177 protein-coding genes, 2 tRNA genes, 1 other RNA gene and 5 pseudogenes (1 of these 185 running past the window's edge) are annotated in these 181,237 nt (G+C 51.3%); 101 read left to right on the top strand and 84 right to left on the bottom strand.

Annotated elements, in window-relative coordinates; translation table 11 throughout:
* The first annotated feature begins 286 nt into the window (after positions 1-286).
* Positions 287-340 (top strand): hypothetical protein, encoded by a 54-nt coding sequence (locus HEN21_RS23280; RefSeq protein ID WP_105285681.1) that lies wholly within the window; start codon positions 287-289, stop codon positions 338-340.
* Here HEN21_RS23280 and queG read toward each other — a convergent pair.
* A complete protein-coding gene (gene queG, locus HEN21_RS05005) occupies positions 323-1,462 on the bottom strand; it encodes a tRNA epoxyqueuosine(34) reductase QueG (RefSeq protein ID WP_176252607.1) in 1,140 nt (379 codons plus the stop codon). The genes HEN21_RS23280 and queG overlap by 18 nt on opposite strands.
* Here queG and nnr point away from each other — a divergent pair.
* The 21 genes from nnr (at position 1,461) to HEN21_RS04900 (ending at position 23,411) form a co-directional block, all read left to right on the top strand.
* Positions 1,461-3,008, top strand: coding sequence for a bifunctional ADP-dependent NAD(P)H-hydrate dehydratase/NAD(P)H-hydrate epimerase (gene nnr, locus HEN21_RS05000; protein WP_176252606.1), 1,548 nt, complete (start codon positions 1,461-1,463; stop codon positions 3,006-3,008). The genes queG and nnr overlap by 2 nt on opposite strands.
* Positions 2,980-3,441, top strand: a complete 462-nt coding sequence (gene tsaE, locus HEN21_RS04995; protein WP_000981977.1) for a tRNA (adenosine(37)-N6)-threonylcarbamoyltransferase complex ATPase subunit type 1 TsaE — start codon at positions 2,980-2,982, stop codon at positions 3,439-3,441. Before nnr ends, tsaE begins: the two co-directional genes overlap by 29 nt.
* A gap of 17 nt (positions 3,442-3,458) precedes the next feature.
* Positions 3,459-4,796: an N-acetylmuramoyl-L-alanine amidase AmiB gene (gene amiB / locus HEN21_RS04990; protein WP_016159970.1), complete on the top strand. Its 1,338-nt coding sequence runs from the start codon at positions 3,459-3,461 to the stop codon at positions 4,794-4,796.
* A gap of 9 nt (positions 4,797-4,805) precedes the next feature.
* On the top strand, positions 4,806-6,653 hold the full coding sequence (gene mutL, locus HEN21_RS04985; protein ID WP_105286339.1) for a DNA mismatch repair endonuclease MutL: 1,848 nt from the start codon (positions 4,806-4,808) through the stop codon (positions 6,651-6,653).
* The gene (gene miaA / locus HEN21_RS04980) at positions 6,646-7,596 is read left to right on the top strand and encodes a tRNA (adenosine(37)-N6)-dimethylallyltransferase MiaA (protein ID WP_001280353.1); all 951 of its coding nucleotides are present in this window, start codon (positions 6,646-6,648) and stop codon (positions 7,594-7,596) included. The genes mutL and miaA overlap by 8 nt, the downstream gene beginning before the upstream one ends.
* Before the next feature lie 85 nt (positions 7,597-7,681).
* A complete protein-coding gene (gene hfq / locus HEN21_RS04975; protein WP_001051883.1) occupies positions 7,682-7,990 on the top strand; it encodes an RNA chaperone Hfq in 309 nt (102 codons plus the stop codon).
* A 75-nt stretch (positions 7,991-8,065) separates the two neighbouring features.
* Positions 8,066-9,346: a ribosome rescue GTPase HflX gene (gene hflX / locus HEN21_RS04970; RefSeq protein WP_176252605.1), complete on the top strand. Its 1,281-nt coding sequence runs from the start codon at positions 8,066-8,068 to the stop codon at positions 9,344-9,346.
* An 86-nt stretch (positions 9,347-9,432) separates the two neighbouring features.
* The gene (gene hflK / locus HEN21_RS04965; RefSeq protein ID WP_105285676.1) at positions 9,433-10,692 is read left to right on the top strand and encodes an FtsH protease activity modulator HflK; all 1,260 of its coding nucleotides are present in this window, start codon (positions 9,433-9,435) and stop codon (positions 10,690-10,692) included.
* 2 nt (positions 10,693-10,694) lie between these two features.
* Positions 10,695-11,699: a protease modulator HflC gene (hflC, locus tag HEN21_RS04960; RefSeq protein ID WP_001232411.1), complete on the top strand. Its 1,005-nt coding sequence runs from the start codon at positions 10,695-10,697 to the stop codon at positions 11,697-11,699.
* 81 nt (positions 11,700-11,780) lie between these two features.
* Positions 11,781-11,978 carry a DUF2065 domain-containing protein gene (locus HEN21_RS04955; protein WP_001089300.1) on the top strand — a complete coding sequence of 66 codons (198 nt, stop codon included), beginning with the start codon at positions 11,781-11,783 and terminating at the stop codon, positions 11,976-11,978.
* A 103-nt stretch (positions 11,979-12,081) separates the two neighbouring features.
* On the top strand, positions 12,082-13,380 hold the full coding sequence (purA, locus tag HEN21_RS04950; RefSeq protein WP_000527955.1) for an adenylosuccinate synthase: 1,299 nt from the start codon (positions 12,082-12,084) through the stop codon (positions 13,378-13,380).
* 204 nt (positions 13,381-13,584) lie between these two features.
* On the top strand, positions 13,585-14,010 hold the full coding sequence (nsrR, locus tag HEN21_RS04945) for a nitric oxide-sensing transcriptional repressor NsrR (protein ID WP_001177639.1): 426 nt from the start codon (positions 13,585-13,587) through the stop codon (positions 14,008-14,010).
* A 38-nt stretch (positions 14,011-14,048) separates the two neighbouring features.
* Entirely contained in the window at positions 14,049-16,490 is a 2,442-nt protein-coding gene (rnr, locus tag HEN21_RS04940; RefSeq protein ID WP_000076290.1) for a ribonuclease R, read from the top strand.
* 295 nt (positions 16,491-16,785) lie between these two features.
* Positions 16,786-17,517 (top strand): 23S rRNA (guanosine(2251)-2'-O)-methyltransferase RlmB, encoded by a 732-nt coding sequence (gene rlmB, locus HEN21_RS04935; RefSeq protein ID WP_001293282.1) that lies wholly within the window; start codon positions 16,786-16,788, stop codon positions 17,515-17,517.
* Between the two features lie 126 nt (positions 17,518-17,643).
* Positions 17,644-18,045 carry a YjfI family protein gene (locus HEN21_RS04930; protein ID WP_000220110.1) on the top strand — a complete coding sequence of 134 codons (402 nt, stop codon included), beginning with the start codon at positions 17,644-17,646 and terminating at the stop codon, positions 18,043-18,045.
* A gap of 18 nt (positions 18,046-18,063) precedes the next feature.
* The gene (locus HEN21_RS04925) at positions 18,064-18,762 is read left to right on the top strand and encodes a PspA/IM30 family protein (RefSeq protein WP_000511940.1); all 699 of its coding nucleotides are present in this window, start codon (positions 18,064-18,066) and stop codon (positions 18,760-18,762) included.
* A gap of 50 nt (positions 18,763-18,812) precedes the next feature.
* A complete protein-coding gene (locus HEN21_RS04920; RefSeq protein ID WP_000012523.1) occupies positions 18,813-19,472 on the top strand; it encodes a YjfK family protein in 660 nt (219 codons plus the stop codon).
* A gap of 17 nt (positions 19,473-19,489) precedes the next feature.
* Entirely contained in the window at positions 19,490-19,888 is a 399-nt protein-coding gene (locus HEN21_RS04915; RefSeq protein ID WP_000547757.1) for a DUF350 domain-containing protein, read from the top strand.
* A gap of 9 nt (positions 19,889-19,897) precedes the next feature.
* Complete coding sequence (locus tag HEN21_RS04910; protein ID WP_000101663.1) at positions 19,898-20,536, top strand: DUF1190 domain-containing protein; 639 nt, start codon at positions 19,898-19,900, stop codon at positions 20,534-20,536.
* A gap of 2 nt (positions 20,537-20,538) precedes the next feature.
* Complete coding sequence (locus HEN21_RS04905) at positions 20,539-21,702, top strand: glutathionylspermidine synthase family protein (protein WP_000943937.1); 1,164 nt, start codon at positions 20,539-20,541, stop codon at positions 21,700-21,702.
* A gap of 83 nt (positions 21,703-21,785) precedes the next feature.
* Positions 21,786-23,411 (top strand): isovaleryl-CoA dehydrogenase, encoded by a 1,626-nt coding sequence (locus tag HEN21_RS04900; RefSeq protein WP_010351289.1) that lies wholly within the window; start codon positions 21,786-21,788, stop codon positions 23,409-23,411.
* Positions 23,412-23,527: 116 nt separating this feature from the next.
* Here HEN21_RS04900 and yjfN read toward each other — a convergent pair whose 3' ends face one another.
* Together yjfN and bsmA are read right to left on the bottom strand one after the other, a co-directional pair.
* Entirely contained in the window at positions 23,528-23,803 is a 276-nt protein-coding gene (gene yjfN / locus HEN21_RS04895; RefSeq protein WP_000811566.1) for a DUF1471 family protease activator YjfN, read from the bottom strand.
* Positions 23,804-23,951: 148 nt separating this feature from the next.
* A complete protein-coding gene (bsmA, locus tag HEN21_RS04890) occupies positions 23,952-24,281 on the bottom strand; it encodes a biofilm peroxide resistance protein BsmA (protein WP_000254624.1) in 330 nt (109 codons plus the stop codon).
* Positions 24,282-24,462: 181 nt separating this feature from the next.
* Here bsmA and yjfP point away from each other — a divergent pair, with 181 nt between their 5' ends.
* The gene (gene yjfP, locus HEN21_RS04885; RefSeq protein WP_176252770.1) at positions 24,463-25,212 is read left to right on the top strand and encodes an esterase; all 750 of its coding nucleotides are present in this window, start codon (positions 24,463-24,465) and stop codon (positions 25,210-25,212) included.
* On the opposite strand, the gene ulaR is transcribed toward yjfP, so the two are convergent.
* Positions 25,209-25,964, bottom strand: coding sequence for an HTH-type transcriptional regulator UlaR (gene ulaR, locus HEN21_RS04880; protein WP_000133631.1), 756 nt, complete (start codon positions 25,962-25,964; stop codon positions 25,209-25,211). The two genes, yjfP and ulaR, sit on opposite strands and share 4 nt — an antisense overlap.
* Positions 25,965-26,072: 108 nt before the next feature.
* Complete coding sequence (gene ulaG / locus HEN21_RS04875; RefSeq protein ID WP_010351293.1) at positions 26,073-27,137, bottom strand: L-ascorbate 6-phosphate lactonase; 1,065 nt, start codon at positions 27,135-27,137, stop codon at positions 26,073-26,075.
* Between the two features lie 354 nt (positions 27,138-27,491).
* Here ulaG and ulaA point away from each other — a divergent pair, with 354 nt between their 5' ends.
* The 6 genes from ulaA to ulaF are packed head-to-tail and all read left to right on the top strand — an operon-like array spanning position 27,492 to position 31,898.
* Complete coding sequence (gene ulaA / locus HEN21_RS04870) at positions 27,492-28,889, top strand: PTS ascorbate transporter subunit IIC (RefSeq protein WP_001355100.1); 1,398 nt, start codon at positions 27,492-27,494, stop codon at positions 28,887-28,889.
* Positions 28,890-28,904: 15 nt separating this feature from the next.
* Positions 28,905-29,210, top strand: coding sequence for a PTS ascorbate transporter subunit IIB (gene ulaB, locus HEN21_RS04865; protein WP_000218350.1), 306 nt, complete (start codon positions 28,905-28,907; stop codon positions 29,208-29,210).
* A 9-nt stretch (positions 29,211-29,219) separates the two neighbouring features.
* Positions 29,220-29,684: a PTS ascorbate transporter subunit IIA gene (gene ulaC / locus HEN21_RS04860; protein ID WP_000776505.1), complete on the top strand. Its 465-nt coding sequence runs from the start codon at positions 29,220-29,222 to the stop codon at positions 29,682-29,684.
* A 13-nt stretch (positions 29,685-29,697) separates the two neighbouring features.
* Complete coding sequence (ulaD, locus tag HEN21_RS04855) at positions 29,698-30,348, top strand: 3-keto-L-gulonate-6-phosphate decarboxylase UlaD (RefSeq protein ID WP_000056749.1); 651 nt, start codon at positions 29,698-29,700, stop codon at positions 30,346-30,348.
* A gap of 9 nt (positions 30,349-30,357) precedes the next feature.
* A complete protein-coding gene (gene ulaE / locus HEN21_RS04850; RefSeq protein WP_000949498.1) occupies positions 30,358-31,212 on the top strand; it encodes an L-ribulose-5-phosphate 3-epimerase UlaE in 855 nt (284 codons plus the stop codon).
* Complete coding sequence (ulaF, locus tag HEN21_RS04845) at positions 31,212-31,898, top strand: L-ribulose-5-phosphate 4-epimerase UlaF (RefSeq protein ID WP_001170783.1); 687 nt, start codon at positions 31,212-31,214, stop codon at positions 31,896-31,898. The genes ulaE and ulaF overlap by 1 nt, the downstream gene beginning before the upstream one ends.
* Positions 31,899-32,025: 127 nt before the next feature.
* Here ulaF and yjfY read toward each other — a convergent pair whose 3' ends face one another.
* Complete coding sequence (gene yjfY / locus HEN21_RS04840; RefSeq protein WP_000492914.1) at positions 32,026-32,301, bottom strand: DUF1471 family protein YjfY; 276 nt, start codon at positions 32,299-32,301, stop codon at positions 32,026-32,028.
* 326 nt (positions 32,302-32,627) lie between these two features.
* Here yjfY and rpsF point away from each other — a divergent pair, with 326 nt between their 5' ends.
* From rpsF to rplI, 4 genes are read left to right on the top strand one after another with little or no spacing between them, the layout of a single operon-like run.
* On the top strand, positions 32,628-33,023 hold the full coding sequence (gene rpsF / locus HEN21_RS04835; RefSeq protein WP_001216676.1) for a 30S ribosomal protein S6: 396 nt from the start codon (positions 32,628-32,630) through the stop codon (positions 33,021-33,023).
* 6 nt (positions 33,024-33,029) lie between these two features.
* Positions 33,030-33,344: a primosomal replication protein N gene (priB, locus tag HEN21_RS04830; protein WP_016159978.1), complete on the top strand. Its 315-nt coding sequence runs from the start codon at positions 33,030-33,032 to the stop codon at positions 33,342-33,344.
* A 4-nt stretch (positions 33,345-33,348) separates the two neighbouring features.
* Positions 33,349-33,576: a 30S ribosomal protein S18 gene (gene rpsR / locus HEN21_RS04825; protein ID WP_000135199.1), complete on the top strand. Its 228-nt coding sequence runs from the start codon at positions 33,349-33,351 to the stop codon at positions 33,574-33,576.
* A gap of 41 nt (positions 33,577-33,617) precedes the next feature.
* A complete protein-coding gene (gene rplI, locus HEN21_RS04820; RefSeq protein ID WP_001196062.1) occupies positions 33,618-34,067 on the top strand; it encodes a 50S ribosomal protein L9 in 450 nt (149 codons plus the stop codon).
* Positions 34,068-34,167: 100 nt separating this feature from the next.
* Here rplI and HEN21_RS04815 read toward each other — a convergent pair whose 3' ends face one another.
* The 6 genes from HEN21_RS04815 to HEN21_RS04790 form a co-directional block, all read right to left on the bottom strand.
* On the bottom strand, positions 34,168-35,445 hold the full coding sequence (locus HEN21_RS04815; RefSeq protein WP_001033619.1) for an MFS transporter: 1,278 nt from the start codon (positions 35,443-35,445) through the stop codon (positions 34,168-34,170).
* A 92-nt stretch (positions 35,446-35,537) separates the two neighbouring features.
* The gene (locus HEN21_RS04810) at positions 35,538-37,610 is read right to left on the bottom strand and encodes an FAD-dependent oxidoreductase (protein ID WP_000081830.1); all 2,073 of its coding nucleotides are present in this window, start codon (positions 37,608-37,610) and stop codon (positions 35,538-35,540) included.
* A complete protein-coding gene (locus tag HEN21_RS04805; RefSeq protein WP_176252769.1) occupies positions 37,607-39,148 on the bottom strand; it encodes an acyl CoA:acetate/3-ketoacid CoA transferase in 1,542 nt (513 codons plus the stop codon). The genes HEN21_RS04810 and HEN21_RS04805 overlap by 4 nt, the downstream gene beginning before the upstream one ends.
* Positions 39,149-39,157: 9 nt before the next feature.
* A complete protein-coding gene (locus HEN21_RS04800) occupies positions 39,158-39,934 on the bottom strand; it encodes an enoyl-CoA hydratase/isomerase family protein (RefSeq protein WP_000999666.1) in 777 nt (258 codons plus the stop codon).
* Positions 39,935-39,943: 9 nt separating this feature from the next.
* Positions 39,944-40,786: a sugar phosphate isomerase/epimerase family protein gene (locus HEN21_RS04795; protein ID WP_107164320.1), complete on the bottom strand. Its 843-nt coding sequence runs from the start codon at positions 40,784-40,786 to the stop codon at positions 39,944-39,946.
* 9 nt (positions 40,787-40,795) lie between these two features.
* Positions 40,796-41,587, bottom strand: a complete 792-nt coding sequence (locus HEN21_RS04790) for a 3-ketoacyl-ACP reductase (RefSeq protein ID WP_000843403.1) — start codon at positions 41,585-41,587, stop codon at positions 40,796-40,798.
* 211 nt (positions 41,588-41,798) lie between these two features.
* Here HEN21_RS04790 and HEN21_RS04785 point away from each other — a divergent pair, with 211 nt between their 5' ends.
* Complete coding sequence (locus HEN21_RS04785) at positions 41,799-42,446, top strand: TetR/AcrR family transcriptional regulator (protein ID WP_176252768.1); 648 nt, start codon at positions 41,799-41,801, stop codon at positions 42,444-42,446.
* On the opposite strand, the gene ytfB is transcribed toward HEN21_RS04785, so the two are convergent.
* A complete protein-coding gene (ytfB, locus tag HEN21_RS04780; RefSeq protein ID WP_001119467.1) occupies positions 42,430-43,068 on the bottom strand; it encodes a cell division protein YtfB in 639 nt (212 codons plus the stop codon). The genes HEN21_RS04785 and ytfB overlap by 17 nt on opposite strands.
* A gap of 216 nt (positions 43,069-43,284) precedes the next feature.
* On the opposite strand from ytfB, the gene fklB reads away from it, so the two are divergent.
* Positions 43,285-43,905 (top strand): FKBP-type peptidyl-prolyl cis-trans isomerase, encoded by a 621-nt coding sequence (gene fklB, locus HEN21_RS04775; protein ID WP_000211237.1) that lies wholly within the window; start codon positions 43,285-43,287, stop codon positions 43,903-43,905.
* A gap of 308 nt (positions 43,906-44,213) precedes the next feature.
* Positions 44,214-45,626: a D-serine/D-alanine/glycine transporter gene (gene cycA, locus HEN21_RS04770; RefSeq protein WP_105285663.1), complete on the top strand. Its 1,413-nt coding sequence runs from the start codon at positions 44,214-44,216 to the stop codon at positions 45,624-45,626.
* A 44-nt stretch (positions 45,627-45,670) separates the two neighbouring features.
* Here cycA and ytfE read toward each other — a convergent pair whose 3' ends face one another.
* From ytfE to qorB, 3 genes are all read right to left on the bottom strand, one after another.
* Positions 45,671-46,333 (bottom strand): iron-sulfur cluster repair protein YtfE, encoded by a 663-nt coding sequence (gene ytfE, locus HEN21_RS04765; RefSeq protein ID WP_016159984.1) that lies wholly within the window; start codon positions 46,331-46,333, stop codon positions 45,671-45,673.
* A 107-nt stretch (positions 46,334-46,440) separates the two neighbouring features.
* Positions 46,441-47,406 carry a DMT family transporter gene (locus tag HEN21_RS04760; protein WP_176252772.1) on the bottom strand — a complete coding sequence of 322 codons (966 nt, stop codon included), beginning with the start codon at positions 47,404-47,406 and terminating at the stop codon, positions 46,441-46,443.
* A 108-nt stretch (positions 47,407-47,514) separates the two neighbouring features.
* Complete coding sequence (qorB, locus tag HEN21_RS04755; protein WP_000560594.1) at positions 47,515-48,375, bottom strand: NAD(P)H:quinone oxidoreductase; 861 nt, start codon at positions 48,373-48,375, stop codon at positions 47,515-47,517.
* Positions 48,376-48,463: 88 nt separating this feature from the next.
* Between qorB and HEN21_RS04750 the strand changes: the two genes are divergently transcribed.
* The gene (locus tag HEN21_RS04750) at positions 48,464-48,844 is read left to right on the top strand and encodes a winged helix-turn-helix transcriptional regulator (protein ID WP_010355951.1); all 381 of its coding nucleotides are present in this window, start codon (positions 48,464-48,466) and stop codon (positions 48,842-48,844) included.
* Positions 48,845-48,965: 121 nt separating this feature from the next.
* Here the strand turns inward: HEN21_RS04750 and cpdB are convergent, their stop codons facing one another.
* Positions 48,966-50,909, bottom strand: coding sequence for a 2',3'-cyclic-nucleotide 2'-phosphodiesterase (gene cpdB, locus HEN21_RS04745; RefSeq protein ID WP_176252767.1), 1,944 nt, complete (start codon positions 50,907-50,909; stop codon positions 48,966-48,968).
* Between the two features lie 170 nt (positions 50,910-51,079).
* Between cpdB and cysQ the strand changes: the two genes are divergently transcribed.
* On the top strand, positions 51,080-51,820 hold the full coding sequence (gene cysQ, locus HEN21_RS04740; RefSeq protein ID WP_000893402.1) for a 3'(2'),5'-bisphosphate nucleotidase CysQ: 741 nt from the start codon (positions 51,080-51,082) through the stop codon (positions 51,818-51,820).
* Here the strand turns inward: cysQ and HEN21_RS04735 are convergent.
* Positions 51,810-52,367, bottom strand: a complete 558-nt coding sequence (locus HEN21_RS04735) for a YtfJ family protein (protein WP_000175264.1) — start codon at positions 52,365-52,367, stop codon at positions 51,810-51,812. The two genes, cysQ and HEN21_RS04735, sit on opposite strands and share 11 nt — an antisense overlap.
* A 324-nt stretch (positions 52,368-52,691) precedes the next feature.
* Here HEN21_RS04735 and HEN21_RS04730 point away from each other — a divergent pair, with 324 nt between their 5' ends.
* A complete protein-coding gene (locus HEN21_RS04730) occupies positions 52,692-52,898 on the top strand; it encodes a DUF1107 domain-containing protein (protein ID WP_000689228.1) in 207 nt (68 codons plus the stop codon).
* A gap of 59 nt (positions 52,899-52,957) precedes the next feature.
* Here HEN21_RS04730 and HEN21_RS04725 read toward each other — a convergent pair whose 3' ends face one another.
* Positions 52,958-54,301, bottom strand: coding sequence for a hemolysin family protein (locus HEN21_RS04725; RefSeq protein WP_000935031.1), 1,344 nt, complete (start codon positions 54,299-54,301; stop codon positions 52,958-52,960).
* A gap of 187 nt (positions 54,302-54,488) precedes the next feature.
* Complete coding sequence (msrA, locus tag HEN21_RS04720) at positions 54,489-55,127, bottom strand: peptide-methionine (S)-S-oxide reductase MsrA (RefSeq protein WP_016159990.1); 639 nt, start codon at positions 55,125-55,127, stop codon at positions 54,489-54,491.
* 205 nt (positions 55,128-55,332) lie between these two features.
* On the opposite strand from msrA, the gene tamA reads away from it, so the two are divergent.
* From tamA to HEN21_RS04705, 3 genes are read left to right on the top strand one after another with little or no spacing between them, the layout of a single operon-like run.
* Positions 55,333-57,066, top strand: a complete 1,734-nt coding sequence (gene tamA, locus HEN21_RS04715) for an autotransporter assembly complex protein TamA (protein WP_001269289.1) — start codon at positions 55,333-55,335, stop codon at positions 57,064-57,066.
* The gene (gene tamB, locus HEN21_RS04710) at positions 57,063-60,842 is read left to right on the top strand and encodes an autotransporter assembly complex protein TamB (protein ID WP_176252766.1); all 3,780 of its coding nucleotides are present in this window, start codon (positions 57,063-57,065) and stop codon (positions 60,840-60,842) included. Before tamA ends, tamB begins: the two co-directional genes overlap by 4 nt.
* Positions 60,843-60,844: 2 nt before the next feature.
* Positions 60,845-61,189, top strand: coding sequence for a gamma-glutamylcyclotransferase family protein (locus tag HEN21_RS04705; protein WP_021551488.1), 345 nt, complete (start codon positions 60,845-60,847; stop codon positions 61,187-61,189).
* A 375-nt stretch (positions 61,190-61,564) separates the two neighbouring features.
* Here HEN21_RS04705 and ppa read toward each other — a convergent pair whose 3' ends face one another.
* Positions 61,565-62,095 carry an inorganic diphosphatase gene (gene ppa / locus HEN21_RS04700; protein WP_000055074.1) on the bottom strand — a complete coding sequence of 177 codons (531 nt, stop codon included), beginning with the start codon at positions 62,093-62,095 and terminating at the stop codon, positions 61,565-61,567.
* Positions 62,096-62,403: 308 nt separating this feature from the next.
* Between ppa and ytfQ the strand changes: the two genes are divergently transcribed.
* The 5 genes from ytfQ to HEN21_RS04675 all read left to right on the top strand — a co-directional run bounded on the left by ytfQ (position 62,404) and on the right by HEN21_RS04675 (position 67,644).
* Positions 62,404-63,360 carry a galactofuranose ABC transporter substrate-binding protein YtfQ gene (ytfQ, locus tag HEN21_RS04695; RefSeq protein WP_000265933.1) on the top strand — a complete coding sequence of 319 codons (957 nt, stop codon included), beginning with the start codon at positions 62,404-62,406 and terminating at the stop codon, positions 63,358-63,360.
* Between the two features lie 212 nt (positions 63,361-63,572).
* The gene (ytfR, locus tag HEN21_RS04690; protein WP_176252765.1) at positions 63,573-65,075 is read left to right on the top strand and encodes a galactofuranose ABC transporter, ATP-binding protein YtfR; all 1,503 of its coding nucleotides are present in this window, start codon (positions 63,573-63,575) and stop codon (positions 65,073-65,075) included.
* A 13-nt stretch (positions 65,076-65,088) separates the two neighbouring features.
* Entirely contained in the window at positions 65,089-66,111 is a 1,023-nt protein-coding gene (ytfT, locus tag HEN21_RS04685) for a galactofuranose ABC transporter, ATP-binding protein YtfT (RefSeq protein WP_123058472.1), read from the top strand.
* On the top strand, positions 66,098-67,102 hold the full coding sequence (gene yjfF, locus HEN21_RS04680) for a galactofuranose ABC transporter, permease protein YjfF (protein ID WP_105285653.1): 1,005 nt from the start codon (positions 66,098-66,100) through the stop codon (positions 67,100-67,102). Before ytfT ends, yjfF begins: the two co-directional genes overlap by 14 nt.
* Positions 67,103-67,128: 26 nt before the next feature.
* Complete coding sequence (locus HEN21_RS04675; protein ID WP_176252764.1) at positions 67,129-67,644, top strand: DUF2569 domain-containing protein; 516 nt, start codon at positions 67,129-67,131, stop codon at positions 67,642-67,644.
* Between the two features lie 39 nt (positions 67,645-67,683).
* Here the strand turns inward: HEN21_RS04675 and fbp are convergent, their stop codons facing one another.
* Positions 67,684-68,682, bottom strand: coding sequence for a class 1 fructose-bisphosphatase (fbp, locus tag HEN21_RS04670; protein WP_000853756.1), 999 nt, complete (start codon positions 68,680-68,682; stop codon positions 67,684-67,686).
* Between the two features lie 175 nt (positions 68,683-68,857).
* On the opposite strand from fbp, the gene mpl reads away from it, so the two are divergent.
* A complete protein-coding gene (mpl, locus tag HEN21_RS04665; RefSeq protein ID WP_001219776.1) occupies positions 68,858-70,231 on the top strand; it encodes a UDP-N-acetylmuramate:L-alanyl-gamma-D-glutamyl-meso-diaminopimelate ligase in 1,374 nt (457 codons plus the stop codon).
* An 85-nt stretch (positions 70,232-70,316) separates the two neighbouring features.
* Here mpl and yjgA read toward each other — a convergent pair whose 3' ends face one another.
* Positions 70,317-70,868: a ribosome biogenesis factor YjgA gene (gene yjgA, locus HEN21_RS04660; RefSeq protein WP_000166265.1), complete on the bottom strand. Its 552-nt coding sequence runs from the start codon at positions 70,866-70,868 to the stop codon at positions 70,317-70,319.
* Positions 70,869-70,961: 93 nt separating this feature from the next.
* On the opposite strand from yjgA, the gene pmbA reads away from it, so the two are divergent.
* From pmbA to HEN21_RS04640, 4 genes are all read left to right on the top strand, one after another.
* Positions 70,962-72,314 (top strand): metalloprotease PmbA, encoded by a 1,353-nt coding sequence (gene pmbA / locus HEN21_RS04655; RefSeq protein WP_001162191.1) that lies wholly within the window; start codon positions 70,962-70,964, stop codon positions 72,312-72,314.
* Between the two features lie 55 nt (positions 72,315-72,369).
* The gene (gene cybC, locus HEN21_RS04650) at positions 72,370-72,756 is read left to right on the top strand and encodes a cytochrome b562 (RefSeq protein ID WP_021551485.1); all 387 of its coding nucleotides are present in this window, start codon (positions 72,370-72,372) and stop codon (positions 72,754-72,756) included.
* Positions 72,757-72,947: 191 nt separating this feature from the next.
* Complete coding sequence (locus tag HEN21_RS04645) at positions 72,948-73,190, top strand: type II toxin-antitoxin system RelB/DinJ family antitoxin (RefSeq protein WP_000212715.1); 243 nt, start codon at positions 72,948-72,950, stop codon at positions 73,188-73,190.
* Positions 73,180-73,470 carry a type II toxin-antitoxin system RelE family toxin gene (locus HEN21_RS04640; protein ID WP_001105430.1) on the top strand — a complete coding sequence of 97 codons (291 nt, stop codon included), beginning with the start codon at positions 73,180-73,182 and terminating at the stop codon, positions 73,468-73,470. Before HEN21_RS04645 ends, HEN21_RS04640 begins: the two co-directional genes overlap by 11 nt.
* Here HEN21_RS04640 and nrdG read toward each other — a convergent pair whose 3' ends face one another.
* The 5 genes and pseudogenes from nrdG to treR form a co-directional block, all read right to left on the bottom strand.
* The gene (nrdG, locus tag HEN21_RS04635; RefSeq protein WP_105286357.1) at positions 73,471-73,935 is read right to left on the bottom strand and encodes an anaerobic ribonucleoside-triphosphate reductase-activating protein; all 465 of its coding nucleotides are present in this window, start codon (positions 73,933-73,935) and stop codon (positions 73,471-73,473) included.
* Between the two features lie 187 nt (positions 73,936-74,122).
* Entirely contained in the window at positions 74,123-76,261 is a 2,139-nt protein-coding gene (nrdD, locus tag HEN21_RS04630) for an anaerobic ribonucleoside-triphosphate reductase (protein WP_000187803.1), read from the bottom strand.
* A 393-nt stretch (positions 76,262-76,654) separates the two neighbouring features.
* On the bottom strand, positions 76,655-78,310 hold the full coding sequence (treC, locus tag HEN21_RS04625) for an alpha,alpha-phosphotrehalase (RefSeq protein WP_176252763.1): 1,656 nt from the start codon (positions 78,308-78,310) through the stop codon (positions 76,655-76,657).
* A gap of 49 nt (positions 78,311-78,359) precedes the next feature.
* Entirely contained in the window at positions 78,360-79,781 is a 1,422-nt protein-coding gene (treB, locus tag HEN21_RS04620) for a PTS trehalose transporter subunit IIBC (RefSeq protein ID WP_176252762.1), read from the bottom strand.
* Positions 79,782-79,899: 118 nt separating this feature from the next.
* Positions 79,900-80,850, bottom strand: a pseudogene (gene treR, locus HEN21_RS04615) (trehalose operon repressor TreR); the annotation flags it as partial.
* Between the two features lie 171 nt (positions 80,851-81,021).
* Here treR and mgtL point away from each other — a divergent pair.
* Positions 81,022-81,075 (top strand): mgtA regulatory leader peptide MgtL, encoded by a 54-nt coding sequence (gene mgtL / locus HEN21_RS04610; protein ID WP_001387276.1) that lies wholly within the window; start codon positions 81,022-81,024, stop codon positions 81,073-81,075.
* Positions 81,076-81,215: 140 nt separating this feature from the next.
* Entirely contained in the window at positions 81,216-83,912 is a 2,697-nt protein-coding gene (gene mgtA / locus HEN21_RS04605; RefSeq protein WP_176252761.1) for a magnesium-translocating P-type ATPase, read from the top strand.
* A 45-nt stretch (positions 83,913-83,957) separates the two neighbouring features.
* On the opposite strand, the gene HEN21_RS04600 is transcribed toward mgtA, so the two are convergent.
* The 5 genes from HEN21_RS04600 to pyrL all read right to left on the bottom strand — a co-directional run bounded on the left by HEN21_RS04600 (position 83,958) and on the right by pyrL (position 86,485).
* On the bottom strand, positions 83,958-84,413 hold the full coding sequence (locus tag HEN21_RS04600) for a transposase (protein WP_001130090.1): 456 nt from the start codon (positions 84,411-84,413) through the stop codon (positions 83,958-83,960).
* A gap of 66 nt (positions 84,414-84,479) precedes the next feature.
* Positions 84,480-84,866: an enamine/imine deaminase gene (locus tag HEN21_RS04595; protein ID WP_000047542.1), complete on the bottom strand. Its 387-nt coding sequence runs from the start codon at positions 84,864-84,866 to the stop codon at positions 84,480-84,482.
* 72 nt (positions 84,867-84,938) lie between these two features.
* Positions 84,939-85,400, bottom strand: coding sequence for an aspartate carbamoyltransferase regulatory subunit (gene pyrI, locus HEN21_RS04590; protein ID WP_000148581.1), 462 nt, complete (start codon positions 85,398-85,400; stop codon positions 84,939-84,941).
* Between the two features lie 12 nt (positions 85,401-85,412).
* Complete coding sequence (pyrB, locus tag HEN21_RS04585; RefSeq protein ID WP_000013052.1) at positions 85,413-86,348, bottom strand: aspartate carbamoyltransferase; 936 nt, start codon at positions 86,346-86,348, stop codon at positions 85,413-85,415.
* Positions 86,349-86,350: 2 nt separating this feature from the next.
* Positions 86,351-86,485, bottom strand: a complete 135-nt coding sequence (gene pyrL, locus HEN21_RS04580; protein WP_001296693.1) for a pyr operon leader peptide — start codon at positions 86,483-86,485, stop codon at positions 86,351-86,353.
* A 262-nt stretch (positions 86,486-86,747) separates the two neighbouring features.
* Here pyrL and tabA point away from each other — a divergent pair, with 262 nt between their 5' ends.
* Positions 86,748-87,200, top strand: coding sequence for a toxin-antitoxin biofilm protein TabA (gene tabA / locus HEN21_RS04575; RefSeq protein ID WP_000583474.1), 453 nt, complete (start codon positions 86,748-86,750; stop codon positions 87,198-87,200).
* Between the two features lie 45 nt (positions 87,201-87,245).
* On the opposite strand, the gene argF is transcribed toward tabA, so the two are convergent.
* Positions 87,246-88,250, bottom strand: a complete 1,005-nt coding sequence (gene argF / locus HEN21_RS04570) for an ornithine carbamoyltransferase (RefSeq protein WP_000012938.1) — start codon at positions 88,248-88,250, stop codon at positions 87,246-87,248.
* 161 nt (positions 88,251-88,411) lie between these two features.
* On the opposite strand from argF, the gene rraB reads away from it, so the two are divergent.
* Positions 88,412-88,828, top strand: a complete 417-nt coding sequence (rraB, locus tag HEN21_RS04565) for a ribonuclease E inhibitor RraB (RefSeq protein ID WP_000002947.1) — start codon at positions 88,412-88,414, stop codon at positions 88,826-88,828.
* Positions 88,829-88,873: 45 nt separating this feature from the next.
* Here the strand turns inward: rraB and HEN21_RS04560 are convergent, their stop codons facing one another.
* Positions 88,874-89,377: a GNAT family N-acetyltransferase gene (locus tag HEN21_RS04560; RefSeq protein ID WP_010353854.1), complete on the bottom strand. Its 504-nt coding sequence runs from the start codon at positions 89,375-89,377 to the stop codon at positions 88,874-88,876.
* Positions 89,378-89,569: 192 nt separating this feature from the next.
* Here HEN21_RS04560 and HEN21_RS04555 point away from each other — a divergent pair, with 192 nt between their 5' ends.
* On the top strand, positions 89,570-90,757 hold the full coding sequence (locus tag HEN21_RS04555) for a YjgN family protein (RefSeq protein ID WP_176252760.1): 1,188 nt from the start codon (positions 89,570-89,572) through the stop codon (positions 90,755-90,757).
* Between the two features lie 49 nt (positions 90,758-90,806).
* Here HEN21_RS04555 and valS read toward each other — a convergent pair whose 3' ends face one another.
* From valS to pepA, 3 genes are all read right to left on the bottom strand, one after another.
* Complete coding sequence (valS, locus tag HEN21_RS04550) at positions 90,807-93,662, bottom strand: valine--tRNA ligase (protein WP_176252759.1); 2,856 nt, start codon at positions 93,660-93,662, stop codon at positions 90,807-90,809.
* Positions 93,662-94,105 (bottom strand): DNA polymerase III subunit chi, encoded by a 444-nt coding sequence (gene holC, locus HEN21_RS04545; protein ID WP_000786399.1) that lies wholly within the window; start codon positions 94,103-94,105, stop codon positions 93,662-93,664. The genes valS and holC overlap by 1 nt, the downstream gene beginning before the upstream one ends.
* Positions 94,106-94,238: 133 nt before the next feature.
* Positions 94,239-95,750 carry a leucyl aminopeptidase gene (pepA, locus tag HEN21_RS04540; RefSeq protein WP_000397162.1) on the bottom strand — a complete coding sequence of 504 codons (1,512 nt, stop codon included), beginning with the start codon at positions 95,748-95,750 and terminating at the stop codon, positions 94,239-94,241.
* A gap of 153 nt (positions 95,751-95,903) precedes the next feature.
* On the opposite strand from pepA, the gene ytgA reads away from it, so the two are divergent.
* The 3 genes from ytgA (at position 95,904) to lptG (ending at position 98,199) form a co-directional block, all read left to right on the top strand.
* Positions 95,904-95,954, top strand: coding sequence for a protein YtgA (gene ytgA, locus HEN21_RS22960; protein WP_211180521.1), 51 nt, complete (start codon positions 95,904-95,906; stop codon positions 95,952-95,954).
* Positions 95,955-96,016: 62 nt separating this feature from the next.
* Positions 96,017-97,117: an LPS export ABC transporter permease LptF gene (lptF, locus tag HEN21_RS04535; protein WP_000584137.1), complete on the top strand. Its 1,101-nt coding sequence runs from the start codon at positions 96,017-96,019 to the stop codon at positions 97,115-97,117.
* A complete protein-coding gene (gene lptG / locus HEN21_RS04530) occupies positions 97,117-98,199 on the top strand; it encodes an LPS export ABC transporter permease LptG (protein ID WP_010346283.1) in 1,083 nt (360 codons plus the stop codon). The genes lptF and lptG overlap by 1 nt, the downstream gene beginning before the upstream one ends.
* A 127-nt stretch (positions 98,200-98,326) precedes the next feature.
* Here the strand turns inward: lptG and HEN21_RS04525 are convergent, their stop codons facing one another.
* The gene (locus tag HEN21_RS04525) at positions 98,327-99,829 is read right to left on the bottom strand and encodes a helicase HerA-like C-terminal domain-containing protein (protein WP_016160006.1); all 1,503 of its coding nucleotides are present in this window, start codon (positions 99,827-99,829) and stop codon (positions 98,327-98,329) included.
* A 116-nt stretch (positions 99,830-99,945) separates the two neighbouring features.
* Positions 99,946-100,125, bottom strand: a pseudogene (locus HEN21_RS04520) (alcohol dehydrogenase); the annotation flags it as partial.
* A gap of 278 nt (positions 100,126-100,403) precedes the next feature.
* Here HEN21_RS04520 and HEN21_RS04515 point away from each other — a divergent pair.
* A tRNA-Leu gene (locus HEN21_RS04515) sits at positions 100,404-100,488 on the top strand.
* 393 nt (positions 100,489-100,881) lie between these two features.
* Here HEN21_RS04515 and HEN21_RS04510 read toward each other — a convergent pair.
* Positions 100,882-101,058, bottom strand: a pseudogene (locus HEN21_RS04510) (transposase); the annotation flags it as partial.
* Between the two features lie 163 nt (positions 101,059-101,221).
* Between HEN21_RS04510 and HEN21_RS04505 the strand changes: the two are divergent.
* Both HEN21_RS04505 and HEN21_RS04500 read left to right on the top strand, forming a co-directional pair.
* Complete coding sequence (locus HEN21_RS04505) at positions 101,222-101,914, top strand: SinI family restriction endonuclease (RefSeq protein WP_000032527.1); 693 nt, start codon at positions 101,222-101,224, stop codon at positions 101,912-101,914.
* A gap of 177 nt (positions 101,915-102,091) precedes the next feature.
* Positions 102,092-103,299 (top strand): annotated as a pseudogene (locus HEN21_RS04500) (IS256 family transposase).
* Positions 103,300-103,333: 34 nt separating this feature from the next.
* Here the strand turns inward: HEN21_RS04500 and dcm are convergent.
* Positions 103,334-104,566: a DNA (cytosine-5-)-methyltransferase gene (gene dcm / locus HEN21_RS04495; RefSeq protein WP_000910483.1), complete on the bottom strand. Its 1,233-nt coding sequence runs from the start codon at positions 104,564-104,566 to the stop codon at positions 103,334-103,336.
* A gap of 80 nt (positions 104,567-104,646) precedes the next feature.
* Positions 104,647-105,366, bottom strand: a complete 720-nt coding sequence (locus HEN21_RS04490; RefSeq protein ID WP_000054478.1) for an Eco47II family restriction endonuclease — start codon at positions 105,364-105,366, stop codon at positions 104,647-104,649.
* 393 nt (positions 105,367-105,759) lie between these two features.
* On the opposite strand from HEN21_RS04490, the pseudogene HEN21_RS04485 reads away from it, so the two are divergent.
* Positions 105,760-106,064, top strand: a pseudogene (locus HEN21_RS04485) (integrase core domain-containing protein); the annotation flags it as partial.
* Positions 106,065-106,340: 276 nt separating this feature from the next.
* On the top strand, positions 106,341-106,952 hold the full coding sequence (locus HEN21_RS04480) for a phospholipase D-like domain-containing protein (protein ID WP_404864659.1): 612 nt from the start codon (positions 106,341-106,343) through the stop codon (positions 106,950-106,952).
* Between the two features lie 239 nt (positions 106,953-107,191).
* On the opposite strand, the gene argG is transcribed toward HEN21_RS04480, so the two are convergent.
* Positions 107,192-108,535, bottom strand: a complete 1,344-nt coding sequence (gene argG / locus HEN21_RS04475; protein ID WP_000207676.1) for an argininosuccinate synthase — start codon at positions 108,533-108,535, stop codon at positions 107,192-107,194.
* 347 nt (positions 108,536-108,882) lie between these two features.
* Between argG and HEN21_RS04470 the strand changes: the two genes are divergently transcribed.
* From HEN21_RS04470 to mtr, 12 genes are all read left to right on the top strand, one after another.
* Positions 108,883-108,959 (top strand) — tRNA-Met (locus tag HEN21_RS04470).
* Between the two features lie 206 nt (positions 108,960-109,165).
* Entirely contained in the window at positions 109,166-109,618 is a 453-nt protein-coding gene (gene rimP / locus HEN21_RS04465) for a ribosome maturation factor RimP (RefSeq protein WP_001300397.1), read from the top strand.
* A 27-nt stretch (positions 109,619-109,645) separates the two neighbouring features.
* Positions 109,646-111,133, top strand: a complete 1,488-nt coding sequence (nusA, locus tag HEN21_RS04460; protein ID WP_001031044.1) for a transcription termination factor NusA — start codon at positions 109,646-109,648, stop codon at positions 111,131-111,133.
* A 24-nt stretch (positions 111,134-111,157) separates the two neighbouring features.
* On the top strand, positions 111,158-113,830 hold the full coding sequence (infB, locus tag HEN21_RS04455; RefSeq protein ID WP_000133059.1) for a translation initiation factor IF-2: 2,673 nt from the start codon (positions 111,158-111,160) through the stop codon (positions 113,828-113,830).
* A 162-nt stretch (positions 113,831-113,992) separates the two neighbouring features.
* A complete protein-coding gene (gene rbfA, locus HEN21_RS04450) occupies positions 113,993-114,394 on the top strand; it encodes a 30S ribosome-binding factor RbfA (protein ID WP_001040205.1) in 402 nt (133 codons plus the stop codon).
* Positions 114,394-115,338, top strand: a complete 945-nt coding sequence (gene truB, locus HEN21_RS04445; protein WP_016159710.1) for a tRNA pseudouridine(55) synthase TruB — start codon at positions 114,394-114,396, stop codon at positions 115,336-115,338. Before rbfA ends, truB begins: the two co-directional genes overlap by 1 nt.
* Before the next feature lie 148 nt (positions 115,339-115,486).
* Positions 115,487-115,756 (top strand): 30S ribosomal protein S15, encoded by a 270-nt coding sequence (rpsO, locus tag HEN21_RS04440; RefSeq protein WP_000059470.1) that lies wholly within the window; start codon positions 115,487-115,489, stop codon positions 115,754-115,756.
* 246 nt (positions 115,757-116,002) lie between these two features.
* Positions 116,003-118,138 (top strand): polyribonucleotide nucleotidyltransferase, encoded by a 2,136-nt coding sequence (pnp, locus tag HEN21_RS04435; RefSeq protein WP_000933927.1) that lies wholly within the window; start codon positions 116,003-116,005, stop codon positions 118,136-118,138.
* A gap of 108 nt (positions 118,139-118,246) precedes the next feature.
* On the top strand, positions 118,247-119,131 hold the full coding sequence (gene nlpI, locus HEN21_RS04430; RefSeq protein ID WP_000802080.1) for a lipoprotein NlpI: 885 nt from the start codon (positions 118,247-118,249) through the stop codon (positions 119,129-119,131).
* A 106-nt stretch (positions 119,132-119,237) separates the two neighbouring features.
* On the top strand, positions 119,238-119,318 hold the full coding sequence (gene yrbN / locus HEN21_RS04425) for a protein YrbN (RefSeq protein ID WP_010723222.1): 81 nt from the start codon (positions 119,238-119,240) through the stop codon (positions 119,316-119,318).
* Positions 119,311-121,200 (top strand): ATP-dependent RNA helicase DeaD, encoded by a 1,890-nt coding sequence (gene deaD, locus HEN21_RS04420; protein WP_010350076.1) that lies wholly within the window; start codon positions 119,311-119,313, stop codon positions 121,198-121,200. Before yrbN ends, deaD begins: the two co-directional genes overlap by 8 nt.
* 153 nt (positions 121,201-121,353) lie before the next feature.
* Positions 121,354-122,598: a tryptophan permease gene (gene mtr, locus HEN21_RS04415; protein WP_000224360.1), complete on the top strand. Its 1,245-nt coding sequence runs from the start codon at positions 121,354-121,356 to the stop codon at positions 122,596-122,598.
* A 72-nt stretch (positions 122,599-122,670) separates the two neighbouring features.
* Here mtr and HEN21_RS04410 read toward each other — a convergent pair whose 3' ends face one another.
* The 3 genes from HEN21_RS04410 to ubiU all read right to left on the bottom strand — a co-directional run bounded on the left by HEN21_RS04410 (position 122,671) and on the right by ubiU (position 125,641).
* A complete protein-coding gene (locus tag HEN21_RS04410) occupies positions 122,671-123,678 on the bottom strand; it encodes a luciferase-like monooxygenase (RefSeq protein WP_105285373.1) in 1,008 nt (335 codons plus the stop codon).
* A gap of 80 nt (positions 123,679-123,758) precedes the next feature.
* On the bottom strand, positions 123,759-124,637 hold the full coding sequence (locus HEN21_RS04405) for a U32 family peptidase (protein WP_001298329.1): 879 nt from the start codon (positions 124,635-124,637) through the stop codon (positions 123,759-123,761).
* Between the two features lie 8 nt (positions 124,638-124,645).
* Positions 124,646-125,641: a ubiquinone anaerobic biosynthesis protein UbiU gene (ubiU, locus tag HEN21_RS04400; RefSeq protein WP_000421305.1), complete on the bottom strand. Its 996-nt coding sequence runs from the start codon at positions 125,639-125,641 to the stop codon at positions 124,646-124,648.
* 208 nt (positions 125,642-125,849) lie between these two features.
* Between ubiU and ubiT the strand changes: the two genes are divergently transcribed.
* Both ubiT and HEN21_RS04390 read left to right on the top strand, forming a co-directional pair.
* A complete protein-coding gene (gene ubiT / locus HEN21_RS04395) occupies positions 125,850-126,374 on the top strand; it encodes a ubiquinone anaerobic biosynthesis accessory factor UbiT (protein ID WP_001295552.1) in 525 nt (174 codons plus the stop codon).
* The gene (locus HEN21_RS04390; RefSeq protein ID WP_097329555.1) at positions 126,368-126,871 is read left to right on the top strand and encodes a GNAT family N-acetyltransferase; all 504 of its coding nucleotides are present in this window, start codon (positions 126,368-126,370) and stop codon (positions 126,869-126,871) included. The genes ubiT and HEN21_RS04390 overlap by 7 nt, the downstream gene beginning before the upstream one ends.
* On the opposite strand, the gene yhbQ is transcribed toward HEN21_RS04390, so the two are convergent.
* Entirely contained in the window at positions 126,858-127,160 is a 303-nt protein-coding gene (yhbQ, locus tag HEN21_RS04385) for a DNA damage response exodeoxyribonuclease YhbQ (RefSeq protein ID WP_010350072.1), read from the bottom strand. The genes HEN21_RS04390 and yhbQ overlap by 14 nt on opposite strands.
* Before the next feature lie 50 nt (positions 127,161-127,210).
* Here yhbQ and HEN21_RS04380 point away from each other — a divergent pair, with 50 nt between their 5' ends.
* Complete coding sequence (locus HEN21_RS04380) at positions 127,211-127,654, top strand: YhbP family protein (RefSeq protein ID WP_105285375.1); 444 nt, start codon at positions 127,211-127,213, stop codon at positions 127,652-127,654.
* Here the strand turns inward: HEN21_RS04380 and yhbO are convergent.
* On the bottom strand, positions 127,634-128,152 hold the full coding sequence (gene yhbO, locus HEN21_RS04375; protein WP_000037602.1) for a protein/nucleic acid deglycase: 519 nt from the start codon (positions 128,150-128,152) through the stop codon (positions 127,634-127,636). The two genes, HEN21_RS04380 and yhbO, sit on opposite strands and share 21 nt — an antisense overlap.
* Before the next feature lie 127 nt (positions 128,153-128,279).
* On the opposite strand from yhbO, the gene HEN21_RS04370 reads away from it, so the two are divergent.
* Together HEN21_RS04370 and HEN21_RS04365 are read left to right on the top strand one after the other, a co-directional pair.
* On the top strand, positions 128,280-128,915 hold the full coding sequence (locus tag HEN21_RS04370; protein WP_001385509.1) for an NAD(P)H-binding protein: 636 nt from the start codon (positions 128,280-128,282) through the stop codon (positions 128,913-128,915).
* A 72-nt stretch (positions 128,916-128,987) separates the two neighbouring features.
* Complete coding sequence (locus tag HEN21_RS04365) at positions 128,988-130,028, top strand: permease (protein WP_176252758.1); 1,041 nt, start codon at positions 128,988-128,990, stop codon at positions 130,026-130,028.
* Positions 130,029-130,131: 103 nt separating this feature from the next.
* Here HEN21_RS04365 and dolP read toward each other — a convergent pair whose 3' ends face one another.
* Genes dolP through lpoA form a run of 4 tightly spaced genes read right to left on the bottom strand, consistent with a single transcriptional unit; the run spans position 130,132 to position 133,716 of the window.
* Positions 130,132-130,707: a division/outer membrane stress-associated lipid-binding lipoprotein gene (gene dolP, locus HEN21_RS04360; RefSeq protein ID WP_000646033.1), complete on the bottom strand. Its 576-nt coding sequence runs from the start codon at positions 130,705-130,707 to the stop codon at positions 130,132-130,134.
* A 9-nt stretch (positions 130,708-130,716) separates the two neighbouring features.
* Complete coding sequence (gene diaA / locus HEN21_RS04355; protein ID WP_001158034.1) at positions 130,717-131,307, bottom strand: DnaA initiator-associating protein DiaA; 591 nt, start codon at positions 131,305-131,307, stop codon at positions 130,717-130,719.
* A 19-nt stretch (positions 131,308-131,326) separates the two neighbouring features.
* Positions 131,327-131,722, bottom strand: a complete 396-nt coding sequence (locus HEN21_RS04350; RefSeq protein WP_000246838.1) for a YraN family protein — start codon at positions 131,720-131,722, stop codon at positions 131,327-131,329.
* Positions 131,680-133,716, bottom strand: a complete 2,037-nt coding sequence (gene lpoA / locus HEN21_RS04345; RefSeq protein ID WP_000249112.1) for a penicillin-binding protein activator LpoA — start codon at positions 133,714-133,716, stop codon at positions 131,680-131,682. Before lpoA ends, HEN21_RS04350 begins: the two co-directional genes overlap by 43 nt.
* A 64-nt stretch (positions 133,717-133,780) precedes the next feature.
* Here lpoA and rsmI point away from each other — a divergent pair, with 64 nt between their 5' ends.
* Positions 133,781-134,644: a 16S rRNA (cytidine(1402)-2'-O)-methyltransferase gene (gene rsmI / locus HEN21_RS04340; RefSeq protein ID WP_176252757.1), complete on the top strand. Its 864-nt coding sequence runs from the start codon at positions 133,781-133,783 to the stop codon at positions 134,642-134,644.
* 50 nt (positions 134,645-134,694) lie between these two features.
* Here rsmI and HEN21_RS04335 read toward each other — a convergent pair whose 3' ends face one another.
* The 11 genes from HEN21_RS04335 to kbaZ form a co-directional block, all read right to left on the bottom strand.
* Positions 134,695-135,462, bottom strand: a complete 768-nt coding sequence (locus tag HEN21_RS04335; RefSeq protein WP_176252756.1) for a galactosamine-6-phosphate isomerase — start codon at positions 135,460-135,462, stop codon at positions 134,695-134,697.
* On the bottom strand, positions 135,463-136,254 hold the full coding sequence (gene agaD, locus HEN21_RS04330) for a PTS galactosamine transporter subunit IID (RefSeq protein WP_176252755.1): 792 nt from the start codon (positions 136,252-136,254) through the stop codon (positions 135,463-135,465).
* On the bottom strand, positions 136,244-137,047 hold the full coding sequence (gene agaC / locus HEN21_RS04325) for a PTS galactosamine transporter subunit IIC (RefSeq protein ID WP_176252754.1): 804 nt from the start codon (positions 137,045-137,047) through the stop codon (positions 136,244-136,246). Before agaC ends, agaD begins: the two co-directional genes overlap by 11 nt.
* A gap of 38 nt (positions 137,048-137,085) precedes the next feature.
* Complete coding sequence (gene agaB / locus HEN21_RS04320; RefSeq protein ID WP_000098036.1) at positions 137,086-137,562, bottom strand: PTS galactosamine transporter subunit IIB; 477 nt, start codon at positions 137,560-137,562, stop codon at positions 137,086-137,088.
* Positions 137,563-137,727: 165 nt separating this feature from the next.
* Positions 137,728-138,588: a tagatose-bisphosphate aldolase subunit KbaY gene (kbaY, locus tag HEN21_RS04315; protein ID WP_016159722.1), complete on the bottom strand. Its 861-nt coding sequence runs from the start codon at positions 138,586-138,588 to the stop codon at positions 137,728-137,730.
* Positions 138,589-138,600: 12 nt separating this feature from the next.
* The gene (locus tag HEN21_RS04310; RefSeq protein ID WP_176252753.1) at positions 138,601-139,755 is read right to left on the bottom strand and encodes an AgaS family sugar isomerase; all 1,155 of its coding nucleotides are present in this window, start codon (positions 139,753-139,755) and stop codon (positions 138,601-138,603) included.
* A 427-nt stretch (positions 139,756-140,182) separates the two neighbouring features.
* Positions 140,183-140,617 carry a PTS galactosamine/N-acetylgalactosamine transporter subunit IIA gene (gene agaF, locus HEN21_RS04305; protein WP_000948830.1) on the bottom strand — a complete coding sequence of 145 codons (435 nt, stop codon included), beginning with the start codon at positions 140,615-140,617 and terminating at the stop codon, positions 140,183-140,185.
* Positions 140,618-140,634: 17 nt separating this feature from the next.
* On the bottom strand, positions 140,635-141,513 hold the full coding sequence (agaE, locus tag HEN21_RS04300; RefSeq protein ID WP_016231475.1) for a PTS N-acetylgalactosamine transporter subunit IID: 879 nt from the start codon (positions 141,511-141,513) through the stop codon (positions 140,635-140,637).
* Complete coding sequence (agaW, locus tag HEN21_RS04295; protein WP_000406230.1) at positions 141,503-142,282, bottom strand: PTS N-acetylgalactosamine transporter subunit IIC; 780 nt, start codon at positions 142,280-142,282, stop codon at positions 141,503-141,505. The genes agaE and agaW overlap by 11 nt, the downstream gene beginning before the upstream one ends.
* Before the next feature lie 10 nt (positions 142,283-142,292).
* Entirely contained in the window at positions 142,293-142,766 is a 474-nt protein-coding gene (gene agaV, locus HEN21_RS04290; protein ID WP_016159723.1) for a PTS N-acetylgalactosamine transporter subunit IIB, read from the bottom strand.
* A gap of 22 nt (positions 142,767-142,788) precedes the next feature.
* On the bottom strand, positions 142,789-144,069 hold the full coding sequence (gene kbaZ, locus HEN21_RS04285) for a tagatose-bisphosphate aldolase subunit KbaZ (protein ID WP_105286372.1): 1,281 nt from the start codon (positions 144,067-144,069) through the stop codon (positions 142,789-142,791).
* A gap of 249 nt (positions 144,070-144,318) precedes the next feature.
* Here kbaZ and agaR point away from each other — a divergent pair, with 249 nt between their 5' ends.
* Entirely contained in the window at positions 144,319-145,143 is an 825-nt protein-coding gene (gene agaR / locus HEN21_RS04280; RefSeq protein WP_105286374.1) for an aga operon transcriptional regulator AgaR, read from the top strand.
* Between the two features lie 51 nt (positions 145,144-145,194).
* Here the strand turns inward: agaR and garD are convergent, their stop codons facing one another.
* Positions 145,195-146,766 carry a galactarate dehydratase gene (gene garD, locus HEN21_RS04275; protein WP_001273784.1) on the bottom strand — a complete coding sequence of 524 codons (1,572 nt, stop codon included), beginning with the start codon at positions 146,764-146,766 and terminating at the stop codon, positions 145,195-145,197.
* A 543-nt stretch (positions 146,767-147,309) separates the two neighbouring features.
* Here garD and garL point away from each other — a divergent pair.
* The 4 genes from garL (at position 147,310) to rnpB (ending at position 150,651) form a co-directional block, all read left to right on the top strand.
* Positions 147,310-148,080 (top strand): 2-dehydro-3-deoxyglucarate aldolase, encoded by a 771-nt coding sequence (gene garL, locus HEN21_RS04270; protein ID WP_001058059.1) that lies wholly within the window; start codon positions 147,310-147,312, stop codon positions 148,078-148,080.
* 29 nt (positions 148,081-148,109) lie between these two features.
* The gene (garR, locus tag HEN21_RS04265; protein WP_176252752.1) at positions 148,110-149,000 is read left to right on the top strand and encodes a 2-hydroxy-3-oxopropionate reductase; all 891 of its coding nucleotides are present in this window, start codon (positions 148,110-148,112) and stop codon (positions 148,998-149,000) included.
* A gap of 96 nt (positions 149,001-149,096) precedes the next feature.
* The gene (gene garK, locus HEN21_RS04260; protein ID WP_176252751.1) at positions 149,097-150,242 is read left to right on the top strand and encodes a glycerate 2-kinase; all 1,146 of its coding nucleotides are present in this window, start codon (positions 149,097-149,099) and stop codon (positions 150,240-150,242) included.
* Between the two features lie 32 nt (positions 150,243-150,274).
* An RNA gene (gene rnpB / locus HEN21_RS04255) (RNase P RNA component class A) lies at positions 150,275-150,651 on the top strand.
* 234 nt (positions 150,652-150,885) lie between these two features.
* Here the strand turns inward: rnpB and tdcR are convergent.
* Complete coding sequence (gene tdcR / locus HEN21_RS04250) at positions 150,886-151,104, bottom strand: transcriptional activator TdcR (RefSeq protein ID WP_105286377.1); 219 nt, start codon at positions 151,102-151,104, stop codon at positions 150,886-150,888.
* A 313-nt stretch (positions 151,105-151,417) separates the two neighbouring features.
* Here tdcR and tdcA point away from each other — a divergent pair, with 313 nt between their 5' ends.
* From tdcA to cyuA, 9 genes are all read left to right on the top strand, one after another.
* On the top strand, positions 151,418-152,356 hold the full coding sequence (gene tdcA, locus HEN21_RS04245; protein ID WP_000104198.1) for a transcriptional regulator TdcA: 939 nt from the start codon (positions 151,418-151,420) through the stop codon (positions 152,354-152,356).
* 98 nt (positions 152,357-152,454) lie between these two features.
* Positions 152,455-153,444, top strand: a complete 990-nt coding sequence (gene tdcB, locus HEN21_RS04240; protein ID WP_000548355.1) for a bifunctional threonine ammonia-lyase/L-serine ammonia-lyase TdcB — start codon at positions 152,455-152,457, stop codon at positions 153,442-153,444.
* Between the two features lie 21 nt (positions 153,445-153,465).
* Positions 153,466-154,797 (top strand): threonine/serine transporter TdcC, encoded by a 1,332-nt coding sequence (gene tdcC / locus HEN21_RS04235; RefSeq protein WP_176251836.1) that lies wholly within the window; start codon positions 153,466-153,468, stop codon positions 154,795-154,797.
* 25 nt (positions 154,798-154,822) lie between these two features.
* On the top strand, positions 154,823-156,031 hold the full coding sequence (gene tdcD, locus HEN21_RS04230) for a propionate kinase (protein ID WP_176241890.1): 1,209 nt from the start codon (positions 154,823-154,825) through the stop codon (positions 156,029-156,031).
* A 33-nt stretch (positions 156,032-156,064) separates the two neighbouring features.
* The gene (tdcE, locus tag HEN21_RS04225; RefSeq protein ID WP_176251837.1) at positions 156,065-158,359 is read left to right on the top strand and encodes a 2-ketobutyrate formate-lyase/pyruvate formate-lyase; all 2,295 of its coding nucleotides are present in this window, start codon (positions 156,065-156,067) and stop codon (positions 158,357-158,359) included.
* Positions 158,360-158,372: 13 nt separating this feature from the next.
* A complete protein-coding gene (locus HEN21_RS04220; RefSeq protein WP_176251838.1) occupies positions 158,373-158,762 on the top strand; it encodes an enamine/imine deaminase in 390 nt (129 codons plus the stop codon).
* A gap of 69 nt (positions 158,763-158,831) precedes the next feature.
* On the top strand, positions 158,832-160,196 hold the full coding sequence (gene tdcG / locus HEN21_RS04215; protein ID WP_000622148.1) for an L-serine ammonia-lyase: 1,365 nt from the start codon (positions 158,832-158,834) through the stop codon (positions 160,194-160,196).
* Between the two features lie 276 nt (positions 160,197-160,472).
* On the top strand, positions 160,473-161,804 hold the full coding sequence (locus tag HEN21_RS04210; protein WP_000401617.1) for an amino acid permease: 1,332 nt from the start codon (positions 160,473-160,475) through the stop codon (positions 161,802-161,804).
* A gap of 27 nt (positions 161,805-161,831) precedes the next feature.
* Positions 161,832-163,142 carry a cysteine desulfidase gene (gene cyuA, locus HEN21_RS04205; protein WP_000460497.1) on the top strand — a complete coding sequence of 437 codons (1,311 nt, stop codon included), beginning with the start codon at positions 161,832-161,834 and terminating at the stop codon, positions 163,140-163,142.
* 147 nt (positions 163,143-163,289) lie between these two features.
* Here the strand turns inward: cyuA and yhaL are convergent, their stop codons facing one another.
* Both yhaL and HEN21_RS04195 read right to left on the bottom strand, forming a co-directional pair.
* Positions 163,290-163,454, bottom strand: coding sequence for a protein YhaL (gene yhaL / locus HEN21_RS04200; protein WP_176251858.1), 165 nt, complete (start codon positions 163,452-163,454; stop codon positions 163,290-163,292).
* Between the two features lie 22 nt (positions 163,455-163,476).
* Positions 163,477-164,178 carry a pirin family protein gene (locus HEN21_RS04195; protein ID WP_000633570.1) on the bottom strand — a complete coding sequence of 234 codons (702 nt, stop codon included), beginning with the start codon at positions 164,176-164,178 and terminating at the stop codon, positions 163,477-163,479.
* 104 nt (positions 164,179-164,282) lie between these two features.
* Here HEN21_RS04195 and yhaJ point away from each other — a divergent pair, with 104 nt between their 5' ends.
* Positions 164,283-165,179 carry a DNA-binding transcriptional regulator YhaJ gene (gene yhaJ / locus HEN21_RS04190; protein WP_176251839.1) on the top strand — a complete coding sequence of 299 codons (897 nt, stop codon included), beginning with the start codon at positions 164,283-164,285 and terminating at the stop codon, positions 165,177-165,179.
* Positions 165,180-165,212: 33 nt separating this feature from the next.
* Here yhaJ and HEN21_RS04185 read toward each other — a convergent pair whose 3' ends face one another.
* From HEN21_RS04185 to exuT, 12 genes are all read right to left on the bottom strand, one after another.
* Complete coding sequence (locus HEN21_RS04185; protein WP_000384146.1) at positions 165,213-165,581, bottom strand: DUF805 domain-containing protein; 369 nt, start codon at positions 165,579-165,581, stop codon at positions 165,213-165,215.
* Between the two features lie 292 nt (positions 165,582-165,873).
* Complete coding sequence (gene yqjG, locus HEN21_RS04180) at positions 165,874-166,860, bottom strand: glutathionyl-hydroquinone reductase YqjG (RefSeq protein WP_000531183.1); 987 nt, start codon at positions 166,858-166,860, stop codon at positions 165,874-165,876.
* Positions 166,861-166,931: 71 nt separating this feature from the next.
* Complete coding sequence (locus tag HEN21_RS04175) at positions 166,932-167,324, bottom strand: DoxX family protein (protein WP_000732237.1); 393 nt, start codon at positions 167,322-167,324, stop codon at positions 166,932-166,934.
* 185 nt (positions 167,325-167,509) lie between these two features.
* Complete coding sequence (locus HEN21_RS04170; RefSeq protein WP_176251840.1) at positions 167,510-167,809, bottom strand: YqjK-like family protein; 300 nt, start codon at positions 167,807-167,809, stop codon at positions 167,510-167,512.
* Complete coding sequence (locus HEN21_RS04165; RefSeq protein ID WP_000785727.1) at positions 167,799-168,203, bottom strand: phage holin family protein; 405 nt, start codon at positions 168,201-168,203, stop codon at positions 167,799-167,801. The genes HEN21_RS04170 and HEN21_RS04165 overlap by 11 nt, the downstream gene beginning before the upstream one ends.
* Positions 168,204-168,205: 2 nt before the next feature.
* The gene (locus tag HEN21_RS04160) at positions 168,206-168,511 is read right to left on the bottom strand and encodes a DUF883 family protein (RefSeq protein ID WP_000031409.1); all 306 of its coding nucleotides are present in this window, start codon (positions 168,509-168,511) and stop codon (positions 168,206-168,208) included.
* 37 nt (positions 168,512-168,548) lie between these two features.
* The gene (gene yqjC / locus HEN21_RS04155) at positions 168,549-168,917 is read right to left on the bottom strand and encodes a DUF1090 family protein YqjC (RefSeq protein ID WP_010346332.1); all 369 of its coding nucleotides are present in this window, start codon (positions 168,915-168,917) and stop codon (positions 168,549-168,551) included.
* 146 nt (positions 168,918-169,063) lie between these two features.
* Complete coding sequence (gene mzrA, locus HEN21_RS04150; protein WP_001166775.1) at positions 169,064-169,447, bottom strand: EnvZ/OmpR regulon moderator MzrA; 384 nt, start codon at positions 169,445-169,447, stop codon at positions 169,064-169,066.
* A 3-nt stretch (positions 169,448-169,450) separates the two neighbouring features.
* Positions 169,451-170,113: a DedA family general envelope maintenance protein YqjA gene (yqjA, locus tag HEN21_RS04145; RefSeq protein ID WP_000422149.1), complete on the bottom strand. Its 663-nt coding sequence runs from the start codon at positions 170,111-170,113 to the stop codon at positions 169,451-169,453.
* A 21-nt stretch (positions 170,114-170,134) separates the two neighbouring features.
* Positions 170,135-170,269, bottom strand: a complete 135-nt coding sequence (locus tag HEN21_RS23575) for a hypothetical protein (RefSeq protein WP_423779528.1) — start codon at positions 170,267-170,269, stop codon at positions 170,135-170,137.
* A 187-nt stretch (positions 170,270-170,456) separates the two neighbouring features.
* A complete protein-coding gene (gene exuR, locus HEN21_RS04140) occupies positions 170,457-171,233 on the bottom strand; it encodes a transcriptional regulator ExuR (RefSeq protein ID WP_000406484.1) in 777 nt (258 codons plus the stop codon).
* Positions 171,234-171,362: 129 nt separating this feature from the next.
* The gene (gene exuT / locus HEN21_RS04135) at positions 171,363-172,661 is read right to left on the bottom strand and encodes a hexuronate transporter ExuT (protein ID WP_016159739.1); all 1,299 of its coding nucleotides are present in this window, start codon (positions 172,659-172,661) and stop codon (positions 171,363-171,365) included.
* A gap of 478 nt (positions 172,662-173,139) precedes the next feature.
* Between exuT and uxaC the strand changes: the two genes are divergently transcribed.
* The 3 genes from uxaC (at position 173,140) to HEN21_RS04120 (ending at position 176,688) form a co-directional block, all read left to right on the top strand.
* Positions 173,140-174,552, top strand: a complete 1,413-nt coding sequence (gene uxaC / locus HEN21_RS04130; protein ID WP_000187442.1) for a glucuronate isomerase — start codon at positions 173,140-173,142, stop codon at positions 174,550-174,552.
* 14 nt (positions 174,553-174,566) lie between these two features.
* The gene (gene uxaA / locus HEN21_RS04125) at positions 174,567-176,054 is read left to right on the top strand and encodes an altronate dehydratase (protein ID WP_001199401.1); all 1,488 of its coding nucleotides are present in this window, start codon (positions 174,567-174,569) and stop codon (positions 176,052-176,054) included.
* Positions 176,055-176,136: 82 nt separating this feature from the next.
* Positions 176,137-176,688: a YgjV family protein gene (locus tag HEN21_RS04120; protein WP_000128138.1), complete on the top strand. Its 552-nt coding sequence runs from the start codon at positions 176,137-176,139 to the stop codon at positions 176,686-176,688.
* A 3-nt stretch (positions 176,689-176,691) separates the two neighbouring features.
* Here HEN21_RS04120 and sstT read toward each other — a convergent pair whose 3' ends face one another.
* From sstT to HEN21_RS04100, 4 genes are all read right to left on the bottom strand, one after another.
* Positions 176,692-177,936 (bottom strand): serine/threonine transporter SstT, encoded by a 1,245-nt coding sequence (gene sstT / locus HEN21_RS04115; RefSeq protein WP_000211637.1) that lies wholly within the window; start codon positions 177,934-177,936, stop codon positions 176,692-176,694.
* A 387-nt stretch (positions 177,937-178,323) separates the two neighbouring features.
* Entirely contained in the window at positions 178,324-179,289 is a 966-nt protein-coding gene (gene alx / locus HEN21_RS04110) for a TerC family membrane protein Alx (RefSeq protein ID WP_001098791.1), read from the bottom strand.
* 282 nt (positions 179,290-179,571) lie between these two features.
* On the bottom strand, positions 179,572-180,558 hold the full coding sequence (locus tag HEN21_RS04105) for a Gfo/Idh/MocA family protein (RefSeq protein ID WP_176251841.1): 987 nt from the start codon (positions 180,556-180,558) through the stop codon (positions 179,572-179,574).
* Between the two features lie 78 nt (positions 180,559-180,636).
* Positions 180,637-181,237 carry the 3' portion of a SanA/YdcF family protein gene (locus HEN21_RS04100; RefSeq protein WP_016231472.1) on the bottom strand. The gene runs 92 nt beyond the window's last position, so the window shows 601 of its 693 coding nt (coding positions 93-693); the start codon falls outside the window, past its right edge — the gene reads right to left on this strand; it ends in the stop codon at positions 180,637-180,639.

Below are 181,237 nucleotides of genomic sequence, written 5' to 3'. Positions count from 1 at the left end.
GCACGACCTTGCCAAGGTCGGGGTCGCGAGTTCGAGTCTCGTTTCCCGCTCCAAATTCTCCTCTCAATAAACTATCCACAGCGACGCGATGCGTTATTGCTGGTTTTTGTTGTCTCTGACAAACTCTTGTAAACAGAGTTATCCACAGGTTCAGGCTGTAATCTTAATTTCAGAAAAACTTCGCACGGTGAATAGTAAATTCTTAACGTGTTGATATTTAAATTGAAAATTAAGGTTTCGATTTGTCGTATTGATCGCTTGACGATTTTTTCCGGCTTGAATTGCAATACGTTTTTATTTTTATTCACAAGCTGTGGATGAATCAGGCGTCGCGTGGTAAGCCCTTTTCAATCACCCGAACAAGACGCTGTTTTTTCGGTAGTTGAACCTCAACCACGCATGCATTTCGTCGCTCGATTTGCTGCGCAATCGCCCACGCTATGTGCTCATCAAGAAGTGGGTGCTCACCTTTGCGACTCTCCAGCGCCGCCAGAATCGTTTCATCCCAGGGCGCATTGCCTAATGCCACGGCGATATTACGCAGCCAGCGCAGGTGACCTATACGGCGAATCGCCGAACCTTCCGTGACTTTTAAAAACTTCTCTTCGCTCCAGGCGAATAACTCAATGAGTTCCGGTGCGTGTAGCGGCTTACGCGGGCTGAAATCGTCTTCTGTAGTGAGTTGCGAATAGCGATTCCACGGGCAGATAAGCTGGCAGTCATCGCAACCGTAAATACGGTTTCCCATTAACGGTCGCAACTCTTCCGGGATCGCCCCTTCCAGTTCGATGGTGAGATAAGAGATACAGCGGCGAGCATCGACGGTATATGGCTCGACGATGGCACCGGTCGGGCAAATCGTCATACAGGCCACGCATTTACCGCATCCTTCCTCGACTGGTTGATCCACAGGTAACGGAATATCAACCAGCAGCTCGCCTAAAAAGAAGAACGAACCGGCTTCGCGATTGAGGATAAGTGAGTGCTTACCTGTCCAGCCAAGTCCCGCTTTTTCAGCCAACGGGCGCTCAAGAACAGGCGCAGAATCGACAAACGGTCTAAAATTCAGCGAAACACAATGTTGCTGAATCATCTCGCCCAGCTTTTTGAGTCGGTTGCGCAGAAGTTTGTGATAGTCACGACCCAGCGCATAACGGCTAACATAGCCGAGTTTGGGATTTTTCAGCGTGCTGGCAAATGCGGCGTTGGCAGGCAGGTAATTCATCCGCACGCTGATCACACGCAGCGTACCGGGCAATAACTCGTGGGGGCGGGCGCGCAGCATACCGTGACGTGCCATCCAGTCCATTTCGCCATGGTATTGTTTGTCCAGCCATGCTTGCAGTTTTGGCTCGGACTCGCTGAGATCGGTGTCGGTAATACCCACCTGCTGAAAGCCCAGTTCCAGCCCCCACTGTTTAATTTTTTGCGCTAACTGATTGAGATCGAGGGGCTCTGACATGACGGACCATACAATGAAGAAAAACCCCGTAAGTATACCACACACCGTCTGGCACGCCGACGATATCCGACGTGGTGAACGCGAAGCGGCAGACGCGCTGGGGCTAACGCTCTATGAGCTGATGCTTCGCGCGGGTGAAGCCGCGTTTCAGGTGTGTCGTTCGGCTTATCCTGACGCCCGCCACTGGCTGGTGCTGTGCGGTCATGGCAATAACGGCGGCGATGGCTACGTGGTCGCGCGGCTGGCAAAAGCGGTCGGTATTGAGGTTACGTTGCTGGCTCTGGAGAGCGACAAACCGTTACCGGAAGAGGCTGCGCTGGCATGCGAAGCATGGTTAAACGCGGGAGGCGAGATCCATGCCTCGAATATTGTCTGGCCCGAGTCGGTGGAGTTGATTGTTGATGCGCTGCTCGGCACAGGCTTGCAGCAAGCGCCCCGCGAATCTATTAGCCAATTAATCGACCATGCTAATTCCTGTCCTGCGCCGATTGTGGCGATTGATATCCCTTCCGGCCTGCTGGCACAAACCGGAGCCGCGCCAGGCGCGGTGATCAACGCCGATCAAACCATCACTTTTATTGCGCTGAAACCAGGTTTGTTAACCGGCAAAGCGCGGGATGTTACCGGGCAACTGCATTTTGACTCGCTGGGACTGGACTGTTGGCTGGCAAGTCAGGAGACGAAAATTCAGCGGTTTTCTGCAGAACAACTTTCTCACTGGCTGAAACCGCGTCGCCCGTCTTCGCATAAAGGCGATCATGGGCGGCTGGTGATTATCGGTGGCGATCACGGCACGGCAGGGGCTATTCGTATGGCGGGAGAAGCGGCGCTGCGTGCTGGAGCCGGTTTAGTCAGAGTGCTGACCCGCAGCGAAAACATTGCGCCGCTGCTGACCGCACGTCCGGAATTGATGGTGTTCGAGTTGACGGATAAATCTTTAACTGAAAGCCTGGAATGGGCCGATGTGGTGGTGATTGGTCCCGGTCTGGGCCAGCAAGAGTGGGGGAAAAAAGCCCTGCAAAAAGTGGAGAATTTTCGCAAACCGATGTTGTGGGATGCCGATGCATTGAACCTGCTGGCAATCAATCCCGATAAGCGTCACAATCGCGTGATCACGCCGCATCCTGGCGAGGCCGCACGGTTGTTGGGCTGTTCCGTAGCAGAAATTGAAAGTGACCGCTTACATTGCGCCCAACGTCTGGTACAACGTTATGGCGGCGTAGCGGTGCTGAAAGGTGCCGGAACCGTGGTCGCAGCAAACCCTGATGACTTAGGCATTATTGATGCCGGGAATGCAGGCATGGCCACTGGCGGCATGGGCGATGTGCTCTCTGGTATTATTGGCGCATTGCTTGGGCAAAAACTGTCGCCATATGATGCCGCCTGTGCTGGATGTATCGCACACGGCGCGGCGGCTGACGTGCTGGCGGCGCGTTTTGGTACGCGCGGGATGCTGGCAACCGATCTCTTTTCCACGCTACAGCGTATTGTTAACCCGGAAGTGACTGATAAAAACCATGATGAATCGAGTAATTCCGCTCCCTGATGAGCAGGCAACATTAGACCTGGGCGAGCGGGTAGCCAAAGCCTGCGATGGCGCAACCGTAATCTATCTGTATGGCGATTTAGGCGCAGGTAAAACCACCTTTAGCCGGGGCTTTTTACAGGCTCTGGGTCATCAGGGTAATGTCAAAAGCCCCACTTATACGCTGGTCGAACCCTATACGCTCGACAACTTAATGGTTTATCACTTTGATTTGTACCGCCTTGCCGATCCCGAGGAGCTGGAGTTTATGGGGATCCGCGATTATTTTGCCAACGATGCCATCTGCCTGGTGGAGTGGCCACAACAAGGTACAGGTGTTCTTCCTGACCCGGATGTCGAAATACACATTGATTATCAGGCACAAGGCCGTGAGGCGCGCGTGAGTGCGGTCTCCTCTGCGGGTGAATTGTTGCTGGCGCGTTTAGCCGGTTAACCTTTGAAGGTGGCGGGATGATGTATCGCATCAGAAATTGGTTGGTAGCGACGTTGGTGCTGCTGTGCGCGCAGGCTGGCGCCGCTACGCTCTCTGATATTCAGGTTTCTAATGGCAATCAACAGGCGCGGATAACGTTAAGTTTTATTGGCGATCCTGACTATGCATTTAGCCATCAAAGCAAACGCACCGTGGCGCTCGATATCAAACAAACGGGTGTGATTCAGGGGCTGCCGTTGTTGTTCAGTGGTAATAATCTGGTGAAGGCGATTCGCTCTGGAACGCCAAAAGATGCGCAAACGCTGCGTTTGGTGGTGGATCTCACCGAAAACGGTAAAACCGAAGCAGTGAAGCGGCAGAATGGTAGCAATTACACCGTTGTCTTTACGATTAACGCCGATGCGCCGCCACCGCCTCCTCCGCCGCCAGTGGTTGCTAAACGTGTTGAAACGCCAGCCGTTGTTGCACCGCGCGTCAGCGAACCGGCGCGCAATCCGTTTAAAACCGAGAGCAACCGGGCTACGGGTGTCATCAGTAGCAATACGGTGACGCGTCCGGCAGCGCGCGCGACGGCTAACACTGGCGATAAAATTGTCATCGCTATTGATGCCGGACACGGCGGCCAGGATCCTGGCGCTATCGGCCCTGGCGGTACGCGGGAGAAAAACGTCACCATCGCCATCGCACGTAAATTGCGTACTTTGCTCAATGATGATCCGATGTTTAAGGGCGTTCTAACCCGTGACGGAGATTACTTTATCTCGGTGATGGGGCGCAGCGATGTGGCACGTAAGCAAAACGCCAATTTCCTTGTGTCGATTCACGCTGATGCCGCTCCGAATCGCAGTGCTACCGGCGCTTCCGTATGGGTGCTCTCTAACCGTCGTGCAAACAGTGAAATGGCAAGCTGGCTGGAACAGCACGAGAAACAGTCGGAGCTGCTGGGCGGGGCAGGCGATGTGCTGGCGAACAGTCAGTCTGACCCGTATTTAAGCCAGGCGGTGCTGGATTTACAGTTCGGTCATTCCCAGCGGGTAGGGTATGATGTGGCGACCAGTATGATCAGCCAGTTGCAACGCATTGGCGAAATTCATAAACGTCGACCAGAACACGCCAGCCTTGGCGTTCTGCGTTCGCCGGATATCCCGTCAGTACTGGTAGAAACCGGTTTTATCAGCAACAACAGCGAAGAACGTTTGCTGGCGAGCGACGATTACCAACAACAGCTGGCAGAAGCCATTTACAAAGGCCTGCGCAATTACTTCCTTGCGCATCCGATGCAGTCTGCGCCGCAGGGTGCAACGGCACAAACGGCCAGCACGGTGACGACGCCAGATCGCACGCTGCCAAACTAAGGATTATTGATGCCAATTCAGGTCTTACCGCCACAACTGGCGAATCAGATTGCCGCAGGTGAGGTGGTCGAGCGACCTGCGTCGGTAGTCAAAGAACTGGTGGAAAACAGCCTCGATGCGGGTGCGACGCGTATCGATATTGATATCGAACGCGGTGGGGCGAAACTTATCCGCATTCGTGATAACGGCTGCGGTATCAAAAAAGATGAGCTGGCGCTGGCGCTGGCTCGTCATGCCACCAGTAAAATCGCCTCTCTGGACGATCTCGAAGCCATTATCAGCCTGGGCTTTCGCGGTGAGGCGCTGGCGAGTATCAGTTCGGTTTCCCGTCTGACGCTCACTTCGCGCACTGCGGAACAGCAGGAAGCCTGGCAGGCTTATGCCGAAGGGCGCGATATGGACGTGACGGTTAAACCGGCGGCGCACCCGGTGGGAACGACGCTGGAGGTGCTGGATCTGTTCTACAACACTCCGGCGCGGCGCAAATTCCTGCGCACCGAGAAAACCGAATTTAACCATATCGATGAAATCATCCGCCGCATCGCGCTGGCACGTTTTGACGTCACTATCAACTTATCGCATAACGGCAAAATCGTACGCCAGTACCGCGCAGTGCCGGAAGGCGGACAAAAAGAACGCCGTTTAGGGGCGATTTGTGGCACCGCTTTTCTCGAACATGCGCTGGCGATTGAATGGCAGCACGGCGATCTCACGCTGCGCGGCTGGGTGGCAGATCCGAATCACACCACGCCCGCACTGGCGGAAATTCAGTATTGCTACGTGAATGGGCGCATGATGCGCGATCGCCTGATCAATCATGCGATCCGCCAGGCCTGCGAAGATAAACTGGGCGCCGATCAGCAACCGGCGTTTGTGCTGTATCTGGAGATCGACCCGCATCAGGTGGATGTCAACGTGCACCCCGCCAAACACGAAGTGCGTTTCCATCAGTCGCGTCTGGTGCATGACTTTATCTATCAGGGCGTGCTGAGCGTGCTACAACAGCAACTGGAAACGCCGCTGCCGCTGGATGATGAACCACAACCTGCACCGCGCGCCATCCCGGAAAACCGCGTAGCCGCAGGGCGTAATCATTTTGCAGAACCGGCAGTTCGTGAGCCGGTAGCTCCACGCTACACTCCTGCGCCAGCATCAGGCAGTCGCCAGTCTGCTCCCTGGCCGAACGCGCAACCGGGCTACCAGAAACAGCAAGGTGAAGTGTATCGCCAGCTTTTGCAAACGCCTGCGCCGACGCTCAAACCAAAAGCGCCAGAACCTCAGGAACTTACGCTGGCCTCGAATGGTCAAAGCTTTGGTCGGGTGCTGACTATCGTCCATTCCGACTGTGCGCTGCTGGAGCGCGACGGCAACATTTCACTTTTAGCCCTGGCGGTAGCGGAACGCTGGCTGCGTCAGGTGCAACTGACGCCGGGGGAATCGCCAGTTTGCGCTCAGCCGTTGCTTATTCCGTTGCGGTTAAAAGTCTCTGGTGAAGAAAAATCGGCATTAGAAAAAGCGCAGTCTGCTCTGGCGGAGTTAGGCATTGAATTTCAGTCTGATGCGCAGCATGTGACCATCAGAGCCGTGCCTTTACCCTTACGCCAACAAAATTTACAAATCTTGATTCCTGAACTGATAGGCTACCTGGCGAAGCAGTCCGTATTCGAACCTGGCAATATTGCGCAGTGGATTGCACGAAATCTGATGAGCGAACACACGCAGTGGTCAATGGCTCAGGCTATTACCCTGCTGGCGGATGTAGAACGGTTATGTCCGCAGCTTGTGAAAACGCCGCCGGGTGGTCTGTTACAATCTGTTGATTTACATCCGGCGATAAAAGCCCTGAAAGATGAGTGATATCAGTAAGGCGAGCCTGCCTAAGGCAATTTTTTTGATGGGGCCGACGGCCTCCGGTAAAACTGCGCTGGCTATTGAGCTGCGTAAAATTTTACCAGTAGAGTTGATAAGCGTTGATTCTGCCCTTATTTACAAAGGGATGGATATCGGGACGGCGAAGCCGAACGCTGAAGAGTTACTCGCCGCGCCGCACCGATTGCTGGATATTCGCGATCCGTCGCAGGCTTATTCGGCTGCTGATTTTCGTCGCGATGCGTTGGCGGAAATGGCCGATATCACGACGGCGGGGCGGATCCCGCTGTTAGTGGGCGGTACTATGTTGTATTTCAAGGCGTTACTGGAGGGGTTGTCGCCGCTACCGTCGGCGGACCCGGAAGTACGAGCCAGAATTGAGCAACAAGCGGCAGAGCAAGGTTGGGAGTCATTGCATCGTCAACTGCAGGAGATCGATCCTGTTGCGGCAGCAAGGATTCATCCAAATGATCCACAAAGGCTTTCCCGGGCACTGGAAGTTTTTTTCATTTCGGGTAAAACTTTAACGGAACTGACGCAAACGTCAGGAGACGCTCTACCGTATCAGGTGCATCAGTTCGCCATCGCCCCGGCGAGCCGTGAACTGCTCCATCAACGAATTGAGCAGCGTTTTCATCAGATGTTGGCTTCAGGTTTTGAAGCAGAAGTCCGGGCGCTTTTTGCCCGAGGAGATTTGCATACGGATTTGCCTTCCATTCGTTGCGTGGGTTATCGCCAGATGTGGTCTTACCTTGAAGGCGAAATCTCATACGATGAAATGGTTTATCGAGGTGTTTGCGCCACGAGACAGTTGGCGAAGCGGCAGATAACCTGGCTGCGTGGTTGGGAAGGGGTTCACTGGCTTGACAGTGAAAAACCAGAACAGGCGCGTGACGAAGTATTACAGGTTGTTGGTGCTATCGCAGGCTGAATGTGTACAATTGAGACGTATCGTGCGCAATTTTTTCAGAATCGAAAGGTTCAAAGTACAAATAAGCATATAAGGAAAAGAGAGAATGGCTAAGGGGCAATCTTTACAAGATCCGTTCCTGAACGCACTGCGTCGGGAACGTGTTCCAGTTTCTATTTATTTGGTGAATGGTATTAAGCTGCAAGGACAAATCGAGTCTTTTGATCAGTTCGTGATCCTGTTGAAAAACACGGTCAGCCAGATGGTTTATAAGCACGCGATTTCTACTGTTGTCCCGTCTCGTCCGGTTTCTCATCACAGTAACAACGCCGGTGGCGGTACGAGCAGTAACTACCATCATGGTAGTAGCGCGCAGAATACTTCCGCGCAACAGGACAGCGAAGAAACCGAATAAGGTTTCGGGCTGTTTTTTTACACGGGGAGCCAGCGATCCTGCGTTCCCCGCTGATCTATTTAGAGGGTTTTACGCTTGTTTGACCGTTATGATGCTGGTGAGCAGGCGGTGCTGGTACACATCTATTTTACGCAAGACAAAGATATGGAAGACCTCCAGGAGTTTGAATCTCTGGTTTCTTCCGCCGGTGTCGAAGCATTGCAGGTGATTACCAGTAGCCGTAAAGCGCCACACCCAAAGTATTTTGTAGGTGAAGGTAAAGCAGTTGAAATTGCGGAAGCTGTCAAAGCGACGGGTGCTTCGGTCGTTCTTTTTGACCATGCCCTGAGCCCAGCGCAAGAGCGTAACCTGGAGCGTTTGTGCGAGTGTCGTGTCATCGACCGCACCGGCCTTATTTTAGATATTTTCGCCCAACGTGCGCGTACCCATGAGGGTAAGTTGCAGGTTGAGCTGGCGCAGCTGCGCCATCTGGCTACGCGCCTGGTGCGTGGCTGGACCCACCTTGAAAGACAGAAAGGCGGGATCGGTTTGCGTGGTCCGGGTGAAACCCAGCTCGAAACCGACCGTCGTTTGTTGCGTAATCGCATCGTGCAGATACAGTCGCGCCTGGAAAGAGTTGAAAAGCAGCGTGAGCAGGGGCGGCAATCGCGTATCAAAGCCGACGTTCCTACTGTTTCGCTGGTGGGATATACCAACGCCGGTAAATCTACCCTTTTCAATCGCATTACCGAAGCACGGGTCTATGCGGCAGACCAGTTGTTTGCCACCCTCGATCCGACGTTGCGGCGTATTGACGTCGCGGATGTCGGTGAAACCGTGCTGGCAGATACCGTAGGGTTTATTCGCCACTTGCCGCACGATCTGGTGGCGGCGTTTAAAGCCACGTTACAAGAGACGCGGCAAGCCACATTGCTGCTGCACGTCATTGATGCGGCAGATGTGCGTGTACAAGAAAACATCGAAGCGGTGAATACGGTTCTTGAAGAGATCGATGCTCACGAGATCCCAACCCTGCTGGTGATGAATAAGATCGATATGCTGGAAGATTTCGAACCGCGTATTGATCGGGACGAAGAGAACAAACCGATCCGTGTCTGGCTTTCTGCGCAGACCGGAGCGGGGATACCACAGCTTTTTCAGGCTTTGACGGAGCGGCTTTCCGGTGAGGTGGCGCAGCATACATTGCGTCTGCCGCCGCAGGAAGGGCGTCTGAGAAGTCGTTTTTATCAGCTTCAGGCAATAGAAAAAGAGTGGATGGAGGAGGACGGCAGTGTAAGTCTGCAAGTTCGTATGCCGATTGTTGACTGGCGTCGCCTCTGTAAACAAGAACCGGCGTTGATCGATTACCTGATCTAACCGGCAAAGCGTCTGAAGCGTGGAGTCATATCCTCTGGCGTCGAAAGACAACAGGGATCACCGCATAACAAATATGGAGCACAAACATGGCGTGGAATCAGCCCGGTAATAACGGACAAGACCGCGACCCGTGGGGAAGCAGCAAACCTGGCGGCAACTCTGAGGGAAATGGAAACAAAGGCGGTCGCGATCAAGGGCCACCTGATTTAGATGATATCTTCCGCAAACTGAGCAAAAAGCTCGGTGGTCTGGGCGGCGGTAAAGGCACCGGATCTGGCGGTGGCAGTTCATCGCAAGGCCCGCGCCCGCAGCTTGGCGGTCGTGTCGTTACCATCGCAGCGGCAGCGATTGTCATTATCTGGGCGGCCAGTGGTTTCTACACCATTAAAGAAGCCGAACGCGGCGTGGTAACACGCTTTGGTAAATTCAGCCATCTGGTTGAGCCTGGTCTGAACTGGAAACCGACATTTATCGACGAAGTTAAACCGGTGAACGTGGAAGCCGTGCGTGAACTGGCAGCTTCTGGTGTGATGCTGACGTCGGACGAGAACGTAGTGCGCGTTGAGATGAACGTGCAGTACCGCGTCACCAATCCGGAAAAATATCTGTATAGCGTGACCAGCCCGGATGACAGCCTGCGTCAGGCTACCGACAGCGCCCTGCGTGGAGTTATCGGTAAATACACCATGGACCGCATTCTGACGGAAGGTCGTACCGTGATTCGTAGCGATACTCAGCGCGAACTGGAAGAGACTATCCGCCCGTATGACATGGGTATCACGCTGCTGGACGTCAACTTCCAGGCTGCTCGTCCGCCGGAAGAAGTAAAAGCGGCGTTTGACGATGCGATTGCCGCGCGTGAAAACGAACAGCAATACATTCGTGAAGCAGAAGCGTATACCAACGAAGTTCAGCCGCGTGCGAACGGTCAGGCGCAACGTATCCTCGAAGAGGCGCGTGCGTACAAGGCTCAGACTATCTTGGAAGCTCAGGGTGAAGTGGCGCGCTTTGCTAAACTTCTGCCGGAATATAAAGCCGCGCCGGAAATTACTCGCGAGCGTCTGTATATCGAGACGATGGAAAAAGTGTTGGGCAACACCCGCAAAGTGCTGGTTAACGACAAAGGTGGCAACCTGATGGTTCTGCCGTTAGACCAGATGCTGAAAGGGGGTAACGCGCCTGCGGCGAAGAGCGACAACGGTGCCAGCAATCTGCTGCGTCTGCCGCCAGCCTCTTCCTCCACGACCAGTGGGGCAAGCAACACGTCGTCCACCAATCAGGGCGATATTATGGACCAACGCCGCGCCAACGCGCAGCGTAACGACTACCAGCGTCAGGGGGAATAACGATGCGTAAGTCAGTTATCGCGATTATCATCATCGTGCTGGTAGTGCTTTACATGTCTGTCTTTGTCGTCAAAGAAGGTGAGCGCGGTATTACGCTGCGTTTTGGTAAGGTACTGCGTGACGATGACAACAAACCTCTGGTTTATGAGCCGGGTCTGCATTTCAAGATACCGTTCATTGAAACGGTGAAAATGCTCGACGCGCGTATTCAGACCATGGACAACCAGGCCGACCGCTTTGTGACCAAAGAGAAGAAAGACCTGATCGTCGATTCTTACATCAAATGGCGCATCAGCGATTTCAGCCGTTACTACCTGGCAACGGGTGGTGGCGACATTTCGCAAGCGGAAGTGCTGTTGAAACGTAAGTTCTCTGACCGTCTGCGTTCTGAAATTGGTCGCCTGGATGTGAAAGACATCGTCACCGATTCCCGTGGTCGTCTGACTCTGGAAGTGCGTGACGCGCTGAACTCTGGTTCTGCGGGTACTGAAGATGAAGTCACTACCCCAGCAGCAGATAACGCTATTGCCGAAGCGGCAGAGCGCGTAACGGCTGAAACGAAGGGTAAAGTTCCGGTCATCAACCCGAACAGTATGGCGGCGCTGGGTATTGAAGTTGTCGATGTGCGTATTAAGCAGATCAACCTGCCGACCGAAGTGTCTGAAGCGATTTACAACCGTATGCGCGCTGAGCGTGAAGCGGTAGCGCGTCGCCATCGTTCACAAGGTCAGGAAGAAGCAGAAAAATTGCGCGCGACTGCCGACTATGAAGTGACCAGAACGCTGGCAGAAGCAGAGCGTCAGGGTCGTATCATGCGCGGTGAAGGCGACGCTGAAGCTGCCAAACTGTTTGCTGATGCATTCAGCAAAGATCCGGACTTCTACGCATTCATCCGTAGCCTGCGTGCCTACGAGAATAGCTTCTCCGGTAATCAGGACGTGATGGTCATGAGCCCGGACAGCGATTTCTTCCGCTACATGAAGACGCCGAGCTCCGCGACGCGTTAAGATAACGACTGCGGTACAGGTCAATAAAGCCACCGCATCCTCAGGGATGTCGGTGGTTTTCTTTTTCTATAAGGATAATGAATGAATTCGACAATCTGGCTGGCGCTTGCCCTGGTTTTGGTGCTGGAAGGTTTAGGGCCGATGCTTTACCCGCAGGCATGGAAGAAGATGATCTCTGCGATGACCAATTTGCCCGATAATATTTTACGTCGTTTTGGTGGGGGACTTGTGGTTGCGGGCGTTGTGGTCTACTACATGTTGAGGAAAACGATTGGCTGAACAAAAAATAGACTGATTAAGGTCATTTTTGGATGCAAAAAGTGCTGTAACTCTGAAAAAGCGATGGTAGAATCCATTTTTAAGCAAACGGTGATTTTGAAAAATGGGTAACAACGTCGTCGTACTGGGCACCCAATGGGGTGACGAAGGTAAAGGTAAGATCGTCGATCTTCTGACTGAACGGGCTAAATATGTTGTACGCTACCAGGGCGGTCACAACGCAGGCCATACTCTCGTAATCAACGGTGAAAAAACCGTTCTCCATCTTATTCCATCAGGTATTCTCCGCGAGAATGTAACCAGCATCATCGGTAACGGTGTTGTGCTGTCTCCGGCCGCGCTGATGAAAGAGATGAAAGAACTGGAAGACCGTGGCATCCCCGTTCGTGAGCGTCTGCTGCTGTCTGAAGCATGTCCGCTGATCCTTGATTATCACGTTGCGCTGGATAACGCACGTGAGAAAGCGCGTGGCGCGAAAGCGATCGGCACCACGGGTCGTGGTATCGGGCCTGCTTATGAAGATAAAGTTGCACGTCGCGGTCTGCGTGTTGGCGACCTTTTCGACAAAGAAACCTTCGCTGAAAAACTGAAAGAAGTGATGGAATATCACAACTTCCAGTTGGTTAACTACTACAAAGCTGAAGCGGTTGATTACCAGAAAGTTCTCGATGATACGATGGCTGTTGCCGACATCCTGACTTCTATGGTTGTTGACGTTTCTGACCTGCTCGACCAGGCGCGTCAGCGTGGCGATTTCGTCATGTTCGAAGGTGCGCAGGGTACGCTGCTGGATATCGACCACGGTACTTATCCGTACGTAACTTCTTCCAACACCACTGCGGGTGGCGTGGCGACCGGTTCTGGCCTGGGCCCGCGTTATGTTGATTACGTTCTGGGTATCCTCAAAGCTTACTCCACTCGTGTAGGTGCAGGTCCGTTCCCGACTGAACTGTTTGATGAAACTGGCGAGTTCCTCTGCAAGCAGGGTAACGAATTCGGCGCAACTACGGGTCGTCGTCGTCGTACCGGCTGGCTGGACACCGTTGCCGTTCGTCGTGCGGTACAGCTGAACTCCCTGTCTGGCTTCTGCCTGACCAAACTGGACGTACTGGATGGTCTGAAAGAGGTGAAACTCTGCGTGGCTTACCGTATGCCGGATGGTCGCGAAGTGACCACCACTCCGCTGGCAGCTGACGACTGGAAAGGTGTAGAGCCGATTTACGAAACCATGCCGGGCTGGTCTGAATCCACCTTCGGCGTGAAAGATCGTAGCGGCCTGCCGCAGGCGGCGCTGAACTACATCAAGCGTATCGAAGAGCTGACTGGTGTGCCGATCGATATCATCTCTACCGGTCCGGATCGTACTGAAACCATGATTCTGCGCGACCCGTTCGACGCGTAATTCTGGTGTGCCCGGCAGATATTTTGCCTGCTGGGCTAGCAGTGTGATACATTACTGCGTCGAGTAAGCCATTACGCTTTCCGACGCAGTGTTAAATCCTCGCTTTTTTCCTTCCCCAAACTGAAATAAATTAGCGACACAGCTTGTGGCTGGTTTATCATCAATGTAAATGTATTTTTTCCCGATTTCCCTTTTGAGGTTGATGTGCAGTTAACGAGTTTCACTGATTACGGATTACGTGCGCTGATCTACATGGCGTCATTGCCAGAAGGGCGGATGACCAGTATTTCTGAAGTGACTGACGTCTACGGCGTCTCCCGTAATCATATGGTCAAAATAATCAATCAACTTAGTCGTGCCGGCTACGTGACTGCTGTTCGTGGAAAAAATGGCGGCATTCGCCTGGGTAAACCAGCGAGTGCGATACGTATTGGTGATGTGGTGCGCGAGCTGGAACCCTTATCGCTGGTGAATTGCAGTAGCGAGTTTTGCCACATTACACCTGCCTGTCGGTTGAAACAGGCACTTTCTAAGGCCGTGCAAAGTTTTCTTACGGAACTGGATAACTACACGCTTGCCGATTTGGTTGAAGAGAATCAACCGCTTTATAAATTATTGCTGGTGGAGTGACGAAAATCTTCATCAGAGATGACAACGGAGGAACCGAGATGTCACAAGATCCTTTCCAGGAACGCGAAGCTGAAAAATACGCGAATCCCATCCCTAGTCGGGAATTTATCCTCGAACATTTAACCAAACGTGAAAAACCGGCCAGCCGTGATGAGCTGGCGGTTGAACTGCACATTGAAGGCGAAGAGCAGCTTGAAGGCCTGCGCCGCCGCCTACGCGCGATGGAGCGCGACGGTCAACTGGTCTTCACTCGCCGTCAGTGCTATGCGCTGCCGGAACGCCTCGACCTGGTGAAAGGTACCGTTATTGGCCACCGTGATGGCTACGGCTTTCTGCGGGTTGAAGGACGTAAAGATGATTTGTATCTCTCTAGCGAGCAGATGAAAACCTGCATTCATGGCGATCAGGTGCTGGCGCAGCCGCTGGGCGCTGACCGTAAAGGTCGCCGTGAAGCGCGTATTGTCCGCGTACTGGTGCCAAAAACCAGCCAGATTGTTGGTCGCTACTTTACCGAAGCGGGCGTCGGCTTTGTGGTTCCTGACGACAGCCGTCTGAGCTTCGATATCTTAATCCCGCCAGATCAGATCATGGGCGCGCGGATGGGCTTTGTGGTGGTGGTCGAACTGACCCAACGCCCGACTCGCCGTACCAAAGCGGTGGGTAAAATCGTCGAAGTGCTTGGCGATAATATGGGCACCGGCATGGCGGTTGATATCGCTCTGCGTACCCATGAAATTCCGTATATCTGGCCACAGGCCGTTGAGCAACAGGTTGCCGGACTGAAAGAAGAAGTGCCGGAAGAAGCAAAAGCGGGTCGTGTCGATCTGCGCGATTTACCGCTGGTCACCATTGATGGCGAAGACGCCCGTGACTTTGACGATGCGGTTTACTGCGAGAAAAAACGCGGCGGCGGCTGGCGTTTATGGGTCGCAATTGCCGACGTCAGTTACTATGTGCGTCCGCCAACGCCGCTGGACAGAGAAGCGCGTAACCGTGGTACGTCGGTCTACTTTCCGTCGCAGGTTATCCCGATGCTGCCGGAAGTGCTCTCTAACGGCCTGTGTTCGCTCAACCCACAAGTAGACCGCCTGTGTATGGTGTGCGAGATGACCATTTCGTCGAAAGGTCGCCTGACTGGCTACAAATTCTACGAAGCGGTGATGAGCTCTCACGCGCGTCTGACCTACACCAAAGTCTGGCATATTCTGCAGGGCGATCAGGATCTGCGCGAGCAGTACGCCCCGCTGGTTAAGCATCTCGAAGAGTTGCATAACCTCTATAAAGTGCTGGATAAAGCCCGTGAAGAACGCGGCGGGATCTCATTTGAGAGCGAAGAAGCGAAGTTCATTTTCAACGCCGAACGTCGTATTGAACGTATCGAACAGACTCAGCGTAACGACGCGCACAAATTAATTGAAGAGTGTATGATTCTGGCGAATATCTCAGCGGCACGTTTCGTTGAGAAAGCCAAAGAACCGGCACTGTTCCGTATTCACGACAAGCCGAGCACCGAAGCGATTACCTCTTTCCGTTCAGTGCTGGCGGAGCTGGGGCTGGAATTGCCGGGTGGTAACAAGCCGGAACCACGTGACTACGCGGAGCTGCTGGAGTCGGTTGCCGATCGTCCTGATGCAGAAATGCTGCAAACCATGCTGCTGCGTTCAATGAAACAGGCGATTTATGACCCGGAAAACCGTGGTCACTTCGGTCTGGCATTGCAGTCCTATGCGCACTTTACTTCGCCGATTCGTCGTTATCCTGACCTGACGCTGCACCGCGCCATTAAATATCTGCTGGCGAAAGAGCAGGGGCATCAGGGCAACACCACTGAAACCGGCGGCTACCATTATTCGATGGAAGAGATGCTGCAACTGGGTCAGCACTGTTCGATGGCGGAACGCCGTGCCGACGAAGCAACGCGCGATGTGGCTGACTGGCTGAAGTGTGACTTCATGCTCGACCAGGTAGGTAACGTCTTTAAAGGCGTGATTTCCAGCGTCACTGGCTTTGGCTTCTTCGTCCGTCTGGACGACTTGTTCATCGATGGTCTGGTTCACGTCTCTTCGCTGGACAACGACTACTATCGCTTTGATCAAGTCGGACAACGCCTGATGGGGGAATCCAGCGGTCAGACTTATCGTCTGGGCGATCGCGTGGAAGTTCGCGTCGAAGCGGTTAATATGGACGAGCGCAAAATCGACTTTAGCCTGATCTCCAGCGAACGAGCACCGCGCAACGTCGGTAAAACGGCGCGCGAGAAAGCGAAAAAAGGCGATGCAGGCAAAAAAGGCGGCAAGCGTCGTCAGGTCGGTAAAAAGGTAAACTTTGAGCCAGACAGCGCCTTCCGTGGTGAGAAAAAAACGAAGCCGAAAGCGGCAAAGAAAGACGCGAAAAAAGCGAAAAAGCCATCGGCGAAAACGCAGAAAATAGCCGCTGCAACCAAAGCGAAGCGTGCGGCGAAGAAAAAAGTGGCAGAGTGATCATTACCCTCTTCAAACAGAAGAGGGTTAGTATTATGACCAACGCAAAAATTCACTCGGACAGTCCCCTCGCCCCTTTGGGGAGAGGGTTAGGGTGAGGGGAACAGGCCAGCACTGGCGCGTATAATTGCCCTCACCCGGGCTCACTCGCCTTCCAGGGGGAGAAAACCGTGCCCACGTTAACGAGTGAACTTGTTTGTCAGCAATCTCGCTCTCTTAAAAAAGAAGAGGGTGAATTATCCGTAGGCCAGATAAGCGTAGCGCATCAGGCAAAACGTAAACAACGAGTACATTAATGAGCGAAATGATTTACGGCATCCACGCAGTGCAGGCCCTGCTGGAGCGCGCCCCTGAACGTTTTCAGGAAGTCTTTATTTTAAAAGGCCGTGAAGATAAACGTCTGTTGCCGCTGATTCACGCCCTTGAGTCCCAGGGCGTGGTTATCCAGCTGGCAAACCGCCAATATCTCGACGAGAAAAGCGACGGTGCCGTGCATCAGGGCATTATCGCTCGCGTGAAGCCTGGACGTCAGTATCAGGAAAACGATCTGCCGGATCTGATCGCTTCGCTCGATCAACCGTTCTTGCTGATCCTCGACGGCGTAACCGATCCGCATAACCTTGGTGCGTGCCTGCGTAGCGCGGACGCCGCTGGCGTTCATGCAGTGATTGTGCCGAAAGATCGCTCCGCCCAGCTCAACGCCACGGCGAAAAAAGTGGCCTGTGGTGCGGCAGAAAGCGTTCCGCTGATTCGGGTGACTAACCTGGCGCGCACCATGCGTATGTTGCAGGAAGAGAACATCTGGATCGTCGGTACGGCAGGTGAAGCGGATCATACGCTTTATCAGAGCAAAATGACCGGTCGTCTGGCGCTGGTGATGGGCGCGGAAGGTGAAGGTATGCGTCGCCTGACCCGTGAACATTGCGATGAACTGATTAGTATTCCGATGGCAGGTAGCGTTTCTTCCCTGAACGTTTCGGTTGCGACCGGAATTTGCTTATTTGAAGCAGTTCGCCAGCGTAGCTAATTCCTCTGAATTATGAAAAACCATCCATATTTGGATGGTTTTTTTTTATCTATAGCTGGTAAGATAATTACGCTCTATAAATATTCATTTTATTAATAATTAAATTTAATCTATATGGAATAATATATGACATGGAATCCGTTGGCGCTGGCGGCGGCGCTGCAAGCTGTACCTGAACAAAATATTGATATAACAAATAGCGAAAACGCATTAATTATTAAAATGAATGATTATGGCGATTTGCAGATCAATATTCTTTTTACTTCTCGCCAGATGATTATCGAAACCTTCATTTGTCCGGTTTGTTATATCAGCAATCCAGATGAATTTAATACCTTTTTATTAAGAAATCAGAAGATTATGCCGCTGTCATCGGTAGGGATCTCCAGTGTGCAACAGGAAGAGTATTACATCGTTTTCGGGGCGTTATCGCTTAAATCTTCCCTTGACGACATTCTGCTGGAGATAACCACACTGGTGGATAACGCCTTGGATCTGGCTGAAATTACTGAAGAATATTCACACTAATTACAAGGATTCGTATTTATGGGGATTTTAAAAAGTTTATTTACGCTGGGTAAATCATTTATCGCACAGGCGGAAGAGTCCATTGAAGAAACCCAGGGTGTGCGGATGCTGGAACAACATATTCGCGACGCTAAAGCTGAACTGGATAAAGCCGGAAAATCTCGCGTCGATCTGCTGGCGCGAGTGAAATTAAGCAACGACAAACTGAAAGATTTACGCGAACGTAAAGCGGGTCTGGAAGCCCGTGCGCTGGAAGCGTTGAGTAAGAACGTTAATCCGTCGTTGATTAACGAAGTTGCTGAAGAAATCGCGCGTCTTGAGAATCTCATTACCGCTGAAGAACAAGTATTGTCGAATCTGGAAGTCTCCCGCGATGGCGTAGAAAAAGCGGTTGCGGCGACGGCACAGCGTATTGCCCAATTTGAACAACAAATGGAAGTCGTTAAGGCCACTGAAGCTATGCAACGTGCGCAGCAGGCTGTGACGACATCTACAGTCGGCGCGTCTTCCAGCGTTTCGACAGCGGCAGAGTCATTAAAACGCCTGCAAACGCGTCAGGCTGAACGTCAGGCTCGACTGGATGCCGCCGCACAGCTGGAGAAAGTCGCAGACGGTCGCGATCTTGACGAAAAGCTGGCGGAGGCCGGAATTGGCGGCACCAATAAAAGCAGTGCCCAGGATGTGCTGGCGAGACTGCAACGCCAACAGGGTGAGTAATTTTTTTGCCAGCCTCACTGCAAGGCTGGCAACTATTTTAAGGATAAAATATGTCTGGTTTTTTCCAGCGCCTGTTTGGCAAGGATGATAAGCCTGCTATTAATCGTGGTCCGCTGGGACTCCATCTCAATAGTGGTTTCACGCTCGATACGTTAGCGTTTCGTTTGCTGGAAGAGGCATTGCTGATCGAGTTACCGGGTGAAGAATATACCGTGGCCGCCGTCAGCTGCATCGATCTGGGCGGCGGTAGCCAGATTTTCCGCTATTACACTTCTGGCGATGAATTTTTGCAAATTAACACCACCGGCGGCGAAGATATTGATGACATTGATGATATCAAGCTATTTGTCTATGAAGAGAGCTACGGTATCAGCAAAGAAAGCCACTGGCGCGAGGCGATCAACGCCAAAGCGATGGGGGCGATAACCTTAAACTGGCAGGAAAAACGCTGGCAGCGATTTTTTAACAGTGAAGAACCGGGAAATATTGAACCCGTTTACATGCTGGAAAAAGTAGAAAATCAAAAACATGCCAAATGGGAAGTGCATAATTTTACCATGGGCTACCAACGGCAGGTGACCGAAGATACTTACGAATATTTGCTGTTAAATGGTGAGGAATCATTTAACGACCTCGGCGAGCCGGAGTGGCTATTTTCTCGCGCGCTGGGTGTCGATATCCCACTGACATCACTTCATATTATTGGTTAATTACAAGGACGTTTACAATGCATATACTGGATTCACTCCTTGCTTTTAGCGCCTATTTTTTTATCGGCGTAGCTATGGTGATTATCTTTCTTTTTATCTATTCCAAAATTACTCCGCATAATGAATGGCAGTTGATCAAGAATAATAACACTGCGGCGTCGCTGGCGTTCAGTGGCACGTTGTTGGGTTACGTTATTCCATTATCCAGTGCGGCAATCAATGCGGTGAGTATTCCAGATTATTTTGCCTGGGGCGGAATCGCACTGGTGATTCAGTTACTCGTTTTTGCTGGCGTTAGACTTTATATGCCGGCATTAAGCGATAAAATTATTAATCACAACACTGCGGCAGGAATGTTTATGGGAACCGCCGCGCTGGCTGGCGGTATTTTTAACGCAGCTTGTATGACATGGTAATGGACGATCATGGCCAGAAAACGCAAATCAAGAAATAACAGTAAAATTGGTCACGGAGCGATCAGTCGCATTGGTAGACCGAATAATCCTTTTGAACCGCGTCGCAATCGTTACGCACAAAAATACTTAACGTTGGCGCTAATGGGCGGTGCCGCTTTTTTCGTATTGAAAGGATGTGCCGATAGTAGCGACGTCGATAACGACGGCGACGGAACGTTTTATTCGACAGTGCAGGATTGTATTGATGATGGTAATAATTCAGACATCTGTGCGCGTGGCTGGAACAATGCCAAAGCGGCATTTTATGCCGATGTTCCGAAGAATATGACTCAGCAGAATTGTCAGTCTAAGTACGAAAATTGCTACTACGACAATGTTGAACAGAGCTGGATTCCAGTCATTTCAGGATTTTTGTTAAGCCGGGTTATTCGTAAAGATCGCGATGAGCCGTTCGTCTATAACAGCGGAGGATCCTCATTTGCTTCGCGCCCCGTCTGGCGCAGCACTTCCGGTGATTACTCCTGGCGGTCCGGTTCTGGCAAAAAAGAGTCTTACTCCTCGGGCGGCTTTACCACCAGAAAAGCCTCAACGGTTTCTCGCGGCGGCTATGGTCGTTCTTCCAGCGCCCGTGGGCATTGGGGAGGGTAATTATGCTGAGACATAACGTCCCTGTACGGCAGGATCTTGACCAGATCGCCGCCGACAACGGTTTCGACTTTCATATCATTGATAATGAGATCTATTGGGATGAGAGTCGGGCCTATCGCTTTACTCTGCGCCAGATAGAAGAGCAGATCGAAAAACCAACCGCAGAGTTACATCAGATGTGTCTTGAGGTGGTGGATCGTGCCGTTAAAGATGAACAGATCCTGACGCAACTGGCGATCCCGCCGTTGTACTGGGATGTGATCGCTGAAAGCTGGCGTGCGCGCGATCCTTCGCTGTATGGCCGTATGGATTTTGCTTGGTGTGGTAATGCGCCGGTGAAGCTGCTGGAGTACAACGCCGATACGCCGACTTCGTTGTATGAGTCGGCATATTTCCAGTGGCTATGGCTGGAGGATGCGCGGCGCAGCGGCGTTATTCCACGTGACGCCGATCAGTACAATGCCATTCAGGAACGCCTGATCTCGCGCTTTAGCGAGCTTTATAGCCGGGAGCCGTTTTATTTTTGCTGCTGTCAGGATACCGACGAAGACCGGACTACCGTGCTCTACTTGCAGGACTGTGCTCAGCAGGCAGGGCAGGAGTCACGGTTTATCTACATTGAAGATCTCGGTCTGGGCGTCGGCGGCGTGTTGACCGATCTTGATGATAACGTCATCCAGCGTGCATTTAAGCTGTATCCGCTGGAGTGGATGATGCGTGACGATAACGGTCCTTTGCTGCGCAAGCGCCGTGAGCAATGGGTGGAGCCGCTATGGAAAAGCATATTGAGCAATAAAGGGTTAATGCCGCTGCTGTGGCGTTTCTTCCCTGGGCATCCTAACCTTCTGGCATCCTGGTTTGAGGGCGAAAAACCGCAGATTGCCGCTGGCGAAAGCTACGTACGTAAACCGATCTACTCGCGCGAAGGTGGTAACGTCACCATTTTCAACGGTCAGAATAATGTCGTTGACCATGCTGATGGTGATTACGCCGATGAACCGATGATCTACCAGGCGTTTCAACCGCTGCCGCGATTTGGCGATAGCTACACACTGATTGGTAGCTGGGTTGTCGATGATGAAGCGTGCGGAATGGGGATCCGTGAAGATAACACGCTGATCACTAAAGACACCTCGCGTTTTGTTCCGCATTACATTGCTGGTTAAGAATGTTTTAGCAATCTCTTTCTGTCAGGAATCCGTGGCAGTGACCATACTAATGGTGACTGCCATTGATGGAGGGAGACACAGTGCACTGGCAAACTCACACCGTTTTCAATCAACCGATACCATTAAATAACAGCAACTTATACCTGTCTGATGGCGCGCTCTGCGAAGCGGTAACGCGTGAAGGTGCTGGCTGGGATAGCGATTTTCTTGCCAGTATTGGTCAGCAACTAGGAACGGCTGAATCCCTTGAACTGGGGCGGCTGGCAAATGTGAATCCGCCTGAATTGTTGCGCTACGATGCGCAGGGACGCCGTCTGGACGATGTGCGTTTTCACCCTGCCTGGCACCTGCTGATGCAGGCGTTATGTACCAATCGGGTGCACAATCTGGCCTGGGAAGAAGACGCTCGCTCTGGCGCATTTGTGGCGCGGGCAGCGCGTTTTATGTTACACGCGCAGGTTGAGGCCGGATCGTTATGCCCGATAACCATGACCTTTGCCGCCATGCCATTGTTGTTACAGATGCTACCTGCGCCGTTTAAGGACTGGAGCACGCCGTTGTTGAGCGATCGCTACGATTCCCACCTATTACCCGGCGGGCAAAAACGCGGCCTGTTGATTGGCATGGGAATGACGGAAAAGCAGGGCGGCTCTGATGTTATGAGCAATACCACTCGGGCAGAACGTCTGGAAGATGGTTCTTATCGGCTGGTGGGGCATAAATGGTTTTTCTCGGTGCCGCAAAGCGATGCGCATCTGGTGCTGGCGCAGACCACGGGGGGGTTGTCCTGCTTTTTTGTGCCGCGCTTTCTGCCTGATGGGCAACGGAATGCGATTCGCCTGGAGCGGCTGAAAGACAAGCTGGGTAATCGCTCCAACGCCAGTTGCGAAGTGGAGTTTCAGGATGCCATCGGTTGGTTATTGGGTCAGGAAGGAGAAGGTATTCGCCTGATCCTGAAAATGGGCGGGATGACGCGTTTTGATTGCGCCCTGGGTAGCCATGCCATGATGCGCCGTGCATTCTCGCTGGCGATTTATCATGCACATCAACGTCATGTTTTTGGTAATCCATTGATCCAACAGCCCCTTATGCGTCATGTCTTAAGTCGTATGGCACTTCTGCTTGAAGGGCAAACGGCGTTGCTGTTTCGTCTTGCGCGAGCGTGGGATCGGCGTGCCGATGCTAAAGAAGCCCTGTGGGCGCGCCTATTCACTCCAACGGCGAAGTTTGTGATTTGCAAAAGTGGTATGCCGTTTGTGGCCGAAGCGATGGAGGTGCTGGGCGGCATTGGTTATTGCGAGGAGAGCGAGCTGCCGCGTCTTTACCGGGAGATGCCGGTAAATAGCATCTGGGAAGGCTCTGGCAACATCATGTGTCTGGATGTTCTGCGTGTGCTCAATAAGCAGGCTGGTGTATACGATTTACTGGCGGAAGCGTTTATGGAAGTGAAAGGGCAGGATCGCTATTTTGATCGCGCGGTTCGTCGATTACAGCAGCAACTGCGCAAACCGACTGAAGAGCTTGGGCGAGAGATCACTCATCAGCTATTCCTGCTGGGTTGCGGCGCACAAATGTTGAAATATGCTTCACCGCCAATGGCGCAGGCGTGGTGTCAGGTGATGTTAGATACGCGCGGCAGCGTACGGTTGTCAGAGCAGATCCAGAATGATTTATTACTGCGGGCGACGGGAGGTGTGTGTTTGTAAGCGTTCATGCGTGATGCGATGCTGTTTTCGCTTCACTAAATGAAGTGTATGAGATTTGTAGGCCGGGTGAGGCGCAGGCGCCGCATCCGGCATTGTTCATTCGATGTTGATGACATTCATGCATACAGTATCGCCTGTACACGCCAGTTATCGGGCTGCTGGTCTTCGTACATGGTAATAATGCGATACCATGACGCCCCCTGTTCATCGGCCTTTAACGCCACGATACGTTCCACGTCCTGCGGATCCCCTGAAATATTGCTAACCGAGATCTGACCTATTTCATTCAGGCCCGTCACGCAGTCAGCACTGGCGAATTCTGCAGACTGTGCCGTGGCGCTCGCAGGATAAGTCACTAATTGTAGCGAGGGTGAGGCAAGTAATTGTTTCATCGTCAGCTCCATTTTTCGTTTCCCCACATGTTGCAGGGCATTCCATCGCGGTAATAAACGCCCGAGCTTCCAGTCGGTAATTTATTGTGCACAGGTAAACGCATAGGGACGCAAAGCAATGTAAAGCTTACTATGTAAGTTGTCTGATTTATTTACGGTATAAAATGGCTTGTGAATACCACTGTCCTGTCACGATGGTTTCATCCACCATGACGACAACGTAATAATCAGCTTTTGCAGCGACAGCTTTCGCCCTGATTTCTGCTAATGCGTCATCCGGAGAACCCCGAACCATCGTGCTTACGCTACCTATTCGCTGCAACCCCTGGGTTTGGTCGCGGCGAATTTCTTGCGGATGGTCTGTTACTGGTGGTGCTGGCTGTGGCGTACCTTGCAGTGCGCTACAGGCGCTTAACATCAACATCAATAATAAACTGGCAAACCGGGAAATAACGCTATTATGTTTCCTGCTAACCATAGTGTAGTGCCTTATTAATTTAACTTTGGGGGAATGTTCCCGAATTGTTACCTGGTACGCGATTTTCGAATGAAAACGTGGCGAAAGCGTAATCCACATCTCAACATTATGAACTAATACTGCCAGCAGAAACTTGTGCTAAGGGTTTGTTCATGTCATACCAGACCCAAAGGAGAAACAGATGATTGAATTAGAATCGCGCGTGCTGGCAGATATTCCCGTTCTTCACGCTTATCCCGCAGGGCAAAAAGAAACCCCGTTACCATGCGTGATTTTTTATCACGGCTTTACTTCATCCAGCCTGGTATATAGCTATTTTGCCGTCGCGCTGGCGCAGACTGGTTTGCGGGTGATTATGCCGGATGCGCCCGATCACGGTAGCCGTTTTAGTGGCGACGCACCGCGACGGTTAAATCAATTCTGGCAAATCTTGCTACAAAGTATGCAGGAGTTCACTACCTTACGTGCGGCAATAGCCGAAGAAAAATGGCTGCTTGATGAACGTCTGGCGGTTGGTGGCGCATCGATGGGCGCGATGACGGCGCTGGGGATTACCGCTCGCCACCCAACGGTGAAATGTACTGCCAGCATGATGGGCTCGGGCTATTTCACATCGCTTGCCCGTTCACTGTTTCCACCGCTAATACCTGAAACGGCAGCACAACAGAATGAATTTAATAATGTTATTGCGCCACTGGTGGAGTGGGAAGCGACAAACCACCTGGAACAACTCGGGGACAGGCCGCTCCTGCTGTGGCATGGCCTTGACGATGATGTAGTGCCTGCCGACGAATCACTACGTTTGCAGCAGGCATTAAGAGAAACGGGACGGGATAAACAGTTAACCTGTTCATGGCAGCCAGGCGTGCGCCACCGTATTACACCCGAGGCGTTAGATGCCGCTGTGACATTTTTCCGCCAACATCTTTAAACACGCAGAATGCTGACCCCTTGCGCTTCCAGTTGTTGCAGGATTTCTGGGTTAGCATTTTTGCCGGTGATCAGCATATCGATTTGATCGGCACGGCTAAAGAGCATCCCCGCGCGTTCGCCAATCTTGCTGCTATCAACCAGTACCACCAGTTTCCCTACTACACTCAGCATTTTCTGTTCTGCCATCGCCGTCAGCATATCAGTTTTATACAACCCTTCCGCTGTTAGTCCTTTGCCACTGGTAAACATCCAGTGCCCGGCATAGAGACTGTTTTCGCTGCCCTGTGGGCTTAAGGTGATGGACTGACTTTTGTTGTATTGCCCGCCCATGATTATCACGCTGTCATGTTCCTGATCGATCAGGTAATTCGCCAGCGGCAGATAATTAGTGATAATTTGCACTGGCTTGCCACACATTTCCCGCCCAAGCAGGAATGCGGTGGAACCGCAGTTGATGACCACGCTTTCGCCCGGATTGACCAGCTGCGAGGCCGCTTTAGCGATACGTACTTTTTCATCGTGATTTTGCGCCTGATGCAGATTCATCGGCGTCCAGCGCGGGCGCTGCTGGGTAATGGCTTCTGCGCCATTGCGCACTTTTTTCAGTTTGCCGCTTTCGTCGAGTTTATTGATATCACGCCGCGCGGTAGCAGGCGAAATTCCCAGACGCTCAACGACTTTCTCAACAGTCACAAAGCCCAGTTGTGCGAGCATTTCCAGGAGAATTTGATGTCTTTGTGCTTCAGTCATGAGCTATTCCGATAAAATTTGATTTTTTTAGATGATATTTGAAATAGCCAGGAAATACTACGCCGGATAGCGCGAACATCTCTACGCTATCCGGTATAAACGACACGATTACAGGAACGATTTGAACGGCAGATCCGGTTCAATAGTGAAGCAATCGTCAAAACCACGCGGATAGTGGTACTCGAAGTTGTCTTTATCCAGCGGCCAGGTGAACTTGCCACCAACCTGCCAGATAAACGGCTTGAAGCCATACTTCAGGCGGTCTTTTTTCATTTCCCACAGCACGCGGATCTCTTGCGGATCGGCCTGGAAGTTTGACCAGATATCGTGGTGGAACGGGATAACCACTTTCGCATTCAGGGCTTCACCCATACGCAGCATATCGGCGCTGGTCATTTTGTCGGTAATACCGCGCGGGTTCTCACCGTACGATCCTAACGCCACGTCGATCTGATGCTCGTTACCGTGCTTCGCATAGTAGTTAGAGTAGTGGGAGTCGCCGCTGTGATAAAGGGAACCGCCAGGCGTTTTGAACAGGTAGTTCACCGCGCGATCGTCCATGCCATCTGGCAGTACGCCCGCCGCTTTTTGATCCGCAGGCAGGGTAATCAGTGCAGTACGATCAAACGCGTCAAGCGCATGAATTTCAATGTCTTTCACTTTTACTACATCGCCTGGTTTGACCACGATGCAACGTTCTTTCGGCACGCCCCAGCCAATCCATAAATCCACGCAGGTTTTCGGCCCGATAAACGGTACGTCATCAGCGCAGTTTTGTATCACGGCGGCTGCCACGTTCACGTCGATATGATCGTTGTGATCGTGCGTCGCCAGCACGGCGTCGATTTGGCGAATAGCAAACGGATCTAGAACAAACGGCGTGGTACGCAGGTTTGGTTGCAGTTTTTTCACGCCCGCCATGCGCTGCATCTGGTGACCCTGTTTCATCAGCGGGTTGCCGTGGCTTTGTTTGCCAGTACCGCACCAGAAATCGACGCAAACGTTGGTGCCACCTTCTGATTTCAACCAGATCCCGGTACAGCCGAGCCACCACATCGCGAATGTGCCTGGTGCGACCTGCTCCTGTTCAATTTCTTCATTCAGCCAGCTACCCCACTCCGGGAAAGTACTCAGGATCCAGGATTCACGGGTGATACTTTTCACTTTACTCATCGCCATTTACCTTCATGATGGTTCAATTCGAATCAATAATTGATTGGTTTTGATTAATCCTGACACTATTTTTTCAGGAAGGCAATGACCATTTTTTGACTTTTGGCCTGGGAAGTTGTTGTGAATTTTGGCTGTGGAAAGATTTAATGGAATGTGTAATAAAGTTAACTTAATGAATTTAAATGATTAATTGTTTCTTTATGTGAATCGCATACTTTCGTTGTGGAATTATTTGCGTGTCGCGTCACATTTAATCATAAATAATCTTGTTGTGATTACTTTTGAAAATTAGAGTGAGTACACAACATTCCGGGTGTGTGGAATACCCGGTTACCTCTTCTTCAGGAGATCGTTATGGAGATCCTCTACAACATCTTTACCGTGTTTTTTAACCAGGTCATGACCAATGCCCCATTGTTGCTGGGTATTGTGACTTGTCTGGGCTACATCCTGCTGCGCAAAAGTGTCAGCGTGATTATCAAAGGTACGATTAAAACCATTATTGGTTTCATGTTGTTGCAGGCAGGATCCGGCATCCTTACCAGCACCTTCAAACCGGTAGTGGCGAAAATGTCGGAAGTTTATGGCATTAACGGTGCGATTTCAGATACCTATGCCTCAATGATGGCGACCATCGAACGTATGGGTGATGCCTATAGCTGGGTGGGTTATGCGGTGCTGTTGGCTCTGGCGTTGAACATCTGTTACGTGCTGCTGCGTCGAATTACTGGCATTCGTACCATCATGCTGACTGGTCACATTATGTTCCAGCAGGCAGGGCTGATTGCGGTAACGCTGTTTATCTTCGGCTACTCCATGTGGACGACCATTATCTGCACTGCGATTCTGGTTTCGCTCTATTGGGGCATCACCTCCAACATGATGTACAAGCCAACTCAGGAAGTGACAGACGGCTGCGGTTTCTCCATCGGTCACCAGCAGCAGTTTGCATCATGGATTGCCTACAAAGTCGCGCCGTTCCTGGGCAAGAAAGAGGAGAGTGTTGAAGACCTCAAACTGCCAGGTTGGCTGAATATTTTCCACGACAACATCGTCTCCACGGCGATTGTGATGACCATCTTCTTTGGCGCCATTCTGCTTTCCTTCGGTATCGACACCGTACAGGCGATGGCAGGCAAAGTGCACTGGACGGTCTATATCCTGCAAACCGGTTTCTCCTTTGCGGTAGCGATTTTCATCATCACTCAGGGCGTGCGCATGTTTGTGGCGGAACTCTCTGAAGCGTTTAACGGTATCTCCCAGCGCCTGATCCCGGGTGCGGTTCTGGCGATTGACTGTGCGGCTATCTATAGCTTCGCGCCGAACGCCGTGGTCTGGGGCTTTATGTGGGGCACCATCGGTCAGCTGATTGCGGTTGGCATCCTGGTTGCCTGCGGCTCTTCGATTCTGATTATTCCTGGCTTTATCCCAATGTTCTTCTCCAACGCCACCATCGGCGTGTTCGCTAACCACTTTGGCGGCTGGCGCGCGGCGCTGAAGATTTGTCTGGTGATGGGGATGATCGAAATCTTTGGCTGTGTCTGGGCGGTGAAACTCACCGGTATGAGCGCCTGGATGGGCATGGCGGACTGGTCGATTCTGGCACCACCGATGATGCAGGGCTTCTTCTCCATCGGTATCGCCTTTATGGCCGTCATTATCGTCATTGCACTGGCTTATATGTTCTTCGCTGGCCGCGCACTGCGCGCAGAAGAAGATGCAGAAAAACAACTGGCAGAACAGTCTGCTTAATAAGGAGTTTTGATTATGACCGTACGTATTCTGGCTGTGTGTGGCAACGGACAAGGTAGTTCCATGATCATGAAGATGAAAGTGGATCAGTTTTTAACCCAGTCGAACATCGACCACTCGGTAAATAGCTGCGCGGTTGGCGAATACAAAAGCGAGTTGAGCGGCGCGGATATCATCATCGCTTCTACGCATATTGCGGGCGAAATCACCGTTACCGGCAACAAATATGTCGTTGGTGTGCGCAACATGCTCTCTCCTGCCGACTTTGGCCCGAAACTGCTGGAAGTGATCAAAGAACATTTCCCGCAGGACGTGAAGTAAGGACGCGCCATGAAATTACGTGATTCGCTGGCGGAAAATAAATCTATCCGTCTACAGGCTGAAGCTGAAACCTGGCAGGACGCGGTAAAAATTGGCGTCGACCTGCTGGTGGCGGCAGACGTTGTCGAGCCGCGTTACTACCAGGCGATTCTGGATGCGGTTGAACAGCACGGCCCGTACTTCGTGCTCGCACCAGGCCTGGCAATGCCGCACGGACGCCCGGAAGAGGGCGTTAAGAAAACCGGTTTTGCGCTAGTGACGCTGAAAAAGCCGCTGGAGTTCAACCACGAAGATAACGATCCGGTGGATATCCTCATCACCATGGCGGCGGTCGATGCCAACACTCACCAGGAAGTGGGCATCATGCAGATCGTCAACCTGTTTGAAGATGAAGAGAATTTCGACCGTTTACGCGCCTGCCGTACCGAGCAGGAAGTACTGGATCTCATTGACCGCACCAACGCGGCAGCTTAAGAAGGAATTAAAGATGTCATTACCGATGTTGCAAGTCGCGCTGGACAACCAGACTATGGATAGCGCCTACGAAACCACTCGCCTGATTGCCGAAGAAGTCGACATTATCGAAGTGGGCACCATTCTGTGCGTGGGCGAAGGCGTGCGTGCGGTTCGCGATCTTAAAGCACTCTACCCGCATAAAATTGTGCTGGCAGACGCCAAAATTGCCGATGCGGGCAAAATCCTTTCGCGTATGTGCTTCGAAGCCAACGCTGACTGGGTGACCGTGATTTGCTGCGCGGATATCAACACCGCCAAAGGCGCGCTGGACGTGGCGAAAGAGTTTAACGGTGATGTGCAGATTGAACTGACCGGTTACTGGACCTGGGAACAGGCGCAGCAGTGGCGTGACGCAGGCATTGGGCAGGTGGTTTATCATCGCAGCCGTGACGCGCAGGCCGCCGGCGTGGCCTGGGGCGAAGCGGACATTACCGCGATCAAACGCCTTTCCGATATGGGCTTCAAAGTGACCGTCACCGGTGGCCTGGCGCTGGAAGATCTGCCGCTGTTCAAAGGCATTCCGATTCATGTGTTTATCGCAGGTCGCAGCATCCGTGATGCCGCTTCTCCGGTTGAAGCCGCACGTCAGTTCAAACGTTCCATCGCCGAACTGTGGGGCTAAGGAGCGGATATGTTGTCTAAACAAATCCCGCTTGGCATCTATGAAAAAGCACTCCCCGCCGGGGAGTGCTGGCTGGAACGGCTGCAACTGGCAAAAACGTTAGGCTTCGATTTTGTCGAGATGTCGGTGGATGAAACTGACGATCGCCTGTCGCGCCTCGACTGGAGCCGCGAGCAGCGTCTGGCGCTGGTGAATGCAATTGTGGAAACCGGCGTGCGCGTGCCGTCTATGTGCCTTTCTGCTCATCGTCGTTTTCCGCTGGGCAGTGAAGATGACGCAGTGCGGGCGCAGGGGCTGGAGATTATGCGTAAGGCCATCCAGTTCGCGCAGGACGTCGGCATTCGCGTGATCCAACTGGCGGGCTATGACGTTTACTACCAGGAAGCCAATAATGAAACGCGTCGTCGTTTCCGTGACGGCCTGAAAGAGAGCGTCGAGATGGCGAGCCGCGCGCAGGTGACGCTGGCGATGGAGATTATGGATTACCCCCTGATGAACTCCATCAGCAAGGCTTTGGGCTACGCGCACTATCTCAACAATCCGTGGTTCCAGCTCTACCCGGATATCGGCAACCTGTCGGCGTGGGACAACGATGTGCAGATGGAGTTGCAGGCCGGAATCGGGCATATCGTCGCAGTGCATGTGAAAGACACCAAACCGGGCGTCTTCAAAAACGTGCCGTTTGGCGAAGGCGTGGTGGATTTCGAACGTTGCTTTGAAACGCTCAAACAGAGTGGTTATTGCGGGCCTTACCTGATTGAGATGTGGAGTGAAACGGCGGAAGACCCGGCGGCGGAAGTGGCGAAAGCGCGTGATTGGGTGAAAGCGCGCATGGCCAAAGCAGGTATGGTGGAGGCGGCATAATGCAAAAGCTGAAACAGCAGGTGTTTGAAGCCAATATGGATCTGCCGCGTTACGGGCTGGTGACCTTTACCTGGGGCAACGTTAGCGCCATTGATCGCGAGCACGGGCTGGTGGTGATCAAGCCCAGCGGTATCGCCTACGAAACCATGAAAGCGGACGATATGGTGGTGGTCGATATGAGTGGCAAGGTGGTGGACGGTCAGTATCGCCCCTCATCAGACACCGCGACGCATCTCGAACTCTACCGCCGTTACCCGTCGCTTGGCGGCATTGTCCATACCCACTCCACTCATGCCACCGCATGGGCGCAGGCGGGGCTGGCAATTCCGGCGTTAGGCACCACGCACGCTGACTACTTCTTTGGCGACATCCCGTGTACGCGTGGATTAAGCGAAGAAGAGGTGCAGGGCGAGTATGAACTGAACACCGGCAAAGTGATTATCGAAACGCTGGGCGATGCCGAGCCGCTGCATACACCGGGAATTGTGGTGTATCAGCACGGACCATTTGCCTGGGGGAAAGATGCTCACGATGCGGTGCATAACGCGGTCGTGATGGAAGAAGTGGCGAAGATGGCGTGGATTGCGCGCGGCATTAACCCTCAGCTTAATCCCATCGACAGCTACCTGATGAATAAACACTTCATGCGTAAGCATGGTCCCAATGCCTATTACGGGCAGAAGTAAAACACGTGCTGCGGAAATTTCCTTCTTCGGGAGATAACTGGTCTGATTCCGCAGCCGTTTTCAAAAAAAGCCCCCTGAGAAGGGGGCAAAGCAAACTATGGCAATGTTTCGTTGGTTATACCTGGTGCTAGCGATAAATATCCGCGCTGGCGTGCATGTTGCCGTTACTCCCCGGTTCCCGCATCAGAATCACGTGGTAGTACGTTGCGCCTTGCGCATCTGTCTCTTCATTCAGTGCCTGGCGAGCTTCACTTTCAGTGGCGAAGTTATGGTTGATATAAATCACGCCTAAGCTCTGTACGTCGTCCATATTTCTGGCCTGGTGGTTATTAATTTCAATGGCTGCCCATGTATTTGCACTTAGCAAAAGCACAGCCAGAAGGGCTAAAACACGGCTGAACATAGATACCTCCTCGACGGCTGTCTTTGTGTGCTCTCCTCTGTGATGATCTTCTGATTTAATTTTAATCAATGATAAAGAAGTTGATGGTGACCATTTCTGATGCTGTTGTTCAAAAAAGCACCGTAATGGAATGTGATGAACTTCAAATCAGCGGGTTAGTACGATTTGGCGAAAGGTGAGATTTATTTGTCGGCTGGCCTTGAGTTTAGCGGGGTATACCAGTACTATAACGCGTCATTTTTCAGCCGCCCTTTAACACGTTCCTTGCCTCCATGGGCTGCGGCTGACCCAGACAGGAGGCTGAATAATCCGTAAGGAGCAATTCGATGCGTCATTACGAAATCGTTTTTATGGTCCATCCTGACCAGAGCGAACAGGTTCCGGGCATGATCGAGCGCTACACTGCTGCCATCACTGGTGCAGAAGGCAAGATCCACCGTCTGGAAGACTGGGGCCGCCGTCAGCTGGCTTACCCGATCAACAAACTGCACAAAGCTCACTACGTTCTGATGAACGTTGAAGCGCCGCAGGAAGTGATCGATGAGCTGGAAACTACCTTCCGCTTCAACGACGCCGTTATCCGTAGCATGGTAATGCGTACTAAGCACGCCGTTACCGAAGCATCTCCGATGGTTAAAGCGAAAGACGAGCGCCGTGAGCGTCGCGATGATTTCGCAAACGAAACCGCTGATGATGCTGAAGCTGGGGATTCTGAAGAGTAATTTCTGATGACCAACCGTCTGGTGTTGTCCGGCACCGTGTGCAGGACTCCCCTTCGAAAGGTCAGTCCATCAGGAATTCCTCACTGCCAGTTCGTGCTTGAGCATCGTTCTGTGCAGGAGGAAGCCGGTTTTCACCGGCAGGCGTGGTGTCAAATGCCCGTTATTATTAGCGGACACGAAAACCAGGCCATTACTCACAGTATAACGGTCGGCAGTCGCATAACCGTTCAGGGGTTCATTTCATGCCACAAGGCGAAGAACGGACTGAGCAAAATGGTTTTGCATGCCGAGCAGATTGAATTGATAGATTCTGGAGACTAGCCATATGGCACGTTATTTCCGTCGTCGCAAGTTCTGCCGTTTCACCGCGGAAGGCGTTCAAGAGATCGACTATAAAGATATCGCTACGCTGAAAAACTACATCACCGAAAGCGGTAAGATTGTCCCAAGCCGTATCACCGGTACCCGTGCAAAATACCAGCGTCAGCTGGCTCGCGCTATCAAACGCGCTCGCTACCTGTCCCTGCTGCCGTACACTGATCGCCATCAGTAATCGGTCACGGTCCATTAATACGACTTTGAGAGGATAAGGTAATGCAAGTTATTCTGCTTGATAAAGTAGCAAACCTGGGTAGCCTGGGTGATCAGGTAAACGTTAAAGCGGGCTACGCTCGTAACTTCCTGGTACCGCAGGGTAAAGCTGTTCCAGCTACCAAGAAAAACATTGAATTCTTCGAAGCACGTCGCGCTGAACTGGAAGCTAAACTGGCTGAAGTTCTGGCAGCAGCTAACGCTCGCGCTGAGAAAATCAATGCACTGGAAACTGTTACCATCGCGTCTAAAGCTGGCGACGAAGGTAAACTGTTCGGTTCCATCGGTACTCGCGACATCGCTGACGCTGTAACTGCAGCTGGCGTTGAAGTGGCTAAGAGCGAAGTTCGTCTGCCGAACGGCGTTCTGCGTACCACTGGCGAACACGAAGTGAGCTTCCAGGTTCACAGCGAAGTATTCGCGAAAGTGATCGTAAACGTAGTAGCTGAATAATTCGTTATTCAACGAGACGTAAAAACGCCGACCATTGGTCGGCGTTTTGCTTTATAGCGAAAGCGTTACAACTGGAGTATAACGCTCTGATATCTATTAATTAGCTTGTCGCTAGCTGTACTTGCGGTTCTTCATCTTTAACTTTGATAAGCGTCCACAATGCAATAGCGCCAATAATGTCAAAGAAAGCCAGAGCAATAAAGAACGGTGCGAAGCCGATAATGTGAACGAATGCCCCGATGAACAGGTTGAAAATCAACTGACCGCTCCACGCACAGGCTCCTGCCATACCCACTGCGGTAGCCACTTCGTCTTTTTTGAACAGATCGCCGCCCAGAGTTGCTGCCACAGTAGAAAGGCATTGATGCGAGAACGCGCCAATACTAATCAGTAACACGGCAATGTAGGGATTTTCGACAATACTCACCAGACCAATCGTCATCATAATGACGGCTGCAATAGTGAAGGTAATTCTTCGTGAGTTAATTAAACTCACGCCGCGATCGTGGAAGAACTTCGCTACAAAACCACTGGCTAAACAGCCAAGGTCGCCCAACAGGAAAGGTAGCCAGACGAACATGGCAATTTCTTTCAGGCTAAAATGCAGTGTTTCAACAAAGAAAATCGGCACCCAGAAGTTAATGGTTCCCCATGCCGGGTCAGCGAGAAAACGCGCGATGCCAATCCCCCAGAAATTACGTTGGCTGAGGATATGCTTGATTGATGTTTTTTCTTTCTTATCTGTTTTAAGATGCTGTTCTTGCCCTGATTCAATATAGTGGCGCTCTTCATCAGAAAGGCGTTTGGCATCTTTTGGATCTTTATAACAAAAGAACCAAAATAAAGCCGCGAGCAAAGCAAGGCTACCTGAGACAATAAACGCAAATTGCCAGCTATGAAACATAATGCACCAGGCAATTAGCGGTGGTGCAAGCATCGCGCCGAGTGAGGTGCCCATATTGAAAACACCTGTTGCCACGCCACGCTCTTTTGCCGGGAACCATGTTGATGCGGTTTTTACACCGGCCGGAATTGCCGACGCTTCGCTGAAACCCATCAGGGCGCGCATAAATGCCAGACCTGACCATGTTCCGGTCAGCGCATGACCCATTGTTGCCAGCCCCCATACTGCGGCACAAATTGCAAAACTCAATTTCAGACCAACAGTGTCAATAAAGAATCCCATTACCGGTTGACCCAATGTATAGGCCAACTGGAATGCACTGACAATCCATGAATATTGCTCTTTGGTTATTCCAGTTGTCTCCATAATAGTTGGAGCTGCAATACCTAACGCCGTTCTGTCCAGATAATTGATTACAGTGATAAAGCATACGAGGGCAATCATATGCCACCGGTAATTTTTTATTTTATTCATGTTTAAACCTTTTAATTATATTAATAAACCCTGGTTGTTGGTAATTCCGTATAATAGTTAATAAAAATCAGGTACAGAGAACATATTAAAAATTATTGTGTGTAAATCTCTCCCTTTAGAAAATCTGGCCAGTTTTTTTCAAAGTAAATACCATTAATACGCGGTAGCACACGTAACGACTTCACTTCAGTAATAAAAGAGTCTTGTGAATAATGAATAGTTAATTTGTGATTTTTATCATCATCTTGTTCAGAGCGAAAACGCCATTCTTCTTTTGCCCCCTGACGAGTTTGCGGTAGATATTCACCCTGGGGATCAATAATCATCCGCGCCCCACGACTGCCGCCGCCTGCGTCAATAAAATGCGTTAATTGTGTTAAAACGGCGGCAGACGTCAGCGCCATATGCCGCCACATAAACAATTCGGCAACTTCGCCCACGTGTTTGATAGCCAAACCATGCCGTTGTACAAATTCATTCAATAGCAGGGCATCGCGAGTGGCGCGCCGGACTTTATCGCCATGGCAAATAAACCCAGCGTAGTCAGACATTCGTGCCTGGATTTTTTCCCTCACCGTTACCAGCGCCATTCCATTTTCGTTTGCCAGCGCCTGAGTGATGATCTCTCTGATTGAATTTAGTGCCGGAGATGCCAGTTGTGCGACATCATCTTCAACAGATCGCTTTTGTGTGCAGCCAATAAAACGCGCCAGACGCACGGCAAAAACCTGTCCGGCATTCAGCGCCGCGCCGCCAGGTCGGGTAACACCGTGAGTTCCGGCGACTTCTCCCACCGCAAAACAACCGGGCAGAGAAGTTTGCCCCCAGATATCAACCTCAATGCCGCCATTCATATGCTGATTATTCATGGCAAACTGCAATGGCTGCGTGGTGAGATCGTAACCGTGCATCTTATACAGCGAGATAGACAGCGGATTCATTCGTTGCAGTCGTTCGATGGGCGATGGTGCCAGAGCATCGTTATTTTCCAGATACGTGCGAACGTCGTCGTCCAGTCGATCTAATGAGAATGGCAAATCACCAGGCACCGCTTCAGGATTTCGCTTGAAATCCATAAAAACCTGGCGGCCTGATTGCTGCTCTTGCGCTACCGCCATGTCCAACAGGCTTGAGCCAAAACCCATCACCCGCGTGGCGTGGAACGGCCACTGATAGCCTTTACGGAAGATGTTTGAAGCCAGTTCCTGGGTGGTGCGATAGTAATCCGCGAGGAAGTTATACTCGTTGCCCTCGGCATCCACGGAATAGATATACGGGATCACCTGCACATAGGTGCCGGACAAATTCCACGGAAACGTGCTGCGCGGCGTGCCTATACCAAACTGGCTTTCGGTCAGATTGGTTAGCGTCAGACCTTCTTCCAGCGCCAGCCCCAGCGAGCCAAAGCATTTATGCGGATAAACACTGTCGCGATAAAGCTCGCCCGGCCCGCCTGTTGCCAGTACCACATTGGGCGCAGTAACAATTGCCAGTCCCCACGGGTTATGGGCGCGGGAACCGGTTGCGAGGATAGCTCCTGCCACGCGATCTTCGCCATTCTCACCGCGTTGATGCAGCAGTTTGATAACTGTCGCGCTGGTTAACAATGGGATGGAAAGACGCTGCACTTCTTCGAGCAATACTTTCACCATCAGACGAGAAGTGCGCGGCCCACAGGAGGTTGCGCGTCCGGCTTCGTCATGGTCGGTCTGATAACGGAGAATTGCACCATAGCGATCTTCCGGTAATTCCAGACCGAGATATTGCAGCCCGCCAAGGGTATGCAGGGAACCGACTGCTTCAACATACGCCGTGTCGTGATCCATCGCACCGCCGCTCGCCAGTGCTTCGGCAAGTTTGGTGAAGTTGTCGCCGTTGCCCGCCGTAGCGGCGGTAAACAGCGTCTGTTTATCGGAACCGGAGCAGGCCGATGTTCCCATGTATAACCCGGCGGTGGCGATCAGCACATTTTGCTGGCGACGTTTCAGTTCAACCGCCGCACGTAATCCTGCCGCGCCGCTACCAACGACCAGAGCATCTGTTTGCCAGAGTGGGTAGTCAACACCGTCCACCGTGACAATTGACGTTGGCTCTGTTGACACAAAACCCTTCGGGAAGGTGACGTGGGTCAGCGCATCGAGGATGGCGTCATCAGGCTGGCTCATGCGTCCTCCATCGGCGTAAAAAGGCTACTTTCCATCAGGCGCGGTTGGTTGATAATTGGACGGAAGGCCATATACGGCAGAATGTCGCGGTCAATCTCTACGCCCGGCGCGATTTCAATTAATTCAACGCCTTCTGCCGTTAACTGGAATACCGCACGTTCAGTGATATACAGTACTTCCTGACCGCTTTGCTGTGCGTAGGCGGCGCTAAAGGTGATTTTTTCCACCTGAGTAACCAGTTTGGGGATTTGACCTGGCTGGGCGATATGCAAGCCATCTGGTGTTACGTCAATTTTGCTGCCTTTGGCGTCGAACGTACCGCAGAACACCACCTTACGGGCGTTTTGCGCAATTTCGAGAAATCCGCCAGGGCCAATCAGATTGCCATTGAGATGTGAGACGTTGACGTTACCATGTTGATCCATCTCGCCCATGCCGAGGAACGTAATGTCGATGCCGCCGCCGCTGTAGAACTCGAATTGATCCAGCGAAGGGATAATGGCGTCGGCGTTACGGGCGCAGCCGAAAAACGCGTCGTCCAGCATCATACCGTTATGCACGCCTTGCTCGACGCTTAGCCATAAACTTTGGTAAGGAACGCCTTCACGCAGCGCAACCCCAGGAATACCGCCGGGGATACCAAAGCCAAAGTTGGTTGAAGCGCCTGCCACCAGCTCGCGCGCTGCCCGACGGGCAATTAAGCGACGTACCGGATGACTAACCAGTTCAATAGCGCCGTTAGAACTCAGACGGCGATGTTGACCTCTGATCGTCAGGTCGTAACCGCCAAGATAGGTTTGCGGTTGTTCGCGGTATTCAACGATGCTATCAACCAGAATCCCCGGTAATTTGACCCGACGTGGTTCAATAGCGCCAGCTTCCAGTACATCGCGCACCTGTACGAACACTTTGCCACCGCTGTTGTGTGCTGCCAGCGCCATCGAATAGCTATCCATATCAATCGCTTCTTCTTCGAGGCTGACGTTGCCACGCGGATCGGCATAGGTGCCCCGCAAAATGGCATAGTCCACTTTGAAAGGGCGATAGCGGAGTTTGGTTTCGCCATCAATTTCAATCAGTTCTACCAGATCCTCGGTGGTGCAAGCGTTCGACTTTCCGCCGCCATTGCGTGGATCAACAAATGATCCCAGGCCAACGTGGGTAAAAAGCCCCGGACGTCCGGCACCAATTTCCCGCAGCAATGCCTGAATCACACCGCCTGGGAAGCAGTAGGCTTCAATGGTATTGTTCTTCACCAGTTCCTGCATTTTGGGCGACCAGGTAAAGTGCCCGGCAATAATGCGTTTGAGCATTTCAGCATGAGCGAAGCGGTTCGTGCCTTTGCAGTCGCGATCGCCAATGCCCAGCGAGTGGATTAGCGTCAGGTCGCGTGGATGTCCGGTTTGCAGGAAACGCGCTTCAATAGCTGCCAAAATATGGTCGGCTTCCACCATACCGCCGCCGTTACCGCTAATGGCAATGGTTGCGCCATCCTGAATTTGCGCCGCCAGTGCCTCGGCGGTTGATATCTTACGCATACAATTTCCTTAGTGATTATGGAAGCTCACGCTACTTTTTTCGGCAAATGCCTGCGTCGCCTGCTGGCAATCCTGAGTGGCGGACATTAATCCAGCCAGTAACTGGTGTGGGTATTCAGCGTGTTTATTTTCCAGTGCCAGAATCAGCTGCTTAATATGCGCCAGTGCCACCGGACCACATTTTTCCAGCTGCGCTAACTGGTTCGCCATCCAGCTTTCCACCTGTTCTTTTTCTACTACTTCATCAATTAAATTCGCCGCCTGGGCTTCATGCGCCGTCAGGCGTTTACCCAGCATCAGCATCTGGCGACCGACCACCGGACCAACCTGATTAAGCACGCGTTCAATGCCCATCCAGCCAGGCACCATGCCGAGCATGACTTCCGGGTTAGAAAATTTCGCGCTGGGGCGAGCGATTCGAATATCGCAGCACAAGGCGAGTTCAATACCGCCGCCGATGGTATGACCGTTGAGATTCGCAACCGTTAATTGCGGTAAATTGCGCAGACGATTAAAAACGTCATTACCGCGTTTAATCCATTTTCTGCCCATATCTAATGGCGAATAGGCCGACCACGATTTAATATCACCGCCCGCACAAAAGAATTTATCGCCGGTTGCCGTTAATTCGACTAATCGTAATGTGGTGTCGTTTTCAATTTCATTTAAATAATGGTCGAGAGATTCAATCATCTCTTCGTTAATAGCATGACATTTATCTTCACGGTTCAACGTCAGACGGCAGGAAGCCGCCGCTCTGCTGAACAGAACGGGTTGGTCATTCATGATTATTCCTTAGCAATAATGCGCGATGCGATCGACGCTAATATCCAGCGTGCTGTTAATATCTTTCTGCCACCAGTAAGGCGAGAATATTTCCAGTTCAATAGCACCATTAAATCCGGCGTTTTCAACCAGCCGACGAATTGACGGAATATTGATGACGCCATCTCCCGGCATTCCACGGTCATTGACCAGATCGGTGGTCGGCACTAACCAGTCGGAAACATGAAACGCGAGGATGCGTTTTCCGGCACGCAGGATCTGACTGGCGAGATCCGGATCCCACCAGACGTGATAAACATCCACCGCCACGCCGAGGCCAAACTCCCCATCGGGATCGAGTTCATCACACCAGTCCAGCGCCTGGCGTAACGTGCACAAACAAGAGCGATCGGCGGCGGTCATTGGGTGCAGTGGCTCCAGCGCAATTGGCACGCCGACATCTTTCGAATGTGGCAGTAACTGGCGTATCCCTTGTTTCACCTGTTCCCGTGCTTCATACAGATCTTTTGTGCCCTGTGGTAAGCCGCCAACCACCTGCATATAACAGGCGGCGTTCAGCACCGCTGCGTCGTCCAGCGCCCGGCGGTTATCATCAATCGCCAGTTTGCGTTCCGCCAGTGTCGGCGCGGTGTAGTAAGTGCTACGGCACAAACCGGAAACGCTCATGTTACTAGCGGCAAGCTGGTGGGCGATCTGCTGAAGATCTTCGCCCTGCAACTCTCTGCGCCAGGGGGCGATCGCACCAATACCGCGTGCGGCGCAGGCATCAATAATGGCGGGTAGCGGGGTTTTATAGCCCAGCGTCGCGGTATTGATGCTGAATAAATCCGGGCGTTGTAACAGATCTCTCATGGTTCAGCCTCAGAAACGCGGCATACTTAAGCCACCGTCGATGGCGACGGCCTGACCACAGGTGTAAATCAGTTTGCCTTCCGCCATCGCGCGGACAGTGGAGGCGATATCAGCCGGATAACCCCAACGTCCCCACGGCACCAGTCCCTTAGCGATCAGTTCGTCGTAATAAGCCGTTGCCGGAATAGTCATATCGGTTTTGATTAGACCAGGGCGCACTTCATAGACGCCAATTTGTTCGTTGCAAAGGCGAGCGGCAAACAGACGAGCAGCGGCAGAAACGGCGGTTTTAGCGATGGTATATTCGCCGCGATTCATCGCCAGCATGATGGCGTTGATTGAGCTGACAAAAATAATCGAGCGGTGCGGGAATTCTGTTTCTGGTTTTGGCTGTGCGAGCAGACGTTTACTGAATGCCTGTGCGAGGAAGAACGGCGCGCGGGTGTTAATAGCAATGTTTTGGTCGAAACTGTCTGGTTCGAGGTCGAGGAGATCACCGCGTTTTTTCACAGAAATGCCCGCGTTATTGAGCAGGCAGTCCAGACGCCCCCACTGATTTTGCGCCGCGTCGAGCATCTCTTCATGCAGGGAGAGATCGCCAACATCGGCAGGGAAGCAAATCACTTCCACGCCTTCTGCCATACATTCCTGTTGCGTGGCATATAATTTTTCTACGCTGTCGGCATCGGGGCGATCGTTAATCAACAGATTAAATCCGCCACGGGCAAGCTCCAGCGCACACCCCTTACCAATGCCACGTGCGGCTCCAGTGATGACGGCAACAGGACGAGTGGATTTCATACAATAGCTCTCTTTTTGAATATTGTTTCCCTAAGTGACGATTAGCTTGCGACGTGCGGCAAGAAAGATCAACCATCTGGTTGGTTGATATGCGATAGTGATCACAGGACATTTGATAACCCGATGAAAGTACAAGTTTTTAGCCTTTTTACTGGAGCTTCTAATTAATCGGGTTAAGATAGTCATCTTGAAGAGGTCGTGGGGAAGCGTTATGTATCTTGATACCAGCAACGTACAGAGCCTGAAGGAAAAGCTGCTGTTATGTGCGGTTAATGAATTTGCCGAATATGGTTACGAAGGAGCCAGAGTCGATAATATTGTTAAGGCCGCAGGGTGCAGTAAACAGACGGTTTATCACCACTTTGGTAATAAAGAAAATTTATTTATCGAAGTGCTGGAATATACCTGGAACGATATTCGACAAAAAGAAAAATCCCTGGATGTTTCAGGTTTTCCTCCACAAAAAGCAATTGAAAAAATCATCGATTTTACCTGGGATTATTACATTGCTAACCCCTGGTTTTTAAAAATTGTGCATAGTGAAAACCAGAGTAAAGGTGTGCATTATGCAAAATCACAGCGTCTTTTAGAAATTAACCATGCGCACTTGCAGTTAATGGAATCTTTGTTGGCTGAAGGGAAGAGGCTCAATATTTTTAAGCCAGATATCGACCCGTTGCAGGTGAATATTAATATTGCCGCGCTCGGGGGATATTATTTGATCAACCAGCATACGCTTGGCCTGGTTTATCACATCAGTATGGTTTCACCGCAGGCGCTGGAAGCCAGACGTAAGGTCATCAAAGAGACGATCCTTAGCTGGCTTCTCGTTGACCCTTCATCTACCGCGCACGAATAAAACTGCCATTCGGCTGGCGGGTAAACAGAACCTGTTGATTATTCCCCGTATCAATGGTTAAGCCCGTCACTACGCCGCTGGCGTTCTGGCGGATTTGTACCAATTGCCCATTTTGCAAATTACTTAGCGGCTTGCCCGCGCCTTCTACCTGCGCCATCGCATAGACATCGGTAGCGGGTAGTCCGTGGTCGCGGAACAATTGCGCCATCGTTTTACCCGGTTCGACACGATAAGAGCGCCACTGATTATCAATTCCACCATCTGGCTGGAAAGGTTGCGTTTGCGAAGTTTGTGGCTGATCTTCCGGCTGGCCTTCCTGTATCGGTTCAGGGGCGACCGGAGCCACCTGATCAGGATCATTTTGTGGGGTAACTAATTGCGCCCGCAGTTGTTCTTCCGTTGGCGGTTGTGATTGCGACTGAATATCCAGCTGCGCTTCACGCGTCACCACCGGCGCGTTGGGCGTATCATCAGACGGAAGCAGAAAACCGACCACCAATACAATGGCGGCAATAATAATCCCCCGACGATGCATCGGCGGCAGCGGGTCCATGAAGCGAAAATTGTCCGGCGCGTGCCAGACTTTCTCCAGGGTTGGTTTTAGTTCAAAGCGCCCGGGCATGGTTTCCTCCTGCTCCGCGTCTTGTTCCTCAATCATAGCCTATGAATAAGCTAACGCTATGATGTCCGTGGTAAACCCGCCTTTATTATATTCATACGGGATATTGCTATTGTTTCTTTTTCCCCGTGATTTGTCATCATTCCCGCGACAAAGTTTTACCCAAGGAAGTGTGGCTGATATGCTGCCGCTACTTTATACCCGAAGAAAGGAAATACGATGACCACTCCAACTTTTGATACCATCGAAGCGCAAGCAAGCTACGGTATTGGTTTGCAGGTAGGGCAACAACTGAGTGAATCTGGTCTGCAAGGGCTGCTGCCAGAAGCACTGGTTGCGGGCATTGCCGATGCGCTGGAAGGTAAACATCCGGCTGTTCCGGTTGATGTGGTGCACCGCGCGCTGCGTGAAATTCACGAACGTGCTGATGCCGTTCGTCGTCAGCGTTTCCAGGCGATGGCTGCCGAAGGTGTGAAATACCTCGAAGAAAACGCCAAAAAAGAGGGCGTGAACAGCACCGAATCTGGCCTGCAATTCCGCGTGATCAATCAGGGCGAAGGCGCAATTCCTGCGCGTACCGACCGCGTTCGCGTTCATTACACCGGTAAACTGATCGACGGTACTGTATTTGACAGCTCCGTTGCCCGTGGTGAACCGGCTGAATTCCCGGTTAACGGCGTGATCCCTGGCTGGATTGAAGCACTGACTCTGATGCCGGTAGGTTCTAAATGGGAACTGACCATTCCGCAGGAACTGGCTTATGGCGAGCGTGGCGCAGGCGCGTCCATCCCTCCGTTCAGCACCCTGGTGTTTGAAGTCGAACTGCTGGAAATCCTCTAAGCAGCGCATTCTGTTCCCCTCGAGCCAGAGGGGAGCAGGCATTCAGCAATAAAACCTTCAGTTTGCCAAACGACGCTATTTTGTGTTGCAAAGACCACGTAAGCGTGTATTTTTGTGAGCTGTTTCGCGTTATCACCGTGATATGACACTCACTTTAAACATTAAATTAACATTAAATCTAAATCTTAGTATTCATCCCGCGTATTGTTACCTAATATCGATGAGTCCCGATACAGATTCGTCGTATCATAGACTGACTAAAGGCCGCAGAGCCTGAACAACACAGACAGGTACAGGAAGAAAAAAACATGGTAGATCAGGTAAAAGTCGTTGCCGATGATCAGGCTCCGGCTGAACAGTCGCTACGGCGCAATCTCACAAACCGACATATTCAGCTTATTGCCATTGGCGGTGCCATAGGTACAGGGTTGTTTATGGGTTCCGGTAAAACAATTAGTCTTGCCGGGCCGTCGATCATTTTCGTTTATATGATCATCGGTTTTATGCTCTTTTTCGTGATGCGGGCAATGGGGGAATTGCTGCTTTCGAATCTGGAATATAAATCTTTTAGTGACTTCGCTTCCGATTTATTGGGACCGTGGGCAGGATATTTCACCGGCTGGACTTATTGGTTCTGTTGGGTAGTTACTGGTATGGCGGATGTTGTCGCTATTACCGCTTATGCGCAGTTCTGGTTCCCGGGGCTTTCTGACTGGGTTGCTTCGTTATCCGTGATCATTCTGTTACTGGTTCTAAACCTCGCCACGGTAAAAATGTTCGGTGAGATGGAGTTCTGGTTTGCGATGATCAAAATCGTCGCCATCGTGTCGCTGATTGTCGTTGGTCTGATCATGGTGATGATGCACTTCCAGTCTCCGACCGGTGTGGAAGCGTCGTTCGCGCATTTGTGGAATGACGGCGGCTGGTTCCCGAAAGGTTTAAGTGGCTTCTTTGCCGGATTCCAGATAGCGGTTTTCGCTTTCGTGGGGATTGAGCTGGTAGGTACAACAGCTGCGGAAACCAAAGATCCGGAGAAATCACTGCCACGCGCAATTAACTCTATTCCGATCCGCATCATTATGTTCTACGTCTTCGCGCTGATTGTAATTATGTCCGTGACGCCGTGGAGTTCTGTGGTCGCGGAGAAAAGCCCATTTGTTGAACTGTTTGTGCTGGTGGGGCTGCCTGCGGCGGCAAGCGTGATTAACTTTGTGGTGCTGACCTCTGCGGCTTCTTCTGCTAACAGTGGCGTATTTTCTACCAGCCGTATGTTGTTTGGTCTGGCACAGGAAGGCGTCGCGCCGAAAGCGTTCGCTAAACTCTCTAAACGCGCAGTACCAGCGAAAGGGCTGACCTTCTCCTGCATCTGTCTGCTCGGCGGCGTGGTGATGTTGTATGTGAATCCAAGCGTGATTGGCGCGTTCACGATGATCACTACAGTTTCCGCGATTCTGTTTATGTTCGTCTGGACGATTATCCTTTGTTCGTACCTGGTGTACCGCAAACAACGTCCGCACCTGCATGAGAAGTCGATCTACAAGATGCCGCTCGGCAAACTGATGTGCTGGGTATGTATGGCATTCTTTGTATTCGTCATCGTGCTGCTGACGCTGGAAGATGACACCCGCCAGGCGCTGCTGGTTACCCCGTTGTGGTTTATTGTACTGGGGCTGGGCTGGCTGTTTATTGGTAAGAAGCGGGCTGCTGAACTGCGGAAATAGCCGCACTATCATGCTGGATGGCGCAATGCCATCCAGCTTTTAGATCACTCACCCGCCAGTGCGCGTGGGAACAGCACATTGTTTTCCAGACTGATGTGCTCCATCAGGTCATCAATCAGTTCATTAATGCCGTTATACATCGCTTTCCAGGTGGTGCAGGCTTCTGGCGGCGGTGTGACGTTATTGGTAGTGTGTTTGATCACTTCCAGCAGTTCGCCCGCTTCATCGTGCTCGCTTTCCATTACGCTGATTGGCCCCATTGCCTGGCTGCCCATGCCTTGTTTGATCATCGGGAAGAGGATCTGCTCTTCTTTCATCATGTGGCTGGAAAGCTCTTCATGCAGCATGGTCAGGTATTTTGTCAGCCCTTTTGGCACGCTCGGTTTGTCGGCGTGAACGCGCTCGACTTTAGTCGCTTGCAGAATCAGCTCCGGCAGTTGCTCGCGGTGACGATCGTGGTAGCGCACGATGATATGGTCGATGATTTCCGCCAGCGGCGCGCTACGCCAGTCTTTCTCAATCGGTTGTTCAGCAAGCTTTGCCAGTTCGGCTTCAATGGCGTCAACATCCAGCTCCTTACGTGCCGCCGCGCGCGCCAGCGTCTGCTTACCGCCGCAGCAGTAATCCATATCATATTTACGAAACAGAGCCGAAGCGCGAGGAATAGAGAGCGCCAGTTCACCTAAAGGTTGGTCGCGATAAGCCATAGCTGATACCTCATTCTTAATAAGATAAGATGTATTTTAAATGCATCTTTAAGGCAAAAGCTATAACCCTTACGTAGCAGAGGCTTATTTAACTCACAGCCAGCATGTCAACTTTCTGAGACAGATTCAGTTAAAGGTTTTTCTGGTTTTGCTCTGACCGCAATGACCACGCCAATTACTAACAGCGCGATACCGCTCAGCGTCATTAGCGGCGGCATTTGCTGGCGGAGTAAAAAGGTGTACAGCAAACCTGCCAGCGTTTCGAAAACAATCAGCGGCCCGAGAATCACTGTCGGTAATCGCTGGCTGGCGACGTTCCAGCAGAGTGCGCCAACCCATGAGCAAAGCACGGCTATCGCAACCATCAGACTAATAAACACCAGCGGACGGGGGCCAAAAGGTAAGGAGAAGTCCGGCGTTTGTATATTCAGCCAGTAACAGGCGACGAGATAGCCGATGAGAGAAACCGGCAGCGTGACCAGCGCCTGCGCCGTCGCCCACATCATTGGATGTTTGTCTGGGTTTTCCCGCAGCCAGCGGGCGTTGCGTAGGGCATACCACGCCCAGCAGACCACGGAAACTAACGCCAGCACGATACCCGAGGTATAACGTGCCCAGTCAAAATTGGGGAGCCCGTGGTTTAACTCAGCAATATTCACACACGCCAGGCCGATGCCAATACAAACCAGCGCCGGAGCGAGTTTTCCCCATGCGAGTTTGCCGTCGCGCTGGCTATAAAGCAGATTGGCGAAGACAGGAATAACCACCGGCAGGGTGCCGATAATCATCGTGGAAACAGGCGCGCCGGTACGTTGAATGGCACTGGCAAGGCAAAAATAATAAATCAGGTTGCCCATCATGGTGAGCATCAAGGCGGTAAACCAATCGCGACGCGCCAACTGACGCAGACGCACGCGCCCCAGCCAGGCAATGGGTAGCGCAATTAACCCTAACGCCAGATAACGCCCCATCGACTGCAACATCGCCGGGTATTCCGGCACGATCAACGGCCCGACAAAAATAAGCCCCCACATCAACCCTGCTAGCAGGGCGTACAGCACGCCGCTAATCATCACTGGCATCCACTGGTCTGTCAGAAGAAATGTTCAGGAAGCAGACATGGTTGCTCCCGGCATCCCGTCATTATCAGAGAGGATGCGGGAGGATGCCACTTTAATTAACTAGTTATTAACATTAAAAAGATTGCTTACGCTTTCGGCTAACGTTGTCGTTGGGCGACCAATCAATTTGCTCAGCGTTTTGCTGTCATCAAACAGACCACCTTTCGATGCGCCAACGTCAGAATCAGCCAGCATGTCCGCCAGTCCGACAGGAAGACCAACGCCTTTCAGCGCAGTGGCGAAATCGGCTTCGCTCAGGTTCTGGTAGGTAACCGGCTTGCCGCTCTGTTTGGTCAGCTCTGCCGCTAACTGTGTCAACGTCCAGGCACTATCGCCCGCCAGTTCGTAAACCTTGCCTTCGTGACCGGCTTCGCTAATCACGCGCGCGGCAGCGGCTGCATAATCTACCCGCGTTGCTGAGGCAATTTTGCCATCGCCCGCCGCACCGATGAATACGCCGTGCTCCAGTGCTGCCGGGGCGCTGGCGAGGTAGTTCTCGGTATACCAGCCGTTGCGCAGCAGGGTATAAGCGATGCCAGAATTAGCCAGCATTTTCTCCGTCTCGATATGCTCAGCAGCCAGGCCGAGCGGAGATTTATCTGCGTGCAGCAGACTGGTGTACGCAATAAATTTCACGCCAGCCGCCTTTGCGGCATTAATAACATTACGATGCTGCGGGGCACGTTGACCCACTTCGCTGGAAGAGATCAGCAGCAGTTTTTCCACGCCCTGTAGCGCAGATGTCAGTGCGGCTTCATCGCCGTAGTCAGCCTGACGCACGGTAATGCCTTGCGCGCTCAATGCCTGAGCTTTTGCCGGATTACGTGCGATAGCCACTATTTGGCTGGCAGGGACGGTTTTCACCAGGGACTCAATAACATAGTGACCAAGTTGGCCGGTTGCGCCGGTAATAGCGATCATGGGAAGTCTCCATCGTTTTGTCTTGTGTTTAAATACGCTACCACCTAAACTTACTTTTAGTAAGTACGTACAAAAAGGTAAGTGTGAAATGAGTCAGGTTAGTCTGTCGCAACAACTGAAAGAGGGAAATCTCTTCGCTGAACAGTGCCCGTCGCGCGAGGTGCTGAAACACGTCACCAGCCGTTGGGGAGTATTGATTCTGGTGGCGCTACGCGAAGGCACTCATCGTTTTAGCGACCTGCGCCGTAAAATGGGCGGGGTGAGTGAAAAGATGCTTGCGCAGTCGTTACAGGCGCTGGAACAGGATGGGTTTCTTAACCGTATCTCGTATCCGGTGGTGCCGCCACATGTGGAATATAGCCTCACGCCGCTGGGCGAGCAGGTGAGTGAAAAGGTTGCTGCGCTGGCGGACTGGATTGAGATTCATCTGCCAGAGGTGCTGGCGGTGCGGGATGAACGTGCGGCATAACTGCCGGATGCGCTGCGCTTATCCACCCTGCGCTTCATGACTTGTAGGGCGGATAAGATACGTCAGCATCGCATCCGCCAATAAGTGCCGGATGCGATTTGTAGGCCGAAAAAGATGTCTATTACTGACTCAAATCCACCTGATAAATCGCAAATCCGATATCATCGGTCGCGACTTTTTTCATCGGATATTGCCCTTTCTCTTTAATAAACGCAGTGGCTTTATCTGTCGGAGAAGTTTCGAAACGGATATCCAGTTTCTTATCGCCGGGGATCGGTGCCAAACGCCAGTTGTTATCTGCCGCCGGGTGAATTTCCCCCGCACGCTTCGACTCTTCTGCGATCCACGCTGCCAGCACCGAGCGGTTTTCATCCGGTGAAGCAAAAGCAATATGGCTGTCACCCGTACCGGCAAATTTGCCGCCGTAAGCGCGATAGTTATTGGTGGCAACGAGGAACATGGCATTCGGATCAATCGGTTTGCCATTAAAGGTCAGGTTCTTAATCCTTTCCGCATTAGCATTAACCACCTGACATTCGCCGTCATAGCGGGCGGGCTGGGTGACGTCAATCTGGTAATTCACGCCATCAATAACATCAAAGTTATAGGTGCGGAAACCATCCCAGTTGATGAGTGACTGTGGTTTCGTGCTGTTGGGGTCAATCTGATTAAACTGTCCGGCAGAGCACTCCAGCCACTCTTTCACCTCTTTACCGCTGGCTTTCACCACGATCAGCGTATTGGGGTAGAGATAGAGATCGGCGGCGTTGCGGAAGGTAAGCTGGCCTTTTTCCACTTCAACATAGCTGGCTGGGTCGTTTTTGCGACCGCCAACTTTAAACGGCGCAGCAGCAGAGAGCACCGGCAGTTTTGCCAGATCGGGATCGCCCTGGATGTAATGTTCGACATACGCTTTTTGTGCGTTGTTCACCACCTGCACGGTCGGATCGTCCTGCACCAGCGCCAGATAGCTATACATATTGTCGGCAGATTTTCCAATCGGCTTGCTGACAAACTGGCGTGTGGCGTTGTGATCGGCTTTAAGCGTATCGACCAGTTTGCTATCTTCCGCCGCAAGGGATTTTTTATTGGCGATGTCGTAAATCGGGCGTGCTTCCGCTTTCGCCTGCGTCACCTGCCATTTTCCGCTGTCATTATCGAGTTGCAGATCAACCACGCCGAGATGATCGCCCCACATGCCAGGCATCACTGCTGGAACACCGTTAATCGTGCCTTTGGCGATATCTACGCCTTTGATATCAGCAAAATCTTTACTCGGGAAAACGGCGTGAGCATGACCAAACATAATGGCGTCAACGCCCGGAATTTCACTGAGATAATAAACTGAGTTTTCCGCCATCACTTTATACGGATCAGCAGACAAGCCAGAGTGCGCCAGAACGACAACAACATCGGCACCTTTCTCGCGCATTTCCGGCACGTACTTGCGCACAGTTTCCGTTATATCGTTAACGGTGACTTTGCCGGATAAATTGGCTTTATCCCATCCCATGATCTGTGGTGGTACAACACCGATGTAGCCAATCTTAAGCGTCTGTTTATTGCCGTCTTTATCGACCACTTCGGTGTCTTTAATTAAATACGGTGTAAACATCGGCTGTTTGGTTTTAGCGTCGATGACGTTGGCATTCACATAGGGGAATTTTGCTCCAGCCAGCGCATTTTTCAGATAATCCAGACCGTAGTTAAATTCATGATTGCCGAGTGTGCCAACGGTATAATCCAGCGTATTCAGCGCCTTATAGACCGGATGAACATCACCTGCTTTTAATCCTTTCGCCGACATGTAATCTGCCAGCGGGCTACCCTGGAGCAGGTCACCGTTATCGACCAGTACGCTATTTTTCACTTCGTTGCGCGCGTCATTAATCAGGCTCGCGGTACGTACCAGTCCAAATTTTTCTGTGGATGTATCTTTGTAATAATCGAAATCCATCATGTTGCTATGCAAATCAGAGGTTTCCATTATGCGGAGATCGACTGTTGCCGCATTCACACTGGCGGCAATCAGCGTAGCAAGAAGCGTTGCACTAAACTTAACCATCTGGGCATCCTTTTATGAACAAGAAGATGAGACGTCTTTCATACGGAGCGTGAAGGATGCCATAAATAATAAATCAGGAAACGATGACGCCATCACAGTTGGCGGATTCTGTAACGATAGGGTATAAGTAAAACAACAAGTTAACACCACTGAAACAAAAGAGGTGGAGAATGTTAGAACAAGTATGTCAACTCGCACGGAATGCGGGCGATGCCATTATGCAGGTCTACGACGGGACGAAACCGATGGACGTCGTCAGCAAAGCGGATAACTCTCCGGTGACGGCGGCGGACATTGCCGCGCACACCGTAATCATGGACGGTTTACGTACCCTGACGCCGGATATTCCGGTTCTTTCCGAAGAAGATCCTCCCGGTTGGGAAGTCCGCCAGCACTGGCAACGTTATTGGCTGGTAGATCCGCTGGACGGCACCAAAGAGTTTATTAAACGAAATGGTGAATTTACCGTTAACATTGCGCTGATCGACAAAGGCAAACCGGTATTAGGTGTGGTGTATGCGCCGGTAATGAACGTAATGTACAGCGCGGCGGAAGGCAAAGCCTGGAAAGAAGAGTGCGGCGTGCGCAAGCAGATTCAGGTACGCGACGCCCGTCCGCCGCTGGTGGTCATCAGCCGTTCCCATGCGGATGCTGAGCTGAAAGAGTATCTGCAACAGCTTGGTGAACACCAGACGACATCCATCGGCTCTTCATTGAAATTCTGCCTGGTGGCGGAAGGTCAGGCGCAGCTCTACCCGCGTTTCGGGCCGACGAATATTTGGGATACCGCTGCCGGCCATGCCGTGGCTGCAGCTGCCGGAGCACACGTTCACGACTGGCAGGGCAAGCCGCTGGATTATACTCCGCGCGAATCGTTCCTGAATCCTGGATTCCGGGTTTCTATTTATTAAGCAATTTATGCAGCAAGTCCATGACTTGCTGCACTTCTTGCTGGGTTAACGCCCCGTCCTTCGCCCATTGCACGCGACCGTCTTTATCCAGCACTGCAATGGCGGAACTCTCTTCATCCAGTTGCCAGGCTCCGCGCGCGACGCCATTGCTGTCGACAATAAACTGCGACCACGGATAGAGCTTTTTATTGCTCTCCAGACTGCTGCGCACAAACATACCGGAACCGGGGATGGCGTCGTCGGTGTTGACTATGGTGGTCGTCTGGTAGCGATCGTGCGGCAATTTCGCCGATTTAATTGCTTCAATCAGCGTCGCATTTTTCTCTTTTGCGGAGGTGCGACCGGCAATATGTTGCAGTACTCGCACTTTTCCCGCTAACTGCGCACTGTTCCAGGTTTTGTAGCTAAACTGATCTTTATCAAACACCAACTCGCCACGATCGGTAATACCAATCGGCGGTACGCGCTGACCAGTTTCGAATTTATGCGCGGAGGCCATCATCGGCAGTAGCAAGCAAGTCAGCGCGAGGATCTTGCGTAGGGTCATAGTGTTTCCTTCTTATCGTATGCAAGTGATCCGACCACTTGGGTCTGGCTTTTAATCATATGTGCTATTTATCGAATTTCCCGCAAGTGCGGTGCCAGTTTGCGGACAAGCGCACAAATCATATGAAAAATGAATGTTTATACTGAAGATTGTGGTTAGGCGAAAAGATAATTCTGAATAATTGTAACAGTAGGGTAAAAAAATTTATACACGCTGGAAACATTACCCCGATAGTCTATAGTCATTAGGCATTAAAATTTGCGCCTCATAATAGTTGGGCCGATTGTGGCACCGCAAAGGCGTAATACTCAGCAGGAGACAACAATGAAAATTTTCCAACGGTACAACCCACTTCAGGTGGCGAAGTACGTGAAGATCCTGTTCCGTGGACGGTTATACATCAAGGACGTTGGCGCTTTTGAATTTGATAAGGGTAAGATTCTTATCCCAAAAGTGAAGGATAAACTGCATTTGTCAGTGATGTCCGAAGTTAACCGTCAGGTTATGCGTCTGCAAACAGAGATGGCTTAACCAAGTGCTATGCAGTAATAAGACGGCTCCTGATTCAGGAGCCGTTGATGTTTCTGGGGTTATGCGACGCTTTCTTCTTTATCTTTGGCGTCAGGCAGTTTTGGCGAAAGGGCGGTGGCTTTACTGTCGATTCGCGTAACCAGTAGCTGGTCGATGCGGTAGTTATCAATGTCCACCACTTCAAATTTGTAACCGGAGAACTTCACCGAATCAGTGCGTTTCGGGATCTTACGCAACATAAACATCATAAAGCCGCCGATGGTTTCGTAGTTGCCCGACTGCGGGAACTCGTCGATATCCAGCACGCGCATCACGTCGTCAATCGGCGTACCGCCATCGATTAGCCATGAGTTCTCATCACGCGCTACAATCTGTTCTTCCAGTCCCTGACCAACCAGATCGCCCATCAACGTGGTCATCACGTCGTTGAGGGTGATGATTCCCACCACCAGTGCGTACTCGTTCATGATTACCGCAAAGTCTTCACCCGCAGCCTTAAAACTTTCCAGCGCCTCAGAGAGGGTCAGCGTATCAGGCACGATCAGCGTATTGCGAATTTGCACGCCGCTGTTCAGTGCCAGGCTTTGATTGGCCAGCACGCGGTTCAGCAGATCTTTTGAATCGACATAACCGATAATGTGATCGATATCTTCATTACAGACGAGGAATTTCGAGTGCGGATGCTCCGCCACTTTATTCTTCAGGCTTTGCTCATCTTCATGGAGATCGAACCAAATCACGTTTTCACGCGGCGTCATGGAAGACGGCACGGTACGGGATTCCAGTTCAAACACGTTTTCGATCAGTTCGTGTTCCTGTTTACGCAATACACCAGCCAGTGCACCGGCCTCCACTACTGCGTAGATGTCATCAGATGTGATGTCATCTTTACGTACCATTGGCAATTTAAAGATACGGAAGATCATGTTCGCCAGGCCGTTGAAAAACCACACCAGAGGGGTGCAGACGAACAGGCAGAAGCGCATCGGGTTGATGATACGCAAAGCCACAGCTTCTGGCGCAATCATACCGATGCGTTTCGGGGTTAAATCCGCAAACAGAATAAACATGCCAGTCACTAACGAGAAAGAGAGAATAAAGCTCAGTTGCTCAGAGAGTTCCGCCGATATATAGCGGGAGAACAGGCTATTAAAAGCCGGAGAGAACGCCGCATCACCGACGATACCGCCGAGTATTGCCACCGCGTTCAGACCAATTTGCACCACGGTAAAGAACATGCCGGGATTTTCCTGCATATCCAGAACGCGCTGGGCGTTTATATTGCCTTCATCAGCCAGCAGTTTAAGTTTGATTTTGCGTGAGGCGGCAAGCGAGATCTCGGATATCGAGAAGAACGCACTCACAGCGATCAAGCAGAGTATGACTAAAATACTGTTTAACATATCTTATCCGACCGTTCAGGTCAGATCCTCGGAAGGGGAAGTTGATTAATTTGTGCGAAATACACATTGAAAGCCGGCTCGAAGAGAGTGAACCGACATTTTCAGTGGCTAGTATAGCGTAAGGTACTGTAAAGTCGCCAGAGGGTTAAATTTTTGCTTCATTTCGCTTTAGTTCTGCCTTTTATTGCTACGCTTCAGGCGGCAGGCAAACGCCGATCCCACCAATTCCGCAATAACCATACGGGTTTTTATGCAGATATTGCTGGTGGTCATCTTCGGCATAATAAAACGGTGTCGCGTTGGCGATCTCGGTGGTTATTTGACGATCGTCATCGGCGGCAAGCATCGCGGCCTGAAAACGTTCCAGACTGGCGCGGGCGGCAGCATCCTGTTCTGGTGTTAGCGGATAAATCGCGGAACGATACTGCGTGCCATGGTCATTGCCCTGACGCATCCCTTGTGCGGGATCGTGATTCTCCCAAAATACTTGTAACAGTTGTTCGTAGCTGATCACTGACGGATCGTAAACCACGCGTACCGCTTCGGCGTGGCCGGTATCACCAGAACACACTTCCCGATAAGTCGGGTTTGGCGTGTAACCGCCGGTATAACCTGCGGCGGTGCTGTAAACGCCGGGAAGTTGCCAGAAAAGGCGTTCCACGCCCCAGAAACAGCCCATAGCAAAAATGGCGATTTCCATTCCGTCAGGCACATTTGTCATTGAGTGACCATTGACTGCATTCAACGTGGCTACGGGCATCGGGGTATTACGTCCAGGAAGGGCATCGGCGGGGGAAACCAGATGCTTTTTATCAAATAAACTCATGGTATCGCTCTCCCGAAAATCGGTCTTTGGGGTTTAGGTTGTAACAAGAGACGTATTTGCACACAATAACTCTCGTGAATGTGTATAAAGTAAAACATAAGAAATATTTTGGATTTAGTCTGCTTTTAAATCCATATTGCTGGTTTTTTGTTAAGCCGTTTAACGGGGTTCCAGGGGCAGGAACAAAGGATATTCAGGAGAAAATGTGCGCTATATCCGACAGTTATGTTGTGTAAGCTTACTCTGTTTTGGTGGTTCTGCTATCGCCGCGAACGTCCGTCTACAGGTCGAAGGGTTATCAGGGCAGCTGGAAAAAAATGTTCGTGCACAGCTTTCTACGATTGAAAGTGATGAAGTGACGCCAGACCGGCGATTTCGCGCGCGTGTCGATGATGCCATCCGCGAAGGCCTGAAGGCGCTGGGCTATTACCAGCCGACCATTGAATTTGATCTTCGCCCACCGCCAAAGAAAGGGCGACAGGTTTTGATCGCCAAAGTCACGCCCGGCGTGCCCGTTTTGATTGGCGGCACCGATGTTGTGCTGCGCGGTGGAGCACGGACCGATAAAGACTATTTGAAGTTGCTCGATACTCGCCCGGCTATAGGCACGGTGCTGAATCAGGGCGACTACGAAAATTTCAAAAAGTCCTTAACCAGCATCGCGTTGCGCAAAGGCTATTTCGATAGTGAATTTACCAAAGCCCAGTTGGGTATTGCACTTGGCTTGCATAAAGCCTACTGGGATATTGACTACAACAGTGGCGAACGCTACCGCTTTGGGCATGTGACCTTCGAAGGCTCACAGATCCGCGATGAGTATCTGCAAAACCTTGTTCCGTTTAAAGAAGGTGATGAATACGAGTCAAAAGACCTGGCAGAGCTGAACCGCCGTCTCTCCGCCACTGGTTGGTTTAACTCGGTGGTGGTTGCACCGCAGTTTGATAAAGCGCGAGAAACAAAAGTATTGCCGCTTACCGGCGTCGTTTCGCCGCGCACGGAAAACACGATTGAAACCGGTGTCGGGTACTCAACGGACGTTGGTCCACGTGTCAAAGCCACGTGGAAAAAGCCGTGGATGAACTCTTACGGTCACAGCCTGACCACCAGCACAAGTATTTCTGCACCGGAACAGACCCTCGATTTTAGCTATAAAATGCCGCTGCTTAAGAACCCGCTGGAACAATATTATCTGGTACAGGGCGGTTTTAAGCGCACCGATCTAAACGATACTGAATCCGATTCTACAACTCTGGTGGCCTCCCGTTATTGGGATCTCTCCAGCGGCTGGCAGCGCGCCATTAACTTACGCTGGAGTCTTGACCACTTTACCCAGGGTGAAATTACCAACACCACGATGCTGTTTTATCCAGGTGTGATGATTAGCCGCACGCGTTCACGTGGTGGCCTGATGCCGACCTGGGGCGACTCGCAACGCTACTCAATCGACTACTCAAATACGGCCTGGGGCTCGGACGTCGATTTCTCTGTGTTTCAGGCGCAGAACGTCTGGATACGCACACTCTACGATCGCCATCGTTTTGTCACGCGCGGCACGTTGGGCTGGATTGAAACGGGTGACTTCGACAAAGTGCCGCCTGATCTACGTTTCTTTGCCGGAGGCGACCGTAGCATTCGTGGCTATAAATACAAATCTATCGCCCCGAAATACGCCAATGGTGACCTGAAAGGGGCATCAAAACTGATAACCGGATCGCTGGAGTACCAGTACAACGTGACCGGAAAATGGTGGGGGGCGGTGTTTGTTGATAGCGGCGAAGCGGTAAGCGATATTCGCCGCAGTGACTTTAAAACCGGCACCGGGGTTGGTGTGCGCTGGGAATCACCAGTCGGGCCGATCAAGCTCGATTTCGCCGTTCCGGTCGCTGACAAAGACGAGCATGGTTTACAGTTTTACATCGGTCTGGGGCCAGAATTATGAGTTTATGGAAAAAAATCAGCCTCGGCGTGGTTGTCGTCCTCTTATTATTGCTGGGGTCGGTGGCATTTCTGGTGGGCACTACCAGTGGTTTGCATCTGGTATTTAAAGCGGCAGATCGCTGGGTGCCAGGGCTGGACATCGGTAAGGTGACTGGCGGCTGGCGCGACCTTACTCTGTCTGACGTTCGTTATGAGCAGCCAGGTGTGGCGGTTAAAGCGGGTAATCTGCATCTGGCAGTCGGGCTGGAGTGCCTGTGGGACAGCAGTATTTGCATTAACGATTTGGCACTGAAGGATATTCAGGTCAACATCGACAGCAAAAAAATGCCCCCTTCAGAGCAGGTTGAAGAAGAGGAAGACAGCGGCCCGCTGGATCTCTCTACGCCGTATCCCATTACCCTGACGCGGGTGGCGCTGGATAACGTCAATATCAAAATTGATGATACTACGGTGTCGGTGATGGACTTCACCTCCGGTCTGAACTGGCAGGAGAAAACCCTGACCCTGAAACCGACATCGCTGAAAGGCCTGCTAATTGCCCTGCCGAAAGTGGCGGAAGTGGCGCAGGAAGAAGTCGTTGAACCGAAAATTGAAAATCCGCAGCCGGATGAAAAGCCGCTCGGCGAAACGCTGAAAGATCTCTTTTCTCGCCCGGTATTGCCGGAAATGACCGACGTGCATTTGCCGCTCAATCTGAACATTGAAGAGTTTAAGGGCGAGCAATTGCGCGTGACGGGCGATACGGACATTACCGTGCGCACCATGCTGCTGAAAGTGAGCAGTATCGACGGCAATACCAAACTGGACGCGCTGGATATTGATTCCAACCAGGGGATCGTTAACGCCAGCGGTACGGCGCAACTGTCCGGTAACTGGCCGGTGGATATCACCCTCAACAGCACACTGAACGTGGAGCCGTTGAAGGGTGAAAAAGTGAAGCTGAAAGTAGGCGGTGCGCTGCGCGAACAACTGGAGATTGGCGTTAACCTTTCCGGTCCGGTTGATATGGATCTGCGTGCCCAGACGCGGCTGGCGGAGGCTGGACTGCCGCTTAACGTCGAAGTGAACAGCAAACAGCTTTACTGGCCGTTTACCGGCGAGAAGCAGTATCAGGCGGACGATCTGAAACTGAAACTCACCGGCAAAATGACCGATTACACGCTCTCTATGCGCACGGCAGTGAAGGGACAGGAGATCCCGCCAGCCACCATTACCCTCGACGCGAAAGGTAATGAACAGCAGGTGAATCTCGACAAACTCACCGTCGCGGCGCTGGAAGGGAAAACTGAGTTGAAAGCGTTGCTCGACTGGCAGCAGGCAATTAGCTGGCGTGGTGAGTTAACGCTTAACGGCATTAACACCGTGAAAGAGTTCCCGGACTGGCCGTCGAAACTCAATGGTTTGATCAAAACGCGCGGCAGCCTGTACGGCGGCACCTGGCAGATGGACGTGCCGGAGCTGAAGCTGACCGGTAACGTTAAACAGAACAAAGTGAACGTTGAAGGTACGCTGAAAGGCAACAGTTATATGCAGTGGATGATCCCAGGTCTGCATCTGGAACTGGGATCAAACAGTGCCGAAGTGAAAGGCGAACTGGGAGTAAAAGATCTCAATCTTGATGCCACGATCAACGCGCCAGGTCTGGATAACGCGCTGCCAGGGCTGGGCGGTACAGCGAAAGGGTTGGTGAAGGTTCGAGGTACGGTGGAAGCACCGCAGTTGCTGGCGGATATCACCGCGCGCAGCCTGCGCTGGCAGGAACTCTCCGTGGCGCAGGTTCGCGTGGAAGGCGATATAAAATCCACCGATCAGATTGCGGGTAAACTCGACGTGCGTGTTGAGCAAGTTTCGCAGCCGGATGTGAATATCAACCTCGTTACCCTGAATGCGAAAGGCAGCGAAAAGCAGCACGAGCTACAACTGCGGATTCAGGGCGAGCCGGTTTCCGGACAGCTCAATCTGGCGGGTAGCTTTGATCGTAAAGAAGAACGCTGGAAGGGAACGCTGAGTAATACCCGCTTCCAGACGCCAGTCGGGCCGTGGGCGCTGACCCGCGATATAGCTCTGGATTACCGCAATCAGGAGCAAAAAATCAGCATCGGGCCGCACTGCTGGCTTAACCCGAACGCGGAACTGTGCGTGCCGCAAACCATTGATGCCGGGGCTGAAGGGCGTGCGGTGGTGAATCTCAATCGTTTCGACCTGGCCATGCTGAAACCGTTTATGCCGGAAACGACTCAGGCAAGCGGTATCTTCACGGGGAAAGCGGACGTTGCCTGGGACACCACCAAAGAGGGGCTGCCACAGGGCAGCATCACCCTTTCCGGGCGTAACGTGCAGGTGACGCAAACCGTCAACGATGCGGCGCTGCCGGTGGCGTTTCAGACGCTGAATCTGACGGCGGAGTTGCGTAACAACCGCGCCGAACTGGGCTGGACCATCCGCCTGACTAATAATGGTCAGTTCGATGGTCAGGTGCAGGTGACCGATCCACAAGGCCGCCGCAATCTCGGTGGCAACGTCAACATCCGCAACTTTAACCTCGCGATGGTAAACCCCATCTTTACGCGTGGCGAAAAAGCGGCGGGGATGGTGAGTGCTAATTTACGTCTGGGCGGTGATGTACAAAGCCCGCAGCTTTTTGGTCAGCTCCAGGTTACGGGTGTGGATATCGATGGCAACTTTATGCCGTTTGATATGCAGCCGAGCCAGCTTGCGGTCAACTTTAACGGTATGCGCTCGACGCTTGCGGGCACCGTGCGAACCCAGCAAGGTGACATTTACCTGAACGGGGATGCAGACTGGAGTCAGATTGAAAACTGGCGCGCGCGGGTAACGGCAAAAGGCAGTAAGGTGCGGATCACCGTACCGCCGATGGTGCGCATGGATGTGTCGCCAGATGTCGTATTCGAAGCCACACCAAGCCTGTTTACCCTTGATGGTCGCGTTGACGTACCGTGGGCGCGCATTGTGGTGCATGATTTGCCAGAAAGTGCGGTGGGCGTCTCCAGCGATGTCGTGATGCTCAACGATAATCTGCAACCGGAGGAGGCGAAAACTGCGTCGATTCCGATTAACAGCAACCTGATTGTCCACGTCGGCAACAACGTGCGCATTGATGCCTTTGGTCTGAAAGCGCGGCTGACGGGCGATCTCAATGTCGTACAGGACAAACAGGGGCTGGGGCTGAACGGACAGATCAACATACCGGAAGGGCGCTTCCATGCCTATGGTCAGGATCTGATCGTTCGCAAAGGCGAGTTGCTGTTCTCTGGTCCACCGGATCAACCGTATCTTAATATCGAAGCAATTCGTAACCCGGATGCTACAGAAGATGACGTAATCGCCGGTGTTCGCGTCACTGGACTGGCGGATGAACCGAAAGCGGAGATTTTCTCTGACCCGGCGATGTCGCAACAGGCTGCGTTGTCTTACTTGTTGCGTGGACAAGGGCTGGAGAGCGATCAGAGCGACAGTGCGGCGATGACCTCGATGCTGATTGGTCTGGGGGTTGCACAAAGTGGTCAGATTGTGGGTAAAATCGGCGAGACATTTGGCGTAAGTAATTTAGCTCTCGACACCGAGGGAGTTGGCGACTCCTCCCAGGTGGTGGTCAGCGGCTATGTATTACCAGGTCTACAAGTGAAATACGGCGTGGGGATATTTGACTCTATAGCAACACTCACGTTACGTTATCGCCTGATGCCAAAGCTATATCTGGAAGCCGTGTCTGGTGTAGATCAGGCACTGGATTTGCTCTATCAGTTCGAGTTTTAGCGATGCGAATATTTGTCTACGGCAGTTTACGTCACAAACAAGGCAACAGCCACTGGATGACCAATGCCCAGTTGCTGGGCGATTTCAGTATCGATAACTACCAGTTGTATAGCCTGGGCCACTATCCAGGCGCAGTTCCGGGAAACGGAACGGTACACGGTGAAGTTTATCGTATTGACAACGCCACGCTGGCCGAACTTGATGCCTTGCGCACCAGGGGCGGTGAATACGCGCGCCAGTTGATTCAGACGCCGTACGGGAGTGCATGGATGTACGTTTATCAACGACCCGTCGATGGATTAACGCTGATTGAAAGCGGCGACTGGTTAGACAGGGGTAAGTCATAATATAAACACGCCACCTTCGGGTGGCGTTGTTTTTTCGAGGTATCTCGCATTCTTTTTTGTAATTCCCCCACCTTTTGCTTTTCTCTTCGAGCCGCTTTCCATATCTGTTAACGCATGAAAAACTCTGCTGGCGTTCACAAATGCGCAGGGGTAAAACCGGGGCACGCTTTGAACGGTGAGTATGAGTGAGGTCGGCTAACTTCCAGCAAGTGGCTATGAACAGCAAAATGGTGGTCGAGTTTAGCTTGTTCTTACCGTTCAAGCCTTTCAACTGCTGAGAATAATGATAGTGGAATAGATAGTTTATATATTGCGGGCATAAAAAAACCCTTACTAACCGAAGCCCGGCGTTCAGGGTTATTGCGCTAGAAGAACTTATTTATTCTTTGCGCGCTCGAAGGAAGCAACGATTTCAGCTTTAGCGGCTTCGGCGTTATCCCAGCCGTCAACTTTAACCCACTTGCCTTTTTCGAGGTCTTTGTAGTGCTCGAAGAAGTGAGCGATCTGAGCCTTCAGCAGTTCCGGCAGATCGTTAACGTCTTTGATGTGATCGTATTCTTTGCTCAGCTTGCTGTGCGGAACAGCAACCAGTTTCGCATCTTCACCGGCTTCGTCGGTCATTTTCAGAACGCCAACCGGACGGCAACGGATCACAGAACCCGGCTGCAGCGGGTACGGAGTCGGAACCAGTACGTCAACCGGGTCACCGTCCAGAGACAGGGTGTGGTTGATGTAACCGTAGTTGCACGGATAGAACATCGCGGTGGACATGAAGCGGTCAACGAACAGTGCGCCGCTCTCTTTGTCGATTTCGTATTTGATCGGATCTGCGTTAGCCGGGATCTCAATAACAACGTAGATGTCTTCCGGCAGATCTTTACCCGCAGGGACGTTGAGTAAGCTCATGTCTGTTTCCTTTAAAATATGTGGCAAACAAGTGCCGAGTATTATAGCCAACTCGCGCCGAATGTCTTCGCTTGTTTTCGTCCTCATATTCCTTTTTCGCCAGTTTTAAGACGGCTCGTGGAGCAGGAAAATCCATAACCGTAGCCGCATTTTTCATAGTGATATGAAAGCGATTACAAACTTGTGATTAACGTTTTATTTACTTTTTTGAAGTGTGATGTAACGCAATCCGTTACATAACGAATTGTCTATAGTTTTTTCGCGAACATCTTTTCACCAATAATAACTATCCCGACGAGGACAACCCTATGTGGAAACGCTTACTTGTAGTCTCTGCAGTCTCGGCAGCCATGTCGTCTATGGCGTTGGCCGCTCCATTAACCGTAGGATTTTCGCAGGTCGGATCAGAATCCGGCTGGCGCGCCGCAGAAACCAACGTGGCGAAAAGTGAGGCCGAAAAACGTGGTATCACGCTAAAAATTGCCGATGGTCAGCAAAAGCAGGAAAACCAGATTAAAGCGGTACGTTCCTTTGTTGCACAAGGGGTAGATGCGATCTTTATCGCTCCAGTGGTGGCGACGGGTTGGGAGCCGGTATTAAAAGAGGCGAAAGATGCCGAAATTCCGGTCTTTTTGCTCGACCGTTCCATTGATGTGAAAGACAAATCTCTCTATATGACCACTGTCACCGCTGACAACATTCTTGAAGGTAAGCTGATTGGTGACTGGCTGGTAAAAGAAGTGAATGGCAAACCATGCAACGTGGTGGAGTTGCAGGGCACCGTTGGGGCAAGTGTTGCCATCGACCGTAAAAAAGGCTTTGCCGAAGCCATTAAGAATGCGCCAAATATCAAAATCATCCGCTCGCAGTCCGGTGATTTCACCCGCAGTAAAGGCAAAGAAGTTATGGAGAGCTTTATCAAAGCGGAAAACAACGGCAAAAACATCTGCATGGTTTACGCCCATAACGACGACATGGTGATTGGCGCAATTCAGGCAATTAAAGAAGCGGGTCTGAAGCCAGGCAAAGATATCCTCACGGGTTCCATTGACGGCGTGCCGGACATCTACAAAGCAATGATTGATGGCGAAGCGAATGCCAGCGTTGAACTGACGCCAAACATGGCCGGCCCGGCCTTCGACGCGCTGGAGAAATACAAAAAAGACGGCACTATGCCTGAAAAGCTGACGCTGACCAAGTCCACCCTTTACCTGCCTGATACCGCAAAAGAAGAGTTAGAGAAGAAGAAAAACATGGGGTATTGAGGGGCATCAATACCTGATGCCGACTTGTGGGTCGCCGGATAAGGCGTTTATGCCGCATCCGGCGGTTGTACAGCACCGGACTTAACATCGTGCACAATCTGTCCCCTCGCCCCTTCGGGGAGAGGGTTAGGGTGAGGGGGACAAACGGCGCAGCTCTTAACATCAGGCACGATCTATTCCCAGACTTTTAGAGCGTGGCTAAGGGAGAAACCATGACGACCGACCAACACCAGGAAATCCTCCGTACCGAAGGATTAAGTAAATTTTTCCCCGGAGTCAAAGCGTTAGACAACGTCGACTTCAGTCTACGGCGCGGTGAAATTATGGCGCTGCTCGGTGAAAACGGAGCCGGTAAATCGACGCTGATCAAAGCACTTACCGGTGTCTACCACGCCGATCGCGGTACTATCTGGTTGGACGGTCAGACTATCTCACCAAAAAACACCGCCCACGCACAACAGCTAGGCATCGGCACCGTCTATCAGGAAGTCAACCTGTTACCCAACATGTCGGTAGCCGACAACCTTTTTATCGGCCGCGAACCTAAACGTTTCGGCCTGCTACGCCGTAAAGAGATGGAAAAGCGCGCTACCGAACTGATGGCATCGTATGGCTTCTCCCTCGACGTGCGGGAACCACTCAACCGCTTTTCGGTGGCGATGCAGCAAATCGTCGCCATTTGCCGGGCCATCGATCTCTCCGCCAAAGTGCTGATCCTCGATGAACCCACCGCCAGTCTCGATACTCAGGAAGTAGAGTTGCTGTTTGGCCTGATGCGCCAGTTGCGCGATCGCGGCGTCAGCTTGATCTTCGTTACGCACTTTCTCGATCAGGTTTATCAGGTCAGCGATCGGATCACTGTCTTACGCAACGGCAGCTTCGTTGGCTGTCGGGAAACCCGCGAGCTACCGCAGATCGAACTGGTCAAAATGATGCTTGGGCGCGAACTCGATACCCACGCGCTACAACGTGCCGGACGGACATTACTTAGCGACAAACCCGTTGCTGCGTTTAAAAATTACGGCAAGAAAGGAACGATCGCGCCGTTTGATCTCGAAGTGCGCCCGGGCGAGATCGTCGGACTGGCAGGCTTGCTGGGATCGGGTCGTACCGAAACCGCTGAAGTTATCTTCGGAATCAAACCCGCCGACAGCGGCACTGCTCTGATCAAAGGCCAACCACAAACGCTACGATCGCCACATCAGGCTTCGGTACTGGGCATTGGTTTTTGCCCGGAAGACAGAAAAACCGATGGCATCATCGCCGCCGCCTCGGTGCGCGAAAATATCATCCTTGCCTTACAAGCCCAGCGCGGCTGGCTACGACCGATCTCTCGCAAAGAACAGCAAGAGATTGCCGAACGTTTTATCCGCCAGCTTGGCATTCGCACACCTTCCACCGAACAGCCGATTGAGTTTCTCTCCGGCGGCAATCAGCAAAAAGTATTACTTTCACGCTGGCTGCTGACTCGTCCGCAATTTCTGATCCTCGACGAGCCAACGCGCGGTATTGACGTGGGCGCCCACGCCGAGATCATCCGCCTGATTGAAACACTTTGCGCCGACGGTCTGGCTTTATTAGTAATTTCTTCCGAACTGGAAGAGCTGGTGGGCTATGCCGATCGGGTGATCATCATGCGCGATCGCAAACAGGTGGCGGAAATCCCGCTGGCAGAACTCTCCGTTCCGGCGATCATGAACGCCATTGCGGCGTAAGGAGAACAGTGTGATGCCTCAATCTCTCCCTGACACCGCGTCGTCGAAAAGGCGTTTTCGCTGGCCGACGGGAATGCCGCAACTGGCGGCGCTATTGCTGGTGCTGCTGGTCGATAGTCTGGTCGCCCCACATTTCTGGCAGGTGGTGCTTCAGGATGGGCGTTTGTTCGGTAGCCCCATCGACATTCTTAACCGTGCGGCTCCCGTTGCGTTACTGGCGATTGGCATGACGCTGGTGATCGCCACTGGTGGGATTGATCTCTCCGTAGGCGCGGTGATGGCTATCGCCGGAGCCACAACTGCCGCGATGACGGTAGCGGGATTCAGCCTGCCGATTGTTTTGTTAAGCGCCCTGGGCACCGGCATTCTGGCAGGATTGTGGAATGGCATTCTGGTGGCAATCCTCAAAATTCAGCCGTTTGTCGCCACTCTGATCCTGATGGTTGCCGGGCGCGGCGTGGCGCAACTGATCACCTCCGGGCAGATTGTCACTTTCAACTCACCAGATCTCTCGTGGTTCGGCAGTGGATCGCTGCTGTTCCTGCCAACGCCAGTCATTATCGCCATGCTGACGCTTCTCCTCTTCTGGCTGTTAACCCGTAAAACGGCGCTGGGGATGTTTATTGAAGCCGTTGGCATCAACATTCGGGCAGCGAAAAATGCCGGAGTGAACACTCGGATCATCGTCATGCTCACCTACGTGTTGAGTGGGCTGTGTGCGGCAATTGCGGGCATTATCGTGGCTGCGGATATTCGCGGTGCGGACGCCAATAACGCCGGATTATGGCTGGAACTGGACGCCATTCTCGCGGTTGTGATCGGCGGTGGATCGCTGATGGGCGGGCGTTTTAACCTGCTGCTTTCGGTAGTGGGGGCGCTGATCATTCAGGGAATGAACACCGGGATTTTACTTTCGGGCTTTCCGCCAGAGATGAACCAGGTGGTGAAAGCGGTGGTGGTGCTTTGCGTACTGATTGTTCAGTCGCAACGCTTTATCAGTCTGATTAAAGGAGTGCGTAGCCGTGATAAAACGTAATTTGCCACTGATGATCACCATCGGCGTTTTTGTGTTGGGCTATCTCTACTGCCTGACGCAGTTTCCCGGTTTTGCTTCTACGCGAGTGATCTGCAATATCCTGACCGATAACGCCTTTTTGGGGATCATCGCCGTCGGTATGACCTTTGTGATCCTCTCTGGCGGTATCGATCTCTCCGTCGGTTCGGTGATCGCTTTTACCGGCGTGTTTCTGGCAAAGGTGATTGGCGACTTTGGAATTTCACCACTCTTGGCCTTCCCACTGGTACTGGCGATGGGCTGTGCATTCGGCGCATTTATGGGGCTTTTGATCGACGCGCTGAAGATCCCGGCATTCATCATTACCCTTGCGGGAATGTTTTTTTTGCGTGGCGTCAGTTACCTTGTTTCGGAAGAGTCGATCCCAATAAACCATCCTGTTTATGACACGCTCTCAAGCCTTGCGTGGAAAATTCCCGGCGGCGGTCGCTTAAGCGCGATGGGGCTGCTGATGCTGGCGGTGGTAGTTATCGGTATATTCCTCGCTCATCGTACCCGTTTTGGTAATCAGGTATACGCCATTGGCGGCAACGCAACGTCGGCGAACCTGATGGGGATTTCCACTCGCAGCACCACGATTCGCATTTATATGCTTTCCACCGGACTGGCGACACTGGCGGGGATTGTCTTCTCTATTTACACCCAGGCCGGATACGCGCTGGCAGGCGTTGGTGTGGAACTGGACGCTATCGCCTCCGTGGTGATTGGCGGTACACTTTTAAGCGGCGGTGTTGGAACAGTATTAGGAACGCTGTTTGGCGTGGCGATTCAGGGACTCATTCAGACTTACATAAACTTTGACGGTACGCTGAGTTCATGGTGGACGAAAATCGCTATCGGAATTTTGTTGTTTATTTTTATTGCCTTACAGCGTGGGTTAACGGTGCTGTGGGAGAATCGTCAGAGTTCGCCAGTAATAAGAGTGAGTCCGGAAAATACAATAAAAGAGTAAATTCACTGATATATAAGGATATTTTTATGTGGGCAAAGGAAGGTGAGGGTTTAAGTACAACATGCAAAAGTTGTGGTGTGGATGTTTTACCACCTGATGATTATTGTAGAAGCTGTGATGATAAAAAACTTACGGGGATTGGCGGTTGGCTGTATTTACCTGCTATTTCTTTAGTGCTGGTGATTATTTCGAGCATTTATTCTTTTGTACGAACATGGGGGCTTGCTCAGAGTAGTCAGGAAGAACCGCTCAGAACTCTGCTTTATCTGGAAGTGGCTGGATTTGCCACGATATTTCTGTTGGTAAGTTATACTACCTTTTTGTTTTTTAATAAGAAACGCCAACTTCCGCACTACTATATTGCCCTTCTTCTGGCGCTCTTCGTATTGAATGTTGCTGATATCTGGGGAGCAGTACAATTTCTTCATGCCACAATTGATTTTTTAGACGCATGGGGTGTGCTGAAAAATATCATTCATCTGGCTATCTGGGTTCCCTATTTCCGAGTCTCTAAACGAGTCAAATTAACTTTTGTTAATTAGAACGCAAAAACGCCGGAATAATCCGGCGTTTTTAGACCATTACGCGTCCGGGAACTCACGGATAAAGCGTTCGACATCTTCAACCATATGGTTATTGCCGACGAAGAACGAACGGCGCTGGTGCAGGGTTTCCGGGATGATATCCAGAATACGCTCTTTGCCATCGCTCGCTTTACCGCCTGCTTGTTCCGCCAGGAATGCCATCGGGTTGCACTCATACAGCAAACGTAGTTTACCGTCTGGGTGGCTGGCGGTGCTTGGGTAGAGATAAATTCCACCTTTCAGCAGGTTACGGTGGAAATCCGCAACCAGTGAACCGATATAACGCGAGGTATACGGGCGGTTGGTGGATTTATCTTCTTCCTGGCAGAATTTAATGTACTTCTTCACCCCATTAGGGAACTTAATGTAGTTTCCTTCGTTGATGGAGTAGGTTGAGCCTTTCTCCGGGAAGCGCATCCGTTCCTGGCACAGGCAGAAAACGCCGAGTGAAGGATCATAGGTAAAGGCGTGAACACCGCATCCTGTGGTGTAAACCAGCATGGTAGAGGAGCCGTATACCACGTAACCTGCGGCAACCTGTTTGTTGCCAGGCTGGAGGAAATCTTCTTCCGTTACCGGCGTACCGACAGGTGTAACGCGGCGGTAGATGGAGAAAATCGTACCGACAGAGACGTTAACATCGATGTTGGACGAGCCATCCAGTGGGTCCATCAGCACAACGTATTTTGCGTGTTCACAGCCTTCAAAGACGACAATCTCATCTTCTTCTTCAGATGCAATGCCCGCAACGATATCGCGCGCTTTCAATGCGGCTTTCAGTTTTTCATTAGCGAACAGATCGAGTTTCTGTTGAACCTCGCCCTGCACGTTCTCAGCACCGCTGGCACCCAGGATATCAACCAGTCCTGCTTTGTTGATATCGCGATGGATAATCTTGGCGCCCAGTTTTATTGCCGACAGCAAAGCAGTGAGCTCACCGGTAGCATGAGAAAACTCGTGCTGCTTTTCGACAATAAATTCACCTAACGTTTTCATAAAACTTTCCCTGCAATGTTTATGGAGTAAAGCGACCGCAACAATCTTAACAAATAATCTGAATGTTGCGCTCAGGTGAATCGCGCCAGCAAATTACGGATTATCCTGAAATGCGTTTCTCACTTGCCCGACATATGCGTAAAATGAGCGGTAGATTAAAAAAGGATAATGACGTATGCGCATTCATATTTTAGGAATTTGTGGCACGTTTATGGGTGGTCTGGCGATTCTGGCGCGCCAGTTGGGCCATGAAGTAACGGGTTCGGACGCTAATGTGTATCCGCCGATGAGCACCTTACTTGAGAAGCAAGGCATTGAGCTGATTCAGGGCTACGATGCCAGCCAACTCGATCCGCAGCCGGATCTGGTGATTATTGGTAATGCCATGACCCGTGGAAATCCGTGTGTGGAAGCGGTACTGGAAAAAAACATTCCGTATATGTCGGGGCCGCAGTGGCTGCACGATTTTGTGCTGCGCGACCGCTGGGTGCTGGCCGTTGCCGGTACACACGGCAAAACCACCACGGCGGGAATGGCGACCTGGATTCTGGAACAGTGTGGCTATAAACCGGGTTTTGTTATTGGCGGTGTGCCTGGAAACTTTGATGTTTCGGCGCGTCTGGGCGAAAGCGACTTCTTTGTTATCGAAGCGGACGAGTATGACTGCGCCTTCTTCGACAAACGCTCCAAATTTGTCCATTACTGCCCGCGCACGCTGATCCTCAACAATCTTGAGTTCGATCACGCCGATATCTTTGATGACCTGAAAGCGATCCAGAAACAATTCCACCATCTGGTGCGTATTGTTCCTGGGCAGGGTCGTATTATCTGGCCGGAAAACGACATTAACCTGAAACAGACCATGGCGATGGGTTGCTGGAGTGATCAGGAACAGGTAGGCGAGCAGGGACGCTGGCAGGCGAAAAAGCTGACCACCGATGCTTCCGAATGGGAAGTATTGCTGGACGGCGAAAAAGTGGGCGAAGTGAAATGGTCACTGGTTGGCGAACATAACATGCACAACGGCCTGATGGCGATTGCTGCGGCTCGTCATGTTGGTGTTGCGCCGGCAGATGCTGCTAATGCGCTGGGGTCGTTTATCAACGCGCGTCGTCGTCTGGAGTTGCGCGGTGAAGCGAATGGCGTGACGGTGTATGACGATTTTGCCCATCACCCGACGGCGATTCTGGCAACGCTGGCGGCGCTGCGCGGTAAAGTCGGTGGTACGGCGCGTATTATTGCCGTGCTGGAACCGCGCTCAAACACCATGAAGATGGGCGTCTGCAAAGACGATCTGGCACCGTCGTTAGGCCGTGCCGATGAAGTCTTTCTGCTGCAACCGGCGCATATTCCGTGGCAGGTAGCTGAAGTGGCAGAAGCCTGTATTCAGCCTGCGCACTGGAGTGGTGATGTCGATGCGTTGGCAGATATGGTGGTGAAAACCGCCCAGCCTGGCGACCATATTCTGGTGATGAGCAACGGCGGTTTTGGTGGTATTCATCAGAAACTGCTGGATGGTCTGGCGAAGAAGGCGGAAGCTGCGCAGTAATTCTGAAGCTTCAGCCTGGAGTAGCATTGCCGGATAAAGCGTTTACGCCGCATCCGGCAAACCATACTCACATCAACAACACAACTTACCCTTCGTTCTCTGCCAGCTCGCGCAGATACTGGAAAATCTGTCGTGCGGATTTCGGCGGCTTATTCCCTTCTTTCTCTTTCTTCGCGTTGCGGATCAGAGTACGCAGTTGCTGGCGATCGGCATCAGGCCACAAGTTCAATACGTCAGCGATGGCATCATCACCGTGATCGATCAAACGATCGCGCAGGTTTTCCAGTTTATGGAACAGCACCACCTGCTGGTTGTGGCGGTTTTTCAGCTTATCCAGCGCCTGACGGATAGGCTCTACGTCGCGCTGGCGCAGCATCTTACCGATGAGCTGCAACTGGCGGCGGCGACCTTCCATCTTAATACGCTGGGCTAACTCGATAGCCGCACGCAGATCCGCATCTAACGGGATCTTATCCAGCGCGTTTTTCCCCAGATCAACAATTTCCGCGCCCAGGCGTTTTAACTCCTCGGCATCGCGTTTAATTTCACTTTTACTGACCCAGATAATTTCATCGTCTTCGTCTTCGATATCATCACCGGGAACGTCGTCGAGCCAGTCTTCGGGCTGCTTAGTCATGTCAGGCTCCTTAAAAAAAGAGGCTAATGTTACCAGTTAAGATGCGCACTGAAAAACGGTTCTCTGTTAGACTTCAGAGAAACTCTCTACATTATGGCACTTGCAATGAAAGTAATCTCTCAAGTTGAAGCGCAGCGCAAGATTCTGGAAGAAGCAGTTTCGACTGCGCTGGAGTTGGCCTCAGGCAAATCGGACGGTGCGGAAGTTGCCGTCAGCAAGACCACCGGCATTAGCGTAAGCACGCGCTATGGTGAAGTGGAGAATGTCGAATTCAATAGCGATGGCGCGCTGGGGATCACCGTTTATCACCAGAACCGCAAAGGTAGCGCATCATCCACCGATTTAAGCCCGCAGGCTATTGCCCGCACCGTACAGGCGGCGCTGGATATTGCTCGTTATACCTCGCCAGACCCTTACGCAGGTGTGGCAGATAAAGAACTGCTGGCCTTTGATGCGCCGGATCTCGATTTATTCCATCCTGCAGAAGTTTCCCCGGATGAAGCTATTGAACTGGCGGCTCGTGCTGAACAGGCGGCATTGCAGGCGGACAAACGTATCACCAATACCGAAGGCGGCAGCTTTAACAGCCACTACGGCGTCAAAGTATTTGGCAACAGCCACGGCATGTTGCAGGGATACTGCTCAACGCGTCATTCACTCTCCAGTTGCGTGATTGCCGAAGAAAATGGCGATATGGAACGTGATTACGCCTACACCATTGGCCGCGCGATGAGCGATCTGCAAACGCCAGAGTGGGTTGGGGCAGACTGCGCTCGCCGCACTTTATCGCGCCTGTCACCGCGTAAACTCTCCACCATGAAAGCGCCGGTGATTTTTGCCAATGAAGTCGCAACCGGATTGTTTGGTCATTTAGTTGGCGCAATTGCCGGTGGCGCGGTCTACCGTAAATCCACCTTCCTGCTCGACTCGCTGGGCAAACAAATTCTGCCGGACTGGCTGACCATTGAAGAACATCCGCATCTGCTGAAAGGGCTGGCCTCTACGCCATTCGACAGCGAAGGGGTGCGCACCGAGCGTCGCGATATTATTAAAGATGGCATCCTGACCCAGTGGCTGCTGACCAGCTATTCCGCGCGTAAACTGGGGCTGAAAAGCACCGGACACGCAGGTGGTATTCACAACTGGCGTATTGCCGGGCAAGGACTCAGCTTTGAGCAGATGCTCAAAGAAATGGGCACCGGCCTGGTAGTGACGGAACTGATGGGCCAGGGCGTGAGTGCAATTACCGGTGATTATTCCCGTGGTGCAGCGGGCTTCTGGGTCGAGAATGGCGAAATTCAATATCCGGTTAGTGAAATCACTATCGCAGGTAATTTAAAAGATATGTGGCGCAATATTGTCACCGTCGGTAACGATATTGAAACACGCAGCAATATACAGTGTGGTTCTGTACTGTTGCCGGAGATGAAAATCGCCGGGCAGTAAAAAAACTGGCGCGACCTGCCGCGCCGAATCTTCATAATAAAAAAGGAAGTGAGCAATGCGTAAAAGCCTGTTAGCTATTCTTGCAGTCTCCTCGTTGGTATTCAGTTCGGTGTCGTTTGCCGCTGAGCTGGAAGACAATATGGAAACCCTCAATGACAATTTAAAAGTGGTCGAAAAGGCGGATAACGCGGCACAAATCAAAGATGCGTTAACCAAAATGCGCGCTGCGGCGCTGGATGCGCAAAAAGCGACGCCGCCGAAGCTGGAAGGTAAATCACCAGACAGCCCGGAAATGAAAGACTTCCGCCACGGTTTTGACATTCTGGTCGGTCAGATTGACGACGCGCTGAAGCTGGCAAACGAAGGTAAAGTCAAAGAAGCACAGGCTGCCGCAGAGCAACTGAAAACGACCCGCAACGCCTATCACAAGAAGTATCGTTAATTCCTTATTGGGCGGTGAAACGTTACCGCCCAACGCTTTCTTCTCCCTTCATAAAATCACCGCAATATCTATCTTCACCACGGCATATTCCTGCGTGTCGTCCTCATTTTTGCGAGGCGTTTTCCAGAAATGAATGTAATGCATATGTAATGCTATAATGCATTACACTTTTCATAATTACCGGAGGCATAATGGCCACACTTAACGTCCGCCTGGATGACAAACTGAAAAATGAGGCTTATGCGGTGCTGGAAAAATTAAATATCACGCCTACTGAAGCAGTGCGGCTGCTGTTTCAATACGTTGCGGAAAATGGACGAATGCCGGTAAAAACGCTCACTGTCAGTGATAGTGAAGAAGCCTTGTTACGCACTGTCAGGGAACGACTGGCCAACCCACAAGAGGCCATTAAGGTCCGACTGGATGAACTATGAGCTGGCTTTTGATCTGCGGGCGCTGAAAGAGTGGCAAAAACTGGGCGTGACAGTCCGGGAACAATTTAAAAAAAAGCTTGAGGATGTGCTGAAAAGACCGCGCAATCCATCGGCTAAACTGCGGGATTTACCGGACTGCTACAAAATTAAGCTGCACACACTGGGATATCGCTTGGTTTATCAGGTTAACGATAAAGAGTTGCTCGTGTTGGTGATAGCTATTGGTAAGAGAGAGAACTCAGCCGTTTATGAAGACGCGACTAAACGGCTGGATGAGTGATTAACGCAAATGATGCACCACCTGATTGCTGCTGCCGCGCCAGATCAGGGAAGGGTCTTTTAAATCCTGCACAAATTTGCCGTCGATCAGCACGTTAATCAAATCAACAACCTGCATTTGCGCAGTGTTGAGTTCGTCGAGTTTATAGCCTGTCCACACCCAGATATCTTTACCCGGACACTCGGCGCGGATGCGTTGTACCAGTTTTAAAATGTCCGGCACGTTTTGCGGATGCAGCGGATCGCCGCCGGAGAGGGAAATACCCTGGCGTTTGATACGAGTGTCATTCAGATCGTTGATGATCTGGTCTTCCATTGCTTTGGTAAATGGCTGACCGGAATTTACCCGCCAGGTGCTTTTGTTATAGCAACCGGGGCATTCATGAACACACCCGGAGACAAACAGAGTGCAGCGAGTGCCGGGGCCGTTGACGATGTCGACAGGATAGTACTGATGATAATTCATTTTCGCTTCTCAATTGACGCCATGACTGCTCTGGTGCGTACGGGGCGAAGTCCTCTGAGGCTTACGCATTTGCCACCTTGCGACGACACCAACTGGCTAGAGGCAACTCATTATGTCGGGAGTCAAGAAGGGGCACGGAACGGTCCCCTCTCCCTGAGGGAGAGGGTTAGGGTGAGGGGGGGAAGGCTTAACCGATCTGCCCATTACCCAAATGTTTAACGCGGCGCTTAACTTCTTCCTGCTTACCGGCGTTAAACGGACGCGCATCCGGGCTACCTAAATATCCGCACACGCGGCGAGTTACCGACACACGGGAGGTGTCATGGTTACCACATTTCGGGCAGGTGAAGCCTTTGCTGGTGCACTCAAACTCACCGGTAAAGCCACATTCATAGCATTCATCGATCGGCGTATTGGTGCCGTAATACGGTACATGCTGATAGCTGTAATCCCAGACATCTTCCAGCGCCTTCAGGTTGTGCTGAATGTTTGGATACTCGCCGTAGCAAATGAAACCACCGTTAGCCAGCGGCGGGTAAGGTGCTTCAAAGTCGATCTTGTCGTACGGGTTCACCTTTTTCTCCACATCAAGGTGGAAACTGTTGGTGTAGTAACCTTTATCGGTCACGCCCGGCACCACGCCAAACTCAGCGGTATCGAGACGGCAGAAGCGGTCGCACAGATTTTCACTTGGCGTGCTGTAAAGGCTGAAACCGTAGCCAGTCTCTTCTTTCCACTGATCAACCGCCTGACGCAGACGTTCAACAATCGCAATACCTTTCGCGCGAAGCTGCTCGTTGTCATAAACATGCTCGCCGCCGAACAGCGCGTTAATGGTTTCGTGGATACCGATGTAACCCAGCGAAATAGACGCACGGCCGTTTTTGAAGATTTCAGAAACATCATCGTCGGCATTCAGGCGTACACCGCAGGCACCTTCCATATAAAGGATTGGAGCCACGCGCGCTTTCACGCCCTCGAGACGAGCGATACGGGTCATCAGCGCCTTACGTGCCAGCACCAGACGTTCATCCAGCAGCTTCCAGAAGGTGGCTTCATCGCCTTTTGCTTCCAGAGCAATACGCGGCAGGTTCAGGCTGATCACGCCGAGGTTGTTACGACCATCGTGGATCTGCTCGCCGTTTTCATTTTCCCACACGCCGAGGAAGCTGCGGCAGCCCATCGGGGTTTTAAACGAACCGGTGACTTTCACTACCTGATCGTAGTTCAGGATATCCGGATACATGCGCTTGCTTGCGCACTCCAGCGCCAGCTGTTTGATGTCGTAGTTCGGATCGCCTTTTTTATGGTTCAGGCCATCGCGAATCGCAAACACCAGTTTCGGGAACACGGCGGTTTTGCGGTTTTTACCCAGGCCAGCGATACGGTTACGCAGGATGGATTCCTGAATCAGGCGCGACTCCCAGCTGGTGCCCAGACCAAAGCCAAAGGTTACAAACGGTGTTTGACCGTTGGCGGTGTGCAGGGTGTTTACTTCGTACTCCAGCGACTGGAAGGCGTCGTAGCACTCTTTGATGGTACGAGAGTTGGCGTAGCCTTCGGCGTCCGGGATGCTCCACTCTTCCGCCGTTTTACGGTGCTTGTTGTAGCTGGCGGTGACAAACGGAGCCAGAACTTCGTCGATACGGTTAATGGTGGTGCCGCCATAAATATGGCTGGCAACCTGGGCGATAATCTGCGCAGTTACTGCGGTGGCAGTGGAGATCGACTTCGGTGGTTCGATCTCGGCGTTCCCCATCTTAAAGCCCTGGGTCAGCATACCTTTCAGGTCGATCAACATGCAGTTGAACATCGGGAAGAACGGCGAGTAATCGAGGTCGTGGTAGTGAATATCGCCACGCTCATGCGCCTGCACCACGTCACGCGGCAACAGGTGCTGACGCGCATAGTGTTTAGCAACAATACCGGCCAGCAGGTCGCGCTGGGTTGGAATTACCTTGCTGTCTTTGTTGGCGTTTTCATTGAGCAACGAAGAGTTGGTTTGCTCGACCAGACCACGGATCTCCTGGTTCAGGCGACCGCGTTTTTCACGTTCGATGTCGCGATCGTGACGGTACTCGATGTAAGCACGAGCCAGTTGTTTGTACGGGCCTGACATCAGCTGGTTTTCAACTGCGGTCTGAATTTCGTTAATATCGACCTGGTTGCGGCCTTGCATTTGCTCGCTGACGACGGCGGCAACAGTGGCACAATAATCTGCATCATCGACTTCCGCTGCTTTAGCTGCACGCAGAATGGCTTCTTTGATGCGCTCTGATTTAAACGGCACTTTGCAGCCGTCTCGTTTCATCACATGCGGTGTCATGATCGCTCCATATTTTTAAGAACAGGTTATACACAGAAAGTTGGGAAGTGCGCCCCGCTTTATTTAGCTCTTTTTACGGGGAGTTACTGCAATCCCAATCCGCTTTATCCACAATTTTGTCGGCTTTGTTGGCGTGTGTCTTGGTGCAAGTATAGTCGACGGATACAACATATTGGGTTGAGAGGCATTTTAAAGTCTATATATAGTGCTTTGCATTAAGGATGTTTGAGGTTTTTTTGATTTAGCTCAAAGTAAAAAGCAGAGTGTACGGATGACGGGCGCTACAGCGATGTGTAAATTTTTTAATAATTTTCTGTTCAAAAAACCAACAAAAACAACGCTCTGACAGGTAAGGCCCCGGAAATACTCGCTTTACCGGGGCCTGGAGAAGAATTATCTCTGCAACCACCAGACAGCCTCAAAAGGTCGCAATGTCATGGCTCCCGGTTGAGAGGCGGCTTCTTCATAGTTATGCATTAATAGTTGCCAGTCGCCGCTGATTTGCGTTGGTTGCCAGGGCTGCACGTCACGGCTAAGGTTGGCTATCACCAATAAAGTTTGCCCCAGCCATTCACGGCGATAGCACCACAATACAGTGCTGTTTGGCAGGAGATCCTGGTAATTGCCCCATGTCAGAATGGGTTCTTGTTTACGCAGCGTGATTAACTTCTGGTAGGTGTAAAACACTGAGGATTCATCGGCCAGCGCAGCTTCCACGTTGATTTCGCGATAGTTATCACTCAGACCAATCCACGGCTCGCCGGTAGTAAACCCTGCGTTATCGCCGTTGCTCCATTGCATTGGCGTGCGGCTGTTATCGCGGGATTTACTGGCGAGGATTGCCAATAGCTCTTCGGCGTCACGCCCATCGTTGCGCAGCTCGGCAAACATATTGAGGCTCTCCACGTCGCGGTAATCGGTAATGCGCGTGAAATGCGGATTAGTCATGCCAATCTCCTCACCCTGGTAGATATACGGTGTTCCCTGCATACCATGCAGTACCATCGCCAGCATTTTTGCCGCAGGCTCACGGTAGTCACCTTCATCGCCAAAGCGAGAAACAATGCGCGGCTGATCGTGGTTACACCAGAACAAAGCATTCCACGCAACGTTGTGCATTCCCTGTTGCCAGTGGCGGAACAATGTTTTTAACGCCACAAAGTCAGGTTTAGCCAGCGTCCATTTTTCACCGCCGGGGTAATCGACCTTCAGGTGATGAAAATTAAAGGTCATCGACAATTCACTGCCTGTCAGTGCCGCGTATCGCTGGCAATGTTCAAGGCTGGTGGAGGACATTTCACCCACAGTCATTAATCCGCGTGGCGTAAAGACATCGCGGTTCATTTCGTGCAAAAACTCGTGTGCTCGTGGCCCGTCGGTGTAGAAGCGACGCCCGTCGCCATCCAGATCGTTGGGGAAGTTCTGGTCTTTGGAAATCAGATTCACCACATCCAGGCGCAGCCCGTCTACCCCGCGATCGGCCCAAAACTCACAGACTTTTTTCAGTTCTGCGCGTACTGCTGGGTTTTCCCAGTTGAGATCGGCCTGTTCTGGTGCAAACAGATGCAAATAATACTGTTCGCTTTCTGCGTGCCAGCGCCAGGCATTGCCGCCGAATTTAGAACGCCAGTTATTCGGTGGTATTCCTGGTTCGCCATCACGCCAGATATAAAACTGACGGTAAGGACTTTCTTTGTTCAGTGCCTCGCGAAACCAGGCGTGTTGGGTAGAAGTATGGTTAAACACCATATCAAGGATAATGCGAATACCGCGCGATTTCGCCTGCGCCACCAGTTCGTCAAACTCGTCCAGCGTACCGTAGGTGGGATCAATCGCCGTATAGTTCGCTACGTCGTAACCGTTATCGACCTGTGGGGAGACATAAAAAGGTGTCAACCAGATAGCATCGACGCCCAGTTTTTGTAGGTAGTCGAGGCGCAGAGTGACTCCTCGCAGATCGCCGGTGCCGCTGCCCGTGGTGTCCTGAAAACTCTTTGGATAAATCTGGTAGATAACGCCGTTTTGCCACCAGTGGGGAAGATTAGTCATTACGTCATTCCTGCAAATGCGAGGGGGCACAAGTGCGCCCCGAAGAAAATTAAACAATGTTCAGCGTGCCCAGGCGGTGTTTTCGCTGGTAGATAAACGAGGTGAGCACAATCGGGATGATGATGGCGATAGCCATTGCCAGCGCAAATACCTGCCAGTAGCTCGGCTGAATGGAGAGTATACCAGGCAGACCACCGACGCCGATGCCATTCGCCATAACGCCGTTCAGGCCGCAGAGCAATCCCGCCAGACCGGAACCAATCATCGCGCACAGCATCGGGAAGCGATATTTCAGGTTGATGCCGTACATTGCCGGCTCAGTGACTCCAAGATAAGCGGAGATCGCCGCTGGAACCGAAATTTCCCGCTCGTTCTGTTTACGGCTGGCGATAATAACTCCTACCACTGCCGACGCCTGAGCAATATTCGAAAGGGCAATCAGCGGCCAGACTGGCGTACCGCCCATGCTTTGAATCATCTGCATATCAATGGCAAGCGTGGTCTGGTGTACGCCGGTAATGACCAGCGGCGCATAGAGGAAGCCAAACAACGCTGCGCCAATCGGAGCAAAGCTGCCGGTCATCAGGTGACGTACTGCAAAGGCAACGCCATCGCCAATCATGCGACCAAACGGACCAATCAGCGCATGGGCGAGGAACACTGCGAGGATCAGCGAGCAGACCGGTACAACCACCAGATAGAGATAATCCGGCACGATGCGCTTAAGGCGAGTTTCAATAAAGCCCAGCGCCAGCCCAGCTAACAGTGCCGGGATCACTTGCGCCTGATAACCTACTTTCGCAATACTGAACATGCCAAAGTCCCATACTTCCGGGACTTGCTGTCCAAGCAGATAGGCGTTCATCAACTGCGGAGAAACCAGCGTAACGCCAAGCACGATACCGAGGATCGGCGTGCCGCCCATTTTTTTCACCGCCGACCAGCAAATCCCAACCGGCAGGTAGAAGAAGATCGCCTCACCGATCAACCACAGAAAATCGTAGATCGTTTGCAGGGAAGGGTACATTTGCGCCAGCGTCTGGCCGTTGCTCATCGGCAGATCGCCGATAACATTGCGAAAACCGAGGATCAAACCGCCGCTAATCAGCGCGGGCAGCAATGGGAAGAAGATCTCCGCGAAATGGGAGATCAACTGCTCATGCCATTTCATATTCTGCCTGGCGGCTTTTTTCACCTGCTCTTTATTGACCTGCGCCTGACCGGTCGTTGCCAATAACGCTTTGTAGTAATCGCCAACGTTGGTGCCAATCACCACCTGAAATTGTCCTGCATTGGTGAAACAGCCTTTCACCATGGGGAGTTGTTCAATTTCTTTTGGTCTGGCATTGGCTGGTTGGTTGAGGACAAAGCGCAGGCGAGTAATACAGTGGCTGACCGTCGCGATATTGCCGCGCCCGCCGACCAGTTCAATCAACCGATCGATATCCGTTTGGTTCACTTTGCTCATCATAAGGCCCCGTGGCAGATGACATATTTGGTTGACGGCAGAATATAGTGGGAAGGAAAAATTAAAAATGGGAACGTTCCCGAAACACGGCGAAGATCACAATTTATCGTTCAGGAAACGATCAGGACAGGGTGGCGGGGATGATGATTTGTTGCGGTTCGCTGCGCCCGGTTATCTGCTCAATCAACTGGCAGGCCGCCTGGCGTCCGGCTTCTGCGTAGCCTGGGTCAACGGTGACGATCTCCGGATGGAGGAACTTCATCAACGGTGTATTACCAACGCTCGCCAGCTGTAAGGTATCGATGCGTTGCTCTTGCAGGTATTTACTTGCGCCAAGTGCCAGCGTGTCAGTTGCGCACAGCAACGCGGTGGTTTCAGGGGTAATAACTTTTGCCACGTTCTCATAACCTTGCTTCATGGCGAGGCCAGGCAGAGCGGCGACGGGATGCAGTTTATGCGCTTTGCAGAACGCCAGATAGGCTTCGTGACGTCGTTTACCGGTCGTCACGTCGCTGTGCGGTACGCCGAGATAACTGATATTGCGATGCCCCTGGTCATACAGTCGTTGCATCAGGATTTTGATCGCCCCTTCGTCGTCATAACAGACAGAAGCAAAGCCCTTTGCGTCGCGTGCCAGCAGCACCAGCGATGACTGCCAGTGGGCCAACATCTCTTCGGTTATGCCAGTAAAACCAAACAGTACCACGCCGTCGATATTACGACGTTTCAAAACGCCCAGATGTTCGGCAACTAATTGTGGTGAAAACTGGCTTTCCATCATGATGGGGTCGTAACCCTGTTCATAGAATGCCGGCAGCATGGTCTGAACCGCGAGATTTTCTGAGAGCGAATCCAGGCGGGTCACGATGATGGCGACCACTTTATCGCTTTGCCCACGCATGGCGCGCGCAGAGCGGGAAGGGGAAAATCCATGCTGATTCATCACCGCTTCAACACGCTCGCGCGTACGCTGGCTCACGCCGCTTTCGTTATTCAGCACCCGGGAAACAGTGGATTTTCCCACGCCGCTCAAGCGCGCGATGTCTTTGATAGTCAGCCGATTTTGCATCCTGTTATCCCGTAACTTGTTGTTTAATTATTAGAGACTAACTTTACCCGCGCATTCAGCAATGGGCAAAGTCTGGTTTATCGTTGGTTTAGTTGCCGACAGGTATTATATCGGCATAAATGCTACGAATATTATTGGATTCGCGGCGCTATTTATTCACTTACCGGAGGTTATATGGAACCTGATCCCACGCCTCTCCCTCGACGGAGATTAAAACTTTTCCGGTAAGCCTGTCTTTTCACGGCGTTACCGGATGCGTAAGGCCGTGACGTTTTAACGTCCCTGCTCAGTTTTATTACCTTCAGGTAAGGCTTCGCCACGCCTGAAGATATTTCTGCACTGTTCCTGACAGCGCGGAGGGACTCTCTATGTTTAAAGAAATTTTTACCCGGCTCATTCGCCATTTACCTTCCCGTCTGATCCGTCGCGATCCGCTACCGGGGGCGCAGCAGACAGCGAATGCACCAATCCCGCCTTCCTTAAGCGCGCATTGCCTGAAAATGGCGGTGATGCCAGAAGAAGAATTATGGAAAACGTTCGACACGCACCCGGAAGGGTTGAATCAGGCGGAAGTGGAAGTTGCCCGTGAAAAACATGGCGAAAATAAATTACCTGCGCAACAACCGTCACCGTGGTGGGTACATTTGTGGGTCTGCTATCGCAACCCCTTTAATATTTTGCTCACGATCCTTGGCGGCATTTCTTACGCCACGGAAGATTTATTTGCTGCTGGCGTTATTGCGTTAATGGTGGCTATTTCTACGTTGCTGAACTTTATTCAGGAAGCACGTTCCACCAAAGCGGCAGATGCCCTGAAAGCGATGGTCAGTAATACCGCGACGGTGCTGCGCGTAATTAACGACAAAGGCGAAAATGGCTGGCTGGAGATCCCGATCGACCAGTTGGTGCCCGGCGATATTATTAAACTGGCGGCGGGGGATATGATCCCGGCAGATTTACGTATCTTGCAGGCGCGGGATCTGTTCGTCGCTCAAGCGTCGTTAACCGGTGAGTCTCTGCCCGTTGAAAAAAACGCGACCACGCGCCAGCCGGATCACAGCAATCCGCTGGAGTGTGACACCCTGTGTTTTATGGGCACCACAGTGGTGAGCGGCACGGCACAAGCGATGGTGATTGCCACAGGCGCTAACACCTGGTTTGGTCAACTGGCGGGGCGTGTCAGTGAGCAGGAAAGTGAGCCGAATGCCTTTCAGCAAGGGATCAGCCGCGTCAGTATGCTGCTGATTCGCTTTATGCTGGTGATGGCGCCCGTGGTGCTGTTAATCAATGGTTACACCAAAGGCGACTGGTGGGAAGCGGCGCTGTTCGCGCTTTCGGTAGCGGTAGGTTTGACGCCGGAAATGTTGCCGATGATTGTCACCTCAACGCTGGCGCGTGGCGCAGTAAAGCTGTCGAAACAGAAAGTGATCGTCAAACATCTGGATGCCATTCAGAACTTTGGCGCTATGGATATTCTGTGTACCGATAAAACCGGCACCCTGACGCAGGATAAAATTGTGCTGGAGAATCATACCGATATCTCCGGTAAAACCAGCGAACGCGTGCTGCATAGCGCGTGGTTGAACAGCCATTACCAGACCGGGCTTAAAAACCTGCTTGATACAGCGGTGCTCGAAGGTACGGATGAAGAGTCGGCGCGCTCGCTGGCCAGCCGTTGGCAGAAAATTGATGAGATTCCGTTTGATTTTGAGCGTCGCCGGATGTCGGTGGTAGTAGCAGAAAATACCGAACACCATCAACTGGTGTGCAAAGGTGCATTGCAGGAAATCCTCAATGTGTGTTCGCAGGTACGTCACAATGGCGAGATTGTGCCGCTCGATGACACCATGCTGCGTAAGATTAAGCGGGTTACTGATACGCTGAATCGTCAGGGGCTGCGTGTGGTAGCGGTGGCGACGAAATACCTGCCGGCGCGTGAAGGGGATTACCAGCGGGCAGATGAATCCGACCTGATCCTCGAAGGATATATTGCTTTCCTTGATCCGCCCAAAGAGACAACCGCTCCGGCACTGAAGGCATTAAAAGCGAGTGGCATTACCGTAAAAATCCTCACTGGCGACAGTGAGTTAGTGGCGGCGAAAGTGTGCCATGAAGTGGGACTGGACGCGGGAGAGGTGGTTACTGGTAGTGATATTGAAACGCTATCTGACGACGAGCTGGCAAGTCTCGTGCAGCGTACCACACTGTTTGCCCGCCTGACGCCGATGCATAAAGAACGCATCGTAACGTTGCTGAAGCGCGAAGGGCATGTGGTTGGCTTTATGGGCGATGGTATTAATGATGCGCCCGCCTTACGTGCTGCGGATATCGGCATTTCTGTGGACGGCGCGGTAGATATTGCCCGTGAAGCAGCGGATATCATTCTGCTGGAAAAAAGCCTGATGGTGCTGGAAGAGGGGGTTATTGAAGGGCGCCGTACTTTCGCCAATATGCTGAAATACATCAAAATGACGGCGAGTTCTAACTTCGGTAATGTGTTCAGCGTGCTGGTGGCGAGTGCTTTTTTGCCCTTCCTGCCGATGTTGCCGTTACACTTGCTTATTCAGAACCTGCTGTATGATGTGTCACAGGTGGCGATCCCGTTTGATAACGTAGACGATGAGCAAATTCAAAAGCCGCAGCGTTGGAATCCGGCGGATCTGGGACGCTTTATGATCTTCTTCGGACCGATCAGTTCGATCTTCGATATTCTGACGTTTTGCCTGATGTGGTGGGTATTTCATGCCAACACGCCGGAAACGCAAACGCTGTTCCAGTCGGGCTGGTTTGTGGTGGGGTTACTGTCACAAACGCTGATTGTGCATATGATCCGCACCCGCCGTGTGCCGTTTATTCAGAGCTGTGCATCGTGGCCGTTAATGATCATGACCGTGATCGTGATGATTGTCGGGATCGCGTTACCGTTTTCGCCGCTGGCCAGTTATCTGCAACTGCAGGCGCTGCCGTTAAGCTATTTCCCGTGGCTGATTGCGATTCTGGCAGGGTATATGACGTTAACCCAGTTAGTGAAAGGATTTTATAGCCGTCGTTACGGCTGGCAATAAGTGAGTGCTGAGACTGATCGATAAATATTCTTACTGGTCAGTCTCCTACGAAAAGACCTGAACAAAAAAATAAATTACTGCAAAAATAAAAAAACAAATAAACGTCCAGCTCAAATTATAAAGGGCGCTATAGCTTTTATTTACCGAACGAGAGAGAAAGATGTCTTCTTTTTTAATGTGTCTGGAGGAGATGTTGCGATACAGGCGGATATAATAAACACAATAAAGTAATAAAGGCGGTATTACCCATCCACCTGTTGGTTTGCCAAATATAAGCGTGAGTATAATGGAGACAGCAAAGAAAAGCAGAAAGACGATTTGCGCTTTGGATTCTATTTTTTTTAATTCGCTTCTGATGCCTTCAGCGTGCTGTTCTTGCCAGCGCCGCAGCGTGCTAATACTAAATTGATAGTGTTCACATAGCTCCTTATTAGACGTACCTTCTTTTGACCGCTGTAAAATTTCAGCAATTTGTTCATTCGTGAAACGGGATTTAGCCATCTTCAACCCTCCGTGGTTGAATCAGATAATCCAGGCGCGATTCCTGGATTATCTTTCTGACAGAGATTAGCGACGAACAGCGATCGCTTCGATCTCAATCTTCACGTCTTTTGGCAGACGAGCAACTTCAACGCAAGAACGTGCCGGGAAGGTAGCGTTGTGTTCGGTGAAGAAGGCTTCGTAAGTCGCATTTACGGTTGCGAAGTCGTTCAGATCTTTCACAAACACGGTGGTTTTAACGATGTCGCCCACTTTCAGGCCAGCCGCTTCCACGATCGCTTTTACGTTATCCAGTGACTGACGCGCTTGTGCTGCTACGTCTGCCGGTACTTCGCCAGTTTTCGGGTTTACCGGGATCTGACCGGAGGTGATGATCATACTGCCCAGATCAACGCCCTGAACATAAGGTCCGATAGCTGCCGGTGCATTTTCCGTAGCGATAGTTTTGCTCATGATTTCTCCTTTATTACAGCGGTAAAAAGTCTGGCTCATTATAGGGAGCCAGACTTTTATTACCAACCGCAATTAATTGGCCAGCACCACATTATGGGAAAACTCTTTTTCGCAGTATTTGCATTTGAGCGCGATGTCATTGGCGCGTTTTCGCACTGCAAAGCTGGAAGAAACCGGTTCGGCATGGCTGATACAGTTGCTGTTCGGGCAGACCAGCACATTGTCGATGCGCTCCGGCAGGCTGGGGCGCGATTTACCAACCACTTCATAATTGTCGATACGATTTACTGTGGCTTGCGGTGCGTACAGCGCCAGTTGGTCTACCTGATCTTCACTCAAAAAGGTATTTTCGATCTTGATCAGATCTTTGCGCCCCATCTCGCCAGAAGGCAGGTTCAGACCGATGGTGATACGCTGATCCGTTTCGGTCAGTTTGAACAGACTCAACAGCTTAAAACCGATCTGGGCGGGGATATGGTCAATTACCGTGCCGCGTTTAATAGCTTCAACCTGCAATTTATTATCGTGTGTCATCTCAATTTCCCCTTACAGTACCAGATCGCGATTCAGAACCAGCGCCAGTAACGCCTGGCGAGCGAAAATACCGTTGCCTGCTTGCTGGAAGTACCAGGCGTGCGGCGTTTTATCGACATCCGTTGCAATTTCATCAATACGCGGCAGCGGATGCAGCACTTTCATATTGGCTTTGGCGTTGTGAAGGTCGCTGGCGCGCAGGACAAACTGCGCTTTTACGTTAGCGTATTCGGACGGATCCAGGCGTTCTTTTTGCACGCGGGTCATATACAGAATGTCCACTTCCGCCATCACTTCTTCAATGGAGCTATGCAGGCTCCAGGCGATACCTTTTTCATCAAGCATGTCCAGAATGTACTGCGGCATTGCCAGCGCGTCCGGCGCGATGAAGTAAAAACGGTTGCCGTCGAACTTCGCTAACGCCTGAGTCAGGGAGTGAACGGTGCGACCATATTTCAGGTCGCCGACCATTGCGACGCGAAGATTGTCCAGACGTCCCTGGGTTTCCTGAATGGTGAACAGATCCAGCAAGGTTTGCGTCGGATGTTGGTTGGAACCATCACCGGCGTTCAGCACCGGCACATTGCCGGAAAACTCGGTTGCCAGGCGCGCCGCACCTTCCTGCGGATGGCGCATCACAATTGCATCGACGTAAGTGCTGATAACCGAGATGGTATCAGCCAGCGTTTCACCTTTTTTTCCCAGTGAGGTGTTTGCGCTGTCAGAGAATCCCACCACACTAGCGCCCAGGCGGTGCATCGAGGTTTCGAAAGAGAGGCGGGTGCGGGTTGATGCTTCGAAGAAGCAACTGGCAATCACTTTATGTTTCAACAACTCTGGTTGCGGGTTTGCTTTCAGTTTCGCCGCTGTCGCCAGCACCAGATTAAGGTCATCGCGACTAAGGTCATTTATGGAAATGATGTGTTTTTGATATAGCGGATTAGCCATGTTTATCTCCTGACGCCTGGGCAAAAAAAAGCCCCTCGATTGAGGGGCTGGGAATGGGTGATCAACGGGAAGAAAAACGGCAGGCCAGCGTCTTTTTTCAGACGCGGTAAGACAAAATGTCGAACACACTGAACCATACATCCTCCCGGCAAATTGTCCGGCATTATACTCAGCCAGAAAGTGGGATCAAGCGATTAATGCAAGAAATTCCCCAGGTAAACGATTGTTGTGAATTTATATGCTTCAAATTTGAATTTATAACGAAATGAATTTGGGGGGGGAATGTGGGTGGAAAAATATGCGCTGGCGCAATCAGGCGGCAAAAAATGCTGGTATGGCAGTAAGGAATTACGTATAACAAGAGAAATGAAACGATGTTTTAATTGAGGGAATGAAAAAATGATCATCGGAAATATTCATAATCTCCAGCAATGGTTACCGGAAGAGTTACGCCAGGCGATTGAGTATATTAAAGCGCACGTTACGGCAGAAACGCCAAAAGGTAAGCACGACATCGAAGGCAACCGCCTGTTTTATCTTATCTCTGAAGATATGACCGAGCCGTATGAAGCACGCCGTGCGGAGTACCATGCCCGCTATCTCGATATTCAGATTGTGCTAAAAGGGCAGGAAGGCATGACCTTCAGCACACAACCTGCGGGCACGCCGGATACCGATTGGTTAGCCGATAAAGACATCGCCTTTTTGCCAGAAGGTGTTGAGGAGAAAACAGTTATCCTCAATGAAGGCGACTTTGTCGTGTTCTATCCGGGTGAAGTACACAAGCCACTATGCGCAGTGGGCGAGCCAGCCCAGGTTCGCAAAGCGGTTGTGAAAATGCTGATGGCGTAAGTGGATTATGCTGGAGGCGACGTTACGCCGCCTCCGGTACTGGCGTTATTGGGCGAGCGTCGCAACCATTACCGCTTTGATGGTATGCATGCGGTTTTCCGCCTGATCAAAAACAATACTGGCGGCAGATTCAAAGACCTCATCCGTCACTTCCATCCCACCGTGCAGGCCAAACTCTTCTGCCATCTTTTTACCTAGCGTCGTTTGGTCGTCATGAAACGCGGGCAGGCAGTGCAGGAATTTGACGTCTGGATTACCGGTCAACTGCATCATTTTGCTATTCACCTGATAATCACGCAGCAATGCAATACGTTCTGCCCATTTCTCTTTCGCTTCCCCCATCGACACCCACACATCGGTGTAAATAAAGTCGGCCCCTTTAACGCCTGCTGCGATATCTTCTGTCAGCGTAATATTCCCGCCATTTTGCTGCGCCAGGGCGCGGCATTCCGTAACCAGCGAAGCTTCCGGCCAGCACGCTTGTGGCGCTACCAGGCGTAAATCCAGACCGGTCAACGCCGCAGCTTCCAGCATTGAGTTACCCATGTTGTTGCGTGCATCTCCGGCATAAACCAGCGTCATCTCATTGAAAGCTTTACCTGGTAAATGCTCCTGCATGGTCAGCAGATCCGCCAGAAGCTGTGTAGGATGAAACTCATTGGTCAGGCCGTTCCATACCGGAACACCTGCATATTCCGCCAGCGTTTCGACAATCTCCTGACCATAGCCGCGATACTGAATACCGTCATACATGCGACCAAGTACGCGGGCGGTATCTTTAATCGACTCTTTATGGCCAATCTGGCTGCCGCTGGGGCCGAGATAAGTGACACGTGCGCCCTGGTCATATGCGGCAACTTCGAAAGAGCATCGGGTACGAGTCGAGTCTTTTTCGAAGATGAGCGCGATATTTTTACCTGTGAGTCTGGCTTCTTCTTTACCGCTTTTCTTATCGGCTTTCAGCTTCGCAGCTAACTGCAGCAGGCTGTTGAGTTCAGCTGGCGTGAAATCGAGTAATTTCAGGAAATGTTTATGATAAAACCCGGACATAGATCCCTCCTGTGGCTAACGCCGTAATGAATTAAAATTCAATTTATATGGATGATTATTCATTTGCAAGTCTAAAACATAAATCTTTGTCACAAAGGTGGAGGCAATGTCAGTGGTGTGTGACAATAAGAGTATCGGCAGGACATTAAGAGGAATGAGCCATGGCAAACCCGGAACAACTGGAAGAACAGCGTGAAGAAACGCGTTTGATTATTGAAGAATTACTGGAAGATGGCAGCGATCCGGACGCGCTGTACACCATCGAACATCACCTTTCCGCAGACGATCTGGAAACCCTGGAAAAAGCAGCGGTTGAAGCGTTTAAACTCGGTTACGAAGTGACCGATCCGGAAGAGCTGGAAGTGGAAGATGGCGATATCGTAATTTGCTGTGACATCCTCAGCGAATGCGCGTTGAATGCCGATCTTATCGACGCCCAGGTTGAGCAATTGATGAACCTGGCAGAGAAATTCGACGTTGAATACGACGGTTGGGGCACTTACTTTGAAGATCCTAACGGCGAAGATGGCGACGATGAAGATTATGTCGACGAAGACGATGACGGTGTTCGTCACTAATTAATTGATTAAAATGCCCGCTAGTACACACTAGCGGGCATTTTTTTAGAGTTTACGCAGCATCCGCACTTCACAATCGACATGGCCCGTGCAACCAAGTGCGTAATCGATATGTTGAAAACCTAAATGTTCATACAAACCAATCGCTTCTTTTAAAAAAGCGGTCGTTTCCAGATAGCAGCGTTTGAAGCCCATTTCTCGCGCCTGCTCCATCGCCATTAAGGCCAGTTTTTTCGCCAGTCCTTTACCGCGAATAGCAGGAAGAAAATACATCTTTTGCAGTTCGCAAATGTCCGATTCACTACCTGCTAATGGCGCAATCCCGCCGCCGCCCACCACTTCGCCATTGTGTTCAACTACCCAATACGCATGACCAGGCTGACTATACACTTGATACAATTCGTCGAGATTGGGATCGGCGACGGTGTAGCCTTTATCAGCGGTAAGACCGTATTCTGCGGATACCTGGCGGATGACGCTGGCGATGGCGGGATTATCGGCGGCAGTAAGTTTGCGCAAACGGAGCGCGGGAGAAGCGACAACATTCATAGCATAGCTCAATTTCAAATGTATGATTTATAGCTCACTTTAATACCACCCTCGCTTATGCGGTGCAAGAAGAAGATAAATCAGAAAATATTAAGCATATATCTCTTTGAGAAAGCGTATTCTAGGCGTACCAGTATCAATTTACTGGGATTATTATCTATATGAATGGAATTTATTTTAGGGATATGATTCATGAATGGTGTAACCGTCGGGAAAGATAAATCTCGTCACTCATTTGTTTTTACAGGCAAAGGTGGTGAGTATTTTCTTATTTGTCTTGTGAATTTTTTACTGACAATTATTACTCTGGGAATATATGGGCCGTGGGCATTGGTGAAGTGCCGTCGTTATATTTATCAACATGTGACACTCAATGGGCAACCATTTAGTTATAAGGGAACAGGTGGTGCCATTTTCGTTAGCATGTTCCTTATTATGGTCGTTTATCTTCTCAGTATTTCTTGTTTTTCAGGCCAGCACTTTGTTCTTGGTTTTCTCCTGTTTGCTCTCTTGATCTGCGGTATTCCTTGCATGGCAGTGAAGAGTCTGCAATATCAGGCGAACATGACCTCACTGAATGGCATTCGCTTTGGCTTTAACTGCTCGATGCTCCGTGCATGGTGGGTCATGTTAGGTCTGCCTGTTCTGTTGGCGTTAGCTTTTTGGTTCGCACTGTATCTTATTGCGCAAGTGACGACATCGATAGGAGGATTATTCTTTAACTTAGTCGCGTTAAGTTTGCTTTCTGCCATCGGGCTGGGTGTTGTCCATGGTATAACCTATAGTAAATGGATGCCATTGCTGGGTAATAATGCAACTTTTGGCATTCATAAATTTTCTATTCAGGTAAACGTAAAAGAATGCATTAAAGGATGTACACTCGCAATATTAACTATGGCTCCTTTCATCATTGTGATTGGTATTATGATTGCGCCAGTATTCCAGCAGTTAATAATGATGAGCATGTTGGGGCAGTCTGATGCAGGAGGTGAGCTTGTATTGCAATATTACCCGCAGATTACGGCTTCCTACTTCCTGTATTTTGTTGCGATTCTTGTGTTTTCCAGTTATCTCTATGTCACGTTACGCAATCTGTTTCTGAATAATTTAACGCTGGCAAATGGAACAATTCGTTTTCATTCGTCCATTACCACGTTCGGTATGCTTCTGCGCATGTTTGCAGTATTAATGGGAGCCTCAATCACCTGTGGCCTGGCTTACCCCTGGTTGAAAATGTGGATGATTAGCTGGATTGCCAACAATACCCACGTTCAGGGTGACCTTGATTCGCTGGAGTTAACCAATGATGACAAACCGCAGGATAGCGGTCCGTTAATGTGGATTTCTCGCGGTATTATGCCGTATGTTCCGTTTATCTAAATAAAAAGGCCGGAGTATGCTCCGGCCTTCATTTTCTTTACTGTATTGATTACAGTGCAGCGATAACAGCCTGCTGTTCAATCAGCTTCGCTTTCGCTTCTGCATAGCCTTCCAGCTTCTCACGCTCTTTCGCGATGACCGCTTCCGGTGCGCGGGCGACAAAGCCTTCATTCGCCAGCTTGTTCTCGATGCGGCTGATTTCACCTTCAATCTTCGCCACTTCTTTCGCCAGACGCGCCAGCTCATCTTCTTTGTTGATAAGGCCTGCCATCGGGATCAGCAGCTCTGCGCCGTCGATGATCTTCGTAACAGAAACCGGACCTTTGTCATCGGCTGGCAGCACGGTGATGCTTTCCAGACGCGCCAGGGTTTGCAGGAAGCCACGGTTTTCATTTACGCGACGTTCCGCATCCGCACTGCAACCACGCAGCAGCAGCTCCAGCGGTTTGCCCGGCGCGATGTTCATTTCTGCACGGATGTTACGTACCGCAACGATCGCTTGTTTCAGCCACTCGGTATCGGCCAGTGCGGCTTCATCAACCTGAGATGCATCGTACTGCGGGAACGGCTGCAGCATGATGGTGTCAGCGGTGATGCCGCAAAGCACTTTTACGCGCTGCCAGATAGTTTCGGTGATGAACGGAATAATCGGATGCGCGAGGCGCAGCAGACCTTCCAGTACCGTAACCAGCGTATGGCGAGTACCGCGCAGCTCGGCCTCGGTTCCGCCGTTCATTACCGGCTTGGTCAGCTCCAGATACCAGTCACAGAACTGGTTCCAGGTGAATTCATACAGAATGCCTGCAGCGATATCGAAGCGGAAGCTATCCAGTGCTTCGCGGTACGCTTTGATGGTCTGGTTGAACTCCGCCAGAATCCAGCGATCCGCCAGCGACAGCGTCATTTCGCCGCCGTTGAAGCCGCAATCCTGACCTTCTGTGTTCATCAGCACAAAGCGGCTGGCGTTCCACAGTTTGTTACAGAAGTTACGGTAACCTTCCAGACGCTTCATATCCCAGTTGATGTCACGACCAGTAGAAGCCAGCGCCGCCAGGGTGAAGCGCAGGGCGTCAGTACCGTGCGGCTCAATGCCGTTCGGGAACTGCTTCTCGGTGCGCTTACGGATTTTGTCCGCCAGCTGCGGCTGCATCATGTTGCCGGTACGTTTTTCCAGCAGTTCAGGCAGCGAAATACCGTCGACCATATCCAGCGGGTCAATAACGTTACCCTTGGATTTGGACATCTTCTGGCCTTCGTCGTCACGAATCAGGCCGGTCATGTAAACAGTGTGGAACGGCACCTGCGGTTTGCCATTTTCATCTTTGATGAAGTGCATGGTCATCATGATCATGCGGGCAATCCAGAAGAAGATGATGTCGAAGCCAGAAACCATCACGCTGGTCGGGTGGAACTGACGCAGGGCGTCGGTGTTTTCCGGCCAGCCAAGAGTAGAGAAGGTCCACAGCGCGGAAGAGAACCAGGTGTCGAGAACGTCTTCGTCCTGACGCAGCGCGACGTCCGCGCTCAGGTTGTTTTCCTGACGCACTTCATCTTCGTTGCGGCCAACATAAACGTTACCCGCTTCGTCGTACCATGCCGGGATTCGGTGACCCCACCACAGCTGACGAGAGATACACCAGTCCTGAATATCGCGCATCCAGGAGAAGTACATGTTTTCGTACTGCTTCGGTACGAACTGAATGTCGCCGTTCTCAACTGCTTCAACCGCCGGTTTCGCCAGCACGTCGGCACGAACGTACCACTGGTCGGTCAGCATCGGTTCGATAACCACGCCGCCACGGTCGCCGTAAGGAACGGTCAGGTCGTGCGGTTTAATTTCTTCCAGCAGGCCGAGTGCGTCAACCGCAGCAACGACTGCTTTACGCGCAGCAAAACGCTCGAGTTTCTGGAACTCTGCCGGGATTTCGCTGGAATAAACGTCGGATTCGTTACCTTTGGTATCGAATACCTGGGCGCTTTCACGGATATCGCCGTCAAAGGTCAGGATGTTGATCATCGGCAGGGCGTGACGTTTACCGACTTCATAGTCGTTAAAGTCGTGTGCCGGAGTGATCTTCACGCAGCCGGTGCCTTTTTCCATGTCGGCGTGTTCGTCGCCAACGATCGGAATACGACGGTTAACCAGCGGCAGAATGACATATTTGCCAATCAGATCTTTATAACGCGGATCTTCCGGGTTAACAGCCACGCCGGTATCGCCCAGCAGGGTTTCCGGACGGGTGGTCGCAACCACCAGATAATCTTTACCATCTGCGGTCTTCGCGCCGTCAGCCAGCGGATAGCGGATGTGCCACATTGAGCCTTTCGACTCGCGGTTTTCCACTTCCAGGTCAGAGATGGCGGTACGCAGTTTCGGATCCCAGTTTACCAGGCGTTTACCACGGTAAATCAGATCTTCTTTATACAGACGAACGAAAACTTCTTTCACCGCATTGGACAGACCTTCGTCCATGGTGAAGCGTTCACGCTCCCAGTCTACGGAGTTGCCAAGACGACGCATCTGACGGGTAATGGTGCCGCCGGATTCTGCTTTCCATTCCCAGATTTTGTCGATGAAGGCTTCGCGGCCATAGTCGTGACGGGTTTTACCTTCTTCTGCGGCAATCTTGCGCTCAACGACCATCTGGGTAGCGATCCCGGCGTGGTCAGTACCGACCTGCCACAGGGTGTTTTTACCCTGCATACGCTGATAGCGGATCATGGTATCCATGATGGTTTGCTGGAAGGCGTGACCCATATGCAAACTGCCGGTGACGTTCGGCGGCGGGATCATGATGCAGAAACTTTCCTGGCTTTCATCGCCATTAGGCTTAAAGTAGCCCTGCTTTTCCCAGTGCTCGTAAAGCGGCTGTTCGATATCTTGTGGGTTGTATGTCTTTTCCATTATTTCCAGGTTGCCGTATTCAGGTTGAAACCAGCCACGCGGTAGGCTTTATAGCGTTCGCGCGCCAGTTGTTTCAGAGAATCTTCATAAGGAACGAAGTCTACCACTTCTGTGAAAGCGGTGGCAAAATCTGCAAAGCTTGTTCGCAGACTAATCAATATATCACGCGGGCTGCTGCTACGTTTTTGCGGCCAGGCGATCTCCACCGGCGCACCGCCGCGCGGTCCTTCTCCCGCTAAATTGTGCGGAACAAAACTTTCTGCCGGACGCGCCCACAGGGCTTCATCCAGCCGGTAAGCCTGCTTTTCATCTTCACAGGCGATGAGCACGCGCTTACCGCTGCGCCAACGTTCTGCGGCAATTTCACACACCAATTGCTCAACGGCGCTTAAGCCATCGACGGTGGTGTCATTGTCCAGAAGGTAGAACGTTGCGTTTTTCATATATGGGGCTTCTTGTGGTGGATTTAAATATTGCTGCATTCCTCATCCTGAAAGATGAGCAATGAATTTCTATTGCGCTCGATCGGTTCCCTCTCCCTTAGGGAGAGGGTTAGGGTGAGGGTAAAACGCAAACTTACTCTTCGCCGTTAAACCCGGCGCGATTCAGCAGGAACTGTGCCAGCAACGCTACCGGACGACCGGTTGCGCCTTTTGCTTTTCCAGAACGCCATGCGGTTCCCGCGATATCCAGGTGCGCCCAGTTGTACTTACGGGTAAAGCGCGACAGGAAGCAACCTGCGGTAATCGCCCCGCCAGGACGCCCGCCAATGTTCGCCATATCAGCAAAATTGGATTCCAGCTGTTCCTGATACTCATCACCCAGCGGTAAACGCCATGCGCGGTCGCCAGACTGTTCAGACGCGGCAATCAGCTCATGGGCCAGCGGATTATGGTTCGCCATCAGGCCGGTGATGTGATGACCCAGCGCGATTACGCAGGCACCGGTCAACGTCGCTACGTCAATCACCGCTTCCGGCTCAAAACGCTCAACGTAAGTTAACACATCGCACAGCACCAGACGGCCTTCGGCGTCGGTGTTTAGTACTTCAACGGTTTGACCGGACATGGTGGTTAACACATCACCCGGACGATAGGCACGACCGCCTGGCATGTTTTCGCACCCTGCCAGAACGCCGATAACGTTAATCGGCAGTTGCAGCTCCGCGACCATCCGCATCACGCCGTAAACCGCCGCCGCGCCGCACATATCGTACTTCATCTCATCCATGCCTTCTGAAGGCTTGATCGAGATACCGCCGGAGTCGAAGGTTAAACCTTTACCCACCAGCACAATCGGGCGCGCATCTTCTGACGCATTACCTTTGTACTCAATCACCGACATCAGCGATTCGTTTTGTGAACCCTGACCAACTGCCAGATAGGAGTGCATCCCCAGCTCTTTCATCTGCTGTTCGCCGATAACGCGGGTGATGACATTCTTGCTGTAGCTGTCAGCCAACTGGCGCGCCTGAGAGGCGAGGTAAGCGGCGTTACAGATATTCGGTGGCATATTGCCGAGATCTTTCGCGGCTTTGATCCCGGCGGCAATCGCCAGACCGTGCTGGATCGCGCGCTCACCGCTGGTCAGTTCGCGGCGGGTCGGCACGTTGAAGACCATCTTACGCAGCGGACGACGCGGCTCGGTCTTGTTTGTTTTCAGCTGGTCAAAGCTGTAGAGCGTCTCTTTTGCCGTCTCGACCGCCTGACGCACTTTCCAGTAGTTGTTGCGACCTTTGACGTGCAGCTCGGTCAGGAAACAGACCGCTTCCATTGAACCAGTATCATTCAGTGTATTAATGGTTTTCTGAATAACCTGCTTGTACTGACGCTCATCCAGCTCACGTTCTTTGCCGCAACCAATAAGGAGGATGCGCTCGGAGAGCACATTTGGCACATGGTGCAGCAACAGGGTCTGCCCCGGTTTTCCTTCCAGTTCGCCCCGACGCAGCAGGGCGCTGATGTACCCATCACTGATCTTATCGAGCTGTTCTGCAATCGGAGAAAGGCGACGTGGTTCGAAGACGCCCACGACGATGCAGGCACTCCGCTGTTTCTCCGGGCTACCGCTTTTTACACTAAACTCCATGCACTACGCTCCTGAATCTTAAAGACAACGGCGGTGGCTACAGATAGAATTGCAAGCTTTCGTAACTCATGTCCGCTGTTGCGATGACTTCGTGTTAATCTTAACGTTATTACGGCATTGGCACGTCAGAACAAAATCTGAGAGGTGAATCCGTTGAGTATAATTATCTTAGCGACGATTTCGACGACTCAAGAGAATAAATGACGTTTAAGCCATGAAACAAGCTAAAATCCTGCAAAAGACGAGTTTTTACGGGCGTATTTAAAGTGATAATCATAAGATATCTGGTTCGGGAGACGCTCAAAAGCCAGCTGGCGATACTCTTCATCTTGCTTTTGATCTTCTTCTGTCAAAAGTTAGTGAGGATACTCGGCGCAGCGGTTGACGGCGACATTCCGGCGAACCTGGTGCTCTCCCTTCTCGGGTTGGGCGTGCCGGAAATGGCGCAGCTTATCCTGCCATTAAGCCTGTTCCTCGGGCTGCTGATGACGTTGGGTAAACTGTATACCGAAAGTGAAATTACGGTAATGCATGCCTGCGGCCTGAGCAAAGCGGTTCTGGTGAAAGCGGCAATGGTTCTCGCGGTGTTCACGGCGATTGTCGCGGCGGTTAACGTCATGTGGGCGGGGCCGTGGTCATCGCGTCATCAGGATGAGGTGTTAGCCGAAGCGAAAGCTAACCCTGGTATGGCGGCGCTGGCGCAAGGGCAATTCCAGCAAGCGACCAATGGCAGCTCGGTGCTGTTCATCGAAAGCGTTGACGGCAGCGATTTCAAAGATGTGTTCCTCGCGCAAATTCGACCAAAAGGTAATGCACGACCTTCTGTGGTGGTGGCCGATTCCGGACATTTAACTCAGTTGCGGGATGGCTCTCAGGTGGTGACTCTCAACCAGGGAACGCGTTTCGAAGGCACTGCACTGTTACGTGATTTCCGCATTACTGACTTCCAGGATTATCAGGCGATCATTGGTCACCAGGCGGTGGCGCTCGACCCGAACGATACCGACCAGATGGACATGCGCACGTTGTGGAACACCGACACCGATCGCGCCCGGGCGGAACTGAACTGGCGTATCACGTTGGTATTCACCGTGTTTATGATGGCGCTCATGGTTGTACCGTTGAGCGTGGTTAACCCACGTCAGGGACGCGTACTGTCGATGCTGCCTGCGATGCTGCTGTATCTGCTTTTCTTCCTGATCCAGACCTCCCTGAAATCGAACGGCGGCAAAGGTAAGCTGGACCCGACGCTGTGGATGTGGACTGTTAACCTGATTTATCTGGCTTTGGCGATTGTTCTCAACCTTTGGGACACCGTGCCGGTCCGCCGCCTGCGCGCCAGTTTTTCGCGTAAAGGAGCGGTGTGATGCAACCTTTTGGCGTACTTGACCGCTATATCGGTAAAACTATTTTCACCACCATCATGATGACGCTGTTCATGCTGGTGTCGCTCTCCGGCATTATCAAATTTGTCGATCAGCTGAAAAAAGCCGGGCAGGGGAGTTACGACGCGTTAGGCGCAGGAATGTATACCCTGCTGAGCGTGCCGAAAGATGTGCAAATCTTCTTCCCGATGGCGGCTCTGCTGGGGGCGTTGCTGGGTCTTGGGATGCTGGCGCAGCGCAGCGAACTGGTGGTGATGCAGGCTTCTGGTTTTACCCGTATGCAGGTGGCGTTGTCGGTAATGAAAACCGCCATTCCGCTGGTCTTGCTGACGATGGCGATTGGCGAATGGGTCGCACCGCAGGGCGAGCAGATGGCACGTAACTACCGTGCACAGGCGATGTACGGCGGCTCGTTGCTCTCTACCCAGCAAGGTTTATGGGCTAAAGATGGCAATAATTTTGTCTATATTGAGCGGGTAAAAGGTGACGAAGAGTTAGGGGGTATCAGTATTTATGCCTTTAACGAAAATCGTCGTCTGCAATCTGTGCGCTATGCCGCTTCCGCTAAGTTTGATCCTGAACATAAAGTCTGGCGTCTGTCGCAGGTTGATGAATCTGACCTGACTAATCCAAAACAAATCACCGGTTCACAGACCGTGAGTGGCACCTGGAAAACCAACCTCACTCCAGACAAACTGGGCGTGGTGGCGCTGGACCCGGATGCACTCTCCATCAGCGGTTTGCACAACTATGTGAAGTATCTGAAGTCGAGCGGTCAGGACGCCGGACGTTATCAGCTCAACATGTGGAGCAAAATCTTCCAGCCGCTATCCGTGGCGGTGATGATGCTGATGGCTCTGTCGTTCATCTTCGGCCCACTGCGTAGCGTGCCGATGGGCGTGCGCGTGGTTACTGGTATCAGCTTCGGTTTTGTGTTCTATGTACTGGATCAGATCTTCGGCCCGCTGACGTTGGTTTACGGCATCCCGCCGATCATCGGCGCACTGTTGCCAAGTGCAAGTTTCTTCTTAATCAGCCTGTGGCTGTTAATGAGAAAATCGTAACCAGATGAGTGAAGAAAGGGAGCGAAAGCTCCCTTTCAGATTTTTGATAAAGTCAAATACGAGCTCGATCGTTCCCCTCGCCCCTTTGGGGAGAGGGCTAGGGTGAGGGGCACAGACAGCACCTTACTTACCTTTTTCTCCCTCCCAGCAAGCTCCCCAGCACACCGCGTATAATCTGGTTCGTGACCTGGCGGGCGGCACTTTTCGCCATAGTCTGCACTACGCCATCTTTCTTTCCGCCACGCGGTCCGGTAGTGCCAAACAAAATGTCCTTTAACCCACCGAGAATACCGTCATCCACAGCCATCTCTTTTCCTTTGGCTGGTGGATTATTTTGCTGTTCGGTACTGGTTTGCACTCCTTTTTGCAGCATCTCATAGGCAGATTCCCGATCCACGTCATCTTCATACTTGCCATATACCGGCGAGTGATTAATCAGGCCGTTACGCTCATCTTCCGTCACCGGTCCCATCCGTGAACAAGGCGCAATCACCATTGCACGCTCCACCACAGAAGGACTACCTTTCGCATCCAGAAATGAGATCAACGCTTCGCCGGTTCCTAGCTCCTGGATTGCCTTTTCTGTATCAAACGCTGGATTGGGTCGCATGGTTTGCGCTGCCGTCTTCACTGCTTTCTGGTCTTTCGGCGTAAAGGCGCGCAGAGCGTGTTGAACGCGATTCCCCAACTGCCCGAGTACGTTGTCGGGTATATCCGAAGGGTTTTGCGAGACAAACCAGACGCCCACGCCTTTCGAGCGGATAAGCCGTATTACCTGCTCAATTTTATCCAGCAGCACCTGCGGTGCATCGTTAAACAGTAGATGCGCTTCGTCGAAGAAAAAGACGAGTTTCGGTTTATCCAGATCCCCCGCTTCCGGCAGTTGCTCATACAATTCAGAAAGCATCCACAGCAGACTGGCAGCGTACAGTTTTGGCATCTGGTAGAGCTTTTCGGCGCTAAGGATATTGATAACGCCTTTGCCGTTGGCATCGGTACGCATCCAGTCTTTGATATCTAGCATTGGCTCGCCAAAGAAATGCGTCGCTCCTTGCTGCTCCAGCGACAGTAATCCGCGCTGGATTGCACCAACAGATGCGTTACTGATATTGCCATACTGATTCTGGAATGATTTGGCGTTATCTCCGATGTACTGGGTAATGGCCCGAAGATCCTTAAAGTCGAGCAACAACAGTCCCTGATCGTCAGCAATGCGGAAGATGATATCCAGCACACCAGTTTGCACGTCGTTAAGATTTAACAGTCGTGCAAGCAACAGCGGCCCCAGATCGGAGACCGTAGCCCGTACTGGATGACCTTTCTCACCAAAAATATCCCACACCACCACTGGATTCGCATGTGGTTGCCAGTCGTTGACGCCGATACTTTTCAACCGAGCGAGCAGTTTTTCCGAGGTCGTACCTTCCTGTGCAACCCCGGTCAAATCGCCTTTCACATCGGCCATAAACACGGGTACACCGATTTCTGACAGTGATTCCGCTAGTTTTTGCAGCGTGACAGTTTTACCCGTCCCCGTTGCGCCAGTAATCAGCCCGTGACGGTTAGCCATAGCGGGTAATAAAAACAGTTCCGTGTCAGGCGTGCGTGCAATTAAAAGTGGTTCGCTCATGAGATTTCCTCCAGTTCCCTGCCTGGAGTATAGGCACGGTTGAAAAGTTTTCACCACTAAATTCAGCCGATTGCGAGATGTCTTAAAGGCCGGGCAGAATCGACCTGATAAAGGGATCAGAAGACAGCTTTCAGAACCACGCGGTAGCGCGCCTTACCGTCACGTACATGCTGGATGGCATCGTTAATTTTCGACATCGGGAACCGTTCGGTTGTTGGTGCGACTTTGCTGCGGGCAGCGAAGCGCATCAGCTTACGCAGTTCATACGGCGTACCGGTTGTCGAGCCTGAGACGCTCGACATCTTGCGGCGTCAGTTCACCGGGCTCGTACTCATAAAGTTCCAGTTCCCGGCTGCCTCTTTTGCGGCATAGCCCACATGCTTTTGTCCTTCTCATGTGTTGTCTGGAAAGTGTAGAGCATGGCTGGGCGTGGTGTCTGGAGTGTGACAGAGGTTACACATCGCTGAAGACAATGCTGAAATTTTCAGCACTTAGCGATGTGGGTGCAAGCTGACGCTTGCATGGCGGCGCATGACAGGTATAATCCACAACGTTTTCCGCATACCTCTTCAGTGCCGAAGTGGCGAAATCGGTAGACGCAGTTGATTCAAAATCAACCGTAGAAATACGTGCCGGTTCGAGTCCGGCCTTCGGCACCAAAAGTATGCAATAGCTTGTTTTTCAACGAGTTATGGTGAAAACCCTGTCTATTGCTACTAATCTTTTCCCGTAATCTATTACCTTGGACTGCCGCTATGGTTGATGATGGTAATGGGAGAGCTTAACTGTAACGGCCTCTAGTTGTACTGCTCGAACAGGTATTAAAAACTCGAAGCTGATGACGATACCACGTCTATAAATCCTTCCAAAGCAGACTAACTAAGCATTCAAGCCCGATGTGCTGTCTTCCTGTATCTGATTTTGAGATCTGAATGGCGGCGTAAACAAGTCTATGGTGGTGTGTATCTGTAAACGATATGCAGGCTCTGCCAGCATTTCAGCCATGCCCCTGCAAAGGTACACAGTTATCCTGATAATGTTCCGGAGTTATCGGGGGAGGCTTTGGGTGTTTTGCCCTGACACTCATTACGCAGTTGTTTGACCCACCTTGTAATCGTGGAAAGGCCGACATCCATAGCTTTGAATGTATCTGCCACTGTGTAGTTCTGGTCAACAACCAGTTGAGTGGATTCGCGTTTGGATTCTGGACTAAAACTTCTTCTTTTCATTGGTGCACCTGTGTTGTTATGAGGTGGGCTTATCACTTCTGTTCAGGTGGCCAAATTCAGTAAACCACGACATAAGTTGTGAGAGAGTAAAACTTTTGCTGTAACTTTCAAAGTCAGAAAATTATACTACATCCAAACACTTAATGGATGTCGGGAGAATACAATGTCAAAAGAGACGTCTTTTGTTAAGAATGCTGAGGAACTTGCAAAGCAAAAAATGGATGCTATTAACCCTGAACTTTCTTCAAAATTTAAATTTTTAATAAAATTCCTGTCTCAGTTTCCTGAAGCTTGCTCTAAACCTCGTTCAAAAAAAATGCAGAATAAAGTTGGTCAAGAGGAACATATTGAATATTTAGCTCGTAGTTTTCATGAGAGTCGATTGCCAAGAAAACCCACGCCACCTACAACGGTTCCTGATGAGGTGGTTAGCATAGTTCTTAATATAAGTTTTAATATACAGCCTGAAAATCTTGAGAGAATAAAAGAAGAACATAGATTGTCGATGGCTGCTGAGAATATTGTAGGTGATTTGCTTGAAAGGTATCTTGCTGAAAAACTAGAACCTTCTGGATGGATATGGTGTTCAGGCACAAGTGTTAAAGCAGTTGATTTTATTCACTATGATGAAAAAAACAATGAATGGAACCTGCTCCAAGTTAAAAATAGAGATAATACCGAAAACTCATCGAGTAGTAAGATTAGAGATAATACAACAATAAAAAAATGGTTTAGAACTTACTCACAGCGTGATGCTACTAATTGGGAAAATTTTCCAGATGAAGTATCATCTAAGAATTTAAATGAAGAAGACTTCAGAGCTTTTGTTAAAAATTATTTGGTAAAAATAATATAAAGAGGAGGAAAACACTTCATTTTTATCATAATAATTATTCTGGAATAAATCTAACGCATCCAACATAGAGTAAGAATAAAAGGGTAGGCCATGAAACCTACCCTGTAGAGACTGTGATTAAAATTGTGTAATTGCCTGATTTTGATATGTTCACTCCAGTAACGGAGACAGGCAATTATGGACGAAAAGAAACTCAAAGCCCTTGTGGCTGAACTGGCTAAAGGCCTTAAAACCGAAGCAGATCTCAATGCTTTTTCCCGCATGTTGACGAAGCGTACCGTCGAAACGGCGCTCAATGCGGAGCTGACTGACCACCTCGGGTATGAGAAAAATGTGCCCAAAACAGGCTCAAACACCCGCAATGGCTACTCGTCAAAACGGTGTTATGCGATGACGGCGAGATCGAACTGAACACGTCGCGTGACCGTGAAAACACCTTCGAACCGCAGTTGATTAAGAAGCACCAGACGCGCATTACGCAGATGGACAGCCAGATTTTATCCCTCTACGCCAAAGATATGACTACCCGCGAAATTGTCGCCACCTTCAAAGAGATGTACGACGCAGATGTGTCACCCACGCTGATATGTAAAGTCACTGATGCGGTCAAAGAGCAGGTTGCAGAATGGCAAAATCGACCTCTGGATGCACTGTATCCCATTGTTTACCTTGACTGTATCGTGGTGAAAGTTCGTCAAGGTGGCACCGTAATTAACAAAGCGGTGTTCCTTGCACTCGGTATTAATACTGGAGGCCAGAAAGAGTTGCTGGGCATGTGGCTGGCCGAGAACGAAGGGGCGAAGTTCTGGCTGGGTATGCTGACAGAGCTTAAGAATCGGGGGCTTCAGGATATCCTTATTGCCTGCGTGGACGGTCTGAAAGGCTTCCCGGATGCGATAAACAGCGTGTATCCGCAGACGCACATCCAGTTGTGCATCATTCATATGGTGCGCAACAGCCTGAAATACGTATCGTGGAAGGACTACAAAGCCGTCACCGGCGGGTTAAAAACGGTGTATCAGGCGCCAACAGAAGAGGCGGCGCTAGTGGCACTGGAGCAGTTCTCGGATGTCTGGGACGATAAATACCCGCAAATCAGCAAAAGCTGGCGTGCGCACTGGGAAAATCTCAACACGTTCTTCGGCTATTCGCCCGATATCCGCAAGGCCATCTACACCACGAACGCTATCGAATCGCTGAACAGCGTGATCCGTGCGGCCATTAAGAAGCGTAAAGTGTTCCCGACTGACGACTCGCTGCGGAAGGTCATTTCTCTGGCGATCAAGGATGCATCAAAAAAATGGAATATGCCAATCCAGAGCTGGCGGCTGGCGATGAGTCGCTTTATTATCGAGTTCGGTGACCGCCTGAGCGATCACCTTTAATATGGCAGCAATTACACAGAATTATTTACAGGGTCTATCTTTTATTTATCTTATCTAAAAGATGTACCACAGATTTGCCAACAGCAAATGACAGATTAACAGGAACAGCGTTTCCTATTTGCTTATATTTCGCTGACATTGGGCCTTCAAATACCCATTCATCGGGGAAGGTCTGTATTCTTGCATACTCACGCACAGTTAATGGTCTTGTTTCTTCTGGGTGGCAACGCTCTGTTTGTTTCTGTGCTGGGGCGCATGTTAATGTTAGGCTTGGTTCATCCCATGACAAGCGACGAGCCATACCAGTTTTGCCCCCACCTAAGTAAAAACTCTTGAGCATGTATTCTTTTTGAATATCTTCAGGAAGATCTCTCCAGTAGCCACCGGGAGGAACCATACTTAGGATCTCTGCTTTTCTTTTGGGATATTTTTGTCCTTCAGATTCTGGCACGTCGCTATCGTACAGCTCTCCCTTTTTTAATGCATCTTTAAGGGTTAATATTTTATTGTAAGAAGAAGGCCACTCATAATCGATGCCATCAGCAAGATCATTTCTTACAGCTACAATGATCAAACGCTCGCGTTTTTGCGGTACTTTGTAGAAAATAGCCTTAAGCACTCTTGGCTCAAATAAAGTGTAGCCCAAGTCTGTGATAATATTTTTTATTGTTTCTAAAGTTCGTCCATCATCATGATTTAGCAACCCTCGAACATTCTCTGCTAAAAGAACTTTCGGATTGATTTCTTTAGCGGCTCGGGCGAATTCAAAGAAAAGGGTGCCCCGTGTATCTTCAAAACCAAGTTTTTTGCCTGCATAAGAGAATGCCTGGCAAGGAAAGCCACCAGCCAGCACATCAACGGTATTCCTATAAGGGGTGAAGTCTACTTGGCTCACATCACCTTCAACCACATTCCATTCAGGCCTATTTTTTCGTAACGTCTTACAAGCATGGGAGTCAATTTCATTTAGTAAAACAGATTTTAAACCGGCTTTTTCTAAACCTAAAGCCATCCCCCCTGCGCCAGCAAATAACTCTAATACAGTATAAACATTATTGCTTATTTTAGTCTCATCAGGCCACTGGCTTTTAAATAAAAACTGAGCTTGTTCAAAATTTTTAAGTTGCTCTTTTTTATAAAATCGATAGTTGTTTTCGTCATTTCTTTGAGAAACTAATTTTCCAGCAGTATCCCAACGCCTTAAAGTTTCTTTTGAAACGCCCAAAATGTCTGCAACTTCTGAAAGTGAAAACTCTTCCTTTAACATATTTAGTAACCATGCCAACATTAGTCATGGTTACTACTGTATGGGTTTACATGTGCTTTGTCAAACATTGATCATGGTTATCAGCCGTAAGCGAGCCCAAAATACTTAATAAAACTATCTTTATCAGGGATGGAAAAACCTTGCTGCCCAAGACGTTCGCTCAAAATATACTCAATTGCGTGAGGGAGAGCACTATGGAGTTCTTGCAGAGCATCTGGTCTGCCAGTGACAAGCTCATAGAAACTCGCACCATCAATGATTCGAATGTTAGGGTTCGAAGGACACAGAGTACCACTACCTTTATTGGAAGGGGTAAAGGGGCTGTTATATCTGATAGGTTTACGAGGGATTATATTAACAAAGTACGCACAGTAATCCTTAAATCGGCTATGTTTCGGTGATACCAACTCATCTAAGCCTTTATATTTATCTGCTAAATCCCCGCCAGTAACCGTTGAGTATTTATTTTTCACCTCAGCGATGATTCTTCTTTCTTCGTTGAGAAGATCAACGATGCCACCAATCCCCATATCCCTCCATCCTTCAACATGGCCGAGAATTTTTTGGTGAAACGTACCAACATGATTTTGAATGGTTTTCTGCTGTTGTCGTGCAAGTTCGGAGTTTCGCCACTCTTCATGGGATGAGAACCCCGGAGCTTCAAAAAGTGCACCAAAAGGGTCAATCACATTGCTGGTAAAAGTCTTCTCAGCGGCGTCTTTTTTCTTTTTAGCTTTCGTTAATAAGGTTTCAACTTCGTTAAAAAGATCTTCATCACTGATATATTCAAGTAATGACATAGTTGTCTCTCCATCATTCTTTATAATTCAATAAATTTTTCGCGTAATAACCTTTGGGGACTATTGCGGTTGCGGCTAATTACACGACAGCTCTCAAAAACGACACTGGAGCAAGTTTTCTAATCATAACGATTACAGACATAGATTAAAACGATCAATAAGCACTTAAAGAGCGGATGTTTGTTGTGGCGGGATCTGAATGGCTTGTGCTGAGGATTCGAGCAATATGTTACAGGGATAGGGGATTTGAAGTGGTTTACTGAATTTGGCCACCTGAAAAGAGGTGATATGCTCACCTCAGAACAACACAGGTGCACAAATGAAAAGAAGAAATTTTAGTCCTGAATTCAAATGCGAATCCGCTCAACTGGTTGTTGACCAGAACTATACAGTGGCAGTCATTATACGAGCAGGCAGTTCCGGCAGTTACTGTGGCGATACCGGATCAGGCAGAGTATGAGCCGGCGTGGAAACTGCTGGGATAACAGCCCAATGGAACGCTTCTTCAGGAGTCTGAAGAACGAATGGATGCCGGTGGTGGGTTACGTAAGCTTCAGCGAGGCAGCTCACGCCATAACGGACTATATCGTTGGATATTACAGCGCACTAAGACCGCACGAATATAACGGTGGGTTACCCCCAAACGAATCGGAAAATCGATACTGGAAAACTCTAACTCGGTGGCCAGTTTTTGTTGACCACTACAAACCGTTGTATAAAGTCGTTGGCATTGTGACGCCATTTTCGGCACAGGTTAATGCCATCAAGACGTCATTGCGTAAGCTGGAGATTAATTGCAGTGACGAAGATGATTCGCTGACCGTGGGAACTGTGCATTCCTTGCAGGGAGGGCGATAGTTCTTTTCTCTACGGTCTATTCAAAACATGAGGATGGGCGGTTTATTGATAGCAATAGCAGCATCCTCAATGTCGCAGTCTCGCGTGCGAAAGATAGTTTTCTGGTTTTTGGGGATATGGACCTTATTGAGATGCAGCCGGCTTCCTCGCCGCGAGGATTACTGGCTACATATCTGTTTGCTTCAGACAACAATGCGTTGCAATTTGAGTTTCAGAAACGACAAGATTTAAGTTCCGCAAATGCACAGATTTCAACGCTGCATGGTGTGGAGCAGCATGATGCATTTTTGAATAAGGCTCTTGCCGGGGCTCAAAAGAAAATAACGATCATTTCTCCCTGGTTATCCTGGCAAAAAGTGGAGCAAACCGGGTTTCTGGCGTCAATGGCTCTGGCCCGTTCCCGGGGCATTGATATTACCGTGGTGACGGATAAAAACTGCAATATAGCGCATGTCGATGATGGTAAGCGTCAGGAGAAACGACATCTGCTGAATGATGCTGTTGAAAAGCTCAATAATATGGGTATCGCTACGAAATTGGTTAATCGTGTCCACAGCAAAATTGTGATTGAGGATGAAGAGCTGCTGTGCGTCGGATCTTTTAACTGGTTCAGTGCCGCGCGGGAAGATAAATATCAACGATACGATACGTCTTTGGTGTACCGTGGCGAAGGCGTAAAAAATGAAATAAAGGCAATATATAGCAGTCTGGAACAGCGTCAGCTATAAGTGCGAAGATCGGTTCCTGACACAGGATGACGTAATAATGTCATCGGTGAAATCGATAAAGAGAATATTTTACTCATATGAAGGCGACTATAAGATTTATTGCGAGTCGCCTTCCCTATTTTCAATCTCATTGTTTATCTCATCTTTCATCTTTGCATAATGCGCATGGCATTATAAGAAAAGGTTTGACAGAGGAAATCCAGATAACCCCGCCCTTGATGGGCAGGGTTAACGTCGAATTACTGGCCTTTGTTTTCCAGATTCTCAACCTGCGGTACGCCTGAAGCTGCAGAAGATGAGAGCAGACCCGTTTTGGCATAACCGAAAAGTTTCTCGCGAGTATCGGTGATATCCAGGTTGCGCATGGTCAGTTGACCAATACGATCATCTGGCGAGAACACCGAGTCACCTTTTTCCATCGTCAGACGTTCTGGTTTGTAAGTCATATTGTCAGAGACGGTATTAAGGATGGAGTAATCATTCCCGCGACGCAGCTCCAGGGTAACTTCACCTGTAATCTGGCTGGCAACCCAGCGTTGCAGAGAGTCACGTAGCATCAATGCCTGGGAATCGAACCAACGTCCCTGGTACAACAGACGACCCAACTGACGACCATGCGCGTGATACTGCTCGATGGTGTCTTCGTTGTGAATACCTGTCAGCAGACGTTCATAAGCGATATGCAGTAGCGCCATCCCCGGAGCCTCGTAAATACCACGGCTTTTTGCTTCGATGATACGGTTTTCAATCTGGTCGCTCATGCCCAGGCCGTGACGACCGCCGATGCGGTTGGCTTCCAGCATCATTTCCACATCATCGCTAAAGGTTTTGCCGTTCAGCGCCACCGGATGACCCTGTTCGAAACGTACCGTGACTTCTTCTGCCGGGATCTTCACACTCTCATCCCAGAATTTCACACCCATTATCGGGTTGACGATTTTGACGCTGGAATTGAGATATTCCAGATCTTTCGCTTCGTGCGTGGCACCAAGCATGTTGGAGTCGGTGGAGTAGGCTTTCTCGACGGACATTTTGTAGTCGAAACCGCAGGCAATCATAAACTCAGACATTTCATGACGACCGCCTAACTCATCAATAAAGTCAGTATCAAGCCACGGTTTGTAAATTTGCAGTTCCGCGTTGGTCAGCAGGCCGTAACGATAGAAACGTTCGATATCGTTTCCTTTATAGGTGCTGCCATCACCCCAGATGTTAACGCCGTCTTCTTTCATGGCAGCAACCAGCATGGTGCCAGTCACGGCGCGACCCAGCGGCGTGGTGTTAAAATAGGTCAGGCCGCCAGTGGTGTTATGGAAAGCACCACACTGAATAGCGGCAATGCCTTCGGCCACCAGTTGTTTGCGGCAGTCGATTAGACGAGCGTTCTCCGCGCCGTATTCCATGGCACGACGAGGGATCGCATCATAATCCTCTTCGTCTGGCTGACCCAAATTTGCAGTATATGCATAAGGGACAGCTCCCTTTTGTCGCATCCACAGCAGTGCGGCACTGGTGTCCAGACCGCCAGAAAAAGCGATGCCAATACGTTGACCTACCGGGAGATGCTTGAGAATCGTCGTCATAAAATAACACCCTGCTTGATTAACTGATGATGAGCCTGGATTTCCGCTCTCACTGAATTTTTATGCAAAATAAATGAGTTTTCATTTAATCATCTTTTATCGGAGACCGGAAGAGTTTAGTGCGTTTTTTGTAAAATAATGCGTTTAAGAGAAGTAAGGTGAGGTAGAAATTATTCAATCAATGAAAGTGAACTGGATATCCATTCACGTGACTAGCAATAAATGTTGACAAAATGTGGCGTGGATCACTATAATGACTACAGATTTTACGTCCCGTCTCGGTACACCAAATCCCAGCAGTATTTGCATTTTTTACTCAAAACGAGTAGAATTTGCCACGTTTCAGGCGCGGGGTGGAGCAGCCTGGTAGCTCGTCGGGCTCATAACCCGAAGGTCGTCGGTTCAAATCCGGCTCCCGCAACCACTTTCCCTTAGAGTCCTTTTTCAAATATACTGTGAAGACTTCGGCCTTCGTAGTGGGATTTGAAAAAATCCTTCTGGAAAGTGCTCCAGACCGCATTTGCGGTTATAGGGTTCAGTTATATAAAGCCCCGATTTATCGGGGTTTTTTGTTATCTGACTACAGAATAACTGGGCTTTAGGCCCTTTTTTTATGTCTTGGGGGTGGGCTTGTCCACATTAGAGCAAAAATTAACAGAGATGATTACTGCGCCAGTTGAGGCCCTGGGTTTTGAACTGGTTGGCATCGAGTTTATTCGCGGTCGCACATCCACACTGCGCATCTATATTGATAGTGAAGATGGCATCAATGTTGATGATTGTGCTGATGTGAGCCACCAGGTAAGTGCCGTGTTGGATGTTGAAGATCCCATCACCGTTGCTTATAACCTGGAAGTCTCCTCACCGGGTCTCGATCGCCCACTGTTCACGGCTGAACACTACGCCCGTTTCGTCGGAGAAGAGGTGACTCTGGTTCTCCGTATGGCGGTACAAAACCGTCGTAAATGGCAGGGCGTTATCAAAGCGGTAGACGGTGAAATGATCACAGTTACCGTCGAAGGTAAAGATGAAGTGTTCGCGCTGAGTAATATCCAGAAGGCGAACCTGGTTCCCCACTTTTAATAGTCTGGATGAGGTGAAAACCCCGCGATGAACAAAGAAATTTTGGCTGTAGTTGAAGCCGTCTCCAATGAAAAGGCGCTGCCTCGCGAGAAAATTTTCGAAGCGTTGGAAAGCGCATTGGCTACAGCAACCAAGAAAAAATATGAACAAGAGATCGACGTCCGCGTACAGATCGATCGCAAAAGCGGTGATTTTGACACCTTCCGTCGCTGGCTGATTGTTGATGAAGTCACTCAGCCGACCAAAGAAATCACCCTTGAAGCTGCGCGTTTTGAAGATGAAAGCCTGAACCTGGGCGATTACGTTGAAGATCAGATTGAGTCTGTCACCTTTGACCGCATTACGACCCAGACGGCAAAACAGGTTATCGTGCAGAAAGTTCGTGAAGCCGAACGCGCGATGGTTGTTGATCAGTTCCGTGAACACGAAGGTGAAATCATCACTGGCGTGGTGAAAAAAGTAAACCGCGATAATATCTCTCTGGATCTGGGTAACAATGCTGAAGCTGTCATCCTGCGAGAAGACATGCTGCCGCGTGAAAACTTCCGCCCTGGCGACCGCGTTCGTGGCGTACTTTATTCCGTTCGCCCGGAAGCGCGTGGCGCGCAGCTGTTCGTAACCCGTTCCAAGCCGGAAATGCTGATCGAACTGTTCCGCATTGAAGTGCCGGAAATCGGCGAAGAAGTGATTGAAATTAAAGCTGCAGCTCGCGATCCGGGCTCTCGTGCGAAAATCGCGGTGAAAACCAACGATAAACGTATCGATCCGGTAGGTGCTTGTGTCGGTATGCGCGGTGCCCGTGTTCAGGCAGTTTCCACCGAGCTTGGCGGCGAGCGTATTGATATCGTTCTGTGGGATGATAACCCGGCGCAGTTCGTGATCAACGCGATGGCACCGGCAGACGTTGCTTCTATCGTGGTGGATGAAGATAAACACACCATGGATATCGCCGTTGAAGCTGGTAATCTGGCGCAAGCAATTGGCCGTAACGGTCAGAACGTGCGTCTGGCTTCGCAGCTGAGTGGTTGGGAACTCAACGTAATGACCGTTGACGACCTGCAGGCTAAACATCAGGCGGAAGCACACGCAGCGATCGATACCTTCACCCGTTATCTCGACATTGACGAAGACTTTGCCACTGTCCTGGTAGAAGAAGGCTTCTCGACGCTGGAAGAACTGGCCTATGTGCCGATGAAAGAGCTGTTGGAAATTGAAGGCCTTGATGAGCCGACTGTTGAAGCACTGCGCGAGCGTGCTAAAAATGCACTGGCCACCATTGCACAGGCCCAGGAAGAAAGCCTCGGTGATAACAAACCGGCTGACGATCTGCTGAACCTTGAAGGGATGGATCGTGATTTGGCATTCAAACTGGCCGCCCGTGGCGTTTGTACGCTGGAAGATCTCGCCGAACAGGGCATTGATGATCTGGCTGATATCGAAGGGTTGACCGACGAAAAAGCCGGAGCACTGATTATGGCTGCCCGTAATATTTGCTGGTTCGGTGACGAAGCGTAATAAACTGTAGCAGGAAGGAACAGCATGACAGATGTAACGATTAAAACGCTGGCCGCAGAGCGACAGACCTCCGTGGAACGCCTGGTACAGCAATTTGCTGATGCAGGTATCCGGAAGTCTGCTGACGACTCTGTGACTGCACAAGAGAAACAGACTTTAATTGACCACCTGAATCAGAAAAATTCAGGACCGGACAAATTAACGCTGCAACGTAAAACACGTAGCACCCTTAACATTCCTGGTACCGGTGGAAAAAGCAAATCGGTACAAATCGAAGTCCGCAAGAAACGCACCTTTGTGAAACGCGATCCGCAAGAGGCTGAACGCCTTGCAGCGGAAGAGCAAGCGCAGCGTGAAGCGGAAGAGCAAGCCCGTCGTGAGGCAGAAGAATTGGCCAAACGCGAGGCGCAACAAAAAGCTGAACGTGAGGCCGCAGAACAAGCTAAACGTGAAGCCGCTGAACAAGCGAAACGTGAAGCTGCGGAAAAAGACAAAGTGAGCAATCAACAAGACGATATGACTAAAAACGCCCAGGCTGAAAAAGCCCGCCGTGAGCAGGAAGCTGCAGAGCTCAAGCGTAAAGCTGAAGAAGAAGCGCGTCGTAAACTCGAAGAAGAAGCACGTCGCGTTGCTGAAGAAGCACGTCGTATGGCGGAAGAAAACAAATGGACTGATAGCGCGGAACCGACCGAAGATTCCAGCGATTATCACGTTACAACCTCTCAACATGCTCGCCAGGCAGAAGACGAAAGCGATCGTGAAGTCGAAGGCGGTCGTGGCCGTGGTCGTAACGCGAAAGCAGCGCGTCCGAAAAAAGGCAACAAACATTCAGAATCTAAAGCCGATCGTGAAGAAGCGCGTGCAGCGGTTCGTGGCGGTAAAGGCGGAAAACGCAAAGGTTCTTCACTGCAGCAGGGCTTCCAGAAGCCAGCTCAGGCCGTTAACCGTGACGTGGTGATCGGTGAAACCATCACCGTTGGCGAACTGGCTAACAAGATGGCGGTTAAAGGCTCTCAGGTCATCAAAGCGATGATGAAACTGGGTGCAATGGCAACCATCAACCAGGTCATCGACCAGGAAACCGCACAGCTGGTTGCCGAAGAGATGGGCCACAAAGTTATCCTGCGTCGTGAAAACGAACTGGAAGAAGCGGTAATGAGCGACCGTGATACTGGCGCTGCGGCTGAACCGCGTGCACCGGTCGTGACCATCATGGGTCACGTTGACCACGGTAAAACTTCTCTGCTGGACTACATTCGTTCAACGAAAGTGGCTTCTGGCGAAGCAGGCGGCATTACCCAGCACATCGGTGCATACCACGTTGAAACTGAAAACGGCATGATCACCTTCCTGGACACCCCGGGGCACGCCGCGTTTACTTCAATGCGTGCACGTGGTGCGCAGGCAACGGATATCGTAGTTCTGGTTGTCGCTGCAGATGACGGCGTAATGCCACAGACCATTGAAGCAATCCAGCACGCGAAAGCGGCGGGTGTGCCGGTTGTGGTTGCTGTGAACAAAATCGATAAGCCAGAAGCCGATCCGGATCGCGTTAAGAACGAACTGTCCCAGTACGGCATTCTGCCGGAAGAGTGGGGCGGTGAAAGCCAGTTCGTACACGTATCTGCAAAAGCAGGTACAGGTATCGACGAACTGCTGGATGCGATCCTGCTGCAGGCTGAAGTCCTGGAACTGAAAGCTGTGCGTAACGGGATGGCGAGCGGTGCGGTAATCGAATCCTTCCTCGATAAAGGTCGTGGTCCGGTTGCAACTGTACTGGTACGTGAAGGTACTCTGCACAAGGGCGACATCGTTCTGTGTGGCTTCGAATACGGTCGTGTTCGTGCAATGCGTAACGAACTGGGTCAGGAAGTGCTGGAAGCAGGTCCGTCCATTCCGGTGGAAATCCTTGGTCTGTCCGGTGTTCCGGCTGCGGGTGACGAAGTGACCGTTGTTCGTGACGAGAAAAAAGCACGTGAAGTTGCACTGTACCGTCAGGGTAAATTCCGTGAAGTTAAACTGGCGCGTCAGCAGAAATCTAAACTCGAGAACATGTTCGCCAACATGACCGAAGGCGAAGTTCATGAAGTGAACATCGTACTGAAGGCTGACGTTCAGGGTTCTGTGGAAGCGATTTCCGATTCCTTGCTGAAACTGTCTACTGACGAAGTTAAAGTGAAGATCATCGGTTCTGGCGTAGGTGGTATCACCGAAACCGACGCGACCCTGGCCGCTGCATCCAACGCGATTCTGGTTGGCTTCAACGTTCGTGCTGATGCCTCTGCGCGTAAAGTGATTGAGGCTGAAAGCCTGGATCTGCGTTACTACTCCGTCATCTATAACCTGATTGATGAAGTTAAAGCGGCGATGAGCGGTATGCTGTCTCCGGAACTGAAACAACAGATCATCGGTCTGGCAGAAGTGCGTGACGTGTTCAAATCACCGAAATTCGGCGCCATCGCAGGCTGTATGGTTACCGAAGGTGTGGTTAAACGTCACAACCCGATCCGCGTTCTGCGCGACAACGTGGTTATCTACGAAGGCGAGCTGGAGTCCCTGCGCCGCTTCAAAGATGACGTTAACGAAGTCCGTAACGGTATGGAATGTGGTATCGGCGTTAAGAACTACAACGACGTCCGCACTGGCGATGTGATCGAAGTATTCGAAATCATCGAGATTCAGCGTACGATTGCCTAAGGCTGATTGGGTGTAGGCCGGATAAGGCGTTTGCGCCACATCCGGCAGCCGTTGCCTGATGCGACGCTGGCGCGTCTTATCAGGCCTACGTGAACAGCCCTTCCACCTGAAATTAATTTTAAAAAGGGGCTTATGGCCCCTTTTTTGTCAGGAGAATTTATTATGGCGAAAGAATTTGGTCGCCCGCAGCGCGTAGCGCAGGAAATGCAAAAAGAGATCGCTCTCATCCTGCAACGCGAAATTAAAGATCCTCGTCTGGGCATGATGACCACCGTTTCCGGTGTCGAAATGTCTCGTGACCTGGCGTATGCCAAAGTGTATGTCACTTTCCTCAACGACAAAGATGAAGATGCGGTAAAAGCGGGCATCAAAGCGTTGCAGGAAGCCTCTGGTTTCATCCGCAGCCTGCTGGGCAAAGCGATGCGTCTGCGTATCGTCCCGGAACTGACCTTCTTCTACGACAACTCATTGGTTGAAGGGATGCGTATGTCAAACCTGGTGACCAGCGTGGTCAAACATGACGAAGAACGTCGTGTTAACCCGGACGACAGCAAGGAGGACTAATGAGTCGTCCTCGTCGTCGCGGTCGCGACATTAACGGCGTTTTGTTGCTGGATAAACCGCAGGGCATGTCCAGCAACGATGCGCTGCAAAAAGTGAAACGCATTTATAACGCCAACCGTGCCGGACACACCGGCGCGCTGGACCCGCTGGCGACCGGCATGTTACCGATTTGCCTCGGGGAAGCGACGAAGTTTTCCCAGTATCTGCTGGACTCCGACAAACGCTATCGGGTGATTGCGCGTCTTGGGCAGCGTACCGATACTTCCGACGCTGACGGACAAATCGTTGAGGAGCGTCCGGTAACCTTTAGTGCAGAGCAACTGGCGGCAGCACTGGATACTTTCCGTGGCGATATCGAACAGATCCCTTCGATGTATTCGGCGCTGAAATATCAGGGCAAAAAACTGTACGAGTACGCGCGTCAGGGCATTGAAGTCCCACGCGAAGCGCGTCCGATTACCGTTTATGAATTGCTGTTTATTCGTCATGAAGGCAATGAGCTGGAGCTGGAAATTCATTGCTCAAAAGGCACCTATATCCGCACCATCATTGACGACCTGGGTGAAAAACTTGGCTGTGGCGCGCATGTTATTTACCTGCGCCGTCTGACAGTAAGTAAATATCCAGTCGAACGGATGGTGACCCTGGAACATCTGCGTGAACTGGTTGAGCAAGCTGAACAGCAGGATATTCCGGCTGCGGAGTTACTTGATCCATTACTGATGCCAATGGACAGTCCAGCTTCGGACTATCCGGTGGTGAATCTTCCGTTAACGTCTTCTGTTTACTTCAAAAATGGTAACCCGGTTCGTACATCTGGTGCGCCGCTGGAAGGACTGGTTCGTGTTACAGAAGGTGAGAACGGCAAGTTTATCGGTATGGGCGAAATTGACGATGAAGGCCGCGTCGCGCCTCGTCGGCTGGTGGTTGAATACCCGGCGTAATGTTAACCGTCTTGCGATAACAGGTCGCTACGAGTAGAATACTGCCGCTTAACGTCACGTAAATTGTTTAACACTTTACGTAACGTACACTGGGATCGCTGAATTAGAGATCGGCGTCCTTTCATTCTATATACTTTGGAGTTTTAAAATGTCTCTAAGTACTGAAGCAACAGCTAAAATCGTTTCTGAGTTTGGTCGTGGTGAAAACGACACCGGTTCTACCGAAGTTCAGGTAGCACTGCTGACTGCACAGATCAACCACCTGCAGGGTCACTTTGCAGAGCACAAAAAAGATCACCACAGCCGTCGTGGTCTGCTGCGCATGGTTTCTCAGCGTCGTAAACTGCTCGACTACCTGAAACGTAAAGATGTAGCACGTTACACCCAGCTCATCGAGCGCCTGGGTCTGCGTCGCTAATTCTTGCGAGTTTCAGAAAAGGGGCCTGAGTGGCCCCTTTTTTCAAGCTAACGGCAGCAATTCACTGGAAACTAATGTATTGTTGCTATGAATGATCTTCCGTTGCAGAGGTTCGCGCGGCTAATGAGAGGCTTTACCCACATCAGGCTGGGTTAGGGTTGTCATTAGTCGCGAGGATGCGCAGAAGATCGGGTATTAACACCAGTGCCGTTAAGGTGCTGTCTAAGAAAGAGAAAGGATATTACATTGCTTAATCCGATCGTTCGTAAATTCCAGTACGGCCAACACACCGTAACTCTGGAAACAGGCATGATGGCGCGTCAAGCCACTGCCGCTGTTATGGTTAGCATGGATGACACTGCGGTATTTGTTACCGTTGTTGGCCAGAAAAAAGCCAAACCAGGTCAGGACTTCTTCCCACTGACCGTTAACTATCAGGAGCGTACCTACGCTGCTGGTCGTATCCCGGGTAGCTTCTTCCGTCGTGAAGGCCGCCCAAGCGAAGGCGAAACCCTGATCGCGCGTCTGATTGACCGCCCGATTCGCCCGCTGTTCCCGGAAGGCTTCGTCAACGAAGTTCAGGTTATCGCCACCGTAGTTTCTGTTAACCCGCAGGTTAACCCGGATATCGTCGCGATGATTGGCGCTTCTGCAGCACTGTCTCTGTCTGGTATTCCGTTCAATGGTCCGATTGGTGCTGCCCGTGTGGGTTACATCAATGATCAGTACGTACTGAACCCGACCCAGGACGAACTGAAAGAAAGCAAACTGGATCTGGTTGTTGCGGGTACTGAAGCCGCTGTACTGATGGTTGAATCTGAAGCTGAACTGCTGAGCGAAGACCAGATGCTGGGCGCAGTGGTGTTCGGTCATGAACAACAGCAGGTTGTTATTCAGAACATCAATGAACTGGTGAAAGAAGCCGGTAAACCGCGTTGGGACTGGCAGCCGGAGCCGGTAAACGAAGAGCTGAACGCACGCGTTGCTGCACTGGCTGAAGCTCGTCTGAGCGATGCTTACCGCATCACCGACAAACAAGAGCGTTATGCACAGGTTGACGTGATCAAATCTGAAACCATCGCGACGCTGCTTGCTGAAGACGAAACCCTGGACGAAAACGAACTGGGTGAAATTCTGCACGCTATCGAGAAAAACGTTGTTCGTAGCCGCGTACTGGCAGGCGAACCGCGTATCGACGGCCGTGAAAAAGATATGATCCGTGGTCTTGATGTCCGTACTGGCGTGCTGCCGCGTACTCACGGTTCTGCGCTGTTCACCCGTGGTGAAACTCAGGCGCTGGTTACCGCAACGTTGGGTACTGCACGTGACGCGCAGGTTCTTGATGAACTGATGGGCGAACGTACTGACACCTTCCTGTTCCACTACAACTTCCCTCCGTACTCCGTAGGCGAAACTGGCATGGTCGGTTCTCCGAAGCGTCGTGAAATTGGTCACGGTCGTCTGGCGAAGCGCGGCGTGCTGGCAGTAATGCCGGATATGGACAAATTCCCGTACACCGTACGTGTTGTATCTGAAATCACCGAATCCAACGGTTCCTCTTCTATGGCTTCCGTGTGCGGCGCTTCTCTGGCGCTGATGGACGCAGGTGTGCCGATTAAAGCCGCCGTTGCGGGTATCGCAATGGGTCTGGTGAAAGAAGGCGACAACTACGTTGTACTGTCTGACATTCTGGGTGACGAAGACCATCTGGGCGATATGGACTTCAAAGTTGCGGGTTCCCGTGACGGTATCTCTGCACTGCAGATGGATATCAAAATTGAAGGTATCACCAAAGAGATCATGCAGGTTGCGCTGAACCAGGCTAAAGGTGCGCGTTTACATATCCTTGGCGTAATGGAACAGGCGATCAACGCGCCGCGCGGTGATATCTCTGAGTTCGCTCCGCGTATCCATACCATCAAGATCAACCCGGACAAGATCAAAGACGTTATCGGTAAAGGCGGTTCTGTTATCCGAGCCCTGACCGAAGAAACCGGCACCACCATCGAAATCGAAGATGACGGTACTGTGAAGATCGCAGCGACCGACGGCGAGAAAGCAAAACACGCCATTCGTCGTATCGAAGAGATCACGGCGGAAATCGAAGTGGGCCGCGTCTACAATGGTAAAGTGACCCGTATCGTTGACTTTGGCGCATTTGTTGCCATCGGCGGCGGTAAAGAAGGTCTGGTACACATCTCTCAAATCGCTGACAAACGCGTTGAGAAAGTGACCGATTACCTGCAGATGGGTCAGGAAGTACCGGTGAAAGTTCTGGAAGTTGATCGCCAGGGCCGTATCCGTCTGAGCATTAAAGAAGCGACTGAGCAGTCTCAACCTGCTGCGGCACCGGAAGCTCCGGCTGCTGAACAGGGCGAGTAAGGTTGCCATTTGCCCTCCGCTGCGGCGGGGGGCTTTTAACCAGGCAGGACGCCTTGTTAGCAACCGGGAACAGGACGTTCATTCAACCGTGGTCTTCGGGAGTGGGAAATGAAGCCTTTTTTGCGCTGGTGTTTCGTTGCGACAGCACTTACGCTTGCAGGATGCAGTAATACTTCCTGGCGTAAAAGTGAAGTCCTCGCAGTACCATTGCAACCGACTTTACAGCAGGAAGTGATTCTGGCACGTATGGAACAGATCCTTGCCAGTCGGGCTTTAACCGATGACGAACGCGCACAGCTTTTATATGAGCGCGGAGTGTTGTATGATAGTCTCGGTCTGAGGGCATTAGCGCGTAACGATTTTTCGCAGGCGCTGGCAATCCGACCGGATATGCCTGAAGTATTCAATTACTTAGGCATATATTTAACGCAGGCAGGCAATTTTGATGCTGCCTATGAAGCGTTTGATTCTGTACTTGAGCTTGATCCAACTTACAACTACGCGCACTTGAATCGCGGGATCGCATTATATTACGGCGGTCGTGACAAGTTAGCGCAAGATGATCTGCTGGCGTTTTATCAAGACGATCCCAATGATCCTTTCCGTAGTCTGTGGCTTTATCTCGCCGAGCAGAAGCTCGATGAGAAGCAGGCTAAAGAAGTGTTGAAACAGCACTTCGAAAAATCGGACAAGGAGCAGTGGGGATGGAACATTGTCGAGTTCTACCTGGGCAACATTAGCGAACAAACGTTAATGGAAAGGCTCAAGGCGGACGCAACGGATAACACCTCGCTCGCTGAGCATCTCAGTGAAACCAACTTCTATTTAGGTAAGTACTACCTAAGTCTGGGGGATTTGGACAGCGCCACGGCACTGTTCAAACTGGCGGTTGCCAACAACGTTCATAACTTTGTTGAGCACCGATACGCATTGTTGGAATTATCGCTCCTGGGCCAGGACCAAGATGACCTGGCAGAATCGGACCAGCAATAGCTGACGTACACATCAGCCCGTAATCTTATTTGATTGCCATCACCTTAACGGGTGAGGGCGTTGTTGTTCGTTAATACACCTACTTTGAGCCGGTTCACACTTTTCAATGAAAATTGCTGATCAATTTCATGATGAGTTATGTAGACTGGCCGCCATTAATTTTGAGGCACACGTACTACATGGCTGAATTCGAAACCACTTTTGCAGATCTGGGCCTGAAGGCTCCTATCCTTGAAGCCCTTAACGATCTGGGTTACGAAAAACCATCTCCAATTCAGGCAGAGTGTATTCCACATCTGCTGAATGGCCGCGACGTACTGGGTATGGCCCAGACGGGGAGCGGAAAAACTGCAGCATTCTCTTTACCTCTGCTGCAGAATCTTGATCCTGAGCTGAAAGCACCACAGATTCTGGTGCTGGCACCGACCCGCGAACTGGCGGTACAGGTTGCTGAAGCAATGACGGATTTCTCTAAACACATGCGCGGCGTAAACGTAGTTGCCCTGTACGGCGGCCAGCGTTATGACGTGCAATTACGCGCCCTGCGTCAGGGGCCGCAGATCGTTGTCGGTACTCCGGGCCGTCTGCTTGACCACCTGAAACGTGGCACTCTGGATCTCTCTAAACTGAGCGGTCTGGTTCTGGATGAAGCTGACGAAATGCTGCGCATGGGCTTCATCGAAGATGTTGAAACCATTATGGCGCAGATCCCGGAAGGTCATCAGACCGCTCTGTTCTCTGCCACCATGCCGGAAGCGATTCGTCGCATTACCCGCCGCTTTATGAAAGAGCCGCAGGAAGTGCGCATTCAGTCCAGCGTGACTACCCGTCCTGACATCAGCCAGAGCTACTGGACTGTCTGGGGTATGCGTAAAAACGAAGCACTGGTACGTTTCCTGGAAGCAGAAGATTTTGATGCGGCGATTATCTTCGTTCGTACCAAAAACGCGACTCTGGAAGTGGCTGAAGCCCTTGAGCGTAACGGCTACAATAGCGCCGCGCTGAACGGTGACATGAACCAGGCGCTGCGTGAGCAGACTCTGGAACGCCTGAAAGATGGTCGTCTGGATATCCTGATTGCAACCGACGTTGCGGCTCGTGGCCTGGACGTTGAGCGTATCAGCCTGGTAGTTAACTACGATATCCCGATGGATTCTGAGTCTTACGTTCACCGTATCGGTCGTACCGGTCGTGCGGGTCGTGCTGGCCGCGCGCTGCTGTTCGTTGAGAACCGCGAGCGTCGTCTGCTGCGCAACATTGAACGTACTATGAAGCTGACCATTCCAGAAGTAGAACTGCCGAACGCAGAACTGCTGGGCAAACGCCGTCTGGAAAAATTTGCCGCTAAAGTACAGCAGCAGCTGGAAAGCAGCGATCTGGATCAATACCGTGCACTGCTGAGCAAAATTCAGCCGACCGCAGAAGGTGAAGAACTGGATCTCGAAACTCTGGCAGCCGCACTGCTGAAAATGGCACAGGGTGAACGTACTCTGATTGTTCCGCCAGATGCGCCGATGCGTCCGAAACGTGAATTCCGTGACCGTGATGACCGTGGTCCGCGCGATCGTAACGACCGTGGCCCGCGTGGCGACCGTGAAGATCGTCCGCGTCGTGAACGTCGTGATGTTGGCGACATGCAGCTGTACCGCATTGAAGTGGGTCGTGATGATGGCGTTGAAGTTCGTCATATCGTTGGCGCGATTGCTAACGAAGGCGACATCAGCAGCCGTTACATTGGTAACATCAAGCTGTTTGCTTCTCACTCCACCATCGAACTGCCGAAAGGTATGCCGGGTGAAGTGCTGCAACACTTTACGCGCACTCGCATTCTCAACAAACCGATGAACATGCAGTTGCTGGGCGATGCACAGCCGCATACTGGCGGTGAGCGTCGTGGCGGTGGTCGTGGTGTCGGTGGCGAGCGTCGTGAAGGCGGTCGTAACTTCAGCGGTGAACGCCGTGAAGGTGGTCGTGGTGATGGTCGTCGTTTTAGCGGCGAACGTCGTGAAGGCCGCGCACCGCGTCGTGATGACTCTACCGGTCGTCGTCGTTTCGGTGGTGATGCGTAATACACGCTGACCATCGAACACAATCTGTAAAATAATATATACAGCCCCGATTTTAACAATCGGGGCTTTTTTTCTGTCTTTTGTACTCGCGTACTGGTACAGTGCAACACATAACAACGCAGTCGCACTATTTTTCACTGGAGAGAAGCCCTTATGGCAACACTAACCACCACCCAAACGTCACCGTCGCTACTTGGCGGCGTGGTGATTATCGGCGGCACCATTATTGGCGCAGGAATGTTTTCTCTGCCTGTGGTCATGTCCGGTGCGTGGTTCTTCTGGTCAATGGCGGCGCTAATCTTCACCTGGTTTTGTATGTTGCATTCCGGTTTGATGATTCTGGAAGCTAACCTGAATTATCGAATCGGTTCGAGCTTTGACACCATCACCAAAGACTTGCTGGGCAAAGGCTGGAACGTGGTCAATGGCATTTCCATTGCCTTTGTGCTCTATATCCTGACTTACGCTTATATCTCTGCCAGCGGTTCGATTTTGCATCACACCTTCGCAGAGATGTCGCTAAATGTCCCGGCACGGGCGGCGGGTTTTGGTTTTGCACTGTTGGTGGCGTTTGTGGTGTGGTTGAGCACTAAAGCCGTCAGCCGAATGACGGCGATTGTGCTGGGGGCGAAGGTCATTACCTTTTTCCTCACTTTCGGCAGCCTGCTGGGGCATGTACAGCCTGCGACATTGCTCAACGTCGCCGAAAGCAATGCGTCTTATGCGCCGTATCTGCTGATGACGCTGCCGTTCTGCCTGGCATCGTTTGGTTATCACGGTAACGTGCCGAGCCTGATGAAATATTATGGCAAGGACCCGAAAACTATCGTCAAATGTCTGGTGTACGGTACGCTGATGGCGCTGGCGCTGTATACCATCTGGTTGCTGGCGACGATGGGTAACATCCCGCGTCCGGAGTTTATCGGCATCGCCGAGAAGGGCGGCAATATTGACGTGCTGGTACAGGCGTTAAGCGGTGTGCTGAACAGTCGTAGTCTGGATCTGCTGCTGGTAGTGTTCTCAAACTTTGCGGTAGCGAGTTCGTTCCTCGGCGTAACGCTTGGTCTGTTCGATTATCTGGCAGATCTGTTTGGTTTCGACGACTCGGCTCTGGGTCGCTTTAAAACGGCACTGTTGACCTTTGCACCGCCTGTTGTTGGTGGCCTGCTGTTCCCGAACGGATTCCTGTATGCCATTGGTTATGCTGGCTTAGCGGCTACCATCTGGGCGGCAATTGTTCCGGCGCTGCTGGCTCGCGCATCGCGTAAACGCTTCGGTAGCCCGAAATTCCGCGTCTGGGGCGGCAAGCCGATGATTGTCCTGATTCTGGTGTTTGGCATTGGCAATGCACTGATCCATATTTTATCGAGCTTTAATTTGCTGCCGGTATATCAGTAAGGGTGAGGTCTGATGCCCTCACCCTAACCCTCTCCCACAGGGAGAGGGGACTGCCCGGCGCGGAAAATGCACTTACCCCAACAACTCTTCCTTCACATCCATCGCCAGCTCAAACGAATGCAGCCGCGCCTGGTGGTCAAAAATCTGTCCGTTAACCATAATCTCATCGGCGTCGGTTTCGCGCAGGATTGACTGCAAGCCATGACGCACTTTCGCTTTATCACCTACCAACGACATACTCAGCGCCTGCTGCACGCCATACTGCTCGGACGGTGACCAGAACTGATCCATATTTTCAATCGGCGGCGGCAGTTGCCCGGTTTCGCCACGGCGCAGCTTCACGAAGGCTTGCTGCATCGAGGTAAACAGGAATTCGGCGTCGCGGTTGCTGTCGGCGGCGATAATATTGATGCACACCATCGCGTATGGTTTCTCCAGCCGTGCCGACGGTTTGAAGTTGCTGCGATAAAGATGTAGCGCCTGGAACAACATATCCGGCGCGAAGTGTGAGGCAAACGCAAACGGCAGACCAAGCTGCGCCGCCAGTTGTGCGCTGTAAAGGCTGGAGCCTAACAACCACACCGGGATTTTCTCGCCATAGCCAGGCACCGGGCGCACATGCGGATTTGGATCGCGGGCGTCAAACCAGTCCACCAGCTCTGCAACATCACGGGGGAAATTATCAATATCACCGCTCATATGTCGACGTAGCGCCATCATTGTCCGTTGATCGCTACCCGGTGCACGACCCAGCCCTAAATCGATTCGCCCCGGATAGAGCGTATTGAGCGTGCCAAACTGTTCGGCAATCACCAACGGTGAGTGGTTAGGTAACATCACGCCGCCGGAACCCAGATGCAGCGTGGTGGTGTTCGCCGCCAGATAGCCAATTAACACCGATGTGGCAGCACTGGCAATGCCGGTCATATTGTGGTGTTCCGCCAGCCAGTAGCGATGATAGCCGCGCTTTTCAGCCAGACGGGCGAGGTCGAGAGAGTGGGAGAACGCTTCTCGTGCTGAAGAACCTTCGGGGATGGGAGCCAGATCGAGTAGCGAAAAAGGAATAGTTTTATCAGTCATAACAGCTCACTTTGTTACCGATTAATCTTTAATACTGCATTAAAGAGTAGTTAAAGTTGTTAACAAAGTGAGCTATTTACTTACGCTTGCAACTCCAGTCCTGCCAGCCGTCGCCAGTAGCCGTTACAATCGCTGTTTGCCGTCAACGGCAGTGGCGCAGCGCCATTTTCATTGGCGCGGAAGGCGTCGAGCATAGCGAAAGTGTCAGTACCCTGCGGTGACAGGCGAACCACATCGACCAGCCCCTGCATGGATGCCAGCTCGTTACCTAGGTTGTACACGTAGCCGCTCATAGTCTGAATACCGTTGAGTACAAACACTTGCTGATTCTCTTGCGACAGCACGTTGCGCCCGTTCGGATACTTGATGCAGCAGGTTTCACACTCATCTTTCGGGCGGTCTTCCGAACGCGCGGTAAAGCAGCGGGCGGAATAGGCCAGCGGCAGATGACCGTAGCTCAAGACTTCCACTTCAAACTGGTTGCGAATGCCCAGCTCATCGCACTGATTGAGCAGATTCACCAGCCAGTCGCGGGAAAGTTCCACCGGCATACACCAGCGCATCATGCCCTGTTTGAGTAATATTTTCAGCGTCACTGCGTTGTAGCAGTTCAGCGCGTGCCCGGCGACGAACGGCAGTTTGCGTTCAGCGCACATATTCACCACGCCGAGATCGCTGGCTTCAATCAGAAATTCGCCATTCTCAACATAGCGTTTCAGTTCGCCAAGTTCAGAGGATGCCTGAACCAGCGCCAGTGTGGAGAGCACAATCTGCTTGCCGCTACCGGCGAGCGATTTTGCCATCTCCAGCCAGTCGCCAACTTTGGTTGCCCGACGCTTGCTGCACACGGCTTCACCGAGATAAATAACATCGGCGCTGCTGGCGGCGGCCTGCTGATAAAATTCTTCCAGCGTCTCTTTTGGCCAGTACCACAGCACTGGCCCTAAGGAATATTTCATTGCTTTTCTCACTGCCATTTACGGTGATACGCGCCAAGGGTGGTTTGCGTGCCTTCGGACATCGACCCGAGCGTCTCCATCCACGCGCTTTGCGGTACGAAGTTTTGTGGATCGGCCTTACAACGGTCGATAGCCTGGCGCCAGACTTTCGCCACCTGGCTGACATACGCCGGGCTACGCTGGCGGCCTTCAATTTTCACCGAAGCAATATTTGCCGCCATTAACTCTGGCAGTAGTTCCAGGGTATTGAGGCTGGTTGGTTCTTCCAGCGCGTGATAGCGTTCGCCGTCTACCAGATAACGCCCTTTACACAGCGTCGGATAACCTGCGTTTTCGCCATCCTGATAACGGTCGATCAGCACTTCGTTAAGACGGGATTCCAGCCCCTGCGGCGTTTGTTGCCAGCGCACGAAGCGAGCCGGAGAACACGCACCGACGGTGTTGGGCGACTCACCTGTCAGATACGACGACAGATAGCAACGGCCTTCCGACATAATGCACAGGCTGCCGAAAGCAAAGACTTCCAGCGGCACAGGAGTAACCCGTGCCAGTTGTTTCACCTGATGAATCGACAACACGCGCGGCAGCACCACGCGGGCAACGTCAAAATGGCGATGATAAAAGTTGATCGCCTCTTCATTAGTCGCTGAAGCCTGCACCGATACGTGACGCTCAATATGTGGATAACGCTCGGCGGCGTACTCCAGCATGGCGAGATCGGCGAGGATCAGCGCGTCGGCACCCAATTGCGCCGCCATGTCCACGGCGCGCTGCCAGCGGGCATAGCCGTCCGGGTGCGCAAAAGTGTTAATTGCGATGTGAAGTTTGCGGCGATGTTGATGGACAAAACTCACCGCTTCCTGCAATTTTTTCTCGGTAAAGTTAAGGCCGGCGAAGTGGCGGGCATTGGTATCATCTTTTAGCCCGATATAAACAGCATCTGCGCCGTTTTCGATGGCCGCCTTAAGCGCCGGGAGATTTCCGGCAGGGCAGAGCAGCTCCATAATTTTTCCTGAAGGTTGCGCTATCAAAGCGCAAAAATGTTAACGAACTGGGATTTTAGTTAACCTTGCTGCGACAATTTTTGATTTAAGGCAGTTAAAGTTGTATTGGTGGTATCAGCAATTTCATATGGAATTGTTGATTTATACCGCTATGTTATTTTCCTGATATGGCAAAATAGGACGATTGTTGAAACAGGGAGTAAAACTCGTGTTGGATAAACTGCGTTCCCGTATTGTGCATTTGGGGCCATCTCTGTTGAGTGTACCGGTAAAACTGACGCCATTTGCGCTAAAACGCCAGGTTCTTGAGCAGGTCTTAAGCTGGCAATTTCGCCAGGCGCTGGACGACGGCGAGCTGGAGTTCCTTGAAGGTCGCTGGTTAAGTATTCATGTGCGTGATATTGATCTGCAGTGGTTTACCTCGGTGGTGAATGGCAAACTGGTTGTCAGCCAGAACGCGCAAGCTGATGTGAGTTTTAGTGCCGACGCCAGCGATCTGCTGATGATTGCGGCGCGTAAACAGGATCCGGATACGCTCTTCTTCCAGCGTCGGCTGGTGATTGAAGGCGATACGGAGCTGGGGCTGTATGTGAAAAACCTGATGGACGCCATTGAACTGGAGCAAATGCCGAAAGCCTTACGCATGATGCTGCTGCAACTGGCGGATTTTGTTGAGGCGGGAATGAAAACCGCGCCTGAAACCAAACAGACATCGGTAGGTGAACCATGCTAATTCGAGTAGAAATTCCCATTGATGCGCCGGGTATTGATGCCTTGCTGCGTCGTTCATTCGAAAGCGATGCGGAAGCGAAGCTGGTTCACGATCTGCGTGAAGATGGCTTTCTGACGCTGGGGCTGGTGGCGACAGATGACGAAGGTCAGGTCATTGGCTATGTAGCATTTAGTCCGGTTGATGTGCAGGGCGAAGACCTGCAATGGGTTGGCATGGCGCCGCTGGCGGTTGATGAAAAATACCGTGGACAGGGGCTGGCACGCCAACTGGTCTATGAAGGACTAGATTCGCTTAATGAGTTTGGCTATGCCGCAGTGGTGACGCTGGGCGATCCGGCGCTGTACAGTCGTTTCGGCTTTGAGCTGGCTGCGCATCACGATCTGCGTTGTCGCTGGCCGGGCACTGAAAGCGCCTTCCAGGTACATCGTTTAGCGGATGACGCGCTGAATGGCGTAACTGGTCTGGTTGAGTACCACGAGTATTTCAATCGCTTTTAATCTCCGGGGTTTGCAGACTCCTTAATAACTCTGCAAACCCTACGCCTTCCGCTACCAGACGCTCTTTTTGCCGTTTGGTTAACTGCTTAACGCGATATTCCGCCCGTAGTGCCAGCGAACGGTCGCCTACTGGCGCGGAAAACGCCAGCGTTAGTTCTCCTTTCCCACGCAGTGCTTTCGCGCCTTTGCCGCTCTGGTGCTGCTGATAGCGGCGTTCGACATCCGTGGTGATCCCGGTGTAAAGCTTATTATCGGCGGTACGAATCAAATAGAGATACCAGGGTGTCATCGTTTGTGTCACATGTTAAGGTCAGGCCACCAGTATAAAAGAGAACAAAAATGGAAACACTCACCGCCATCAGCCATTGGCTGGCAAAACAACATGTTGTCACCTGGTGTGTGCAGCAGGAAGGGGAACTGTGGTGCGCCAATGCCTTTTATCTCTTTGATTCGCAAAAGGTTGCTCTTTACATTCTCACGGAAGATAAAACGCGTCATGCACAGATGAGCGGGTCGCAGGCTCCGGTTGCCGGTACGGTAAACGGTCAGCCGAAAACGGTGGCGTTAATCCGTGGCGTACAGTTTAAAGGCGAGATCCGCAGGCTGGAAGGTGAGGAAAGCGACCTTGCGCGCAAGGCGTATAATCGTCGCTTTCCGGTTGCCAGAATGATGTCGGCACCGGTTTGGGAAATCCGGCTCGATGAAATCAAATTCACCGACAACACGCTGGGCTTTGGTAAAAAACTGGTCTGGCTACGCGGCTCAGGCACCGAGCAGGCGTAACGCCTCGCGGTTAAATGCTGGCAGATCGTCTGGCGTTCGGCTGGTAACCAGCTGATCTTTATCGACCACCACTTCCTGATCGTAAAATTCCGCTCCTGCGTTTTTAACATCAATAATGATCGGTTTAACGGCGGTCAGCTTACGACCGCGAATAACATCGGCGCTAATCAGCAGTTGCGGGCCGTGGCAGATAGCGAAGACCGGTTTACCGCTATTCACAAAATCTCGCGTGAAGGTGACAAAACGGTTGTCGCCACGCAGATAATCTGGTGAATGGCCACCAGGAAGCAGCAGGGCATCAAACTCTGCTGGCGTCACTTCATCGATGGATTTATCAATGGTGACGCTGGCTTCCCCTTTTTTCCCTTTCACCGTTTTACCCGCTTGCTTTTCAATAGTGACAACTTCGTGCCCGGCTTTACGAAATGCGTCTGCGGGTGAAGTAAATTCTGAATCCTCAAATTCATCAGTGATTAAAACAGCAATCTTTTTACTCATGCTTCCTCCGCGTTGTTGCATTGGATGAGGCGAATTTCCCACAATCGGGGATAATTACCTCGTAGACTATTAAGCCTGGTGCATGTACCGGGGAGTGCAAGGCGGACAATTCTGTAAAGGAGCGAAGATGAGTCAGGTACTGATTACAGGCGCAACGGGGCTGGTGGGCGGTCACCTGCTGCGGATGTTGATTAACGAACCGAAAGTAAACGCCATAGTCGCGCCGACGCGACGCCCGTTGGGCGATATGCCAGGCGTGTTCAATCCCCATGATCCACAACTGACCGACGCGCTGGCGCAGGTTACCGATCCCATCGACATTGTGTTTTGTTGTCTCGGCACCACGCGGCGGGAAGCGGGTAGCAAAGAGGCATTTATTCATGCCGATTACACGCTGGTCGTGGACACCGCGTTAACCGGACGGCGGCTGGGTGCACAGCATATGCTAGTGGTCAGTGCGATGGGCGCAAACGCGCATTCGCCGTTTTTCTATAACCGCGTCAAAGGGGAGATGGAAGAAGCGTTAATCGCCCAGAACTGGCCGAAACTGACCATTGCGCGTCCGTCGATGTTGCTGGGCGATCGTAGCAAGCAGAGGATGAACGAAACGCTTTTTGCGCCGCTGTTTCGTTTGCTGCCTGGCAACTGGAAATCCATTGATGCACGGGATGTGGCGCGGGTCATGCTGGCTGAAGCCATGCGGCCTGAACATGAAGGGGTGACTATTTTAAGCTCTTCAGAACTACGCAAAAGAGCTGAATAATTATTCCCAAGGATTGATAGTGAGCGTAATATTCACGCGCTCAATTATCATAACTTATTCCTGGGGAATGCTATGACTGGTCAGTCTTCATCTCAGGCGGCAACGCCCATTCAGTGGTGGAAACCCGCGCTTTTCTTTCTCGTTGTCATTGCCGGACTTTGGTATGTGAAATGGCAACCCTACTACGGCAAAGCGTTTACCGCCGCCGAAACCCACAGCATCGGTAAATCAATACTCGCGCAGGCGGATGCTAATCCGTGGCAGGCTGCGTGGGACTACGCGATGATCTATTTCCTTGCGGTATGGAAAGCGGCGGTGCTGGGGGTGATCCTCGGTTCGTTGATTCAGGTGCTGATTCCCCGTGACTGGTTGCTGCGCACGCTGGGGCAATCGCGCTTTCGCGGAACTCTGCTGGGAACGCTGTTTTCGCTACCAGGTATGATGTGTACCTGCTGTGCGGCACCGGTCGCGGCGGGGATGCGTCGCCAGCAAGTGTCGATGGGCGGTGCGCTGGCATTCTGGATGGGGAATCCGTTGTTAAACCCGGCGACGCTGGTGTTTATGGGGTTTGTCCTCGGCTGGGGTTTTGCGGCGATTCGTCTGGTGGCGGGGCTGGTGATGGTGTTGCTGATTGCGACGCTGGTGCAAAAATGGGTGCATGAGACACCGCAAACCCATGCTCCAGTTGAAATTGACATGCCGGAAGCGCAGGGCGGATTTTTTACCCGCTGGGGAAGGGCGCTGTGGACTCTGTTCTGGAGTACGATCCCGGTTTATATCCTGGCGGTGCTGGCGTTGGGTGCCGCTCGCGTCTGGTTATTCCCCCATGCCGATGGTGCTGTCGATAACAGCCTGATGTGGGTGATTGCGATGGCGGTAGCGGGATGCTTGTTTGTCATTCCCACGGCAGCAGAAATTCCGATTGTACAAACGATGATGCTGGCAGGTATGGGAACCGCTCCGGCGCTGGCATTGTTGATGACGCTCCCGGCGGTGAGTTTGCCGTCACTGATTATGTTGCGTAAAGCATTTCCGGCAAAAGCATTATGGCTGACCGGAGCGATGGTGGCGGTGTCAGGCGTGATTGTCGGTAGTCTGGCGCTGTTGGCCTGAAACATGTCGGATGCGGCGTAAACGCCTTATCCGACCTACGGTTTGCGTCGTTGTAGGCCTGATAAGACGCGGCAAGCGTCGCATCAGGCATTACAAGGGACAGTTATTTAATAAACGTAAACGCCGTGGTCACCCGCTTCACGCCGCTCACCCGGCTGGCAATATCTGCCGCCGCTTTTGCTTCACGTTCAGTCACCAGCCCCATCAGGAACACTTCGCCGTTTTCGGTGGTCACTTTCACGTTGGACGATTTCACCAGGTCGCTGGTTAAGAGCTGCGAACGCACTTTGGTGGTGATCCACGTATCGTTAGACGCTTCGCCCAGACCAATCGGCTGACCCTGACGAATCTCGTTATACACTTCGTTGGCACCGTCTACGCCCATAGCAATCTGTTTGGCGCGAGCCGAAAGTTCAGCGTTTGGTGACTGCCCAACCAGCAGCACTTTGCCCTGATAGGCCGTTACATTAATGCGTGCTTCTTTCTTAATCTGTTCGTCTTTTGACAATGCGCTGTTCACGCGTACTTCCAGAGTACCATCGTCCACCTGGGTGCCGACACTGCGGGGGTCGGTCGCCGCTTTAGTACCCACAGCGGCAGTACCTACTACAGCAGCAGCAACACAACCTTGCAACAGCAGCGCGGAAATAAGGACTGCGATTGGCGATAATGCCTTCATGTATTCTCCTTAATCATCCTGGTGAGGGAAAAGCGTGTTATCGATCAGATCGCACAGGCAATTTACCGTCAGCATATGCATTTCCTGAATGCGAGCACTACGATGCGAGGGAATGCGGATCTCCACGTCCTGTGGCCCTAACAAACCTGCAAGTTCACCGCCGTCATAGCCGGTTAATGCCACAATGGTCATATCACGCGTAACGGCGGCTTCAACAGCTTTTACGATATCGCGGCTATTGCCACGAGTAGAAATAGCTAACAACACATCTCCCGCATGTCCCAGCGCCCGCACCTGTTTTGCATACACTTCATCATGTAAGCGATCGTTGGCAATCGCCGTTAAGACAACATTATCGGTATTTAGTGCAATGGCAGGTAGGCTGGGTCGCTCCGTCTCGAAACGGTTGATCATGCTGGCAGCAAAATGCTGTGCATTGGCAGCGGAGGTTCCATTACCACAACAGAGGATTTTGTTGCCATTGAGCAGAGACTGAACCAGCGTCATGGCTGCACGGGAGATGGCATCCGGAAGCGCCTCTGCCGCTGCAATTTGAGTTTGAATGCTTTCAGTGAAGCAAGCTTTGATTCTTTCTTGCACGCTAATCCTTAAACCTTAATTATGAGTGGTCATTAAAGGCGTCCTTAATCCACTCAACCTCATTCCCGGTGAAGGCTATCACATCGAACCGGCAATCCACAGTATCAAAACTCCCATTATGACGCGCGAGCCACAAGCGGGCAGTCTGTAATAATTTGTGTTGTTTGCTGCGGGTCACACTGGCTGCTGCGCCACCATATAGGGCAGAGCGGCGGTAGCGCACCTCAACAAAAACGGTGGTCTGGCCTTCATGCATTATCAGATCAATCTCGCCGCCACGCTCGTTCACGTTAGCGGCGACAAAGCGCAGTCCTTTGCCTTCCAGCCAGCGACGCGCTTGTGCCTCCCACGCATCGCCGGTCTGTTTAGTGGTTAACTGGCGGGGACTACCTGACCTTGTTGGTACTGTAGCCATGATAACTTCCTGTTAATCACGCAATCCGGGTTAGCCGTCAGACTTCCGGTATTACCGTTGATTTCAAAACCCTGAACCTGGCGCATTTGCGAGAAATGATTCGCCAGTGACCAGGCATCGACGCCCATCGCATACATGCGCGCCAGCGAATAATCATTATTTACCGCACTGAGCGCCTGCTGCATTAACGGCAGATTACCGCCTGCCAGCATCGGGATTTCGCTGTACTGCAAGCCTTCCATCTCCAGTCGGAAATCCGGGCCAGCAGAGCCTCCTGCGCTGCGGGAGCTGGCGTACAACGTTGCACCGCTGTGACTGCCGTTACGCATGGCGATCATCGGTTTGATGAAGGCGATTTCGGCTGGCGTTGCCACAATGTACACCGCATCGACACGACCGCCATTATCGGTGAACTGGTCTCCGGTCGGCGTGGTTTGCAGGGTTGGATTGTTGGTCGTCATGCCGGAGTCGGTTGTCGCTCTGGGTGTAATCGGGCTACCTGTTAAAGCGATACCTGCACGGCCGTTAACGCCCGCGTGTAATTCGCTGGTGGAACCAAATTTTTGTTGCAAAACGGTGCCGCCGCCGAGTTTCTGCCACTCTTGCGCAAACGCATTGGCTACGCGATCGCCCAACGAACTGCGTGGGATCAGTACCAGCGGTGCTTGTTTACCCTGGTCACGAATATGACGCGCTGCATCGCGCGCTTCATCTTCTGGCGATAGCGCGAAGTAACAGATATTGGCGCGGTTTTCGATATTTTCCGGCTGATTGAGTGCCAGCACGTTCAGCGGGGTGTTGCTCTTGAGCAACTCCTCAACGTTATTTTTTAGCAGTGGACCGACTACAATACTCGCGCCATCCTGCTGAACCTGGTTGAGGATCTGGCTAAGTGGTTGTGATGAGGTATCGTAGATTTTCAGTTCTGCGGATGGATTCGCCGGAGAGCTTACCGCTGCGGTGCTTGCCGGAGGGGCGCTTACAGGCACCGGCTGTGCGGCGGTTTCTTCACCTGTCAGATCGCTAACAGACGCTTGTGCCGGGCTGGCAACGCCGTCTACGGTTTGCGGCTGGGGTTGTTCTGCTACGTCAGCGACAGGCGCGGCTGCTACCTGAGCCGCTACCGGCTGAGTGCCGATATTTTTCGCCGCTTCAAAGCCTTGCTGAATAGTGCGACCAAACACTGCGGCCTGACCATTCAACGGTAACAGCAGGGCGATTTTGTTGGTTGACGCTGGTTTAAACGCTTTTACATTTACCAACTGCGTTGGCAGCATTTTCGCGCCCGGATTGTTCGGATAACGTTTCTGCCAGTCAGCGATCCCGGCTTTCATCATCTCGGGGTCATTGCGGTTATCAAACCAGACGCGTTGCAGATCCAGCCAGCCTTGCAGGATGTTTTCGTCGGCGTTGATCACCAGCGTATTCGCCTGCTGCTGGGTCATGGCGGAGAGCGCCTGCCAGGTGGCATCGATATTCTGCTGTTTTTCTTGCGCACCGAGTAACGGTTCCTGAGCAATTAATGCGCGCAATAAATCAATGGAAGGACGTCCCTGACTGGCATCGATTTTTGCCTGCCAGTAACGCGCCTGCTGGTTTTGCTCTAAATCTGCCGGAGTAATTTTAGCCAGCAAGGTCTGCGCGCCAGCAAAATCTTTTTGTGTCAGCTTAATCTCTACCGCCAGCAGAGATTTTTCACGACGCTGGATATCGTTCAGTTCTTGCGGCAGCTGGTTAAACAGTTCAACCGCCTGCCCGGTTTTACCTTCTTTCACCAGTGCACGAATGGCGAGTAATTGCCAGTTGATCCTGGTATCATCAGAGCTTTGCTGCATCTGCTGAAGATAAAAGGCAGAATCGGCCTGCGCCGTGCCCTGCATATAGGCAGTGGACTGATCGGGGGTATGGGTGCCACAACCGGCGAAAATCAGGGCTGCCAGAACAACAGGCAGACAACGCGCGGCTTTCAAACGAGAAAATGTTGAGGGTACCATAATGTATCCAGTGATATTTTTTTTACGCAATTCTCAATATTAAATCGGCAATACGGACGACACAATGAAACAACACCAATCGGCGGATAATTCTCAAGGTCAGCTCTACATTGTACCGACGCCAATCGGCAATCTGGCGGATATCACTCAGCGTGCGCTGGAGGTATTACAGGCCGTTGATCTGATTGCCGCCGAGGATACGCGTCATACCGGTTTACTGCTGCAACATTTTGGGATAAACGCCCGACTGTTCGCCCTGCACGACCATAACGAACAACAGAAAGCCGAAACGCTGCTGGTGAAGCTGCAAGAGGGACAAAACATTGCGTTGGTTTCTGATGCCGGAACGCCGCTGATTAACGACCCTGGTTACCATCTGGTGCGTACCTGCCGTGAAGCGGGGATTCGCGTGGTGCCGCTACCGGGACCGTGTGCTGCCATCACTGCATTAAGCGCCGCTGGTTTACCATCCGACCGTTTTTGTTATGAAGGCTTTCTGCCCGCTAAATCGAAAGGCCGCCGTGATGCGCTAAAAGCGATTGAAGCGGAACCGCGCACGCTGATTTTTTATGAATCGACCCACCGTCTGTTAGATAGCCTGGAAGATATCGTCGCGGTGCTGGGTGAATCCCGCTACGTGGTGCTGGCGCGAGAACTGACCAAAACCTGGGAAACCATTCACGGCGCGCCCGTTGGCGAGCTGTTGGCGTGGGTAAAAGAAGATGAAAACCGCCGCAAAGGCGAAATGGTACTGATTGTCGAAGGACATAAAGCGCAGGAAGAGGACTTGCCTGCCGATGCGCTGCGCACGCTGGCGCTGTTACAGGCAGAACTGCCGCTGAAAAAAGCGGCGGCGCTGGCAGCAGAAATTCACGGCGTGAAGAAAAATGCGCTGTATAAGTATGCGCTGGAGCAGCAAGGAGAGTGATTACAGGCGTTGCAGCAGGAATAAGAGCTGCAACGCCTGTTCCTGGCGAGTTAACGACGACACATCTCATCAATTACGCATGTGAAATGGTTATGCAGCCATAAAAACGACGCCGGGATAGTGGTGGAGACTTTAGCCGTGAGAAAACGTTCTGTCGCATCCTGCTTTCCTTCGCCAGTCACCAGTAACAAAACTTCGCGGGCATTGAGAATATCCTTCATGCCTAAGGTGATTCCACGAGTCACGGGACGACCAGCGGTTTTTAACATCTCATGCTGCTGGGTTTTCGCATCAAGTTGGCTGATATGGCAGGCCGGTTGCAGGCTTTCTCCCGGTTCGTTCAGCCCAAGATGACCGTTTTTCCCTAGTCCGAGAACGCACAAATCGAGACCGCCTTTGCGCGCAATCAGATTCGTTACCCGCTCGCACTCTGTCTCGTTTATCTCTTCGGAGCGAAAGCTGATGAGCTGGTCTTCACGTAACCCCAGCGGCTGCACGATATGCTTCTGAAGGAAAGTTTCGCAGGTGCCGGGCGCGGTTAATGGCAGATCCACCCATTCGTCGAGCTTCACGAAGGTGAGTTGGCTGACATCAACCTGCTGCTGGTGGATTTTTTCTACCAGATAATGATATGTCAGTAATGGTGTCGCTGCGGTCGCGAGGCAAATCACGGCCTTTGGTTTGCTACGGATCACGTCCAATAAATATTCGCTGGCGCGCTCACTTAACGCCGTATAGTTTTCAACTTGCTGTAAGGTTTGCACAGGATGAAATTCCTTAAGTAAAGAGGCACCACCAGGCGCAGTGCCTTGTTCCATTTACAAAATGCCGAATGCGGAACAAACAATAGAGAGCACAAACGTCACGCCGATTAACAGCACCGGATGCGCTTTTTTCACCCGCAGGAAGTAATACATCAGCAGGGTATAGGCCATCGGTAAAATATTCGGGAAGACTTTATCGAAGAAATCCTGTTGCAGCGCGACGCTGTGGCTACTGTCGATAGCAAACGACGTCACCACATTAATATGCACATACGAAGCGATCAGCCCGCCGATTACCGTGATCCCGAGGATGGTTGCCGAACGGGCGATCATTTGCGAGTTCTCTCGTACTTTATCAATAGTCTTCACGCCGACTGAATAACCGACGTGGGTCCAGCCGACGCGCAGGAAAAAGATAAGCAGGTAAACGGCGAAAAACAGAATCGGCCCCAGCAGGTTTCCCTGACTGGCAAACGATGAGCAAATCCCCGCCATAATCGGCAACAAGGTAAACCAGAAAATCGCATCGCCAATCCCGGCGATTGGGCCAAACAGCGCCACTTTCAGACCTTTAATGGTGTCGCGGTTTTCTCCTTTCTCTTCCATCGAAATCAATAACCCCATCAGGAATCCGACCAGATTCGGGTGGGTATTAATAAATTCGAGATTATCTTTCATTGCCGCGCTTAAGCCCGGTTTGTCGTCCTTATAAATCTTTTTCAGGATCGGCAGCATCGCCCAGGTAAAGCCGCCAGCCTGCATCCTTTCGTAGTTAAAGCTCGCTTGCAGCAGCGACGAACGAAAGCCCAGACGGGTGATATCTTTTTTACTGATTTCAGATCCCATTGCTGTAGTCCTCTTCTTCATTTTTACTGGCAACGGGCTGCGGTTGCGCTTGCTGCCGGGATTTCGCATTGAAAAACTCATACACCGCAAAGCCTGCGCCCAGTACGGCAACCGGCAACAGGTTGCTGACCTGGATGTAGCAAACAAACAGGAAACCGGCGATCAGGTAAGGGATATATTGCGCTTTGAACATCACGCGCAGCAGCAAGCCAAAACCGACGGCAGGCAGAATACCGCCAGCCACTTCAAAGCCGTGGGTCAACCATGTGGGCATTGCTTTTACCAGCGCCTGCATCGCACCTTGCGCCAGGTAAGTACAGAGGAAAGCAATCACCGCATACGAAAAGGCAACAATCAGCATCGTTGTCCAGTTAATTCGGGAAAACGCTGCTGTATCCGCCTCTTTGGCGCATTTATCGGCTTTGCTCATAAATAGCGAGAATGCCGAATAGAAGAACAGAATGAGGTACTGCATTAACAGGCTGAACGGCAGGCCAAGACCAATCGCCGTTTTGGCATCGACGCCCGTAGACCATGCAATAACGGTAGTCATCAGACCGGCCATAATCGGGTTAGGCGGCTGAACACCACCAGCAGGGGTTAATCCGGCGAAAGCCAGTTCTGTCAGACCACCGGTAATTAAGCCAGTCTGAATATCACCGAGAATAGCACCTGTAAGGGTACAAACGATTATCGGGCGGAATAAAAATAAGGCTTCCAGCCAAAAATCAATCCCCAGAACGAAAACTAATGCCGCCAGGGATAATCCCTGAAGTAGGGTTATTTCATGCATTTTTATTACCTCAAACCAGTATTAAGGCGATGTTAGATTTAGTCAGGGATTTGTTCTTTTTGATCGCCCGGGACGTCCTGAATAAAAACATTCACGCCGCGTTGTTTAATAAAGCGTAAGTCCGTGAGATCCTGGTCATCGACATAAACTTTACTACTTATTTGCTTTTTCCCTTCCGAGAAATGCATATTGCCGACGTTGACATCTTTCAGATCAATGCCACCTTCTACTAATTTACGTACCGTTTGCGGCGTACGGCAAATCAGAAAAATCTTCTGATGTGGCGCTGCTTTGCCGATGACGTTAATGGTTTTTTCGACAGTAAAGAAGCGGATACCAAAGCCGTAGGTTTCCGCAGTAATACCCATCAGTTTCTGCTGAATATCATCGTTAGCGACAACATCATCCACGACCACCAGCAGATTCGCACCGATGGTGGATGTCCAGGTCACGCCAACCTGGCCATGAACCAGACGGTTATCAATACGGGTTAAGAGAATATTTGGACTGCTCATTATGTAATCCTCACCATAAAAATTGAATAATATAATTTTAAAATATATTATCGTTGCGATATTGTACTGATGTATTTATTACGGTTTACTCATTTCCTTTGCCATTAAGGCACTACCCGATATTAGTCGAGCAGTACTTATTAATAAATTTTATAAAATTAATGATTATGCTGAAATGCGATTTGCTGAACCACAGACATTAATTTTATTTCTGACCACTTCTTTCATTGCATCCATGCCGACGCGCATATAATAGCGAGGATCATTACCCTGCGGGTTTTCTGCAAACCAGGCTTTAACCGCGCCGGCGAAGGCTATTTTTAATTCTGTTGCGACATTAACTTTCGTCACACCCAGTTTAATAGTCCAGCGAACAAATTCATCCGGGACATCGCTGGCGCCATGCAGTACCAGAGGGATGTCTACCATTTCACGAATTTCCGCCAGCCGCTGAAAATCAATTTTCGGTATTTTTCTGTACAGGCCATGCGCCGTACCAATCGCTACCGCCAGGCTGTCGACGCCAGTCTGTTTGACAAAGCGTCTGGCTTCTTGTGGGTCGGTGAGGAACGCGCTTTCTGCGTCAACACTCATATCATCTTCCACGCCTCCCAGACGGCCCAGTTCGGCTTCCACACTGCAATCCTGCGAGTGGCAGAAGTCGACAACCGATTTCACCAGTTTCACGTTTTCAGCAAACGGGAAGTGACTGCCGTCGATCATCGCGCTGCGCACGCCAGCGTGGACTTTACGGCGAATATCATCGAGCGATTCGTGGTGGTCGAGATGCAGTGCCAGCGGCATGTTGTAGGTTGTGGAATAGGCGCTACACAGGGCGTAGATCTCTTCCAGCGCGATATGTTTAAAGGTTCCCGGCGTCCCGGCGAGAATGACTGGCGATCGCATTTCACTGCACACTTCGAGGATCGCCTGGATCGTCTCGGCGTTATGGATGTTAAACGCAGGCACCGCGTAGCCATTGGCCTGGGCGTCCTGTAACAGATATTTGGTGGAGATAATGCTCATAATGCGATCCTCTTATGCCTGCCACGGATGAATAATTACGCCTTGCACCACGCGGTTTACGGTGCCACTGGCTGATGGGGAATCCGGCGTATTGTCCATATGTAGCGACTGCATCAGTGCAAACGTCTGGGCGTACATCAGGAAGCAAAATGCCTGCTCAACGTCGATAAAGTGACGGGATGGCGGCAGGATGATATGCGGGCCGGCGGCGATAGTGTCGTTGCTTTCAGCGGCGATGGCGATCACGCGCATTGCCTGGTTATCGCGGCGGAGTTCTGCCAGCAGATCAAGATCATACTGACGGGTGTAGGGGTGGCTGGAGACAAACACCACCACCAGCGTTTCGTCATCGACCAGTGATTTCGGGCCATGACGGAATCCGGTCGGGGAATCATAAAAGGCCACCAGTTTACCCGCTGTCAGTTCCAGCACTTTCAGCGCCGACTCGCGTGCCGCGCCCTGTAAGCCACCGCTGCCGAGATAAACGATCCGCTTCCACGGCGCGTAACCAAACACGCCTTCGCTGAAATCGCCGAGCGAGGTCAGGATCGCCTGGCAACGATCCGCCACATCGCGGAAGGTCTGGCTGTTGATCATCTCAGGTGCGAAAACCGCGAGGCAGCTGGCCATCATGGTGGTAATACTGCTGGTCATCGCAAAGCCGCGATCGTGCGTTTCTGCGGGCATCAGTAGGGCAAACGCGTTATCGCTGTTGATCGCGTTTTGATAGAGAGCGCCCGCTTCATTGCAGGTGATCGGCAGGTGATAGCACTCCGGTACAAACTGATTTGCCAGTTTCACGGCGGCGACGCTTTCCGGGCTATTGCCGGATCGACCGAAGGAGATCAACAGCAGCGGATGCGCTGGATTCAGATAGTCCATTGGATTGGTAACCAGATCGGTGGTTGGTATGGCGCTGAAGTTTTTGCCGGTATGGCTGGTGAGCCACGGCGCGATGATGTCACCGATAAATGCCGAGGTTCCGGCTCCGGTCAGGATTATCCGCAGATCCTCTTTGCGCAGTAACGGTGCAAGGAAACTGTTGAGCGCGGAACGTAGCGCGTCAATGTTGGCGAGCGAACGAAGCCACGCGCGAGGCTGATGGCGGATCTCTTCTTCAGTCCATGTGCCGGTGGTGGTGGTCGCAGGGGGGTAATTTTCTGGCATAACTCAATCCTTAGTTTGATGAACTTGACGTCTGGCATTATCGCTTTCGCTTGCCTTTCGTTTCATTTCACTTGGTGATGTCTTTCGTTGATTAAAATTTATAGAAAAGAAACTGAAAGTTCAACAATGAAGAAAGAAATAAAACGAAATTTGTGATCGTTGAAAGAAAAGACAAGGGAAGATAAAGGTATTGCGTGATGGGGGGATATTTGCACCGATTGCCGGATGCGGCGTAAACGCCTGATCCAGCCAGGCTGCCACCTGCCCAGCCGTAGGTCGAATAAGACGCGTCAGCGTCGCATCCGACACCGGTGCAAAAGTCAAAACAAAAGAAAAAAGTCTCGTAGGGGAAGTGAAAGCCAGATAAAGAAACGAAAGTGTAAAACGCCACTCACTGTCTTTTACCAACAGCGGCGGGGCGTTTACCTTATATTCCTTCCTCGACCGGACATTCTTTATGGTAGCGACCTAATTCGTCCACCAGACTGGTCAGCCCACGGTGTCCGCACTCCAGCGCCTGCACGCGGAATTCTTCGCTGCTTAACCCTTCGCGCTCCAGCACCATTTCCAGTAATAGTTGCAAATTAGTGCCGGTGATCACTTCACAGCCCGGTTTTTGCATCGCCAGCGTTGAAGCTACGCGAAACGGCGTGCCTCCCAGCAAATCCGTCAGAAAAACAATGCCGTCTTCACAATCCAGTTGGGCGATAGCCTCTTCAAGCTGCGATGTAAGCAGCGCAGTGCTTGAGGTTTCTGGAAAATCAATGGCGATAAACTGCGATTGCTCACCGAGGATTTGCTTCATTGCTTTTTCCATGCCGCTGGCAAATCCGCCATGCCCTGTCAAAATAATACTTAACATCTAATACCTCATTGTATTTAAAGGAAATGACAGAATTTACCGACGATGCCGAGAACCACAGTGATTGCAATCAGGCGCAGCGGACTCCAGCCGCGACGTACCAGCCAGAACATGGTCAGGGTATAGACCAGCGGCAAGAAGGCAGGCATCAGTTTGTCGATAACGTCAGTCTGTAGCTTAACCACTGCGTCGCCCGCCGTGATTTCCAGCGTGGTGCTTAATCGGACATAGGTTGCTACCAGCGCGCCGATCACCGTCATCCCAACGATAGACGCCGCATGACCGACTTTTTTGGTATTCGCTTTAATTAGCGGGATCGCCGCGACGCCCATTCGATAAGCGTAATGCGCAAGACCAAAACGCAGACCGAGATGCACCACGTTGAATAACACGATAAATACCACAGCGCCGAGAATGGAGCCTTGCAGCGCCAGACTGGCGCCAATCCCGCCGCAAATTGGCAGCAGCGTTAGCCAGAACATCGCATCGCCAATCCCGCCGAGCGGCGCACCAACGGCAATCTTGGTGCTCTGAATACTGTTCACGTCCTGTTTTGAGCGTTCCATCGCGAGGATAATGCCGATAACAAACGTCACCAGAAACGGGTGAGTATTGAAAAAGCCCATATGGCCTTTCATGGCACGCGCCAGGTCGCGTTTATTGGTGTGGATCTTTTTCAGTGCAGGCAGCAGACCGTACAGCCAGCCGGAAGCCTGCATACGTTCGTAGTTGAACGAAGCCTGTAACAGCATGGAACGCCAAGCGACGCGGTTGATATCTTTTTTCGTCAGCTCTGCGCCAATGCTCTGATCTTCATATACGTTTTCATTGACGCCAGTCAGCAGTGTTTCTTCGTTTTCACTGACGTTCGGCAAGGTCGTTTGATTAGATGCCATCTTCAAATTCCTCTTTCTGTGCCGCAGGTTGAGTCGGTTCAGGAGATTTACGTAGTAGGTCGATCAGCGCCATAGCCAGCGCGGCGGCAGCAATAGCCAGCACCGGTAACTTGAGCCAGGCGGCGGCAACAAAGCCCAGGATGAAGTAGGGGATGTAAACGTTTTTCATCATGATTTTCAGCAGCACGGCAAAACCGATTGCTGGCATGATGCCGCCTGCAACGCCAAGGCCGTCGATTAACCGTTGCGGCAGGACATCAATGATGGTTTTGGCATGTTCCGCGCCGAAGTAAATCGGCAGGAAAGCACAAAGAAAATAGAAGGTGCCGAGCGCCAGCAGTGCCAGATAGTTCACTCGCTCAATGCCGCGTGTATCGGCATTTTCCGCCATCCGGTCACAACGGGACATTACGCCAGACATCACCGAGAACAGGAAGGTAATCCCCATCTGTACCGCGACGGCGAAAGGCACGGCGACACCGACTGCGACATCGGGTTTCACGCCGGTGGTAATAGCAAATGCCGTACCGACGATAGTACCGATAATGACGTTAGGCGGCTGTGCGCCCGCCAGCGGAGCCAGCCCCATCCATACCAGTTCCAGCGTACCGCCGGTTAAAATACCGGTATGTAGATCGCCAAGTACCAGCCCAACCAACGGCCCAAGAACCACCGGGCGGTGTATATGGGTTAAGCCGTTAAACATATCCAGGCCAGCGATAAAGGCGAGAATGCCCAACACGAATGCCTGCAACAGACTGATTTCCATGATGAATCCCTCAAAGTAATTTAAAGAGCTCCACAGCAGGTTCTGTCGGGACGCCCTGAACGAAGCATTCCACTCTGGCGGTTTTCAGATCGTTAAACGCCGCGATATCACCCGCATCTACAGAAACCGTTTTGGCGATTTGTTGCTTGCCATTGGCGTAATGCATATTGCCAACATTAATGCGGCTCACCGGGACACCACCTTTCACCAGCGTCAGGAAATCGGCTGGTGTTTTGCAAACCAGCAGGATTTTCTGCCGGTCAGCGGCGCGATGGATGTTATCGATCACTTTTTGCAACGACCAGAAACGCACAGCGATCCCTTCTGCCAGTACCATTTCCATCAGGTTTTGTTGTACCGGATCTTCGGCTACCTCGTCATTGGCTACCAGAACCAGATTTGCCCCCGCAAATCCGACCCACTGAACGCCGACCTGACCGTGAATCAAGCGTTCATCGATCCGGCTTAAAACAATATTTGGCATAGCGTGTTCCTCTTTGTTTTGGTTATTGGCCTCCACAGGCTGTGTGGTACTGCGCCAGGATGTCCTGAATATGGTTGATAATGAGCGCCCTCGGCGTTGGCTGTAGCTCGCCGGAGCGAACTTTGACGTATTGCAGCGGCAGATACTGGCTGATGAGCGGTAGCGGAATTGGCGCATCCGCCAGGTTACGAACCAAATGGACGAAAGCGTCATCAATCTGGCTGTCCGGCCAGTAGTAGCGCACACGATCTGAGTAGCTGTAACCGCGTGCCAGACGACGTGCGTTGCCGTCACCGTGGTAGTGGCTTTGCCAGTATTCCGGACGGTCAAGCATCACGTTTTCCAGAACCTGACGCAGACTGGAACAGGCTTTCGCTGGCACCAGTTCTTCTTCAATCGCCGCCAGAGAAAACAGGGTTTCACGTAGGGCGAAGGTCAGCGCCGGGCCAACTTTCAGAATGGCAAAGTGGTCGATTACCAACTGGCGTAGTGATTGCGGCGTTTGATAATCGGTAGAGTGAGCTTCGAAAATCAGCGTTTGGTAGTTTTCGACCATCTGGCTTAAGGCGGTCGCTTTTGCGGGCTGATAATCAATAACGTTGGTGTGATCGAATTCGACGCCGGGTTGTACCACCAGGGCAATGATGCGCGGCCACAGGGCATTCAGACCTTGCTTTTCAAAAGCGTGACGATGGGCTTCCAGCGTGGCGCGGGCGGCATCGGGCGTAGTGACCGCCAGTTCGCTTAAGGTTTCATGAGCGCCGCCGGGCACCGGAACTTCGGTGCCGATGACATACACCAGATCGGTCTCGCCAAAGTGTTCGCGGCAGGTTTCTTCCGCGACTTTTGCCAGACGGGCAGCGCGTTCAGCCACGATGTCATCGGTTAAGGGAACCGGATCGCCCTGACAGGACATGCTGCAATCAAGATGGATTTTTTTGAACCCCGCCGCGACGTAGCTTTTAATCAAATCATCGGCATTGGCCATCGCCTGAGCGGCAGGCAGATTCTGCCAGCGGTTTGGCCCCAGATGGTCGCCACCGAGAATCAACGCGTTTTGCGGGAAATTCAGCGAGTCGGCAAGCTGGCAAACAAAGCCGCGAAAATCGGCGGGCGTCATTCCGGTATAACCGCCGAACTGATCCACCTGATTGGAGGTTGCTTCAATCAGTAACGGCGTTTGGTTTGCGAAGGCATAGTGGATGGCCGCTTCCAGCACTAGCGGATGTGCGGAGCAAACGGCATAAATCCCATTTGTTTTGCCCTCTTTGTGCTGTCTCACCATTTCTATCAGATATTTCACTTTCTTCTCCAGACCAAATAATTGCCATTGTTAATCTTTCGTTTTGTTTCAATTTATACTGCGCCATGGTGAGGTAAAAATAAAACGAAAGGTAATGGTTTTCTGATCTGATTCACAAAAGAAACACAATGAAAGTTACTGAAACAAGAGTCGCTTACGTCAATAGGCAATGTGGGCTTGCATTTGGTTAATAGAAAGGCGTTAATAAGAAAAACGAAATGAAACGAAAGATTTACGAAAGGATTTACTATGAGTAATACCGACGCATCAGGTGAGAAGCGAGTGACTGGCACCAGCGAGCGAAGAGAGCAGATCATTCAGCGCCTGCGTCAGCAAGGGAGTGTGCAGGTTAACGATCTGTCGGCATTGTATGGTGTATCTACTGTGACAATCCGCAACGATCTGGCGTTTCTGGAAAAACAGGGGATTGCCGTGCGTGCCTACGGCGGCGCGCTGATCTGCGATGGCTCGACGCCGTCAGTCGAGCCTTCGGTAGAAGATAAAAGCGCGCTGAACACGGCGATGAAACGCAGCGTTGCGAAAGCTGCCGTTGAGTTGATTAAGCCAGGTCATCGGGTGATCCTCGATTCCGGAACCACCACCTTTGAGATTGCCCGTCTGATGCGCAAGCACACCGATGTGATTGCGATGACCAATGGTATGAACGTGGCGAATGCTTTGCTGGAAGCGGAGGGCGTTGAACTGCTGATGACCGGAGGGCATCTGCGCCGCCAGTCGCAATCTTTTTACGGCGATCAGGCTGAACAATCGCTGCAAAATTACCACTTCGATATGCTGTTTCTCGGCGTAGACGCTATCGATCTGGAGCGCGGCGTCAGTACGCATAATGAAGATGAAGCTCGTTTAAACCGCCGGATGTGCGAAGTTGCGGAACGGATCATCGTGGTCACCGATTCCAGTAAGTTCAACCGCTCCAGTTTACATAAGATCATCGATACTCAACGGATCGACATGATCATTGTCGATGAAGGCATTCCTGCGGATAGTCTGGAAGGGCTGCGAAAGGCTGGGGTTGAGGTGATTCTGGTCGGGGATCACGCGTCTTCGCTGTGACTCAATATGCCCGATAAACGTGTGCTATCGGGCATAATATGAATTGAATTATCAGGTCACCGGTGCCGGGTTAAATACTGCCAGTTGGTTATGCAGTCCCCATTGATCCGAGAAGGTTTTCTTCTTCCCGCTGGCGACGTCAAGAATAAAGTGGAACAGCTTCCAGCCCACCTCTTCAATGGTCTCTTCGCCGGTGGCGATAGTGCCCGCATTAATATCCATCAAATCAAACCAGCGGTTCGCCAGTTCGGTGCGGGTTGCCATTTTAATGACCGGCACTGCCATCAGACCGTATGGTGTGCCGCGACCGGTGGTAAATACTTGCACGGTAATCCCTGAAGCCACCTGTTGGGTGCCACAGACGAAATCGCTGGCTGGCGTCGCGGCGTAAATTAATCCGCGTTTGGTCGGGCGCTGTCCGGGTGACAGCACTTCAACAATCGCGCTTTTACCTGATTTGGCAATGGAGCCGAGTGCCTTTTCCACCACGTTTGCCAGACCGCCTTTCTTGTTGCCCGGCGAAGGGTTGGCGCTGCGGTCGGTTTTTCCCATATCAAGATAGTTGTCGTACCACTCCATCTCATCCAGCAGGCGCTTGCCGACCTCTTCATTAATAGCGCGCGGTGTCAGCAGATGGATCGCGTCACGCACTTCCGTTACTTCTGAGAACATCACCGTTGCGCCGCAGCGCACCAGTAGATCAGATGCATAGCCCACAGCCGGGTTTGCCGTTACACCAGAAAACGCATCGCTGCCCCCGCACTGCATACCGACAACCAGTTCTGAAGCCGGGCAGGTTTCTCGCTGCCGTTGATTTAATTTGTGCAGGTGGTGCTCGGCAACCTGCAAAATATCCTCGACCATGGACTGAAAACCGACATGCTTTTCATCCTGCAAGCTGACAATACTGGCGTTCTCCAGCGGAATGCTTTGTACATCATCCGTGCCGACCAGCAGGCGTTCAGGCTGCAATTTCTCGCAACCCAGACCGATCACCATCACCTCGCCGCCAAAGTTTGGGTTCAGCGAAATGTTGTGAATGGTACGAATAGGCACCACCGCCGCCGGAGCGTTAATCGCCACGCCACAACCGTACAGGTGATTCAGCCCCACCACACCATCGACGTTCGGGTATTTCGGCAGCAGGTCGCGTTCAATAATTTTCACCACATAATCGACAACACCTGCCACACAATGCACGCTGGTGGTGATGCCGAGCAGGTTTTTGGTACCCACGCTGCCATCGGCATTGCGATAGCCTTCAAAGGTATAACCTTCAAGCGGCGGTAAGGGGGCCGGCACTTTAGTTGCCAGTGGCAGCGTGTGTAACGGCGGCGCTTCCGGCAGTACGACCATTGATTCGTCGATCCAACTTCCGCGTGGGATTGCGCGCACGGCATAACCAATCACTTCACCGTAACGAATAATTTCGCTATTCGCAGGGATATCAACTAATGCGACTTTATGCCCCTGGGGTATATGTTCAATTAATTCCAGTCCGTCCGGGAAACGTGTTCCTGCTTTCAGGCCATTATCATTAACAATAATTGCCACATTATCTGTGTCGTGAACTTTTATATAAAACGCAGTCGGCGTTTCTTGCCTGATTTCGATGTTGGCCATTATCCCGTTTTCTCCGGTCGCTGGTAATAATAAATTTATGTTGAGTGATTCTGATGACAGAAATAATTTCATCTGTGAGATGGAATAAGAGTGTCAGGAGATGAAAAGTCAGTATGTGATCAACATCACTAATTATCGTGATCGCAGGGCGACCGGGGCCGGCAAAGCGTAAATATGTGCATTGGCACGCAGCGTGATAGGCATATGCTCAAAATAATATTTATATCAGGCAATCATAATGAGCATTTGCACAATGCCTATTATTTCTGGTCTGATTATACTCATTGTCGAAAACAGATTTATTATTGAACAGGGTCAATATTCGTTAAGAGAATATTTAATAAATAGCACTGACCTTTTTGCTATCGACGGAATATAAACATAATTAGTGGGATTGCTGAATAAGGAACGCATGTGCCTTTTTAATCTTACTGCCTATTTTTATTGTCATCGAAGAGATTGCCCTCTTTCAATACTGCACCGGGAAGCCTGACTGGCGACATTAAACGTATGGAATTGCAGAAATAAGCAAAGGTATAAGCGATGAATAACGATATTTTCCCAAATAAGTTCAAAGCCGCGTTGGCAGCGAAACAGGTACAGATTGGCTGCTGGTCAGCACTTTCTAACCCAATTAGCACTGAAGTTCTTGGTTTAGCTGGCTTTGACTGGCTGGTGCTGGATGGCGAACATGCGCCAAACGATATCTCCACGTTCATTCCTCAGTTGATGGCTCTGAAGGGGAGCGTCAGCGCGCCAGTGGTGCGTGTACCGACCAACGAACCGGTAATTATTAAGCGTCTGCTGGATATCGGTTTTTATAACTTCCTGATCCCCTTTGTCGAAACGAAAGAAGAAGCAGTGCAGGCGGTGGCATCTACCCGTTATCCACCAGAAGGTATTCGCGGTGTGTCCGTTTCTCACCGCGCCAATATGTTTGGCACCGTGGTGGATTACTTCGCTCAGTCGAATAAGAACATCACCATTCTGGTGCAAATCGAAAGCCAGCAAGGCGTTGATAACGTTGATGCTATCGCCGCAACTGAAGGCGTTGATGGTATCTTCGTTGGCCCCAGCGATCTGGCGGCGGCATTAGGTCATCTCGGCAATGCGTCACATCCGGATGTGCAAAAAGCGATTCAACATATTTTTAATCGCGCTAGAGCCAACGGCAAACCCTGCGGCATCCTTGCCCCTGTCGAGGCCGATGCGCGTCGTTATCTGGAATGGGGCGCTACGTTTGTGGCCGTCGGCAGCGATCTCGGCGTATTCCGTTCCGCCACGCAGAAATTGGCAGATACCTTTAAAAAATAACCACCACCGCAACAAGAGAGATGATTGATATGACTATGAAAGTTGGTTTTATTGGCCTGGGTATTATGGGTAAACCAATGAGTAAAAACCTCCTGAAAGCAGGTTACTCGCTGGTGGTTGCTGACCGTAACCCTGAAGCCATTGCTGAAGTGATTGCCGCAGGCGCAGAAACAGCGTCTACGGCTAAAACTATCGCTGAACAGTGCGACGTCATCATAACCATGCTGCCAAACTCCCCTCATGTGAAAGAAGTGGCGCTGGGTGAAAATGGCATCATTGAAGGCGCGAAGCCAGGTACGGTATTGATCGATATGAGTTCAATCGCTCCGCTGGCAAGCCGTGAAATCAGCGAAGCACTGAAAGCGAAAGGTATTGATATGCTGGACGCCCCGGTGAGCGGCGGTGAACCGAAAGCCATCGACGGTACGCTGTCAGTGATGGTGGGCGGCGACAAGGTTATTTTCGACAAATACTATGATTTGATGAAAGCGATGGCGGGTTCCGTGGTGCATACCGGGGAGATCGGTGCAGGTAACGTCACTAAACTGGCAAATCAGGTCATTGTGGCGCTGAATATTGCCGCGATGTCAGAAGCGTTAACGCTGGCAACCAAAGCGGGCGTTAACCCGGAGCTGGTTTATCAGGCAATTCGCGGTGGGCTGGCTGGCAGTACCGTTCTTGATGCTAAAGCGCCGATGGTCATGGACAGAAACTTCAAGCCAGGCTTCCGTATTGATCTGCATATTAAAGATCTGGCGAATGCGCTGGATACCTCTCACGGCGTTGGTGCGCAATTGCCGCTAACTGCTGCGGTTATGGAGATGATGCAGGCACTGCGTGCCGATGGTTTGGGAACGGCGGATCATAGCGCCCTGGCGTGCTACTACGAAAAACTGGCAAAAGTCGAAGTTACTCGTTAATGGCGTCGCGCCCGGATGGCGTATTGCAATCCGGGTCTGGAATCCAGGCCGAATAAGAGAAACGCCCTCCGGCGTCATGTGGTAACAGGCACAGGTATGAAAATCGTAATCGCCCCAGACTCTTATAAAGAAAGTTTATCTGCCAGCGAGGTTGCGCAGGCGATAGAAAAAGGATTTCGGGAAATTTTTCCTGATGCACAGTACGTTTCGGTTCCGGTTGCTGATGGCGGCGAAGGAACGGTGGAAGCGATGATTGCAGCCACCCAGGGTTTCGAATGTCACGCCTGGGTTACAGGGCCACTGGGCGAAAAGGTGAATGCCAGTTGGGGGATCTCTGGCGATGGTAAAACCGCGTTTATTGAAATGGCGGCGGCCAGTGGGCTGGCGTTAGTACCGTCGGAAAAGCGTGATCCGTTGGTGACGACTTCTCGCGGCACGGGGGAGTTAATTTTACAGGCGTTGGAGAGTGGCGCGACCAGCATTATTATTGGCATCGGTGGCAGTGCCACCAACGACGGCGGCGCGGGGATGATGCAGGCGCTGGGGGTGAAGTTAAGCGATGTCAACGGTAATGAAATCGGTTTTGGCGGCGGCAGTCTTAATACCCTGAATGATATTGATATTTCCGGCCTCGATCCGCGTTTAAAAGATTGCGCTATTCGCGTCGCCTGCGATGTCACTAATCCGCTGGTGGGCGATAACGGTGCTTCGCGTATCTTTGGCCCGCAAAAAGGGGCTAATGAGGCCACGATTATCGAGCTGGACAGGAATCTCTCTCACTATGCTGATGTCATCAAAAAATCGCTGCATGTTGATGTGAAAAACGTTCCTGGTGCAGGGGCTGCAGGCGGCATGGGTGCGGCGCTAATGGCGTTTCTTGGCGCAGAGCTAAAGAGCGGCATTGAGATTGTGACGACGGCGCTCAATCTGGAAGAATATATTCATGATTGCTCGTTGGTGATCACCGGAGAAGGTCGCATTGATAGCCAGAGCATTCACGGTAAAGTGCCGATTGGTGTAGCGAACGTCGCGAAGAAATACAATAAACCGGTAATTGGTATTGCGGGTAGTCTGACGAAGGATGTCGGCGTTGTGCATCAGCATGGCATCGATGCTGTATTCAGCGTGTTGAACAGTATTGTTACGCTGGATGAAGCTTTCAGCGGGGCTTATGACAATATTTACCGTGCTTCGCGCAATATCGCCGCGACGCTGGCGATTGGAATGCGCGACGCGGGGTGACAAGGGCGCGCAAACCCTCTATACTGCGCGCCGAAGCTGACCAGACAGTCGCCGCTTCGTCGTCGTCCTCTTCGGGGGAGACGGGCGGAGGGGAGGAAAGTCCGGGCTCCATAGGGCAGGGTGCCAGGTAACGCCTGGGGGGGAAACCCACGACCAGTGCAACAGAGAGCAAACCGCCGATGGCTCACGCAAGTGGGATCAGGTAAGGGTGAAAGGGTGCGGTAAGAGCGCACCGCGCGGCTGGTAACAGTCCGTGGCACGGTAAACTCCACCCGGAGCAAGGCCAAATAGGGGTTCATAAGGTACGGCCCGTACTGAACCCGGGTAGGCTGCTTGAGCCAGTGAGCGATTGCTGGCCTAGATGAATGACTGTCCACGACAGAACCCGGCTTATCGGTCAGTTTCACCTCTTCAACAGAAACCCGCCAGTGCAAAACTGGCGGGTTTTTGCTTTTGGAGCAGGCAGTAAGATGAATGACTGTCCACGACGCTATACCCAAAAGAAAGCGGCTTGTTGGTTCAATATAAACACTCTTTTTAGTCACCCTGTGCTCTCTTCTGATAGCTTACTTGCGAATTGCAATTATTAGTTTTGTGATCCTCAACACAAAATGCTGTTCCGCAACCGGAATGCGACAATAAATCATGGAAAACGATTGCATTCACAAAATGACGTTCTGCAAAAGAGACAATGATTGACGTTAATCAATTGTTCGAGATGATCAATATCTGTATTCGAAATTTTAAAACATTGATAAAATAAATGTTCTATCTCCAACAAATGGCGAAAAAAAATGTGACGTACCGCATTATTTATCTGTGGAAATGATTTATTTATAATAAAATTTGATAACTTGCTCATTAAATTTAACTTAAAATTCGTCTGCGAAATACACGATAATTGCTTGAAATATCGTCTAAGAGCATTTTTTAATAACAAAAATTAAGTGCGCCGTTATCGCCATAAAATATGGTTATCCCCCCTTGTTTTTTTGATAAAAGTCAGCCTTTGTGTTGATTTTATTTATATAACTCGTTGATATTAAATGATTATATGTCTTTAAGGATATGCCTGGAAAACTATTGAAAGTTAATTTGTGAGTGGTCGCACATATCCTATTCATTGCATTTTGATACACTTCATACCGTCAATGAGGTAATTAACGCGGGTTGTTATGAGCACTATTCTTCTTCCTAAAACGCAACACCTGGTAGTCTTTCAGGAAGTCATCAGAAGTGGCTCTATTGGCTCGGCTGCAAAAGAATTAGGGTTAACTCAACCAGCGGTAAGTAAAATCATTAACGATATCGAAGATTATTTTGGCGTGGAATTAGTGGTGCGGAAAAATACCGGTGTAACGCTGACGCCAGCTGGTCAATTGTTGCTCTCACGCTCCGAATCCATTACCCGCGAAATGAAAAATATGGTTAATGAGATTAGCGGTATGTCCTCTGATGCAGTCGTGGAGGTCTCATTTGGTTTTCCATCGCTGATTGGCTTTACCTTTATGTCCGGGATGATCAACAAATTCAAAGAGGTGTTCCCGAAAGCGCAGGTCTCAATGTATGAAGCGCAATTGTCCTCATTCTTACCGGCTATCCGCGACGGGCGTCTGGATTTTGCGATAGGTACGTTAAGTGCAGAAATGAAGCTTCAGGATTTGCATGTCGAGCCGCTGTTCGAGTCAGAGTTCGTACTGGTTGCCAGTAAGTCCCGAACATCCACCGGCACCACCACGCTGGAGTCTTTGAAGAACGAACAGTGGGTGTTGCCGCAAACGAATATGGGATACTACAGCGAACTACTCACCACGTTACAAAGAAATGGCATCAGTATTGAAAACATCGTTAAAACCGACTCAGTCGTGACAATTTATAATCTTGTTCTCAATGCTGATTTCTTAACCGTGATTCCCTGCGATATGACTTCACCTTTTGGTTCTAATCAATTTATTACCATTCCGGTTGAGGAAACATTACCGGTAGCGCAATATGCCGCAGTATGGTCGAAAAATTATCGTATTAAAAAAGCAGCATCGGTTTTGGTGGAATTAGCCAAAGAATATTCATCTTATAATGGGTGTAGACGAAAGCAATTAATAGAAGCTTGTTAGTTATTTGTTTTTTATTTAAACATAAATAATCCACCTGCCTTTTTGCAGGTGCTGGTTACGGTTACCTACATATTTAATTCAGGCTAAGAGGTTTTATAATGCATATTACATACGATCTGCCGGTTGCTATTGATGACATTATTGAAGCAAAACAACGTCTGGCTGGGCGAATTTATAAAACAGGAATGCCTCGATCTAACTATTTTAGTGAACGTTGCAAAGGTGAAATATTCCTTAAGTTTGAAAACATGCAGCGTACCGGTTCATTTAAAATTCGTGGCGCATTTAATAAATTAAGCTCCTTAACTGATGCTGAGAAACGTAAAGGTGTAGTGGCCTGTTCAGCAGGGAACCACGCGCAAGGGGTTTCGCTTTCCTGTGCGATGTTGGGTATTGATGGTAAAGTTGTAATGCCGAAAGGCGCGCCAAAATCCAAAGTTGCAGCAACGTGTGACTACTCTGCTGAAGTGGTACTGCACGGCGACAACTTCAACGACACCATCGCCAAAGTGAGCGAAATTGTCGAAACGGAAGGTCGCATCTTTATTCCACCTTATGATGATCCGAAAGTGATTGCCGGTCAGGGGACCATTGGGCTGGAAATTATGGAAGATCTTTATGATGTCGATAACGTCATTGTGCCAATTGGCGGTGGCGGTTTAATTGCAGGTATTGCGGTGGCAATTAAATCTATTAACCCTACCATTCGTGTTATTGGCGTACAGTCAGAAAACGTTCACGGCATGGCGGCTTCTTTCCACTCCGGAGAAATAACCACGCACCGAACTACCGGCACCCTGGCGGATGGTTGTGATGTCGCCCGCCCGGGTAATTTAACTTACGAAATCGTTCGTGAATTAGTCGATGACATCGTGCTGGTCAGCGAAGACGAAATCAGAAACAGTATGGTTGCCTTAATTCAGCGTAATAAAGTCATCACCGAAGGCGCTGGCGCTCTGGCATGTGCTGCATTATTAAGCGGTAAATTAGACCAATATATTCAAAACAGAAAAACCGTCAGTATTATTTCTGGCGGTAATATCGATCTTTCTCGCGTCTCTCAAATCACCGGTTTCGTTGACGCTTAATTAATTCGTTGAGGATAGGATATGAGTACTTCAGATAGCATTGTATCCAGCCAGACAAAACAATCGTCCTTGCGTAAATCAGATACCACATGGACGTTAGGCTTGTTTGGTACGGCAATCGGCGCCGGGGTGCTGTTCTTCCCTATCCGCGCAGGTTTTGGCGGACTGATCCCGATTCTTCTGATGTTGGTATTGGCATACCCGATTGCGTTTTATTGCCACCGGGCGCTGGCGCGTCTGTGTCTCTCTGGCTCTAACCCTTCCGGCAACATTACGGAAACGGTAGAAGAGCACTTTGGTAAAACCGGCGGTGTGGTCATCACTTTCCTGTATTTCTTCGCGATTTGCCCACTGTTGTGGATTTATGGCGTTACCATCACCAACACCTTTATGACCTTCTGGGAAAACCAGCTCGGCTTTGCGCCGCTGAACCGTGGCTTCGTGGCGCTGTTCCTGCTGCTGCTGATGGCGTTCGTCATCTGGTTTGGTAAGGATCTGATGGTTAAAGTGATGAGCTACCTGGTATGGCCTTTTATCGCCAGCCTGGTGCTGATTTCTCTGTCGCTGATCCCTTACTGGAACTCTGCGGTTATCGATCAAGTTGACCTTGGCGCGCTGTCGTTAACTGGTCATGACGGTATCCTGATCACCGTCTGGCTGGGGATTTCTATCATGGTCTTCTCCTTCAACTTCTCGCCAATCGTCTCTTCTTTCGTGGTTTCTAAGCGTGAAGAGTATGAGAAAGACTTTGGTCGTGACTTCACTGAGCAGAAATGTTCACAAATCATCTCTCGCGCCAGTATGCTGATGGTTGCAGTGGTCATGTTCTTTGCCTTCAGCTGCCTGTTTACGCTGTCTCCGGCGAACATGGCGGAAGCAAAAGCGCAGAACATTCCGGTGCTTTCTTACCTGGCTAACCACTTTGCATCCATGACCGGCACCAAAACGACGTTCGCTATTATTCTGGAATATGCGGCGTCCATCATCGCGCTGGTTGCTATCTTCAAATCTTTCTTCGGTCACTATCTGGGGACGCTGGAAGGTCTGAACGGCCTGGTTCTGAAGTTTGGTTATAAAGGCGACAAAACCAAAGTTTCTGCGGGCAAACTGAACACTATCAGCATGATCTTCATCATGGGTTCAACCTGGGTTGTTGCCTACGCCAACCCGAACATCCTGGATCTGATTGAAGCCATGGGCGCGCCGATTATCGCATCCTTGCTGTGCCTGTTGCCGATGTACGCCATCCGTAAAGCGCCGTCTCTGGCGAAATACCGTGGTCGTCTGGATAACGTGTTTGTTACCGTGATTGGTCTGCTGACCATCCTGAACATCGTATACAAACTGTTTTAATCCATAACTCAGGATGAGAAAAGAGATGAATGAATTTCCGGTTGTTTTGGTTATTAACTGTGGTTCGTCTTCGATTAAGTTTTCCGTGCTTGATGCCAGCGACTGTGAAGTATTAATGTCAGGTATTGCCGACGGTATTAACTCGGAAAATGCATTCTTATCCGTAAATGGGGGAGAGCCAGCACCGCTGGCTCACCACAGCTACGAAGGTGCATTGAAAGCAATCGCATTTGAACTGGAAAAACGAAATTTAAATGGCAGTGTGGCTTTAATTGGCCACCGCATCGCCCACGGCGGGAGTATTTTTACCGAGTCCGCCATTATTACCGATGAAGTCATTGATAATATCCGTCGCGTTTCTCCACTGGCTCCGCTGCATAATTACGCCAATTTAAGTGGCATTGAATCGGCGCAGCAATTATTTCCTGGCGTAACTCAGGTGGCGGTATTTGATACCAGTTTCCACCAGACGATGGCACCAGAGGCTTATTTATACGGCCTGCCGTGGAAATATTATGAAGAGTTAGGTGTGCGCCGTTATGGTTTCCACGGCACGTCACATCGCTATGTTTCCCAGCGAGCGCATTCTCTGCTGAATCTTGCAGAGGATAACTCCGGCCTGGTGGTAGCGCATCTTGGCAATGGCGCGTCAATCTGCGCGGTTCGTAACGGTCAGAGCGTAGATACTTCAATGGGAATGACGCCGCTGGAAGGCTTGATGATGGGGACGCGCAGTGGTGATGTCGACTTCGGCGCGATGTCCTGGATTGCCAGTCAAACCAATCAGAGCCTGGGAGATCTGGAACGCGTAGTGAATAAAGAGTCGGGATTATTAGGTATTTCCGGCCTGTCTTCAGATTTACGCGTTCTGGAAAAAGCCTGGCATGAAGGTCACGAACGCGCACAACTGGCAATTAAAACTTTTGTTCATCGAATTGCCCGTCATATTGCCGGACATGCCGCCTCATTACATCGTCTGGATGGCATTATATTTACCGGTGGAATAGGGGAGAACTCAAGTTTAATTCGTCGTCTGGTCATGGAACATTTAGCCGTATTAGGCGTTGAGATTGATGTGGAAATGAATAATCAATCTAATTCCTACGGTGAACGAATTATTTCCAGTGAAAATGCGCGCGTAATTTGCGCCGTTATTCCGACTAATGAAGAAAAAATGATTGCCTTAGATGCAATTCATTTAGGCAAAGTTAACGCCCCCGCAGAGTTTGCATAATTTAGTTGAAGTATTGTAGAGAGATTATTTTTCATGAAGGTAGATATTGATACCGGCGATAAGCTGTACGCCGACGCATGGCTTGGCTTTAAAGGTACGGACTGGAAAAACGAAATTAATGTCCGCGATTTTATTCAACAAAACTATACACCGTATGAAGGTGATGAATCTTTCCTTGCTGAAGCAACGCCAGCGACCACGGAATTGTGGGAAAAAGTAATGGAAGGCATTCGTATCGAAAATGCGACCCACGCGCCGGTTGATTTCGATACTAATATTGCCACTACCATTACCGCCCATGATGCTGGTTATATTAATCAGCCGCTGGAAAAAATTGTTGGTCTGCAAACCGATGCGCCGTTAAAGCGCGCGCTGCATCCGTTCGGTGGCATTAATATGATTAAAAGTTCATTCCACGCCTATGGCCGTGAAATGGACAGCGAATTTGAGTACATCTTTACCGAACTGCGTAAAACCCATAATCAGGGCGTATTTGATGTTTACTCACCGGATATGCTGCGCTGCCGTAAATCTGGTGTCCTGACCGGTTTACCAGACGGTTATGGTCGTGGGCGTATCATCGGTGACTATCGCCGCGTGGCGCTGTACGGCATCAGTTATCTGGTACGTGAACGCGAACTGCAATTTGCCGATCTCCAGTCTCGTCTGGAAAAAGGTGAAGATCTGGAAGCCACCATCCGTCTGCGTGAAGAGCTGGCAGAACATCGTCATGCGCTGTTGCAGATTCAGGAGATGGCGGCTAAATACGGCTTCGACATCTCCCGCCCGGCGCAGAATGCGCAGGAAGCGGTGCAGTGGCTCTACTTCGCTTACCTGGCGGCGGTGAAATCGCAGAACGGCGGCGCAATGTCTCTTGGTCGTACCGCATCGTTCCTCGATATCTACATTGAGCGCGACTTTAAAGCCGGCGTGCTTAATGAGCAGCAGGCGCAGGAACTGATCGACCACTTCATCATGAAGATCCGCATGGTGCGCTTCCTGCGTACACCGGAATTTGATTCGCTGTTCTCCGGCGACCCTATCTGGGCGACGGAAGTGATCGGCGGGATGGGGCTGGATGGTCGCACTCTGGTGACTAAAAACTCCTTCCGCTATCTGCATACCCTGCACACCATGGGACCAGCGCCGGAACCGAACCTGACCATTCTGTGGTCAGAAGCATTGCCGATTGCCTTCAAAAAATATGCGGCGCAAGTGTCTATTGTCACCTCTTCTTTGCAGTATGAAAACGACGATCTGATGCGTACTGACTTCAACAGCGACGATTACGCAATTGCCTGCTGTGTCAGCCCAATGGTGATTGGTAAGCAGATGCAGTTCTTCGGCGCACGCGCTAACCTGGCGAAAACGCTGCTGTACGCAATCAACGGCGGGGTGGACGAGAAACTGAAGATTCAGGTCGGCCCGAAAACGGCACCATTGATGGACGACGTGCTGGATTACAACAAAGTAATGGACAGCCTCGACCATTTCATGGACTGGCTGGCGGTGCAGTACATCAGCGCGCTGAACATCATCCACTACATGCACGACAAGTACAGCTACGAAGCCTCGCTGATGGCGCTGCACGATCGTGATGTCTATCGCACCATGGCTTGCGGCATCGCGGGTCTGTCGGTGGCGACGGATTCACTTTCCGCCATTAAATATGCCCGTGTGAAACCCATCCGTGACGAAAACGGTCTGGCGGTGGACTTTGAAATCGATGGCGAATATCCACAGTACGGCAACAACGACGAGCGCGTAGACAGCATCGCTTGTGACCTGGTTGAACGCTTTATGAAGAAAATTAAAGCCCTGCCAACCTATCGTAACGCCGTGCCGACGCAGTCGATTCTGACTATCACTTCTAACGTGGTGTACGGACAGAAAACCGGTAATACGCCGGACGGTCGCCGCGCGGGTACGCCGTTTGCGCCGGGCGCTAACCCGATGCACGGTCGTGACCGCAAAGGTGCGGTAGCCTCACTGACTTCCGTGGCAAAACTGCCGTTCACTTACGCCAAAGACGGTATTTCGTACACTTTCTCGATCGTCCCTGCGGCGCTGGGTAAAGAAGATCCGGTACGCAAAACCAACCTTGTTGGCCTGCTGGATGGTTACTTCCACCACGAAGCGGACATCGAAGGCGGTCAACATCTCAACGTTAACGTTATGAATCGGGAAATGTTGTTGGATGCCATTGAGCACCCGGAAAAATACCCGAACCTGACAATCCGTGTCTCTGGCTACGCCGTGCGCTTTAACGCGCTGACTCGCGAACAGCAACAGGATGTGATTTCACGTACCTTTACCCAGGCGCTCTGACGCCGGAGGATGTATGAAAAATATTATCGAAACGCAACGTGCCCCAGGCGCAATCGGCCCTTATGTTCAGGGTGTTGATTTAGGCAGCATGGTCTTCACCTCCGGGAAAATTCCGGTTTGCCCGCAGACCGGCGAGATCCCGGCTGATGTGAAAGATCAGGCGCGTTTAAGCCTTGAAAACGTCAAAGCGATCGTGGTTGCTGCTGGCCTCACCGTGGGCGATATCATCAAGATGACGGTATTCATCACCGATCTGAACGACTTTGCCACCATCAATGAAGTCTATAAGCAATTCTTCGATGAGCATCAGGCGACCTACCCGACCCGTAGCTGCGTGCAGGTCGCGCGTTTGCCGAAAGATGTGAAGCTGGAAATTGAAGCTATCGCAGTACGTAGCGTGTAAAGCCCGGAGCGGGGCGACCGTAGAGTCGTCCCGCTCCTCTTCACAGAACGGCAATCCGAGAGTGTGGTTATGATTAGTGCATTCGATATTTTCAAAATTGGTATTGGTCCCTCCAGTTCGCATACCGTGGGGCCAATGAATGCTGGAAAAAGTTTTATCGACCGACTGGTGAGTAGTGGCTTATTAACTGCAACAAGTCATATTGTGGTCGATCTTTACGGGTCGTTGTCACTGACGGGCAAAGGCCATGCCACGGATATCGCCATCATTATGGGACTGGCAGGAAACAGCCCGCAGGATGTTGTTATTGATGAGATCCCTGCATTTATTGAACTTGTGACGCGCAGTGGGCGGCTGCCGGTGGCTTCTGGTGCGCATATTGTTGATTTTCCTGTAGCAAAGAACATTATCTTCCATCCCGAAATGTTGCCTCGTCATGAGAACGGGATGCGGATTACTGCCTGGAACGGGCAGGAAGAGCTATTAAGCAAAACCTATTACTCTGTCGGCGGCGGGTTTATCGTTGAAGAAGAACACTTCGGCATGTCGCACGATGTCGAAACACCCGTACCTTATGACTTCCACTCGGCAGGCGAACTGCTGAAAATGTGTGATTACAACGGCCTGTCTATTTCTGGCCTGATGATGCATAACGAGCTGGCGCTGCGCAGCAAAGCGGAAATTGATGCAGGGTTTGCTCGTATCTGGCAGGTGATGCACGACGGTATTGAACGCGGCATGAATACCGAAGGCGTATTGCCAGGTCCACTCAATGTCCCACGCCGGGCGGTGGCGTTGCGCCGTTTGCTGGTCTCTAGTGACAATATCTCTAACGATCCAATGAACGTCATCGACTGGATCAATATGTTTGCGCTGGCGGTCAGCGAAGAAAACGCCGCTGGCGGACGTGTAGTGACAGCACCAACTAATGGCGCTTGCGGTATTATTCCGGCAGTGCTGGCCTATTACGATAAATTCCGCCGTCCGCTCAATGAGCGATCCATCGCCCGTTTTCTGTTGGCGGCTGGCGCTATCGGCGCGCTGTATAAAATGAATGCCTCCATCTCTGGTGCGGAAGTGGGGTGTCAGGGCGAAATTGGCGTGGCCTGTTCGATGGCTGCGGCAGGGTTAACCGAACTGTTGGGCGGCAGCCCGGCGCAGGTATGCAATGCGGCGGAAATCGCTATGGAGCATAACCTTGGGTTGACCTGCGATCCGGTTGCCGGACAAGTGCAAATTCCGTGTATTGAACGTAATGCTATCAACGCTGTGAAAGCGGTAAACGCCGCGCGAATGGCGATGCGTCGCACCTCGGCACCGCGTGTTTCGCTCGATAAAGTGATCGAGACGATGTATGAAACCGGCAAAGATATGAACGATAAATACCGCGAAACTTCACGCGGAGGACTGGCCATAAAAGTAGTCTGCGGCTGATATTTCATCCGCATTTATCTTTGGGTGCACAAAATGTGCACCCTTTTTTATTGTGATCTGCCGCAAATAGAGAATAACTGTTTCTCTTTGGTTGATTTGATAGAAAATTATTATCCATAACTGCTATTTCAAAGTCTTGATTGTGAAGATTTTCTCTAACCTCACGCGTATCATTTCTTCATTCTAATAACTCGCCTGCAAAAAAACGTAGACCGCGTATCGCCTTGATGCGGCTCGAAAAAATAAAAAGCCCTACAAAATATTGAGCGAGAAATTATGGAAATTGCAACGAATAAAGGCGTCATTGCAGACGCTTCGACCCCGGCGGGTCGTGCTGGAATGAGTGAAAGTGAATGGCGTGAAGCAATCAAATTCGACAGTACCGACACCGGCTGGGTGATTATGAGTATCGGGATGGCGATTGGCGCGGGGATTGTTTTTCTCCCGGTGCAGGTCGGTTTGATGGGATTGTGGGTATTTTTGCTCTCATCAGTGATTGGTTACCCGGCAATGTATCTGTTTCAGCGGTTGTTTATTAATACGCTGGCAGAATCACCGGAGTGTAAAGATTACCCGAGCGTCATCAGCGGTTATTTAGGCAAAAACTGGGGCATCCTGTTGGGGGCGCTCTATTTCGTGATGTTGGTGATCTGGATGTTCGTGTATTCCACCGCCATCACCAACGATAGCGCCTCCTATTTACATACTTTTGGCGTGACGGAAAGCGTGCTATCAGACAATCCGTTTTATGGACTGGTACTGATTTGCATTCTGGTCGCCATCTCCTCACGCGGCGAGAAACTGTTATTCAAGATTTCGACTGGCATGGTACTGACCAAACTGCTGGTAGTCGCTGCGCTGGGCGTGTCGATGGTGGGAATGTGGCATCTGTATAACGTGGGTTCGCTGCCGCCGCTGGGGCTGCTGGTGAAAAACGCCATTATTACGCTGCCGTTTACCCTGACGTCGATTCTGTTTATCCAGACATTAAGCCCGATGGTGATTTCCTATCGCTCGCGGGAAAAATCGATTGAAGTAGCGCGGCATAAAGCGTTGCGGGCAATGAACATCGCGTTCGGCATTCTGTTTGTCACTGTCTTTTTCTACGCAGTGTCGTTTACGCTGGCGATGGGACATGACGAAGCGGTAAAAGCCTACGAGCAGAATATTTCCGCGCTGGCGATTGCCGCACAGTTTATTAGCGGTGACGGTGCTGCGTGGGTAAAAGTGGTTAGTGTCATTCTCAATATCTTTGCCGTGATGACCGCGTTTTTTGGCGTCTATTTAGGCTTCCGTGAAGCAACGCAAGGGATCGTAATGAATATCCTGCGCCGCAAGATACCGGCCGAGAAGATTAACGAAAATCTCGTCCAGCGCGGCATCATGATTTTCGCCATTTTACTGGCCTGGAGCGCCATCGTACTGAACGCGCCGGTGTTGAGCTTCACCTCTATCTGTAGCCCGATTTTCGGCATGGTAGGGTGCCTGATCCCGGCGTGGCTGGTTTACAAAGTACCGGCATTGCACAAATACAAAGGGATGTCTCTGTACCTGATTATCGTCACTGGTTTGTTGCTTTGCGTTTCTCCGTTCCTGGCATTTTCTTGATTTACCTGAAATTTTAAGGTTTTTATTATGTTTGATTCGACTTTAAATCCGTTATGGCAGCGTTACATCCTCGCCGTTCAGGAGGAAGTAAAACCGGCGCTGGGATGTACTGAACCTATTTCACTGGCGCTGGCAGCGGCGGTTGCTGCGGCAGAACTGGAAGGTCCGGTTGAACGTGTAGAAGCCTGGGTTTCGCCAAACCTGATGAAGAACGGTCTGGGCGTCACCGTTCCCGGCACGGGAATGGTGGGGCTGCCGATTGCGGCGGCGCTGGGAGCGTTAGGCGGAAATGCCAAAGCCGGGCTGGAAGTGCTGAAAGACGCAACTGCGCAGGCGATTGCCGATGCCAAAGCATTGCTGGCGGCGGGGAAAGTCTCGGTTAAGATCCAGGAACCTTGCGACGAGATCCTCTTCTCACGCGCCAAAGTCTGGAACGGCGAGAAGTGGGCGTGTGTCACCATCGTCGGTGGACATACCAACATTGTGCATATTGAGACGCACAATGGCGTGGTATTTACCCAGCAGGCATGTGTGACAGAGGGGGAGCAAGAGTCGCCGCTGGCGGTGCTCTCCAGAACGACGCTCGCCGAGATCCTGAAGTTCGTCAATGAAGTCCCGTTTGAGGCGATCCGCTTTATTCTCGATTCTGCGAAGCTAAACTGCGCATTATCGCAGGAAGGCTTGAGTGGCAACTGGGGACTGCATATTGGCGCAACGCTGGAAAAACAGTGTGCACGCGGTTTGTTGGCGAAGGATCTCTCCTCGTCGATTGTGATTCGTACCAGCGCGGCATCTGATGCGCGTATGGGCGGCGCAACGCTTCCGGCGATGAGTAACTCCGGTTCTGGTAACCAGGGGATCACCGCGACAATGCCCGTGGTGGTGGTCGCGGAACACTTCGGGGCGGATGATGAACGGCTGGCGCGTGCGCTGATGCTTTCGCATTTGAGCGCGATTTACATCCATAATCAGTTGCCGCGTTTGTCCGCGCTGTGTGCTGCAACGACGGCAGCAATGGGGGCTGCCGCCGGGATGGCGTGGCTGGTGGATGGGCGTTATGAAACGATCTCTATGGCTATCAGCAGTATGATCGGCGATGTCAGCGGCATGATTTGCGATGGTGCGTCGAACAGTTGCGCGATGAAGGTTTCGACCAGTGCTTCGGCTGCGTGGAAAGCGGTGCTAATGGCGTTGGATGATACCGCTGTGACCGGCAATGAAGGCATTGTGGCGCATGATGTTGAGCAGTCGATTGCCAACCTGTGTGCGCTGGCAAGCCATTCGATGCAGCAAACGGATCGGCAGATTATCGAGATTATGGCGAGCAAGGCCAGATAAGCGGCGGGTCTTGGGTATCGTGCCGGATGCCTGAAGCCGGATGCGATGCTGGTGCATCTTATCCGGCCTACGGGGTGCGCAATTTATTGATGTTATTGGGTTTTGTAGGCCGGATAAGGCGTTTACGCCGCATCCGGCAACCTGTCTTTATGCGGCGGCTTCATCCTCGGCTAACCGCGTTTCGGCGTCGGCGACTATCGCTTCCAGCTCGCTCAACATCTCTTCATAGCCAAAGTTTTTAGTTGCGCGAGTAGTTTCTTTCTCCACAACGGGCTTCACTGACTGGCGTTTCTTCGCCGATTTTTTACTCATCATCTTCTCCCTGTAAAAACAACTAGACAGGTAAATCTATCAGTAAAGCGCGCAGCGGGGAATCAGCAACCAGCGTAATGTTAGCCTCGTCACGAATAAATGCACCATCACCGCAGGTCAGTGCCGCTTTCTCTTCATGATGCGTAATCGCATGAAATTGGCCGTGAATCGATTGTAAATAGGCGCGCGGGCCGTGCAGTTGAAAGTTTGCACTTTCGCCCTTAGCGAGCACAATATGATGCAGCCACACTTGCTGGCGCAGTTGCAGACTACCCTCTGTGCCATCGGGTGAGGCGATTAATTGCTGCTTGCCCATATTAAGCGCCAGTTTTTGAATCAGCGGATTCTCTCGCTGCGGGCAGGCATCCAGCCAAAGCTGCATCCGCGTTAACGGTTTGTCTTTGCTGATGTTATGTTCGCTATAACTCACGCCCGGCTGAGTAGAAAGCAATAAGGCTTCGCCGGCGCTGGCCTGAACATGATTGCCTTCACTGTCGCGGTATTCCGCTTCTCCATCCAGAATCACATTTAAAATATCGACTTTGGGATAGGTTCGCGGCTGAAAGGCGGCACCTGGGGCCAGCACTTCCTGGTTAAGCACACGCAGGGAGGCATAGCCTAACAATTTCGGGTCGAAGTAGTGTCCAAAGGAAAAAGTATACCGGGCCTGTAACCATCCGTAGTCTGCTTGTCCACACTGCCTGGCAGTTCGGGTAGTAATCATAATTATTGACCTCTCTTTACTTCCTTTTATGGTAAGGGGCTGGACGCTACATTGTTAGCCAGATATTCTGCCCGGTATGTTCAAATTTCCTGAATGAGAACGACATGGCCAAAGAAAGGGCATTAACGCTGGAAGCACTGCGTGTTATGGACGCGATCGATCGCCGTGGCAGTTTTGCGGCAGCGGCAGATGAGCTGGGACGCGTGCCTTCTGCGCTTAGCTACACCATGCAAAAACTGGAAGAAGAGCTGGATGTGGTGCTGTTTGACCGTTCGGGTCATCGGACAAAATTCACCAATGTCGGGCGTATGTTGCTGGAGCGAGGGCGCGTTTTGCTGGAAGCCGCAGATAAACTGACTACCGATGCCGAAGCCCTCGCGCGCGGCTGGGAGACGCATCTCACCATTGTAACTGAGGCACTGGTGCCGACGGCTGCTTTTTTCCCGTTGATCGACAAACTGGCAACGAAAGCCAATACCCAACTGGCAATTATCACCGAAGTGCTGGCGGGCGCGTGGGAGCGGCTGGAGCAGGGGCGAGCGGATATCGTTATCGCGCCGGATATGCATTTTCGTTCCTCGTCGGAGATCAACTCGCGCAAGCTCTATACCTTAATGAACGTCTACGTTGCTGCGCCGGATCACCCGATTCATCAGGAGCCGGAACCGCTTTCTGAAGTGACGCGCGTGAAATATCGCGGAATTGCGGTAGCGGATACCGCTCGTGAGCGCCCGGTATTGACGGTGCAGTTGCTGGACAAACAGCCGCGTCTAACGGTCAGTACCATTGAAGATAAACGCCAGGCGTTACTGGCTGGGCTTGGCGTGGCAACTATGCCATATCCGATGGTGGAAAAAGACATTGCTGAAGGCCGGCTGCGTGTCGTCAGCCCGGAATCGACCAGCGAGATCGATATTATTATGGCCTGGCGTCGCGACAGTATGGGAGAAGCAAAATCCTGGTGTCTGCGGGAAATTCCAAAGTTGTTCGCCGGAAAATAAACGATTAAGCACCTTTCACAAGGTGCTTAATTATTATTCCTGTTCCAGTTTCGGGTCTGGTCCAAAGCGGTTTTCACCCGGTGTACCCGCCTGGCAGTTAAAGACGATGATAATCAGCCAGCCGATAAACGGGATCAAGAACAGCAGTACCCACCACGCCGAACGGTCGGTGTCATGCAGGCGACGGAACTGAACCGCCCACCACGGTAAAAACACCAGAATGCCATAGATTGTCGTCAGGATGCCTTCGCCACCGGCGCGTTGCCAGCCTAACATTTTATCCAGTAGTCCCAGCACGAACGTAAAGATGATGTTGACCAGAATAAACATCCAGTACTCTTTGCGCCGCGCACGACCCCGGAATCCGACATAATTTTTTAGTACTTTCAGATACCAGTCCATTTTTGCCTCAATTTTGCTCAATCACTTGTTTTTAAAGCAGCAAATTAAGAATAGACATGAATGAAATGGCAGTAAATATCACCATGGTGAATTAATGAGGTGCAATGAACGGAACTTCAGACTGATGGCAAGCGTAAAATCGCCAGATGCGCTACGCTTATCTGGTCTACGCGGCCTCTGCAATATATTGAATGTACAATATTTTTAGGTCAGATAAGCCGTTCACGCCGCATCCGACATGAACAACACGCACTTAGCCAACAATCAGAGGCACCACGAAGGGTGCCTTTGTCTAGCCGAAGCGAACGTCCCGCCCGTGTGGTTCATCGAGATCCTGCCACGGACCAATCGAAATAATCCCCGTAGGGTTGATGGTCTTATGGCTGCGGAAGTAGTGATTACGGATGTGATCGAAATTGACAGTTTCGGCAATCCCCGGCATCTGGTAGATATCGCGCAGGAAGCCGTACAGGTTCAGGTAATCGCTGATGCGGTGCTTATCACATTTGAAGTGGGTGACATACACCGGATCAAAACGCACCAGCGTGGTCCACAGGCGAATATCAGCTTCGGTTAACTGGTTACCGGTCAGATAGCGATGCTGACCTAAGATCTGCTCCAGTCGCGCCAGCGATTCAAACACTTTCACCACCGCCTCGTCGTAGGCTTCCTGGCTGGTAGCAAAACCGGCTTTATACACGCCATTGTTGACGGTGTCGTAAATCCAGCCGTTAAGTTCGTCAATTTTCGTTTGCAGGGCTGGAGGATAATAATCTCCCGCTTTCGCGCCCAGTGCATCAAACGCGGTATTGAACATGCGGATGATTTCCGCCGATTCGTTGCTGACAATGGTGTGGTTCTTTTTGTCCCACAGCACGGGAACAGTGACACGTCCGCTATAGTGTGGATCGGCGTGGAGATAAAGCTGATACAGAAACTCATGTTGATAGAGCGTATCGCCGGTTGCACCTGGGAAACTGTCATCGAAGGTCCAGCCATTTTCCAGCATCAGCGGATTCACCACGGAAACGGAGATAAACGGTTCCAGGCCTTTGAGTTTACGCATGATTAGCGTGCGGTGTGCCCACGGGCAGGCGAGTGAAACATAGAGATGATAACGGTCTTTTTCTGCGGCAAAACCACCTTTGCCGGTTGGTCCTGGTGCGCCGTCAGCGGTGAGCCAGTTACGAAATGCGGAAGCTGAACGTTGAAATTTACCGCCGGTGGATTTGGTGTCGTACCAGGTGTCATGCCAGACGCCGTCAATCAGTTGACCCATTTTTCTCTCCTCCAATAGCAAAAACGAGGAGTGTTTCTCCTCGTTTTTTTATCGTTAAGTATAGCGTGTGCTTACCACTTTTTATTCAGCAGGCGGTCGATGCTGAATGCGCCCGGACCCGTAATCGCCAGCAGCAGGAATCCGCCAGAAATGGTCAGGTTTTTCATAAACATCAGCGAGTTCATGCCTTCTGCAAAATTGCTGTGAAATAAAAATGCAGTCAGCAGTGTAAAGCCAGCGGTAAACAGCGCCGTGGTGCGAGTCAGGAAACCAAACAGAATTGCCAGACCACCACCAAATTCAAGCAAAATCACCAGCGGCAGCATAAAGCCCGGGACGCCCATCGCTTCCATGTATTGTTGCGTACCAGCGTAGCCAGTAATCTTTCCCCAGCCGGCCGTAATAAACAGAATCGGCATTAAAATACGCGCTACCAGTACACCAACATCTTCTAATTTTTTCATCTTACTCTCCACTGCGCCGCTCAGGCTGCTGATTGTTTTTTTGTGCATTGACGCGGTATTAGCGTCGTTGCTGTCGATGGAGAGAAGCATAAACGTAGTGAATGGTGATTGTTAGCAAGGAAAACTGTCAAATTTTTTCAAAAATTTTGAGGGATAAGGCCGGAATGACTCCGGCCAGAAAGGCGTTAACCGCGAAGCTGTTGCTGTTTGAGGGTGGTTTTAACCAGACGCCAGGCACTCCATACTCCAAAACCGCGTCTGGCCCAGCGGACCAGCATATTCGGATGGCGAATTGTCCAGATAGCCATCACGCTACTGCCAACCAGCGTCCAGGAGCGCAGACTCAACAGTATATTCCAGCGACGATCGTAAGCGCCTGTTGCTTCCAGCCAGTCTCTACGACTGGCGGAAAGATCCAGCCGTTGTTGCTGGATCTGGCTAAGTAGCTGTGCCTTGCGGCGTTCACGTTCGACTTTACCGCTCACGGGACTCCTCCTCGAGCAGTTGCCGATCGTTCGCCAGTTCATGGCGCGTATGACGCAACAGTGTCGATTTCCGTGACTTGCGTAACGTCCAGATACCGCCAATCAGTGCCAGTAGCAACAACACCACGGTGGTGGCAATCATCGCATTCAGGCGATATTGCGGATCAACCGCCCAGATAATCAGCACCATCAGGCTCATAAGACCAAATGCAGCGAAAAGCATCGTCAGGCCCAGCATCAGTAACAGTTGAAAGAGATTGGCTTTTTCCTCTTCCAGCTCCACCACCGCCAGCCGCAGACGTGTCTCCACCATTTCGACCATGATGGTGACAATTCGCTGCCCGATGCCCAGAACGCTTTTACCGGGCCCTTGCGCGTGATGAGTGTCCGCCATAATTAACGACGCGACAGCAGAACGCCGAGCACTACACCGATTGCAGCGCCAATGCCCACACCCGTCCACGGATTTTCACGCACGTACTCATCGGCACGCGCCGCCGCTTCACGAGTCTGTTTGGCAATTGCCTCGCCAGTTTCACCCAGGCGATAGCGGCTCTGTTTTAGCGCCTGCTCCGCTTTACTGCGAATCTTACTCAACTCTTCTTTCGACTTATCTCCTGAGGCGCTTAGTACTTCTTCCAGCGTATCAGACAGGGATTTCAACTCTGCACGCAGATGTTCCGTAGTGTGTTCTTTCGACATAGTTTTCTCCAGGTGAGTAAGTAGTGACGATTGTGAATTAGTAGTCGCGCGCTTCCAGCTTTTTCAGCTCTTCCTGCGCTTCTGCCAGTTTCCGTTCGCGTTTGGCAATCTTATCCGCATCGCCTTTTTGTTTCGCTTCGGCTAAATCTTGCTTGCGTTCCGCCACCTCATCTTTCTGCTTAGCGATTTTCTTCTGATGATCGGCGCGCAGCTGGCTATCTGAACAGTTGGCCCGGACTTCACTCAGGGCTTTATTCAGACCGTCAATACGATTCTGGTTTTGGTGTTTTTCGGCATAGCTGATCTCCTTAAGGATATTTTGCTCCTTTTCCTGACACAGGGTAGTGGCATAACTACCGGCACTAAGAGCAAAAAGAGAAACAGCTAAAGCGATGCGGTATTTCATTCTTGAACCTTCCATTGTGACTCGAACCTATTACAAAGGAACGATTGTCCAGACAACGAAGCGGTGGTGTTAACCACCGCCTCATTAATCATAGACAGTAACGGTGAAATCACCAAAGTGAGTGATATGTTTCGGATAACAGGAAGTTATCCGAAGCGATGAGAATTATCCCGCAGCCGGGTCAGCCACTGCATGGCCTGACTGTTATCGTCCTGCTGCGCAATGATGTAGCCATGGGGCAATGTTCTGTCGAGGACCGCTTTTGCGGCGGCACTCTGATCGCTGGAGTCAAATGTAATTAACAGAGTGTCGTTCTTGGGGGTAATGCTTTTGAAAGGAATGCCGTGAGCGTCAAGGTGATGCCAGATGGAAAAACCGTCTGGCATCGTCATGCCTTGATGAACGGCACGGATCGCCAGCGTCGAATCTTGCTGACGAACCGCAGACCAGGCCAGCAGCAGCGTGCCGACCAGCAATAAAGCAGCGCCGGACCAGACTAGCTGGCGAAGCGACATGCGAGGTATTTGCATCCCTTACCCCCGATTTCCATATTTCTTTTTCCATAACACGACCAGAGAACCTGCCAGGCCAAATACCAGCAGTACCACCGGGAGCAGCATCAGGCATGACATTAGCTGATCCTCGTACTTCAAAAATACCGGCGTTTTGCCGAGCATGTAACCCAGAGTTGTCAGGATCAACACCCACAGCAGACCGCTCATCCAGTTGAAGAACTGAAAGCGAGCGTTATTCAGCCCTGATAACCCGGCAATGGTCGGCAGCAGTGTTCTGACAAATGCAATAAAGCGACCAATTAATAGCGCCGATAAACCGTGTTTGTGAAAAAGATGGTGTGCGCGTTGGTGATAGTGCGCGGGTAAATGGGAAAGCCAGTTTTGCACAGTGCGGGTATTGCCCAGCCATCGCCCCTGTATGTAACTGACCCAGCAGCCAAGGCTGGCGGCAACGGTCAGTAACAGAATCGTTTGTGGATAACCCATCGCGCCTTTAGCAATCAATACGCCGACCAACACCAGTAAGCTGTCGCCCGGTAAAAAGGCCGCCGGAAGCAAGCCGTTTTCAAGGAACAAAATTACAAACAAGACAAAATACAACATGCCAATCATCGATGGATTGGCCAGCGTTTCAAAATCCTGCGCCCACAGGGCCTGCAGTAATTGGGTCAAAAGTTCCATTCATTATTCCTGGTGAATCGGTTAACGCCACGCCGGTTTTAAATGATGTACTCCCGCCAGATTATTGCTGTTTTTGTATGGATTGCGGGTCGAGACACCAACACGGCCTGAACTATTCCCTGTTAAAACGTGAGATAAGAAAACATTTAATAGCATAAATTCAAATTGAATCTAATTGTAACAAAGGTCAACGTTGTTCGTTATCAAAATTACATGTCCGTGGAGTCTGATTTTGCTGATTGCAGGGGAGGGTGGCGAGAGGATTTACACAGGCTGACACTTTATACTTTTTGCTTACTGACAAAGCGTACAGGCGCGCGTCAGCGCCTGTCGAATGGGCGTTTTATTTGCTGCCGCTGGCGGCCGTATCCAGATGCACAACCGGGTTTTCTGCGAACAGGTAACGGTCGGCGTTGAACTCGAAATCGTCGCTGGTTTCGTTAAATAACATTATCTTGGTGTTTTCCAGATGCTGCCACATTGCCAGTTTGGCTGCATGAGGATCTTTGCGAATCAACGCCTTAAGGATTTGATCGTGGTCATCACACCAGTTATCGACGGTACGGGAATCAATGTGTTCGTGGAGCTTTTTCCAGTACGGGTTATGGCTACGCTGGGTCCACATTTTCTCAACGATGGCCGCCAGCGCGGAGTTTTGAGTCGCTAATGCTACCTGAATGTGGAACTGCAAATCCCACTCGGAATCGCGGAAGCATTGTTCGCCGCGAGCCTGCTCCTGGATGGCCATCAATTTCATGATGTCCTGCTTGGTCACCTGGGTTGCGGCAAACTCGGCAATATTGCTTTCGATAAGCTGGCGAGCTTGCAGCAGTTCAAATGGGCCGTAATTGGCAAATTCCATATTATCGTCAGCCGCTTGCTGATGGCGAGGCTGGTTTGAAATCACATGAATGCCGGAGCCTTTGCGCACTTCGACATAACCTTCAACCTCCAGCATGATGATGGCTTCACGAACCACGGTGCGGCTGACGTTTTTTTCATCGGCAATAAAACGTTCGGCGGGCAGTTTATCTCCCACCAGATAGACGCCTTGCTCGATGCGCTCTTTCAGGTCAGCGGCGAGCTGTTGATACAAACGGCGTGGTTCAGTGATTTCCATATGCGCTCCAGGCATGATACGGCAGACTATATTTGTTATACCACTTTTGCGAGTTTAGCTCTACTCGCAGTGATGAAAAAGCCGCCTGAGAAGGCGGCTTTGAAGGGAAACTAAAACTTACACGAAGCGTTAATGTTGTGGCGCGGGATCGTTATGCGCTTCTTCCACAACCTCAATCGCCGGTTTGTTCTGCAATACCGTCCAGATAACCAGCGCACCCAGCAGGTCGAACACTGCCAGCACTGCGAACAGCGGGCTGAAGCCGATGGTGTCAGCCAGAGCACCAACAACCAGCGCAAACAGCGTACTTGCCAGCCATGCGGACATCCCGGTCAGACCGTTTGCCGTTGCCACTTCGTTACGACCGAACACGTCAGAAGAGAGCGTAATCAGTGCGCCAGACAGTGCCTGGTGAGCAAAACCACCGATACACAGCAGCATAATCGCGACATATGGGTTGGTGAACAGACCGATCATACCTGGGCCAATCATCAGCACCGCACCCAGCGTTACTACCATCTTACGGGAGACGATCAGGTTCACGCCAAACCAACGCTGGAACAGCGGCGGCAGGTAACCACCGAGGATACAACCGAGGTCAGCAAACAGCATCGGCATCCAGGCGAACATCGCGATCTCTTTCAGGTTAAAGCCGTAAACTTTAAACATGAACAGCGGGATCCACGCGTTGAAAGTACCCCACGCCGGTTCAGCCAGGAAGCGCGGCAGCGCGATACCCCAGAACTGACGGTTACGCAGGATCTGACCAACGGACATTTTCTTCGCCGTGCCAACCTGGTGCTGGGCTTCCTGACCGTTAATAATGTATTCGCGTTCTTCATCAGTCAGATGTTTCTGGTCGCGTGGGTGCTTATAGAAAATCAGCCATGCCATCGCCCAGATAAAGCTCAGTGCACCGGAGATGATAAATGCCATCTGCCAGCTGTGCATCACAATTGCCCATACCACCAGCGGCGGTGCAATCATCGCACCAATTGAAGAACCAACGTTAAAGTAACCTACTGCGATGGAACGTTCTTTCGCCGGGAACCATTCGGAACTGGCTTTCAGACCCGCCGGGATCATTGCTGCTTCAGCAGCACCTACCGCACCACGAGCAATCGCCAGGCCGCCCCAGCTACCTGCCAGCGCGGTAGCGCCACAGAACACAGCCCACAACACGGCAAACATCGCGTAACCGATTTTTGTACCCAGAACATCCAGTACGTAACCCGCTACCGGTTGCATGACCGTATAAGCAGCAGAATAAGCTGCGATGATGTAGGAATACTGTTGGGTGGAGATGTTTAACTCTTCCATCAGAGTTGGCGCAGCTGCCGCCACAGTGTTACGCGTCAGGTAACCGAGCACGGTGCCGAGCGTCACCAGTGCGATCATATACCAACGTAACCCTTTAATTTTACGCATGTAAAACCTCATCGTTTTGTTATATCCGCAGTAATCGCGGCCATCATCCCGCCAGAGGCTGAAGATGTTACTTACGACCGGGTAACCGAAAAAAAACCGGCACGCCCCGAACGTTGCCATGAAAGTTTCGTGCTAATTCGGCTTCCGTACCGGTCAACCCGATTTATCCAATGAATGAATCGGCAATTTGCATTCCGTCGACTTATGATTTGCGACAGCAAAAAGATAACTTGTCATACAACTTTAAAAGGTGAGAGCCATCACAAATGTGCGAATATTTGTAGGGACATTACAGGATGATAGCGAGGCCAGTAACGGCGCGGCTTGCAGCGATATTTACCACTTTGAGAGTAATTTTTTTAACTACGTTTATTGATCTAACTCACGAAAATATCTTCTGGCTCTGGAAATTGGTGTGATAACTTTGTCAGCATCGCACCATAAGCAAGCTAGCTCACTCGTTAAGAGGAAGACGATAATGACTCCGTTTATGACTGAAGATTTCCTGTTAGATACTGAATTTGCCCGCCGCCTGTATCACGACTACGCAAAAGACCAGCCGATTTTCGACTACCACTGCCATTTGCCGCCGCAGCAGATCGCAGAAGACTATCGCTTTAAGAATTTGTATGACATCTGGCTAAAAGGTGATCACTACAAATGGCGTGCAATGCGCACCAATGGTGTAGCTGAACGCCTGTGTACCGGTGATGCCTCTGACCGTGAAAAGTTTGACGCATGGGCGGCGACTGTTCCGCACACTATCGGCAACCCGTTATACCACTGGACGCACCTCGAACTGCGTCGTCCATTCGGCATCACTGGCAAACTGCTTTCTCCGTCTACTGCGGATGAAATCTGGAACGAATGTAACGAACTGCTGGCGCAGGATAACTTCTCCGCGCGCGGCATCATGCAGCAGATGAACGTGAAAATGGTCGGCACCACCGATGATCCGATCGATTCTCTGGAGCATCATGCAGAGATTGCCAAAGACGGCTCTTTCACCATTAAGGTGCTGCCGAGCTGGCGTCCGGACAAAGCCTTCAACATCGAACAGGCGACCTTTAACGACTATATGGCGAAGCTGGGTGAAGTCTCCGATACCGACATTCGCCGCTTTGCAGACCTGCAAACTGCTCTGACCAAACGTCTGGATCACTTTGCCGCTCACGGCTGTAAAGTGTCTGACCACGCGCTGGATGTGGTGATGTTTGCTGAAGCGAACGAAGCGGAACTGGACAGCATTCTGGCGCGCCGTCTGGCTGGCGAAACCCTGAGCGAGCACGAAGTGGCACAGTTCAAAACTGCGGTGCTGGTGTTCCTCGGCGCAGAATACGCACGTCGCGGCTGGGTACAGCAGTACCACATTGGCGCACTGCGTAATAACAACCTGCGTCAGTTCAAACTGCTGGGGCCAGATGTAGGCTTTGACTCCATCAACGATCGTCCGATGGCGGAAGAGCTGTCTAAGCTGCTGAGCAAACAAAACGAAGAAAACCTGCTGCCGAAAACCATTCTCTACTGCCTGAACCCGCGCGATAACGAAGTGCTGGGCACCATGATCGGTAACTTCCAGGGCGAAGGTATGCCGGGCAAAATGCAGTTCGGTTCTGGCTGGTGGTTTAACGATCAGAAAGACGGTATGGAACGTCAGATGACCCAACTGGCGCAGCTTGGTCTGCTGAGCCGCTTTGTTGGTATGCTGACTGACAGCCGTAGCTTCCTGTCATACACCCGTCACGAATACTTCCGCCGCATTCTGTGCCAGATGATCGGTCGCTGGGTGGAAGCGGGCGAAGCACCGGCGGACATCAACCTGCTGGGTGAGATGGTGAAAAACATTTGCTTTAACAATGCGCGTGACTACTTCGCCATTGAACTGAACTAAGGTCTGGGGTTGATATGCAATACATCAAGATCCATTCACTGGATAACGTTGCGGTTGCTTTAGCTGATTTGGCTGAAGGCACAGAAGTCAGTGTCGATAACCAAACCGTTACGCTGCGCCAGGATGTCGCTCGAGGACATAAATTTGCGTTAACGGATATCGCAAAAGGGGCCAACGTCATCAAATATGGCCTGCCGATTGGTTATGCACTGGCGGATATTGCGGCAGGTGAACACGTTCACGCCCACAATACGCGCACGAATCTGAGCGATCTGGATCAGTATCGCTATCAACCTGATTTTCATGATCTGCCAGCACAAGCGGCAGATCGTGAAGTGCAGATCTATCGTCGCGCGAATGGTGATGTCGGGGTGCGTAACGAGCTGTGGATCCTGCCAACCGTGGGCTGTGTTAACGGCATCGCGCGGCAGATCCAGAATCGTTTCCTGAAAGAGACCAACAACGCCGAAGGTACTGACGGCGTGTTCCTCTTCAGCCACACCTACGGATGTTCGCAACTGGGTGACGATCACATCAATACCCGTACTATGCTGCAAAACATGGTGCGCCACCCGAACGCAGGTGCGGTGCTGGTAATTGGTCTGGGATGTGAAAACAATCAGGTCGATGTCTTCCGTGAAACGCTGGGCGATATCGATCCTGAACGTGTCCATTTCATGATCTGCCAACAGCAGGACGATGAAATCGAGGCCGGGATCGAACATCTGCATCAGTTGTATAACGTGATGCGCAACGATAAACGCGAGCCAGGCAAACTCAGCGAACTGAAGTTTGGTCTGGAGTGCGGCGGTTCTGACGGTCTTTCTGGTATTACCGCTAACCCAATGTTGGGGCGTTTCTCTGACTACGTGATTGCTAACGGCGGTACGACCGTACTGACCGAAGTTCCAGAGATGTTCGGCGCAGAGCAGTTGCTGATGAGTCATTGCCGTGACGAAGCAACGTTTGAAAAACTGGTCACCATGGTCAACGATTTCAAACAGTACTTTATTGCTCATGACCAGCCGATTTACGAAAACCCATCACCGGGGAACAAAGCGGGCGGCATTACTACGCTGGAAGACAAATCACTTGGTTGTACTCAGAAAGCGGGTTCCAGCGAAGTGGTTGACGTGCTGCGTTACGGCGAGCGTTTGAAAACGCCGGGACTGAACCTGTTAAGCGCGCCGGGGAACGATGCCGTAGCGACCAGCGCCCTGGCGGGTGCAGGCTGTCACATGGTGCTGTTCAGTACCGGTCGCGGTACACCGTATGGTGGTTTTGTGCCGACAGTGAAAATTGCCACCAACAGTGAACTGGCGGCGAAGAAAAAACACTGGATCGACTTTGACGCGGGTCAGCTGATCCACGGTAAAGCGATGCCGCAGTTGCTGGAAGAATTTATCGATACCATCGTTGAGTTTGCCAACGGTAAGCAAACCTGCAACGAGCGTAACGACTTCCGCGAACTGGCGATCTTCAAAAGCGGCGTAACGCTATAAAGTCGAAATGAGTTGTTAATAAAAAACGGCGTTTCATAATGTGAAGCGCCGTTTGCTTTTCCATACCTGCTAAGGATTTATCATGACCGCGTATTGGCTGGCCCAGGGCGTGGGTGTCATCGCCTTTCTGATTGGTATCACAACATTTTTTAACCGTGACGAACGTCGCTTCAAAAAGCAGCTTTCGGTCTATAGCGCCGTTATTGGCGTGCATTTTTTCCTCCTGGGCACCTATCCCGCCGGTGCCAGTGCCATCCTTAATGCCATTCGTACACTGATTACCTTACGCACGCGCAGCTTATGGGTAATGGCGATCTTTATTGTGCTGACTGGCGGAATTGGCCTGGCGAAGTTCCACCATCCTGTTGAACTATTGCCGGTTATTGGCACGATTGTCAGTACCTGGGCGCTGTTTCGCTGTAAAGGTCTGACCATGCGCTGCGTAATGTGGTTTTCAACGTGTTGCTGGGTGATTCACAACTTTTGGGCGGGGTCGATTGGCGGCACGATGATTGAAGGCAGTTTTCTACTGATGAATGGCCTGAATATCATTCGTTTCTGGCGGATGCAGAAAAGGGGAATTGATCCGTTTAAAGTAGAGAAAACCCCTTCCGCCGTTGACGAAAGGGGTTAAACATTAATTACGCAGGGCGCTATTTGCCAGACGATCGTCTTCTGCCTGGCAAGCTGCCGCAGTGAACAGCACGTCAGTTGAAGAGTTCAGTGCGGTTTCGCAGGAGTCCTGCAATACGCCGATAATAAAGCCGACGGCAACCACCTGCATGGCGATATCGTTCGAAATACCGAACATATTACAGGCCAGTGGGATCAGCAGCAGAGAACCCCCCGCCACGCCGGAGGCGCCACAGGCGCACAGAGAAGCAACCACGCTCAGCAGCAGCGCCGTAGGCAGATCGACCGGAATACCCAGCGTATTAACCGCAGCCAGCGTCAACACCGTAATGGTGATTGCTGCGCCCGCCATATTGATGGTGGCTCCCAGCGGAATAGAAACGGAATAGGTATCTCGATCCAGATTCAGCTTTTCACACAGCGCCATATTCACCGGAATGTTCGCCGCAGAGCTGCGGGTGAAGAAGGCGTACACACCGCTTTCGCGCAGGCACAGCAGTACCAGCGGGAACGGGTTACGACGAATTTTCCACCACACCAGCAGTGGGTTAACCACCAGCGCCACCAGCAACATACAGCCAACCAGCACGACCAGCAGTTGCGCGTAGCCCCACAGTGTGGAGAAACCGGTGGTTGCCAGCGTAGAAGAAACTAGACCAAAAATACCAATTGGCGCGAAGCGAATCACCAGTTTCACCATAAAGGTGACGGCATTCGACATATCATTGACCAGGTTTTTGGTGGTTTCGTTACCGTGACGCAACGCGAAACCGAGGCCAATAGCCCACACCAGAATCCCGATGTAATTACCTTTCAACAGGGCGTCGATGGGGTTGGAAACCATGCTCATTACCAGTCCGCGCATCACTTCCACAATACCTGACGGCGGGGAAATATCGCCTGCGCTACTGGACAAATGCAGGGTCGATGGGAAGGCAAAGCTGAAAACGACTGCGGCCAGTGCGGCGGAGAAAGTACCCAGCAGATAGAGGAACAGAATAGGGCGGATATTGGTTTTTTGCCCGTGTTGGTGGTTAGCGATGGAAGCCATCACCAGCATCAGCACCAGGATTGGTGCTACGGCTTTCAGGGCGCCAACAAATAAAGTGCCTAACAGACCAACAGCTTCAGCCGCCGGTTTTGAGATCCATGCCAGGAGAATCCCCAGAATAAGGCCGACCAGGATTTGTTTTACCAGGCTGCCATGAGCCAGACGCCGGAATAGCCCCGGTGAACGTTGCGTAGTCATTTTTCGATCCTTTCATTGTGTTGTCGCACATCCCTGGTGCGTTCTGTCGACGCATCTTTCAGGATGTAACAAAGTGTTTGCAAGGTCGAGTATAAGGAAAGTTACAGCTTCGGGAAGCGAAAAATGCTGGATTTTAAAGAGAGGTCATGTTTTGCAACTTAATGGTTACATTTGTTTGACATAAAAATAAAGCCCAACGTGCGGCTTCCAGACTGATAACAACGTCAAAAAAGTACTCGGTCAGTCCCCTCGCCCCTTTTGGGGAGAGGGTTAGGGTGAGGGGAACAGGCCAGCATCGGTGCGAAAAATTACTCTCTCCCTGGAAGGGAAAGGGAGAAAACGGTACTCATGTTGATGACAGGGTACATGGCTTAGGCAGATTAAAAATCATTCTACCCGCTGCTTATCATGCCGATAATTCACCCAGGCGTTGATAATAAACGTCATCACCAGAATGCCAAACACCACGCCCAGCGAAACGGCGATCGGAATATGGTAGAAGTCGACAATCAGCATCTTGATACCGATAAACACCAGAATCACCGCCAGACCATATTTGAGCATCGAGAAACGCTCCGCTACGCCCGCCAGCAGGAAATACATCGCACGCAGGCCGAGGATCGCAAACAGGTTTGAGGTCAGCACAATGAACGGGTCAGTGGTAACGGCGAAGATAGCCGGAATGCTATCCACGGCGAAGATCACGTCGCTTAACTCCACCAGAATCAACACCAGCATCAGCGGCGTGGCGTACAACAAACCATTCTTACGCACAAAGAAATGCTCGTTGTCGATGGTGTCGGTCATGCGCAAATGACCGCGCAGCCAGCGCACCAGCGGCTTGTCACCGATTCCTGATTCATCTTCATGAGCCAGCGCCATCTTCACGCCAGTAAACAGCAGGAATGCACCGAAGATATACAGGATCCAGTCGAACTGCGAAATCAGCCAGCTACCGGTGAAGATCATGATGGTACGCAGAACAATCGCCCCAAGCACGCCATACACCAGTACGCGACGTTGTAATGCTGCCGGAACAGAGAAATAGCTGAACAACATTAACCAGACGAAGACGTTATCGACCGCCAGCGATTTCTCAATCAGATAACCTGTGAGGAAGGCCAGCGCCTGCGGGTCAGCGACTTCACGCCCCTGTGTCTGCGCCAGATACCACCAGAAAGCGGCGTTAAACAGTAACGACAGCGTCACCCAGACCAGCGACCATGCCGCAGCCTGTTTCATGGTCATGGCATGTGCGCCACGACGCCCCTGTAATAACAGGTCGATAGCCAGCATAATAGCGACAACAACAGCGAATCCGCCCCATAGCAACGGCGTGCCGACAGTATTCATAGAAGTTCCTTACACATAAAAAAACGGCCAACGTCGGAAGACGTCAGCCGCTGCTTTTTATGCATAGACCTCGCCTTCCGGCAAGGTCTCACTTACAACAAAAAAGGAATACGTCTGCGTATTCCTTTCGGGTTGCCCGGTGACCGGATGTGGTTTTTCACACATCGTAATGACGATCGACCGGCAATGAAGTTACTCCCCTTTGCAGGTAACAAAGTATGACAGACCATTCAGCCAGTCAATGGTCTGTTACATACCTTTTACACTGTTTTACTTTGGCAATTATAGTTTTACGCTATCAGCCGGAAAAACGACCCCAGTCTGGCGGCGGATCTCAGTCAGCAGTTTGGCGGTAATGCGACTGACTGCCAGCCCCGGATGATTCACCAGATGTTCATCCACCAGCGTGGCGAACAGCTCTGCTTCGTAGAGCATGGTATTAATATGCTGCGGCTGAGTGAGATCCTGCATCTGACTGCCGCGCGGGACAAAGCAGACTTTCTGGCATTCGGAGAGTTTTTCAATCACCAGCGATCCCGCTTCGCCCTGAATCTCGCTTGCCAGTACTGAATCGCTGACTTTTGAGTGCTGCAACGTAACGCTGAAATCACCGTAATCCATCACCACCACGCCGTGGGCATCTACACCACTTGCCAGTAAACTGGCGGTTGCCTGCACGCTTTTCGGTTCACCGAATAATGCCACCGCCGACGCCAGGCAGTAAAAGCCGATATCCATAATTGAACCGTTAGAGAATGCCGGATTAAAGGTGTTGGGATTCTCACCATCCAGATAACGCTGATACCGCGAGGAATACTGGCAATAGTTGAAAAAGACTTTACGCAGTTTGCCGACTTTCGGCAGCGCCTGGCGTAACAAATGAAAGTTCGGCAGGCTGGCGGTTTTAAATGTCTCAAACAGCACCACCTGATTTTCCCGCGCACAGGCAATGGCAGCATCCACTTCCGTCACATTCGATGCCAGCGGCTTCTCGCAAATCACATGAATTTTGTGGCTAAGAAAAAGTTGCGTCTGGGCAAAATGCAGAGCGTTCGGGCTGGCAATATACACCGCGTCAATGGCATCGCTTTCCGCCATCGCTTCCAGCGACGTAAACAGATGCTCGACAGAAAAATCATTGGCGAAGTGCTGAGCCTGTTCAAGGCTGCGGGAATAGACTGCGGTTAACTTGTATTTGCCGCTCTCATGGGCGGCCTCGACGAACTGGCGAGTGATCCAGTTCGTGCCAATCACGGCGAAACGTATCATAACGCGTGGATACTCCATAAAGGGGTTATGGCGTCAATGTAGCACGCCTTTTTCATCTTCGACGTGCGTGGATACGCATTATTCTTTCGCCGGACAGCCATGCTCACTAAACGGCCCAATCATGACCGATGGCCCGAGATATTTCGGCTGGCGATGGAGGATTTTCGCGTCTATCACCGCGCTGACTCTGGCGAGTTTTTCCCGCAGCTGAGTATAAAAGCCATGCTTCATATTCAGGTCTGGCGCGTTAAACCCGATAGCGTCGATGCCGTACTGTTTTGCCAGCCAGATGGCGCGTTGGTTATGAAATTCTTGCGAAATAATGGTGATATGGTTTTCCCCAAACACCTTTTTGGCGCGTACCACCGAATCAAGTGTCGAGAATCCGGCATAGTCGCAGAAGATGGCTTTTGCCGGAACGCCCTTAGCGATTAAAGCCTGTTGCATTCCGGACGCTTCATCGTAATTTTTACGTCCGTTATCGCCACTGACTAACAGCCATTTCACTTTTCCGGCATGGTACAACTCTGCGGCGGTATCAATGCGTCGGGTAAAGTAGCGATTACCCGGCCTCGCTCCCAGTAATAAACCCACGTTACGCGCCGGAACGGCGTTGATATCGCTCCAGGTCAGCTGCTTGCTGGCGGTGACCATTGCGCGATCGGCGATAAAAATGGTC

Source organism: Escherichia sp. 93.1518 (assembly GCF_013368915.2).
Lineage (GTDB): Bacteria > Pseudomonadota > Gammaproteobacteria > Enterobacterales > Enterobacteriaceae > Escherichia > Escherichia ruysiae.
The sequence above is the reverse complement of the archived record's forward strand: the minus strand, read 5'-3'. Positions and strand labels throughout refer to the sequence as shown.

What these genes read in the sequence shown, in the direction of transcription:
- nnr (WP_176252606.1), top strand. Translation starts at nt 1,461, where the DNA reads ATGACGGACCATACAATGAAGAAAAACCCCGTAAGTATACCACACACC.
- queG (WP_176252607.1), bottom strand. Translation starts at nt 1,462, where the DNA reads ATGTCAGAGCCCCTCGATCTCAATCAGTTAGCGCAAAAAATTAAACAG.
- tsaE (WP_000981977.1), top strand. Translation starts at nt 2,980, where the DNA reads ATGATGAATCGAGTAATTCCGCTCCCTGATGAGCAGGCAACATTAGAC.
- amiB (WP_016159970.1), top strand. Translation starts at nt 3,459, where the DNA reads ATGATGTATCGCATCAGAAATTGGTTGGTAGCGACGTTGGTGCTGCTG.
- mutL (WP_105286339.1), top strand. Translation starts at nt 4,806, where the DNA reads ATGCCAATTCAGGTCTTACCGCCACAACTGGCGAATCAGATTGCCGCA.
- miaA (WP_001280353.1), top strand. Translation starts at nt 6,646, where the DNA reads ATGAGTGATATCAGTAAGGCGAGCCTGCCTAAGGCAATTTTTTTGATG.
- hfq (WP_001051883.1), top strand. Translation starts at nt 7,682, where the DNA reads ATGGCTAAGGGGCAATCTTTACAAGATCCGTTCCTGAACGCACTGCGT.
- hflK (WP_105285676.1), top strand. Translation starts at nt 9,433, where the DNA reads ATGGCGTGGAATCAGCCCGGTAATAACGGACAAGACCGCGACCCGTGG.
- hflC (WP_001232411.1), top strand. Translation starts at nt 10,695, where the DNA reads ATGCGTAAGTCAGTTATCGCGATTATCATCATCGTGCTGGTAGTGCTT.
- HEN21_RS04955 (WP_001089300.1), top strand. Translation starts at nt 11,781, where the DNA reads ATGAATTCGACAATCTGGCTGGCGCTTGCCCTGGTTTTGGTGCTGGAA.
- purA (WP_000527955.1), top strand. Translation starts at nt 12,082, where the DNA reads ATGGGTAACAACGTCGTCGTACTGGGCACCCAATGGGGTGACGAAGGT.
- rnr (WP_000076290.1), top strand. Translation starts at nt 14,049, where the DNA reads ATGTCACAAGATCCTTTCCAGGAACGCGAAGCTGAAAAATACGCGAAT.
- rlmB (WP_001293282.1), top strand. Translation starts at nt 16,786, where the DNA reads ATGAGCGAAATGATTTACGGCATCCACGCAGTGCAGGCCCTGCTGGAG.
- HEN21_RS04930 (WP_000220110.1), top strand. Translation starts at nt 17,644, where the DNA reads ATGACATGGAATCCGTTGGCGCTGGCGGCGGCGCTGCAAGCTGTACCT.
- HEN21_RS04925 (WP_000511940.1), top strand. Translation starts at nt 18,064, where the DNA reads ATGGGGATTTTAAAAAGTTTATTTACGCTGGGTAAATCATTTATCGCA.
- HEN21_RS04920 (WP_000012523.1), top strand. Translation starts at nt 18,813, where the DNA reads ATGTCTGGTTTTTTCCAGCGCCTGTTTGGCAAGGATGATAAGCCTGCT.
- HEN21_RS04915 (WP_000547757.1), top strand. Translation starts at nt 19,490, where the DNA reads ATGCATATACTGGATTCACTCCTTGCTTTTAGCGCCTATTTTTTTATC.
- HEN21_RS04910 (WP_000101663.1), top strand. Translation starts at nt 19,898, where the DNA reads ATGGCCAGAAAACGCAAATCAAGAAATAACAGTAAAATTGGTCACGGA.
- HEN21_RS04905 (WP_000943937.1), top strand. Translation starts at nt 20,539, where the DNA reads ATGCTGAGACATAACGTCCCTGTACGGCAGGATCTTGACCAGATCGCC.
- yjfN (WP_000811566.1), bottom strand. Translation starts at nt 23,803, where the DNA reads ATGAAACAATTACTTGCCTCACCCTCGCTACAATTAGTGACTTATCCT.
- bsmA (WP_000254624.1), bottom strand. Translation starts at nt 24,281, where the DNA reads ATGGTTAGCAGGAAACATAATAGCGTTATTTCCCGGTTTGCCAGTTTA.
- yjfP (WP_176252770.1), top strand. Translation starts at nt 24,463, where the DNA reads ATGATTGAATTAGAATCGCGCGTGCTGGCAGATATTCCCGTTCTTCAC.
- ulaR (WP_000133631.1), bottom strand. Translation starts at nt 25,964, where the DNA reads ATGACTGAAGCACAAAGACATCAAATTCTCCTGGAAATGCTCGCACAA.
- ulaG (WP_010351293.1), bottom strand. Translation starts at nt 27,137, where the DNA reads ATGAGTAAAGTGAAAAGTATCACCCGTGAATCCTGGATCCTGAGTACT.
- ulaA (WP_001355100.1), top strand. Translation starts at nt 27,492, where the DNA reads ATGGAGATCCTCTACAACATCTTTACCGTGTTTTTTAACCAGGTCATG.
- ulaB (WP_000218350.1), top strand. Translation starts at nt 28,905, where the DNA reads ATGACCGTACGTATTCTGGCTGTGTGTGGCAACGGACAAGGTAGTTCC.
- ulaC (WP_000776505.1), top strand. Translation starts at nt 29,220, where the DNA reads ATGAAATTACGTGATTCGCTGGCGGAAAATAAATCTATCCGTCTACAG.
- ulaD (WP_000056749.1), top strand. Translation starts at nt 29,698, where the DNA reads ATGTCATTACCGATGTTGCAAGTCGCGCTGGACAACCAGACTATGGAT.
- ulaE (WP_000949498.1), top strand. Translation starts at nt 30,358, where the DNA reads ATGTTGTCTAAACAAATCCCGCTTGGCATCTATGAAAAAGCACTCCCC.
- ulaF (WP_001170783.1), top strand. Translation starts at nt 31,212, where the DNA reads ATGCAAAAGCTGAAACAGCAGGTGTTTGAAGCCAATATGGATCTGCCG.
- yjfY (WP_000492914.1), bottom strand. Translation starts at nt 32,301, where the DNA reads ATGTTCAGCCGTGTTTTAGCCCTTCTGGCTGTGCTTTTGCTAAGTGCA.
- rpsF (WP_001216676.1), top strand. Translation starts at nt 32,628, where the DNA reads ATGCGTCATTACGAAATCGTTTTTATGGTCCATCCTGACCAGAGCGAA.
- priB (WP_016159978.1), top strand. Translation starts at nt 33,030, where the DNA reads ATGACCAACCGTCTGGTGTTGTCCGGCACCGTGTGCAGGACTCCCCTT.
- rpsR (WP_000135199.1), top strand. Translation starts at nt 33,349, where the DNA reads ATGGCACGTTATTTCCGTCGTCGCAAGTTCTGCCGTTTCACCGCGGAA.
- rplI (WP_001196062.1), top strand. Translation starts at nt 33,618, where the DNA reads ATGCAAGTTATTCTGCTTGATAAAGTAGCAAACCTGGGTAGCCTGGGT.
- HEN21_RS04815 (WP_001033619.1), bottom strand. Translation starts at nt 35,445, where the DNA reads ATGAATAAAATAAAAAATTACCGGTGGCATATGATTGCCCTCGTATGC.
- HEN21_RS04810 (WP_000081830.1), bottom strand. Translation starts at nt 37,610, where the DNA reads ATGAGCCAGCCTGATGACGCCATCCTCGATGCGCTGACCCACGTCACC.
- HEN21_RS04805 (WP_176252769.1), bottom strand. Translation starts at nt 39,148, where the DNA reads ATGCGTAAGATATCAACCGCCGAGGCACTGGCGGCGCAAATTCAGGAT.
- HEN21_RS04800 (WP_000999666.1), bottom strand. Translation starts at nt 39,934, where the DNA reads ATGAATGACCAACCCGTTCTGTTCAGCAGAGCGGCGGCTTCCTGCCGT.
- HEN21_RS04795 (WP_107164320.1), bottom strand. Translation starts at nt 40,786, where the DNA reads ATGAGAGATCTGTTACAACGCCCGGATTTATTCAGCATCAATACCGCG.
- HEN21_RS04790 (WP_000843403.1), bottom strand. Translation starts at nt 41,587, where the DNA reads ATGAAATCCACTCGTCCTGTTGCCGTCATCACTGGAGCCGCACGTGGC.
- HEN21_RS04785 (WP_176252768.1), top strand. Translation starts at nt 41,799, where the DNA reads ATGTATCTTGATACCAGCAACGTACAGAGCCTGAAGGAAAAGCTGCTG.
- ytfB (WP_001119467.1), bottom strand. Translation starts at nt 43,068, where the DNA reads ATGCCCGGGCGCTTTGAACTAAAACCAACCCTGGAGAAAGTCTGGCAC.
- fklB (WP_000211237.1), top strand. Translation starts at nt 43,285, where the DNA reads ATGACCACTCCAACTTTTGATACCATCGAAGCGCAAGCAAGCTACGGT.
- cycA (WP_105285663.1), top strand. Translation starts at nt 44,214, where the DNA reads ATGGTAGATCAGGTAAAAGTCGTTGCCGATGATCAGGCTCCGGCTGAA.
- ytfE (WP_016159984.1), bottom strand. Translation starts at nt 46,333, where the DNA reads ATGGCTTATCGCGACCAACCTTTAGGTGAACTGGCGCTCTCTATTCCT.
- HEN21_RS04760 (WP_176252772.1), bottom strand. Translation starts at nt 47,406, where the DNA reads ATGATTAGCGGCGTGCTGTACGCCCTGCTAGCAGGGTTGATGTGGGGG.
- qorB (WP_000560594.1), bottom strand. Translation starts at nt 48,375, where the DNA reads ATGATCGCTATTACCGGCGCAACCGGCCAACTTGGTCACTATGTTATT.
- HEN21_RS04750 (WP_010355951.1), top strand. Translation starts at nt 48,464, where the DNA reads ATGAGTCAGGTTAGTCTGTCGCAACAACTGAAAGAGGGAAATCTCTTC.
- cpdB (WP_176252767.1), bottom strand. Translation starts at nt 50,909, where the DNA reads ATGGTTAAGTTTAGTGCAACGCTTCTTGCTACGCTGATTGCCGCCAGT.
- cysQ (WP_000893402.1), top strand. Translation starts at nt 51,080, where the DNA reads ATGTTAGAACAAGTATGTCAACTCGCACGGAATGCGGGCGATGCCATT.
- HEN21_RS04735 (WP_000175264.1), bottom strand. Translation starts at nt 52,367, where the DNA reads ATGACCCTACGCAAGATCCTCGCGCTGACTTGCTTGCTACTGCCGATG.
- HEN21_RS04730 (WP_000689228.1), top strand. Translation starts at nt 52,692, where the DNA reads ATGAAAATTTTCCAACGGTACAACCCACTTCAGGTGGCGAAGTACGTG.
- HEN21_RS04725 (WP_000935031.1), bottom strand. Translation starts at nt 54,301, where the DNA reads ATGTTAAACAGTATTTTAGTCATACTCTGCTTGATCGCTGTGAGTGCG.
- msrA (WP_016159990.1), bottom strand. Translation starts at nt 55,127, where the DNA reads ATGAGTTTATTTGATAAAAAGCATCTGGTTTCCCCCGCCGATGCCCTT.
- tamB (WP_176252766.1), top strand. Translation starts at nt 57,063, where the DNA reads ATGAGTTTATGGAAAAAAATCAGCCTCGGCGTGGTTGTCGTCCTCTTA.
- HEN21_RS04705 (WP_021551488.1), top strand. Translation starts at nt 60,845, where the DNA reads ATGCGAATATTTGTCTACGGCAGTTTACGTCACAAACAAGGCAACAGC.
- ppa (WP_000055074.1), bottom strand. Translation starts at nt 62,095, where the DNA reads ATGAGCTTACTCAACGTCCCTGCGGGTAAAGATCTGCCGGAAGACATC.
- ytfQ (WP_000265933.1), top strand. Translation starts at nt 62,404, where the DNA reads ATGTGGAAACGCTTACTTGTAGTCTCTGCAGTCTCGGCAGCCATGTCG.
- ytfR (WP_176252765.1), top strand. Translation starts at nt 63,573, where the DNA reads ATGACGACCGACCAACACCAGGAAATCCTCCGTACCGAAGGATTAAGT.
- ytfT (WP_123058472.1), top strand. Translation starts at nt 65,089, where the DNA reads ATGCCTCAATCTCTCCCTGACACCGCGTCGTCGAAAAGGCGTTTTCGC.
- HEN21_RS04675 (WP_176252764.1), top strand. Translation starts at nt 67,129, where the DNA reads ATGTGGGCAAAGGAAGGTGAGGGTTTAAGTACAACATGCAAAAGTTGT.
- fbp (WP_000853756.1), bottom strand. Translation starts at nt 68,682, where the DNA reads ATGAAAACGTTAGGTGAATTTATTGTCGAAAAGCAGCACGAGTTTTCT.
- mpl (WP_001219776.1), top strand. Translation starts at nt 68,858, where the DNA reads ATGCGCATTCATATTTTAGGAATTTGTGGCACGTTTATGGGTGGTCTG.
- yjgA (WP_000166265.1), bottom strand. Translation starts at nt 70,868, where the DNA reads ATGACTAAGCAGCCCGAAGACTGGCTCGACGACGTTCCCGGTGATGAT.
- pmbA (WP_001162191.1), top strand. Translation starts at nt 70,962, where the DNA reads ATGGCACTTGCAATGAAAGTAATCTCTCAAGTTGAAGCGCAGCGCAAG.
- cybC (WP_021551485.1), top strand. Translation starts at nt 72,370, where the DNA reads ATGCGTAAAAGCCTGTTAGCTATTCTTGCAGTCTCCTCGTTGGTATTC.
- HEN21_RS04645 (WP_000212715.1), top strand. Translation starts at nt 72,948, where the DNA reads ATGGCCACACTTAACGTCCGCCTGGATGACAAACTGAAAAATGAGGCT.
- HEN21_RS04640 (WP_001105430.1), top strand. Translation starts at nt 73,180, where the DNA reads ATGAACTATGAGCTGGCTTTTGATCTGCGGGCGCTGAAAGAGTGGCAA.
- nrdG (WP_105286357.1), bottom strand. Translation starts at nt 73,935, where the DNA reads ATGAATTATCATCAGTACTATCCTGTCGACATCGTCAACGGCCCCGGC.
- nrdD (WP_000187803.1), bottom strand. Translation starts at nt 76,261, where the DNA reads ATGACACCGCATGTGATGAAACGAGACGGCTGCAAAGTGCCGTTTAAA.
- treC (WP_176252763.1), bottom strand. Translation starts at nt 78,310, where the DNA reads ATGACTAATCTTCCCCACTGGTGGCAAAACGGCGTTATCTACCAGATT.
- treB (WP_176252762.1), bottom strand. Translation starts at nt 79,781, where the DNA reads ATGATGAGCAAAGTGAACCAAACGGATATCGATCGGTTGATTGAACTG.
- mgtA (WP_176252761.1), top strand. Translation starts at nt 81,216, where the DNA reads ATGTTTAAAGAAATTTTTACCCGGCTCATTCGCCATTTACCTTCCCGT.
- HEN21_RS04600 (WP_001130090.1), bottom strand. Translation starts at nt 84,413, where the DNA reads ATGGCTAAATCCCGTTTCACGAATGAACAAATTGCTGAAATTTTACAG.
- HEN21_RS04595 (WP_000047542.1), bottom strand. Translation starts at nt 84,866, where the DNA reads ATGAGCAAAACTATCGCTACGGAAAATGCACCGGCAGCTATCGGACCT.
- pyrI (WP_000148581.1), bottom strand. Translation starts at nt 85,400, where the DNA reads ATGACACACGATAATAAATTGCAGGTTGAAGCTATTAAACGCGGCACG.
- pyrB (WP_000013052.1), bottom strand. Translation starts at nt 86,348, where the DNA reads ATGGCTAATCCGCTATATCAAAAACACATCATTTCCATAAATGACCTT.
- pyrL (WP_001296693.1), bottom strand. Translation starts at nt 86,485, where the DNA reads ATGGTTCAGTGTGTTCGACATTTTGTCTTACCGCGTCTGAAAAAAGAC.
- tabA (WP_000583474.1), top strand. Translation starts at nt 86,748, where the DNA reads ATGATCATCGGAAATATTCATAATCTCCAGCAATGGTTACCGGAAGAG.
- argF (WP_000012938.1), bottom strand. Translation starts at nt 88,250, where the DNA reads ATGTCCGGGTTTTATCATAAACATTTCCTGAAATTACTCGATTTCACG.
- rraB (WP_000002947.1), top strand. Translation starts at nt 88,412, where the DNA reads ATGGCAAACCCGGAACAACTGGAAGAACAGCGTGAAGAAACGCGTTTG.
- HEN21_RS04560 (WP_010353854.1), bottom strand. Translation starts at nt 89,377, where the DNA reads ATGAATGTTGTCGCTTCTCCCGCGCTCCGTTTGCGCAAACTTACTGCC.
- HEN21_RS04555 (WP_176252760.1), top strand. Translation starts at nt 89,570, where the DNA reads ATGAATGGTGTAACCGTCGGGAAAGATAAATCTCGTCACTCATTTGTT.
- valS (WP_176252759.1), bottom strand. Translation starts at nt 93,662, where the DNA reads ATGGAAAAGACATACAACCCACAAGATATCGAACAGCCGCTTTACGAG.
- holC (WP_000786399.1), bottom strand. Translation starts at nt 94,105, where the DNA reads ATGAAAAACGCAACGTTCTACCTTCTGGACAATGACACCACCGTCGAT.
- pepA (WP_000397162.1), bottom strand. Translation starts at nt 95,750, where the DNA reads ATGGAGTTTAGTGTAAAAAGCGGTAGCCCGGAGAAACAGCGGAGTGCC.
- lptG (WP_010346283.1), top strand. Translation starts at nt 97,117, where the DNA reads ATGCAACCTTTTGGCGTACTTGACCGCTATATCGGTAAAACTATTTTC.
- HEN21_RS04525 (WP_016160006.1), bottom strand. Translation starts at nt 99,829, where the DNA reads ATGAGCGAACCACTTTTAATTGCACGCACGCCTGACACGGAACTGTTT.
- HEN21_RS04505 (WP_000032527.1), top strand. Translation starts at nt 101,222, where the DNA reads ATGTCAAAAGAGACGTCTTTTGTTAAGAATGCTGAGGAACTTGCAAAG.
- dcm (WP_000910483.1), bottom strand. Translation starts at nt 104,566, where the DNA reads ATGTTAAAGGAAGAGTTTTCACTTTCAGAAGTTGCAGACATTTTGGGC.
- HEN21_RS04490 (WP_000054478.1), bottom strand. Translation starts at nt 105,366, where the DNA reads ATGTCATTACTTGAATATATCAGTGATGAAGATCTTTTTAACGAAGTT.
- HEN21_RS04480 (WP_404864659.1), top strand. Translation starts at nt 106,341, where the DNA reads ATGGACCTTATTGAGATGCAGCCGGCTTCCTCGCCGCGAGGATTACTG.
- argG (WP_000207676.1), bottom strand. Translation starts at nt 108,535, where the DNA reads ATGACGACGATTCTCAAGCATCTCCCGGTAGGTCAACGTATTGGCATC.
- nusA (WP_001031044.1), top strand. Translation starts at nt 109,646, where the DNA reads ATGAACAAAGAAATTTTGGCTGTAGTTGAAGCCGTCTCCAATGAAAAG.
- infB (WP_000133059.1), top strand. Translation starts at nt 111,158, where the DNA reads ATGACAGATGTAACGATTAAAACGCTGGCCGCAGAGCGACAGACCTCC.
- rbfA (WP_001040205.1), top strand. Translation starts at nt 113,993, where the DNA reads ATGGCGAAAGAATTTGGTCGCCCGCAGCGCGTAGCGCAGGAAATGCAA.
- truB (WP_016159710.1), top strand. Translation starts at nt 114,394, where the DNA reads ATGAGTCGTCCTCGTCGTCGCGGTCGCGACATTAACGGCGTTTTGTTG.
- rpsO (WP_000059470.1), top strand. Translation starts at nt 115,487, where the DNA reads ATGTCTCTAAGTACTGAAGCAACAGCTAAAATCGTTTCTGAGTTTGGT.
- nlpI (WP_000802080.1), top strand. Translation starts at nt 118,247, where the DNA reads ATGAAGCCTTTTTTGCGCTGGTGTTTCGTTGCGACAGCACTTACGCTT.
- yrbN (WP_010723222.1), top strand. Translation starts at nt 119,238, where the DNA reads ATGAAAATTGCTGATCAATTTCATGATGAGTTATGTAGACTGGCCGCC.
- deaD (WP_010350076.1), top strand. Translation starts at nt 119,311, where the DNA reads ATGGCTGAATTCGAAACCACTTTTGCAGATCTGGGCCTGAAGGCTCCT.
- mtr (WP_000224360.1), top strand. Translation starts at nt 121,354, where the DNA reads ATGGCAACACTAACCACCACCCAAACGTCACCGTCGCTACTTGGCGGC.
- HEN21_RS04410 (WP_105285373.1), bottom strand. Translation starts at nt 123,678, where the DNA reads ATGACTGATAAAACTATTCCTTTTTCGCTACTCGATCTGGCTCCCATC.
- HEN21_RS04405 (WP_001298329.1), bottom strand. Translation starts at nt 124,637, where the DNA reads ATGAAATATTCCTTAGGGCCAGTGCTGTGGTACTGGCCAAAAGAGACG.
- ubiU (WP_000421305.1), bottom strand. Translation starts at nt 125,641, where the DNA reads ATGGAGCTGCTCTGCCCTGCCGGAAATCTCCCGGCGCTTAAGGCGGCC.
- HEN21_RS04390 (WP_097329555.1), top strand. Translation starts at nt 126,368, where the DNA reads ATGCTAATTCGAGTAGAAATTCCCATTGATGCGCCGGGTATTGATGCC.
- yhbQ (WP_010350072.1), bottom strand. Translation starts at nt 127,160, where the DNA reads ATGACACCCTGGTATCTCTATTTGATTCGTACCGCCGATAATAAGCTT.
- HEN21_RS04380 (WP_105285375.1), top strand. Translation starts at nt 127,211, where the DNA reads ATGGAAACACTCACCGCCATCAGCCATTGGCTGGCAAAACAACATGTT.
- yhbO (WP_000037602.1), bottom strand. Translation starts at nt 128,152, where the DNA reads ATGAGTAAAAAGATTGCTGTTTTAATCACTGATGAATTTGAGGATTCA.
- HEN21_RS04370 (WP_001385509.1), top strand. Translation starts at nt 128,280, where the DNA reads ATGAGTCAGGTACTGATTACAGGCGCAACGGGGCTGGTGGGCGGTCAC.
- HEN21_RS04365 (WP_176252758.1), top strand. Translation starts at nt 128,988, where the DNA reads ATGACTGGTCAGTCTTCATCTCAGGCGGCAACGCCCATTCAGTGGTGG.
- dolP (WP_000646033.1), bottom strand. Translation starts at nt 130,707, where the DNA reads ATGAAGGCATTATCGCCAATCGCAGTCCTTATTTCCGCGCTGCTGTTG.
- HEN21_RS04350 (WP_000246838.1), bottom strand. Translation starts at nt 131,722, where the DNA reads ATGGCTACAGTACCAACAAGGTCAGGTAGTCCCCGCCAGTTAACCACT.
- lpoA (WP_000249112.1), bottom strand. Translation starts at nt 133,716, where the DNA reads ATGGTACCCTCAACATTTTCTCGTTTGAAAGCCGCGCGTTGTCTGCCT.
- rsmI (WP_176252757.1), top strand. Translation starts at nt 133,781, where the DNA reads ATGAAACAACACCAATCGGCGGATAATTCTCAAGGTCAGCTCTACATT.
- HEN21_RS04335 (WP_176252756.1), bottom strand. Translation starts at nt 135,462, where the DNA reads ATGGAACAAGGCACTGCGCCTGGTGGTGCCTCTTTACTTAAGGAATTT.
- agaD (WP_176252755.1), bottom strand. Translation starts at nt 136,254, where the DNA reads ATGGGATCTGAAATCAGTAAAAAAGATATCACCCGTCTGGGCTTTCGT.
- agaC (WP_176252754.1), bottom strand. Translation starts at nt 137,047, where the DNA reads ATGCATGAAATAACCCTACTTCAGGGATTATCCCTGGCGGCATTAGTT.
- agaB (WP_000098036.1), bottom strand. Translation starts at nt 137,562, where the DNA reads ATGAGCAGTCCAAATATTCTCTTAACCCGTATTGATAACCGTCTGGTT.
- kbaY (WP_016159722.1), bottom strand. Translation starts at nt 138,588, where the DNA reads ATGAGCATTATCTCCACCAAATATCTGTTACAGGACGCCCAGGCCAAT.
- HEN21_RS04310 (WP_176252753.1), bottom strand. Translation starts at nt 139,755, where the DNA reads ATGCCAGAAAATTACCCCCCTGCGACCACCACCACCGGCACATGGACT.
- agaF (WP_000948830.1), bottom strand. Translation starts at nt 140,617, where the DNA reads ATGTTAAGTATTATTTTGACAGGGCATGGCGGATTTGCCAGCGGCATG.
- agaE (WP_016231475.1), bottom strand. Translation starts at nt 141,513, where the DNA reads ATGGCATCTAATCAAACGACCTTGCCGAACGTCAGTGAAAACGAAGAA.
- agaW (WP_000406230.1), bottom strand. Translation starts at nt 142,282, where the DNA reads ATGGAAATCAGTCTGTTGCAGGCATTCGTGTTGGGCATTCTCGCCTTT.
- agaV (WP_016159723.1), bottom strand. Translation starts at nt 142,766, where the DNA reads ATGCCAAATATTGTTTTAAGCCGGATCGATGAACGCTTGATTCACGGT.
- agaR (WP_105286374.1), top strand. Translation starts at nt 144,319, where the DNA reads ATGAGTAATACCGACGCATCAGGTGAGAAGCGAGTGACTGGCACCAGC.
- garD (WP_001273784.1), bottom strand. Translation starts at nt 146,766, where the DNA reads ATGGCCAACATCGAAATCAGGCAAGAAACGCCGACTGCGTTTTATATA.
- garL (WP_001058059.1), top strand. Translation starts at nt 147,310, where the DNA reads ATGAATAACGATATTTTCCCAAATAAGTTCAAAGCCGCGTTGGCAGCG.
- garR (WP_176252752.1), top strand. Translation starts at nt 148,110, where the DNA reads ATGACTATGAAAGTTGGTTTTATTGGCCTGGGTATTATGGGTAAACCA.
- garK (WP_176252751.1), top strand. Translation starts at nt 149,097, where the DNA reads ATGAAAATCGTAATCGCCCCAGACTCTTATAAAGAAAGTTTATCTGCC.
- tdcR (WP_105286377.1), bottom strand. Translation starts at nt 151,104, where the DNA reads ATGAGCAAGTTATCAAATTTTATTATAAATAAATCATTTCCACAGATA.
- tdcA (WP_000104198.1), top strand. Translation starts at nt 151,418, where the DNA reads ATGAGCACTATTCTTCTTCCTAAAACGCAACACCTGGTAGTCTTTCAG.
- tdcB (WP_000548355.1), top strand. Translation starts at nt 152,455, where the DNA reads ATGCATATTACATACGATCTGCCGGTTGCTATTGATGACATTATTGAA.
- tdcC (WP_176251836.1), top strand. Translation starts at nt 153,466, where the DNA reads ATGAGTACTTCAGATAGCATTGTATCCAGCCAGACAAAACAATCGTCC.
- tdcD (WP_176241890.1), top strand. Translation starts at nt 154,823, where the DNA reads ATGAATGAATTTCCGGTTGTTTTGGTTATTAACTGTGGTTCGTCTTCG.
- tdcE (WP_176251837.1), top strand. Translation starts at nt 156,065, where the DNA reads ATGAAGGTAGATATTGATACCGGCGATAAGCTGTACGCCGACGCATGG.
- HEN21_RS04220 (WP_176251838.1), top strand. Translation starts at nt 158,373, where the DNA reads ATGAAAAATATTATCGAAACGCAACGTGCCCCAGGCGCAATCGGCCCT.
- tdcG (WP_000622148.1), top strand. Translation starts at nt 158,832, where the DNA reads ATGATTAGTGCATTCGATATTTTCAAAATTGGTATTGGTCCCTCCAGT.
- HEN21_RS04210 (WP_000401617.1), top strand. Translation starts at nt 160,473, where the DNA reads ATGGAAATTGCAACGAATAAAGGCGTCATTGCAGACGCTTCGACCCCG.
- cyuA (WP_000460497.1), top strand. Translation starts at nt 161,832, where the DNA reads ATGTTTGATTCGACTTTAAATCCGTTATGGCAGCGTTACATCCTCGCC.
- yhaL (WP_176251858.1), bottom strand. Translation starts at nt 163,454, where the DNA reads ATGAGTAAAAAATCGGCGAAGAAACGCCAGTCAGTGAAGCCCGTTGTG.
- HEN21_RS04195 (WP_000633570.1), bottom strand. Translation starts at nt 164,178, where the DNA reads ATGATTACTACCCGAACTGCCAGGCAGTGTGGACAAGCAGACTACGGA.
- yhaJ (WP_176251839.1), top strand. Translation starts at nt 164,283, where the DNA reads ATGGCCAAAGAAAGGGCATTAACGCTGGAAGCACTGCGTGTTATGGAC.
- HEN21_RS04185 (WP_000384146.1), bottom strand. Translation starts at nt 165,581, where the DNA reads ATGGACTGGTATCTGAAAGTACTAAAAAATTATGTCGGATTCCGGGGT.
- yqjG (WP_000531183.1), bottom strand. Translation starts at nt 166,860, where the DNA reads ATGGGTCAACTGATTGACGGCGTCTGGCATGACACCTGGTACGACACC.
- HEN21_RS04175 (WP_000732237.1), bottom strand. Translation starts at nt 167,324, where the DNA reads ATGAAAAAATTAGAAGATGTTGGTGTACTGGTAGCGCGTATTTTAATG.
- HEN21_RS04165 (WP_000785727.1), bottom strand. Translation starts at nt 168,203, where the DNA reads ATGGCGGACACTCATCACGCGCAAGGGCCCGGTAAAAGCGTTCTGGGC.
- HEN21_RS04160 (WP_000031409.1), bottom strand. Translation starts at nt 168,511, where the DNA reads ATGTCGAAAGAACACACTACGGAACATCTGCGTGCAGAGTTGAAATCC.
- yqjC (WP_010346332.1), bottom strand. Translation starts at nt 168,917, where the DNA reads ATGAAATACCGCATCGCTTTAGCTGTTTCTCTTTTTGCTCTTAGTGCC.
- mzrA (WP_001166775.1), bottom strand. Translation starts at nt 169,447, where the DNA reads ATGCAAATACCTCGCATGTCGCTTCGCCAGCTAGTCTGGTCCGGCGCT.
- yqjA (WP_000422149.1), bottom strand. Translation starts at nt 170,113, where the DNA reads ATGGAACTTTTGACCCAATTACTGCAGGCCCTGTGGGCGCAGGATTTT.
- HEN21_RS23575 (WP_423779528.1), bottom strand. Translation starts at nt 170,269, where the DNA reads ATGCTATTAAATGTTTTCTTATCTCACGTTTTAACAGGGAATAGTTCA.
- exuR (WP_000406484.1), bottom strand. Translation starts at nt 171,233, where the DNA reads ATGGAAATCACTGAACCACGCCGTTTGTATCAACAGCTCGCCGCTGAC.
- exuT (WP_016159739.1), bottom strand. Translation starts at nt 172,661, where the DNA reads ATGCGTAAAATTAAAGGGTTACGTTGGTATATGATCGCACTGGTGACG.
- uxaC (WP_000187442.1), top strand. Translation starts at nt 173,140, where the DNA reads ATGACTCCGTTTATGACTGAAGATTTCCTGTTAGATACTGAATTTGCC.
- uxaA (WP_001199401.1), top strand. Translation starts at nt 174,567, where the DNA reads ATGCAATACATCAAGATCCATTCACTGGATAACGTTGCGGTTGCTTTA.
- HEN21_RS04120 (WP_000128138.1), top strand. Translation starts at nt 176,137, where the DNA reads ATGACCGCGTATTGGCTGGCCCAGGGCGTGGGTGTCATCGCCTTTCTG.
- sstT (WP_000211637.1), bottom strand. Translation starts at nt 177,936, where the DNA reads ATGACTACGCAACGTTCACCGGGGCTATTCCGGCGTCTGGCTCATGGC.
- alx (WP_001098791.1), bottom strand. Translation starts at nt 179,289, where the DNA reads ATGAATACTGTCGGCACGCCGTTGCTATGGGGCGGATTCGCTGTTGTT.
- HEN21_RS04105 (WP_176251841.1), bottom strand. Translation starts at nt 180,558, where the DNA reads ATGATACGTTTCGCCGTGATTGGCACGAACTGGATCACTCGCCAGTTC.